Below are 230,686 nucleotides of genomic sequence, written 5' to 3' on the forward strand. Positions count from 1 at the left end.
GATGAATGTTCCGAGTACCAGGGGACGGAAGGACGTACGGAACACCTCGGCGACTGGAGCGTTTACCTTCTTGCCGCTCTGGACAGCCCTGGTGAAAACCGGGGTTTCCTCGAGTTTGAAACGGACGTAGAGGCCGATGACGACCATGACCGCTGATAGCAGGAAGGGAATACGCCAGCCCCATGTCATGAAAGCACCGGTGGTGTCGCCGTTGGTATGTCCGAGTGTGCTCACCAAAATCAAGAAGAGTCCGTTGGCGGCGAGGAATCCGAAGGGTGCTCCGAGTTGGGGCCACATCGCGGCCCACGCACGCTTGCCCTCTTCGGCTGTTTCTGTCGCGAGCAGTGCTGCGCCGGACCATTCGCCGCCCAGACCCAGTCCCTGACAGAAGCGCATGAGCGCGAGCAGTGCGGGCGCGAGGACGCCCGCCATCGCGTAGGTCGGTAGGATACCGATGAGGAAGGTCGCGATGCCCATGGTGAGTAGCGATGCCACGAGAGTGGCCTTCCTGCCGATCCTGTCGCCGAAATGACCGAACAGAACCGAACCGAGGGGACGGCCCAGGAAGGCGAGTCCGAAGGTTGCGAAAGAGGCGAGGAGCGCAACGGTGTGGTCCTCGTTCGCGGGGAAGAACAGGTAGGGGAAGACCGCTACGGCAGCGCTTGCGTAAGCGTAGAAATCGTAGAATTCGACGGTTGTTCCCACCAGTGAGGCGATAACGATCCGGCGTCGCGTGCGCCGGTCGAAGGCCGGTTTCCTGGTGGGGGTCGTGGTGGTTGTTTCGGGCATGACTGGGATCAGTCCTTCGTACTTGAGGAGCATCGACGGGCTCCCATCCGGTGGTGTTACGGATGTGTGGGGGAGGGCGTCGTGTGGTGGAGGCGTACGGGTACTGCGGTGGTTGTTCCGCGATCGCCAGACAATACCTTAAGCCATAAAGTCCAACACGTGGAACACCACTCCCACTTTTTGGTATAGCCCGTATGGTCAACTCTCAGAAACGGGACCGTCTGCCCCCGTCCGTATTCCCCGGTGCGGTCATCCCGATCGTTTCTCCGCCTCCCTGACTATGTTGCGGGCCATTGTCGGGAATATGAACTGGTGGAAGGGGAGTATCGAGTACCAGTAGGCGAGTCCTGTGAGACCCTTCGGGAAGAAGATCGCGCGCTGGTTGTAGAAGACCGACCCCGTCTCGTCCTCGTCGGCGCGGAGTTCCAACCAGGCGTCACCGTTAACGCGCATGTCAGCTCGGAGAAGGAGGCGTTCGGGCCGGGTGATCTGCTCCACGGTCCACCAGTCGAGGACGTCCCCCACCCGAAGGCGGTTCGGAGATCTTCGTCCACGGATAAGTCCCGGCCCCTGGGCGAACTGGTCGAGAACTCCACGAATTCGCCACAGTAGTGGAACTGAGTACCAGCCGTTCTTACCACCAACCGATTCGATGACCGAGAATAGGTTCTCGCGGGACGCCGTGGTGGTGAGCGTGCGTTCGTCGACGAACACCTTCCTTCCGGTCCACTCGGGGTCGCTCGGGAGCGGTTCGGCGGCAGTCGTGCGGTCGTCCGTCCAGAATGTCTCGACAGAATCCGAGTCGATGTCGGACAGCGCGAGGCGAATCGAGTCCGGGTAGTCGGTGAGTCCCCCGTCTGGTTGTGCTATCACCCCGTCGATATCCCGTTCGCTGACCACTGCGTCGACCGCCAGGGACTGGATCAACGGTTTCGCGATTCCGGCGGGAACCGGCGTGACCACCCCGACCCAGTGCGAGGCGAGGCGGGGGGTGAAGACAGGAACCGGGATCATGGGGCGTTGCCGCAGCCCTGCGATCCGGGCGTATCCGTTCATCATCTCGCCGTAGGTGTGGCTCGCGGGGCCGCCGATGTCCCAGGTCCGTGATCCGGGGAAATCAGCCGTCGCCGATGCGGTCAGATAGTAGAGAACATCGTCGATCGCGATCGGTGTGACCCTGTTGTGGACGAACCGTGGCGTTATCATCGCCGGCAGTCGGTCGGTGAGGTGCCGGATCATCTCGAACGAGGTCGAACCTGATCCGACAACTATTCCGGCCTGCAGCACTACCGCGGTGAGGTCCGATTCGAGGAAAGCGTCGCCGACGGCGTGGCGCGAATCCATGTGGGACGAAGACCTACGAGGGTCGCGGAGCCCCGACAGGTAGATGATGCGGTCGACTCCCGCCGCCTCCGCGAGACGCACCATCGAACGGGCGCAGTCCAGTTCCACTTCGGCGAAGGCATCCGCTTCGCCCATCGAGTGGACGAGGTAGTAGATCACGTCGATGCCGTCGCAGCAGCCGCGCAGCGATTCCGCGTCACTGAGATCGCCGCGGAATACCTTGACCTCCCCGGCCCACGGCACCCCGGTGAGCCGTTCGGGATCGCGCACAAGGACACTGACCCGGTGCCCGGCTCGGAGGAGCCGGGGGACGAGCCGCCCACCGATGTAGCCGGTTGCTCCGGTGAGAAGAATCGAACGTGGTTCCAGTCTGCAGGTGTCCATTCCGTTAATGATATCAATATAGAGAACTGCGAGTCAGGGGGTGATCACGGGGCGCGACGCCTTCTCCAGGAGACACGCCACGCTCTGATAGGGCTTACCCGCGATCATCTCGAGCCCCATCTCGCAGGTCCGGTTGTCGGAGACGAACGCGTCGAAGTGCCCCGTGAGTCCGGCGCGTTCCTCACGGGTGGCCGATTCCACCAGCTCCGGGTGCAGCAGGCCACGGTCACCGGCGGTACCGCAGCAGGTCGCCTTGTCCGGTACGACGACCTCATCGGCGGCCCTCCGGACGAGGGCGACGAGATCGTCGTTGAGCCCCATGTGGGTGGTCGAGCAGGTGGGGTGAACCGCGACCCTCCCCATCGAATCGGTGAATGTGAGTCCGTCCACGACATCATCCCGCAACCAGTCGACGACATCCAGGATCCGGATCCGGGAGAAGTTCTCCGCGAGCTCACCGTCGAGGGCCCCGGGAACCTGCTCCAAGAGCCCGTGTGTACAGCTCGCGGCGTCGACGACCACAGGCAGCGCACCACCGTTGGTCCATCGCCACAGATCGGTGGCTATGGCCCGGGCACGGTCCTTGAACCCCCTGGTGTAGCCCTTCGACGACCATGGCGTGCCGCAGCAGTTGCCCTCCACGTCGCCGGGGATCCACACCGGTCGACCCGACCTGCGGCCGAGTTCCACGATGGCGCGCGGGAGTTCCAGCTGGTCCGACGGCGCGCCGTGGGGGCGGCCGAAGATCCGGTTGATGCAGGCGGGGAAGTAGACGGCGCTGGCGTTCTCACGCTCGGTGACCGGCATCCTCCGGGATGCGGCGTGCGGCAGCTTTCCCGGAATGGTTGGCAGGATGTCGGATGAGATCACCGCCCTGCCCGCGTTCGCGACGCCCCGCAGCGCGCCGGTTCCGGCGACACCGTCGAGAAGCTCCGCGGCCTTCACCCCGCCCCGGGCCGCCCGCTCGAAGTGCCGGAAGTTGCGTGCCGTCCCCAAGGCGATGTGCTCGGCGGTGCCGTCGTGTTCGGCGGCGCGGAACATCTTCATGACCTTGCCGGTGTCGATGCTGATCGGGCACGCCACGGCACACGTCCCGTCGGCGGCGCACATCTCGACGGCGTCGTACTCGTACTCCTGCTGGAGTTTGGCCAGCAGTTCGCTTCCCTCGGGCTGGCGGGCCATCTCCCTTCGCAGGACGATGCGCTGCCGCGGGGTGACCGTGACGTGCCGTGAGGGGCAGATCGGTTCGCAGAAGCCGCATTCCACACAGGCGTTGATCTCGTCCTCGACCCTGGGGAAGGACTTGAATCGCTGGAGGTGGATGTCCTGGCTCCGGGTGAGCTTCACGTTCGGGGCGAGAATGCCGCGGGGATCGATGAGTTCCTTCACCCGCCACATCAGTTCCCAGGCGTGCTCACCCCACTCGCGCAGAAGGAAGGGAGCCATGTTGACGCCGGTGCCGTGCTCGGCCTTCAGCGACCCCTGGTACTCGTCGATGACGAGTCGGGCGAGATCATCGAGGAAATTCGCGTAGTGCGCGCGCTCCCCGTCGTCGTCCAGGCGGGGGAGCAGGAAGAAGTGCAGATTGCCGAATGCGGCGTGGCCCATGACCATCTCCGGGTAGCCGTAGCTGGAGAGCAGGTCCAGAAGATCCGCGGCCCCCTGTCCGACCTCGGCGGGCGGGAAGCAGACGTCCTCGGTGATCAGGGCCGTGCCCTGCGGGCGATCCCCACCGATCAGCCCGAAGAGGCCGTTCCGGATCTTCCACGCACCGCGCTGGCCCTCCGGTGTGCGGTCGAAGGACAACGGGGAGAGCAGCTCCGCATCGGCGAGGACGTCCTGGGCCGCGGCGATCGCCCGTTCGAGCTCCTCCTCGGAGGTCCCGCCGACCTCTAGGAGGAGTGCCGCGGTGTTGTCGTCGATGTCCGCCCACTCGGCGGGAGCCTCGCGGAAGTTGTCGACGGAGCGCTTCAGCACCGGAGCGACGAGCAGCTCACAGGCCTGCGCACCGGTGTCCATCAGTGGCGCGACATAGGAGGCCGCCTGCCGCAGGTCGGGGAGCATCACCCAGGCGACCGCCTTGTACCGCGGCAGCTCGATGGTGCGGATCACGGATTCGGTGATCGCGCCGAAGATCCCCTCGGACCCCACCATCAGGCGCATGAGGATGCGGACGGGGGTGTCCTCATCGAGGAAAGCGTCGAGGCGCAGTCCGTTGGTGTTCCGGATGGAGAACTTCCTGCGCAGGAAACCGACCAGCTCCTCGTCCCGGCGGATCTCGTCACGCAGCGCGAGTAGACCGGCGACGAGTTCGGGTTCGGCGGTCGCCAGTTTCTCCCCCGCGTCGGGGTCCGTGGTGTCGACGATTGTGCCCGAGGGGAGGACGAAGGTGGCCTCCTCCAACGTGTGGTAACTGTCCCGTTCGAGGGAGCAGCGCATTCCCCCGGCGTTGTCCGCGAGGACGCCGCCGATGGTGCACACGGACGTCGAACCCGGATCGGGGCCGATCATGTGGCCGTGCCGTGCGAGGACCGCCTGTGCGTCCCCGAGGACGACACCCGGTCGCGACCAGATGCGCTTCCCGCCGTCGCGTACCTCCATACCGGTGAAGTGGGTCTTGACGTCGACGAGGATGTCCTCGCTCATGGCCTGCCCGTTGAGGGAGGTTCCGGCGGCCCGGAACGTGATTTTCCGGTCGTTCCGGGACGCGAAACGCATGAGTCTCGCGAGGTCGTGGGCGTTGCGTGGCCGAACCACGATCTGCGGGACGGTGCGGTACGGGCTGGCGTCCGAGGCGTAGCGGATGAGGTCGCTGACCCTGCCGGAGACGTTCTCCTCGCCGAGGAGCGTCTGCAGTGCCTTGAGCAGGGGAGCGGGAGCACCGTTCACGCGGTCGGCGGGTACGGCGTCCGGCTGTGGGACGGCGCCCTCGGGCCGCCCGATACGACTGGGATCCGGGGTCAGCAGCTTGTTCATGGATGAAGTCTAACGCGCATGAAATGACATTCGGCATCACACTCCGACGACTCTCAGGGTCCGAGAGAATTAGGCTGACCTTGGTTTATGTGGATATGCGCCCCCACGAACGGAAAAATGAAACCATGTCGGGAACTGCGTTGGGGGTAATTTAAGGGGGTGGTTTTGGGGTGGTTTGTTCAGGTGACGGTGATCGGTCCACTACCGTGATTCGGAGTTGCAGAGCCGGTGCCACACCCCGCACCCGCAGCTGACGTCCACCGGACACGCCGTCACCCCGGCCCCGGAGCACGACCACACCGCGGACATACCGCGCGGTGGGTTAATACCGTGCCCGTACCGTCGGACACCGCGAAGAGATCACCAGTGGAAGGAAATACCGTGTCCCTTCTGGACAGTCACAGTGCGCCGCATCCGCCCGAGACGGCCGACATGGAGGAACGCTCGGCGACGCTCGCCGTACTCGCGTTCCCGGCGGTCGTCATCATCGGCGCATTCATCGCCTATCTCATGCCGGACACGTTCATCCCGCTGAAGTCCTGGATCTCGCCCGGACTCATGGTCATCATGTTCTGCATGGGGCTCACCCTCACCCTGCCCGACATCGGAACGGTGGTGAAACGACCCTGGCCGATCTTCCTCGGGGTCGTCGCCCAGTACATCGTTATGCCACTGTCCGCCGTCGTGGTCGCCAAGGCACTCAACTTCGGACCGGAGGTGGCGGTCGGCCTCCTCATGCTCGGATCTGTCCCCGGCGGCACGGCGTCGAACGTCATCGCCTATCTCGCCAAGGGGGACGTCGCACTGTCCGTCGCCATGACCAGTGTCTCGACGCTGTTGTCACCGATCGTCACCCCGATGCTCATGCTCTATCTCGCCGACGCCCAGGCTGACGTCGACGCAGGGGGAATGACCTGGTCACTGGTCAAGACGGTACTCATCCCGGTCGGCCTCGGTCTCATCCTCAGGGTGTTCTTCGACCGCTTCGTCAACATGATTCTCCCGGTTCTCCCGTGGTTGTCCATAGGCACCATCGGAATGGTCCTCATGGTCGTCGTCGCACTGTCCGCCGACAAACTCGCGGTGGTGGGGCTCGTCGTCCTGCTCGGCGTGATCATCCAGAACCTCCTCGGCTACGTCGTCGGCTACTACGCCCCGAAGCTGCTGGGTCAGAAGACCGCCGCGTGCCGGACCACGGCCATCGAGGTGTCCACCCAGAACTCCGGCCTGGCGTCCGCGATGGCGACCCAGTTCTTCAGCCCCGAGGCCGCGATCCCCGGCGCCATCGCCGCCATCTGGGCCAACGTCTCCGGAGCGCTCTACGCCGCCATCGTGCGCCGTATGCCCGTCAGGGACTGACCCCCGAGGGACGCCGCACACCCTGCCGCAGGGTCGGTTAGGACCGGAGGACCTCGACCACGGCCGCCAGCGCCCCAGCCGCCGCCGCGAGATCAGCGTCGGTGGTCTCCCGTCCCAGGCTGAACCGGAGTGCGGTGCGGGCGAGATTCTCCCCGACGCCCATCGCGATCAGGACCGGTGATGGGTCCTGGGATCCCGCGGCGCAGGCCGAACCCGACGAACAGATGATTCCGCGCCGTTCCAACTCAATCAGTACGGTCTCGCCGTTCACGCCGTCGATCGTGAAGGAAGCGTTGCCGGGCAGCCGACGGGTCGGGTGACCCGTCAGCCGTGCACCGGGAACCGTCGCCAGCACCCGCCCGATGAACCCGTCCCGCAGGCGCGTCATCCGTTCGGCCGTCGATGCGCGTTCCGACTCCGCGGAGACCAGGGCCGTGGCCAGGGCGACGGCGCCGGCCACATCCTCCGAACCGGAACGGCGGCCCCGTTGCTGGCCACCACCGTGGATCACGGGCTCCACGGGAAGGGACGAGCGGAGCCACAACAATCCGATTCCCCTCGGCGCTCCGAGCTTGTGCGCCGACAGTGACAGCGCGTCCACCCCGAGCACCGACGGCCGGATGTCCAGTTGCCCGGCGGCCTGCACTGCATCGGTGTGCAGTGCGACGCCGTGCCTCCGGCACACCGCGGACAGCGCCCGGAGATCCTGCACCGTACCCACCTCGTTGTTGGCCGCCTGAACCGACACCAGGGCCGTGCCCGGTCGGAGGAGAGCATCCAATTCCTCCGGATCAACCAGCCCCGTTCCATCACAGGTCAGGCGGTCCGTCCCGATGGCGTGGAACCTGTCCAGGTAGGCGGTGCTCTCCGACACCGCACTGTGTTCCAGGGGAGTGGTGACCACACGGGCCGATCGCCCTCCGCAGGCGGCACCGAGGGCGATGCCCTTGACCGCGAGGTTGTCCGCCTCCGTGCCTCCGGAGGTGAATATCAGCTCCTCGGGGCGCACCTCCAGTGTGTCGGCTATCGCACACCTGGCCGCGGTGAGCCCGGCCCGCGCGGCTTCGCCGACCTCGTGGTGACTGGACGGATTGCCGAACTCCGTGGTGAGGAACGGCCACATCGCACGCAGTGCCTCGGGACGTGGTGGCGTGGTGGCGGCGTGATCGAGGTAGATCAGGTCCGGACCGCTCACCGGGCGTCCCCGGAGGGTCGTACGGTCACGTCGAGCCCCAGGTCCAGGGACCGGACGCCGTGGGTGAGCGCACCGACGGAGATCACGTCCACCCCGGTCGCCGCGATGTCTCCGACCGTGTCCAGACTGACTTGCCCCGAGGCCTCGACGACCACCGCACCGCCGATGAGGGCCACGCCCTCCCGAAGCTGCGCCAGGCTGAAGTTGTCCAGCATGATGGAGTCGACACCTGCCGCGAGGACATCCGGGATCTGGTCGACGCGGTCGACCTCCACCTCGATGTGGGTCGTGTGCGGGAGCCGGGAACGCGCCGCCCGGAGAGCCCCGGTCACCGAGACACCCTCGGCGAGCAGGACCGCCAGATGATTGTCCTTGACCATGACCGCATCGGACAACGTGGCCCGGTGGTTGTGGCCGCCACCGTCCCGGACGGCCTTCTTCTCCAGCAGGCGCAACCCTGGGGTCGTCTTGCGGGTGTCGACGATCCGGGCCCCGCTACCGGCCACGGCGGCCACGTACCGCGAGGTGAGCGTGGCGATCCCCGACATACGCTGCACGAAGTTCAGACCGATCCGTTCCGCACGCAGAACCGACCTGGCGGAGCCGGACACCTCCGCGAGAACCTCACCGGAGGAGAAGACGGCGCCGTCCGCCACCCGGACATCGACCTGTGTACCGGGATCGACGCGCAGAAAGGCGGCGGTGAATACCGCGCCGCCCGAGAACACCCCGTCCTCACGGGCTGTGAGCGTCGCGGTCGCACGGGCGTCGACCGGTATCAGCGTCTCGGAGGTCAGGTCGCCCCACGGGGCGTCCTCGCTGAGGGCGTTGTCGATGATCCCGTTGATCTGAGCTGCCGTCGGATACACGGTCAGTTCCCCTTTCCACTGGTTGATCCGGCCGTCGGGCGGGGTGCGACGGACAGCATGCGTTCAAGGGCGACCCCCGCCTTTTCGGCGGTGTCCGGGGCGACGGTGATGCGGTTGACGGTGTCACCCTCTACGAGGGACTCCAGTACCCACGCGAGATACCCCGGGTGGATCCGGTACATGGTCGAGCACGGGCAGACCACCGGATCCAGGCAGAAGATGGTGTGCTCGGGGTGCTCGGCGGCCAACCGCTGGACGAGATTGATCTCGGTGCCGATCGCGAACACCGACCCCGGGGGAGCGGCGTTGATCGCCCTGACGATGAAGTCGGTGGAGCCCGCGGAATCCGCGGCGTCGACGACCTCCATCGGGCACTCCGGGTGCACGATGACCTGGGCATCCGGATATTCGGCGCGGGCACGGTTGATCTGGCCGACGGTGAATCGCCGGTGGACGGAGCAGAAACCGTGCCAGAGCAGGATCCTGGCTTCGAGGAGTTGCTCCCGGGTGTTTCCGCCGAGCGGCAGGTTCGGGTTCCAGAGGGGCATCTGCGCCAGTGGGATTCCCCGGGCACGCCCGGTGTTGCGACCGAGGTGCTGGTCTGGGAAAAACAGGACGCGCTGACCGCGCTCGAACGCCCACTCCAGCACCGCGTCGGCGTTGGAGGACGTACAGACGATGCCACCGTGCTCACCGACGAATGCCTTCAACGCCGCCGACGAGTTCATGTAGGTGACCGGGATGACCGGGACGCGACCGTCGCGGTCGGTGGCCGAGTCGAAGATCTCCTCCACCTGCTCCCAGCAGTCGGTGACCGCATCAAGTTCGGCCATGTCCGCCATTGAACAGCCGGCGGCGAGGTTTGGGAGAATGACCTTCTGGTGAGGCGCTGAGACGATGTCCGCGGTCTCCGCCATGAAGTGGACGCCGCAGAACACGATGGCCTCCGCGGCGGGTCGGTTCCGTGCCGCGTTCGCGAGCTGAAAGGAGTCGCCGACGAAATCGGCGTGCCGCACGATCTCATCGCGCTGGTAGAAGTGTCCGAGGATGACGACCTTCTCGCCGAGCGCCGCTTTCGCCGCGTGGATCCGATCGTGGAGTTCTTCGTCGGTGGCCTTCCGGTACCCGGGTGGCAGACTGCCCTGGCGGGGAGCGTCGTTGGGGAACGGATCCGACATTGATGCGCCGGGCCCGTACCCGGGCATGGAGTCGAATGCCCAGGGGTCCTCGGTGAGTGCACTGCTGCAGGAGGATCCGGCGCGGGCACCCGCCGTGATCAGTTGTAGCGTCCGATCCACGGAAGCTGGTTCGCGCAGGCCGGTTGATTCTGGGGTGGGCATGATGTCTCGGTCCTCTGGTCGTTCGGTTTTGGGTGGTCGGTGCGGTACTACGGGCGGGCTGAACCCGGAGTGCGGTAGCTGTAGAGTTTGGGCGGCCGGTGGGGTGTTCCGGTGAGCACCTGTCCGGTGTCGATGAGGTCGGGGGAGGAGGTTATCGAGCGACGGAAGTTCGCGGGGTCCAGGGGATGTCCGAGGATGGCCTCGTGGACGTGCCGTAGTTCGGTGAGGGTGAATGTGTCGCCGAGGAATGACCGGGCGATGGCCGAGTATTCGACCTTGGTTCGCAGGCGGTCGAGTGCGTAGTCGACGATCTCCAGGTGATCGAAGGCGAGGTCGGGGAGATCCCCGGCGGGAAACCACCGGACATTCTCGTGTTCCCCGGCGTGCTGTGCTTCGTCGGTCCGGAGCAGGGCCCAGTAGACGACGGAGACGATCCTGCCGGTGGGGGATCGATTCACGTCACCGAAGGTGTAGAGCTGTTCGAGATAGCTGGGGCGGAGGCCGGTGGTCTCCGCGAGCGTGCGGGACGCGGCATCCTCCAGACCCTCATCGGCGGGGAGCCAGCCTCCCGGCAGTGCCCATTGACCGAGATGCGGATCGCGGGTGCGTCTGACGAAGGGGGTCCACAGGGATGGTGTGGCTTCGGGCTCCGGGCGAAGCGCGAAGATCACGGTGGATACAGCCAGTCGGGTGTCGGGCGCGGGCACCGTTCCTCCTGTCGTCAGTCTTTTGGTCAGAATGACCTTTAGCGGTGTTAATTAGCTTACAGTCAAATCGACCTAAAGGGTGGTGGGGATCGCGGATTGGTACAAAAAGAGCATCATTGGCGGCTCGGTCTTCCGGTTCGGGGCCGGAATCACCTTTTTGGCGGGCCGCTCGTGACACCGGCCCAGTATGCTCGGGTCTGTGACATCGGCGGCGACCCCGACACGCTCGAATTGCAGGCATAGCGCGAAAGCCGCCTTGTCACCGCCACACCCTCCGCGAAGCGATCACCACCCGCCTCGATCATGGACATGTCGCCTGAGGCTCTCATGCACCTCGCGTCTCATCGCCGCTGAGCTTCGATGTTCGAATTGCCTGATAGCTGGCAGGGGGCGGTAATTCGCCTGATGTCGGGCGGCCGACGGGGTGGGTGCAGGAGTGGGGAAGGGGAGTATTTCGGTCATGTTTCCTGATATCTTGACACCACCCTTATAATTTATTCACCTTCTTCGGGAAGAAAGAAACAAGAACAATGCATCAATTCCTGGGCCTGGACAAAAAGTGGTCCGCAAGGGGAGTGTGCGGTGGCGGTAAATCGAATAAAAAATTCATTGCCTTGTCCGTGGTAACTGCCTGCGTAAATTTTTGATTTTTTCATGGCTTTTATCTGATATGTCAATTGGTCCCAATCTGACAGCACTGATAATTGCAACGTTGAGCGCGCTAAATCTGGCTCAGGTTCTCACCAATACGGGAGAAGGGCTATAAAACCGATCCCTGAAGGAAATTGCGGCCGCAAGCGCAGCCCGCTGCATGGTTTCACACCCACCAACTGCTGTGAAAAGTGCGGGTGAAATCACCGTTTCAAGAGTCAGTGGACGGTCTTCATGTTCCGGTAGCTTATATGCTCATGGTTAAACACCCGACAAAATGTCCCGAAGGATCTGGTCCAGTCAAATGGCAAGGCGGGGGTCGTTGAGGAGTTATCATCGATGTATCTGTGGGATGCTGATCGAACAAACAGCTGTTCCCGAAAAGTGATGGAATATCCTTACGTCTGAATGGGCGGGGGATGTGGTGCGGCGAGCGTATTTGCGAAAATGCGATCGAGACCGCAGGAGACAATTCCTGAGTGGCTATCAAATAACTGGCGTGTTCCTGTGCTTCGGCTGTTGATTGGGTCGTGTTCGCTGGCATTTTCCTAGCGGATCTCCGGTTGAGTCTGTTGCCGGGGGGACTGGATTGTGCGGCACAATTGAATGTCTGAATGGAACAGCCTGGCACTGCACTAGAGTTCCGTAATGGTAGATTAAACACTCCAATGCTCTGACTGGCGCATACAGCGACGTAGCGACGACCTAGCACCCAAATGTGCCGGGCGGTGTGATGTGTCAGAGCTTCCCCAGCTGTCGCCTGCGGCTGGATTTCCGCAGCCGCCCACACCGCACCGCGAGCGGGTCCCCGCACGCTGAGCAGTCCGAACGGTCCCTCCGGGAAACCAAGTTTTATGTCCGGGTAATGTCGGCGTTACTGCGGGGCCGGCGCGTGCACCATTGGTCATACTTCCGCCGCCACGTGCGCCACTTCTGATGTCGGTGCCGCGGGGCGCGGACCCCGGAGAAAGGTGGCGGTGTGGGGACGCTGACCGTGCCGGCCGGGCGACGTACGCCTGCCTGGCTGGCCACCGCCGGAGAATGTGCCCCGGCCGAGGATCTCGACCGGGCGTCGGCACTACGGCGGGACGGGGCCGTCGACAGTCCGGACGCTCAAGGGGTTCGGGGTGGAGGTTGCTCCTGAGACTATTTGTCGGGGCGGGGAGGTGCGCGCCTGGTGGGTAGCGGAGCTGGGAGCGGTGGCACGCGATGTTAAGTGACATAATGTACATTATCGGACAACAAGTGGTCAGAAAGTCACCTGGGTGGGGCCGCGTGTTGGTGGACGAGCCCGTGTCCCCAGGCAGCTCTCCGACATTGGCTCGTCGGTCGCCATTGTTTCGGGAGTAATGCCGTTCGTCGACTGTGGGATGCTCGTCGAGTTGGGCCGGGTGTCCGTGGTGTCCCGAAACGTCGGGTTTGTCACGGCGCATCCCCGCCACCGTCGCCTCCGGAGGGGTGCGACCGGCGGCATTCCGGAGTGGTCCGGTCATCGAACGAAAGGCCGATGGCCGGTGAAAAGACGATCAATGATTGTGTTGTTCCCCAGCTGCATCGCACTGCAAGCGACGCCTCCTTTTTGTCACTTGTGACAAAAAGGTTAGCACCGATTCTTTCGCTGAGCCGACTTCTCCGGATTCTTCCCGCCGGGTCCGGGTTGATCGGCGCGGATGCGGTCCCGTGTGCTCTGGGCGGTACGCAACTGGAATCCCGTCAGGACGAGAAGGACGACGCCGATCCCCGCGATCACCCACATCTGTGAGTACACGGTGTATCCCAGAAAACCGATCAGAATGATGATGCGGAACCAGAGCATCGGGATCATGCGGTGTGCCATGTGGCTCTTCCCTTACTTCTCGAAAACGAGACGGATGTTGATCTCGCCTTCTTCGGCGATGGTTGCCGCGACGAATTCCGGTGGGTAGATGTTGTAGTCGGTCCGGTCGATCTCGAGGACGCCAGCGACGATGACCCGCTCGCCGGTTCGGAGAATGTCGAAAGTCGGAACCACATCACGGGAGGTTCCGTGCAGCGTCAGCACCCCGGGGACCTCGGCGCTGGACATCGTGCCGTCCTCGGGAATGTCCGTGAGATCTACGGGACCCTTGACCTGGAATGTCGCCGTCGGGAAATCATCGGTGTGCAGGATGTTCTTCCGAACATTGATATCGCGTTTCTCGATGTCCGTCCTGATGCTCGTGGCGTCGGCGACGATCTCGCCTGTAGTGAGTTTACCGTTGTCAACGTCGAGGAAACCGGTCACTTTGTGGGTACTACCCGATGTGGTCTTCCGTTCACCGGGTAAAACCTCATTGAAGGTGAATCCGACTCCTGTTGTGTTCGCTCCGGATCCCGGCACGAGATTCCAGTGGCCGTCCACACCGGTCGATGCCGGAATGGCGTTCTCCGCGTTGATGCCACCAGTGCGGATACCCGGATTGGTGATGGCTTTGTACACCAGCGGTCCGACGCTCGCCAGCGAGATAACGATGATGGCGATGACGGTGAGCGCCACAAACGGCTTCTTGAGGGTTTCCATGTAACCTCTTCCGGTGTTCTTTACGTGAGGAGTTAGCGTAGATGTTCAGCGCGGCGCGCGATCGTGACGAGTTCTGCGCAGAGCCCCCGGATCTCGTCCGCGGGGGAATTCTCCTCCGCGGCTGTGGCGATGTCCTCTGCGGCGCAGCGGAGCTCGAAAAGCAGGTCAGTGAGGCGTTCCGCCTTCTCCGGGCGCATGATGACCGCGTCTTCGGGTATCGACGTTCCAGATACCCGGGTTCGCTGTTCATAGGCTCGCTGTCGACACGAATGGCTGCAGTATTTCCGCGGCCGCCCGCGACCTTGTTCGGGAACAGCTCCCTGGCACCATTGGCATGTCACCTGACGCCTGGCGATCGCTTCGTCACTCACTCCCCCAACCTTAGGGCCTGTTCGCCCCCATCATCAACAGCCACTCCGGACTCGGGTGTCCGGTCCGTGAAGCGGGGGCGGGAGGTGGCGTGCTCGGTGGTGGTCGTGAAGCATAGTCTAGAGCTATAGTGGTGTGGATAAACAGCCTTTCCGTCAGTCGACCCCGGATCAGCCCGATGACATAGAAGGCGGCGAACCAACCGGGCATGCCGGCTTCAGTCGAATCCTTCGGGGACAGTACGGCAGGTGAGTGCGGAAAACATCCGCCCCACCAACTGAATAGGCCTGTTAACCAGTATTTCGCACAGTAAAGGATTGATACTTCTATGGCAGATCGTGTTCTCCGCGGCAGCCGCATGGGCGCCGTGAGCTATGAGACCGACCGCGACCACGACCTCGCGCCGCGCCAACTGGTGAAGTACCGCACCGATGACGGGGATGTGTTCGAGGTTCCCTTCGCCCATGATGCGGAGATCCCCGGCACCTGGATGTGCAAGAACGGCCAGATGGGCACCCTGATGGAGGGTGAGGGGGTCGAAGCCAAGCCCACCAAACCGCCACGCACCCACTGGGACATGCTCCGCGAGCGTCGTTCCATCGAGGAACTCGATGAGCTCCTTGAAGAGCGGATTGAGCTGCTGCGCAAGCGGCGTCGCAACGCGGCGCGCCTGCTGAAGCAACAGCAGGAGGAAGCGAAGAAGAACGGATCCTAGGTTTCAGGGAACCCGAATGGGCCGCCACAACCGATCATCGGTTGTGGCCGTCCGTTTTTCTTTCCGGAGGCTTTGAAGGGTAAACGTCGGCCTTCGAGATGTGTCCGCTATCGAATCCACACCGGTGAAGACCGGTTCCCGGTGACCCGCTCGCCAGGTGGTGACACCGGGAACCGGTACCATGATGCCGCTGGAACAATGATCTCGGGCTCACACACCAGGAGATCTCGGACAGCGCATGTCAGGCAGTTCGGCGGACGGATGGCGCGGTTGTCCGACCACTCCCCACCACGGGATGCTGATCAGCTCTCCCCCGGATCGACCGCCACCGGCCATCCGCCGGAGACAGAGAAGCCACCCAGCGGAACTAGTATCCGGGCGGGGTGGCTGGTGGCGTATCTCAGTTGTTGCGGCGTCGCTGCCGCCGACGGAACTCGATTTCCTTCTTTACTTCCTCCGCGATGGCGGAGAGTTGTTCCCGGCGGTGTGCGACGCCCCACGCGGTGACCTGCGCGAGGGAATCCTTGACGAAGCTGCCATCCAGTTTCGACTCACCGATCTCGCGCTCGGTGAAGGTGATCGGTACCTCGCGGACATCGAAGCCTTCCCGCACTGCCCGCCACGCCAGATCCACTTGGAAGATGTATCCGGCGTTAGACAGCTCGTCGAGATCGAGTGACTCGATCAGTTCGCGGCGGTACGCGCGGTAGCCTGCGGTCATGTCGCTGAGCCCGGCCCCGAGGGCCAGTGAGATATAGATGTTCCCTCCCTTGGAGAGTAGCCACCGCTGCTTCGGCCAGTTGATGACCTTCCCGCCGTCGACGTAGCGGGAACCGATGACCAGTTCGGCGCCATTGTCGATCTGATTCAGGAGAAGGTGCAGCTGTTCGGGGGCGTGTGATCCGTCGGCGTCCATCTCGCACAGGACCCGGTAGTCGCGCTGCAGTCCCCACCGGAACCCCTCGACGTAGGCGCCGCAGAGGCCACCCTTGCCGTTCCGGTGCAGGACGTGGATCCGGGGATCCGCGGCGGCGATCTCGTCAGCGAGTTCACCGGTGCCGTCCGGGCTCGCGTCATCGACGACGAGTATGTCCACCTCCGGGGTGGCGGAACGGACCCGTCCGGTGATCAGGGGAAGATTCTCCCGCTCGTTATAAGTCGGGATGATGACCAGGGTTGCGTCGCTGGGCTTCGACATGGTTGAGTCAATCTCCTCCGTGTGGCTGGCGCCTGCGCCGGGATGGACCCGTACCGGTGCTTCGTCCGGTGACGAGCGCTACGAACAGACATATCCACCCAATCATACCCAGCGTCAGCTCAATCCAGGAACCGTGGCGGGCCGCAAACGTGAGCCGGTCGCGCAGCGGAAGCGTTTCGGTGAGTACGGCAGGGGTGAAGATTCTCGTGCTCGCGGTGACATTCCCGGAAGGCAGGATGATAGCCGACACCCCCGACGTGGCGGCGACCACGACCGCCCGGTCCAGTTCCAGCGCCCGCATCCGGGACATCGCCAGCTGCTGGTAGGTCATGTCGGAGAATCCGAATGTGGCGTTGTTGGTGGGGGTGGTCAGGATGCGGGCACCGGCCTTGACCGCATCCCGGCCTGCTGCGTCGAAGGCGACCTCGTAGCACGTGGACACCCCGACGCCGATCGTTTCGCCGGTGGCGGGGACTCGGATGTGCACCACGCCATCGCCATCGCCGGGCTTGTAGTCACCCGCCCGGTCGACGTACGGGGACAGAGGGCGGAGCAGATCCCGGTACGGGATCCATTCGCCGAACGGCTGGAGATACTTCTTATGGTGCCACTCCCCCGGCCCCGTGATCGGATCGAAAACGACGACGGTGTTGCGGTCGCCGACATCGTCCCTGGTCAGTGTCCCCACGAGAACCGGGGCACCGGCGGACCTCACCGCTTCGTCGACGAGTGCACGGGCCTGGGGATCAGCGAAGGGGTTGACGTCGGCAGAGTTTTCCGGCCAGACGACCAGATCGACCGGTTCCCCGATGGTTTCAGTGACCCGGGTGTGGTTAGCCAGGACGGCCCGGCGTTGCGCGTTGAAGTCCAGCCCGAGGCGGGGCACATTGCCCTGGACCGCCGCGACGGTGATCTGCCCGGTGTCCGCATCCGATCCGGGAGTGGCGACCCACGAGCCTGCGGCGGCGAGCGCGGGGATGGTGATCAGCGCGAGCGCCTTGTATCGATCGCCGCGGAGCACAAGTGCGGCGATTCCGGCGGCGGTCATGACGGTGCCGAATGTGACGAGTGCCGGGCCCCCAATCGGGGCGAGAAAACGGAGTGGACCGTCGATCTGACCCCATGCGAGTCGCACCCACGCGAATCCTCCGAACGGCCAGGAGCTGCGCAGCCATTCGACAGCGACCGCGATGAATGCGTAGAGGACCGGGCCACTCCGCAGGCGTGCAGCCGCTGCGACCCCGAGGCCGAGGACTATAGCGTAGAGGGATTCGGTGACGGCGAGCGCCGCGTAGGGGAATGCCCCGACGAGTTCGCCGATCCACGGCAGGAGCAGCAGGTAGAGGGCGATCGAATGGCTGAAGGCGAGAAAGACACCGGTGCGTAGCCGGGGCGATGATTTCAGCGCACGCGCCCGCCAGGGGGCCAGAGCGACGTAGAGCAACGCCATCCCGACGATGCCCGCGGGCCACCAGCCGAGGGGCTCGTAGGAGGAGTAGACCAGGACCCCGCTGCCCAGTGCGAGCAGCAGGCGGACGAGAAAGCTCATCGATCGCCGTATCAGGCGCGTGGGCGGGAGTCGCCGGTCGCTCCGTCCCCTTCATCCCCGCGGTTGTCCACGAAATCCTCCGGGGTCACTTCGCTGCTCCAGCGCTGGATCTCCTGATCGCCCGGTGCGGAGGTGGTGGAATCCCGCGACGCATCGTGATCGACGACGAAAGATCCGTAGCTGGTCGTCTGCCGGTACCGGTTGGTGGCCTCGAATCCGCGGACCCCGAGGTCCTCGATCTTGCGGCGCATCTTGCGCGCAAGGATCCCGCGTACGACGGACCTCGTCGGGGAGAAGATCAGCAGTAGGCCGATAATTGTGGTGATGAAACCCGGCATCGCCACGCCGAGAGCGCCGGCGGCGACGAGCCCGTAGTCACCGGCTCCGCGTCCCGCGTTCACGCGCCCCTGGGATAGTTTCAGCGCGATGCGGCGCATCTCGACGGCCGCGAGCAGCAGTCCACCGAAGAAGAACAGCAGGAGCAGGAGCAACGCCCAACCGACCCCCAGCCATCTGGCGACCAGCCAGAAGGCGAGGGCTTCGGTCAGGATGTACGGGATGGCGATGAAGATAGGCACCCGTCCGAGTGTACCGGCTCACTCCCGTGGACGGCGGCTACTGCCGGTCCTCCAGTTCACCTTCTGTTTCAATGAACGTCTCGCGCAGCAGTTCCATGGCTTCGTCGGAGGGTTCCTCCCACAGCCCGCGGTCGGCGGCCTCGATGAGACGCTCGGAGATGTCCCGGAGCGCCCAGGGATTCGACTGGCGGAAGAACTCACGATTGACCTCGTCGCGGACATAGGTGTCGGTGAGGGTTTCGTACATCCAGTCGTCCATCAGGTTGGTCGTGGCGTCGTAGCCGAAGAGGTAGTCCACGGTCGCCGACATCTCGAAGGCCCCCTTGTAGCCGTGCTTCCGCATGGCCTCGATCCAGCGCGGGTTGACCACGCGGGCGCGGAACACGCGGCGTGACTCCTCGTGGAGGGTGCGGGTGCGAACGGTCTCCTGGCGGCGGGAGTCTCCGATGTAGGCCTCGGGATCGTTTCCGGTGAGTGCCCGGACGGTCGCGACCATTCCGCCGTGGTACTGGAAGTAGTCGTCGGAGTCGGCGATGTCGTGCTCTGCGGAGTCGACGTTCTTTGCCGCGACCTGGATCCGCCGGTAGGCGGTGCGCATGTCCTCGGCGGCCTCGACGCCCTCGATGCCGCGTCCGTAGGCGTAGCCGCCCCAGGAGGTGTAGACCTCGGCGAGATCGGCGTCGTCGCGCCAGGCACCGGACTCGATGAGCTGCAGCAGACCGGCGCCGTAGGTCCCGGGCTTGGACCCGAAGATCCGGCGGGTGTGTTCGTCGAGGGTGCCGTCGGCACGTGCGTGGGCCCGGACGTAGTTGCTCTCGTCCGGCTCGTCGAGGTTCTTGACCATCTGCACCGCATCGTCCAGTAACGCGAGGACATGCGGGAACGCGTCGCGGAAGAAACCGGAGATCCGGACGGTGGTGTCGATGCGTGGGCGCCCCAGTTCCTCGAGATCGATGACCTCGAGGTCGGTAACTCGGCGCGAGGCCTCGTCCCAGACCGGACGGACCCCGAGGAGGGCGAAGACCTCGGCGATGTCATCGCCGGACGTGCGCATCGCGGATGTCCCCCACACGGACAGGCCGACGGACGTCGGGTAGGAGCCATTGTGATCGTCCCGGTAGCGGTCGATCAGCGAGTCGGCGAGCAACTGTCCGGTCTCCCAGGCGAGGCGGCTGGGCAGTGACTTTGGGTCGACGGAGTAGAAGTTTCGGCCGGTCGGGAGGACGTTGATCAGGCCACGCATCGGGGAACCCGAGGGACCGGCGTCGATGAAGCCGCCATCGAGGGCGTGCAGGATCTGGGTGATTTCGCGCGGGGTTTGGGCGAGTCGGGGCACGATCTCGGTGCACGCGAAGCGCATGATCGCGGCCACCGTGTCCCGGTCCGCGGTGTCGGGCATGGGAGTCCCGTCGAGTACGGAGTCGACCTGCTCGACGTCCCAGCCGAGTTCGTCGAGGCGGCTGAGGATCCCGTGCGCGACCTCCTCGACCGTGTCCACCCGGGTCCGGGTCTCGTCGCCTGCCTCGGACAGGCCGAGCGCCTCCCGCAGTCCGGGGACGCTGCGCTCTCCGCCCCAGAGCTGGCGCGCTCGCAGCATCGCCAGGACGAGTTCGATGCGCATCTCGCCGGAGATGTCCCCTCCGAGGATGTGCAGGCCGCCGCGGATCGCGACGTCTTTGATCTCGCAGAGCCAGCCGTCGATGTGCATGAGCATGTCATCGAAGACCTCTTCGTCGGGGCGCTGCTCCCAGCCGAGATCCTGGTCCATCTTCGCGGCGGTGAGCAGGGTCCAGATCTCCTGCCGGATGGCGGGCAGCTTCGCCGGATCCATCGCGGAAATGTTCTGGTGCTCGTCCAGCAGCTGCTCGAGCCGGGTGATGTCGCCGTAGGACTCCGCGCGGGCCATCGGCGGGATCATGTGGTCGATGAGGGTGGCGTGGGCCCGGCGCTTCGCCTGGCTCCCCTCGCCCGGGTCGTTCACGAGGAACGGGTAGATCAGCGGCATGTCGGCGATCGCCTGGTCGGTGTAGCAGTCCGCGGACATGCCGACGGTCTTGCCGGGAAGCCACTCCATGTTGCCGTGCTTGCCCATGTGCACGATGGCGTCCGCGCCGAAGACGCGACGGAGCCAGTGGTATGTCCCGAGGTAGTGGTGGTTCGCAGGCAGGTCCGGGTCGTGGTAGATGCCGACCGGGTTGTCACCGAAGCCACGGGGCGGCTGCACCATGACGACGACGTTGCCGAAGACGAGTCCCGCGACGTACAGCTCACCGGTGGCGGGGTTGACGTAGTGCGTGCCGGGAGCCTCGCCCCAGTGCTCGGTCATCTCCTCACGCATGCCCTCCGGGAGGGTCGCGAAGTAATCGAGGTAGTCTTGCCTCGACAGCTTGAGCGGATTGTTGGCGAGCACATCCTCGGTGAGCCACTCGGGGTCGTGGCCGCCGGCAGCGATGATGGCGTGCATGAAGGTGTCGCCGTCGAGATCGTCGTAACCGGGGATCTCCGATGTGTCGCCCAGGTGGTAGCCGGCCTCTGCCATGGCGTGCAGCACCCTGAGAGTGGACACCGGGGTATCGAGGCCCACCGCGTTGCCGATCCGGGCGTGCTTCGTCGGGTACGCCGACAGCATGACGACGATCTTCTTCTCCGCGTTGTCGAGATGCCGCAGCCGGGCGAAGCGGCAGGCGATCCCGGCGAGCCGGGCGCAGCGCTCGTGGTCGGGGACGTAGGAGATCAGGCCGTCCGCGTCGTACTCCTTGAAGGAGAAGGGCACGGCGATGATCCGGCCGTCGAACTCCGGCACCGCGACCTGGGTGGCGACGTCCAGGGGTGAGAGTCCGTCGTCGGATTCCTCCCACCGGGCGCGCGGGTTGGTCAGGGCGAGCCCCTGGATGATGGGGACATCGAGGGCGGCGAGCGCCGCCACATCCCACGCCTCGTCCTGCTCCCCCGCCTGCGCGGTCGCGGGTTTCGTGCCACCGGCCGCGAGCACCGTGGTGATGAGCACGTCCATGTCCGCCAGCTCGGCGAGCAGGTCATCCGGTGCGGTTCGGATGGAGGCGGAGTAGATCGGCGCCGCGCGCACGCCGAGGTTCTCGATCGCGTCGGCGAGACCGTGGATGTAGTCCACGTTGCCGGCGAGATGCTGCGCCCGGTAGTAGAGGATCGCCACCCGCGGCGCGTCGCTTGGTCCGGAGAACTCCGGGCGGTCCAGATGACCCCAGAACGGCATCCGGACCGGCTCGTCGAAGCCGAGTCCCGTGAGCAGCACCGTGTCGGAGAGGAAGTTGTGCAACTGGTGCAGATTGTCCGCGCCACCCTCCGCCAGGTACGTGTGCGCCTGGGTGACCACACCGGCGGGCACGGTGGACAACTCAGTGAGTTCTGCATCGACAGCGAGCTCGCCGGACACGACAACCGCCGGAACACCGCTGCGCAGGATGTGGTCCAGTCCGTCCTCCCATGCCTGCTTGCCACCGAGCAATCGCACGATCACCAGGTCGGCGCCGGAGAGATGCTCGTCGAGCATCTCGGTGGATAGACCGTTCGGGTTGGCGAAGCGGTACTCCACCTCCGGATGGTCATTCGCGGACTTCGCGGACAACAGATCGGTGTCGGAGGTGGAGAGAAGCAGAATCACGGTGGAGGGGTCCTTGCCTGCGGTGCCTGTGGGGCATCGCGTTCGGGGGTACGTAAATGGGTCTTTGCCTCTGGTCAGCCTACCGCAGAGCGGACAGCAACCACGCGATGTTGCGGGGCAAACGGAGGTAATAGGGGAGGAAGTGATTCAGAGTCGTCAGCCCTGGGACCCGGGGCATCATGGATTCCCGGTAGGAGATGTCTCCCCCCACCGCGGTCCACCGGCGGGCCACTTCCCGTACCTGGCCAACCGGTATGACGTCATCGTTCGCCGACCCCCACAGCAGGACCGGACACGAGGGCCCTGCGCTCCCGAGCAGCTGCCGGCGCAGTGCACGTCGGACGACGGGCAAACTCTCCGCCAGATCGACGAGGGACCTGCCCGAGACCGTCCACCGCCGCGTCGACGTCCACGCGGAGGTGACGATGCTCCCCCCGGCGCAGGTCGCCGTGTTCGCCCGGATCTGGGCCCGACCGTGATCGTTGAACAGCGGCCACAACGTCCGGCGGAGCTCATCCGAGCTGACCATCAGTCCCGCAATCGCGTAGGCGAGCGCCCCGGTGATCAGACCACCGTCGACATGGCCCAGCACCGCGCCGAGATCCGACGGTGGAGCACCAATGACCGCGGCCCGCGGAACGACGTCGGGGGCGTAACCGGGGTTCTCTGCCAGCCAACCGGCCGCACCACCCCCCTGGGAGAAACCCCACAGCCCCACAGGCGCTCGTGGTGACACCCCGAGAGCGACCGCGGCCCGCACCGCGTCGGCGAGGGCCTGACCGCCGGCGATGTTGTCCCCGTAGAACTGGACACCGGTCGCCTCGTCCCGGGGATAGTCGATGAACACGACATGAAACCCTGATGCCACCAGCGCGAGAATGACCGGTAGTTCATAGGCGATGATGCAGTCCACGGGCGGTCGCAGGAACAGGTTGAGGCCGACCGTGCAGCTCACCGACGGATCGCAGTGCCGCGCCACGCCCTGCGTTGATGGGGCGAACGCGATGAGTGGACGGGGCCTCGCATGATCAGCGGTGAGCCGTCGGGATCGCAGCAGAACCCCCGTAGCGGGGATCAACCGACCGGAAGAGTCCCGGGTGGCGTAGCAGAATGCGGTCGCCGTCGCGGGATTGAGGCGACTACCGGCCCCGAGCACCTGCACCGGTTCCGCGGACAGGACCGCGCCGGGTTCGGCGTCAGCCACCGGCCCCCGGAACTGCCCGCGTTCCGGGTAGCGGATGGCCGCCCGTTCACCGCTCAGCCACCGGGCGATCTGGCTCCTCAGCACATCGACCGTCACCGGAATGACGGTGCGGAGCAGCACAGATGCCACGGTGAGCAGGCTGGGGGGCCGAAATCGGTGGACCATGCCCCCCACCTTAACGACGCGCACGGCTCCGGTTGTTCCCCATCCCCTCAGCTCCCGCATGTGGCGGCGGAACATCGCCGCACCGGAGCCCGCCCCCGGACTACCCGGGTCCTAGACTGGTGACCATGAGCGTGGAATCCAGGGAATCATCAGCCACCGAACACACGGTGGAGAACTCCCGCGGTCTCGGCGACCGTGACCGCCCCGATGCCTGCCCGGGTGCGGTACACATGCACCGCGCCGCGGATGGCCAGATCGGGCGGATCCGGGTTCCGGGGGGATACATGGAACCCGGTATCTGGGAGACCCTCGCGGATCTCTCCGACAGCTACGGGGACGGTGCGATCCACCTGACTACCCGCGGCAACCTCCAGATCCGGGGGATATCCGAGACGAATGCCGCAGACTTCACCGGGGCCGTCGACGCGGCGGGCCTGCTGCCGAGTATCACGCACGACCGGATCCGCAACATCATCGCGGCGCCCCTCTCCCCCGAGCTCGTACCGCTCGTCAGGGAGCTCGACCGGTTACTGCTGGACGATCCGACCACGGCACGGTTGTCCGGACGTACGTTGTTCGGCATCGACGACGGTAGCGGCATGATCGCCGCACGCCGTCCCGACATCGGCGTGCTCCCCGACGACGGGCTCCACCACCTGATTCTCGGCGGCTGCTCTGTCGATGCCGCCACGAAACCCGGTGACACCGCCCGGGCACTGGCCCGGGCGGCCGCCCTGTGGGCCGCCCGCCGTGGGAAGTCCTGGCGTATCGATGAACAACCCGGTGCCGCATCCGGCATCGTCGCGAACCTCACCGGTTCGGGCCTCGCCCGGACGGTCCCTGCGCCGTCCGTCCCCGTGGAGACACCCGATCCGCCGATCGGCTGGATCGACCGCCCGGACGGGACCGTCAGCCTGGCCGCCGGACTGAGATTCGGCGCACTGGACACGACTCTCGCCCGGATGATCGCGACCATCGGTCGGCCGACCCAGGTCACCTGCTGGCGCTCTGTGATCATCGAGGGGCTGGATACCGCGTCCGCGGAGGTCGTGGTGAAGGTACTAGCCCCCATGGGGCTCATCTTCGATGCGGACTCCCCGTGGCTCGAGGTCTCCGCCTGTACCGGGTCCACCGGATGCGACAAATCCGCGTCCGACACGCGGGCCGATGCGGTGTCCGCCGTCCGGGAACACCGCGTCCCCGCCGCCCCCGGGGACCACGTCCACTTCTCCGGATGCGAGCGCCGCTGCGGTCACCCCGTGGAGGGGCCGTACACGGACTATCTCGCGGTCGGTGAGGGTGAATACGAGGTCGGACGCAGGAGCGGAAAGAGCTGACATCCCGGAACGTAGAATGAGACACCATGCACGAGTACATCACCGACGGCGCGGAGATCTACCGCCGTTCCTTCGCCACCATCCGTAGCGAGGCCGACCTCTCGGCCTTCGACCACCAGCAGGCCACGGTGGCGGTCCGGATGATCCACGCCGCCGGTGAGGTTGATCTCGCGGGCGACATCGCCCTGTCCGCCGATCTCGTCCCCGCCGCGCGCCAGGCACTGCAGTCTGGTGCCCCCGTCCTCACGGATGTCCAGATGGTCGCCTCGGGCGTGACGAGACGTCGGCTCCCGGCGGACAACGAGGTCATCTGTTTGCTGGGGGACCCGCGGGTCGCCGATCTGGCCGGGGAACTCGGGACCACCCGCACGGCGGCGGCCGTGGAGCTGTGGCGCCCCGTCCTCGACGGCGCCGTCGTTGCCATCGGAAATGCCCCCACTGCACTGTTCCACCTACTCAAGCTCCTCGCCGCCGAGCCGGAGCTCCCCCGCCCGGCAGCCGTTCTCGGCATCCCCGTAGGGTTCATCGGAGCCGCCGAATCCAAGCAGGCACTCGCGGATGACGCCATTTCCCTCGGGATGGAGTACCTCACGGTGCACGGGCGCCGGGGCGGATCCGCCGTCACCTGCGCGGCGGTCAACGCACTCGCCGAACCCCGGGAGATCCTGTAAATGGCCGCCAACGGAGGGTCCCTCACCGGTGTCGGCGTCGGCCCGGGCGATCCGGATTTGCTCACGGTCGCCGCGACCCGCGCGATCGGATCCGCCGACGTCGTGGTGTATCACGCGAAACCGGGAGGTGCGTCCGCCGCCCGTGCGGCCGCTGAGCCGTACATGCACGATGGGCAGATACATGAGCTGCTCTCTTATCCCGTCACCACCGGAAACACAACCCATCCTGGCGGGTATACCGGGGCGCTGGCGGAGTTTTATGTCGAGGCTGCGCAGCGCCTCGCCGTACACCTCGACGCGGGCCGTGACGTGGTCGTGCTCGCGCTCGGTGACCCGATGCTCTACAGCTCCTACCAGCATCTGCACCGGGTTCTTGCCGATCATCCCGGTACCCGTCGCGCCCGGATCATCCCGGGGGTCACCTCGATCACCGCAGCCGCGGACGTCCTCGCCCGCCCGCTAGCGGAGGACGACGAGATACTCACCATCCTCCCAGGGACCCTCGATGAGGGCGAACTGTCGAGGCGTCTCCGGGACACCGACACAGCCGTGGTGATGAAACTCGGGAGAACCTGGCCCAAGGTCCGTCGGGCACTCGACCGCGCCGGGGTCCTCGACCGGACGTACGTCGTCTCCCGGATCGGGATGGAGGGGCAGAATGCCCTCCCCGCCGCCGAGGTGACCGAGGTTCCGTACTTCGCAGTCGCCGTCGTGCCCTCCCACCGGGAAGGCGTTTGTGCGGCCGCGGCACCGGACTCCCCCGCGGCAGATGTAACGCGGGGGGAGGGTGAGGTGGTTGTTGTCGGACTGGGACCGGGTGACGCCGGGTGGACTACCCCCGAGGTCTCCCGCGAGCTCCAGCTCGCGGGAGACCTCGTCGGCTACTCCACCTACATCAACCGTGTCCCGGAACGTCCCGGACAGCGCCGCCACCTGTCCGACAACAAGGTCGAGGCGGAACGCGCGGCAATGGCCCTCGATCTCGCGGCCAGGGGGCGGCGGGTCGCCGTCGTCAGTTCCGGTGACCCCGGTGTGTTCGCCATGGCGGCCGCCGTCCTCGAGACCGCCGACGATGACGCATGGCGGGACGTCTCCGTCCGGGTGGTCCCGGGAATGACCGCGGCGCAGGCGGTGTCCTCCCGGGTGGGGGCGCCGCTGGGTCACGATTTCGGTATGATCTCACTGTCCGACCGGTTGAAATCGTGGGACGTCATCGCCCGCCGAATACACGCGCTCGCCGGAGCCGACATGGCTTTCGCCGTCTACAACCCCGCTTCGAGAACCAGGAGGCGCCAAGTGGCGGAGCTGCGGGACATTGTGTTGGAGCATCAGGACCCGGATACCCCGGTGATCGTTGCCCGGGCGGTCGGTTCCGACCAGGAGAGCGTCACGGTGACCACCCTCGCAGGCTTTGATCCGGAGGTGGTCGACATGCGGACAATGCTCATCATCGGCGCGTCGACGACCAGGGTTTATCAAGGGCCGAACGGTCCGCGGGTGTTCACTTCGCGGCGCTATGGTTAAGATGTCATAAACCTTCGGTCACGATGCGGTGTCGCCCACGGAGTGTTACGGGTCCGCGTCGTCGCCTTTTCCCTTAATCCAAGGAGATTCACCCTGATGCGGAACCCCACCCACCGACTTTGCCGTGCAGCGCTCTCCGGCGCTGTCCTCCTCGCTCTCACCACCGGAGCCGTCGCCCCCGCCACCGCGGAAACTCCGGCCGATACGCCGGCCACCGCACAGGCTGTCGAGGTCGCGAAGAAGTCGGGCACAGGCTCATCCGACCTCGGTTCCGTCGCCAAGAACAGCTTCTCCTCGCAGCTTGGTGCTGACGATCTCCAGAAGTGGTATAACGGCTCTCCCGGTTGGGCGCGGGTGCTGCTCTCCATCGTCACCGTCGCCCTTGCTCTCGATGCGCTGGGCATCCTGATTGGCCCGCTGCGTTCCATGCTGTTCAACATTCTCCCGAGGTAGTCACCCCGCGAACCCTGTCTTGGCCCCGATCCAACGTTGCACCGTTGGCTCGGGGCCGCACTCGTTCCCGGGACCATCGTGGCCGGGCCGGGCCGGGTAATGTTCGGTCAAACGCTTGACTAGATAAAAAACATATCTAGTCTGGACGGTGACAGTTCATTCGACGAGCAACAAGGAGAACCCGCGCACATGTGCAATGGTCTGATCACCGCCCAATCCGACTGGGTGACCGAATACCGCTTCCATCTCGCTGTGAGCGGCAGGCTCGACGGCGAAGCGCTCTCCAGGGAGACCGACACCATGCGCGACGCCATGATCCGTGCCGCCGTCGATCCCGACGATGAGGAGTGGTCGACACCACGCGAGGCGGCGCGGGAGACCGTCGCCACCTACCCCTACGCGCCCGAAACCGCGGCACTGACGTTCCGGAACCTGCTGTCGGGCGTGCTCATGCAGGCCGGATTCACGGTCCTCATCGCCTCGTTCTGGCTGTTCACCACTGGATGGACCTTCACACTCAGCACCAGGATGATTGTGTTCGCCCTCGGATTCACCGTCAGCCTCACGGCGCTTCACCTCGCACTCCTCAGCCATGGCAGCGGACGGTCCATCGGCTTTTGGGGTGGTGCTGTCGGAACCGTCGTTGGAATCCTCACGACCGGCGTGACGGCGGTCGTGACAGATCCAGCACCGATTATCGATCTGCCGTCCGTTTTCGTTCCGGCCATCGGTCTCGGACTCGTCGCTCTGAGCTGGTGGATCACCCCGGACGACGGCATCGTCCCCGACCACCAGCGGGACACCTGTGACGATCCCGGACAGTGGGTGTCTCGGTACGGCACATTGCTGCGTAGTAACTACGGGTACAGCCCCTCCCGCGCAGAGCAGGAGGCCCGCCAGCTCGCTGACCACTCGCTGTCTCGGGGAGTCACCCCGCAGGAGGAGTTCGGATCCCCGACCATCGCCGCGGCCCGTACCGGAGGAGAGGATAGATCACTGCGGAGCCGCAGCCGGTGGCGGCTTCTCCAGTACGCGTTCATGACCCTGGTGGCCGTCAGCGTGATGCGGAGCGGAGAGACGTTCCCTATCGTGATGGGAGTGATTCTCTTCGCCGGCATCGCCCTGACGATCCCGAAACTCTGGGTGGACGCGGGTCTGCCCACGCTCCGGGGAGGAGACGATGGGTGACCGTTCCGACCGGGAATTCGCCGCCTGGCAGCGTGTGACGCTGCCCCTGCTGCTGCTCGGTGAGATGGAGGTCGCGCCCGGGCACGGCTACGGACTGGCCGAGCGACTCGTGGAACGGGGACTGAACCCGGTCAAGGGTGCGGCCCTCTATCCGGTCCTCAACCGGCTCGAGGACGACGGCCTGGCCACGTCAACGTGGGAGCCCGGTGAGAGCGGCCCCGGCAGGAAGGTCTACCATCTTTCCCCCGCCGGGGCCGAGCAGCTGGCGCAGTCCCGCAGGCGGTTCACCGAGTTCGCGGCGATCGTGGGCGGCTACGGACAGCTCACCGCACCCTAGAGCTCCATCGCGGCGTTGAAGGCCGCCTCCGCGGTGTGCACCACGGTGATCCGCCCGCCGCCTGGCAGGTGTGGGCGGCGCAGCATCACCACGTGGATCCCCAGTTCGCGTGCTGCGTCGAGCTTCGGTCGCGTGTGCTCGCCACCGGAGTTCTTGGTGACGACACAGTCGATCTGATTGTCCCGCATGAGTTTCTTCTCACCTGCGACGGTGAACGGTCCGCGGTCGAGGAGCACCCGGTGCCGGGCGGGAAGCGGGGTATCAGGTTCGTCCACGCAGCGGATGACGTAGAGGTTGAGATCGTCGTGGGCGAAGGATGCCAGCTGCTGCCGGCCGATGGTGAGCAGGATGTGGTGGTAATCGCGCTCCGTGATCCGCGCGGCCTCCTCCATCGTGTCGACCATCCGCCACTTGTCCCGTGCGACCGGCTCCCATGCGGGTCGGTGCAGCGCGATCAGGGGAACACCGGTGGCCCGGGTGGCCTCCGCCGCGGAGATCGATATCCGTTCGGCGAAGGGATGGGTGGCATCGACGACGACCTCCACACCCTGGTCGATCAGCCAGCGGGCGAGGCCTGCAGGCCCACCGAACCCCCCGATGCGGACCTCCCCCACCGGCAGCCGTGGGCTGGCCACCCGGCCCGCGAGTGAGCTGGTCACGAGCCATCCACGGGCGGACATCAGAGCGGCCAGTTCCCGCCCCTCCGAGGTTCCGCCGAGAATCAGTGCACGCACGGTATCGTCCGTCCTTCCGCGTCACGTGGCCGGTCATCGGAGTAGAGGTAGCTGTCGGGGAAACCCTCCGCCCCGAGTACCTCACCGACGACGATCACGGCGGTCCGGCTGATCCCGGCCTCCTTCACCGCCCCGGCGATGTCACCCAGCCGACCACGCACGATCTGCTCCTCCGGGCGGCTGGCATAGGCGACGACGGCGACGGGGCAGTCCGCCCCGTAGCTCGGGGTGAGTTCGTCGACGACGCGGTCGATGTCGTGTGCCGCGAGATGGATGCACAACGTGGCGTGCGACGCACCCAGGGTGGCGAGGTCCTCGCCCTCGGGCATCGCGGAGGCACGTCCGCTGACTCGGGTGAGGATCACGGTCTGGCCGACCGTGGGGACCGTGAGTTCGTGTCCGAGTGCCGCCGCCGCGGCCGCGAAGGACGGGACCCCCGGGACGATCTCGTAGTCGATACCGGCGGCGGTCAGGCGGCGGGCCTGCTCGGCGAGAGCCGAGTACACCGACGGATCCCCGGAGTGGAGCCGGGCGACGTCGAGACCGCTTGCGTCGGCCCGCCGGATCACGGACATGATCTCGTCCAGCGGCATCCGGGCGGTGTTGATCACCTCGGAGCCATCGGGGCAGTGCTCGAGGACCTCCTCGGGAACGATGCTGCCCGCGTACAGGCAGACCCCGCACGAACGGATCAGGCGGTCCGCCCGGAGGGTGAGGAGATCGGCGGCACCGGGGCCGGCGCCGATGAAGTAGACGGTCATGGTGTGTGGTTCTCCCCTTGCTCAGTTGATTCGGGAACCTGCTTCGTGGCTCTCCATTGCGTCACGGGCAGCGCGGGGCGCAGGGCGGTGAACCCCCCGATCGACGTCTCCGAGTCGACCTGGATGCGGGTGATCCGGCCACCGAAACGGGCACGGAGCCGCCAGAGCATCTGCTCCGATTCGACGGTCACGGCGTTGGCCACGAGGCGTCCACCGGGACGCAGCCGTTCCCAGGCGGTTTCGACGAGTCCGGTGGTGGTGAGCCCTCCGCCGACGAATACGACGTCAGGGTCAGTGGTGGCGGCACTGAAGGAAGCCGGCGCGGCACCGAGCACCTCAAGGTGCTCCACGCCGAGGTTCCGGGCATTGTCCGCGATGGTTTCCCTGCGGTGATCGGCCCTTTCGAAGGTGACAGCCGTGGTACCGGGGGTACTGCGCAACCACTCGATGGCCACCGACCCGGCACCACCGCCGATGTCCCAGAGTCGCTCCCCCGGGCGCGGCGCGAGGGCACAGACGGTCCAGGCGCGGACATCCGCCTTCGTGAGCTGCCCCTCATCAGTTTCGTAGGAGTCGTCCGGTAGGCCCGGAAGCAGGCTTCTTCCCCGGGTTCCGGCGGGTACCACGGCGATCACATTCAGTGCGCTCCGCGGAGGTTCCGGGGCGGCTGCGCGGTAGGTCTGGGTGTGGGCGTCCGGTCCCCCGAGGTCGCTCAGGACGTGGACCCGTGCCCCACCGTGCCCCCGAGCGGCGAGCAGTGAGGACACCTCGCCCGGCGTGGTCTCGTCACGGCCGAGGGTGAGGAACCGCCTGCCCTGATCAAGCAGCGGGAGGATGGCGGACACCGGGCGGTTCACCAGACTGACCACAGGGGTGTCGTTCGACGGCCAGCCCAGGTGGGCGCAGGCCAGCGACACCGACGATGCGAGGGGAAGCACCTCGATGTTTCTGGGACCGAAGATCCTGGTCAGTGTCGTGCCGATCCCGTGGAACATCGGGTCACCCGAGCCGAGTACCACGATGCGACGACCGGAGAACTCCTCGAACAGTGGCTCAATCGACGGCAGCAGCGGGGACGGCCACGGTCGGCGTTCCGCGAGAATCTCCCCGTCGATGAGGTTGAGCTGCCGCCAGGAACCGATCACCACATCGGCCGCACGCAACCGATCGAGGGAGGTCGCTGGCAGATCACCCATCCCCGCGGCACTGATCCCGACCACGCTCGCGAGGAACGCTGCCGGGTGCGAGACACCGCTGTCGGTCGCGGCCCGGTCACCGGTGGCGGAGTTGGTCATGTGGCGTCATCCTACCGGGTCGATCAGCGGGGCATCCGGCGCCACACCGGGCGGGGAACGAGCCGCATCACCCGGGCGAGAACCTCCAGTCGGCGCGGGATCCACAGGGTCGTGCAGCGGACTCGCCCCTGTCTCTCCTGAGACCGGATCTCCCCGACGATCGCGTCGGCGACCTCGGACGAGGTGACCGACATCGGAGCCGGTTCCATGCCCTCGGTCATCCGCCCGATGACGAATCCGGGTCGGGCGGTGATAAGCCGGACCGGACCGCCGTGGAGCCGGTCGGCCAGCCCCTGACAGAATGCGTCGAGGCCGGCCTTCGTCGATCCGTACACGTAGTTGGCGCGGCGGGCGCGCCAACCTGCCACCGAGGAAAAGGCGACGATGGTCGCCGGTCGCCCGACGGTCGCCGCCCCCGTGAGCAGATCCGCCAGTACGGTCAACACGGACACCTGGGCGGTGTAGTCCACCGTCGTGATGTGCACGGCATGTGCCTCGTCATGCTCCGCGCGCCGCTGATCACCGAGAACACCGAACGCGATGATCGCGTAGGCCGGCGTACCGGCTAGCCGGATGGCCTGCTCGACCACCGCCCGGTGACGGTCGAGGTCGGTGGCGTTGAACTCGAGCCGGTAGACGGACGTGGCACCGGCGGCGCGCATCCGGCGCGCCACGTCATCCAGAGTGGAGGCGTCGCGCGCGGCGAGTACCACCTCGCGTCCGGCGACGAGACGTGCTGCCAGTTCACCGCCGATGTCGCTGCGGCCACCAAGCAGGAGCACGGATCCGGAACTCACCAGAACAGGCTCCGCGGCCGGTTGTTGAGCGGACGCACACCGTCCTCCGTCACGACGACAATGTCCTCGATCCTGGCACCGACCTTCCCGGTGAAGTAGATGCCCGGCTCGACGGAGAACGCCATGCCCGGTTGGAGAACCGTATCGGAACCCGACGAGATCGATGGGGCCTCGTGTGTGGTGAGCCCGATGCCGTGACCGGTCCGGTGGATGAACTGCTCCCCATATCCGGCGGCGGCGATGGCGTCCCTGGCGACCCGGTCGATCTCCCCGGCGGTGACGCCGGGGCGGACCGCCTTCACCGCAGCGGCCTGGGCTTTCTCGAGGATCCGGTACATGTCGAGGACCCGCTCGGTGATCACCTGCGGATCCGAATCAGCGACGAGATAGGTGCGGGTGCAGTCGGAGCGGTACCCGCTCGGCAGAGCCCCTCCGATGTCGACGACGACGAGTTCGCCGGTCCGTAGCTTCCGGTCGGAGAAGCTGTGGTGCGGATCGGCGCCGTTCGGACCGGAGCCGACGATGACGAAGTCAACGGACACGTGTCCCTCCTCAAGGATCATCGCGGAGATTTCCTCGGCGATCTCCGCCTCCGTCCGGCCGGGTTGGAGAAGCTCCGGAACCCGGGCGTGGACACGGTCGATGGCGGCTCCCGCTGCGGCGAGTTCCTCGATCTCGTGATCGGTCTTCACCATCCGCAGCTCGTCGATGACCGGTCCAGCCAGGACACAGCCGTGGTTGAACTCGGCGAGCCGGCTCTGGATCTCCAGGACGTGATCAGCGGTGAGCGAGGCGCCGAGGCCGACTCCTCGGACCTCCGACGCGCCGTGCGGAGCCTCGGGCAGAACGATGTTCCGGACGATCAGCTCATAGGGCGATTGCCCGTCCTGCCACGGGATCAGCCTGATACCGTTCTCCGCGGTCCGTTCACGGACGGCCTTGCCTGCGTCGACTGCCGGGGCGATGAGGAAGTCGTCACCGTCGGCCTGGATCACGAGCGCGGTGAGGCGCTCGTGGGAGCTGATGTCGAGGCCGGTGAAGAACTCGAGATCGGGGCCGGTTCCGAGAACCATGACCGACATTCCTGCCCCGCGCATGTTCTCCACGATTGCGGTGCAACGGTCGCGATGGATGTTTTCGGTGGATGGGGTCGCACTCGAAGTCATGGGCCCCATCATAGGTACCAGGGCGCAGGCGTACGGGGCGGGGGCCGGTGCCGCTCCGCTACTCAAGCGATGGCACACGTCGAATCATCGGAGTGAACGCCAATGCAAACAGCCCGGTCCCCGGATCCGACGGCCCGGTCGCTGATGCGAGTGTCATCCGGCTGCACCGTGGTGGTCGTGGTGGATACTACTGCTCCGGATTCCTCACGTCTCCGGAGGTGCTGGCCGGGGTAGGTCGGGATGACGCCACCCGGGGCGGCACCCGGCGATCGTGGAGGTCGCGCCGATGGCAGCCCAGTTCCTCCGGAACGTGGATGTCCCCCCGGCGAGCCGAATTTCTGGGTGACGTTGGTGCAGGAGGGTGGCTGACGCCCGGGTCATCGTTGGCACGGGTATCGCTGTACTCCGGTTAGCTTGACCCGCACCTGCTGTTCCGTTGCTGCCGATAGCGACGGTGACGACTCCGGTTCTCACGGACACCGCTGGCTACGGATTCGGCGGCGGGGTCACGGGGCCCGCTCCGCCCCGGAACGGGAGGCTGGTCGCGAAGTGCCGTTTGCCGTGTCGCTGAACCTGCGGATCCCTCCGGCGGGGTACGCGTCCCCACTGAACGGAGTTAGTTCTGCTACGGAGATTCCGGAGGCCCGGTGCTCGTCGACGGCATGGTGGTCGGACTTCAGTCTCCTGGTCGGGTACCGCCACCGCGAACTAGTCAATATCGCGATGGTGGCATTCATCACACCCCACCTGACCGCGGTTCGCTGAGCCACAGAGATCATGTCGGGAGGTGAGCAGTCGGCAGGGTCACGAGCCGAGGGCGACCACTCCACGCCGGATCTCGTTGATAGCGGTGCGCGCGTTGCGCCTCACCTCGTCGGTGTAGCCTGTTTTCGCCACCTGCTCGAGGAGATCGACCACCTGCCTGCACCACCGGACAAAATCGCCCGGGGTGAGTTCCGCCCCTGACTCCGCCGCGGCAGCCATGCAATAGCCCATCGGCGCACCCGCAGTCCACTGGTGAATGGCGAGCGCGAATTCGGCCTCCGGCTCCCGAGTAACCGGGAGATTGTGGCGCTGCTCATCAAAGACCAGCTCTCCGTGGATCCGCATCGTGGCGTTCATTGCGGTCGCCATCCGATCCGTAGCGGCGTCCGGAGCCACCCCGCGAACCTCCCGCCGGTTCTGGAAGGTGCACATGCTAACCACCCCGGCGAGTTCCGCAGGATCAAGATCGTTCCAGATACCCCGACGGAGACACTGCGCAACCAGGAGATCGGACTCGTTGTGGATCTGCGCGAGCCGCTCCCCTTCCTCCGTGATGACTGGTGTGGGCTCCGCATCACCCTCCCCGGTGACGAACTCGAGGTAGTCCATCTCCGCGAGCAGATCGACGATCCGGTCGAAGGTGCGGCCGAGGGTATCCGTCGCAGCCGAGACCCGGGATACGAGCCTGTCGAGATCTCGCTGCTTGCGGACCAACTTCTCCGCGGTCCTGGCGAGTAGTTCCCGGTCTGCCCAGTCGTGGGCCGGATGGGCACGGAGCTCGGCACGCAGTTCCCTGACCTGGTCGGTGTCCCGGATCCGCGTCTCGTGGCGCAGTCGCTTCGGGCGCGGATAGTCCCCACGACGGAATTGCTGCACCACGACGCGGGCGTTTTTCCGGGGTTTGCGTTGCACGTCTTTGCCCAGGGACATGTGACCGACAATCTGCGGCGCGACGGCGAAGGACTCGGCGTTCACCCTCCCCGACCAACCGGTTTCGGTGATGATCCAGGGACGTGGGTTCTTCGAATCTGGTGCGGGGGTGACGACGACCGCGAGCATCGGGCGCTTCTTCGTGGGGAGTGCGATCACGTCTCCGATCTGGAGCTTCCGCAGCGCGACGACTGTCTCGGTGTGCCGGTCCTCGAGATGACGGCGGCGCGCCTTCTTCTCCGTTTTCGACAACTCGGTCCTGATCCGGATGTAGTCCAGGAACTCCGTGACCGGGTCGCCGTATGTCGACGGTGGATTCGCCGTGGTCACGGCCCGCTGCAGCTGATCACGGAGATCCGCCACCTTGCGCTCGGCACGCTCGATCTCTCGGACCTCGTCGACGACGGATCCGTCCGCCTGGAACTGGGCGAAGGACTTCTCCAACAGGCGGTGAGCGGGACCGTAGCCGATGGTGCGGATGAGGTTCACGCTCATGTTGTAGCCGGGCTGGAAGGTGGAGATCAGCGGATAGGTGCGGGTGGATGCCAGTCCGGCCACCGCCCGTGGGTCGATGGCGGGTGCGTACTGCACCACCGCGTTCCCCATCGTGTCGATGCCGCGACGGCCGGCGCGACCCGTGAGCTGCGTGTACTCACCGGGAGTGAGATCGACGTGGGCCTCCCCGTTGTACTTGACTAGTTTTTCGAGGATGACCGACCTGGCGGGCATGTTGATGCCGAGTGCCAGCGTCTCCGTAGCAAAGACCGCACGGACCAGTCCCCGGGTGAACAGTTCCTCCACGATGTGTCGGAATGCCGGCAACATCCCCGCATGGTGTGCCGCGAACCCGCGTGTCAGGGCCGCACGCCACTGGCGAAACCGCAGTACCTCGAGATCGACCTCCGGGATGTCTGACACCCCGGCATCAACGATCCGGCCGATCTCCTTCGCCTCATCCTCGGTGGTCAGTGTCAACCGGGAACCGAGACACTGGTGCAGCGCCCCGTCGCACCCGGCCCGGGAGAAGATGAACGTGATCGCCGGCAACATGTCCCTGCCCTGCAAGACCTGCAGTACTTCGGGGCGTCCCATCGGGCGTGGTACCCCACCTTCCCGGGGTTTTCCGGAGCGGTGACCGCCGCGCCTCCGGTCTCGACGATCCTCCACGTGTCCGGCGCTCCGCGACCGGAAACCGCCGCCCGCCGAATATGTCTGGGAGCCGCGTTCGATCTCCGCGGAGTTCAATCGTTGGACGTGCTTCTCGAGTTCTCGGTTGACCTCGCCACCGGTTCCAGGTTCAAACAGCGGATAGAGTTTCCTGCCGAGCATCATCCACTGGTCGAGCGGAACCGGTCGTTGTTCAGAGACGATAACCTCGATGTCGCCCCGAACTGTCCGTAACCAGGCGCCGAACTCCTCGGAGTTCGAGACCGTGGCTGAAAGCCCGATGATCCGGACGGATTCATCCAGGTTGAGGATCACCTCCTCCCACACCGGTCCCCGGGAGCGGTCGGCAAGAAAGTGGACCTCGTCCATAACGACGTGGCTAAGCCGGTCGAGTGCGGGCGAACCGGCGTAGATCATGTTGCGGAGGACCTCAGTCGTCATGACGACGATCTCCGCGGTGGCATTCACCGAGACGTCCCCGGTGAGCAGCCCCACCGAATCCTCTCCGTGAGCCTCAACGAGATCGTGGAACTTCTGGTTCGACAAAGCCTTGATCGGGGTGGTGTAGAAACACTTGGTGCCTCGGGATAAGGAGAGAGATACCGCGAACTCCCCCACGATCGTTTTTCCAGCGCCGGTAGGGGCACAGACGAGGACACCGTGATCAGCTTCTACAGCGCGGCACCCTTCGAGCTGGAAAGCGTCGAGGGGAAAGTCCAGTCGTGCGGTGAACTCATCGAGATGGGTGGCGGTATCCGTCATGGGTACCACGCTACCCGGGTTCACGCCGCGGCCCCGATGAACGGTGGCCGTCCCAGTCGAGGCGGCGGGGGTCAGAGAACGTCGTCGAAACCGCTACTATCGTGGCTGTCGAATCTTTGTCGCGGTGCCGGTCGCTCCGGGGGTGTATTCAGGGGTCCAGAGGATGCCACCGGACCCGAGCCTCGGACGGGGCCGCTGCTCTGAGGATCCGCACCCGGACTGTACAGAGGGGAGGCCTCGTCGTCGTCCAGGTCAGCCCACTCGGGGCGTTGCCGGTCGCGGCGACGGTCGTTGAAGCGGCAGAACTGGATCGACATCTCCACGAGCAGGGTCAGGGCGATCGCGAGCGAGACCATGCTCATCGGTTCCTGGCCGGGGGTGATGGGGGCCGCGAAGCAGAAAATGAAGAAGATGATGATGCGTCGCTTGTCCTTCAGCTGCTCATAGGTCACCACCCCGATGATGTTGAGCATCCCGATGATCAACGGAACCTCGAAACTGACCCCGAAGATCAGCAGCAGGCCGATGAGGAAACTGAAGTAAAGCTTGCCGTTCAACGCGGTCGTCGAGGACTCGCTGGCGAATGTCAGCAGAAACTCCAATCCGAAGCTGATGACCCAGTACGCGAGGAGCGCACCGAGCACGAAGAGGACGACCGCCACCGTCACGAAGATCGCGGTCGAACGGCGCTCGTTCTTGTGCAGGCCGGGCGTGATGAACAGCCACAGCTGGCTCAGCCACACCGGCGACGCGAAGACGAGACCGGCCAGGCCACCGACCTTGAACCGGAGGCCGAACATCTCGAAGGGGCCGGTCGCGAGCAGTCGACAGCTGCCGTCCGCGGAGAAGTCGGCACGCACCTCGTCAGGGAGCCTGCAGTAGGGCTCGCGGAGGAGATAACCCAGGGTGGGCAGACCGAACACGGAGTGCTCGAACCAGATCACGCCCAGCACCGTTCCCACGGCGAGCGCGATCAGGGAGATGATCAGCCGACGACGGAGCTCCTTGATGTGCTCGACCAGGGTCATCGTTCCGTCGCTGGACCGCGCTGAGTTCCCCTTGCGTCGAGGAATGAGCCGCTTCTTCGGGGTGGGTGTGCTCATGGAGATTAGTGTTCCGCTCCGTGTTCGATGCACCGAAATACGGGTGCATCGGGTCAGGCGGGCGTCGGGATGCCCGCATATTCACTCGGGCTCGTTACTGCTGCCTGGGGTCGTTCGGGTTCGGCTGCTGGTACCCGGGTGGCATCGGCTGCTGGTAACCCTGCGGGGTCTGATATCCCTGCTGCTGCTGATACCCCGGTGCGGGAGTCGGGGGCTGCTGGAGGTTTGCCTGCGGATTGGGGACACCGTATCCCTGCTGCGGGTATTGCGGGGATTGGGGGTTCTGGGTCAGCTCCCGCGGTTCAGGAACCACGTGGCCGGGTTGCTGCCCGGAGGGGGCATTGTCCGCCACCTGATCGTCGTTCTTCATCTCCTTGACCTCGGATTTGAAGATACGCATCGATCGACCGATGGAGCGGGCGGCGTCGGGAAGTTTCTTCCAACCGAACAGCACCAGCACGACGACGGCGATGATGGCCAGTTCAAGGGGTCCTGGGGTCATGGAGAAAGCCTTTCATACGAGCGGGTGAGGAGGGAGCGGGGTGGCTCTCCTTTTCTAGCGATGATACGCCCCGAGCCCATCCCTGGCGCGCTTCGACACTTGAGCGACCAGGTCGGCGGGACTGTCGACGATCACCCGGCCGCCCTGCCCCAGGATGAACCGCACGAACCAGTCTCGGGAGGACACCGGCATGTGTGCGCGGTAGAAGCCGTCGAGCGGAGTCGAATCCGGAGGCAACTCGAAGGGGACGTAATCCGCGAGCCAGACCGCGTCTTCACGGATTCGGACCTCGGCGCGACAGGAGACGGTGGCGAAGGAGAAGGGGTCCTCTGAATCGAAGGCGAGCTCGTCGAGGTGCGGATCCCCCGATTCACCGGTGGATCCGACATCACTCATCCTGTCCAGACGGAACGTGCGGTGTGTACCGGCTGCTGTGTCCCACGCTGAGACGTATGTGTTGCCCTCCTTGGTGAACACGCGGGCCGGCACTGCCCGCCGACGGGACGTCGTATCGGAGGCCGCACTGTAGTACTCGAATTCGAGGATCCCTCCGCCGTCGAGTGCGTCCCGGATGGTCTCGAGGACGGGGGACGTGGATGAATGAAAATCATCGGACACGACCGAGTCGACGACCGCGACCGTACTGTCGGGGACAATGTTACGGAGTTTCTCGGCGGCGCTGACCACCGCCTCTCGGTCGGTCAACCCGCCCACATTCTCCAGTGATTCGAGAGCTAGGAGAAGAGCACCGGCCTCGGTGGGGGTGAGGCGGAGGGGCCGATCCATTCCCTGGTTGTTGGTGACCCGCACGGACGGATAGGAGTGGTCGAGATCGACGAGATCTCCGGGGCCCATTCCCGGGAGACCGCAGCACCACAGTCGGTTGAGGTCGTCCATGATCTGCTGCGGTGGGTAACCGAGTTCGCCCGCTGCCTCCATGATCGACCGTCCCGGGTGCGCGTCGAAATAAGGCAGCAGATTCAGCATCCGAACGAGATCTCCGAGTCGGTCCCCACCCCTGCGTCGGTTGTTGCTTCCGCTCATGTCGGATCCCCGTTCTCTGTGGCGTGTCGTTCGGCGGCCCTGGTCAGCGTCTCGATGACCGCGAGTCGGATATCGTCCGGTTCCATCACAGTGACTTGGGGGGCGTGCGCGGCGGCGATCCGGATAAACCAATCCCGTTCGACGTTTCTCAAAACATGGATGTCATCGCTGAGGTGGTCCGCGGATCTGGTCAATTCTCCCGCCGATCCGGCGGTGGCCCGGAATCGGACGTCGACGAAATCGCGGCCCCTCCCGAGCGAGCGGGCCACCAGATCCTGGAGATCCGAATCACCCGGTTTGGGATGGGATGCGGGTCCCGATTCTCGCACTTCGCTGACCCTGGTTATCCGGAAACTGCGTACCGCATCCCGGTCAGCGTCGTAGCCCACCATGTACAGGCGGTCCCGATGGTTGACCAGCCCCCACGGATCCATCGTGCGGGTCACTACCTCGTCCACGGGTCCGCGCGAATACGAGAACCGGATTCGGCGCCGGTGTCGGCACGCTCCGAGGATGGTATCGAGGGTCTGCGGCCCGAGGTGCGCCGTATCGTTGAGCATGCTGACCACCGGGACGGTACCGAGTTCTCTCGACGCGCCTGCGGCGGCCAGTTTCGTCCACCCCGACCTGGCGAAGGCCGCGAGACGTTGCCCGAGTCCCATGTCACCCGCTAGCGCGAGGACGGTGGCCTCCGCGGGAGTGAAGCTCACCTCCGGCAGCGGGTACTCCTCGGATTGCAACCGGTATCCGGTCTGTCCCGGATCCTCCGGATTTGCGACGATCTCGATCGGTACGCCCGCGGCACGAAGCACGGCGAGATCCCTGGTGAACATCTTTCGTGCGGCGTCCGCGCTGCGGTCGGAGTAACCGGAGACGTTGTCTCGGACCCAGGACGCAGTGAGCAATCTCCGGCCACCGTTCTGCTCTGCATCGAGGAAGGCGAACGTGAGATTGACCAGTCGTTCCAGAGCCTCGTCCTTGGCCGTCATGACGTCGGGCCGTACTCCGCGGCGTGTGCGTCCATGTAGGCGATGAGGTCATCGACGCGCGCATCTTCCGAGGCGAAGGGATCACCGAGTTGTACCACCTGCGGCTCGGGGCGGTTGACCCGGAGCCGCATCCAGTCGACGGTCACCGGTGCACCCACCGCCCGGGCGTGGTCGAGGAATCTGCCCCGCAATGCGGCACGGGTGTCCTGCGGCGGGGTGTCCATGGCGGCGGTGATGGCGTCATCGGTGGTCCACCTCGCGATCATCCCCCGGTCCATCAGGGCGTAATACAGTCCGCGGCCGGGCCGGATGTCGTGGTAGGCGAGATCGATTTGGCCCAGCTTCGGATGTTCGAGTCCCGATCCCAGCCTGTCCTGGTATCGGGTGATCAGCTTCCGTTTGATCACCCAGTCGATCTCGGTGTCCACCGCCGAGAAATCACCCGTGTCCAGTGCGGTTATCATCCGGCGCCAGAGACCGACGATGCGAGTCAGCTCCTCCGGCGGGGTGGATCCGTCAGCAGGCTCCCGAACCCCCAGCCACTTCTCCGCTGCGGAACAGTACCGATCCTGGAGATCGAGGGCGGTGACAGTATCTCCGCCGGCGAGCGGGAGTTCCGTCCTGCCACGGTGGTCGCGGGCGATGTCCCGGATCGCCGCTGCATCATTGGCGAGTTCGATCTCCGGTAGAGGGAACCCGGCTTCGATCATCTCCAGCACGAGGAGAGCAGAACCGATCTTCAATGCGAACGTCGGTTCCGCCATCGATGAGTCGCCGACGATGACGTGGAGTCGGCGGAATCGTTCGGAATCGGCGTGCGGCTCATCGCGGGTGTTGATCATCGGCCGTGAGCGGGTGGTCGCCGAGGACACACCCTCCCAGACGTGATCGGCGCGCTGCGACACACAGAACCCGGTCCCGTACCTTTCACTCGGGCTACCGGGGAATGGGCGGTAGATCTTCCCGGCTCCGGCGATCAATTGCCGGGTGATGAGAAACGGGACTAGCGCCAGCCCGAGTTTCTTCAACGACAACTCCCGCCTCACGAGATAATTCTCGTGACATCCGTAGGAGTTTCCGATGGAGTCGACGTTGTTCTTGAACACGTAGACGCGTGCCCCCGTGCCCAGTTCGCTCTCGACCCGCAGAGCGAGGTCATCGATCACCCGGTCTCCGGAGCGCTCGTGGTTGAGCAACTGTGTGATCGAGCGGCATTCGGCGGTAGCCCATTCCGGATGTGAACCGACATCGAGGTAGAGACGGGCCGCTGATGGGGTGAAGATATTCGAGCTGGAATGCTCCTCCACCACCGGACGGAACATCTGACGAGCAAGTTCATCGGGGATGATCCGGCCGCCGTCAGCTGTCGTGCAGGAGATTCCGTACTCGGTTTCGACGCCCATGATCCGCCTGGACAGGGCTCCCGCTGCCGAATCGATCATGGTGGTTACTGTCCGCCCTTCTGAACGTACGAGCGGACGAATTCCTCGGCATTGGATTCCAGGAGACCATCGATTTCGTCGAGTAGGTCGTCAGTTCCATGCGTGTCTATCTGCGACTGTCCCACTCCCTGATCGGTGGGATCGTCGTCGCCGTGACCACGACCGCCTCCGGCGTGAATGCTCGGATTGTTTCCCATTGTGTTTCCTTCCCTAGGCGTGTGTCAGGTACCGGTTTGTCGGCGGCCTCCGTCTGGAACGGTGAGCCCACGCCGTATTCGTTCCGGGTTCAACTGTAGCGACCACCGGAGTTACCCGTCCCGGGGGCATGTTGAATCGTGTTCACGGACGGCAGACAACCGTGTAGAAAACCGACGACAAGGATGTGTAGCGCCGAGAATGGGTCTCAAGAGTAACTAGATGCTTAATAAAACCTGTGCTAAGCATGGGTTTTGACCCCTGTCTAATGGTGGACAAACTTAGCCTAATCTGTGTTAGATTGTTTGCTTGTAAGTCCCGTCTAACATATCTGAATGGGTGTGGGCGCCCGTCCGGAACACTCTGGACGCATGAAACGTACAGGTGAAAACCCTGTCGCCAGCAAGTACAGGTATGTCGACGAGGGTGGTTTCTCTTGGCTGGTGAGCGCCTCTCACCATCACGCCGGTCTCCCCCTTCGCGAATACGTGAAGCAAAAATAAGGATAATCTGAATGGCTCAATCAAGTCGCCGCATGTCCCGAGCAGGATTGGCAGCGATCGTCTGCCTCTCGCTCACTCTCTCCCCCATCAGCCCGGTCGGTGTCGCACTCGCCGATGCCACCTACACCAAGGGTGTGGAAGCCACCGACGGTGCCAGGCAGGTCTACGCCGCCGAGACGGACGCACTCCGCTGGGGCGTCAACGAGATGTTCCGTGGAAAGGCGACCTCCTTCGAGGCCGCCGACGGGGCCCGCTACGACGTCGAAGCAAAGCAGTTCGTCTTCCCCTACGTCTCCATGAACGACGCGGCGAAGACCGTCAGCTACACCGGATCCGTCACGATCCTTGGTGAGTGCGAGGATGCCGCAGATCCCTCCCGTGGTACCTGCAAGGTCGATGTGACCCTCACCGACCCGGTCGTCACCGTGGACCCCGATGGCACGAGTTCCGTCTCCGCCACCGTCCACTCCACCAAGGACGGTGCCGAGTGGTTCGGCCCCGAGACCGTCGAACTGGCCACCCTCGACTTCTCCGGTGCTAGGTTCAACAACAGCGACACCGACACCACTTGGGTCGATGTCGCAGCCACCGCCACCGACGCGGCGGCCGACAACGCCTTCCTCGGCACCGGAGCGCTCGAGAACGTCGAGTTCACCTATCCGGGCGAAACCGAGGAGAATCAGTCCACCGAGATCTCCGTTGAGAAGTACTCCGCCGCGGAGACCGATCTGAGCATCGGCGACATGATGGAGACGATCGAGTTCGACGACGGAACCGTTCTCCAGGTCGCCGACCACTACGGAATCGACGCGGCACTGTTCAACGCGGATCACTCCGAGAGCGTCTCCGTTACCGGTATCGAGAGCATCTTGGTCGTCGCCGACACCGCTACGAAGACCCTGTACTGGATCGACGACAATAACGTCATCAAGACCGGGGCTCTCGGCGACGACGGAAGCATCACCGGTACCGCCGAGTTCGCTCAGCTCGGGGAAACCGGGCACGTGACAGGCTTCGCCCGGCAGTCCGACGGCACCCTCGGTATCGTTCTCGTCCCCAAGTACAACACGGAGCCCACCTACGCCCGCATCGTCGAAATCACAGCCGCCGGAGAGAAGACGGTCACCGGACTTCCCTCGGCCAAGGAACTCCACCCCGAGATCGACGACAGTGGCGAGTACTACACCGATGAGGCCTACGGCCTGTCCTTCGGTGATGACCGCAGCCTCGATGCTCTCCCCGACGGGACATGGATCTTCAACCATGACTACGAGGTCACGGAAGGAAAGGGTGCCACCCCGATCCACATCACCCCGAAGGCGGACGTCAAGGCCTCGCTCCTGACCGGGGCCGCCGATCTGTTCGCGGACTTCCAGGTCGTCCGGGGCCTCTACGCGAACGGCGACATCGTCGCCTTCTACAACGCCCGGAAGGAATCAGACGCGAACAAGCACACCGTCGTCGGTTTCTACCGCTACGCCGACGGTGAGCTGACCCCGATCTACACCAACACCGCTGCCGCCGAGTTCGAGACCATTGGTGGAGTCGGCACTGACGGCGATTCTCTCTACATCCTCAGCTCCGCGAACAAGACACTCACCGCGTTGAGTGCAGCGGACGGAACCGTCCAGGACAGCGTCGTTCTGGACGAAGCGACCGAGATCTTCAAGTACAGCAACACCGACTACAACAACCTCATCTCGACGGGTGACAAGGTGATCGTCACGGTCCCCAAGGACGGCGACAGATGGGGCAACAACCACACCAAGCTCGCGACGATCTCCAAGACGATGTCGGGGATGACGGCCGATTCGACCGTCGAGCGCGTCACCGTCGGCGAGTACAATGATGCGATCCGTTACGAGCCCACGGTGGACGACACGGCCGTGGAAGCGACCGTCGGTACTCCGGTGACCACACCCGCGCCGACCTTCGACATGGTCGTCACTGATGAAATTGAGATGGGTACTGCGCCGACGGGGACAAAATTCTACATCACGAATGATGTTCAAGGGGTAACTGTTGGTGTTAACGGAACAGTCACTCTCAACGCCGTCGAAACCCAGGCTGATACCAATGTCGTAGTCCCTGTTCTGGTCGTTTATCCGGATACGACCACCGACGAGTACACAGTGACCTTTACGGTCAGCGCCGCCGCCGATCCCATCGCGGACACCGGCAAGGTGTTCTACGGTAAAGACGCACTGACCGTCACCGCCGGTGAAACTGGCACCGTTGCACCAGCATTCGTTGTTGACGGTGAAAACAAGGATGTCCCGGCCGCGACCTTCGTGTTCGAGGGCGATGTCCCCGCAGGTGCCTCGATCGGCGAGAGGACTGGTGTGGTCACCTATTCCCCGACCGAAGCGACCGATGACGTCAAGAACATCAAGATCCGCGTGACCTTCACCGAAGATGGAAGCACCCAGCTCAGCGGTGTTTCCCTCAAGGCTGAGGCCGCGACGCCGACTTACTCCGAGCAGGTCTGGTACCCGGATGCGATCACCGTCGCCCCCGGTGAGACCGCAACGACCACGCCGAAGCTCGGCGGAATCGAAGCCGAGAGCGAGAAGAAGGACATCCCCGAGGACTTTACCTTCCGTCTCGTCAAGGACATCGCCGGGGTCAGCATTGACAGCACGACGGGAACCATCACCTACGTGGCTCCCGCCGATGCCGCCGAGCAGACCATCTATCCGCGGGTCGAGGTGACCTTCCCGGGTGGGAAGACCCAGCAGACCGGGACGATCATCAACGTGAAGAAGGACGAGCCCGCCCAGAGCGAGATCCGCGTCTTCTATCCCAGTACCGTCATTGTGGATCCCGGACAGGAAGCGGTGGCGACTCCCGAAGCTGCAACAATTAGCCCCTACACCGTCGTCGACATGCCCGCGGGCACGACATTCAAGTTCGTCGACAAGGACGATGAAGCACGCCCGGCAGGCATGAACCTCAACGAGAACACCGGTGTCGTCACCTTCACCCCCACCGACGATCAGGCCGGACAGAGCTACTTCTTCTACGTCCAGGCCACCTACGGTGACGGAACGACCTCCGCGCGGCCCGCCACCGGCCTGATCAAGGTCAATGGGGCAGCCACCCCGGAACCCGAGGAAAGCTCGAAGTACAACCTGTTCTACCCGAACACGGATGTCACCGCCGGAGAGAGCGCAACGTCCGCGCCCTACGCCGACATGGCTGGCACGGATGACATCGAGGAAGGCAAGATCCCCACCGGGACCACCTTCGAACTCGCCCCGGCGGGTAACCCCGAAGGAGCGGTGATTGACGAGAACACCGGCGTCATCACCTACACACCGGCTGCTGACACGGAAGCCCAGAACGTCGCGTTCTCCGTCACCGCCACGTACTCAGATGATTCGACTGACACCGCCATCGCCGTGTTCATCGTCTCCGCTGCCGCGCAGCAAATCGATGACAACGCCAAGTACACTCCGGTGTACGCCAACGGCCAGGTGCAGGCCGGTGAATCCGTGGCAGTCACACCGACCTTCGACATGACCGGCACCGACACCGTCGAGACCGATTCGGCCCCGGCTGACACCACCTTCGCATTCTCCGGTGCCCCGGCTGACGGATTCTCCATCGACACCGGCACCGGCGCTGTCACCTACGAAGCCCCGGCAGATGCCGGGGACGCCACGATCCAGGCCATGGTCACCGTCACCTACGCTGACGGCACCAAGGACGAGTCGACCGTGACCGTCGCTGTGAAGGCTGCGGAGGACAACACTCCGGCACCGTCCGGTTCGTCTTCTCTTATCAACAAGCTCACCGGCAGTGTCGCCGGGGGGACCAAGACCGGCGGCATCATGGGGCTGCTGTCAGTGGGCGTCCTGTTTGCCGTCATCGCAGCGATCATCCACTTCCTCAGGATGCAGGTGCCCGGTTTCCCGAGGTTCTAACGCAACAACAGGTAGCTACGGCGAACCTGATCATCCGATGACCCCGGCCCGGGGTACATGGCCTGCACGCACTGAGGTCATGATCGCCCGGGGTCGGGGTTCTCGGCGTGTGAATGGTTTTGCGGTACCTTCCCCAGGGAAAGACCGCGGTGCGATTGCTCAGGTTTCGTCGGTTCCTTTCACCGGTACTCAGCCGTACCTGTCACAGGGTGGGCCGAACCCACAGACACCGCCTCCTACGGAGACGCATTCACTATGCTCGGTGATTGCGAGGTGCCGGCCGACTCGACCCGCGGAACATGTGCCGTGGGTGTCACATTCACAGAGTCGGTGGTCACGATCAATCCGGAACACGGGGCCGCCACCGTCCACTTCCTGAAGGTTCAGATGCCCGGCGGACCTCACCTCCCGGCGTACCCAGGCATAAAATCATGAGCCCACTCCGTGATCCTGCGGGATTACGGAGGCCGACTGCATGAGCCCGGCCCCGGGGGTCCACTCCGCAGATCAGCGGAAGGAGACCTCCGGGGCCGGGTTCTGTCATGCATGCGCCGTAGTGCTGAACGGAGTGAGGTGACGCCCTCCCGGTGGTCGGGATGTGGTCTATCCCCTCGTTCATCGCCACTAAACCGGTGTATCCGATCGGAGCGGTTCTGGATAACGACCGCACGTCCGAGGTCGATGCTCTTACCCCCGGCGTATTTCCGGGGGTAAGTTCCGCGTTCGCCGCGGGTTCCCACTGGACATTGGCTTGTTGAGTAGAGGCAGGACGCAAAGATCATTCGTTCGGTGGATGGACCACTACCTAATCCAGTTCCTGGCCCTCACCTGGAGGTTTCTGCGGCGATCAGCGGAAGGTATCGACAGTGTCATTTGACGCGCTCCCAACATTTAGCTGGCTGCAAAAATGATAGTGAGGAGTGCCTAACCTCTGTTACTGTTGCCACCATTCGCCGGTGCGATCACCCCCGCAACATCGGACCATGACCCCACCGGTGACCGACTCCGAACACAAGATCCCTTAAGGACCCCATCAGTGCCCAGAATGACCTCACGCCGCCTCACCCGCATAGGCCTTGCCGCCGTCACCGCCGTATCGGTGAGCTTAGGTATCGCAACCCCCGCCATCGCAGGCGTCGACGACACCATCGGTATCGTTCCCCGCCCCGGCGTCACCCAGAAATTCGAGGACTCAACGCCCGCCCTTGAGTGGGAGATCCGAGACTCCTTCAACAACTACACCGGTGGAGCAACCCACTTCCTCGATGGTGCGGAACTCGTCGACGGAACGTTCCTGTGGCCCTATAAGTCCACCGCGACTGATACCGACGGCAACACCGTCGTCCAGTACGGCGGAACGGTCAACTACATGAAGTACTGCGAGGGCGACGAGCCCGTGCGCGGCGGTTGCCAGCTGGACCTGACCGTCGCCGACCCGAAGATCGTCTTTGACGCCGCCAAGGGAACCGGAACCCTCTACGCAACCGTCAACTCGCGGGTCTACCTCACCGGTGAATGGTTGGGGGTCAAGGAGGTTGCCTTCGCGACCCTCGATTTCAAGGCGGGCCGGTACAACAACCAGACCGACACCACCACGTGGAAGAGCGTGGCAGGGTCCCTGCTTGAGGATGGACAGAAGGCCTTCTCCAACTTCTATACCTCGAACCCCTACATCAGCTCCCTGGCCTTCTCCTATCCGGGTAAGACCGAACTGAGTACGTCCGGTGTGAACGGATACTCCCTCGCCGAGAGCATTCAGCTTCCGGTCGAGGCCGGTGGCTCCGAACGGCTCTACGCACTGTCTGACGGTTCGGTACTCTACGTGACCAACAAGTACGGTGCGGGTAAGGGCGTCGTCGTATCGCACAACCTGGATACGGTCTCAGACCCCTTCGAGTTCGTGACCAACGACGCGACCGATACCGCCTTCGACACTGCGACGGACACCCTCTACTGGGTGGAACCGAAGCAGGAACCCGCTATAGCAGTCATCCACAGTGCTCCTGTGACCGCCTCCGGTATCGGCACAGCCACGGAGGTCGCCACCGTCGAGGGCACCGTCTCCGGTTTCTCGCGGGACTCGTCCGACGGGACCCTCGGTGTCCTGCACCTGCTGCCCAAGATCGAGGACTCTGTCGACGACTACCCCGCCCGTTTCACAACGATCTCCGTCGACGGCAGCAAGACCACCGTAGAACTCCCGAACGAGACCGAGCTCTACCCGGATGTGGACACCGAGGCGCACTACAACGAGGTCTACGGGTCCCCTTACATATTCGGCGCGACCTCAGGTCTCCGCGCCCTCAATGACGGCACCTACCTTTACGTCTACGACCACGGCGTCCCCAGAACCGACGGAACGGTTCCGGGCGCACTCCCGGTGCACATCACCCCGGCAGCCGGCGGTGCGAAGGCCGCTCTTGTCGAGGCTTTCGCCCCGGCCAACAAGGACCACAGCCACAGCTTCCGTGGCATCGCCACCGATGGCACGAACATCGGTATCTACAACGACTACAGCAACTCCAATGTGGCGTTCCTGAAGTACGAGAACGGCAAGTTCACCATGCCGTACCATGCCGCACAGCCGGAGAAGCTCGTCTCCATCGCAGGCATGACCTTCAACTCGCAGGGCCGGGCGCTGGTCTCGTCCGCGCAGAACTACTTCATGGTCGTCGACCCGTCGACGGGTGCCGTCCTCCAGGAGGCGTCGCTCTCCGGCAACATGAAGGGTGCCGAGAAGAACCTGCCGCTCGCAACGATCATGGTCGGCGACGATGTTTTCATCGTCGACCGGCGTGAGGTTAACTACACCGACTACGCGGGTCTCCAGCGCCTTGAGCTCCCCGGCGCCGATGGCCAGTACAACCCCGATATCGACGTTGTGAACATGGGCCACACCCCGGAGAACACTGATTCGACGACCACCGCTGAGTCCGTGGATGCCTACCTCGAGAAGAACACCCTGGAGGTAACGGCCGGTGAGTCCGTCACCTCCGACAAGGTGGTCTTCGATGAGACGACGACCACCGATCGCGAGGCTGCGGCAGCGCCTGAGGGAACCGTGTTCAGCCTCATCGAAGCCGTGGATGGCGCATCGATTGACGAAAACACTGGTGCTGTCACCTACGCCGCCGCCGCGGATGCACCGAGTAGCGAGATCACTGTTTCAGTGAAGGTCATGTTCAAGGACGGCAGCGAGGATACCGTCGATCTGACGGTGAAGGTCACCGAAGCCGAAACCACTCCGACCTCGACGTCGACCCCAGCTCCGACGTCGACCCCGGCTCCGACGTCCACCCCAGCTCCGACGTCCACCCCAATGCCTTCGCCGTCGGGTAGCAACGGTAAGAACATCTTCTCTGGTCTTTCCGGCGAGTTCAAGGGCGGCAGCCTGCTGGCGCTGGTGTCGTTCGGTGGAATCCTGGCCCTGATCGCGGGTCTGTTCCACTTCATCAACACGACCATTCTTCACCGATAGCGAGAACTGATTAAGACCCCGCACCAGGTATGTCACCGGGTGCGGGGTCTTCGTCATGCTGCTGCCTGCACGTGTCAGCGGCCGGGGCCGCCGATGAGATCAACCGGCGCCAGGTTGCGCTCATCCACGAGCCGGAGAAGATCAGCGGCGTCAGCTGCCAGGTCGAAGAGGTCGCCGCAGTTGTCCCGGGTCAGACAGTCTAGTTCGGGCATCCGCAGCCGGTGGTGGCCGGTAACCCGATCCCCGTTGACGACCACGGTGTCCCAGCTCGCCGCAAGAACCTGGTCAGGCCAGCGACGCATGATTTCACCGCGAAAGAACGCGCGGGTGTCATCCGGGGGCGTGAGTGCCGCGGCGTCGATCACCGCGGGATCGACCAGCCTCCGCATACTACCGCGTCGGACCAGCGCATGATGAAGACCTCGCTCCGGATCAATGTCCGCGTACTGGAGGTCGACCAATGCGATCTTTGGATGTCCAACGTCGAGACCACGGTCGGTGAAACGGCGAACGAGGGACCATTTCGCCGTCCAGTCGAGTCTGTCCGCAGTGCGTAAGGGGTCAATCTCGAGATCGTCAAGAAGCTCACCCGCTATCCTCAGCACCAGGTGGTCGGTGTCGTCGTTGGCACTGCACCGCGAGAGATACTCCCGGAGAATCTCGGTTGCCCGCAGCTCACGGCCGTCCGTGAGACGGAGGGGACAACGACAGTCGAGATCCCGGGACACCTGCTTCACCGCGGCCACGGGGTCCGCGAGTTCGAGATCCGAGAACTCCTCCCCGGCCTCAATTGCGTCGAGAACCAGCGAGGTCAGGCCGAACTTGAGGAGGTTCGCCGTCTGCGACATGTTGGCGTCACCGATGATGACATGCAGGCGGCCCCATCGGTCGGCGTCGGCGTGCGGCTCGTCGCGAGTGTTGACGATTCCCCTGTTGAGGGTCGTCTCCAGCGAGACGGGCTGTTCGATGTAGTCTGCGCGCTGGCTGATCTGGAACCCCGGCAACTCACCACGCTCCCCCAGCCCGACGCGGCCAGCGCCGATCAGCACCTGCCGAGTGACGAAGAACGGGATGATCGCTCGGGTCAGGACGTCGAAGTCGGTCGACCGGTTCCAGCGGTAGTTCTCATGACTTCCGTAACTCGCGCCCTTGCCGTCGACGTTGTTCTTGTACACCTTGAGTGCTGGGCACGGGGGCTGTCCCTCAATGACGCTCTCGCCACGGGCTGTGTACTGCTTGACCGCATCGACAGCTCGGTTCATCACGAGGTCGCCGGCGGCGTCGTAGATCATCGCCTGCATCGCATCGGAGGTCTCCGGAGCGGAGTATTCGGGGTGGGCGTGATCGACGTAGAACCGGGCACCGGATGAGGTGATCACGTTGGCGACCCCGACGGTGTTGGGATCGATGACCGGTGCGGTGCGGAACCTGCGGAGATCGAAGCCCCGGGCATCCCGGAGGGGGGATTCCTCCCCGAAGTTCCAGCGGGTGCGGCGGAGTGAGGCGCCGGTGGCGACGGCGTAGGCCAGTACGGTGTGCGTGGAGGTGACGATCGGACTTGCCGTCGGGTCCTCTGGGGTGGAGATACCGTACTCGGTTTCGGAACCGATGAAACGGGTCATTGTCGTGCTTCTTTCTCGCGTGGCGGGCAGACGATCGGATCAGGCGCCCGTCTCAAGGATGCGGACACAGGTGACCCGGCTTCCCGGGCGGCCGGTGATCCGGGACCATGCGTCCGGATTCGAGGTGTTCGGGAGATCCTCGTTCTCCGCATTCTCGGCGTCGATGGCCCGGGCGAGATGCTCGTCTGTGATTCCGTTCGTCCGACCGGAGAGGTGGTCCTTGATGGCTTCCTTCTTTGCCCGGTCGACGATGTTTGCGATCATCGCCCCGGAGACGAAGTCATGGTAGTGGAGAACCTGGGTACTGCGGTCGAGGTACGTGAGTTCCACGAAGGGACGCGGGCGGAATAGGTACTCTGCGGCGTTGTCGATGAGTGCCTCCGGATCCCCGGCGATGGGGATGTTGTCGTGGAGAATCCGGTGGAAGATCTCTCGGGAACCGGACCTGTCGGGGCGGCGCACTCGGATCTTGACGTCGAGCCGACCCGGGCGGAGGATAGCGGGGTCGATGAGTTCCTCACGGTTCGTCGCGCCGATGACGATGACGTTGGACAGGCTTTCGACGCCGTCGAGCTCGGCCAGCAGCTGCGGGACAACCGTGGTCTCCATGTCGGAGGACACGCCAGTTCCTCGGGTGCGGAAGATGGACTCCATTTCGTCGAAGAAGACGATGACGGGTCGTCCCTCACCCGCGAGTTCCCGGGCACGTTCGAAGATGAGCCGGATCTGGCGCTCCGATTCTCCGACGTACTTGTTCAGGAGTTCGGGTCCCTTCACATTGATGAAGTAGGACCGGGATCCGTCGCCGATTCGTTCCGACAGCGAATTCGCGACCGCCTTGGCGATGAGGGTTTTTCCGCAGCCAGGCGGACCATAGAGCAGGACCCCCTTCGGGGCTCGGAGATTATATGCGCGGTAGAGCTCGGGATGGGTGAACGGGAGTTCCACGGCATCCCTGATCCGCATGATCTGGTCGTCGAGTCCTCCGATATCCGACCAGGTGACGTCTGGCACCTCCTCGAGCGCGAGTCGCGCGACCTCGGTCTTGGGGATCACCTCGAATGCGTAGCCTGCTCGGGGGTCAACGAGCAGCGTGTCGCCCGGGCGCGGCGGCTTCTCACCGCTCAGGAGTGGGCCGGCGAGCCGGACGAGATACTCTTCGCCGGTGGTGTCGACGACGAGGGCGCGGTTGTCGTCCAGCACTTCGGTGACGCTCGCCATCTCCCCGGAGTCGTCGAAGCCGCACACCTCGACGACCTGGGCTCCCTCCCCGAGTCGTACCCGTGCTCCGGGGACGAGCTCAGAGCGCTCGATCAGAGGGCTCACCGCCAACCGCATACGCCTGTTCGACGTGAAGACCTCGGCACATGTCTCCTCGAGTCCCGGAGTCGGTTCGAGATAGGTGCCGTACGTGGACGGCGGGGCCGCGAGTTGTTCCAGCTGCTCGTTGAGGGTTGCCAACTTGCGTCGGGCCGCGGTGAGCAGCTCGACGAGCTTGGTGTTGCGGCTTGCCAGTTCGCGGTTGTCCCGGTGGGCGCGGCGCAGCTGCGTCGTGAGGTCCCGGTTCACATCAGCTGCGGACTGCGGCGCGGGAATCGTTCGCCCGGGAGCTTTGGGGGCGGCGTTGTCCGAATCGGGGGTGTCGGCGGAGGTGCTCATGGAACTCCAATGTAGACCACGTAGACCGGTGAGTTTGAGGTCAGGCTGACTTATCTTGACGTGCGGTGTATTCCGGCACCGTCATTTCCGGGCGCGTCGCTGCGGCCGGGGTGCGACCGTGCCGTCCGCCAGGCGCCGCGCCCAGACCAGGAATGCGGTGTGGGCGTTCATCCTGTGCTCGGGGCGGGTGGCCAGTCCCTCGACCTTCCACTCCCGGACGAGGGATTCCCAGGCGCGGGGTTCAGTGAAGCACCCCAGTTCGCGGATACCCTCCATGACCTTCATCAACTGCGGGACGGTGGCCACGTATGTCATGAATACTCCTCCCGGAAGAAGAAGTCCTCGTACCGCGTCGAGACATTCCCAAGGCTCCAGCATGTCGAGGATGATGCGGTCGACGGGACTTCCGATGTCGTCCACCGTGACCTCTTTAAGGTCGCCCAGACGAGGAGACCAGTTGGAGGGTCTCCCCCCGAAGAATTCATCGACGTTCGCCTCCGCGTAGTTGAGGTGATCCTGCCGGATCTCATAGGAGATCAGTTCACCGGACTCACCGATGGCACGGAGCAGTGTCATGGAGAGAGCTCCGGAACCTGCACCGGCTTCGAGTACGCGCGCGCCCGGGAAGATGTCGCCCTCGATGAGGATCTGGGCTGAATCCTTCGGGTAGATGACTGCTGCGCCGCGAGGCATGGACAGAACGTGGTCCACCATCAGATGGCGGAAACAGAGGTATAGACCGCCCTGGGAGGATTCCACCACGGTACCTTCGTGCTGGCCGATGATGTCATCGTGTGCGATGCCCCCCTTGTGGGTGAAGAAGCTCTGCCCTTCCTTGAGCACGATTGTGAAGTGACGGCGTTTCGCATCGGTGAGCTGGACGCGGTCGCCCGCCTGGAAGGGGCCGGAATAAGCCATGAGTGTCTCTCGTTCGTATCTCGTCGTGGGCGGTTCGGGTTAGACGCCGGCGTAGTAGGTGCCGAGGATTTGAGCCAGCGTGTCGACGTCGCGGGCGGAGGCCATCTCGCGTGCGGAGTGCATGGAGAGGATGGGAACGCCAACATCAAGCGTGGTGATGCCGAGGCGAGTCGCAGTGATCGGACCGATGGTCGTTCCACAGGGTACGTGGTTACCGGAAACGAACACCTGGTTGGGGGCACCGACGGTGGAACACAGCCGGTGCCACAGGGCTGCGGATTCGGCGTCGGTGGCATACCGCTGCTTCGCGTTGACCTTCAGCGCTGGGCCAAATCCGGCAAGTGGACGGTTGACGGGATCGTGCCGTTCGGCGAAGTTCGGGTGGACCGAGTGCGCGGCATCGGCAGAGATGCACGATGAGCGGGCGTACATCCGGGCCCGGCCGTCGATCCCCCGGGCACCTAGGGCCTCAGCAGTGCGATCGAGGACGTTCTGCAGGATCGGTCCGGCCGCCCCGGTGACGGCACCGGATCCAACCTCCTCGTAGTCGAAGGCCGCGAGGACGAGGATGTCTCTCTGGGCGTCCGCGCCCCCGTCCCGCACGGCTGTGTTCAATGCGGTGGTCGCGGGCCAGACGCTGGAAAGATTATCCAGGCGGGGCGCCGCCAGAAGGTCCAGCTCGGCACCGAAGAGCTCCGGGGCCTGCGTGTCGCAGGTGATGAGGTCGTGGGCGATGATGTCGTCGTCGATTCCCGCTAGACGGGCGACGGTCTCGAGCACGGTCTCCCGGGGGTCACCTGTGCCGAGGACCGGATAGAGGTGGCGCTGCCGGTCGTACTCGAAGCCCTGGTTCACCTTCGGATCGAGATGGATCGCGAGATTCGGGACACGGAGTAGCGGGCCCGTGTCCACGAGGTGCTGTGTCCCGTCCACGGTGATGACCCGACCGGCGAGCCGGAGTTCGCGGTCGAACAGCGTCGACAGGATTGGGCCGCCGTAGACCTCGCAGGCGGCCTGCCGCCAGCCCGCGGTTCCGGCGTCCGGAAGGGACTTGAGCTTCAGTCCGGGTGAATCGGTGTGGGCGCCGACGATCCGGAAACCTGAGTCGGGGCCCGCTTCCCGGGGGATGTACCAGGCCAACACAGCGCCACCCCGGACCAGGAGATGGCCGCCTGGTGTCGCGTCCCAGGTATCCGTCTCATCCTGTTCCGTGAATCCCGCGGCGAGAAGCTCGCGGCGCACCTGGTCCGCTGCGTGATAGGAACTCGGGGAGGCGTGGATAAAGTCGCTGAAGCTGCTCATGTTTCCATCCAACCATCACAGGCCAACGGTCCGGCCACACACCCCGTCCCGACAGATCTGCACATGCGTGCCACGACCCGGGTGCGGGCCGTCGACCCGGATACCTGACGGGCCTGTACCGAGGATGATCGCTGCGGAATCGAGTTGTCGGCGGAGCCGGGAGAGCGCCTCCACCGTCGGTGACATGACCACCGCGCGGGTTGGGCCGGATGCCGCGAGTTCACCGAGACTAAGCCACCCGCCGGCCTGGAGGGGGCACGCGCCGGCGACCTCCCCATGGACCGCGAGGATCTCCCGTCCACGGCTTGCCCACCGCTCGGCGGTGTCCGCGTCCCCGGTGGCACCGATGACCATCGACCCGGTGAAGAAGGCTTCCCCCGCCACCGCGACTCCGGCGGGGGCAGAGGTGTCGAAAGGATCCCGGGCGCGCAGTCCGAGCACCGGGATGGGACTGCCGCTGTCGAAATAGGTGCCTGGGTTGTCCGGGTCCGCATGGCGACGTTCGATCTGATTGAGGGCGTCCCGGAGAATCCGGAGGCAGTCTTCCGTGAGTGCCTCATCCCCGGTGCAGGTGGCTGCGGAGGCTGTTCGGGTCGACGCCAGGGCCAGCCACGCGAGGTCTGCGAGTGATGCGGATTCTCCGCCACTGACTCGGAGAAAACCACCGTCGGTAGTCCGGTGCAGCCTGTCCAACCCGAGGATAGCGTGCACGGCCGCGTCACGGAATGTATCGTTCCCAGCTCCCGGCAGAAGTTCCGCCGCCTCACTGAGGGCGACCGCGGCCATCGCGGTACCTGTTGTGGTTGCGGTGTCATCCCGCCCGGGTTGCGGGTCTCTCGCCCGGGCGGCGGCGAGCTGTTCGCGGATGCGGAGGAAGCGGGGCATGTCGTCTGGATCACGCGACAAGGTGGGGACGGAGCCGCCTTCGGCATCATCATTATTGCTGATACCGAATAAGGTGGCGATCCAGTTGGCGTCGTCGGAGTCCCCTAGTGCGGCAGAGACTCTGTTCCGGGTGTAACGGTAGGTTGCGCCCTCGACTCCGTCGGTGTCGGCGTCCAGGGAGGTGGCGAACAGTCCGTCCCGACGACGCAGTGAGGTGAGCAGGAACCGTGCGGTGTCATCTGCGGCCCGAGTTGCCAGGGGATCACCCGTTGCGTGGGCATGCGCCACGAGCGCCCGGAGCAGGAGCGCGTTGTCGTCGAGCATCTTCTCGAAGTGCGGGGTCCGCCACGCCGCATCCACTGTGTATCGGGCGAAACCCCCTCCGATCTGGTCGAAGATCCCGCCGCGGACCATGGATTCAATGGTCCTTCCGACGAGCGCGTGCACACGGTCGTCTCCAGTCCGTTCCGCCCGCCTGGTGAGCCCCAGGAGTGTGGCGGACGGCGGGAACTTCGGGGCACCGCCGAAACCACCGTGCACCGGGTCCTCGGAGTCCTGGAGTGCGGACGTCACCCGGTCGAAGACCTTGTCGACGGTCGGGACCGGGCGGACGGGGGCGGAGTGCAGGGCCATCATCTCGCGAACCTTCTCCCCCATGTCGGCGATCTCACTACGGCGGTTGCGCCAGGTTTCGTCCACGGCGCGGATCAGACGGGGCAGGCCGGGGCGCCCCGGCCGGTCCTCCGGAGGGACATAGGTGTCGGCGTAGAACGGTCGTCCCTTGGGATCGGTGAAGACGGTCATCGGCCATCCACCATGGCCGGACAACGCGATGGTGGCCTGCATGTAGAGCGCGTCAACGTCGGGGTGCTGTTCCCGGTCCACCTTCACGCAGACCACATGCTCGTTGAGTAGTGCCGCGATGTCCGGATTCGAGAAGGACTCCCGGGCCATTACATGGCACCAGTGGCACGCCGCGTACCCGATGGAGACCAGTACCGGGACATCGCGATGGGAGGCTTCGGCGAAGGCCTCCGGGCCGAACGTCCACCAGTCGACGGGGTCGTCGGCGTGCTGCCGGAGGTAGGTGCTGTCACTGCCGGAAAGTCGGTTACCCATTCCCCCATTGTGCACGCTCCCCTGGTACGTCCCTGCGGTGTGACCACCCCCGGATCGGGTTCCCTCGAACAGTGGAACGGACGATCACCCCAGCTCAGATGTCATGACGGAGGTCACCCTTTGGAGATTATGAATGGTGTTCAGATTTATCCGTAGAATTGGGGTGGAATACCACCTCCCGCAGGTCGGAGGCCCCGCGGGGAGGACCGACCACGCCAGGGAGAAGGATCGACCATGGACACCACCACCCCGCTGCTCGCACTGGACGACGTCACCGTCTCCGTCGATGACACGATCGTCTGCCGCGACATCACACTGACCGTCAACCACGGAGAGAACCATGTTCTCATCGGAGCGAACGGCTCCGGGAAATCATCACTGCTGAACGCGATCATGGGCACCGGACCATTCCAGGTCACCCGTGGGCGGATACTCCTGAACGGACAGGACATCACGGAGCTTTCCGTTGATGAACGCGCCCGAGCGGGACTCGGTCTCGCGGTGCAGCATCCACCCAAACTCCACGGAATCACGGTGAGCAAACTCGCTCAGGCGATCCACGCCGGTGACCGGTTGCCCCGGCTCGCCGAGGAACTCAATCTCTCCGACTTCCTGGACCGGGACGTCCACTGCGGATTCTCTGGCGGTGAGATGCGCCGTTTCGAGATGCTCAAACTCCGGCTCCAGCAGCCGACCATGTGCCTGCTGGACGAACCGGAGTCAGGTGTCGACATGGAACACGTCTCTGTGGTGGGGCGCGCACTCGCGGACCTGCTGCAGACCCCGTGCCCCGATGGAACGGCCCGGAGCTCGCTGGTCGTCACACACACCGGGTTCATCCTCGACCACCTCGATTCCCCCATCGCACACCTCATGTCCGGCGGACGCCTCACCGACAGTGGCGACGCCCGCGACATGCTTGCCCGTGTCCGTACCGACGGCTGGGCAGCCTGATCCCGGGTATTTTCCACCCACCGACGAAACCAAGGACTGATTCCCAATGACATCCACCGTTCCCGCAGTCACCCCGGTACCCGGTCTCGGCAGCGCCAGCGTGACGCCCGGGCTGCTCACCGATCTCGGTTGGCGCGACGAGGAGTCCTGCGCGGGCACCTCGTTGATGGTCGACCATCACTTCGAACGCATCGTCACCCACGACGGGCAGGTCGAAATTATGCCGCTCTCGGATGCGGTCGTCACCTACCCCTGGGTGCAGCAGCTCATGTTCTCGCTCATCGACCCACTCTCCGATGACGTCCTGCGGCGTGCCTTCGAATCCCAGGATCGGCCGCTGGGCACGTTCACCTGGGTCCACGACGGCGCGATCCTCGACGGGCCACTGCAGAACTTCTCGTTCATGACCGTGCCCCAGGAAAGACAATTCGTCCACGATCTGACCGTCATCGGAGCTGGTGCCCGGGTCGACCACATCAGTGGTTCCGGTGTCACCCCGAAAATGACCCACGGTCGCCACGTCTCTGTTTCGGAGACATTCATCGGTGAAGGCGCCCGACTCCGCTCCCTCGATGTCGAACGGTGGGGCTCCCAGATGGACGTCCACTCCTGGTCCGGAACTCGCATCGCCCGCGACGCCGTGAACAGTTCCGTTTCCGTCGCGGTCTCCGGGCTCCGCAACCACGTCGCGCACTCCACCGTCGAACTTGACGACGGGGCAACCGACACCAGCCACTCGGTGGTGTTCGCCCCGGCCGACACCCACCGCGAGATGAGGACCGAGATTCGTCTCCTCGGAGCGGGGTCACGTGCCGAACAGGTGTCCCGCATGGTTTCCGACGGTGGGGAGATCTCCAACGACACCACGCTCGTCGGCGTCGGACGCGGGTGCTCCGGATTCCTGGAGTGTGATGGTCTCATGCTGAGGGACACCGGATACATTGACTCGGTCCCCGCGTTGAAGGCGCGTGTCGACGAGGCGCAGTTGAGCCACGAGGCGTCCGTCGGCATGATCGACGGTGACCGGCTCGATTACCTCATGGCGCTCGGACTCGACGAGGACACCGCCCGCGACCTCATCGTCCGGGGGTTCCTCGATCTCACCGAGCAGTCTGTCCCCGATTCCCTGCGCGCCACCGTCGAGGGGCTGGTCACCGCAGCTCGGGAGGCTGAGCTTTAGGGATACCAGTTGTGGATAGGACGGGCCCCTCCGTCAGGGGTCCACAACAGACTGCGCACCCTGGGACGGCTGCGTCCGGGGTGCGCGGTAACGTGATGTCCCATGACCTCACCGGTAACGACCAGCCCGTCCACCCGGCCCCGTCCCCTCGCGCTGTCCCCTTCCCGGGCGAGCGACTACCAGCAGTGCCCGCTGCTCTACCGGCTGCGGGCCATTGACCGTATTCCCGAACCGAAGACCGTCGCTCAGGTCAAGGGAACACTCGTTCACGATGTGCTCGAGCAGATGCACACGTGGGCGCCGGAGCGGCGCACCTACCCGGCGGCGGTCAAACGCCTCAAACCCACCTGGGCGGCGATGTGCGCCGCCGACGATGAGCTCGACGAGCTTGTCCCCGAGGACGCCCGCTACGACTTCCTCGTCGAGTGCCGTGCCCTGCTGCGCGGCTACTTCGAAATGGAGAACCCCCAGGGCTTCACGGCCAAGGCATGCGAGATGTATGTGGAGTCCGTGCTCCCCAACGGGGTGCCGGTCCGCGGGTTCATCGACCGCGTCGACGAGGCCCCGGACGGCCGCATCAGGGTCGTCGATTACAAGACCGGCAAGAAGCCCATCCCCCGGTTCAGTCAGCAAGCCACGTTCCAGATGCGGTTCTACGCCCTGGTCTACTGGCGGCTGCACAAGGTGCTTCCCGCACAGCTCAGACTGATGTACCTCAAGGTTACCGACTCGATGTTCCTCACCCCCTCGGTGGAGGAATTGGAGTACTTTGAACGTGATCTGGGGGATCTGTGGGCGAAGATCGAGGCGGATGGGCGGAGCGGGAACTTCCGGCCGAAGACCTCCAAGCTCTGTGGCTGGTGTTCTCATCAAGCGTTGTGCCCGGCCTTCGGCGGTACTCCGCCCGAATATCCGGGGTGGCCCGGGAGCACCACCGACGGTCAGGTCACCGCGGGCTCCTGATCAGATATCGACCAGGCCGGACCGGAACGCCCAGATCACGAGCTGGACCCGACCCCGTGCCCCGGTCTTGGACATGGCGTTGGAGAGGTGCGTCTTCACCGTGGACGGCTCAAGAAACAGGGTGTCCGCGATGCCGTTGTTGCTCTGTCCCCGGCACAGTTCACGCACGCAGTCGATCTCTCTCGGGGTCAGCGGGGCCACGAGCGGCCCGGCGCCGGGCGCGGACCGGGTGCGCCGGTTGGCGAATTCCCCGATGACCCGCCTCGTCAACGGCGCATCGACGAGTCCCTCGCCACGAGCTGCGCGCCGCACACCCGCGACCAGCACATCCATGGGACTGTCCTTGAGCACGACACCGCAGGCCCCGGACTCGAGAGCCCCGAACACGTACTCATCGTGGTCGAAGGTGGTCACCACCAGTACCGCGGGTGTCGGTTCGGCGAGGGACGTGATCTCCGCCGTCGCCCACAGTCCGTCCCCGTCCGGCATCCTGATGTCCATGCACACCACATCGGGCCGAAGGGCTCGCGCCTGGGCGACTGCCGCGCTGCCGGATGCAGCCACACCGACGACCTCGATATCACCGGCGGCACCGAGAATCGTGGACAGTCCCGCGCGGATGAGTGCCTCATCATCGGCAACGACGACCCTGATCACGGTGCCTCCCCCCAATCGAGTTCAACGATCCACCCTTGCGCATCACAGCCGTTCCGCAATCGCGCACCGATGGCGGCGGCTCGTTCCGACATGCCGATGCTCCCGGTGCCTGGAGGGGCGTCGGCGACATTCCCCGACGTTCGCACGCTCAACTGTCTCTCCGTCATCCCCACGGTGACCGGATATCCCGGGGCGTGACGCCTGGCGTTGGTCAGCGCCTCCTGCAGTACACGGTGGATCGCTCTCCGTGCTCCACCCGACGGCAGCAACCCCTCGGGGACGAGTGTCGCGGTGATGTCCATGCCCGCTCTCCTGCCTGCCTCGATCAGATCGGCCGCGGTCAGGTCCCCGGTGCCGCCCGGAAGATCGCCGACCCCGTCCCGTTCGTCAGCGTTGGCGCGGAGATGCCCGACGGTCTCCCGGACATCGTCGAGTGCCGCCGAGGCACTCGACGAGATGCTCCGGAGTATTTCTTTGGCCGCGGCTGGATCGGTGTCGATGACCGCGCGTGCCGCGGTCGCCTGAACGGCGATGGCGGACAGATGATGCGCGGTAGTGTCGTGCAGTTCGCGGGCGATACGGGTCCGCTCCTCGGCTGCGGCAGCCTCGCCGAGGGCGATACGGCGACTGTCCGTCAGCTCCGCACGCTCCCGGAGGACTTCCGTGTACAGGTCCCGGTGCCGGAGGATGTAGGCGGCCACTACCATGAGCACCACCGTAACCACGGCACCCGTCACGGAAATGGCGTTGAATGCGGCACCGCCCACGACAGGCGGCGCGGTGACGATCTGTACCGTGAGGGCGATCAGGAACGCCGTCGACCCGTTGATCAGACTGCGCCGGTCGAGATCCCGCTCCCGGAACAGTGTGTAGAGGGCGACGAGAAGAGCGATGGAGTTCGCCCTGGTGGCGTCTGGTTCCATCATCGCGTGCAGGATATCGGCGGTGATGTCGAGGGCACTGCACGCCCACAGCACACCCACCGGTCGCTGGCGGCGGACCAGCAGAACAAGTCCCTGACCGGCGAACAACAGCGCGATCAGCATCCGCAGCCCGGAGGACGGCGTCGTGAACGGGATCCCGAGCGGTGGGGACAGGGACGTCATCAGCACCCCCGCCAAGCCGATTGCGGTGGTTCCCGTGGCGACGAAGACGTCGGTGCGTGTGATGGGGCAGGCCGGGTGGGGGCCCGGTTTAGTATCGGTCATGGTGACTAGAGATTGTATCGGTGGAACCGGACCACGCCGAGACCCACGACGAGGACCGTCCACCCCAGGACACTGCCCAGGCCCGCCCAGGAAGGGAAATCTCCGGTTGGATCCGACAGCCCGATTGCCATCCTGGCTGACTGCAGTGGAAGCCAGCCGGCCGCCCGTGGCCCCAGCCCCGCGAGCGCCGACACAGCCGTGACGAGGAACTCGACCACGGCGACCGCCGCGACAGCCGCCGCCGTCCCGCCGAGGCTACGGAAAACCAGGCCCAGTCCCGCGCACAGAACAGCCACCAGCGTCAGCACGACGATCCCTCGTACCTGCAGCAGAAGGAGATCAGGAACATCGACGGCGAAGTCTACATCATGGAGCATCATCGCGATCAGCGATACCGGCCAGCATAGAAGTGCACCGATGGCGGCGGGGACAGCGGCGACGATCGCCGAGGTGCACAGAATCGATGCGCTGACCCGGGTACGGGACGAGTCGATGATCTGCCAACACACCGCTCCGTGCCGGATCATCGTGGTTCCGATGAGGATGCCGCTGATGATGACGGTGAGCTGCGGCAGGGTGAGTACGTCAGAGCTGGTCGAGGCGAAGACATCGAAGGCACCGCGCTGGAGCTGACTCGACGCGGGACTGGCCGCCGCCAGCGCTGCTGCGACCCGTTCATCCTGGACCGCAGCACCGAGATCGAGGTGGGTCAGCAACACCGGCAGCGCCCAGGTCGCCGCGCAACTGAGGACGATGGCGAGGAGTGTGAGCGCGCTGGATGCGCGCACGGAAGTCAGTCTCGTCGCCGTGTAGAGCTGTGCACGCAGGGTGTTCATCGGGCCTCTCCCCCGATCAGTGCGAAGTACGCGTCGTCGAGGCTCCCGGTCGTGGTGCCCGACGTCATCTCCTTGAGTGAGCCGGAGAACCGTAGCGTGCCACCGCAGATGACGGCGACGTCATCGGTCATCCCCGCCGCCTCCGCGAGGTGATGGGTTGCCATGAGAACCGCGACCCCCCGCTGGGCGAGATTGCGCAGCAGGGTTCCGAGCCATCTGATCCCCTCCGGATCGAGACCCGCCGACGGCTCGTCCAGTACAACCAGTTGCGGATCTCCCGCCAGTGCCGCAGCCAGCGCCGTACGACGCTTCATCCCCATCGAGCACTTCCCGATCTTCATTGCCGCCGCATCGGTCATACCGACGGTGTCGATGAGGTCATCCACGCACCCGGTCGAGACGCCGACGGACAGTGCCCGTGCGGTGACATGCTGACGGACGGTGAGACCGGGGATGAGCCCGCCGTCGTCAAGCAGAATGTTCGTGTGCTTCGGCCGGTGGCACTCGCCCGCGTACCGGCCGACGAGACCGAGGCCTGCGCGCAACGTCGTCGTCTTACCTGCGCCGTTGGGCCCGAGGACACACGTGACACGTCCCGGTTTGGCACTCAGGCTCATGTCCCGGACGACCCGATTTGTGCCGTAGCGCACCTCGAGGCCTCGTATCCGGAATTCGTTGTCTGTCGATGTACTGGTCATACCCCGACGCTAAGGAACACCCACCGGTCGGCACCTCCACCGGACCGGGGAAATCCGGACCTCCCCCAAAAGGCGGACCCGAGATCAGAGAACGACCGAACCGAACAGGAACACCAACGCCGGGGACAATGCGATGCAGAGGGCACCCGGTATGAGGAACGGGTGATTGACGATGTACCTTCCGATTCTCGTGGAGCCGGTGTGGTCCATCTCCACCGCGGCGAGCAAGGTCGGGTAGGTGGGGAGTACGAACAGTGCACTGAACGGGGCAAAAGATGCGACCGCGGTGAGAGGAGGAACACCGATGGCGGGTGCCGCCGGCATGTGTGGATTGGCCGTGGCGGCCTGGGAGTAGAGCAGTGCAATGGCGAAAAAGAGGACCATCGCGAGCAACCCGGGGGTCCGGGACAGGATATCGCCGGACGCTTGCTGGGTGCTGTCGATGTGTGCGTTGATCAACGTGGTGCCAAACAAGGCGACCCTCATGACACACACGCAGGCCGACATACCGGCCCAGAAAACCTGGGTTGCGGGGATCTCGTCGGCGGGGATGCGGCAGAAGATGGTGATCACTGCGGCGCAGGCGAGCATGCGGGACTTGATCGCCTCATTCCTCGGCAGTGCGGGCTCGGTGATGAGGCCCACCTGGTCGGAGATCGCGGTCGAGTAGGCGACGATGAGGATGATCGCTGCGACGAACATCCACACAGCGAGTTTGGTCGCCGCGGGCGCTTGCTTCTCTGCGTGTTTCTTCGGTGAGCTGATCAGGCCCTTCTCGAGGCGTTCGCGGTAAATCGGGTCCTTGTCCAGGTCGAGGCCGAGATGGTTCGCCACGAACGCGGTGGGGAAGACTGCGAGCAAGGTCGACAGGGATCACGACCGCGAGTAACTGGAGATACCCGATGCCGTGTGGCGCGAGGATCGAGGCGAAAAACACGAGGCTACAGAGATCGGTGACGCGTGGTGTCCACCATCTGGGAGGCCACGACGGGGCCGGCACCTTCCCTCCTTGGACACTTCCGCGATGACTGGGGTCGTGGCTAAGACTGTGTGCCCGGTGCCGGCGAGGATAATCATCGTGTAGGTGACTACCGGGGCGAGGTAGGTGATGTACCGGGGATTCCTGCGGAGCAGTTTCTCCGCCAGGTCGACCAGCCAGTCCGTTCCCGCGGCCCGTTGCATGGCGGCGAAGACCACGTCTGTCCCCGGGAATCCGAGCAGGAGCATACCTCGATCACCGGTGAGACTGATGCCGATTGGACCCGGTCGTGCCTCCAATACGATAGCGGAAATGACGGACGATGATCTGATGGCTGAGAATCGCGGCCTGTACTCCTGGTGGATTGTCGCGGTTGTGCCTGTGTTGGATAACTGGCTATTCAAGAAGACGTACCATCGGAGTGGGGATCAAACTGAAGCCCCGACCTGCTCATGGACCTGGAAGGGCCCCGCTGGAACGGCGGGGCCCTTATCGAAGAATGGGTCAGAATCCTAACGGTCGAGGTGAAGCTGCCCGCGGAAGACCGGATGCATGAGATTCTCCTTGCTCAGTACTTGATCCAGGGTCTCGGCGTCCATCAGTCCCTTCTCCAGGACGAGCTCGCGAACGGTCTTGCCGGTTTCTGCCGCTTCCTTACCTATGAGGTCACCATTATGGTGACCGATGAACGGGTTCAGGTAGGTCACGATTCCGATCGAGTTGTCGACGTAAGCCCGACAGACGTCCTCGTTCGCGGAGATTCCATCGACACACTTGGTGCGGAGCGTCTCGACGGCGTTCCGGAGGATTCGGATCGATTGGAACAGGGACTCCCCGATTACCGGCTCCATGACATTGAGCTGGAGCTGGCCGGCCTCGGCGGCCATGGTAACGGTGATGTCATTGCCGAACACCTTGAAGCACACCTGGTTGCAGACCTCGGGAATAACCGGGTTAACCTTGGCAGGCATGATCGATGAACCGGCCTGGCGGGCCGGGAGGTTGATCTCGTTCAGGCCGGCCCGTGGACCGGAGGACAACAGGCGCAGATCGTTACAAATCTTCGACAGCTTCATCGCGGCTCGCTTCACCGCGCCATGAGCGAGCACATAGGCACCGCAGTCGCTCGTCGCCTCAATGAGGTCCTTCGCTGACTTGACCTCCAGCCCCGTGACTTCACTGAGGGAAGCCGTGACCTGATGACGGTAGCCGGCTGGAGTGTTCACTCCGGTGCCGATGGCTGTCGCCCCGAGATTGACCTCCAGGAGACGCTCCGAGGCATCGCGGAGGATGACGCGCTCCTCAGACAGATTGTGGGCGAAAGCGGCAAACTCCTCACCGAGTGTCATGGGTACCGCATCCTGGAGCTGTGTGCGACCCATCTTCAGGATGTCCACGAACTCGTGTCCCTTCGCGGCGAAGGAACTTTCGAGAGCATCGAAGGAATCGATCAGGTCATTGAGAGCGTAGTGGACACCGAGCCGGAATCCTGTCGGATAGGCGTCATTGGTGGATTGGCTCATGTTGACATCATCATTCGGGTTGATGATGTCGTAGGCGCCCTTCGGCTTTCCCAGATACTCCAGAGCCAGGTTCGCGATTACCTCATTGGTGTTCATGTTCAGGCTGGTTCCGGCACCGCCTTGGAAGACATCGAGCGGGAACTGGTCCATGCACCGTCCCTCGACCAGAATCTGGTCACACGCCCAGATGATCGCCTCGCACTTCTCGGCGGGAAGAGTGTGCAGCCTGCGATTGGCCAGGGCACTGGCCTTCTTCACCTGGACCATGCCACGGATGAACTCCGGGATTTCGTTGACCGTGATCCGGGAGATCCGGAAGTTCTCCATTGCACGGAGCGTGTGAATACCGTAGTAGGCCTCATCCGGAACGTCCAGTTCCCCCAGCAGATCCACTTCCGTGCGGGTTCCGTTTCTCTCGTACCCCGCTCGGGAACGGGAACTGTCGGGACCATCCTGCACCTGCGTCTCCGGTTCCGGTGCGGATGCCGGTTTCTCCGCGGATACCGCGGGGTCGTCGCGCTTTCCCGTCTTCTGGGTGCCTGACTTACGCTTTGATGACTTGACCATCATCCTGTCACCTCTCTACTCGGCCGTTTTCCTGGTGCGGCGAGATCCGCTCCGCCCCAGCATAACGACGATTCGGTACACACGAGCGGTGGTGGCTTCACCGCCTTCCACAACGGGGCCCCGCAGAACCAGATATCCCGGAGGGTTCCCCATTCTCCCAGTACAAGACGTTAAATCTGGACACAGGGGTGTTTGGCTCGGATGATAGACGGACATCCAACCAATCCACGGGGAGGCATTTCTCATTGTGGAAGATCGTTCTCCCCTCCTCCTGACCGGGTCACCCCGCCCCTCGGGCATATCCGATTCAGGGGGAGCCGGGGCATGAAGAAACCCCTGTACCGGTCAATGCCGGGTGCAGGGGTCGAAGCGCGCCCGCGATCAGAGCCGGGCGATTCGGATCTCCGATGCGAGGATAGCTTGGGCACCGATTTCCGCGAGCTCGTCCATCACGTCATTAGCGTTATTGCGCGGAATCATCGCGCGTACGGCGACCCAATCGTCCAGGGCAAGCGGGGACACCGTCGGCCCGGAGATACCCGGAGTGACCGCGGTGGAGGCGTCGAGGAGCGAACAAGGTACGTTGTAATCCAGCATGAGATAGTTCTGGGCGTGGAGAATGCCCTCGATCCGGCGGAGCAGCACCCGCTGTTCCGCGGTGACGCTCTCACCAGCACGCCCGACGATGACGGCTTCTGATGAGACCAGAGGCTCGCCAAAAGGCTTGAGCCCCTGCTTGCGTAGCGTCCGGCCCGTGGAGACGACATCGGCTATCACGTCGGCGACACCGAGCCGGATGGAGATTTCCACTGCCCCATCGAGGCGGATCACCTCGGCGGACTGGCCGCGGGAGGCGAGATCCTCACGGACGAGATTCGGGTAGGACGTGGCGATCCGCTTGCCGTTCAGGTCATCGACGGACCAGCTTTCCCCTGCCAGAGCCGCATAACGGAAGGTGGACTTCCCGAATCCCAGGGAGAGGACCTCCTGCACGTTGGCGAGGGAATCGGATGCCAGATCGCGGCCCGTGATGCCGAGATCGAGTTGACCGTTCGCGACGTAGATCGCGATGTCTTTGGGCCTGAGGAAGAAGAACTCGACGTTGTTCGCTCTGTCGGTGACGGTCAGAGCCTTGCTGTCTCCACGTCCGGTGTAGCCGGCCTCCGAGAGAATCTCGACGGCGGATTCGGACAGAGAGCCCTTATTCGGTACGGCAACTTTGAGCATGATTTCCCGGGGATCCTTCAGGGGTACGTGGTGGACGGTGCGACGGTAGAGTCTCAGAGGTATTTGTAGACGTCCCCAGGTTTCAGGCCCCTGGCGACCATGACGACCTGGGTCCAGTACAGCAGCTGTGAGATTTCCTCGGCGAGCTCTTCGTCTGACTGGTACTCAGCGGCCATCCACACCTCCGCGGCCTCCTCGACGACCTTCTTCCCCTGGGTATGGATACCCGCGTCAAGGGCAGCCACGGTGCCCGAGCCTTCGGGGCGTTCGGCGGCACGGGAGAGTAGTTCTGCATACAGGGAGTCGAAGTCTTTCACGCCGCTCATTCTTGCACATCCCGTTCGGAGCGTGGCGCAGGAGTGGGGGTGATGGAGCGGAACAGTGCGTCGATAGTGGCTACGTCTATGCCCCGGAAATCGGCCCCGGTGAGTTCAGGGGCTCCGGTCAGGCCCCCGAGTGTGGGTACATCCTTGGGCCCGTCACCGGCGGGTCCGGGTACTCCGATCACACGACACCCCGCATCCCGAGCGGCTGTCATGCCCGTCGGGGAGTCCTCGAAGACCAGGCACTCCCCCGGTGAGACTCCTGCGCGTCTCGCTACCTCGCGGTAGATGTCCGGGGCGGGTTTCCCCCGCGTCACCTCGTCACCGCAGACCGTGTCGGCGAAGTAGTCACGCCCGACGGCCGTGATCGCGAGATCCGCGAGCTCGCGGGGCGTGTTGGTCGCGACATACATAGGGGTGCCCCGGGACTGGAGCCCGTTGAGGATGTCCCTGACACCTGGGTTGAGCGTGAGGCGCTTGGAGAATAGTTCGGCGACCCGGTCGAAGAGAATCCTCCGATATCTGTCCCTGGTGGCGTCATCCGGGGTGATATCGGCGTGTTCGGCGCATACCCGGAACGTGTTGTCGAAGGTCCCACCCATCGTGGCGGCATGTTTCTCCACGGTCAAGCGTCGACCCATACGCTCACTCATCTCGTAGGTCGCGATTGCCCACAGGGGTTCGGTGTCAGTGAGGGTGCCGTCCATGTCCCAGATGACGGCGGCGGGAGCGGTGTCCACTTCTGGCGGATTCGGCTCGGTCACGGTGGGTGCCTCCTCCCCTAGTCGAAGGCCGGAAGCTCGAAACCGTCCTCGGCTTCCTCCGTCTCGGGTGGGGTGAAGCCGGTCACCGTGACCGACCGCGAAATCAGGGAGTTCAGTTCCTCGAACTCCTCGGGTTCGATGACGGCGTCGCCGTGTCGGGCATTAAACGTCTCGACCGCGGTGATGAACCGGGTGATCACCCCGGTCAAGGTATCCGCGTCCGGGGATTCCGGAAGAAGGTCCAGTTCGGTGAGGAATCCGTCGATGATCTGGCGTAGCTGCGGGAGGACAGCGGGGTCGAAGGGCTGCTCCCAGAACTCCTTCTCGTCCTTTCCCAGATAGGAACCGGTCGCGAAGGTCTCAAGGTCATCAATGAACTCATCGACGACCGGGGAGAACTGCTGGCTGATGGGCGTGGATGTCATGCCCCTATTGTGTACCAGCCGCGCTGGCCGGGTCGGCCCGCCCCTCCGCTCCGCCGTGTCTGCGCCGGTCAGTGGGCTGCGGAGAGCAGCGGGACCCCCATCAGGGAATCCAGGGCACGGGAAACCAGATCTCCGGCATCGGTGGGGTCCGGAGCGTCGTGGTGTCCGGACAGTGTCGTCGCCGCCCAGTCATCCACCATGGTGAGTACCCGGGGCGTGTCGAGATCGTCCGCCAACGCTGCACGGACCCGTTGGATGAGCTCCGTGGCGGCGTCGGTATCGGTCGCCACGGCCGCAGCGGAGCGCCACCTCGCGAGCCGGGCCTCCGCATCCGCGAGCACCTGATCGGACCAGTCGCGGTCGCTCCGGTACCAGCTCGCGAAGACGCCGAGACGGATGGCCTCCGGCTCATGCCCCGCCGCCGTGAGCCGGTGGACGAAGACGAGATTCCCCAGGGACTTGCTCATCTTCGTTCCCTCGAGCCCGATCATCCCGCTGTGCACGTAGTGGCCGGCCATCCTCTGTGACCCGGTGGCGGCCTCGACGTGGGCCGCGCTGTATTCGTGGTGCGGGAAAATGAGGTCGGTGCCACCGCCCTGGACCGCGAAGGAGGAACCCAATCGGTTCAGGGCGATCGCCGCGCACTCGATGTGCCAGCCGGGACGTCCTGATCCGAACGGGGCGTCCCAGTTCGGTTCCCCCGGGCGTGCGGCGCGCCAGATGAGAGCGTCCATCGGATTCCGCTTACCGTGCCGATCCGGGTCGCCGCCCCGTTCGGTGAAGAACCTCATCATGGTCGGGCGGTCATAGTTCGACTCGTACCCGAACTCCGGGGTCGCGTCGATCGACGCATAGATGTCCGGGTGCTCGTCATCGACGACATAGGCGCTCCCGTTGCCGAGCAATGTGGAGACAAGGTCGATGACCTCGTCGACGATATCGGTGACGGCGATGAACTCGGTCGGTGGGATCACCCGGAGCGTCGACATGTCGGAACGGAAGAGATCGGTCTGATCGCTCCCGAGTTCCCGCCAATCGACGTTGTCCCGGGCCGCACGTTCGAAGAGCGGATCATCGACGTCGGTGACGTTCTGCACGTACCTGACCGCGTGGCCGTTGTCCCTGAGCTGACGGATGACCAGATCAAACGTCAGATAGGTAGCCGCGTGCCCGAGATGCGTCGAATCGTAGGGGGTGATCCCGCAAACGTACACGCCGACGGTGTCTCCGGCGACGGTGACGGGACGGACTGTGGCGTCCGCGGTGTCGAACAGATTCAGCGGTACCGGTGTCCCACCTATGACGGGGACCTCTGGTTCGGGCCAGGAATGCATGGGGACAACTTTAGCGCGGGTGGTTGACGGTTGCGGACGGACCCCGTTAACGAACCCGAGTCACCCGGTCAGGGCTGAAGAACACCTGCTGCGAGTAGTCCTATCACCGCGAGCCCGACGGGGATGCGGTAGGCCGCAAACCAGGAGAACGAGTGCGTGGAGACGAACTTCAGCAGCCAGGCGATGGACACGTAACCAACCACGAAAGCGATACCTGTTCCCACCACGAGTTGAGCGGCGGACGCCGCCTGACCTGCTTCGGGTGCGAAGGCGTCCGGCAGGGAGAAGAGCCCGGAGGCCAGAACCGCCGGAATGGCCAGCAAGAAGGAGAATCGTGCCGCGACCTCTCTGTCGAGTCCGAGGAAAAGGCCCGCGGAGATCGTGCCGCCGGACCGGGATACCCCGGGGATCAGGGCGAGGCACTGGGCGAGTCCCATCAGCACGGCATCCCGAAGGGTCAGATCCCCGAAGGAACGCTTCTTGTTTCCCCACCTTTCCGCGGCGATGAACACGAAGCTGAAGAGCACGAGCATCCCGGCTGTGACCCACAAGTTCCGCAGGTTGTCGCGGATCAGGTCTTTGCCGAGGTAGCCGATGATCCCGACCGGAAGGGTACCGATGATGACCATCCAACCCATTCGGTAGTCGAGTCCCCGCTGTGACCCGTCGACCAGTCCGCGGAACCAGCCGGTGGCGATCCGCCAGATGTCCCTGGCGAAATAGACGAGCACTGCGGCTTCGGTACCGAGCTGCACGACGGCGGTGAAGGACGCGCCGGCGTCCTGTCCGAAGAACAGCGAACTGACGATCCGCAGGTGCCCGGAGGAACTCACCGGGAGAAACTCGGTCAGCCCCTGAACCACGGAGAGGACCACCGTCTGGATCCAGCTCATCTGGTCCACCGACCCGTCGGCGGCACCTGTGGCATGCAGTGGAGGCAGGACGTCGCTCGCGGTGCGGAGGGACGCCTCCGCGGCGGACAGGGATGCTTGGGCACGGCCGGGCACCAGACCGGCGAGGAAACTCATCAGACTCACGCACCACACCGTACTCTGTCCGACCGCTAGGGTGGTGCCCGTGCGAGAAAATACGGCGGGTACAAGCGGACTGAGGGTCTCGGAACTGGGCCTCGGGGTGTCCACCTGGGGGGAAGCAACCCCGGCTGAAGACACCGGGGCAATTCTCCGCACGTTCGTCGATGCGGGCGGAACACTGATCGATACCTCCCCAGCCTATGCCGATGGTGTTGCGGAGAAGCTGCTCGGTGACCTGCTGCGGCGCCGCACGGTCGATCGTGGTCAACTGGTGCTCTCGTCCTCGTCGGGGGTCGACCCCACCCTTCCCCTAGGGCGACGGGTCGACTGCTCCCGGCGGGCTCTGATGGCCCAGTTGGACCGCAGCCTTGCAGTCCTCGGAACGGACCACCTTGATGTGTGGAGCGTCGGTTTCTGGGATCCCCGAACACCACCGGAGGAAGTCGCCGAGACCCTGGACTGGGCGGTGCGTACCGGACGATCCCGGTACGCCGGCGTCCGCGGTTACTCCGGATGGCAGCTGGCGGTCACACATGCCGCGGGTGGAATCCGGACGATCGTCGCCGCGCAGGCCGGATACAGTCTCCTGGATCGTCGGTCAGAGGAGGAACTCCTCCCCGCCGCGGAGCACCTGGGGGTCGGTTTCTTCGCGGCGGCTCCACTCGCGCAGGGGGTACTCACCGGGAAATACCGGCAGGGCATACCCACCGATTCTCGGGGTGCGTCACCGAAACACGACGCAGAGGTGCAGGGGCTGCTGGTTCCGCGGAGCGTTACGGTGGTTGACGCACTGTGTACGGCTGCGGAGGGCCTCGACATTCCGCCGGCCGCCGCAGCGGTGGCGTGGCTCAGGGGGCGAGGCGCCGTGACCTCCGCGGTGATGGGGGTACGCACCGTAGCCCAACTGGAGGAGGTCTTGGGGGGACTGGCTGCCGGATTGCCGAAGGCGATCAGGGCTGCACTGGACGAGGTTTCTCTCTAAGGTTCCTGACTCCAAAGGCGGTGGTTGAACTGGCCTTTCTCCCAGCGCCCCGGCGACGGGGACGTAACCGGGGGCTCTGGTAACGTCCCGTGTGTGTCTACCCCACGTCCTGTCCTGATCGCCGCGCTCGCCGCTGCAGCCATCGTGGTCTCGGCCTGCAATAGCGCCCCTTCCCCCGTCGACGAATCGTCGTTGCCGCAGCTCACCGAGGCGGCGGTGGCCGAATCACCGCCCGCCGACTACACGGACGGTCGAGTTTTCCGTCCGGGCGGGGTCCTCGCGGACTCTGAACTCACGGATCTCGCCGTCGCGGCCGGTGACGTTCTGGCCGTCCGGTCCGGGGGGCACCTCGGGATCGGCACACCGGAACAGTTCGAGGCCGGAGACAACGCGGTCGTCGATATCGCGGCCGGATGTGGCCCACTGTCCGCGAGGGAAACAACGTTCGTCCTCGCATGCCCCGACGAGGAGGATGGTGGCATCATCCGACTCTTCGACGCCGACTTCCCCGGGTCCTCCGAGACCATCCGGGTGTCGGCCCCGGTCACTGCGGCCGCAGTGACCGATGATGGCCGGATCCTGGCGGGTGCGTCCGGTGACGGCGATGTCCTGGTAATCTCACCCGGTGGATCCGGGGAATCCGACACTGATGCCAGGATCGCCATCAAGGACTCCGTGGACCAGCTCATCACGGTACCGGTATCCGGGGAGTCGGACCGCGCAGTCGTGATCGACCGTGGGAACACCGTGATCAGCGGCGTTGACTGGACCAACTCGAAACCCGGCGCCGCGCTCCGTGCTGGTCTGGGGGTGGGTCGGCTGACCGTCGGTGAGCCCGGAACCGGGGTGGTGTTCGCGTCCGACACCCGGGGCGGGCAGCTGCTCGTGTACACCGTGAGCCCGGTCATCATGCTCCACCAGATGGCTACCGCCGGAGCGAGTCCCTGGGCATTGACCTGGGACAGCGGGAACCAGGTCGTGTGGGTCTCGGATACAGCGGACAACCTGATCACCGCTTATTCCGTCGCGGAGGGCGTACCCGTAGCCGTCGGCTCGCTTCATTCCGCCGCCGACATCCGGGGGCTCGGGATCACGAGGTCCGGAGACCTGATTGCCGTCGGTTCCGACGGCATCCAGATCGTTGATGCCACCACCCGGGGCAGCGCCCTGGAGGACACCATTACGTCCTGACCGGACCCGGGGCGGTTTTGGCCCCGGATCGTCGTAGGATGGTGCCCCGGAGGTGTCATCACTCCTCGCCCCACGTACACAACGCACTCTTTACTGATTCACCGAGTTTGAGGATCAATCATGTCCGACCTGCCGTCACGGCCCCTGTACAACCTCGCGCTACGGGCCATGTTCACACTTCCTCCCGAGCGTATTCACAACTACATCATGAATGGTCTCCAGATGCTTCACGGCATGGGGCGGAGCAACCGGTTGCTCGGGCGTGTCCTCGGGGTGTCCGATCCGGTGCTTCGGCAGGAGGTGTTCGGTGTCGAATTCCCGCAACCCCTCGGCCTCGCTGCGGGCTTCGACAAGAACGCCTCCTGCGCGGACGCCTGGGGTGCCCTCGGGTTCGGATACGCCGAACTGGGAACAGTCACCGCCTCGCCGCAGGCGGGGAATCCCCAGCCGCGCCTGTTCCGGCTCCGGGCCGACCGCGCGATCCTCAACCGGATGGGTTTCAACAACCACGGTGCCGCCGCGGTCGCCCGGAACCTGCACCGACGCAAGCTCAACGACGTGATCGGCATCAACATCGGCAAGACGAAAGTAGTTCCCGCTGAGGAGGCGGTCGAGGATTACCGGACGTCGGCGAAGATGCTCGGTCGCTTGGCGGACTACCTCGTGGTCAACGTCTCGTCCCCTAACACACCGGGACTCCGGGACCTGCAGGCGGTGGAGTCTCTCCGCCCGATCCTGAGGGCTGTCTTGGAGGTCGCGGACACTCCGGTCCTGGTGAAGATCGCACCGGATCTCAGTGACAAGGATGTTGACGCAGTAGCTGATCTCGCCGTGGAGCTCGGACTCGCGGGTATCGTCGCAACGAACACGACCATCTCCCGGGAAGGCCTGGTCACCGACGCTGAGAAGGTTGAGAAGATGGGCGCGGGTGGTGTATCCGGCCCCCCAGTTGCCGCACGCTCCCTCGAGATCCTGCGCAGGTTGCACGAACGCGTCGGTGATGAATTAGTTCTCGTCAGTGCGGGCGGTATTGAAACCGCCGAGCAGGCGTGGGAACGGATCACCGCGGGTGCCGCATTGCTCCAGGGGTACACGGGCTTCATCTACGGAGGTCCCTGGTGGATCCGGGATATCCACAAGGGGATCGCTGCCCAGATCCGGGCCCATGGGCTCGACGGTATCGCGGATGCGGTCGGTAGCGGCCTGGCCTGGATCGACAACTAGGTGAGGTCTAGGCCACGGGGATCATCTGGCGTTTGATGATCAGACCTGCGAGCAGCGAGACGATGGCGTAAGAGGGTAGCCAGTACTGCCCCATCACCATGTAGGTGTGGTTCGGCAGCACCCGACTCAGAACGATGAAAACGAGCGCGATACCGAGGGTGACCACACGCCCCATCGTCACGTACTGCGTTCGACCCGAGGTGGCGGAACCACCGATGATGATCGCAGCGATGCAGATCAGCAGGAAGCGCGTCGTCACATGGAACGGTGCCAGCCAACCGTTCAGGACGACCTCAAGGAATGTCCACAGGGCGAGAACGATTGCGAGTGCGATGAATGCACCACCCACGCGCAGTGCCGGGGGAACCGCTTTTACCGGCTGCGGTTCAGTGTTGTCGCCGGAATTATTTTTCGTCATAACGGTTACTGACTCTAGCCTTCTTAGCCGTTACCGCCTCAACTCGCGGGGACCCCGTGGTGCGCTGACTGTCACGCGTTCTCGTGCCAGCCCCAGAGAATCGCGCGTCCGATGCTGTGGAAATACAGGTTGAATCCGAGGATAGCCGGGGACGCGTCTTCCGGAACGTCGAGCTTCTCGACGTCCACGGCATGTACCGCGAACAAGTAGCGGTGCGGTCCGTGTCCCTCCGGCGGCTGCGGTCCGAAGTAGCCGCGGGTACCGCTGTCCCCCACCAGACTGAGGGCCTCGGGGACACCCTCGACGGTGGCACCCCCGGCTCCGGTCGCGAGCTCTGAGACTGAGGCCGGAATATTCAGCACCGCCCAGTGCCAGAACCCAGCCCCCGTGGGGGCATCCGGGTCGAAGCAGGTAACCGCTATCGACTTGGTGCCCTCGGGGAGCCCGGACCACGCGAGGTGGGGAGAAACATCGTTTCCTCCGAGATGGCGTTCGGCGAAGGTACCGCCGTTTTCCAGGTCATCGGAGCGCAGGGCGAAGGACGGGAGGTTCTTCAACGGGGCGTAGGGATCGGGTCCGGGGAAACGGGCATCGTCTGCGTAAGAGGTCATGCTCCCCTTTGTAACAGAATTCGTAAGACGGTGTCGTGCTGCGGTTCACTTAGTTCCCGTCACGCGGCCCGCTCCACCGCGCGTGGAGGTTAGCGTACCGGCCATCGGCCGCGAGCAACTCCTGATGGGATCCGTCTTCGACCACGGCGCCCCGGTCCATAAGAATGATCCGGTCAGCGACGACAGCCTGGTCGAGGCGATGCGCTACGACCAGTGAGGTACGTCCCCGCGCCACGGCCAGCGCGGCCTGCTCAAGGCTGCGCGCATTGTCCGATCCGGCCTCACTCGTGGCCTCGTCCATGATGAGGACAGGGGGATCGATCAGCACGATCCGGGCGAGCGATATCTGCTGCTCTATCTCAGGTGCGAGGTCATCGTTCCCGGCGCCGATTCGGGTGTCGAGGCCATCGGGTAGCCACCGTTGCCAGCCGGCGCTGTCCGGTGCGAGACCTACTCGGGAGAGAGCCGCAGTGAGAGTCGCATCGTCCGCGTCGGGAGTGGCCATCCGGAGATCCTCCCGCAGCGTTCCCGAGAATAGATGCACCTCCTGGCTGATCAGGGCCACCTGGCGGGCTGTCCATGTGTCCGGGACCGTCGAGGTGTCGGTCCCGTCGATAGAGATGGTCCCGGTTGCCGGTCGCTGAAGGCCCGCGATCAGCCCCGCGAGGGTTGACTTCCCGGCGCCCGACGCCCCCACAAGCGCAGTCATCGTCCCAGGCTCGAGGGTCAGGGACAGGTCATCGATGATCGGTGCGCCACCGGGGTAGCGGAAACCAACATTCTCAATTCTGACCTCGGGGCAACCGGTGCAGTCCCCGGGAACTGGGGCGTCGACTGCGTTGTCAGAGAGCAGGGCCAGTGAGACCGCGCGGCCGAGCGCGGTGAGTGCATTCTGGATCTCCCCGGTAAAGACCAGCACGTTGAAGACGTGCATCTCCAGTCTGACGACGAGTACGACAGCCGCGGAGGCCTCTCCCGTGGTCAGCATGTCCTGTGTGACGAGGTGGGTCGACATCGCGATCGCGCTGGCGAGCAAGAGACCGTAAGCGAGGTATCCGGTTCCGATGAGCCGGAGGAACAGTGGGATCCGGTCCGCCTCCCGCTGCACCGCGTCCCAGGAGTTGCGCTCCAGACGTTCGGTCGCCCACGCCCGGACGCCGAAGGCCCGGATGGTCGGCATGCCCCGGATCGTGTCGAGCAACATGTTGTTGCGACGCGCTTGCGCGGTGGATAGCGCATTGGTCGCGGCAGGCAGCCCGTTCAGGGTCCGCTTCACGGGAACGGCGAAGATGGCCGGGAGAAGGATCAAGAGCAGCAGGTACCAAGGCGAGATCAGGGTGAGCGCGACGAAGGTGAACGGGAACATCAGGGTAGTCACTATGAAGCGGGTGCCGATGCTCTGCACAGCACGGTACGCCGTGTCGATGTCCTTGGTGAGTCGGGTCATCACGTTTCCGGTACCGAGTTCGAGGACGTCCGGGATCGGCGCCTCAAGGGTCGCCGCCAGACATCGGCGCCGGAGATCGACCGTGAGTCTCCGGGTAGCGGAGAATATCAGGTAGGCCGCGGCGGGACGGGTGATCAACTCGAGGAACATGAGGATCCCAACGGCGACGAGAAGTGAGGTGAATCCGTCGCGACCGGAACCGAAACCGGGTACGGCGAGGCCGGAGATGAGATCGACGGATCTCCCGAGGAGCGTCGAGGAACCGGTCATCGACCCTAGATTGAGTACGAACACCGCCGCAGTGAGGAGCCACCAACCGGCCCCCGGAAAGCTGGGCAGCGAGCGGATACACCGACCGATGTCCCGCACGGATGCAGGGGCCAGAGCGTCGTGATGCCGGCGGTCGCCGGAGAGCGAGGTCGTCATCGGAGGAGCTCTGCATCGGTGAGAACACGGTCTGCGACGGCTCGCCACGCCCGCCCGGCGGTGATGATCACCGTCGGGCGCGCTCCGCGCAACCTCGTCACCGCCCGGGCCACGTCGTCAAGGGTGACGGCGTCCAAACCGGTCGTCGGTTCATCGAGGAGCAGGATCTCGGCGTCGGCCGCGAGGGCCCGGGCCAGAGCGACGCGCTGACGCTGTCCACCGGAGAGATTGAGACCTGCCTCCCCGATCGCGGCGTCCGGTAGATCACCGTCCGGTCCGTACCCGCCAAGCCTGGTGACGATGTCCCCGCAGCATGCTGCGTCGAGGGCAGCACGGACCCGACCGGTGGATAGTTCACCGGTCGGGTCGATATTCTCGCGGAGCGTACCTTCGAAGATGTTCACCCCGTGCGGTGGGGCGAGGACGCCGGGCACAACTGCCAGCTTCCGGGCCTCCTCTGCCGCGGCACGGCGACCTTCCGGGGTCACCGGAGCCCACACCGTGAGTCCCCTCTCCGGGACCGCTGGTGAGGTCTCCGCTGAGATCCTTTCCGGGGAAGTCAGTGCGGCAGCGAACCTGCCGATCCGGCCCGCAGACGCTTGTGCCCTCGACCAGACGTCGATAAAGAATCCCAGGGAGAACCCGGTGACGGTGAGCGCAGGGGGTGCGAGCAGAACGACCGTGAGGAACTCTCCCGGGGTTATCCGCCCTTCGAAGGCGAGCAGTGCCGCCCCGATGACGAGACCAAACCCGAACACGGCGGGAACCGCCTGCCGGATGATCGTCATGAACACGCCGATGCGCACCTCACGGAGCATCACCGTCAGTGCGTCTCCCGCCGCGGCATCGAAACGCGCCTGACTGGTCTCCACAGCCCCGAGCCCCTTAATAATTCGTGACCCCTGGGCGAAATCCGTTGCGAGTGAGACAGACCGAGACTCAGCCGCGCGACGTGCCTCCGCGACCCGGGTCAACGGACCGGCGGTGGCAGCCGCGACGAGCGCGGTGCAGACTCCGCCGCCGACGACGCCTACAGCGAGGCGCCAGTCGACTGCGGCGATCACCAGTGCCGAACCTGTTAGATAGAAGAAGAGGGACAGTGTGAAATCAAAGGACTGCTTGACCTCCGCGAGGGCCGACGTATCCTCGTCCACCGTGGTGAGAACCGTGCCTGGCGTCAGTGTGTGGGCTTCGAGAACCATCAGATTCTGGGTAAGTTCCAGCCGGAGACCGTGGACCATCCGGGCGATGGACATGTCGTTGAGGCCGATCTTCGCCGCCTCGCTCCAGAAGCCGATCCCCTGCAACACGAGGATGAGGGAGACGGTGCCGAGCAGCGCAACCGTGTGCCCGGTGTCAATGACAGCGCCGGTCGACCATCCCGCAATCCGGGACAACGCGATACCGCATGCCTCGGACACCAGTGTCATCGATATGACGAGCAGCACGATCCGCGGATGGTTGAGCAGTGCCGAGAGCGTCGTCCGGAACGGAGACATTCTCCCGGTCCTGCCGTGGAACGGGTTCTCGGCGGGAGGTTCGGTAGGGACGAACCAGGACCAGGAGCGTTGGCGGGCCCGGTTCAGATGGATCGTGGGCATGAGATGACGATACACCGATGGGGTCAGTGGCCGGGCCGCCAGCAGTGAAGCCACTGTGCAGGATCCGAAAGCCACTCTGTACTGGGGATTTGATCCCGTCGATCATTTCGGGCTAAAGTATGCGAGTGTCCAGCCGGGGAGGCTGGAAAACAAAAAGATACATCCACTCAAGTCCGGGTGGCGGAATGGCAGACGCGCTAGCTTGAGGTGCTAGTGTCCTATTAACGGACGTGGGGGTTCAAGTCCCCCTCCGGACACAGTTAAAAACCCGAGGAACACTGCCGTGTTCCTCGGGTTTTTCGTCCCTCTAGAAAGCAGTGTTAGCGACGTGTTAGCCAACGGTTGTGACGCAGGGTGCGGTGTCCCGACCGGCGATGACACGTCCGAGGGATGAGGGGTGTTTTCCGCGACAAGAGTCCACTGTATGAGCTGAATACGTTACGATTCAGGCGATTATTCTTTATCTGTGCACACATGGGTGCACAGACCGAATCCCGAGATACGCGAGGATAACAATGCTCCATAGAACAGTCGCCATCTCGATCGCGACCGCCACAGTGACAGTCCTGTGTTCCGGTTGCGTCTCACCAGGTTTACTCCGGCAGATCGGAGATAGCTCAACGACGCCGTCCCCGACCTCACCGACGCAACAGACCTTTTCGTCCGGTACGGTTGCCCCGATGCCGGGTGCGGGTGGAGCCGGCGACGCCCTCGTCAGACCCGATGACGGTGGTTCCGTGGGCTTCACTCCGAGCAACGTTCAGACAGTCCGTCCGGGTCAACCGGTTTCCGGTGTGGGCGTGGACATCGCCATCGACAGCGCGTCGCTGCGCAAGGACACGTCCGGACCTGTTGCTGTCATCAAGACTAGAGTCCGGAACACCCGGGGTGGATTAACAGGCGAGGAGTGCGGAACTAAACCGATCGTCGTCATTCAGGATGCTCAGGGGTACGCCAATGCCCCCGTGATGGACTTGGATGATGTCCCTGGTCTCGCGGCGAACCCGGGCGCAGATCCCGCCACCCAGCTCGACGACATCGGTGCGCTGGTCGATGATCTGACATGTCCCGCCAAGTGGCGCGTCGGTACCACTACCGAACAGACGTGGGAGATCCCCATCGAGTCGGGAGGAAAGCCCGCCGTGTTCGGCTTCTACAACCCGGCCGTAGCCGGGGCTACCACGACACCGGAACTCACCTGGATCTCGCTGCAGCCCTTCCTGAACTGAGTTCCTCTGACGTCTGAGTGACCGGGTAGAGTCTTCCGGAGCCGCACACACCCGTTGCCCGGACCCCCGAGTATCAGAACGATGCTCCAGGTCCGGCATGTGGTCCGCAGACGGAAGGATTCAAGTCAGTGTCCATAGCGCCAGACAACCTCGAGGTGTGTCTCGAGGTTATCGAGGAAGCCGGTCGCCTCGATCCCGACCACCCGGATTCGGTCCGCATCCAGCGGGCGGTCGCAGGACTGTTCAAACAGGTCAAGAGATCGCGCAAACTCGCTGCCCGGGAGCGCCAGAAACGCGCCGATGAAGCGGTCCTGCATGCCACCGCTACGGCGAATCCCCGGCGCATCGACGACGAGACCTCCGGGCTTCTCATCACTCCCGCCGAGGGTGCCACCGCTCAACTCGAACCCGGTGCGGTGGCTACCCCACACGGCTTCGCAGGGCGTCTTCAGCGTGCCCAGAACTGTTACGTGTGCAAACAGCCCTACACACTGGTGGACTCGTTCCACCACCAGCTGTGCCCAGATTGCGCCGCGGACAACCGACGACGCCGGGAGGCCCGCGTGAATCTCTCTGGTCGGAGAGCGCTGCTCACCGGTGGGCGTGCAAAGATCGGCATGTACATCGCGCTCAAACTCCTCCGCGATGGCGCGGACCTGACAATCACCACGCGTTTCCCGAGGGATGCGGTTCGTCGGTTCACCGCGGTCGCCGACTCCCCCGAGTGGATCCACCGGCTCCACGTCATCGGCGTCGATCTGAGGGACCCGGCGCAGGTCATCAGCCTTGCCGATTCCGTCGCTGCGGCGGGACCTCTCGACATCCTGATCAACAATGCCGCGCAGACCGTTCGGCGCTCTCCTGGCGCCTACTCGGGCCTCGTCGATGCCGAGTCCGCACCGCTCGAGGGTGTCGAGCAGGAGGTCGAAGTGTTCTCCCTGGGGTCGACCTCAGGACTCCACCCAGCGACCCTCACCGGCGCGGGCACAGACGGGGACGCCGCGGTCGCATCGCTCGGTGCTGATGGTGGCCGTATGATCGATACGGTGGCCGCCGCCGCCCAGGCTCACGCCTCCCGTCTCGCCGCACTGGCGATGACGGGTGGCTCCGCCGCGATGGATCGGGTCACTGACGGAACAGCCATCGACGCGGGTGGCCTAGTGCCCGATGAAGTCAGCCATAACTCGTGGGTGGCGCGCATCGGACAAGTCGACCCCCTGGAGATGCTCGAGGTCCAGCTGTGCAACGCCACGGCGCCGTTCATCCTCATCGACCGGCTGCGCCCGGCGATGGAGGCTTCGCCTGCGCGGCGCAGATACATCGTCAACGTCTCCGCGATGGAGGGTATCTTCGGTCGGGGGTACAAGGGGCCCGGGCATCCGCACACCAACATGGCGAAGGCCGCACTGAACATGTTGACTCGGACGGCCGCAGGGGAACTCGCCGAGCACGGCATCCTGATGACCGCCGTCGACACTGGCTGGATCACCGACGAACGGCCGCACACGACGAAGGTCCGGCTCGCCGACGAAGGGTTCCACGCCCCGCTTGATCTCGTCGACGGAGCGGCCCGGGTGTACGACCCCATCGTTCAAGGTGAGAACGGCGTGGACCTCTACGGATGCTTCCTGAAGAACTACGTTCCTAGCGCGTGGTGAAGGCGCTCCCACATCAGTCGATGTGTGGCCGCTTGACGTTCGGCGTGTAGGACTGGGTTGCATCATGCGGGTGATTGTGTGGGATCGGAGGCAGGACTTCGTAGCTGGCGTGAACGTAGCCCTCCCGGGTTGTACCGGCACCGATGAGCCGGAGAGGAATATCGCAGTTCACTCCGCCGAACAACGGGATACCGTCCCCGAGGACCAGGGGGACGGTGGTCACGGTCAACTCGTCAACCAGACCACGCTCCAGGAACTGCCGGATTTTTCCCGCGCTGTCGATGAATACGCCCCTGTATCCCCGATCGGCGATCAGGGACACCACCTCATCGAGGTCACGCGCCACCGTGGCTCTCTCGTCCGAGAAGGACTCCCGGGACGTCATCACGATCACATCCTTACCGGGGTACGGCCACTCAGGCAGGTCATTCAACTTGTCGAACGCTGGACGACTGATGACAACGGCATCGGTCTCCCCGAAAACCCGCGAGAAATCTCCGGCGACACCGGGGGCATGATTGACCGGGTGCTCGATGCCGTGATCCTGATCCAGGAGCCAGCTGACATCACCGTCTGGTCGGGCGATGAAGCCGTCCAGACTAGTGACGATGAAGACGAGTCCCTTCCAATTCCGCTGCATAACTGCGTTTCCTCTCGGGTTGTTGCCTCACGACCCGCCGACCGGCGGGTCGTGGACCGGAGCGGGGGTGGTACCCCGGACGGGTCCGGTCGATACCCCCAGAATAGGTCTTTTTTCCCTGGCCTTGCTAGAGGAACAGCCGGAGACTGACTGGATACCACCCCTAAGGGTGGGGAACCGGAATCAACCTCTCGCCCCGGGGCCGTCGTGACGTGCGCAGACCGACAGGAAGGGACGGGTTCATAAAGAAAAAGCGGCTCTCCGCCCGTTAACCCGGTGGGGAGCCGCCTGACTGCGGGACGCGACGATCGATCAGTCGTCGTGCTGCTCGTTCGGATCGTTGTCTGCGTCTTCCTTAGTTGCGTGGATCGTTCCCCTGACGTGATCCGGAGCCGCGTAAATCGAGTAAACCTTGAGCGGTTCGGAGCCCTCGTTCACGACGTTGTGCCACTTTCCTGCAGGAACGAAGACCGCCCAGTCATCCTCGACGGTCTGGTCGATGTCCAGGTTGTCGGGGTCGTCGCCGATCATAACGTGGCCTTCTCCGGCTTCGAGGCGGAGGAACTGGTCATGGTCGTCATGGACCTCGGCGCCGATCTCCCCACCTGCGGGAATGCTCATCACCGTCATCTGGAGGAACTTGCCGGTCCACAGGGTGTCGCGGAAGTTGTCGTTGTCCTTGGTGGCCTTCTCGATGTCGAGGACATACGGGTTCGGACCATGGTCGGCACGAAGGTCAGACATATGAGTCTCCTATTATCTATAGGGTATTCTGTTTACAGATCCCACTGTACCCACCTCGGGAGCCCTTTGCATTGCCCCATGTCAGAACTAGCTTCTCCTGTGCTAAGAGCCAATCACGAGCGCGACACGACAAACCTCAGTGGCCTGTCGTGGCGTCGAATGCCTCGAGAATCTTCTCCGCGGCGAGCGTCGGGGTGATCCGTCCGTGGCGAAGCTGGTCCTCAACGAAGGCCCGGGTCTTTTTCACCCGGCCGCTGGTGTTCAGTCGCTGAAGCAGGGTTTCGTGCACCATCGACCACATCCAGCCGACCTGCTGTTCCCTCCGGTTCTCCTCGAATTTCCCGCACTTGAGCATCGCCTCATGGTGTTCCTGCACGGTGTCCCAGAACTTGTCGACGCCCTCACCCTCGACCGCCGACATCGTCATGGTCGGCGGATGCCAGACGGCGTCCTCGCTCCTGACCATGCGGAGCGCGGCGGCCAGTTCACGGGCCGCCCGCTTCGCCGTCTTCGTATTCGGTCCGTCCGCCTTGTTGATGGCCACGAGATCCGCCATCTCGAGGACACCCTTTTTGATGCCCTGGAGCTGGTCTCCTGCGCCGGCGAGAGCGAGGAAGGTGAAACAGTCGACCATATTCGACACCGCGACCTCCGACTGTCCCACGCCGACCGTCTCGACGAGGATGATGTCGAAACCAGCGGCCTCGAAGACAACCATAGATTCCCGGGTCGCCTTGGCCACTCCCCCGAGGGTGCCCGCCGATGGTGAGGGCCGAATGAACGCGTCATCCTGGATGGAGAGCTTCGACATGCGGGTCTTGTCCCCGAGGATCGACCCCCTGGTCCTCGTCGAGGATGGGTCGATGGCGAGGACCGCCACCCGGTGTCCCTCCCCGATGAGCTTCATCCCGAGAGCCTCGATGAACGTCGACTTCCCCACGCCTGGAACGCCGGTGATCCCCACCCGTAGCGCATCGCCTGAGAACGGGAGCAGACGCACGAGGAGTTCCTGGGCCAGGACTCGGTGTGCGGGAGCCGTTGATTCGAGGAGCGTGATCGCCCGAGAGATCCGGGTCCTGTCCCGGTTCCGGACAGCCTCGAAGAGCTCGTCGACATCAATCCGACGACGGGCACGACGCACCACCTCCGGGGCTACCGCCGTCGCGGAACCGAGATCGGTCCCAGCGGTCGTCGTGAGCGAACCGAGGTGGTGCTCGAGGAACTCATCGTCGATGCTCATCTTCCCCTGGACCTCTCTACGCCTCGACCGGCGTGCCGTAGGAGCCCTCGGACGCCTCGGCCTCGGCCTGCAGGTCGTCCGGAAGGTCCAGGTCGAAGCCGAGGTTCGCGGATAGCTTCGTGATCATGTCGATGGCGGAATCCGCGATGACGGTGCCGGGCGGGTAGATCGCGGCGGCGCCGAAATCATAGAGATCCTGGAAATCGCCCGGAGGGATGACCCCGCCAACGATGATCATGATGTCCTCACGTCCGAGCTTCGCCAACTCCTCCTTCAGCGCAGGCACCAGGGTGAGGTGCCCGGCTGCCAGGGAGGACACGCCGACAACGTGCACGTCGGCGTCGACAGCGGCGCGGGCAGCTTCAGCTGGCGTCTGGAACAAAGGTCCGACGTCGACGTCCATTCCGAGATCCGCGTAGGCGGAGGCCACGACCTTCTGGCCACGATCGTGTCCGTCCTGCCCCATCTTCGCGATGAAGATACGCGGACGACGCCCCTCCTCGGCCTCGAATGCATCGGCCATCGCGATCGCGCGCTGAACGTTGCTCACAGCACCTTCCTTTCCGACCTCGTCCTTGTACACGCCGGATAGGGTGCGGATCTCAGCCTCGTGCCGGCCGAAGACCTTCTCCATGGCGTAGGAGATCTCGCCGACCGTCGCCTGGGCGCGGGCGCAGTCGACGGCGAGCTTCAGGAGGTTGTGCTCGAGGTCGCCGGCCTCCTTCGATTCCATCCGGCAGGCCTCGGTGAGCTTGTCCAGCGCCACCTGGACGGCCTCATTGTCCCGTTCCGCGCGGAGCCGGTCGAGCTTCTCGAGCTGCTCCTGACGCACCTTCGTGTTGTCGACCTTGAGGACCTCGATTTCCTCATCCTCCTCGACGATGTACTTGTTGACACCGATGAGTGCCTGACGTCCGGAGTCGATGCGGGCCTGGGTACGGGCCGCGGACTCCTCGATGCGGAGCTTCGGGATGCCCTCAGCCGTGGCCTGTGCCATGCCGCCTGCGGCTTCGACCTCCTCGATGTGTGCCCGGGCACGGTTCGCGAGTTCGTTGGTCAGCCACTCGATGTAGTAGGAACCCGCCCACGGGTCCACCGGGCGGACGGTTCCGGACTCTTGCTGCAGAAGCAGCTGGGTGTTACGGGCGATGCGCGCGGAGAAATCGGTCGGCAGCGCGAGTGCCTCGTCCAGCGCGTTGGTGTGCAGCGACTGGGTGTGCCCCTGGGTCGCAGCCATGGCCTCGATGCAGGTACGCGGAACGTTGTTGAACACGTCCTGCGCGGTCAGCGACCAGCCCGAGGTCTGCGAGTGGGTGCGCAGGCTCTGGCTCTTCTTGTTCTTGGGTTCGAAACCGCCGACCAGCTCGCTCCAGAGGAGTCTGCCGGCACGGAGCTTCGCGATCTCCATGAAGGTGTACATGGAGATGCCCCAGAAGAAGGACAGCCGGGGGGCGAACTTGTCCACGTCGAGACCAACGTCCTTACCGGCACGGATGTACTCGACGCCGTCGGCGAGGGTGTACGCGAGTTCGAGATCGGCTGTCGCTCCGGCCTCCTGGATGTGGTAGCCCGAGATTGAGATCGAGTTGAACCGCGGCATCTTCAGCGACGTGTACTCGAAGATGTTGGAGATGATCCGCATCGAGGGCTTCGGCGGATAGATGTAGGTGTTGCGGACCATGAACTCCTTGAGGATGTCGTTCTGGATGGTCCCCGCGAGCTGCTCCGGGCCGACGCCCTGCTCCTCGGCCGCGACGATGTAGAGGGCGAGAATCGGCAGGACGGCGCCGTTCATGGTCATCGAGACGGACACCGCGCCAAGGTCGATTCCCTCGAACAGCTGGCGCATGTCGAGGATGGAGTCGATGGCGACGCCGGCCATACCGACGTCACCGAGGACCCGCTCGTTGTCGGAGTCGTAGCCGCGGTGGGTGGCCAGGTCGAAGGCGACCGAGAGGCCCTTCTGCCCTGCCGCGAGGTTCCGCCGGTAGAACGCGTTGGACTCCGCTGCGGTGGAGAAACCGGCGTACTGGCGGATCGTCCACGGCTGGTTGGTGTACATGGTCGGGTACGGGCCACGCATGTAGGGCGGGGTGCCCGGGAAGGTGTCCAGCGGATGCGGCGGCCGCTCTCCGTCACCGATGGTGGCGGCGTCCCTGTCGGAACGGGTGTAGACACGCTTGACGTCGATGCCCTCGGGCGTTGCCCAGATCTGGTCCGCGGCTTTGCCGGGATCATCGACGGACGACGGGGCCTCGCCGGTGGTACGTGGGATGTCGTGGAAATTCGGGATGGTGCTCATGGTGTTCGTCACGCTCCCAGCGTCTCGAGCAGGCCGGCCAGGGTGGCCGCGGCGTCAATGGTCATGTTGAGGTAGTCATCGGGGGTGTCCTCCGCCTCGGTGAAGGACTTCGGGGAACCGGCCACCAGCAGGGTGCCGACCCCGGCGGCACGGGCCGCCTGAACGGCCTCGGCGCCGGTTGCGGTGTACTCCGGATCCGCACCGCAGAGAACGGCGATCTTAGCGTCCTTCACTGCGTCTTTGAACTCGTCGGTTCCGGGGACGAGCTGACCGGGGTTGACGACCTCGATCCCGCCGGAGGCGAGGAGGTTCGTCGCGAAGCCCGTCCGCACGTTGTGCTTGGCCAGCGGGCCGATCGGGATGAGCACCGCACGCGGTCGCTCGCCGTGTTCCTCGAGGAATGCATCGGACCGGTTGCGCAGCGCCTCGAACTCAGCGGCCCACCGGCGAACACCGGCGGGCTCCACCCGGCGGTCGGCCGGAAGTGGCTTCTCGGCGAGGTTCGGGAACTCGTTGATACCCGTGATCTGCTTCCTCCGGTGTGCCACATCGGCTCGGACGGTCTCGTAGGACTCATCGAGAGCCGCCTGCAGGGCGCCGGACTCGTGGTAGCTGCGGAACCCACCGTCTGCCTCGACACCGGTGAAGATGGACCACGCCGCATCGGCGAGCTCCCGGGTGAGGTCCTCGATGAAGTAGGATCCGCCGCCGGGATCCACGACGAAGCCGAGGTGTGACTCCTCGAGGAGCAGGAGGTTGGTGTTACGTGCGATCCGGTGTGCGAAGGACCTCGAGGTTCCCTGCAGGCCTCCCTTGACAGCCGCGTCGAAGGGCAGGACCTCGACGTCGGTCGCGCCACCGACGCCGGCGGCGAATGCAGCGACGGTGCTGCGGAGCATGTTCACCCACGGATCACGCTGGCTGAACATCACCGGAGCCGTCATCGCGTGCTGGGGTGCTCCCCCGGCCTCCGCGTGACCGACGACCTCGGCGACCCGGGCCCACAGCTGGCGGGCCGCCCGGAACTTGGCGATCTGGGCGAACTGATCATCCGTCGCGGCGAACCTGAAAGAGATCTGACGCAGGGCAGCGGCGGTGTCGAGTCCGGCGTCGACGAGCGCGCGGAGGTACTCGACGCCGGTCGCCAACGCGAAGCCGATCTCCTGGGCGTCGGTCGCGCCCTGGTTGCTGAAGGCGACACCGTCAACGAGGAGCGCACGGACGTCACCGGGACGCGCGGACGCCTCAACCGCGAGTTCGAGGGCCGTCGGGAGGTCCACGGAAGCGGTGGCATCCACGGAAGCGGTCAGTGGGGCGCAGGACAACTCAAGGGTGATCTTGTCTGGATTGTCCGCCACCCCCGCCAGCTTGTAGAGCTCACGGGCTGCGGCGGGGGTGTCCACACCCGCAGTCAGCCGCAGCGGAACCAGATCGAGCAGGACACCACTCAGCAGGTCCCCGAGATCGGACGCGGTCAGCTCTCCGGTGAGATCAAGAACGACGTCCGTGGTCCCGTTGTATAGCGCGTGCAGAATCTGCTTGTTGACGGCGGCGGCATTCTCGACGGCGTCCCGTCCGAATGTCTCCGTGACCCCCCACCCCGCGCGCTGGGCGTCCTTGACCTCGTTGCCCCGGGTAAACGGGAACACGCCAGGTGCCGCGGCCTCGGAGAATTCATCGGCACGGGTGTAGAGCGGTCGGACGTCGATCCCGTCGTAGGTGGTCTTGATGAGCTTCTTCCACACATCGAGCGGCACATCGGCGACGTCCTTGCGCTGTACCCGGGCGAAGACGCCGGCGACTGATTTGTACCAGGCATCCTGGCGCTGACTGAAGTCATCGGGAAGCCCCGGGGACTCCACCGGGGCTTCCTGTAGGTGCTCACGGTCATTTTGTGTAGTGGTCACGGTGAGAACATCCTGTCCATCGGTCGTCGTGGCTGCCTTCACGGCAGTATTTGAGTCTAACCGGTGTCACCGCACCCCATGAGTCAATTCGATAAACACCTCACCCCCCTTCGGGTGGGAGATTTCGCCGCGATACGTGGATCGTGTGTCATCGGCCTACCCACCATCGCGACGTGATGCGGACCCGTAAACTGGGAACGGTGATCGGATTTCGAAACAGAGGGCAACAGGCGCTCCATGCCTTTACTCTCAGCGCGGCGCAGATGCTCCGCGGATTCCTCGCGCTTCCCCTGCTAAAGCGCCTGGCGATCATGGCTTTCGTGGGGGCTACTGCGGTCATGATCGTCAACGTCGATGTTCCCGGGATCGCGCGGTTCCGGGCGTGGTCCGAGGATGCCGGAGGGTGGTTCCCTCTCGTTTTCTTCACCGGATACGTAGTCATTACACAGTTCCCTGTACCGCGAACGATTCTGACGCTGGCCAGCGGTATTCTCTTCGGACCCGCACTGGGTATCCTCATTGCGGTGACTGCGACCACCACGTCAGCGGCACTGTCCCTGTCGATCGTGCGGACACTTCTCGGGGACTGGATCAGACCACGTCTCACCCATCCCACTGTTGTTGGGATCAACGCGCGCCTCAGGGAACGAGGCTGGTTGGCGGTGGCGTCGCTGCGCATGATTGCGGCGGTGCCGTTCTCGGTGCTCAACTACACCGCGGCCCTGACGCAGGTACCGCTGTCGGCATTCACCGTGGCCACTCTCCTCGGTTCGGCGCCCGGAACCACCGTGACGGTGATCCTCGGGGACGCACTGGCCGGACAGGCTAATCCCGCGGTCGTGGTCATCACCGTGATCCTGACGCTGGTGGGAGTCAGCGGGCTAATCCTGGATTCGAGGATTCCGGTGACCGGCAAACTCCGCTAGGTGCCACACCGAAACCCGGCGTGTAGGCGATCTCCCGGATCCGCGTCAAGCTATCCACGTGCCATCGGAAACAGGAAAACCCGACGGTGGTCAAGCCCTGAGCGTAGACTTAGCTCTTGGTGTCACTGATCCGGCCGCCAGATGGCCTGCAGACATTGAAGAACGGGAGAAAAGATGTTCGCACTCCACGCGCGCTACCGCGGTCGGGAGCGCCGTCGGGCTGATTTGGTCCGGCGCTCCGCCGAGGCACTGTCGACGCTCAATGGGGTCGGAAAGTTCGAACTGCTCGGAGTCGAGGACATCTGCGCGGTGATCGATTCCGCCGAGGCCGTCACCGACACCACGATGGCTCTGCTCTCCGCCGGTGACTGGGCGATCGGGATCGGTATCGCTCCGGGCGCGGATGCGGACCCCGGTGAGGTCCGCAAACTCGCAACCACCGCCATCGGTCGCCGGTGCCGCACTGGTGTGGTGCGGGTGTGCTCGCGGAGTAATGATGACATGGGCGACATAGTGGCTGTCTTCGCATTACTGGCCCACGTACTGGCGAAACGGACGACCGAGGGTCGTGAAGCGACACAGCTGATGCGGGGCGGGATGAACCAGAACGAGGCGGCTGCGGAACTTGGCATCTCCAAACAGGCCATGTCCCAACGTCTCGCGGCAGCGGGTTGGTCGGCGGAAACTGCCGGGTGGAAACTCGCTGTCGGGCTCCTTCGCAAAGCGGACTGCGGGTCCGGCCACACCCTCTGACGCAGCCACGCGTATCGATGAGGCAGAAGCGCCGCGAAAGACCCCAGCGACATGGATTGATCCGTGGAGCTGGGGCCTTTGGTCGTGCTGTCAGTCGGTTTTCTCCCGGTCCGAATCAGGTCCGCCCGCTGTCGGAACCGCGGGTCCCCCGGGTGCCGGGTGCGCGGTCAGCGGTGGAATCGGAACCTCCGGCTCAGGTGTCGGGTTCCTCTTGATCTCGTGCGGTGAGGGGTCGACCGGCTTGTTTGCGACGGCGTTCGCAGCTGCGACCGCTGCCGCGATCTCCGGATCGGACTCGGTGGAGAACCATCCCTCGGTGTCCTCGTCCTCGGCGATCTCCCGGGTCCGCTCATCGACGTCGGCCGGCTCGAAGCGGAAGATACCTTCCTCGTCCTTGTTCGCCATCGCCCTCGCGAACTGCTCCAAGGAATCGCCGAACTGGTTCGGAATCATCCACACCTTGTTGGCGTCACCCTCTGCCAGCTTGGGCAGCTTGTCGAGGTACTGGTACGCCAGTACCTCGGGAGTCAACTGTGAGGCCTTGATGGCGGCGTTGATCTTCTGGATCGAGCGCGCCTCACCCTGGGCACGGAGGAAACTGGCGGCGCGGTCACCTTCGGCGCGGAGCATCTCCGCTTGTCGTTCGGCCTCAGCCGCAAGAATCGCGGCATGCTTTTCGCCCTCGGCGGCGAGGATCCGGGCCTGCTTCTGCCCTTCAGCGGTCTTGATGTACGCCTCCCGCTGGCCCTCGGCGGTGAGGATCATCGCCCGCTTCTCCCGCTCCGCGGTCATCTGCTTCTCCATCGGCTGCTTGATGGACGGCGGGGGATCGATCGCCTTGAGCTCGACCCGGGCGATGCGCAGACCCCACTTCGTCGTCGCGCCGTCCAGTTCGCTGCGGAGCCGTCGGTTGATCACCTCGCGGGAGGTCAGGGTCTCCTCGAGATCCATGCCACCGACGACGTCGCGGAGGGTGGCGACGGAGATCTGCTCGACGCCGTAAATGTAGTTGTCCACACCATAGATCGCGAGATGCGGTTCGTTGATCTTGAAGGTCACCACGACATCAATGTCCACCGTCAGATTGTCCTTGGTGATGACGGCTTGTGGCGGGAAACTGACGACCCGTTCACGAGTGTCGATCTTCGCTCGGACCCGGTCGATGAACGGAATCAGGAACGTCAGGCCCTGTGCTGTTCGGGTATAGGATCCCAACCGTTCGATGACAGCGGCTTCCCCCTCGGGGATGAGCTTCAGTGACTTCGACACCACCAGTCCGATGAGGATGACGATCAACGCCATCAGGACAAGTTGAACCAGAGCGGCTTCGGGCATGCTCAGATCTCCTTCCAGACGACGGCGATTGCACCGTCGATCTTGATGATATTCACTCGGTCTCCCGGGGTGAATCTGTGTGTGGGGTCGAGGCTTCGAGCGGACCAGATGTCGCCGCCGAGCCGGATTTGCCCGCTGTGACCATCAACGTCCTCGAGAACCGTCGCGGAGGTACCTATCAGTGCCTGTGGCGAAGTATCGAGTACGCCTGCGGAACGGGTTCGGCGGCGGAGCACCGGTCGGACGAAGACGAGGAGACCGATGGAAGACAAGGCGAAGGCCGCGATTTCCATCCACACAGGCACATCGAAAACCCCGACGCCGGCTGCGGCGAGGGCAGCTCCGCCAAGCAACAGCAGGGTGAAATCACCTGCCAGCAGTTCAAGGGCTGCCAGCAGTATCGCAACTATCAACCAAACAAGTGCACCCACGATTTCACCCTACCTGAACATATTCTGTTGCCCCGGGCCCAGAATCAGACCAGATCCCGCTTATCAACGCCCGGAATGGTGACAAAATCCACGAGCCTCTCGACGGCGCCAATCAAGGTCGAGTCGAGATCCCGGTAGCTGTCCACGGCACTGTACACCCTGTTCCACCCTTCACGGGGTGTCCCCCACTTCAGGCGCGAGCAGATGCCGGTCTTCCAGTCCTCTCCCCGGGGAATCTCCGGCCAGAACCGCATCCCGAGTTTCTCTGGTTTCACCGCCGCCCAGATATCAATGAAAGGATGCCCAGTAACCAGGACATCGGGCCCCAGGGATCGGGTGAGTCTGGTTTCCTTGGACCCCTCGACGAGATGGTCCGCAAGCACACCGACCCGCCGACCAGGACCTGGTCGGAACTCGTCGAGACGCTCCGGGAGGTTGTCCAGGCCCTCAAGGTACTCGACGACAACTCCCTCGACGCGCAGGTCGTGGCCCCACACCTTCTCGACGATCGCCGCGTCATGGATACCCTCGACCCAGATCCGCGATGGCGCCGCGACCTTGGCGGTGACGTTTCCTACCTTTCGGGAGCCCGAGTTCGAACGTTGGAGTCCGGTCTTCGGGACATACCGGGTGAGTGTCACCCGCTGCCCTTCCAGAAGGAACGCACCGTGTCTCAGCTTGAACAACCGCTCCCCGCCGTACCGGTCCTCGAGGCGGATGAAATCACCATCGTAGGTGCGCTCGAAGCCAGTGACGGCCCCGACGAACCCATCTGCGATCACCTCCACGACCAGCCCGGGTTCCGCAGGAATCTCGGGGTATTCCGGTTTACGGCGACGGGCGTGGCCGGAGAGGATGTCTCCGGAGTAGGGGTCACGGAAGCTCATGGGACTTCACTCTATCGGCTAAACTCTGGCAACCATGGATTTCCGCGCACTGGTGTACTCACCCCTCCAAAACACCGCCGTCTGGCTCGCCGGTTGGCTCTACGGCAGGGTCAGCTATGACGACCTCCTCGACGCATTCTGTGAGTACGGGGCCCGACACGCCCTCGTCTCCATCGCGCAGGACGGGTCCGGGGCCACGCGCGTCGGTGAGTTGATCGAGCTGCTGCGTCGTCTACGCGAGACCACCGCTCCCGTTCTTCCGTGCCTCGCCCCCGGGGAACCCGTGCTCCGGCTCGTGTTTGGGGGCCCTGGTCAGGTCCCGGGGCTCAGCGCGGGGTCCCCGGCGGCCGAAGCGGCGCGCGCACTCGGACTCAGTGCTCTGGTGGTCCGTGACCCGGATCCAGAGATCAACCATGTTCTGCTTCCCGACTCCGGCCTCGGTGATCCCGCAAGGGCGGTCGAGTGGCGGTGGTACACGGAACGCGGACGGGTACCGGCGTCCGATCATCTCGGACCGGGTGACGCCGACCGGATGCTCGCCGGGGCGACCGCACGTGCCGCGGAGCTGATCGAGGCACGGGGATTCAGACGGAGCCCACTGCCCGCTCCACGATTGACGGTGGGTCGGCTGGACGATTTTTATTCGGGTCCTGGACTCCCCGATTCTGTCGCGCCCCGCGCAGCCAGGCTCTTCGCCCGGGCGGACCGGGTGGCCGCGATCATCGAGAGCGTCGTGACCGAAGCCGGTGACCACAGTCATGACGCGGAGCTGACCCAGCTGCTCTCGCATCTCCGAACCGCACGCATGGCCGGTGTCGCCTATGCAGTAGGTGAGTACGGACGCCGCTCCTGATGCCGCGAATCAGCTGCCGTCGAGGAAACCCTGTACGACAGGGCCGAGTGACTCAATGAGGTCAACGGTGGATAATTCCCGCGCGGCAGGCAGACGTAGTAGGTAGCGGGTCACGATGATCCCCGCCAACTGCGCCTGGGAGAAGGCGATCCGTCGCTCGGTTTCAGTACGGTCGATGCCCTTCTCCGTCAGCCTTGCGCGAACTGGTGCCCACAGAACGGACGTGAGGTATTCGGAGAAAGGGGCGGGATCCTCGAGAGCACCCCGAGCCATTGCGAGCAGTTGGTCAGCGACGGGCGATTCCCACAGGCCGATGATTTCCTTGACCAGTGCTGGGCCGAGTTCGTCGAAAGGAACTGAAACAAGCACGGAGTGAACATCTCCCGGGTCCTCCGGGAACTGGATCACTGCCCGGAACAGTCCCTCCTTGTTACCGAAGTAATGCGGGATGAGGGCGACGTCGCACCCGGCCCCCGTAGCCACGGCACGCAGCGTCGTGCCACGATATCCGCGGGCCGCGAAGAGGCTACTCGCTGATGCGAGTATTCGGTTGCGTGCGCTGCTCTTCCCCATCCCCAAGATTCTAGCTTCCGGATCGTGCATCACCCAGTGTCAGGTCCGTCGCTGCATGAACAGCGCGGCCATAACCAGGCCGCCTAGTGAAAATCCCGAGAGAATCAGCATGTCCGTTCCAAAGCCTGAGTAAACGCTGTTTTCCACAGCGAGATGTTGTTGTGCCTTCACCGCGTAGGTCAAGGGCAGGCTATCTGAGAACCACTGGAGTGCTCGGGGCATCGCCGCCGTCGGAACGAAAATTCCGGAGAGGAAGAGCTGCGGGCCGATCACCAAAGGAACCATCTGAACGGCCTGGAATTCGTTCCGGGAAAAACTGCCCGCGACCAGGCCCAACACGGCACCGGTAACCCCGGACAAGAGTGAGACGACCGCCGTGCCCAAGACACCGGAGGGTGGATCAACACCGAGAGCCTGGTGGGCGACGCCCAGCATGACCGCGGCCTGCACGACGGCGAAACCACCGAAGGCTAAGGCGTATCCCACCAACAATTCGGTGTGCGTGAGACAGGTCGTCCAGAGACGTTCCAAACTCCCAGCCGTGCGTTCCCGCTGGACGGCGACAGCAGCGACGATGAACATCATGACCATTGGCATGAGGCCGAGGAGCATCTGAGCGACGATGGTGAATCCCGGATAATCCCGGTAGACAAAATACAGGAGTGTGAGGAGCAGCGTCGGGAGTACCAGCATTTGGGCTGCGAGCCGTCGGTCACGAATGAGCTCCAGAGTGAGCCGAGCAGAAGTCGACAGAGTTCGTTTCATCGCACTCACTGCTTTCGCTCCTCTCCGCTTGCGCCGGAGCCTTCCCGCACCAGTTTGAGGAATGCAGATTCAAGGTCCGGGCATCCGGTCCGGTGCCTCAACTCACCCGGAGTTCCGGCTGCGATTAGTTCACCCTGCCTGAGCATCAACACACGGTCGCATCTATTGGCCTCCTCGAGAACATGTGAGCTCAACAGGAAGGTGACACCGTCGGCTGCGAGGCTCCGGAAGTGGTTCCAGAGATATTCCCGGGTCAGCGGATCGAGCCCAACCGTGGGTTCATCGATGACGAGGAGTTTTGCCCGGGAGATGAGTGCACAGGCCAAGGAGACGCGTTTGCGCTGGCCTCCGGAAAGCCTGTCCGCGTTGATTTCAGCTACCTCCGTGAGACCGAGTACTTCAAGGAGCTCGTCGATGACCGCACGCCGAGGGGCGGCGTCATGCCCGAGTGTTCCGTAATACCGGCAGTGCTCGCGGGCACTGAGCCCGGGGTGCACCGCAGCCTCCTGCGGGTCGTATCCAATTCTCCCCCGGTTCGCCGGATGTCCTGCCGGGCGTCCGAGAACAGTGAGCTTTCCCTGATGACTCTGCAGGCCGGTGATGGCACGGATCAGTGTGGTCTTACCCGCTCCGGACGGGCCGACCAATCCAGTGATGCAGCCTGGAGGTACGGCAAAGGACAGTGATCTGATGATCGTATTTCGGTGACGATTCGTACCGCGTGTGATTGTGAGGTCGGTGCCGGTGATGACGGGCGACATGGCGCCCCCTTTCAATGTTCAACGACTGTTGAACATGTAGACAGCGCTCACGATACGCGAAAATCCCCGAGTGTTCAACAGTTGTTGAAAACCCGGGGATTGAGATCCGTCGCGGTAAAACTATCCCGAGCGCTGAGCAGCCGCGGGCCGCCTAGCGGGAGTACAACAGCCCTCGGCGCAGAAAGCACCGTTTACGGTGCACCCCCGCAAGGGCGCACTACCGAGACGCAGAGGATCCCTTTTCTCAATCATTTCGAGAACCAAGGCGACCACCATCTGCGCGAACTCGGTAGTCGGCCCCGCGGTGCCGGTTCTCTCGATGGGAATACCGAACCCCTCAGCCTCCTCGGCAAGCTCAGAATCCAGGTCCCACACCACCTCGATGTGGTCGGAAATGAACCCAATGGGGCAGACCACAGCCGCTGGAAGCCCCGCCCCCTCATGCAGGTCGGTTACGTGATCAACAATGTCCGGTTCCAGCCACGGCGTGTGCGGCGAACCCGACCGCGACTGCCACACGACGTCATAATCCTCCACTCCAACCTCGCGGGCGACCAGTGCCGCTGCTTCGTGCACCTGCCTTGAATAGAGCGGACCGTCAGCCGCAACACCAGCTGCATTGTCGGCTGCTGTCGGAATCGAATGCGCGGTGAACATGAGCCGGGCGGAAGCGCGAACGTCCTCTGACAACCGTGAATAGGCGTCTCTCACAGCGTGTGCCATCGCGCGAATGAACAGCGGGTGATCATAGAACTGACGCAGTTTGGTGAACCGGATCTCCGGTAGCCCCTCCGCGGCCAGACGTTCCCGCATGCCTGCGATGTCTTCGTCGTACTGTCTGCAGCCCGAATATCCAGCCCACGCTGATGTGGCGAACACGAGTGCGTTGCGGACGCCGTCCCGCGCCATCTCGGCGGCCGTGTCCGGAGCCATCGGATGCCAGTTCCGGTTGCCGAAGTAGACAGGGATGTTGATTCCCCGCGCCGCGAGCTCCCCGCGCACATTCGAGATGATCTCGCGGTTCAACTGATTCAGTGGACTGACACCCCCGAAATGGTGGTAATGCACCTCCACCTCATCCAGGCGCTCCGGGGGGATCCCGCGGCCACGGGTCACGTTCTCGAGGAAAGGACGAACGTCATCATGCCCTTCCGGCCCCCCGAAGGAGAGGAACAGCAGTGCATCATAATCAGAGGTTCCAGCGTCAGCCATAGCCTCTAGACTACCGAACGCCCCACCGATGGCGAACATCCATCGGTGGGGCGTACATAATCCCCAGATCAGATCAAACGAACGGCATAGGGACTCATACCGGACCAGCGGACCGGGCTAATCTGCACGTGACCACCGGACTGCGGCGCCTCGATCATCATCCCGTCGCCGAGGTAGATGGCGACGTGGTACTCGGCGTTCGGCCCCCAGAACAAGAGATCCCCCCGCTCTATGTTCGATGTCGAGATTTTGGTCCCCCGCTGATACTGGTAGCCCGTGTAGTGGGGTAACGCGATACCAGCCCCAGCGAACGCGTAAAGCGTGAGCCCGGAACAGTCGAAACCGATCTTGTTGTAGTCACCGTAGGAATCGGCGACCCCACCATCGCGAATACCGCGGGTCGGACCCGCTGCGTTCCCGCCACCCCACGCATACGGCGTACCGATCACCGCAGTTGCCCGGGCGATGACGGCCTCAATCTTCTCCGCCCTCGAACCCGTGATCACACCGGTAGCTGTCTCGGTGACCTCATTGAGATCAGTAAGTGTGACGTAGTCGACAACGGTATCGACGGTTCCGGTAGCGGAATCATCGGCCGAACCGTTCCGGTTCGTCGTCGGAGCAGCCGTGCTGGTCGGTGCGGCAGTAACGATCGCGGGCACGCCCGCCTCATTGCTTGCCTCCACATCGCCGACGGTCGCACTCTCGTCAGCTACCGCAGGTTGGGGCGCCGCCGAGTGGCCGCCACCGAAGTTCTCGTCAAGGAGGGAAACCGTATCCCGGACGGCGGCGATCAGGGTATCAGCGTCGGATTCGTCATTGGGATAGGGATTGTCCAGCGTCGCGTGATCGGGCGAGTTGACCGCGACCAGCGCCGCCGCGGCGAGGGAAGCCGCCGCGCTTGCCGCACGCATGAGATCCTGAGCGCGTTGAGCATCGTGAGCTCCGGAGCCCACTTCCGCGGTGGCCTTCTCCGCGACTTGCTGGGCCCGGACAGCCTGATCCGCGGCCTCCTGGGCTTTTTCACGGGCCTCCGCTCGGTCAGGCGCTTCCAGTGCAGCGGCTGCCGCAGCACTCGCTGCGACAGCCGCCTGTTGGCGACTGTCCGCAGATTCTTCCGCTGCAGCGGCTTTCTGCCGTGCGGCCAATTCCGCGGCGACCTCGGCGGCTTTCCGCTCGGCCTCTGCCCGGGTGTAGTCCTCAAACTCCTTACGCTGGTTCCGCAGCTCGCCGGAAGCAGCGCGGGCATCGTCGAGGCGTTTCCGGGCGGCGTCCCGTTCCGCGGCGAGTCGGTCCCGTTCAGCCGCGGCTTCCTCGATCCGGCGGGCAGTGTCTTCAATCTCGGCGCGCGCTGCGGCCTCCGCCGCGGCGGCTTCGGCTTCACGTTCCTCGGCGATCTTCCGGGCGACCCTCAACTGTGACTCTTCGTTCGCGTTCTCAGTTCGCAGCCGGTCGAGCGAATCAAGAACCCGCTGCTGTTTCGCAGCGGTGGTACGTAGGAAGGTCTGCCGGTCCAGTGCAGCATCGGCGCTCTTCGCCCCGGCCAATCCGCTCACCGCGAGCGACGTGGTTCCCCGACGGTATGCGCTGCGGGAAATCTCGTCGAGCTTCGATTGCTCGGAACTCAACTGCTCCTGGGTTTCCTCGAGGTCTGCACGGGCACCACGGGTGTTCTGCCGTGCCTGCTCCGCGCCGGCCTGGGCATCGTGCAGGTCGACCAGAGCCTTGTTGACAGCCTCACGGAGCCTGCCCATCTCGTTCTCGAGGCCTGCGATCTGGTCCTGTGCGGCGGAGAGTCCCGCGGCGAGAGACGCCACATCCCCCGAGCTCAGTTCCACCGCCTGCTCCGCAGCGGCGATCTCCGAGTCATCGGGGTTCCGCGGTGCCGCAACCGCGGGGGTGGGGGTGAAAGCCAGGGACACGGTCAACAAAACACCGATCATGCGGCGGGGCGCAGAGGGGACGGACCCCTGGACTGCGCCGTTACCCGGGACGCGGCGGGGCATAAACATTGCCACTGATTAACTCCTATCCCCGCCCGACCCGATCTGGCGACCGCCCCTGAGCGGCTGGCCGCTCAGGCCCGGCGCCCGACCCCGGACCGCTGTACGGGACCGGTGGTGGCGGCGACTGCTTCGTGGATCGTGGGCCGGGACTCCGGAGCGCGAACTCCCAAGACCCCGGTGATTGAACATTCGACATCGCCCACGAGCCTTACCGGCTGCGCTCGAACACACCAGGCATGCTTCCCCACGTGCCAGACAGATCGTTCCCAGAGGACGATGCTCTCGACCAGATCCAGAGGAACCGTGTTGAGCATGTGACCTATGGGTGCAGATTTGCTCGGTAAGACTCATGAGCCGACAACTGAACGTTAATTCACTTGAAAGAACTTAGGCACACAACGGCATCAACAGTCACACGGGTAAAGCCCGGACACATGACCGGCAACGTACCTGACCTGTACTCTTGACCGATAGACAGAGATTAGTGATGTTTATCACACATTATTGACCACTCGGCGTGTCGCCCCCGCCCCAACTTTCCCATTCCCGTCAACTCGACCTTAACCCTCTCCGGCAAATCCCCAAGGAGTGCCTACGGTCAGGCTCTTAGGCTTGACCGTAGGCATCGGCGGGAGTTGTTGTCGGTTTCCCCGGATCACGCTCTCTGTGAACGCAGTACGAGTGCCGTCACCAGAACCGCGACGAGAACCACGAGCATGATCCCGATGTTGATCGCCTGCCAGGGGACCGTGGAGTGGCTCAGATCTTCGACGAACATCTGAGCCCCCGCCACCAGGTCTGGATTGGCGAAGAGGTCGACTTGTGCAGATTCAATGGCGGCCCGGGAATGGTCGCCGCTCACCACAGCCCCCCCTACGGGGGACCTGAGGATGAGCGTGTCGGCACCGGTGACGTCGAGGAGGTCCTGGGCGATGTCCCGCTGGTCAGCAGCGACCGCTGGTGCGGAATCGAGGAAAACGAACCGCAGCTCGCCGAATCCACTCTCGCGGGCTTCGTCGACGACGGTCGATAGTGCATCGGATAGTCCCGGATACTGCGTATCGAGCGAGCCGATCGCCACCCCATCCGCGGAGAGATCCTCCGTAATGTCCGTCAATTGAATATCAGCGGGGACCATGGGGCGAGATTTTCCTCTCAGTAGGGCGACTGGCAAGACGATCGGAGACCGGCGATCCGCCGATCCTCCACCGGTTCCGACTATCGCACGCTCATGCACTGATGCGGGTGGAGACACACCACCGTCTACCACGAGTCGGCAAAAACCCGGTCTTTTAGACTGTGACGGGGGTGAACGTGATTTTTGGCATCGCACGCGGGTCACGGACACCACCCCGGGGGTGGATGAAGAAACGCCCTTGCGCGAGCGACCACGGTGTTTGAAAGCAAAATGATAGATTACGGGGGTGGGAGATATCGGTACGGACAACGATTCTCGAACAGAACGCTCGTACTGTTATACTTTACCGCAGATGACGTTCATTTCGGCCTAAGGCCGCGATGAACCGCTCTTTTGACCTGCGTCGGCGCCAGCCGGAGAGTCACCCAGCCGACGCTCTACTCACCCGAATATTTTAGGAATGGAGCTTACGTGACTGAGAGCCAGAACTCATTTAACGCCAAGAGCACCCTCGAAGTCGGCGACAAGTCCTACGAGTACTACGACCTCTCTGCCGTGCCCGGCATGGAGAAACTGCCCTACTCCCTCAAGGTTCTCGGCGAGAACCTTCTCCGCACCGAGGACGGCGCCAACATCACCCGCGAGCACATCGAGTCGATTGCCTCCTGGGATGCCTCCGCTGAACCGAGCATCGAGATCCAGTTCACGCCCGCCCGCGTACTGATGCAGGACTTTACCGGTGTGCCGTGTGTCGTCGACCTCGCCACCATGCGCGAGGCCATCAAGACCTTGGGCGGTGACCCCGACGGTGTTAACCCGCTCAATCCGGCGGAGATGGTCATCGACCACTCAGTCATCATCGAGGCGTTCGGTCATTCCGATTCCCTTGAGAAGAACGTGAAGATCGAGTATGAGCGCAACGAGGAGCGCTACCAATTCCTCCGCTGGGGTTCCAAGGCATTCTCGAACTTCCGCGTCGTTCCCCCGGGAACCGGCATCGTCCACCAGGTCAATATCGAGAATCTCGCCCGGGTCGTCTTCGACAACGAGGGCGTCGCATACCCAGACACCTGCATTGGCACCGACTCTCACACCACCATGGAGAACGGTCTCGGCATCCTCGGTTGGGGCGTCGGCGGCATCGAGGCCGAGGCAGCGATGCTCGGTCAGCCCGTCTCCATGCTCATTCCCCGCGTCGTCGGCTTCAAACTGACCGGCTCCATCCCGGCCGGCGTGACCGCTACGGACGTTGTGCTGACGATCACCGAGATGCTGCGCCAGCACGGCGTTGTCCAGAAGTTCGTCGAGTTCTACGGATCCGGTGTCAAGGAGGTTCCGCTCGCGAACCGCGCGACCATCGGAAACATGTCACCCGAGTTCGGTTCAACCTGTGCGATGTTCCCCATCGACGAGCAGACCACCAAGTATCTCCAACTCACAGGCCGTTCCGAAGAGCAGATCGCCCTCGTCGAGGCGTACGCCAAGGCACAGGGCATGTGGCTGGACGAGAACACCCCTGAAGCCGAGTACTCTGAGTACCTCGAACTCGACCTCTCGACCGTGGAGCCCTCCATCGCCGGCCCGAAGCGGCCGCAGGACCGTATCCTGCTGTCGAAGGCAAAGGAGCAGTTCCGCAAGGATCTGCCGAACTACTGCAACGACGAGGTTGAGGATGACGAGAGCCGCCCGGCCGTCCGCATGGACGCCGAGGGTGAACTCGACTTTGGCGACGCTGATGTCGCCGATCTGTACAACTCTTCCCGTGAAGGACACGGTGAGTCCGCTGCGAAGGATGCGGAGGGCCGCGCCTCCCGTCCGGTCACGGTGAAATCCCCCAACGGAGGCGAGTACACGCTGGATCACGGCATGGTCGCCATCGCGTCCATCACCTCGTGCACCAACACCTCCAACCCGTCGGTCATGATCGGCGCTGGCCTCATCGCCCGCAAGGCTGCGGCGAAGGGACTCAAGGCCAAGCCCTGGGTCAAGACTATTTGCGCTCCCGGTTCCCAGGTCGTCGACGGCTACTACAAGCGCGCCGACCTGTGGAAGGACCTTGAGGCCATGGGCTTCTACCTCGCAGGCTTCGGCTGCACGACCTGCATCGGTAACTCGGGCCCGCTGCCCGAGGAGGTTTCGGCGGCGATCAACAAGTACGACCTGACTGCCACCGCGGTACTCTCCGGAAACCGCAACTTCGAGGGGCGTATCTCCCCCGACGTGAAGATGAACTATCTCGCGTCCCCGATCATGGTCATCGCCTACGCCATCGCGGGTACCATGGACTTCGACTTTGCGACACAACCGCTTGGCCAGGATGAAGACGGCAACGACGTCTTCCTGACCGACATCTGGCCCTCCACCGAGGAGATTGAGGCCACGATCGAGGAGTGCATCTCCCGCGAGCTCTACGAGGCTGACTACGCTGACGTGTTCAAGGGCGACGAGCAGTGGCAGAACCTCCCCACCCCCGAGGGCAAGACCTTCGACTGGGACGAGTCCTCGACCTACATCCGCAAGGCACCGTATTTCGACGGCATGACGATGGATCCGGAGCCCGTCGCCGACATCAAGGGCGCTCGCGTCCTGTGCAAGCTTGGGGACTCGGTCACCACGGACCACATCTCCCCCGCATCGTCCATCAAGCCCGGTACCCCCGCAGCGCAGTACCTGGACGAGCACGGCGTCGAGCGCAACGACTACAACTCCCTGGGATCCCGGCGTGGCAACCACGAGGTCATGATGCGCGGAACCTTCGCCAACATCCGGCTCCAGAACCAGCTGGTCGACCAGGCTGGTGGCTACACCCGCGACTTCACCCAGGAAGGAGCACCTCAGGCCTTCATCTTCGATGCGTGCCAGAACTACAAGGCGGAGGGTATCCCGCTGGTCGTTCTCGGCGGCAAGGAGTACGGCACCGGTTCCTCCCGTGACTGGGCGGCGAAGGGCACCAACCTGCTCGGTGTCCGTGCCGTCATCACCGAGAGCTTCGAGCGGATCCACCGCTCAAACCTGATCGGCATGGGTGTCATTCCGCTGCAGTTCCCCGAGGGTGAATCCCACGAGTCCCTCGGCCTTGACGGCACCGAGGTATTCGACATCGAGGGCATCGAGGAGTTCAACAACGACACCATCCCACAGACCGTCAAGGTTACCGCGCACAAGCAGGACGGCGGGGATGACGTCGTGTTCGAGGCCAAGGTTCGCGTCGACACGCCCGGTGAGGCGGCGTACTTCCGCAACGGGGGCATCCTGCAGTACGTCCTCCGCAACATGGCGCGGGACGCTTCCTAGCTCAGTCCATGATCCGGGGCGTCGTTCGAACCGATCCTCGCTCCGGATTGGGACGGTTCCACTCCAGGTGTGACCGACGGGGGCTGCGTGGCGCGGGCGGTATTCGCCGTCCGCGCCACGCAGCCCCCTTGTCGTCGGAAACGCCAGTACAATCCACTTGTGTAACCTCCACCCAGGTGCACCGGATGGATCACAACGCCACAACCAAGGAGAACTGTCATGCCCAAGGTCAGTTCCTCGGATCTCTCACAACGGCGTCGGGAGATCCTCGAAGGCGCCCGCCGTTGCTTCGCTGAATTCGGTTACGATGGCGCGACCGTCAGACGTCTCGAACAGGCCACCGGAAAATCACGGGGTGCGATCTTCCACCACTTCGCGGACAAGGAGAACCTGTTTCTTGCCCTGGCTCGGGAGGATGCCGCACGGATGGCGGATGTCGTCACCGCGGACGGCCTCGTCGAGGTCATGCGCGACATGCTCTCTCACCCGGACCGCTACGACTGGCTCTCCACCCGACTCGAGATCACCCGGCTTCTCCGGACGGACCCGGTTTTCTCGGCACGGTGGGTTGAACACCAGGCGGTTCTCGACGAAGCGATCCGGTCGCGACTGCAGTCCGGCGTCGATGCCGGGCGGATGCGCACCGATGTCCCGGTAGAGGTGCTCTACACTTATTTGGAAACGGTGATGGATGGTTTTATTACCCGCCTGGCCAGCGGTGAACCCACGGAGTGCCTGCACCAGGTCCTTGATCTCGTGGAGGCGAGTGTGCGGACGCAATCCCCCGCGAACATCTGATCAGACCGGTCTGATCATTTTTTCGGGGATTCCGATGTGATTGTTCCCATATTTCAGTGAGGAGACAGTAATATCTCTCGGTATGGCCATCACCGAGATCACCAAACCGTTTCTTCTGCTGAGCACCCGCCCCGAGGATGATGCCGCAGAAGCCGAGTACCGCTCGTTTGTCTCGATGATGGAACTTCAACCCGAGTACCTTATCCAGAAACGCGTCGACCGGGAACCTCTGGGGCCCATCGTCCTGGATGACTATTCGGGTGTCATCGTCGGCGGAGGGCCCTACAACGCCACCGAACCCGAAAAAACCGACCACCAGGTTCGGGTCGAGACGTGTCTCAACACAGTCATCCAGGAATGCATCGAGCGAGACTTCCCGTTGTTCGGTGCCTGCTACGGAGTCGGGATCATCGGCAGCGTCGCAGGTGGTGTCATCGACCGACATTTCGGGGAGAAACCCGGATGCATCGTCGTCGACGTGACCACCGAGGGACTCGCGGACCCGATCCTCGATGGGATGCCACCACAATTCCCGAGCATCGTCGGCCACAAGGAGGCGACCCGGGCGCTTCCCCCGGGGGCGACGCTGCTGGTCCGGGGTGAGGACTGCCCCGTCCAGATGTACCGGATCAAACGGCACATCTATGTCACGCAGTTTCATCCCGAGCTGGAACTCGAGACCTTCCGTGATCGTCTCGAGGTATACCGGGAGGCCGGCTACTACGAACCGGAACAGTTCGAATCGATCATTGATTCATGTTCGGGCCACGACCTCTCGACGGACAACCGGCTTCTCTGGAACTTCGCCCACATCTACGCGCGGTGACTAGCCGCTCGACTAGGGAATCATCCCTCTGAGATACCGGCGCGTGATGAGACTTTGGACGGCGCGCGCCACCGGAGCCCCAGCCCTAGCCAGCCACCACGCGTGCACCGAAAAGGCCGTGATCCTCCCCCTGACTGTGCCATCCTCCCCGAGCTCGACGGCGAACGCCTCCTCGCCGCTTTCGACGTGCCCGGGCAGCGAGCCGTACACGAGCCGCGTCGTCGTCTCTTCCACGTTCGCACACAGGATCAGGCAAGGAGAATCAGTCCCGGCGAACCGTACACGGATGACGTCGCCGACGGTCGCCGGCCGCCAGGCACCGACCCCGACTCCCGCAAACCGGTGTGCCCGCCACATCAGGAGCCGTTCCGACGCCCGGAGGTGACAGTCAATCCCCGAACCGAGGACCATAGTCTCATCGATAATCCGCCACGGTCCTGCCCGCAACCGCGGCTGCGGCCGCGGATCATCCATCATGCGGAGCGTCGTGAACATCAGATCCTCGGGATAGGTGAGTTCCTCGCCCCAATGCTGCCGCCAGTGGCCGGTCACGTCGTGCAGGTCCATGTTTCTCCAGCATAGGAATGTTCGGCGGTGCAGCTCCGGATCTCGGCACTTACCCACCCACACGGCGCGGACCGGCGGTGACGCGTCACGCCAGTTCCACGATCTCCATGTATTCGTCGCTCCACAGGTCCTCTGTACCGTCCGGGAGCACAATGACACGTTCCGGGGAGAGCGCCTCAACCGCACCGGGGTCGTGGGTGACTAGGACGACCGCACCGGTATAGGTGGCCAGGGCATTGAGAACCTGTTCGCGGGACACCGGATCCAGGTTGTTGGTGGGCTCGTCCAGGAGGAGGACATTCGCCCGCGAGCTAACTAGCGCCGCGAGCGCCAGCCTGGTCTTCTCACCGCCTGAGAGGGTGCCTGCCGGTTGCTCGAGCTGATCGCCCGAGAACATGAAGGCACCGAGCAGTCCCCGGAGATCCTGGGCACCCGCATCGGGACACGCTCTCACGGTGTTCTCCCACACCGTGGCCTCCGGATCGATGGTGTCGTGTTCCTGCGCGAAGTACCCGATCTTCAGCCCGTGGCCGGAGACGATTCCGCCCTCACCGTCCGTCCGCTCGACACCGGCCAGAAGCTTCAGCAGCGTTGTCTTACCCGCGCCATTGAATCCGAGGACTACGACGCGGGAGCCCTTGTCGATGGCGAGGTCGACACCGGCAAACACCTCGAGCGATCCGTACATCTTGGTTAGGCCGGTCGCGTTGAGCGGGGTTTTACCGCATGGGGCGGGTTCCGGGAACGTGATGTGCGCGACCTTATCCGACCTGCGGATCTCATCGGTCTCCGAGATCATTTTCTCGGCCCGGGCGAGCATCTGTTTGGCCGCTGCGGCCTTGGTAGCCTTAGCGCCAAGTTTCGCGGCCTGCTTCTTCAGGGCCGAGGCCTTCTTTTCAGCGTTGGAACGTTCACGGCGTCGGCGGGCCTCATCGGTTGCACGCGCATCCAGGTACTTCTTCCAGCCCATGTTATAGACGTCGGCTTCACCACGCACCGCGTCGAGGAACCAGATCTTGTTGCACACGGCTTCGAGCAGATCAACGTCGTGGGAGATCATGATGAGACCACCCTCATGACGGATGAGGAACTCCCGCAGCCAGGTGATCGAGTCGGCGTCGAGATGGTTGGTCGGCTCATCGAGGAGGAGCGTCGTCGCAGATTTTCCGGAACCGGCGGACGCCGCGAACAGGATCTGCGCCAACTCCACACGACGACGCTGTCCACCGGACAGTGTCTTCAGCTGCTGATCCAGAATCCTGGCCGGAAGACCGAGGGCATCACAGATGCGGGCGGCCTCACTGGCGGCCTCGTATCCTCCAAGGGCGTGGTACCGCTCCTCGAACCGGGAGTACCTGCGGATCGCTGTGTCCCGGCGGTTGTCGTCCGCCGTGGTCTCCATGACCTCCTGCTGCCGCTCCATCGCCGACTGGAGCTTGTCCAATCCCCGCGCGGAGAGCACCCGATCCCGTGCGGTGACCTCGATATTGCCTTCACGCGAGTCCTGCGGAAGGTATCCGACCGTTCCCGAACGGATGACCTCGCCGGCGTAGGCCTCCGCCTCACCAGCGAGAATCCGCATGGTCGTCGTCTTTCCCGCCCCGTTTCGACCGACCAGACCAATGCGGTCCCCCGGTTGTACGCGGAGCTGCTGGCCCGGAGCGGTAAGCAACGTGCGGGCACCGACACGCACTTCAAGATCACTGGTTACAATCACAGCCGGACAGTGTATCAGTGGGCCACCGCAACCCCGTTTCTCGGAGGCGGAGGCGCCAAGCAGCGGGAGGCGGCAAAGGTGGACTCAGTGATCCCTGGCCCCGACGTGGGGCCCGCGGTTCCGCTACCGCCCGCGTCGGATTCCCCTCCCCCTTCGGGGCCACTCGACATGATCGTCGTCGGCCTCGGACCCGCGGGTGCTGCCCTCGCGCACAGAGCGTCCCTACGGGGATGGAACGTCCTCGGGATTGATCCGGAGCCCGCGTGGCGCAACACCTACGGTCTGTTCACCGACGAACTACCCGACTGGCTGCCCGATCCTCCGGTCGAGACCCTTTCCACACCATCGGTCATCGGAGAAAGCGAGCATCACCCGGGCCGGGAGTACGCGATCCTGGACAACGACGCACTTCGCAACCGTTTCCTTACCTTTCCCACAATCAACGAGGCTGCGGGCGACATCGGCAGAAACCGCGTTCGGGTGAACGACGAGGCTCATGTCGCCGACATCGTCGTCGATGCCCGTGGTGGAACGGACATGGAAGGCCCTGTTCAACAGGCATACGGAGTCGTCCTCAAGGACGATGCAGCACCGGTATGGATGGATCTCCGACCACTGGAAGGCACCGAAACCCCGACCTTCCATTACCAGATCCCGGTAAGCGGGGGGACCCTCCACGAGGAAACGAGTCTCATTCATCAAGGCCCGCTGCCCTGGTCGGCTTTGCGGGATGCCCTGAGGCAGCGTATCGGTGACCACCCCGACACCGAAGTCATGGCCTCCGAGACGGTCCTCATCCCGATGACCGCCATGGCGGAAGTCGATTCCACCGGCCCCGTTCCCTTCGGCGCCAGAGCGGGATTCGTTAACCCGATCTCGGGGTTCTCCGTCGCGACATCGTTCGATCTCGCGGATCCCACCCTCGATGCATTGAGCCTCATTATCCGTGGCGACACGCTAAACCGGCTGCCGTGGATGGCACTCAGGTACCGGCTCGATCAATGGCTACTGTCCATCGGACAGCAGGTACTCCTCGAACTGGATGCCGGGAAACTACCGGGTTTTCTCGAGAAGGTATTCACCTTGTCGACAGCGGAACAGAAACGTTTCCTGCGCCTCGGTGACCCGGTAGGGACCGCGCGGGGGATGCTCCGGATTTTTCTTGCGTGTGATCGGAATCTGCGCAGAAGTATACTCCGGGCCGTTGTTTCCCGGAGTCAGAGGTGATGCCCCCTGGAACGTCCACAAGGAAGGTGAGAGCCTAGCTGCTCGCGGTGAACAGGGACTGGAACCACGCGACGGCCGCCTGGAACACGTCTCGGAAACCACCGGACATCAGTGGTTCACCAACCTCGTCAGCCGGATAGTGAATCTCAGCATGCACATCGGAGACGTACATCAACTCCCCCTTCCTCGACGTACACCGGAAAACGTGCAGTGATTGCTCGCCCACCCGACTTCGGTGTGAACGCCACACCGGTCTCGAAGTTGGAATCACCGAACGCTGTTCTCTCGACGCCGTCAATGGTGAAAGTCACCATTTCACCGACAGTCCCGAACCTCTCGGGAAGAGTACTGATTCGTGCCATGACACGTAGCTGAGAGGAATCCGCGATTTCAGAGACGGTGAGATCCATCTCGCGGGCGATGATCACGGGGTCAACTGGATGCGGATGATCGCAGTTCTGTGGCCGGGGTGCCTGGGGATCTGTGGCGATGAGGCACGGATTCTGAGGTGTGGGGACCTCGCCGCCACGGCGGACGTTTCACCGAAAGCCAGACACGATGCTGCGGTGACGGAAGCGAAAACAATTCAGGTGGACCGATTTCCCATCGAACGACTCCTCTGTGCCTAGACAGCAAGCAGCACACCTGCCGCTTATCTGCTTTTCAGGTCGAGGGGTGGGAAAACGGGAATTAGATTTGGCTTACAACCAAGGATATAACCCTCCTGACTTGGTGTGATCCACACGTTTCACACCGACTCATCTGCCAGTGGGCCGCACCGCCGATCCCGGATAACCGACACCGCCCCGCAAGCCACAGAATCGAGAATTGGCGGCATCGCCACGTCAGGCCCCGGACTCCGGAGGCGGAGTTCATCCTCTCTCAACAGAAAGAAGGCCCACGGGGCATGGTTTTCACCATTTTCCCGGGGGCACCTCTTCCGCCTAGGCCAACCCATCCTGTCAGGAAAGTAGTTGGCGCACCCTCACATCAGCGGCCGATGAGGTTGAACAACCAGTTGAAGTTGCCCAGATGGTAGAACCACGGCAGGTACCTGAGCAGCGCAACGATACCGGTGATGAGAGCCACGGCCGTTCCTACCCCGATCACACCAGCGACAATGGGGTTCTCATTGTTACCGGTGTCAGGATTCTCGGTCGGTGTCGCTGTGACCGTCACCGTTTCCGGTGCACTCGTTTCAACGACGGTCTCCGTGAGCGGGACTGCCGTAATGGTCGCAGTGACGGTGGCCGTCGACGGATCGGGGTTGATCGTCATAGTCACCGGGTCAAGTGTCGACGTCACCGTTTCGGTGACCGGGTCCTGCGTCTCAGTAACTACCTCAGTCACCGGGTCAGGCGTTGACGTCACCGTTTCGGTGACCGGGTCCTGCGTCTCAGTAACTACCTCAGTCACCGGGTCAGGCGTTGACGTCACCGTTTCGGTGACCGGGTCCTGCGTCTCAGTAACTACCTCAGTCACCGGGTCAGGGAACTCTGTGGTAGTTTCCGTCTCCGTGACTGAAGCCGGTGTTTCAGTCGTCGTCTCGGTGACCGGGTCAGGTGTCTCGGTAACAGTGACCATCGTCGTCTCGGTGACTGGGTCCGGTGTCTCCGTGACAGTGGTGACAACCGTTTCGGTAATCGGATCGGCGGTTTCCGTGACCGGGCTCGGTGTTTCAGTAACCGTTTCGGTGACCGGGTCCGGTGTCTCCGTGACAGTGATCGGACCTGAGGTCTCGGTGATCGTCACCATCTCAGTTTCGGTTGCTGTGGCTGTCACAGTCACCGGTGCCGGGATCTGTGTAGTGGTTTCCGTCGAAGTGACCGGATCCGGCGTTTCGGTGACGGTCGACGTCTTCGTCATCGTGGATGTATCGGTTGTGATCGACGTGGACGTCTCGGTCACCGGATCAGCAACCACAGTAGTAGTCACAGGATCAGGCATCTCTGTAACCGTCGACGTGGACGTCTCGGTCACCGGATCAGCAACCACAGTAGTAGTCACAGGATCAGGTGTCTCCGTGATCGTCGACGTGGACGTCTCGGTCACCGGATCAGCAACCACAGTAGTAGTCACAGGATCAGGTGTCTCCGTGATCGTCGACGTGGACGTCTCGGTCACCGGGTCACGAATTTCCGTGGTCGTGGAGATCTCCGTGTCCGTGGTCGTCGACGTCTCGGTCACCGGATCAGGAACCACAGTAGTAGTCACAGGATCAGGTGTCTCCGTGATCGTCGACGTGGACGTCTCGGTCACCGGATCAGCAACCACAGTAGTAGTCACAGGATCAGGTGTCTCCGTGATCGTCGACGTGGACGTCTCGGTCACCGGATCCGGGGTCTCGGTGACGGTCGTAGCCGGCTCGGTCGTTATCGTGGTGGAGGTGACCGTGGTTGTGACGGTGTTCGTCACCGTCTCCGGCGGTTCCGGTGAGGGCACCGGCAGGACGTTGAAGGATCCGGTGGCGGAAGCAGCCGGATAGTCCGTCGTGCTGTCGGAGGATTCCTCAATTGCAGCGGTGACATTGACGGTTCGTTCAGCGTCGCCGGTCGCAATCGAATCGACTGTGTATCGGACAACCGCGAGACCATCCACGTTGGTGATCGCCTCCGCGATGATCTGACCATCGACACTGAATACGACCGGAATCCCTGCAACGGCGCCGTCTGGTCCGGAGATACGGGCCGACAGTGGGATGGACCGGGGTTGCCCGTCGGAGACCAGGTCCGATTGTTCCCCGAGGGTGACGGTGCGTTCGACGACCGGGCGATCCTCGGGGTGAACGGTGGCCGACCCCTGGGCATCTCTGCTGAGTAGTTGGACGCCGGGAGCTGCGGTGGCGATGAGCCGTGCCCGGAGCCGGTGGGTCACGCTGTCAGAACCGCTGGGGACGTTTGGCACGGTGAACGGAATAGTCGCGGTTCCTTCAGCGGTAACGTCGACCTCCCCTACTTTGACGGCGTCGACGTAGAGAGCGACGCGGGCGTCACCCGGGATCTGTGCTCCTTGCTCCCTCATGTCAACCGTGACTACGGCGGTGAAATCGACGGGGTCTCCGGTCGCCTGGACAGGTGCGATCGGTTCGATCGTGAGGTCTGCGTGGTTCTCGGTGATCTGCCCCTCGTCGCCGAAGCTGACGCGCGGAAGAGTCATGGTGATGATCTTGTACGGCTCTCCTTGATGCCAGGGCCGGCCGATACGCCAGGAGACTGTGGGCTCGTAGTATCCGCGTTGAATATCTTCCTCGGTTACGGTGTGCACCGGGAAACCGCATTCCGCGACGGTTTCACCATTGTACCGGTTCCACCGACAGTTCTTACGCGGGGATGTGACCGGATCAAAGAGTTCGAGTTCACCGGAAGGGAGGATTCCGACCGGTGTCGAATGGGGGTTGTCGACCCGGAAAGTGTAGTGGATCTTGCTGCCCTCGACGAAGTCTTCACCCGGGTTCTTCACGGATGCCGTGATAGATACGTCTCCGGCGCTGAGAACATGGCCGTCAATGACCTCAATACTGAAGGTATCTTGTTTCACAACGCCCGCGTCATCGATGCGGAACGTTCCCTCGACTGTACCGTTGGGTGCATCGGCGGGAGCGGTGACCTCGAAGGAAACCTCCTGCGTGCCGCCCGCCACGACTGTTACATTCGGCGCCTTTCCCGTCCAACCATCCGGTAGGACGATCTCGAGGGGCCGGTCGACTATGTCGTCACCGAGGGTGTTCGTGACGGTACCCGTGACTGTGACGGTTTCACCGGGACGGACCTGGGAGGATTCCGTCTGTATGTCCAAACAGGAGGCACCGAGCCACTCCAGGTTGAACCGCGAGAAGTGGATGTTGTTGTGGGGGCCGTCGTTGTGCTCCTCGAAGAGAAGCCCGATGTTGCCGTCCGGGAGAGTCGCCATCGATGTGTACTGGATGTTTCCGGCTCTGAACGAACGCGACACCGGCCACGTCTTGCCGTCGTCGCAGCTCAACCGAATGGTTCCGTTGCTGCGGGAGCTCGTCGAGGCGGTGTTGCTGAACAGGAGTGCCTTCGCCTTCGGGGATCCCTCTGGAGCGTTCGGGAACAATCTGATCAGGGAGGCGTTGTTGTGCGGATCCGGCAGCGAATGATCGAGATAGGGTTCGGTCCAGGTGACGCCACCATCGTGGCTGAAACTGATTTTTCTGGCACGTTCTCCGCCTGCGGAGGAACGTGAGTTGTCCATGAGCGTTCCGTCGGAAAGCTCGATGATCTTGTTCTCGTCCATACCGATCCCGAAGGGGTGTCCGGCGTACCAGGTCTGACCGTGATCGTCGGAGAGCCAGGCGATAGCCTTGAACTCACCCGATGTTGTGACGACCATCGCAGGTTGCACAAGACGACCCGCATGAGCACCATACTGTAGCTGAATACCATTGCCGGAGGTGGCGAAACGTCCACGCCAAGGATTGTCGCCGGTGACAGAGTGAGTGATGACATTGTCGTCATCCCATTTCACACCGTTATCGGAGCTCTTCGCGTAGGCGGCGTGGAGGACGTTCCGATCGTTCGGGTCCGTGCCGAGCCGGGAGTTCCGGATACCGGCGTCAAAGCTCTTCACATGAAAGTTGAAGACATCACCGGTGTGGTAATCGACCAGAACCGAGGGGTCCGAGAAGCCGTACTTCGGTGCGTTCACTTGACCGGCCGCGACGGCCTGGGGCTCGGTCCATGAGAGACCGTTGTCGCTCGAGCGGCGTTGAACGATGGTATTCGCCTGGGGTGCATCGGCGCAGCTTTCCGGCCTGCCGTCCCAGGATGCGAGCACCGTACCGTCCTTCGCCACTCCAAGTGACGGGATCCGGTAGCAGTCGTAGCCATCCTCCCCACCGACAGCGAGGACCTCATCTGTGAAGAACGGCTCGCCGTTCAGGTCGTCATTTGCGTCAAACCCCGCCGGTCCCACCGTGTTCTCGGCGGCGAAGGCTTCAGGTAGTCCCGGAGGCGAGAGCATACCGCCCATCACAGCAAGTATGCTGAACACCCCCAACACCGTCTTTCGTCGATTCAAAATCTTCATCGATGCTCCCGGATCTCATGTTCGAATGGGCACGACCCCTCAACCATGTAGCCCATCACACGATGAGCTACATGTAATAAAGGTCACTTTTCCGGAGTGTAGACGATCTGAGGCAATCTACAGCATTCTCTCAGCCTTTTGTCCTACAAGAAAGCGAAATGGGTACCCCCATTGGTGCTGGTGTTTTCCAGAGGGATTCGTGATACATTCGTCGGCCATCTTTGATCCAATTCACTGACTCCGGAACATCCGCGCAAAACCCTAGAAGACCCTCGAAGATCAGAGGGCACCAGGCGTCAACCATCGAATCAGTCATCCGTTCACGCAGCGAAACATCAACTCCAACAACGGATGCCACGGAGAAAGCCGTCCAAAAACGGGAACGGCGCCAACCTGTCTGATATGTAATTTCAGCTATGTAGTATCACTATCGAAAGGCCGAGAGCCCGGAGTGCTCGCGCCTGTCCACTTTTCCCCGTCGTGGCTGTAGCTGATCTTGCGCATCAGCACCGACCTGTCCGATGACGCGAGTCGCCCATCAGCGTCCTGTCCGAGAGCCCGGCGATCTTGTTCTCGTCTATTCCCATGTCGAAGGCTCGACTGAGGAAACAGCTCGCTCCGTGGGCGCCATTCCGGATCCCCCGGACATGGATAACCCGCCCCGGCATGCCAGGGCGGGTGTCAGAGATACCTCGCGAACGAGATCCGCCACGAAAAGGAAACTCCCCGTTCGGAGGGCCCGTCCTCTACTTCCAGTTGCCTCCGAAGCCGAAGAGCCCACTCAACAGTTTCAGCAACCAACCCAAGAACCCTCCGAGGCTACCGATACCTGGATTCTCCGGCGCGGTGTACTCCAGCTCCGCGTGCGCGGCACCTTTGATGATCAACCCTGCGCTCTCGGACTTCATCGGCAGATCCGCGACGATAACACCTCCTTCGGACAGCGGATGGAACACCACCGAGACCGAATCATCGGCCCCAACCACCGCCGTGTAGGTCTCACCGTCGATAGTGAAGGTCACCGTCTCCCCCTTTGGCGGGAATGGAGCCTTTGGCCCGTTTTTCACCACCGCCGTAACACGCATCTCCGAGTTGAACGGCCCCTCAGGGGTCACAGACAGGTTGAGGGAACGCGGGACGTAGATCGGGTCAACGGGGTGCGGCATATCGCACAGGGCAGCAGCACCGGGAACGCACTCGCCGCCCACCGTGGGGGTCACCGGGGTCGCGGCGGCGGCCCCGGTGCCCGAGCCGATGGCGACGAGGACAGCCGCCGAAACGGCGATCCCGGCACCGGAGCGCGTCCGAGTCACCGCTCCACGACCGAGCCGACCCGATCGAATCCCCCGGGCGATCACTGTTTCATCCCGAAGATGCTGGTGAAGAAGTCGAGGATCATCTGGTAGAAGCTGGTGATCATGCCAGTGATGGAGCGGACGGACGAGCCCGAGGATCCGGAGTTGTCCGGGGTACCGGTCAACTCCACGACCATCTTGGCTTCAGCGGCCCCGTAGATGGCGTGGTCCTCGTAGTGAGAGTCGACGCTTGCGGTGACCTGGACCCCAGACTCCAGAGCCTGCTCGTCCTCGAAGGTCACGACGTGGTAGATGGTCGCCGCACCCTTCGCGTCCGTCACCACGTCGACCGTGTACTCGGAGGCCGGACCGCTGACGGAAAAAGTCACGACCTGTCCGGCGATACCGTGCCCCGTCGCGGGGTCCGCGGACGTCAGATGCGCCTTGATGAGGTACCTCTGCGCGTGGTTCTCGACGTCGCCGACTGGAATGGACTCAAGGGTGAGCTCCCGGGCGATGGTCCGTTTCGCTGTGTCCGCCGGGTACACCGTAACGGTCGTGGCTTCGGCTGGAACAGCAGCGGCGACCAGGACACCGGTGGCGACGAGTACCCCGGAGGTCAGAGCGGCTACACCAGCGGTGCAGATTCGATGTGTTCTGTATCGCATGTGATTCCTACCTGTCAGAGTGTTTGGAGTCAACACTAGCTGGCAGGCAGTCCACACGAAAGCAGATGTGTCACAGGGGGAAAATACGAAGGGATACCACCCCTGCGGAGAATGAACCGGCGGTTCTGCGTTCGGCTCCTATCCGTGCTAGGCGGCGACAGGAACGGTGTTACCTCAATTGAGGGGCGATGGTCGCCTCAGACCGAGAAACCCAGTGCGCGGAGTTGTTCGCGTCCGTCCTCGGTGATCATGTGTGGACCCCACGGTGGACGCCAGACCCATTCGAGATCGAGTTTGCTCGCGGTTCCAGATCCCACGACGGCTGTCTCCGCCTGTTCCTCCAGAATGTCCGTCAATGGGCATGCCGGGGAAGTCAGGGTCATCTGGACGACGGCCTCATCGCCGTTCTCGATCCAAATGTCGTAGACCAGACCGAGGTCCACGACGTTGATACCCAGTTCGGGGTCGATCACGTCGCGCATGTACTCCTCGACATCGCTCGCCTTGGCGAGATCCGCCTCGGACTGCTCGGGACGAACCCGCTCAGTCTTCTCATCAGACCTGTCCGGGGGCAGATCGCTACTGTCGGACGAGATCGCGTCGGGATTCTCTGTCTGGTCGGTCATTTCTTCTCCTTGAGTGCTTGAGCGGTCGCGGCCTGGAATGCCTTCCATCCGAGCAGTGCACATTTGACGCGGGCGGGGTACTTCGAAACACCAGCGAACGCGATGCCGTCGCCGATCAGGTCGGCGTCTCCCTCTTCGGTACCGCGGGAGGTGACCATCGCCTCGAATGCGGAGACGCTCTTCATCGCATCCTCGACACTCGCACCAACGATCTCCTCAGCCATCACGGACGTTGAAGCCTGGCTGATGGAACAGCCGACGGCGTCGTAGGAGACGTCCTCGACGGTCTCGCCGTCCTCCGAGAGACGGACCCGGAGCGTGAGTTCGTCACCACACGAGGTATTGACGTGGTGAACCTCGGAATCAAACGGGTCCCGGAGTCCCTTGTGCTGTGGATGGCGGTAGTGGTCCAGGATGACCTCCTGGTACATCTGTTCAAGTCGCATCAGTTGACCCCGAAGAACTCTCGGGCCCGGAGGATCCCGGCGCCGAGCCGGTCGACCTCATCGGGCGTGTTGTACATGTAGAACGAGGCGCGTGCGGTCGCCTGCACCCCGGAGGCACGGTGGGCCGGCCACGCGCAGTGGTGTCCGACCCGGATCGCGACAGAACCATCGTCGAGCACCTGCCCGAGATCGTGCGGATGGATTCCCCTGACGGTGAAGCTGACGGCACTCCCCCGGTCATCCGTCGTGGGCGGACCGATGATCTGGACCCCCTCGATACCAGACAGGACATCCAAAGCGCGAGCCGTGAGGATTTTCTCGTGGGTCGCGATGGCATCCATCCCGACTTCGGAGAGGAAGTCAACCGCGGCTCCGAGCCCGACTACCTGGCTGTTCATTTGGGTACCCGCCTCGAACCGCTGCGGGGGCGCGGTATAGGTGGATCCCTCCATGGTAACCTTCTCGATCATCGAGCCACCGGTGAGGAAAGGCGGAAGCGCCTCGAGAACATCCGAACGGCCGTACAAGGCTCCGACCCCACTGGGGCCGCACATCTTGTGACCGGAGAACGCGGCGAAGTCGACCCCCATGGCGTGGAGGTCCACCGCCTGATGGGGTACAGACTGGCACGCATCGAGCACAGTGACGGCCCCGGCGGAGCGGGCACGCCGGACGATTTCGGCGACGTCCGTCACCGCGCCCGTCACGTTGGACTGATGGGTGAAGGCCACAACTTTGACCGTCTCGTCAAGCTCAAGGGAATCGAGGTCGATCCGGCCGTCGGCAGTCATTCCGTACCACTTCAACGTCGCGCCGGACCGGCGGCAGAGTTCCTGCCAGGGAACGAGGTTCGCGTGATGCTCAAGCTCGGTGACCACAACAGTGTCGCCTGCCCCGACCCGGTACTCCCCCGAGCGGTCGTCACCGAGCACATGGGCCACAAGGTTCAACGCCTCGGTGGCGTTCTTGGTGAAGACGATCTCAGGCTCGTCGACACCGACGAACCTCGCGATACGTTCACGTGCGGATTCATAGGCGTCGGTGGCCTCCTCGGCGAGGAGGTACGCTCCGCGGTGGACCGGTGCATTACTACCGAGCACGAAGCGCTCCTCCGCACGCCACACCCGCTCGGGGCGTTGCGACGTCGCGCCGGAATCGAGATAGGCGATGGGCGAGCCGTCGCGCCCGGTCCGATTCAGGATCGGGAACTCCGCGCGGACCGCCGCTACATCCAGGCTGCCGTCGGGGTTACGGTACATCGGGGATCCTCCGATCATCAGAGGAAGCGGTCGTAGCCGTTGGCCTCAAGCTCATCAGCCAGTTCCGGTCCACCGGAGGTGACGATGCGTCCGTTCGCGAAGACATGCACGTGATCGGGCTTCACGTAGTTGAGGATCCGCTTGTAGTGGGTAATCAGGAGCAGCCCACCGTTGTTGCGGTCACGGTAGTTGTTGATGCCCTCGCTCACCACGCGCAGAGCATCGACATCAAGCCCGGAATCGGTCTCGTCGAGGATGGCGAACTTCGGACGGAGGAGACCGAGCTGGAGAATCTCGTGGCGCTTTTTCTCACCACCGGAGAACCCCTCGTTGACGCTGCGCTCGGAGAACGTGCGGTCGATGGACAGCTCGTCCTGCGCCTCGCGGACTTCCTTGATCCAGTCACGCAGTTTCGGTGCTTCACCGCGGACCGCGGTGACCGCGGTCCGCAGGAAGTTCGCCATTGAGACACCCGGAACCTCCACCGGATACTGCATGGCGAGGAACAGTCCTGCGCGGGCACGCTCGTCAACCTCCATGTCGAGTAGATTTTCACCGTCGAGAAGGACTTCGCCACCGGTGACCTCGTACTTTGGATGGCCGGCGATCGTGTAGGACAGCGTTGATTTGCCGGAACCGTTGGGCCCCATGATCGCGTGGGTCTCGCCGGACTTGATCGTCAGATTGACGCCCTTGAGGATCTGCTTGGGCTCACTGTGTTCGTCGGTGGCGGCAACCTGTGCCGAGAGGTTCTTGATTTCAAGAGTGCTCATTATGGATTCTTTCTTGGGCTATGAGGTGTAGTACTGCGGAGGCTCCGTGTGTAGGGCACACGGTCGACGTTTTTACGTTCTTAGAGGCGTGTTCCCTCGAGCTCCTCGGCGATCTGCGCTTCGAGCTGATCACGAACGGCCTTGACCGGGATCCGGCCGATGACCTCGGAGAAGAAGCCACGGACGATCAGACGGCGTGCCTGGTTCTGGTCAATGCCACGGGAGAGCAGGTAGAAGAGCTGGTCATCATCGAACCGTCCGACGGTCGCCGCGTGACCTGCACCGGCGATTTCGCCGGTCTCGATCTCGAGGTTGGGGACTGCGTCCGCACGAGCTCCCTCAGTAAGAACAAGGTTGCGGTTCGTCTCGTAGGTATCGGTTCCCTGAGCATTTGCCCGGATGAGGACGTCGCCGACCCACGCCGTGCGCGCCTCGGGGCGATCGGAGTTCGGGTCAGCCTGGAGAGCGCCCTTGTAAAGAACGTTGGAACGGCAGTTGGGTTCGGCATGATCGACTAGGAGCCTCTGCTCGAAGAACTGTCCGTCATCGGCGAAATAGACACCGAGCAGTTCGGCGTCACCACCCGGGGCGGTGAATTTGACGCTCGGGATCAACCGAATGACGCCGCCGCCGAAACAGGCGACATTGTGGCGGAGCACTGCGTCGCGGCCCATCGTGGCGCGCTGGTTTCCGAGATGCACGGCGGTATCGTCCCAGTCGACGTGGACGACAACCGTCAGTCGAGCGTTATCCCCGATGACGTACTCGTGGTTGTCCGCGTGTGTGCCGTCACCTGTGTAACGGATGTTGACGACTGCTTCGGCGCCATCCTCGACGAAGATGCTAACCGCCGTGAAGGAGGTTACGTCATCCCCCTTACCCGTGATCGTGACCGTGACGGGCTCCCGGTTCGTCGAGTTCTTCGCGAAGGTGACGAGTGTCGCCTCCTCCATCGAGGTCCATGCCTGGGCTCCGACCCTGTCGACCGGAGCGCCGGCCGCACCAATACGCTCGTCATCCCGCGTCACGGTCTCGACGCACACGCCATCGGCGGCAGAGGGAACATCGACGGAGACATCTGCTGTGGTCGCCGTGGCGAACTTACCGTCGTGCAGGCCCCGCAGTCGACGCAAGGGCGTGAATCGCCAGACCTCGTCGCGTCCCCGGGGAACGTCGAAATCATCGACGTTGAAAGAGGTGAACAGGTCACCCTTGGTGTCGTGGTAGGTCGCATTCTTGACGCGTTCCACTTTTGTTTCGGTCATCGGGTTTAACCCACCGATCCTTCCATCTGCAGTTCAATCAGGCGGTTGAGTTCGAGCGCGTACTCCATCGGAAGTTCCTTGGCGATGGGCTCGACGAAACCACGAACGATCATGGCCATGGCCTCATCCTGTGCGACGCCGCGGCTCATGAGGTAGAAGAGCTGGTCCTCGGAGACCTGGGAGACGGTGGCCTCATGGCCGAGGGAAACGTGGTCGTTCCGGATGTCGTTGTATGGGTAGGTGTCTGACCTCGAGATGTTGTCCACCAGGAGTGCGTCGCACTCCACGTTGGAGGTCGAGTGGTGCGCGTTGGCGTTGATCTGGACGAGCCCCCGGTAGGCCGCGCGGCCACCCGACCTCGCGACGGACTTGCTCACGATGTTGGATGACGTGTGCGGCGCCATGTGGACCATCTTCGCCCCGGTGTCCTGGAACTGTCCCTCACCTGCGAAGGCGACGGAGAGTACTTCCCCCTTGGCGTGGGGTCCGGTCATCCACACGGCCGGGTATTTCATCGTCACCTTCGAGCCGATGTTGCCGTCGACCCATTCCATCGTGGCACCCTCTTCGCACTTGGTGCGCTTGGTGACGAGGTTGTAGACGTTGTTCGACCAGTTCTGGATCGTCGTGTAACGGCAGCGCCCGCCCTTCTTCACGATGATCTCGACGACCGCGGAGTGCAGGGAGTCCGACTTGTAGATCGGTGCAGTACAACCCTCGACGTAGTGGACGTACGCGTCCTCGTCGACGATGATGAGTGTCCGCTCGAACTGGCCCATGTTCTCCGTGTTGATGCGGAAGTAGGCCTGCAAGGGGATGTCGACGTGCACGCCTTTGGGGACGTAGATGAACGACCCACCGGACCAGACCGCGGTGTTCAAGGCCGCAAACTTGTTGTCGCCTGCGGGGATGACGGTACCGAAGTACTCGCGGAACATGTCTTCGTGCTCCCGCAGGGCGGTATCGGTATCGAGGAAGATGACGCCCTGTGCCTCCAGGTCCTCGCGGATCTGGTGGTAGACGACCTCGGACTCGTACTGCGCAGCGACGCCTGCGACGAGGCGTTGCTTCTCCGCCTCCGGGATACCCAGCTTGTCGTAGGTCTCCTTGATGTCCGCGGGGAGCTCGTCCCACGTCGTCGCCTGCTTCTCCGTCGAACGGACGAAGTACTTGATGTTGTCGAAGTCGATTCCGGAGAGGTCAGCTCCCCAGGTGGGCATCGGCTTGCGCTCGAAGATGCCGAGTGCCTTCAGCCGGTTTTTCAGCATCCATTCGGGTTCGCTCTTCTTGCCGGAGATGTCCGAGACGACCTCGGCGCTGAGTCCGCGCTTCGCGGCCGCACCGGCGACATCAGGATCGTGCCAACCGTAGTTGTACGCGCCGATCGAGTCGATGATCTCCTCATCGGTGCGGGGGGCGTCGACAACCGGCTTTTCTTGGGCCTGGGTCATTTAGCCTCTCCTTTCATCAGGAGTGTGGGTTATGGGTGTCAATGTGAGCTGCCCGACCGGAACGTTGGTGGTGCAGATGCCGTGGCCCTCGGCGATGGACGCCAAGGGTTGCACGTGATTGCCGAGCAACCTGGCGATCGCCTCATGCTCCGCCTCACAGAGTTCGGGGAACTCCGAGGCGACCTGGGAGATCGGGCAGTGGTGCTGACAGATCTGCACGCCTCCGCCGGCATGGTGCACCGTGGCGGCGTAACCGTGAGCGGAGAATGCGTCCGCAACCGCGCGGGCTGTCGCGGGGACGGACTCCTCATCGTCAGCGGGTGTTATCCCGTCAACGATCGTCGAAATGCGCCGGCGGGCAAATGCCCGGACGGCCTCCTCCCCACCCGTCTCCCGCAGTGCCTGAAGAGCGGAAACGGCGAGGGAGTCATAGTCGTGGCCAAACGTCGCACGGCCCCGGTCGGTGAGCCGGAAAGCTTTCGCCGGGCGCCCCCGTCCGCGGCCACGCCCGACGGGGTGGGTGACCTCGACCAATTCATCGTCAACCAGAATGTCCAGATGTCGACGTACACCCGCTGCCGAGAAACCGAGGTGGGCCCCAATGTCCGAGGCGCTCACCGGCGCCCGCTCCAGCAGTGTCCGGAGAATCGCACGGCGAGTATCGCCGTCCTGAGGACGGAACGAATCTGTCGGGGAGCAGGTAGACCGGGACTCGGCCTGATCGGGTCGTGCTGTCGTCACCGTTGTCACCTCCTGCTCTCTCGTTCGTTGTTTCCTCCGGGTGGTTCCCGGGAGGCCGCCGCCGGTCTACCGATACCGGGAGAGGCAGAGAACGGATAACCGGGATACGTCTGTCAACGGTGGGACAGACCCGCCGCTCATCATTAGACAACACAAGTGTTCCGTAATTCATTCCCGTTGTCCAACTGGTGAAGATACCCGGTGGACCAGCGCTCTGCACCGACGGCCGACAGCGTCGACCGTGGACAGCGGTCCCGCGGTTGACCACCGTTCAGTACCGGGATGCCCGACCATCGTGCACCGGACAATCACGGGCGCCAGGGGTATCCACAGCCAAATACCAATACCCCCGACCGTTCGGCAATGTCTTCCCCTGGACAGCGCGGGGCACTGTTCGCGGCGTCACCCGGTTAGAATGCCGGTGTGCCAGATGCCCCTTCCCGCCGAACGGTGATCCTCCGCGCGCTCACCGGGGAACTCCCGCGGCTGGGGTCCGCAGGCTCGCGGTCCGCGTCCCTTCACCGGACCGGAGGCGTCGAGGATCCCCGGGCGTACCCCGGGGCGTCCGTGCTCCCGGTGCGATTCGCCTTGCTCCGCTGGATAGGAACGGTGGGAGCCCTGATGCTGAGCTTCGGTGCCCTCGGTGCGGGGGCACTCCCGGTCACGGCGAATGTCTACCGGTCGTTCCCCGGTGGTTCGCTCATGCAACGCATGCTGCAGACCTCATCTACCGTCGCGCTGACTGGAGTCGCCCTCATCGTCATCGCGTGGGTGCTGATGGCACCGTACGTGGGCACCAGCATTTTCCATGGGGGCACCCGACAGATTCGGGTCAGTGCGGGACAGCTGTACCGGACCTTCGCGGTATGGATGGCGCCGATCGCGCTGAGTGCACCGATGTTCACCCAGGACATCTATTCATATCTGGCCCAGGGAGCCATCACCGCGAGAGGACTTGATCCTTACAGCGCCGGACCAGTCGACCTCCTCGGCCCCGACAACCCACTCGCCCGTTCCGTACCGCTGATCTGGTCCCATTCCCCCTCACCCTACGGACCGGTGGCCAGCGGTATCTCCGCCGTCATCTATCAAATCTCGGGAGAATCCGTCTTCGTCGGCGTCTACCTCCACCGCCTGGTGGCTGTCTTGGGGATAACTGCCGCAGGCTGGGCCTTGAGCCGCCTGGCATCCCGGTGCGGCGTCAGTGTACAGGCCGCCCTATGGCTTGGGGTGCTCAACCCGCTGACACTCCTCCATCTCGTCGGGGGCATCCACAACGAGTCGGTGCTGCTCGGTCTGTTGCTCGTCGGCATGGAGACCGGTCTCCGGGGTGTCGACCGCGTCACGGCGGCGTTCCGGCGGGACCGGTGGGCGGGATGGGCCTTGGTCACTGTCTCTGGGATGCTCATCGCCGGCGCAGGCATGGTCAAGATTACGGGCTTCATCGCTCTCGGATTCACCGGGATGGCGTTGGCCCGCGCGCTCCGATCAAGGGGCGTGCATCCGGTGGCCGCCGTCGCCGCTGCGGTCCTGTTCCAGGGCGGTGTGATGACCGCCGCGGTGGTCGCACTCACCGCGACCACCGGGATCGGTCTCGGCTGGGTGACCGGACAGGGCGGTGCGGTGGCGGTGCGGTCCTGGATGTCCGCAACGACAGCCCTCGGTGTCATTGCCGGTGGGATCGGCATGCTCGCAGGGCTCGGCGACCACACCGCAGCCATCTTGACGGTCACCCGGGCCGTCGGTGTCACCGTCGCCGGAGTCTTCATGGTCCGAATGCTCATCGCTGTCTACCGGGGCACGATCCACGCCATAGGCGGCCTCGGGATCTCGACGTTCGTCCTCGTTCTGTTGTTCCCCGTCGTCCAACCCTGGTACATGCTGTGGGCGATCCTACCCCTCGCGGCATGGGCGAACCGCCCCCTATTCCGGGTGTCCGCGACCGTCTACTCGGCGGTCGTCAGTTTCTTCGTCCTGCCCCGCGGGCTGCCACTCCCACCCGGAACGGTCGCCGGGATCTACCTTTCTACGGCGGTGTCAACGGTCGCCGTGACTGCCCTGCTGTGGTGGGCTGTACGACGTTGGCACCCTCGTGTCATAGACTGGCCGTCGTGACTGAGACAGATGATGTGCGGCGACGGACGGGCAACACCGCCACAGCCCCCGCGTTGGAGACCCGCGGACTAACGCGGATCTTCGGCGACGTCCGCGCCGTCGACCATCTGGATCTCCGAGTCGAACCGGGAACCGTCTTCGCGCTGCTCGGCCCCAACGGGGCGGGTAAAACGACGACGATCGAGATGTGTGAAGGATTCACCGAACCCACGTCCGGACGAGTCCGGGTTCTCGGTCTGGATCCTGTCCTCGACGCCGATGCCGTGCGACGCAAAATCGGGGTGATGCTCCAGGGTGGCGGCGCCTACCCGGGCATTCGGGTGCGAGAGATGCTCGAACTGACCGCCTCATACAGCGCACACCCCCTAGATCCCGACTGGCTCCTCCAACTCGTCGGTCTCACCCGGCACTCCCGGACCTCGTATCGCCGACTCTCCGGGGGCCAGCAACAACGCCTCTCCCTGGCCTGCGCCCTCGTCGGACGGCCTGAGCTCGTCTTCCTGGATGAACCGACTGCAGGAATGGACACCCAGTCCAGGCTCGCCGTGTGGGAACTCGTGAACTCCTTGCGCCGAGACGGGGTGACGGTCGTCCTCACCACCCACCTCATGGACGAGGCGGAGGCTCTCGCCGACCGCGTCGTTATCATCGACCGTGGTGTCAAGGTTGCCGAGGGAAGTCCCGCGGAGCTCACCGCACTGACCGGCGGCGGTGCGGCACAGATTCGGGTCGATACCTCCGCACAACTTGACCCGATCTTGTTCCGCGCCTCGTTGATGTCCTCTGGACACGAGGAGGGAGCGACCCTCACCGCAACGCGTCCACTGTCCTACCGGATCCAGGCCCGCCCGACACCGGATCTCGTCGCCGCCATCGCCTCGGCTGCGGCGGAACAGAGCGTACTGATCCGCGGGCTGGGCATCGACCACCGGAGTCTCGAGGATGTCTTCCTCGACATCACCGGGCGCGAAATGAGGAGCTGACAGTGATACCAGAGCAACCCGACACCCGTACCGGTGGCGAGGCCCGATTCGCACCCGGAACCTTCTCCCCCGATCCGCAGCAGGCCGGCGCCGTACACATGCTCCTCGCCCAGGCACTGATCGAGGCACGACTCTTCCTCCGGCACAGTGAGCAGCAGCTACTCAGTCTGGTGATCCCCCTCGGCTCACTCATCGCCCTGTCGCTCGTGCCGCTCCTCGATGCCGAGAATCCGGTGGCGCTCGTCCTCCCGCTCACACTCGCGATCTCGGCGGTGTCCGCCGGGTTCACTGGTCAGGCCATCGCCGTCGCATTCGACCGGAGGTATGGTGCCCTGAAACGAATCGGGGCCTCCGGTGTGCCCCGGTGGGTGATCATCACGGGCAAGGTCCTCGGGGTACTCGCTGTGTCGGCCGTACAGACCGTCCTGCTCTGTGTGACCGCCCTCATCCTGGGTTGGCGCCCGGATGTCGCCGCGCTTCCGGTAGCCGTCCTCACCCTGATCGTCGGTGTCGCGACATTCACCGCACTCGGTCTCCTCATGGGCGGAACCCTCAGCTCGGAGATCGTCCTCGCGTTGGCGAACCTCGTCTGGTTCCTACTCATCGGAATGGCCTCCTACGTCCAAATTCGGGCGGGAAGCATTGGCGACTGGGCCGATTGGACCGTCATTATTCCCTCTGTAGCGCTGACCCAGGGCCTGACCGGGGCACTATCCGGTGGGTTTCCCGGTGTCGAGCTGCTTGTCCTCACGGTCTGGGCCACCATCGGTGGCATCGTGACTGTGAAGGTGTTCAAGTTCACCGCCTGACCCGTGGGCCTCATCCCTGTACCATCTGACGGCACGATAGGATCAGGGGCGTGAGAACCAGCCCAGCTCCTTCCCTATTCACCCACCCACTCCAGTGGTTCCGCTCCCTCATCGACGGTCCCGAGGTCCGGATCCAGCGCCGGTTGGCGATGATCCTGCTCGTCTGTCAGGCAGGCATCACGGTCACCGGTTCAATCGTTCGGGTCACCGGTTCCGGCCTCGGGTGCGTCACCTGGCCTAACTGTCAGCCCGGATCGCTCGTTCCCGTGGCCGGCGCCGCCCCGTGGGTTCATCAGGCGATCGAGTGGGGCAACCGCCTTCTGACCTTCGTGGTAGCCTCCGCCGCCCTGCTCGTGTTCATCGCGGTAGTGCGCGCCGCCCGCCGCCGCGAGGTCATCATCCAGGCCTTCATCCAAGGCATTGGAGTTATCATCCAGGCGATCCTCGGCGGAATCTCCGTCCACCTGGAGCTCCGGTGGTGGTCGGTGGCCATGCACTTCCTGCCGTCGATGCTCCTCGTCTGGCTCGCCGCGATCCTGTGGGTGCGGATCGCCGAGCCCGATGACGGCACCCCTACCGAAACCTATCCCAGACCGCTCCGTTCCCTGGCGGTCCTCTCCGCGGCGACTCTGGCGGTCGTTCTCGGAACGGGAACGATGGTCACCGGCGCCGGAGTGCACTCCGGCGACTCCGGGGTCGGCATGGAGGGCCGGTTGGACATCGATCTCGCCCGCATCGCAAACATCCACGCCCACTTCATGTACCTGTACCTCGGGCTGACGGTAGGCCTGGTCATCGCGCTCGTCACCGTCGGGGCGGCGCTCCGAGCCAGGCGGATCGGGTGGATCCTCATCGGGTTCATTATCCTGCAGGCGGCGATCGGCATCATCCAGTTCAACTTCGGCGTCCCCCGGTGGACCGTCCCGGTCCACGTGGGTCTCTCCGGAACAGTGGTCGCATTCACCGGTGTGCTCTTCGCCTACGGCCGGGACAGAGTCGGAGGAGATGTGGGAACCACCGGCTCCCGCGACGGTGACCGGCGGCGCCGGAAACGCACCTCCGCACGGGATGCCGGAGTCGGCGGCGGAGCCCGCGTAGCCTGATCACGGGCGGCGGGCTGGTGACGCACGTTAAGATTGACCTATGCGAGCTATCCGGATATCCAGTCACGGCGGGCCCGAGGTTCTGGAACCCGCCGATGCCCCACGCCCCACGCCGAATGATGACCAGGTTCTGGTTGCCGTTGACGTCGCCGGGGTCAACTACATCGACACCTACTACCGGGAAGGCGTCTACAACGCCGAGCTCCCGTTCATCCCCGGACTCGAGGGAACGGGCCGCGTCGTCGAGGATCCTCGCGGCGAGATCGCCGAGGGAACCCTCGTCGCCTGGTGCGATGCCTTCGGTTCCTACGCGGAGTACACCGTCGTCCCCCGGGACCGGCTCGTCGCCGTACCCCGCGGAATCAATCCCCACACAGCCGCATCCATGCTCCTCCAGGGGATCACCGCGCACTACCTCACCGACGGCGTCTATTCACTGCGCGACGGCGACACCTGTCTGCTGACGGCGGGTGCCGGTGGGGTCGGCCTGCTCGCCACACAGATGGCGGCCGCCCGAGGCGCGACCGTCTACGCGGTGGTGTCCACCGATGAGAAAGATGAGCTCGCCCGCCGCGCCGGTGCCGCCGAGGTATTCCGCTACTCCGACCGCCTCGCCGACCAGGTGCGGCACGCCAACGGCGGAAACGGTGTCGACGTGGTCTACGACGGAGTCGGCAAGGCCACCTTCGACCAGTCCCTGCGGGCGGTGCGTCCACGGGGCACCGTGTGCCTGTTCGGTGCAGCCTCCGGACCCGTGGACCCCATCGATCCGCAGCTGCTGAACACCCACGGATCGATCTTCCTCACACGGCCCTCCATTGGCGCGTGGACCGCGCGGGAGGGTGAGTTCGTCATGCGGGCTCAGGCCGTCACCCAGGCGATCGTCGAGGGACGGCTGAATGTCCGCGTCGGATCCGTCCATCGGCTCGAGGATGCCGCCGTGGCGCACCGTGAACTCGAATCCAGGGCTACCACCGGGGCGATCGTCCTCGAGGTCTCATGAAGAAGTGCCCCGGCCGGGAAGGCCGGGGCACCCGCGGTGTTCGTGTCGTACGCTCAGAAGAAGGTCGTGGATACCCCGAGCATCTGCCCGACTGTCTCCAGCCCGAAGAAGGCATCGAGTGACAGCGCGACGAAGACCGCCGCGAGGTAGTTGTTCGAGAGGATAAAGAGCTTCAGCGGTTTGACCTCCACTCCACGTAGGACGGCGCGATGCAGGAGGTGGGCCATGATGAGGAACCACGCACCCGCAGCGACCGCCACAGCCGCGTAGATGAATCCCGCGGCCGGAATAAGCAGGAAGGTCGTGATCACAGTCGCCCAGGTGTACAACACGATCTGGCGGGTCACCTGTGACTCCGTACGGACCACCGGCATCATCGGCACACCCGCGGCCCGGTAGTCCTCCTTGTACCGCATCGCCAGAGCCCACGTGTGCGGCGGTGTCCAGAAGAATATGATGAGGAACAGCACGATCGCCTGCCACCACTGGGGTGGTACTCCGGCGGGGAGATTGTCAGTGATCACCGCCCATCCGACGACAACCGGCATGCAGCCGGCGGCTCCACCCCACACGACATTCTGCGGAGTGCGGCGCTTCAGCCACTTGGTGTAGACGAAGATGTAGAACGCGATGGTGGCCATAACGAACAGCGCGGCGAGGAGGGACCGGCACAGCAGCCACAGCCAGAGGAAACTGACCACCGTCAGCGTCCACGCGAAGATGGTGGCGTTCCGGTTGGTCACGACCATCTTCGCGAGCGGACGTCGCTCCGTACGTTTCATCACCTTGTCGATGTCACTGTCCGCGACCATGTTGAAGGTGTTCGCCGCAGCGGCGCCCATCCACCCACCGACCACGGTCAGGAGGATCAACCCGACGTGGTTCTCACCACGGTCCGCCTGGAGCATCGCGGGGATCGTGGCGACCAGAAGTAGCTCGATGACTCTTGGTTTCGTCAGCGCAAGGTACGCCTTTATCGTCTCCAAGGACCATTCCTCCAGCAGATGTCGGGTCGAAGCGCCAGTGAGTCTCGGGCTTCAGGGGTATGCCATCGGGGGCGACGCCCGGTCAACCGGATCCCTCCAGCGTGATTCCGGAGCCGGAATGTGTGAAAGACGGACCCACCACTGACGTGGCAGTGTGCCCTCGGCAATAAACTGAGGGTACACACCCGATCGATCTTAACTGCCGTCGGCCCCTGTTCACAGTCTCAGGTATCGACCTCCCCCTTCCGGAACCGCCCCGCCGTACCCCTACCGGTGCCGGGTGATTCCGCCGTCACCCCCACCACGATCCAGCATTCCGTGAACCCGCCATCGGGCCGGGAGCACACGGATACCGACGAGCCGTTAAGCTGGTGACGTTGACCGCCCCGGGGCACACGTCCCGCGGCTGACGAGCGCGCCAGTATCTGGCCATCCGAACGAAACGAGGAACCAGACCGTGACACTGTCTGACGAATTGAAGGAATCCACCCGCCGCAACTACCCGGAGGACTGGACCGACCTCGACACCCGGGCCGTCGACACGGCCCGCATCCTGGCTGCTGATGCGGTGCAGAACTGCGGGTCGGGACACCCTGGGACCGCGATGAGCCTCGCCCCCCTCGCGTATACGCTCTTCCAGCGCACGATGGACATCAATCCCGCTGAGCCGACCTGGGCCGGCCGCGACCGCTTTGTCCTGTCCTGCGGGCACTCCTCGCTGACCCAGTACATCCAGCTCTTCCTCGGTGGCTTCGGTCTCGAGATGAACGATCTCGAGACACTCCGGACCTGGGGCGCGAAGACCCCGGGACACCCCGAGTACCGACACACCGACGGGGTCGAGATCACCACCGGCCCCCTCGGACAGGGCCTCGCTTCCGCGGTCGGCATGGCGATGGCCGCGCGCCGCGAGCGAGGGCTCTTCGATCCCGAGGCACCCACTGGCGAATCCCCCTTCGACCACTTCATCTACTGCATCGCCTCCGACGGCGACATCGAGGAGGGCGTGACCAGCGAGGCGAGTTCCCTCGCCGGAACGCAGGCACTCAGCAACCTTATCGTGTTCTGGGACGACAACCGGATCTCGATCGAGGAAGATACCCAGATCGCCTTCACCGAGGACACCGTCGCCCGCTACGCGGCCTACGGGTGGCAGACCCTCGAGGTCGAATCCGGTGAGGATGTCGCAGCGCTCGAGTCAGCGATTGAGGAGGCCAAGGCCGATACCTCCCGCCCGTCCTTCATCAGAGTCCGCACGATCATCGGTTACCCGGCTCCGAACATGATGAATACCGGCGCGGTTCACGGCGCAGCGCTCGGCGACGACGAGGTCGCCGCGACGAAGAAGGTACTCGGTTTCGACCCCGATGTGTCCTTCCACATCGACGACGAGGTGCTAGCCCACACCCGTTCCCTCGCGGATCGGGCCGCCCGGAAGACCGCAGCGTGGACCGAGAGATTCGATGCCTGGGCCGAAGCCAACCCGGAGCGCAGGGAGCTGTTCGATCGGCTCGCGGCCCGCACGCTCCCGCAGGGCTGGGCCGACGGCCTGCCGACCTGGGAGGCGGACGCCAAGGGTGTCGCCACCCGAAAAGCCTCCGAGGCAGTCCTCCAGGCACTCGGTGCGACGCTGCCCGAGCTCTGGGGCGGTTCCGCCGATCTCGCGGGCTCCAACAACACCGTCATCAAGGGCGCACCGTCCTTCGGTCCCGAGCACATCACGACCGACACGTGGACCACGAACCCCTACGGCCGGAACCTGCACTTCGGTATCCGCGAGCACGCGATGGGCTCGATCATGAACGGCATCGCCCTGCACGGCGGCACCCGCCCTTACGGCGGCACCTTCCTGATCTTCTCTGACTACATGCGTCCCGCGGTGCGCCTTGCCGCACTGATGGGTACCGACGCCTACTACGTCTGGACCCACGACTCCATCGGTCTGGGCGAGGACGGCCCGACCCACCAGCCGGTCGAGCAGCTTGCGAGCCTCCGTGCCATCCCCAACTTCTCGATGCTCCGCCCCGCGGACGCGAACGAAACCGCGGCAGCGTGGAAGCACTCCCTGCTCTACCGGGAGGGGCCGAAGGGCCTCGCGCTCACTCGCCAGAATGTCCCGGTTCTCGAGGGGACCGCAGAGAAAGCCGATGAGGGAGTCGCCCGCGGCGCCTACATCCTGGTCGAGGGGTCCAAACCCACCCCGGACGTGATCCTCATGGGTTCTGGCTCCGAGGTACAGCTCGCCGTCGAGGCGGCCGCGGTCCTCGAGCAGGACGGCATCGCCGCCCGCGTCGTCTCCGTCCCGTGCATGGACTGGTTCGAGGAGCAGGATGCCGGGTACATCGAGTCCGTCCTCCCGGCGTCCGTTACCGCCCGAGTCTCCGTCGAGGCCGGCATCGCGATGCCGTGGTACCGCTGGCTCGGTACCGCAGGACGCCCGGTCTCCCTGGAGCACTTTGGTGCATCCGCACCGTACGAGAAGCTGTTCGAGGAGTTCGGCATCACGACCGACGCGGTCGTCGCCGCTGCCCGTGAGTCTCTCTCCGCAGCACGCTGACAACTCACCCGCCCGCTAGCCGGGCCACCGCGTCTCCTCGTGTTGTGGGGTCGTGGTGGCCCGATCCACGGTCGCCGTAGATTCCGCGACGCTGCACCACAGGAGAAAGCCGACTACCCTCGTGTTCCGGAACCGAGGGACAGTTGAACCCCCACGCCTGCACTAGGAGCCGCCACCATGAACCACATCGATGAACTCGCCGAGATCGGCACTGCCACCTGGCTCGATGATCTCTCCCGCGACCGCTTGGACAGCGGAAACCTCAAGGAGCTCCTGACCTCCAAGTCCATCGTCGGGGTGACCACCAACCCGGCGATCTTCGCCGCAGCCATGACGAGTGGCACCGCCTACGACGACCAGATTGCCGTCCTCAAGTCCGAGGGAGCCGACGTCGACGCCGCGGTCTACGCCATGGCCGTCGATGATGTCCGCCGCGCGTGCGACGTCTTCCGGGACACGTTCGAGCGCACCGGCGGAGTCGATGGGCGGGTGTCGATCGAGGTCGATCCCCGCATCTCCGATGACGCCGAGGCGACCATCGCCCAGGCCCGGGAGTTGTGGAACAGGGTCGACCGCCCCAACCTCCTCATCAAGATCCCCGCGACCCCCGGCTCGCTTCCCGCCATCACCCGGGCACTAGCCGAGGGAATCAGTGTGAACGTCACTCTGATCTTCTCCTGTGACCGCTACCGCGAGGTCATTGACGCGTACATCGCCGGCATTCGGGCTGCAGCGGAGAACGGCCATGACGTGGCTGGTATCCAATCCGTTGCATCCTTGTTCATCTCTCGCCTCGACGTCGAGGTCGACCGTAGGCTCGAGGAGATCGGGACCAACGCCGCACTCGCGCTGCGTGGCAAGGCCGGTGTCGCCAACGCCCGTCTAGCCTACGAGCTGTTCCGCATCTCCTTCGCCGATGCCGCGCTGCCCGAAGGTGCCACCATCCAGCGTCCGCTGTGGGCATCGACCGGGGTCAAGAACCCCAATTACCCCGACACCCTGTATGTGACGGAGCTCGCTGGTCCCCAGACGGTCAACACCATGCCCGAACCCACGATCGATGCGGTCCTCGAGCAGGGTACCCTCCACGGAGACACCCTCACCGACCGTGCCGAGGAATCCCGCGAGGTGCTCGCAGCTCTCACGGCAGTCGGCATCGACCTCGATGACGTCTTCGACGTCCTCGAACGCGAGGGCGTGGAGAAGTTCGAGAAGAGTTGGAACGAGCTCCTCGACTCCATGCGCCGACGCCTCTGACCGTTTTCCTCCTCGACACCATCCACCCACCGGTGACAGTGAGCCGGTGGGTGGATCCCACCACCGACAAAGCAGGCAGACACAACCGTGAGCAATACCCTGACCGGCCTCCCCGACAATGCACCCTGGTTCAATCCACTCCGCGACAGCCAGGACAAACGCCTGCCGCGCATCGCCGGTCCCTGCGGAATGGTGATATTCGGCGTCACGGGCGACCTCGCCCGGAAGAAGCTCCTTCCGGCGATCTACGATCTGGCGAACCGGGGACTACTCCCCGCAGGCTTCGCCCTGGTGGGTTACGGGCGACGGGAGTGGTCGAAACAGGATTTCGAGGACTACGTGCACGAAGCCGTCGTCGCCGGTGCCCGAACCGAGGTCCGGGCCAATGTCTGGGAGAGGCTCGCCGAGGGAATGGAATTCATCAGCGGTACCTTCCGTGACGATGCCGCCTTCGACACCCTCGGTGCGAAGCTCGCGGAACTCGACCGTACCCGGGGCACGGCCGGGAACTGGGGTTTCTATCTCTCCGTTCCCCCGGACTACTTCTCCGACGTCTGCCACCAGCTGAAGCGATCCGGATTAGCGGAGGCCCCCGCCAACTCCTGGCGCCGCGTCATCATCGAGAAGCCCTTCGGTCACGATCAGGACTCCGCCCGGGAACTCAACCGCGTGGTCAACGCGGTGTTCCCCGAGGACTCTGTGTTCCGGATCGACCACTACTTGGGCAAGGAGACCGTCCAGAACATCATGGCGCTCCGGTTCGCGAACCAGCTGTTCGATCCCCTCTGGAACAGCCACTATATCGACCACGTACAGATCACAATGGCGGAGGACATCGGTCTCGGTGGCCGCGCCGGCTACTACGACGGCATCGGCGCCGCCCGCGATGTCATCCAGAACCACCTGCTCCAGCTCCTCGCGCTGACAGCGATGGAGGAACCAGTGAGTTTCACTCCGGCGGAACTCCAGGCCGAGAAAATCAAGGTCCTCCGCGCCACGGCCCCCGTGTACCCGCTCGCCAAGACCACGGCGCGGGGCCAGTACACGGCCGGGTGGCAGGGCTCCACCCGTGTTCCCGGTCTCCGTGAGGAGGAGGGGTTCTCGGATGACTCCAACACTGAGACCTACGCCGCCTGCACCCTGGAGATCAATTCCCGCCGCTGGGCCGGGGTACCGTTTTACCTCCGGACGGGAAAGCGACTCGGTCGGAGGGTCACGGAGATCGCGCTGATCTTCAAGCCCGCCCCCCATCTGCCATTCGGTGACGTCATGACCTCGGCGCTGGGCCAGAACGCCGTCGTGATCCGGGTTCAGCCGGACGAGGGCGTCCTCATGCGTTTCGGTTCCAAGGTCCCCGGCTCCACCATGGAGGTCCGCGACGTCAACATGGACTTCTCCTATTCGGAGGCGTTCACCGAGGAGTCACCCGAGGCCTATGAACGCCTCATCCTCGATGCGTTGCTCGACGAGTCGAGTCTCTTCCCCACCAACGAGGAGGTCGAGCTGTCCTGGCAGATCCTCGATCCGATCATCCAGTACTGGGCACAGCACGGACGCCCCGAGGACTATGAGGCTGGCACCTGGGGTCCCGCGTCCGCGGACAGGATGCTGGCCCGCGAGGCCCGTACCTGGCGCCGACCCTGACGTCCGCCTCCCCCCACACTGCTCCCACGCCGTCCCAGTCCGAAAGGCACCCATGATCATCACAATGCCCGACACCGACACCCGGGAGATCGCCGCCAAACTCGTGTCCATTCGTGAATGGGGTTCACAGGTCACGACGGGTCGGGTCCTCACCCTCATCGTCGTAGCTGACGCCGATGACGACGTCGAGGCACTCATAGCCGCCACGAACGACGCGTCCCGGGAACATCCGTCCCGGGTCCTGGTCATGGTGACCGGTGACTCATCGGCGGAGGCGTCAACGGTCGACGCCGAGATCCGGATCGGCGGTGACGCTGGCGCCTCCGAAATCATCCTGATGCGGCTCAACGGCGAGGTCTCCGACCACGTTGAAGCCGTAGTCACCCCCTTGCTGCTGCCGGACACCCCGATCGTCGCCTGGTGGCCGGGTACAGCCCCCGTCAACCCCTCGACTGACCCCATCGGCCGGATCGCCGCGCGACGGATCACTGACGCACTCTGCGATCCCCCGGAGGATTCGATCTACCGACGCCGGAATCACTACCGACCGGGCGACTCGGACATGGCCTGGTCACGGATCACCCAATGGCGCGGCGTTGTCGCGTCGACACTCGATCAGCCGCCGCACGAGGGGGTCCTCGATGCCGAGGTCCACGGGCCCGCGGACTCCCCCAGCGTCGATCTCGCCGCAGGGTGGCTCGCCGACCGATTCGGTGTCAACGTCGTCCGGCAGTCGACCGGTCAGGATGCCGTCCCCGTCGATGACGAGGGCCGCGAGTGTATCGCGATCACCCGCGTCGTTCTTTTCCGGAACCGGTCGACAATCACGGTGGAGGTCCGCGACGCGGAGACGCTCTCCGTCTCTGTCGACGGAGACCCCTACGGGCTCGTCGCCCTCGGCCGCCGGAGCCAGGCGGACTGCCTTGCGGAGGAGCTCCGACACCTTGACCCCGACCTCGCCTACGCGCGTGCACTACGTGGTCTGAACCGCGTTCGGTACGTTGACGCGTTCACCGACTGATCATCACGACCCCAGGAAGGAACCCACCATGGTGGACATCACGCGTGTCCGAGACCTCAATTCGCTCATCACGGCAGCCGCGACCAGAATGACCCAGACCATCGCCGCCGTGCAGGCCGGTGGCGGACGGCACGGCGACGGCGTGGCACGCGTGGTCCTGACTGGTGGTGGTGCAGGAATCGGGTTGCTCGAGAAGCTGGCGGAGTTCGATGCGACTGCCCGCACCATGAGCGACGACTTCCCCGTCGTCCACATCGACTGGTCACGGGTCCATGTGTTCTTCGGCGACGAACGCAATGTCGATGTCACTCACCCCGAATCGAATGAGGGTCAAGCCCGGGCCGTGCTCCTGGACCATGTGGACATCGACGAAGCCAACATCCACGGCTACGGTCTCGGCGAGCGCACTCTCCACTCAGCCGTGGACGACGTCGCGCGGGACCTCCGCGCGTTCGCGCCTAGAGGCTTCGACCTCCATCTGCTCGGCATGGGCGAAGAAGGCCACATCAACTCGATCTTCCCCCACACCCCGGCAGCTCTGGAGGAGGAGAACTTCGTCGCCGCGGTGACCGATTCTCCGAAACCGCCTGCGGAACGGGTCACACTAACATTGCCTGCGGTCCGATCGGCCGACCGCGTCTGGTTGCTCGTCGCGGGAGCAGGAAAAGCTGAGGCAGCCCGAGCGGTGATCGATGGCGCTGCTGCGGAGGACTGGCCAGCCGCAGGTGCCCGGGGTAGATCGGAGACCGTCTTGTTCCTCGACGATGCGGCAGCCGGTCTAGGCCACTGATCCGGGCCCGCTCCACCCCACCCCGGAGCGGGTGTGGATGATGGTCGGGAAATGCGAAACGCGAGACCGCCGCAGACCACCACTTTCCCACTCAAGGTGGTGGCGCGCGCGGTTCCGTTGTGTCGGGCTCCTCGAAGGTTTACCGTCAGCGGCTGAATCACCAGTGCTGGGGCGTGCACGCGTTCTCCGTGTCGAAAGCCCACCACCCGGCGTAGGGTGGTGGGCGGAGAAAACTGCACGAGACCGGGACAATGTTGTGCCACGATCTTGGCAACGATGCGGAAGTACCCCCGTAACGCCAGGACAATGTGGGAGCCGGAGGTTTGTCGCGTGGTGTCACGTGGGGCCGGGACGGTCCCGGATGTGACGGGGCCACAATCGGTGTTGTTCTAGCCGACGTAAGCGTGGATCAGGTTCAGCCCGACGATGCAGACGATCCAGATGATCGCACAAATGATGGTGACCCGGTCAAGGTTCTTCTCGACGACGGTGGAGCCCGAGAGATTCGACTGCACGCCGCCTCCGAACAAGCTCGAGAGACCGCCGCCCTTGCCCTTGTGCAGCAGCACGAACATGGTCATGCCCAGGCAGGCCAGGAAGAGAACGATCTGAAGCGTAAGCACCATGGAAACGTGGATCCTTTAATCGTGGATAGGTCTGTCTTGTCCGGCCCCTGTCCGGGTCAATGAGACCGTTGATGGTCTCACCGGATCAACGGCCGTCGGATACCACCATACACGCCGGTGGACGTGAAACGCCCGTGGTACCGGAGATCCGCCGCCCGCGCCGGCTGTGGGCTGCGGACCCGGTTCACCGGCCCCAGCTATCCCGAGTTCCGGAGAGCGGTGGCCAGGCCGTTCATGGTCAGCTGGATACCGTCCGGGACACCCTCATCGGAATCTCCGGCTCGGTAGCGGCGGAGCAGCTCCAGTTGGATGACGTTGAGCGGGAGCAAGTACGGGTACCTGCTGCGCACCGAACGTTCCAGGGTCGGGTTGTCCGCAAGTAGACGGTCGGCGCCCGTCACTATAAGGAACATGTCGGTAGTCAGCTCGTACTCCTCTGAGATCGCCCTCGAGATTCGTTCGGCGACCTCCCGGTCCTTGACTAGCGACGCGTAGAGCTCCATCAGCGGCATCTCGGCCTTCGCCATTACCTGCGCCATGTTCGACATCACGGATGTGAAGAACGGCCAGTTCCGGTAGAGCGCACGGAGTTCCTCGAGGCGATCCGGGTCGTCCGCTATCCACTCCCGGAGGGCGCTGCCCACACCGAACCACCCGGGAATCATCGCGCGGGACTGCGACCAGGCGAGAACCCACGGGATCGCCCGGAGATCCCCGATGGACGAGGTTTGCTTCCGGGACGCGGGACGCGAACCGATGTTCAGAGCACCGATCTCCTGCAGTGGAGTCGAGGTGGTGAAATACTCGATGAAACCCGGGTCCTCGTGGACGAGGGTCGCGTACTTCCGGCGGGATAGTTCGGCGATCTCCCGCATGATCTCGTGTGCTCGTTCCGGATGATCGAGGTCATCGACGGGGAGAAGCGATGCCTCCAGTGTCGCGGAGACGAGTGCCTCGAGGTTGCGGCGCGCGGTAGTCGGGTGGCCGTACTTGGCCGAAATGATCTCCCCCTGCTCCGTGACCCTGACTGACCCAGAGACAGCTCCCTCCGGCTGTGCGAGGATCGCCTCGTAGCTGGGTCCGCCCCCGCGTCCGACTGTGCCTCCGCGTCCGTGGAAAAAGCGGAGCCGGATCTGGTTCTCTCGGCAGGCCTCGACGATATCGAGTTCCGCGTCGTACAGCGCCCAGTTGGCCGCGAAGTAGCCGCCGTCCTTGTTGGAGTCAGAGTACCCGAGCATGACCTCCTGGATCTCGCCCCGATGCCGGATGTAGGACCGGTAGACCGGGACATTCCAGATATCCCGGAGAATGGACGAGCCGGCCCCTAGGTCTTCGATCGTCTCGAAGAGTGGGATGATGTCAATGTCGCCGCGCGGCTGACCCCGTTCGATCCGGATGAGGCCGAACTCTTTGAGCAGAACCATAGGTTCGAGAATGTCGGACACCGACTGGGCCATCGAGATGATGCAGTGGGGCACCATCCGCTCGCCGAACTTGTCCACCGCCTCAGCGGCGGCCGCGATGATGTCCAGTTCACGCTGGGTCTCCTCACTGAAGTCCTGAGGATGCGGTGGGATCAGCGGGCGCGGTGAACCGAGCTCCGCGACGAGTATCTCCCGCTTCGCGTCCTCGTCCAGCGAACGGTATTCCCCGGTGACCCCGGCGTGGGCGAAGACCTCGGTGAGCACGTTCTCGAAGGACTCGGAATTCTGGCGCAGGTCCAGCGAGTAGAGGTGGAACCCGAAACTCGCCACCGCGGACCGGATCCTACCGAGCCGGTCGTCCGCGATCAGTCCGTCGTAGGAGTCCCGCAGCGCCGTATCGATGACGTCCAGATCTGCCGCGAACTCCCCGGGGCCCGGGTAGGGCTCGTGGCACTTGTACCAGGTTCCCTCCACAGAATCCTGCCCGATGAGCTGGGCCTGGGTGGCGGCGATCCGTCCCCGTATACCGTGCACCGCCCGCCGGTATGGCTCGTCCACCCGACTGGGTACATCGTTGTGTCCACGGTCGGCGAGTTCGATGAGTTCGCGGCTGACCTCGGACAGTCGGTCGGACAGGGACAGCTCATGCTCCAGTTTGTGGAGCTGGGCGGCGTAGAACTTGAGCACGGTCTGGGCGGCGCGGGTCGTCGCGTAGCGCAGGGTCGTCGCCGTGACATAGGGGTTTCCGTCGTGGTCTCCCCCGATCCAGGAACCGGGCTTGACCACAGCAGTCGATGGCACGGTGTCGCCGTACCTGGCCTGCAGCTCGTGCCGCACATCGTGGTTGATCGCGGGGATCTGCCGAAGAAGGCTCAGTTTGTAGTAGCGGAGCCCAACCTCGATCTCGTCCTCGATCCTCGGACGGACGACGCGGATGAGAGCGGTCTGCCACAGGATCGTGATCCGCCGCTGGATCGCCCGATCGATCTCGCTGATACGCGCATCGGTCCGAATGTTCCGCGGACCCGATGCGATGTCGTGGCGTTCCTGCATCAGGGCCGTGATGTGCTTCTGTACATCGAACACGGTACGGCGACGGGTCTCCGTCGGGTGTGCGGTGAGCACCGGTGCGACCTCCGCCCGTGCCACAGCCGCCGCTACGGCCTCCGCGGTGATGTCGGCTTCCTCGAGTTTGACCCAGGTCGCCTCGAGGGTGGAGTCGGGGGCTGGCGCCCCACCGTCGAGAATCGCTTGGCGGGTGTTCTCGTCGTTGAGGTCCTCGACCAGGTTGACCAGTAACGCAAAGTGGGAGAAGGCCCGTACGACCTTGATCATTGTGGAGGTGTCGCGGTCACGGAACATCCCGACGAGATCGTCGAGGGTCCGTTCCCCCTTCGCGACACCGAAGGACGCTCGGCGCGCGCCTTCGACCAGGTCGAAGATGTCGTCGCCCTCCTGTTGACGGATGACGTTTCCGAGGATACGTCCGAGATGCCGGATATCCTCGCGAAGTTGTTCAGGCACGGTGTGTTTCCTTATCGGTTGGCGGTGGAGCCGGAATTCGGTCCGGGCGCCGGGGTGTACGCGATCTGCCAGCTGTTCTGCGCAGACCGGTGCCCGTCGTCACTGCGACGGATCCGAGACCTGGATGATGGGTATCGGTCCCGCAGATGACGCCGGGCACTGGGGGCGGACGTGGAACACATCCGCCCTATGGGGGAACTAGGACTGAGGTCCTGCGGCGTTCGCAACGAGCTTGGCGAAGTCCTCACCGTTCAGCGACGCCCCACCAACGAGGCCACCGTCAACATCGGGCTTACCGACGATCTCGGCAACCGAATCTGCTTTGACAGAACCGCCGTACAGGATGCGCATGCCTTCGGCGACCTTCTCGTCAGCGAGTTCGCGGATGGTAGCGCGGATCGCGGCGCACACCTCCTGGGCGTCGTCGGCCGACGCGACCTTTCCGGTGCCAATGGCCCAGACCGGCTCGTAGGCGACGATGGTGTTCGCGAGCTGTCCGGCATCCAGGCCCGAGAGGGATGCCCGGGTCTGGGCGACGACGTAGTCGACGTGCTCGCCGGCCTCGCGGACGTCGAGCGGCTCCCCGACACAGACGATCGGGCTGATGCCGTGCTCCAGGGCGGCGGCGGCCTTGGCGGCGACGAGTTCATCGGATTCACCGTGGTACTCGCGGCGTTCGGAGTGTCCGACCACGACCCAGGTGCAGCCGAGCTTCGCCAGCATCTCAGCGGAGACCTCACCGGTGTAGGCACCGGACTCATGCCTGGACACGTCTTGGGCACCGTAGGTGATCCGGAGCTTGTCGCCGTCGACGAGAGTCTGCACGGAGCGGATATCGGTGAACGGGACGGTGAGCGCGACGTCGACCTTGTCGTAGTAGTCCTCCGGCAGTGCGAAGGCGAGCTTTTGGACGACGCCGATGGCCTCCAGGTGGTTGAGGTTCATCTTCCAGTTGCCGGCGATGAGGGGGGTGCGTGCCATGTTCTGGCCTTTCTCGATGGTTGGGTTGGATGGGTGTGTCCAGGGTGCCCGCCCGGGGGGCGGGCGGGTGGTGTCAGTTCTCCAGAACGTTGACGCCCGGCAGGGTCTTGCCCTCGAGGAATTCGAGAGAGGCGCCGCCGCCGGTGGAGATGTGGCTGAAGCCGTCCTCGTTCAGGCCGAGGGTGCGCACGGAGGCAGCGGAGTCGCCACCGCCGACGACCGAGAACGCCCCGTTCTCGGTGGCGGAGATCATCGCCTCCGCGACGCCCTTCGTGCCCTCGGCGAACGCCGGGAACTCGAAGACACCCATCGGGCCGTTCCAGAAGATCGTCTTCGCCTCAGCGAGGCGTGCGGCGAACAGCTCGACGGACTTCGGGCCCATGTCCAGGCCCATCCAGCCCTCGGGGATCTCGGAGACGTCGACGGTCCGCTTCTCGGCGTCCTTGTCAAACTTGTCGGCGGCGACGACGTCAATCGGCAGGACGATGGAGTCACCGAAGCGCTCGAGGAGGTCACGGCAGGTGTCGATCATCTCCTCCTGGAGGAGCGATTTCTGCACGTTGTGACCCTGCGCGGCGAGGAACGTGTAGCACATGCCGCCACCGATGATCAGCGCGTCGGTCTTGGGTGCGAGCGCCTCGATGACACCGAGCTTGTCCGAGACCTTCGAGCCGCCGAGAACGACGACGTAGGGCTTGGCGGGGTTCGACGCGACTTCGCCGAGAACCTTGATCTCCTTCTCGACGAGCTGACCGGCGTAGTGCGGGAGGCGCTGGGCCACGTCGTACACGGAGGCCTGCGCACGGTGGACGACGCCAAATCCGTCGGAGACGAACGCACCGTTCTCGCCGGTCAACGCGACGAGTTGGTCGGCGAACTCACCGCGTTCGGTGGCGTCCTTGCTGGTCTCGCGGGGATCGAAGCGGACGTTCTCCAGCAGCAGTACATCGCCCTCGGTCAGGCCGTTGGCGCGCTCGTGGGCGTCCTCGCCGACGACGTCGCCGGCGAGAGCGACGTACTGGCCGAGCTCATCGGAGAGCGCCTCCGCGACCGGTGCGAGCGAGAACTTCTCGTTGACCTCACCCTTCGGCCGGCCGAGGTGCGCCATGACGATGACCTTGGCGCCACCGTCGACGAGCTTCTTCAGGGTCGGGAGGGACGCCGTGATGCGACCGGAGTCGGTGATCTCACGGTTCTCGTTGAGGGGGACGTTGAAGTCGGAACGGACGAGGACGTAACGGCCCTCGACCCCTTCGGCGATCAGGTCGTTGAGGTTCTTGACGGTCATCGATTCTCCTTGAGTTCTGTTCTGTCTGTATCGGGGTAAAGATAATGACCGAACCCGTGTCACCGGGTTCGAGTGCGCCAACGGCCCGGGGCGTACCTCCGTAGAGGTACGCATCCCGGGCCGTTGGCGTTTTCAGGGCATCAGCCCGGACGGCGGAGGTTTCCGCGCCGTATCAGAGCCGATCGCCGACGTACTCGGTCAGCGTGACGAGCTGGTTGGAGTAGCCCCACTCGTTGTCGTACCAGGAGACGACCTTGACCTGGTCACCGATGACGCGGGTCATGCCCGAGTCGAAGATGGAGGCATGCGGGTCGGTGACGATGTCGGTGGAGACCAGGGGCTCCTCCGAGTAAGCGAGAACGCCCTTCAGGTCACCCTCAGCGGCCTTCTTGATGGCGGCGTTGACCTCGTCGACCGTGACGTCCTTCGAGGCGGTGAAGGTCAGGTCCGTGCAGGAACCGGTGGGAACCGGAACACGCATTGCGAAACCGTCGAGCTTGCCCTTGAGCTGCGGGAGAACCAGGGCGACGGCCTTGGCTGCACCGGTCGAGGTGGGAACGATGTTGACGGCTGCGGCACGTGCACGGCGGAGGTCACTGTGCGGTGCGTCCTGCAGGCGCTGGTCGCCGGTGTAGGCGTGGATCGTGGTCATGAGGCCACGCTCGATGCCGAACGCCTCATCGAGCACCTTTGCCATGGGAGCTAGGCAGTTGGTGGTGCAGGATGCGTTCGAGATGATGGTGTGGTTCTCGGGATCGTAATCGGTGTGGTTGACACCGACGACGAAGGTAGCGTCCTCATTCTTAGCAGGCGCGGAGATGATGACCTTCTTCGCTCCGGCCTCGATGTGTGCCTTCGCGGCGTTGGCGTCGGTGAAGAAACCGGTCGATTCAATGACGATGTCGACGTCGTTCTCGCCCCACGCGAGGTTCTTCGGGTCCCGCTCAGCGGTGACGATGATGCGCTTGCCGCCGACGACGATGGACTCGTCGTCGTAGTCGACGTCCTGGCCGAGGCGGCCGAGGATGGAGTCGAACTTCAGCAGGTGCGCCAGGGTCTTGTTGTCGGTCAGGTCATTGACCGCGACAACCTCGATGTCGGCACCGCGCTCGAGAATGGCGCGGAAGTAGTTGCGTCCGATACGACCGAAGCCGTTGATGCCTACACGAACCGTCACTGTGATCTCCTTTGTCCTGTTGGAACTATGATCATCGGAATGACCCTGAACCGGGGAGTTCGGGCGTTCATCCCTGATGGCTCCCACTGTACCGACGTGAGACGAACCGTGCAGTGAAACCGGGCACACACACACCGGAAATAGACATATCCGGACATGGAACCGGACAGTTACACGAAGAGGTTCCAGAAAAAACCCACACCCAACAATCCAATGATTTTGGGAAACACGAGTGCTATTCCGAGGAAACCCACATCCAGACGGTAAAATTACCCCCAAAAAGCGGCCCGTCGCTGTTCCGGTTGCCGGTCGATCGCACGACCGACCCAACATTGTGTCGTTTATCACAGTGAGGTAGTTGTGTCGCCTGGCGGCACAACCGGACGACAACGCCCATCACGGAAGGGCGTTCGCACCCCCGATAAGCCGGGTGATCTAGATGTACTGGCCGGACACGGTACGTGAGCAGGCGAACTCACTCGAGATTTTCCGCACACCGGTTCAGAGCACTGCACAGTGCGTAATGCTGCGACTCAGACAGTCCCCCAAGCATCTGACACTCGATCGCCACAATCAACGCGCTCGCCTCATCGAGCACCGCTCCTCCCATGACACTCAATTGCGCGGGCCTCGCTCGCCCGTGATCGACTGAATCAGGTCGCTCCACCAGGCCACGCTCCTGCAGGCCGCGCAGAACCAGGTTCATGGACTGTCTGCTCACGAACGCCCCACGCGCCAGCTCGGCATTTGATAGTCCCGGCCTCTGTCGCAGCAACTCCAGGCAGGCATACTGCGGCACAGTGAGCCCCACCGGACGCAAGGCTTCATCCATGCGCGCCCGCAGGAGAGTAACGACTCGCTTGAGCTGGTAGCCAACCGCCTCGGACAGAGGATTGGCCGGAACATTGTGCGCCATGTCAGTATTATGACATACTAGCGATGTCAACACGCTGACATTAAGGAGCGCGACATGACCCCACTGGCATCGCTTTCATCGCGCTGCAGGTTCGGGACACTGAACGATCCGCAGCCTTCTACCAACAGCACCTCGGACTCGTTCGCGCGCCGCACGGCCCGGAGCACGCAGTCATCTTCGCCACCGACCCGGTCCCCTTCGCAGTGCGCGACCCACTCCCGGGAGTAGACCTGGAGGCAGCATCGCCCCGACCCGGTGTGGGCACCGCACTGTGGTTCCACATTGAAAACACCGAGGCACTGAACGAAGCCCTGCTTCACGCCGACGTCCCCATCGTGGCTGACCCCGTCGACGGTCCCTTCGGGCGAACGTTGAGCTTCAGCGGCCCCGACGGCTACGTCATCACCGTCCACGACAAGGCCTGACCACCACGCTCACGCAGCGAGGACCAGCCGCCGTACCGCGCTGGCCCTCGCCTTATCCGAAAAGGGACACCCTTGCCCCGTGCCAATGCCACACCCACCCCACGACACCGCCTAAAGCTCTCCCAACTCGTCATCGAAGAAAGCTAGCCGCTCAGCAAGATCGCCGCTCACTTTCAGGCGTCCCAGCCCACCGGAAAAGCGTTGATCCGATCACTATCACGTCGGCGAGTCGACGACTGACCGGTTCGCGCCCGTCACCACAGCCCCAACAAGACCCCCGAAGCTCGTCAAGCACGGCATCAGCCGACGCCTCCGATTCCGCCAAGGGTCAGTGCAGCTCGCGCACCGACCCGGAGTCACACCATCAACGGTCCACCGCATCCTGACTTCCTGTCATCTCCACTGCCCGGCGCACGTTGACCGCCCCACCAGTGAACCGATCGACCGCTACGAACACGACCATCCCGACACCCTGCTCCACGTCGACGTGAAGAAGATCGGCACCACCCCCAACCGCGGAAAAGGCGCTTCGTCGACCGCTGCCAGGGCGCGAACAACCAGGCCGCCACTGCCGACAAACCCAGGACCAAACACGACAACCCGAACATCGGTCATGCGGTCATCCACTCTGCCATCACCGACCACTCGCGCGTCATCTAATCGAGGTCCACGACGACAAAACCGCCCTGACCGCCACAACGGTCTGATCCGGGCCGTCGAGTGGTTCAACCCAACCGGGCGTCACTGTCGAGCCGGCCCCTTCCGACAACGACAGCACCTACCACGCACACCTCTGGCACCAGATCTGGGATCACCGCGGGATCACCGGGAACAAGACACGCCCCCCACCTCCCACAGACCACCGGCAACATCGACAGATTCCACTGCCCCTAACCGACGGCTGGGCCTCCACCCGCTGCAACGCCAGCGAAACCGAACGTCGCAGGACACTCGAAGGTTAGGCCCACTACACCAATCAGCACCCCGACACCTCCTGCAACAACCAGCCACGATTCTCGCGATTGATCAACGTCCCCGGTCAGTACAGCTAGGCGTCGTCCGCGAACAGACTCTCCGTCACAGCTTCCGACGTCGTCGGTACGCCGAGTTCCGCCGCTCTCCGGTCCGCCATCGACAGCAGTCGGCGGATCCGGCCCGCCACGGCGTCCTTGGTCATCTGCGGATCAGCCAGGCGTCCGAGTTCCTCGAGTGAGGCCTGCCGGTGCTGGACACGCAGCCGCCCGGCCTCCGCCAGATGATCCGGTACATCCTCGCCGAGAATCTCGAGGGCCCGCTCCACCCGCGCCGCCGCCGCCACCGCCGCCCGGGCGGAACGCCGGAGGTTCGCATCGTCGAAGTTCGCGAGACGGTTGGTCGAGGCACGCACCTCCCGCTTGGTGCACTGCTCCTCCCACTCCAGCCGGGTCCGCTGGGCACCCATCCGGGTCAGGAGGGCACCGATGGCCTCACTGTCCCGCACGCTGACCCGGTCCGTTCCCCGGGATTCCTTGGTCTTCGCGGTAATACCCAGGCGTCGAGCACACCCCACGAGCGCGAGTGCTGCCTCCGGGCACGGACAGACAACCTCGAGTGCTGAGGACCGACCCGGTTCCGTGAGTGAACCATGGGCCAGAAAAGCGCCGCGCCATGCAGCCTCTGCATCGGAGATGGTGCCCGACACGACCCGCGGTGGAAGTCCCCGCACGAGATGGCCGGACGGCGACACGAGGCCGACCCGGCGGGCTACCTCCCGGGCCCCATCGGTTACCGTGACCGTGTAACTGCGGGTCCGCCGCCCGCTTCCGGAGCTGACAGCGTGAATGAGCGCCTCGTGTCCGTAGAGGTACCGAATGGCGTCCCTGATCCTGCGTGCGATGTCCATGGACTCCACATCGGCCTCAATGACGAGCCGTTCTCCCACGACCTGGAGGGTCGCCGAGAACCGGAGCAGGGTCGCGAGTTCCGCGGTCCTCGGGGCGTCACGCTTGACGGTGACCTGTCCCAGCTCTTCCTTCACCCGCATGGTCAGTGCCACTGTGCCCGGCTCCCCTCTTCGCTGTTCTCCGACATGGCGGCGGACCCGGTCACCCGGATCGCGTCGCGACCGTTGATACTACCGCTGCGGACAACTGAAGATGTGCCGGGTATAGACCCGCTGAAGTGCAGAGGCGAGCTTGACCGGGTCATGGCGGTTCACCCAGCCACCGTTACCGTCATCGGCCCGGACCGGTTCAAACGCAACATCCGCGCCGATGGTTGCAGCGGCACGGGCCAGATATCGCCTTTCGACATCGCTCGAGATCATCGTGGAATCGATGATGATGTGATCGATCCGAAGGTCGGGTGCGTGCTGCGTGAGCATGTGAATGTGCCGTTCCGTGGAGAAACCGGCGGTCTCACCGGGCTCCGCGGTGAGGTTCAGGATGACCACCCGGCAGGCGTCGGTCTCGATCAGCGCGCGGGTGATGTCGGGTACGAGGATGTGCGGTATCACCGAGGTGAACCACGATCCGGGACCGAGGGTCACCATGTCCGCCGACCGAATCGCCGCGACCGCGTCCACGCCTCCCGGAGGATGCTCCGGAAAGAGCCTGACCCTGCGGACATTTCCCGTCGTTGATGCGACGGCCACCTGACCGCGTACCGGGCGCACCGCCATCGGTTCATCACCGAGGCCCGCGACCTCTGCTTCTATTTCGAGCGGTTGTTCGCACATGGGGAGAACCCGACCGTGAGACTGCGTTAACTTTGCCACAGTATCAAGCGCCTGGACTTGACTTCCAAGGATGTCCGTCAGTCCGGCGATGAGCAGGTTCCCCACGGCGTGCCCGGCCAGGGCACCGTAGCCACCGAACCGGTGCTGCAGGGTCTCCTCCCACAGCCGCCCCTCCTCATTGTCCCGGGACAGCGCGGCGAGGGCCATCCGGAGATCGCCCGGGGGGATCTGCCCGAGTTCTTGCCGGATACGGCCCGACGATCCACCGTCATCAGCGACGGTCACGACCGCGGTGATCCGGTCGATGTCGAGATATCGACCAGCTCTGAGGGTCTGGAACAGGCCGTGACCGCCACCGAGACAGGTGAGACTGCCGAAATCCGGGGATGCCGCGGTACCACTGGTGTTGTTCACGTCTGCCCCTCTCTTCAGCCGCGGCAGATGTCGCGGTGGTTCACCGAGACGTCGAGGCCGTCGATCTCATCCAACTGCCGGGCGATCTCCGTGGCGACCGCTACCGAACGGTGGTGTCCGCCCGTACATCCGACAGCGACAGTGATGAAACTCTTCCCCTCCCTGCGGTACCCCCCCACCATCGTGGAGAACATAGACACGAAATTGTCGATGAACTCCCGCGCCGCGGGCTGCGCGAGGACATAATCGCTCACGGGTTTGTCGGTACCCCGGAACGGACGGAGATTCGGCTCCCAGTAGGGATTCGGGAGGAAACGCACGTCAACGACGAGATCGGCATCCGACGGGGCACCGTTCTTGAAACCGAATGACTGCACGGTGACGTGCTGGCGCATGTTGTCGATGGTGGCGAAGGAGCTCTCTATCGCCCGTCGGAGATCGTGGACCGACAGGTCAGAAGTGTTGATCACCACGTCGGCCCGCTCCTTGATGCCGGTGAGGGCCTCCCTCTCCCGTTCGATACCCATACTCAAGGTGTCGGAGCCCTGTAGGGGGTGCGTGCGGCGAACGGTGTCGAACCGGCGGATGAGCATGTCGTCCCGGGCGTCCATGAATAAGACCGTTGGGTTGATCCCCTTGTCCCGTAGTTCATCCAGGACCTGCTGCAGTCCACCGTGAAAACCGCGCGAACGGACGTCCGTGACCATGGCGAGTTTATCCACCGGGGAATCGTCGCGACGGCAGAGCTCGACCAGCTCCACCATCAACTCGGCTGGGAGGTTCTGCGACACATACCAACCCAGGTCCTCGAGCACACGGGCCGCGGAGCTGAGGCCTGCCCCGGACATACCGGTCACGAGGACGGGCTCACTCTCGATCGAGTGACTGGTCGACGGCTCGGAAGAATCTTCACGTGGATGGGCTGTCATACGCGCATTCTATCGCAGTAACCGGGTTCGGGGACACGAACATTGTCCGCGCTACCCCGCACTTTTACGGTTGCTCCGGGTGAAGACCCCGGTAAACGGCCGCCGCGAGCGCGGGACCGAACCCCTTCACCTCCGTGATGTCCTCCACGGCCGCGGCCTTCAGTTTCTTAACGCTGCCGAAGTGGCGGACCAGCTCCGCGCGCCGCGCCGCTCCGAGCCCCCTGATCCCGTCGAGTTCACTGACCCGCATCCGCTTGCTCCGCTGCTGACGGTGGTAGGTGATGGCGAAGCGGTGCGCCTCGTCACGGATCTGCTGCAGCAGGTAGAGCGCCTGACTGTTGCGTGGGAGGATGACCGGTTCGCTGTCCCCCGGGACCCAGATCTCCTCCAGCCGCTTGGCCAGTCCGACGAGGGTGACATCCGTGACACCGAGTTCGTCGAACACCGCTTGTGCTGCGTTGACCTGCGGCAGACCACCGTCGACGATGAACAAGTTCGGCGGATAGGCGAACCGACGGGCGTCGGTGGTGTGCTCCTCCACCTTCTCGTCGTCGAAGCGGGTGCCGTCGAACTCCTCGGCGTCGGGGACGTCGGTAGCGTCGCGGTGGTGCCGCAGGAACCGGCGCCGCGTGATCTCGGCAATGGATGCGACGTCATCGCTGTGACCGTCTCCCGCCGCCTCCCGGATCCGGTAACGCCGGTAGTCGGATTTCCTGGGCAACCCGTCCTCGAAAACCACCAGGGAAGCCACGACATCGGTGCCTGCGATGTGAGAGATATCGGTGCACTCGATCCGCAACGGTGCCTCAGACATGAATAACGCCTCCTGGATGTCACGCAGGGCGGCGGAGCGTGCTGTCAGATCCCCAACGCGCTTGAGCTTGTGCTGTCTGAGAGCTTCCCGCGCGTTGCGCTCGACGGTGTCGGCCAGCGCCCGCTTGTCCCCGCGTCGGGGTACCCGTAGATCGACCTTCGCCCCCTTGAGAGCACTAAGCCACGCGGTGGTCTCCTCAGGGTCCTCGGGCAGTTGCTGGACGAGAACCTCTCTGGGAACGGGAGAGGTCTGCACATCCTGTCCGTCGTCCCCGTGAGACAACCGGTCGACGCCGCGACGTCGGATCTTCTCCGCCTCCGACCGGTCGTCCTCCGCCCGTTCGGCCGCCTCCCCGTAGAACTGGGTGAGGAAGTTCTGGATGATCCGCGGAACTGCAGGGTCGCGGCCGTCCGCCGCCATCTCGAGTTCGGTGTCGCCGGTCTTCTCTACGACCCAGCCGCGCTGGCCTCGGATCCGACCCCCGCGAACGTGAAAAATCTGCACCGCGGCCTCAAGTTCGTCTGTGGCGCAGCAGACGACGTCGGCGTCGGTGCCGTCGCCGAGCACGACCGCCTGCTTCTCCATCGCCTTCGTGATGGCTCCGAGATCATCACGCAGCCGTGCCGCCCGCTCGAAATCCAGTGCCTCGGCGGCCTCATTCATCTCCCGTTCCAGCCTGCGCGTGACCCGGTCCGTCTGACCAGACATGAATGAACAGAAACCGTCGACGATCTCCCGGTGTTCCTCCGGGCTGACCCTGCCGACGCAGGGAGCGGAACATTTGTCGATGTACCCGAGGAGACATGGCCGACCGAGTTGCCGGTGACGGTTGAGCACCCCCTTGGAGCAGGTCCGCACGGGAAAGACCCGGATCAGCAGGTCGAGCGTCTCCCGGATGGCCCAGGCGTGGCTGTAGGGGCCAAAGTACCGCACACCGCGGCGACGCGGCCCCCGGTACACGAAGGCCCGTGGTATCTCCTCCCCGGTTGTGACCGCCAACATCGGGTAGGTCTTATCGTCGCGGTACTTGACGTTGAACCGCGGATCGAACCGTTTGATCCACGTGTACTCGAGCTGGAGTGCCTCCACTTCGCTGGACACCACGGTCCACTCGACGGAGGATGCGGCGAACACCATCTGCCGGGTCCGCGGGTGCAGCTGGGTGACGTCCTGGAAGTAGGTGGACAGCCGCGCGCGGAGGTTCTTGGCCTTCCCAACGTACACAACCCGCCCGGATTCCTCGCGGAATTTGTACACCCCAGGTTCCGTGGGGATCGTCCCCGGCGCCGGGCGGTAGGCTGCCGGATCAGCCACGGTCTACCGGACCGTCCGCGTGCATGCGTACGTACTCCACAGTCTTTCCGGTCCGCCCTAGTCCTCGGGCATGTAGGCGTCCTCGAGGTCGCGGAACCGGGACACGGCCTCGACCACGGACTCGCCGTCGGCTGACTGGAAGGCCCACATCGGGACGAACTCGAACTCCGGAAGCTCCAGTCGCGCCCAGCGGGCCCCCTTCGGGAACGACAGTCCGTAAATCACGGACCAGGGGTAGAATCGGGTGCCGATGAAGTTCCGGACCTCGACCCCGTCTCCATTGGCCCGGACACGCGGCCTGGCGATTCCGATACAGCAGCACGCGAGAACGAGACCGATCCCCACGAAAGACCACTGGTCGACAGTGGTCACCGCGGCACCGGTGTCACCGATCGCGACGGCGAACGCCATGAAGATGTGGACGGCCATGACGATGATCATCGCCACAACCGCGAGAACCTTCAGGCGCCGGGAGGTGACGACCAGTTCCCACGGGCGCTCCGTGGTGGTGGGAGCGTCCGCAGCGAGCATGCGCTGAATGTCGACGCCGCCGTTTTCGGCTCCGCTGGTCTTGCCCTCAGGGTTCACGTCCACTCAATCTCTGTCTCATCGATCCGGTTGTGCTTTTGCGCCCAGTCTAGCCCGCCACCCCCGGATTCCGGCAAAGAGTGCGGCCCGACCCTGGCTCGCCGTGATCAGGTCAGGCACGCGCCGCCAGGGTGCGAAGATGCCCGACCTCGGCGTCGGGATCGTCGGCACCATAGACAGCGGAACCGGCGACGAAGGCGTCGCATCCCGCTTCGGCGGCGGCGGCGATGGTGTCCCGAGAGATCCCGCCGTCGATCTCGATCGTGCAGTCCAGTCCCCGCGCGTCGATCTCGCGACGGAGAGTGCGCACCTTTTCCAGCTGGTCGAGCATGAAGGACTGCCCGCCGAACCCGGGTTCGACGCTCATCACGAGGACCTGATCAAACTCAGCGAGGATCGGAAGGTAGTCCTCGATCGGTGTCCCGGGCCGCAGTGAGAATGCCGCCCGGGCCCCCCTCTCCCGGATGTGCCGGGCCAGGGAGACCGGATCATCGGTCGCCTCCACGTGGAAGATCACCGTGTACGCGCCGGCGTCGATGTGGTCGTCGACCCACTTCTCCGGGTTCTCGATCATCAGGTGGACGTCGAGCGGGATGTCCGTCGCCCGGTGTGCCGCCGCGGTGATCATCGCCCCGAACGAGAGGTTCGGGACGAAGTGCCCGTCCATGATGTCGACGTGGATCCAGTCGGCGCCGGAGACGCGGGCGATCTCCTCCCCGAGGCGGGTGAAGTCGGCGGACAGGATTGACGGTGCGATGATCGGCTCTGACATACCGCCATTCTATCGTCTCGTCCACTCAGAACGCACGGTCAGGACATCAGCTGCGGGCCCACCCGGAGCACGCTGAAAAACATCGCGTCGGTGCCGTGACGGTGGGGCCACATCTGGACGCTCGCGTGCTCACCAGTGTTCGGCATCCCGCAGGCGAGCTCTCCCGCGTCGAGTTCCGTGACACCGAGTTCAGCCACTGCACGACCGACGACTCCACGGGTCTCCCGGAGATCGGGTGAACACGTCGAGTACACGACCACCCCACCGGGTCGGACCAGGGATACGGCGCTGGAGAGCAACTCGAATTGCAACCGGGTGAGTTCGGCAATGTCGGCCTCGGATTTACGCCAGCGTGCCTCGGGTCGGCGGCGCAGCGCGCCGAGTCCAGAGCAGGGAGCGTCGACGAGCGCCCGATCGTACCCGGGCTCGAGTCCCGGGTCGCGGCCGTCGGCCGTAACCACGTTGACGGGTAGCCCGCTGGTCGCGGTGCGCACGAGCTTCGCCCGGTGTTCGGACACCTCCACCGCGTCGAGGTGAGCACCGTCTATCCGGGCGAGCGCACCGATGAGAGCCGCCTTACCACCGGGTCCGGCACACAGATCGAGCCACCGGCCGTGGTCCGTGCCCCCCACCGGAGCCTCAACCACTGCGCGAGCGATGATCTGGCTGCCCTCGTCCTGGACCGTGGCGAGCCGTTCCCGCAGGGGTTCCAGGTCACCGGGGTCCCCCGAGTCGAGGTGAACGGCGTACGGCGAGTACGGGCCGGGCTCGCCACCGGTGGCCAGGGCCAGTTCCTCTGCGGTGATCTCGCCGGGACGGGCGGCCAGGTGAACCTTCGGGCGTTCCGAGTCGGCGGCGAGTGCCTCGTCGAGTTCGGCGTCCCCAAGCACCCTGGCGAAGCTCTCCGCGATCCAGACCGGGTGGGCATTCGCGAAGGCGGTGGCCGCCACACCCCCCGCCGGGGCGAGTTCACTCATCCACTCGTCCGGCGTCTTCCTGGAAATCGTCCGGAGGATGGCGTTGACGAATCCCTTGGCCCGTTCCTGCCCGATGCCCTCGGTGAGCCGTACCCCAGTGTCCACCGCGGCGTGCGCGCCGACCCGCATGTTCAACAGCTGGTAGGTGGACAGCCGGAGAACATCGAGGAGCTCCCCGTCGATGGTCTCGAGCGGCCGACTCGACGCCGCATCGATCACCTCATCAAGGACCCCGAGCTGACGCAGCGTTCCGTAGGTCAGCTCGGTGGCGAACGCGGCATCCCGGTCCGTGATCCCGTGGGTGCGGAGCAGACCGGGGAGAACGAGATTCGCGTAAGCGTCATCGGCGCGGACCGCACGTAAGACATGCAGTGCCGCCGCGCGCGGGGCGTCGACACCCGGGGTCAGGGGGCGAACGGATCCACCGGGCGCCCCCTTCGTCGTGGCGTCGGCGGCGTCACCCGAGCGTCGGCGAGACGACTGCGCCTGGCCCTGTTTCTTCCTTCCGCCACCGGCCCGCCGCTGCGCTCCCGTTCCTCCATCGGTGGCCGGAGAGCTATTGCGCCCGCTGCCGCTCCGTGCGCGAAATCCACCGGACTTTTCCAAACTCATACGAGTACCGTTCCTTCTTCCGGATGCGCGCCGCGCGCCCAGTCCATTGCAGCCATCATTTTCTTACCCGGGGCCTGGATCCGCCGGAGCAGCACCGCCCCGTCTCCCGTGCCGACGACGAGACCCTCATCGGTGGCGCGCAGTTCCCCGGGCGCCGGTGATTCGGGCCCGCCAACCGCCGCGGCCACCGGCCCGATTTTCATGCGCTGCCCATTCAACGTGGTCCACGCCCCAGGCGCCGGAGTGAACGCACGGATCCGACGGCCGATTTCCGCCGAGGTCCGGGTCCAGTCGATCCGGGCATCGTCCTTGGAGATCTTCGCGGCATAGGTCGCTTCACCGCTCTGCGGCGTCGGCTCCAGTGAACCGTCGGAGATGCCGTCCATGGTGTCCACCAGGAGCTGCGCCCCACTGTGGGCGAGCCTCGTGAGCAGGTCATCGGCGGTGTCGTCCGCGGTGATCGTCTCCGTGACACGGGCAAACACCGGCCCGGTGTCCAGACCTTCCTCGATCCGGAAGGTGGCGGCCCCGGTCTCCCTGTCACCGGCGGCTATGGCGGCCTGCACGGGAGCTGCACCACGCCACGCCGGGAGGAGGGAGAAATGCAGGTTCACCCACCCGTGCGGCGCCACCTTGAGCAGGTCCGGGGTGATGAGATTCCCGTACGCGACCACGGGGATGCAATCGGGCGCGAGCTCAGCCAGGCGTGCGCGCAGCACGCGGCCGTCCTCGGAGTCGGGTGTGAGGGTCGTGGGTCTAAGCACCTCGACGCCGTGGGCGGCGGCGAGCTTCGCCACGGGCGACGGGTGCAGGGTTCGGCCCCGCCCACGGCGGGCATCGGGTCTCGTGATCACCGCGACGACCTCATGGTTCGAAGCCAGTAGCTTCTCGAGAGCGACGACGGCGGGTTCCGGGGTGCCGGCGAAAACCAGGCGCATGAGCGAGGAGCATCCTTACTACGGGGATTGTCGGGTCAACGCCCCATCCTACGGCCCCGCGCCGCATCGGTTGAAGTCCGTCGCTCCGTCCCCGGGTGACGGTGATCAACCGACGTGCAGCGGGTCAATCTGGATGCGGAGGGGAAGCTCGTCCTTACGGACCGCCCGCGCGGTCCGTCCTGACCGCAGTGCCCGCCCGAGAGCGCTCCGGGGCCCGGACCCGAGCGGCACCCGGATGAGGAGCCGTTGCGGGAGCCCGAACCGGGACTCGTCGTACTCCCCCGGCAGCGGGGAACCCGGCGGTAGGTCGACGGGCCCCAAGATGTCCGCACCCTCCGGCAGCTCGACGAGACCGAGGAAGTCGTCGAGGCTGGTCTGGGGTCCATCCACCGCGGCCAGGTGCACCGCCGGCGGAAGATCTACTTCCCGACGCTGGGCCAGTTCCATCGCGGCCGCGGTGACAGGATCCCACCGGATCAATGCCTGGACCGGAGAAAGCCCCGGGTCCGCGACGACGATCACCTCTCCCCCGTTCCCGTTGGAGGCGACGAGGGTGGCGGCCGCCATCCACTTCGCGAGTGTGTCCTCTGTGGCGCGGAGATCCGCCCGCCCTAGGAGCGCCCAGGTGTCGAGCAGCAGACAGGCCCCGTAGCTACCGTCCCTGACCGGAGGTTCGGCACCGGGGGTGGAGACCACGAGCCGAGCTCCCTGCGGAACCTCGTCGAGGACGCGGGTTCCGCCGGACGTGGAGACCGGAATCCTGGGGAACGCCCTACCCAGCTCCTCGGCAGTGCGCTCAGAGCCGAGGACCACGGCGCGGAGCCGGACGGATCCGCAGTGTCCGCACCGGTGGTTGGCCGCGGGCCGTCCACACCACCGGCACATCGGTACGCCGGGCGCGTCGTCCGCGCCCGCCGGGAGTCCGAGCGGCCCGTTGCAGGCACGACACCGGGCGGGTAACCGGCACTGTCCGCACGCAAGAGTCGGCACGTACCCTTTTCGTGGTGTCTGGATCAGTACCGGCTCATCCCGGTCCAGTGCCCTACGGACCGCGTCGAAAGCGACCGCCGGGAGCCTGGCGGATCTGGCCATCGGATCGCGCTCAAGCGCGACGTCACTGTCTGCGGTGGCACGGACCCGGGGCATACGTTGCCGCAGGACCTCGCGCGGTGCCACGAGACTGTGCATCCAGCCCTGCTCGACCATGAGCTGTACCTCGGCGGTTCGGGTGTGTCCGCCGAGGATGAGCGCACAACCACTCTGTGTGCTGCGGGTGGTGAGAACCTCTCGGGCGTGTGCGTAGGGCGCTCGGGGGTCGATCAGGTTATCGTCACCGTCATGGAGGAGTACGGCCAGCCTGAGGTCAGCGACCGGGGCATAAGCCGCGCTTCGAGTACCGATGACGAGTCGGCCCTGTCCATGGAGGACAGACAGGAAACGTCGGTAGCGCGCCTGCGGCCCGAGAGCGGAATTCAACACCGTGACCTGCCGGGCGGAAACGAGTTCACGGAGGACAGATTCGAGCGTGTCGACGTCCCGTTGATCCGGTAGCACGATGAGGACACCACCTCCGGCCTGCGCGGTCGCGACCGCCAGCCCCGCGAGGGCCAGCGCCCAGTCGTCGCCGGGGGCGATCTGCCAGGCTGCACGTGCCGAGCGGCCTGCGAGGACGGCGTCGACGAAGTTCGGACCGTAAAGGTAACTGAGCCACGGGGAGAGGTCGGGGTCGGTGACGGTACCCAGCTCATCCCAGGGCGTCGAGGTATCCGAGTTCTCCGCGGTGGCGTGCCGGGCAGGGATTGCGGAGCGGATCAGGTCACTGCGAACCCCTCCGTAGCGGTCGCAGAGAGCTTCGACGAGAGCGCGTATCTCCTCCGGGTAGACGATCTCCGGGGATATGACCCGGTCAAGCCAGGTGAGGTTCCCGGCGTGGTCGCTGACGGAGGTACGGGCGAGCACCACCGCGTCAACCAGGCGCCCGGAGAACCGGATGCGGACTTTGACCCCGGGGCGGCAGTCAGTGTGCTGCTTCTCGTCAACGAGGTAATCGAAGGGCCGGTCTAGGTGGGCGAGCCCGAGAAGCGGCAGAACCCGTGCCACCGGCGCACTCGGAGCCGGGGAACGGGGTCTGGACATGCCGGCAATTGTATATCGCCGCTCCGGCGGAGCGGGTCAGAGACCAGCCGCGGCCCGGAGTTCGTCGACCCGGTTGAGCTGCTCCCAGGGGAGATTGAGATCCGTGCGCCCGAAGTGACCGTACGCGGCGGTATCGGCATAGATTGGGCGCAGCAGATCCAGCTCGCGGATGATCGCACCCGGGCGGAGGTCGAACACCGCCGCCACGGCTGCTTGGATGTCAGAATCAGTCAGCCCGCTGTGCGCTGTTCCGAAGGTCTCCACATAGAGTCCCACCGGGTTGGCCCGGCCGATCGCGTAGGCGACCTGGACCTCGGCGCGGTCCGCGAGACCTGCCGCGACGATGTTCTTCGCGACCCAGCGCATGGCGTACGCGCCGGACCTGTCGACCTTGCTCGGGTCCTTGCCGGAGAATGCCCCGCCGCCGTGCCGGGCCATGCCACCGTAGGTGTCGACGATGATCTTCCGACCGGTAAGCCCGGCGTCGCCCATGGGACCACCGACAACGAAGGACCCGGATGGGTTGATGAGGATAGTCAGATCCCCGTCGACGAAGTCCTCGAGCTGTGCTTCGCGGATAACGTGGTCGATCACGTGGGTACGCAGCTGCTGCTCCAGCCATTCCTGACTGACGTCGGGATCGTGCTGTGTCGAGATGACCACGGTGTCCAGCCGCACGGGCCGGTCGTCGCTATCGTAGGCGAAGGTGACCTGGGTCTTCCCGTCGGGCCGGAGGTTAGGGACGATACCCTCCTTGCGGACCTGGGTCAGTCGGCGCGCGAGCCTGTGGGCCGTGGCCGCGGGCAACGGCATGTACTCAGGGGTCTCGTTCGAGGCGTACCCGAACATCAGCCCCTGATCACCTGCACCACTCTGGTTGTCGTCGTCCCCGGTGTCACCGTTCCGGAATTCATGGGAGGTGTCGACGCCAGCGCCGATCTCCTGGGACTGCTCCCCGATCGCGACGGTGACACCGCAGGTCGTTCCGTCAAACCCGACCTCGGAAGACGTGAATCCGATGTCACGGAGCTTGGTCCGCACGAGCGTCGGGATCTCGACATACCCGGAGCAGCGGACCTCACCTACGACATGGACGAGGCCGGTGGTGACGACGGTCTCGACGGCGACCCTGGAGTGCGGGTCGACCTTGAGCATGGCGTCGAGGATCGTGTCGGAGATGGCGTCGCAGATCTTGTCCGGGTGCCCTTCAGTGACCGATTCGCTGGTGAACAGGCGGACGGCGGTGGTACCTACAGCCACGGGACTTCCTTCTCAACTCGTTTTTCCTGATTTGACGGGCTCGTGCGGTGTTCTGGGAGCGACTGTACGGGAAGTCCCGGAGCGCACCGTTGGGGCGCCGCTCGCAGCGGCACGATGATCAATATAGACCAAGCTGTCTAAAACTGCAATGGTGTCCTCACCCGCCGGTCAGAGGTGCGGCATCCGGGCGGAGACCCCCATCACCGTTCCGCGGTGATCTGCACCACGGAATCAAGGAGGAGGGAGGCCACCTCGAGCTTTGTGCCGTCCGGGACCTCCACAACGGAACCGTCGGGAGTGATCAGCCAACCACGGTTCCGGCTGCGACCGAACACTTTCCCGGAGCCGACGTCATTGCACATCAGAAGATCGCAGCCTTTCCTCCGGATCTTCCGGATCGCGTGGTCGAGAACGGACCCTGAGTCATCACCGGTTTCCGCGGCGAACCCGACGATCACCGTGTCCTCCGGAACCCGGCCCTCTCGGCGGGCTGCGATGAGCCCCGCGAGGATGTCCGGGTTCTCGGTAAGTTCGATACCGGTCGGTGCGGATTCCGAGGTCTTCTTGAGCTTCGCCGGCGCGGTCACGGTAGGCCGATAGTCCGCGACGGCTGCGGCCATGATGATGATGTCCTGGTCAGCGGCACGGCAGTCGATCTCCTTGGCGAGTTCACGTGCCGATGAGATACGGATCACCTCTGCACCACACGGGATCGGAAGCTCGTCCGTGGCCCCGGCGATCAGAGTCACCTCGGCACCCCGCTGCGCCGCGACCTCGGCGAGTGCGAAGCCCTGCCGTCCGGAACTGTGGTTGCCCAGGTAGCGGACCGGATCAATGCTCTCCCTGGTGCCACCCGCGGTGATGAGGACCCGCCGACCCGACAGGTCTTGCGGTAGGTCGCGGCCTGCGAGCCGGAGGAGGGACAGCGCGACGATCTGTTCCGGGTCCGGCAGCCGACCGGCTCCGGTGTCCGGTCCGGTCAGCCGACCATGGGCGGGCTCCAGCACGGTCACACCCCGGTCCCGCAGTGTCGCGACATTGGCGCGGGTGGCGCGGTGGTTCCACATCTCGGTGTGCATCGCCGGTGCGACGACCACGGGACAGCTGGCAACGAGACAGGTCGCGGTGAGCAGGTCGTCGGCCCTTCCCGCCGCCAGCCGGGCCATCAGATCCGCTGTGGCGGGGGCGATGACCACGAGATCAGCCTCCTGACCGACCCGGACGTGCTGCACCTCGTGGACGCGGTCGAATACACCGGTGGAGACATGTTGACCGGACAGTGCCTCGAAGGTCGCCGCACCAACGAAGTTGAGTGCGGATTCCGTCGGCACGACACGGACGGAATGACCCCGTTCCGTGAAACCGCGGACTATATGACAGGCCTTATAAGCGGCGACACCACCGGCGACACCAAGGACGATCTTCCTCGATCGAGCGTTCGCGGAGTCGCGGGGTGCCGGGGAGCCAGAGGGCGACGTACTGGTCACGAGGTCCTTCAATCTTCAGTCAAGATTCGGTCGAGGCGCCGGGATGACGCCGGGAAAACACGAGATCCCTCCCCCCTTCATGATCCGGTCGCGCCGAAGACTGTGTGGCCAACGGTGTCCGTAGAAGGGGGAAGGGTACGTGCGGGACGGCAAACGCGTCGGGGCGACCTCGAGGGTCAGCCTTCTTCGTGGTCAAGCATTCCGCGGTTGATCTCGCGGAGGGCGACCGTGAGCGGCTTCGCCTGACTGTCATCGATCAGCGGACCAACGAACTCGAAGACACCTTCATCGCGCTGATGGAGGTAACTGTTGATCTGGCGCGCCCGCTTGGCGGCGAAGATCACGAGGGCGTACTTCGAGGACACCTTGTCCAGCAGTTCGTCGATCGGCGGATCGGTGATACCGACCGGCGGATCGAAGACGGCCTCGGTTGCGGTGATGTCATTGGTCACTGTTTAGCACCTTCAAAAGTCGGGGAAAAAAGAGTGTTGCTGGTTCACCCGGGATAACTGGATTCCCGGAGCGGTCAGTCACCGGTGAGGATCGCACGGATCTGCGCGACTGCCCGGTCCACGTCGTCGTTGACGACGACATAGTCGAACTCGTCTGCGGACGCGAGTTCCTCCTTGGCGGTCTGCAACCGGCGCTCAATGACGTCGGCGGGTTCCGTACCACGTCCGGTCAGGCGTTCCACCAACGTCTCCCACGAGGGGGGAGCGAGAAACACCGTCCGGGATTCGGGCATGATCCGGGCAACATTTCGTGCCCCGACCAGATCCACCTCCACGAGCACGGGACGGCGGAGTTCCAGTGCTTCGCGGACGGGCCGGGCGGGAGTTCCGGACCGCTGAAGACCACCGTGAATCTCAGCCCATTCGAGCATCTCACCAGCATCGATGGTCCGTTGAAACTCCTCCGGGGTGACGTAGAGGTAATCACGGCCATGAACCTCTCCGGGACGTGGCGCACGTGTCGTCATGGACACGGAGAAGAACAGGTCGGGGACTTCATCACGGAGCCGGTTGACCACGGTCGACTTACCGACCGCGGAAGGCCCGGCGAGCACGACGAGGCGCGCGGGGATCGAATCACCCGACATATCGGCGACTAGTCCTCTTCGGAGAAGCCGAAACGCTCCAGAAGCGCCCGGCGCTGGCGGTCACCGAGGCCACGAAGACGGCGGGTCTGCGCAATCTCAAGCTCCTCCATGATCTCCTTGGCCTTGACCTTGCCCACCTTGGGCATGGCCTCGAGCAGTGCGGAAACCTTGGTCTTACCAATGATCTCATCGCTCTGCGCCTGGGCGAGCACCTCCTTAAGGTTGGTGCCACCTCGCTTCAGTTTCTCCTTCAGCTCGGCGCGTGCCTTACGGGCCTCGGCGGCCTTGGCAAGGGCATCCTTGCGCTGCTCATCGGTCAACTTGGGAAGGGCCACGGGGTTCCTCCGTTTTTCATTTTCTTGGACAGTGTCATTGGGTAGTCTCGAGATCCGGTTCTACCAGTTCTCGCCGGCCCCGGCACCGCTAATTTCATCGGTGTCAGCCAGCGAACTTGGAACAGTCTAACACTAGTGACGCAAAGTCAAAGGTCGGGGCGGTAAACGCCGCCGCCAGGATTCGACAAAAATCCTCTGACCAGCGGTTTATCCACTACCCGGTGGGCCGTCAGCCACTGAAGGCGCTAGCCTGCCGCACACAAGCTTTCCGCAGGTCATCGACACTCGGCCCAGCCCGCAGAATACCCCGGGAAACACTGGCGAACGCCAACGGCTCAACGCCTTGGGTGAGTAAGGCCACATCGTCCGGTCCGGCTCCCTGCGCACCGACACCAGGAAGCAGGACTGGACCACCGAGCTGCTCGAGCGAGGGCGGACCGGTCACCGTCGCCCCCACCACGACACCGCAGGGGCCGTATCCACCGGCAGTCACAAACGGTTCATTCCGAACCGCGCAGGAGTCGACGACATACTGTGCGACCGACGTGCCGTCAGCCCGTTCGGCATGTTGCACCTCCCGTCCTTCCGGATTGGAGGTGGCGGCGAGCACGAACACCCCCTTACCGTTCTCCACGGCCAGGGACACGGCGGGCTCCAGCGAACCGAACCCGAGGTACGGAGAGACGGTCACCGCGTCCACGACGAGCGGCGAGTCGTCGTGGAGCCAGGCGTCGGCGTATGCCGACATCGTGGATCCGATGTCTCCCCGTTTCGCGTCCGCGAGCACGAGGCACCCGGCCTCCCGGAGCGTCCGAATGGTTTCCTCGAGGACCGCGTACCCAGCGCTACCGTGACGTTCAAAGAACGCCACCTGCGGCTTCACGAGGGCGGCCGTGTCCGCGAACGCCTCGACGCAGATCCGGGCGAAGTCGGTCAGGCCGACGGCGTCGACAGTCAGCCCCCAGTCACGGAGCAGGCCCGGGTGCGGGTCGATGCCGACACACAGTCGACCCCGGTCGGCGCCCGCCGCGGCGAGCCGGTCCCCGAAGGAGGGGGTCACGGTGCCGCTCATTCCTTCTCCCGGACCATGTCGACGGCGTGATCGAGCTGCTGCAACGCACGGACACCCAGTTCGCCAGAGCGCATGGCCTCGATGCCCTGGACAGCCGCAGTGACGCCCTGGACGGTGGTCACCAGCGGCACTCCGACTGAGACCGCGGACGAACGGATGTCATATCCGTCATGCCGTGCACCGGCGGAACCGGCGGGTGTGTTGAGGATGAGATCAATGTCGCCGCCAAGGATCCGGTCGACAACGGAGATCTTGTCGTCCCCCTGCTTGACATCGGAGTGCTTGTACACAACCTCGCACTCGATTCCGTTGCGGCGCAGCATCTGTGCCGTACCGGAAGTGGCCAGAATTCTGAACCCGAGGGTGGCCAGGCGCTGGATCGGGAAGATCAGGGTCCGCTTGTCCCGGTTGGCGACCGAGACGAAGACCGTGCCCTCGGTCGGCAGACCACCGTAGGCACCATCCTCGGCCTTGGCGTAGGCGGCACCGAAGTTGTCCGCCAGGCCCATGACCTCACCGGTGGACTTCATCTCCGGGGACAGCAGGCTGTCGAGCAGCGATCCGTCCGCGCGGCGGAAGCGGTTGAACGGCAGGACCGCCTCCTTGACCGCGATCGGCGCATCGAGCGGCAGTGAACCGCCGTCGTGGCTGGTCGGGATCATGCCCTCCTCCCTGAGTTCGGTGAGCGTCGCGCCGAGGGAGATCCGTGCGGCGGCCTTCGCCAGCGGGACGCCAGTGGCTTTGGACACGAACGGCACGGTGCGGGAGGCGCGGGGGTTGGCCTCGATGACGTAGAGGATGTCGTCCTTCAGGGCGTACTGGACGTTCATCAGGCCGCGGACACCGATCCCGTGCGCAAGCTTGACCGTGGACTCGCGAACCTTGGCGATGTCCTCCGGGCCAAGCGTCATGGGCGGTAGCGCGCACGCGGAGTCACCGGAGTGGATGCCGGCCTCCTCGATGTGCTCCATCACGCCGGCGAGGTAGACCTCGTCACCGTCGCAGAGGGCGTCGACGTCGATCTCGATGGCGTTGTCCAGGAACCGGTCGACGAGCACCGGGTGATCGGTGGTGATCTCGGTGGCGCGGTCGATGTAGTCGGACAGCGACCGCTCGTCGTAGACGATCTCCATTCCGCGTCCGCCGAGCACGTAGCTCGGGCGAACGAGAACAGGGTAGCCGATCTCCTCGGCCACAGCGCGGGCCTCGGAGAAGGAGGTCGCGGTGCCGAAGGCCGGGGCCGGAAGCTCCGCTCTGCGCAGGACCTCTCCGAACTCGCCGCGGTCCTCGGCGAGGTCGATGGCCTCGGGGCTGGTGCCGACGACGGGAACTCCGGCGTCGCGCAGCTTCTCCGCCAGACCCAGCGGGGTCTGGCCGCCGAGCTGGACGATGACACCGGCCACTGTGCCGGACTGCGTCTCGGCGTGGTAGACCTCCATGACGTCCTCGAACGTCAGCGGCTCGAAGTAGAGACGGTCGGCGGTGTCGTAGTCGGTGGAGACGGTCTCCGGGTTGCAGTTGACCATGACCGTCTCGTATCCGACGCGGGACAGTTCGAGCGCGGCGTGCACGCAGGAGTAATCGAACTCGATGCCCTGGCCGATCCGGTTCGGGCCGGACCCGAGGATGATAACCTTCTCCCGCTCAGTCTGTGGGGCGACCTCGGATTCTGCGGCCGGGTCGAGCTCATAGGCGGAGTAGTGATACGGGGTCTTCGCCTCAAACTCCGCGGCGCAGGTGTCGACCGTCTTGAAGACGGGCCGGACGCCGAGGGACCAGCGCAGTCGACGGACTCCGTCCTCGCCCGCGAGTTCCGGGCGCAGTGCCGCGATCTGCAGATCGGACAGCCCGTACCATTTCGCGGTGCGCAACAGTTCCTCGGTGAGTACCGGTGCGTTCTCGAGGGTGGCACGGAAGTCAACGAGTGCCTGCAGTTCGCCGAGGAACCAGGGGTCGATGCCGCTGGCCTCGTGGACCTGATCGACCGTGGCGCCGAGACGGAGCGCGAGCTCCGCGTCGTAGATCCGGCCCTCGGTCGGGCGCTTCAGATCGGTGAGTACGGCGTCGACGTCGGTGGCCCTGTCCCCGGCGAAGAACTCGTCGGGTTTCGTCCAGAATCCGGTCTGCTTGGTTTCGAGGGAGCGCATGACCTTACCGAGGGCGGCGATGTAGTTGCGGCCCAGGGACATCGCCTCACCGACGGACTTCATGGTCGTGGTGAGGGTGTCGTCGGCACCGGGGAACTTCTCGAAGGCGAAGCGGGGCGCCTTGACGACAACGTAATCGAGGGTCGGTTCGAAGGCTGCCGGAGTGACGCCGGTGATGTCGTTGGTGATCTCGTCGAGGGTGTAACCGATGGCGAGCTTGGCGGCGATCTTCGCGATCGGGAAACCGGTCGCTTTGGAGGCCAGCGCCGAGGAGCGGGAGACACGCGGGTTCATCTCGATGGTGATCAAGCGACCGTCATCGGGATTGATGGCGAACTGGATGTTGCAGCCACCTGTGTCGACTCCGACCTCGCGGAGGATCGCGAATCCTTGGTCACGCATGATCTGGAACTCACGGTCCGTCAGCGTCATGGAGGGGGCGACGGTGACAGAGTCCCCGGTGTGGACGCCGAGAGCGTCGACGTTCTCGATGGAGCAGACAACGACGCAGTTATCGTTGGCGTCACGCATGAGCTCGAGCTCGAACTCCTTCCACCCGAGGATGGATTCCTCGATGAGGACATTCGCCTCGGGGCTCGCGGCCAGTCCCCCGCCGGCGATCCGTTCAAGGTCCTCATCCGTGTAGGCGAGACCGCTGCCGAGCCCACCCATGGTGAACGATGGCCGCACGACAACTGGGAGACCGAGTTCGGCGACGGTCGCCCGCACCTCGTCCATGTCGTGGCAGACCCGGGAACGAGCTGACTCGCCGCCGATGCGTTCGACGATGTCCTTGAACTTCTGCCGGTCCTCACCGCGTTCAATCGCGTCAATGTCCGCACCGATGAGCTCGACATCGTACTTCTTCAGGCTGCCACGCCGGTCGAGGGCAATGGCGGCATTCAGCGCGGTCTGACCACCGAGCGTCGCGAGGACGGCATCTATCGGGTGTCCCGCGGCACGTTCCGCCTCAAAGATCTTCTCGATGTACTCGGGCCGGATCGGCTCGACGTAGGTGTGGTCCGCAAACTCGGGATCGGTCATGATCGTCGCCGGATTGGAATTGATGAGGGTGACCCGCAGGCCTTCCTCTTTCAGTACGCGGCACGCCTGTGTACCGGAGTAGTCGAACTCGCAGGCCTGTCCGATGACGATCGGCCCGGAGCCGATGACCAGGACGTGGTTGATGTCACTACGTTTGGGCATGGGTTCTTAACCTTCCGTCGGGGTGCTGCTGGTGGACATGAGCTCGACGAAACGGTCGAACAGGGGGTTGGCGTCGTGGGGACCGGCCGCGGCCTCCGGGTGGTACTGCACGGAGTACGCGAGTCCGTTGGTGAGGGCGACACCCTCAACGACGTCGTCGTTGAGGCAGGTGTGGGTGACCTTCGCGGGTCCGAAGTCTGTGTCGAACTCGACGCCCGCCTCCCCCTTGAGGGCGAAGCCGTGGTTCTGGGCGGTGATCTCGACGGTGCCGGTGGAGTGGTCGAGCACCGGGACGTTGATGCCGCGGTGACCGAACTTGAGCTTGTAGGTCTCCATCCCGAGCGCGCGGCCGAGGATCTGGTTGCCGAAGCAGATCCCGAAGAACGGGATCTTCGCGGCCAGGACGTCCCGGACCGCCGCGACCATGTTGTCGGCGGTGGCCGGGTCCCCGGGGCCGTTGGAGACGAACACTCCGTCGGGCGAGTAGGAGGAGATGGTGTCGAATCCGGTCCCGGCGGGGACGACGACGGTGCGGATACCGCGGGCGGCGAAGTTGCGCGGGGTGTTGGTCTTGATGCCCATGTCGAAGGCGACGACGGTGAAGCGGTGCTCCCCGTCGGGTTCGACGGTGTAGGGCTCGGCGCAGCTGACCTCACCGGCGAGGTCCGCGCCGGCCATGGAAGGCTGTTCGTTGACGATCCGGACGAGTTCGTCGGTGTCCCGCTGTGCGTCGGCCCCGCTGAACACGCCCGCGGACATGGACCCGTGGTTCCGGAGGTGCCGGACGAGTGCGCGGGTGTCGACGCCCCGGATGCCGACGATCCCCTGTTTCTCCATCTCCTCGGCGAGGGTCCGTGCGGCACGCCAGTTGGACACTCGGTGGGCCAGATCCCGGACGACGAGGCCCGCGACCCAGATCCGGTCACCGCGGGATTCGCCGTCTTCGTCGTTCCAACCGGTGTTGCCGATCTGGGGTGCGGTCGCGACGACGATCTGACGGTGGTAGGAGGGATCGGTCATCGTCTCCTGGTACCCGGTCATACCGGTGGTGAACACCGCTTCACCGAGGGTGGTGCCGGTGGCACCGAAACCGAAGCCACGGTAGGTGCGTCCGTCGGCGAGGACGAGAACTGCTGGGATGTCGGTCCGTTGGGTGTCGACGGAGTCGCTCACGGGGCCGCCTTTCGGTGATGTGGAAAGAGAATCAGATTTATTCATCAGGCTGTATTGTATGCAATCTTGTCGTGGGGTGCGCAGGTTCAGTTCCGGGGCGCCGCAGCGGCTCCGTCTTCACAGGTGATCCGACCCCGCAGGATGGTGGCGCGAACCCGGGTCGAGAACTCCCGACCCTCATAGGGGGTGTTCTCCGCTTTCGACGCCATCTCGGTACCCCTGGCGGTCCACCGACAATCCGGGTCGACGACGCACAGGTTCGCGGGTTCCCCTTCGGCGACCGGTCGACCGTGTCCCGGGAGTCGGGTGATCTCGGCGGGACGTTCGCTCATCACCTTCGCCACCCAGCGCCAGTCCGCGAGACCGGTCTCGACAAAGAGCTGGGCGATAATGGCCAGCGAGGTCTCGAGGCCGAGCATGCCGGGACGGGCGTTCTCGAACTCGCAGCATTTCTCCTCGGACCCGTGGGGGGCGTGGTCGGTCGACACACAGTCGATGATCCCGTCAAGAAGCGCCTGCCGGAGCACCCGGGTGTCACCGTCCTCACGCAGCGGGGGATTCACCCGGTAGCGGCCGTCGTAGGAGGTGAGGAGCTCATCCGTCAGCAGGAGATGATGTGGCGTGACCTCCGAGGTCAGCGGGATCCCGTGCTCGCGGGCCCAGGTGAGCAGCTCCACGGTACCGGCGGTCGACGCGTGGCAGATGTGCACGCGCCCGCCGTAGTCGCGGGCGAGCAACGCGTCCCGGATCACGATGGACTCCTCTGCGGCGCGGGGCCAGCCCCGAAGGCCCAGCTCCGCGGCGATCTCACCCTCGTGCGCCACGGCACCGGCGGTCAACCGCGGATCCTCGCAGTGCTGGGCCAGAAGCACATCGGTACCACGGGCGTACTCGAGAGCCCGGCGCATGATCAGCGGGTCGGAGACACACATGCCGTCGTCGGAGAACATCCGGACCTTCGCCGCGGAATCGGCCATCAGGCCGAACTCGGTGATCTCCTTGCCCGACAGTCCCTTGGTGATGGAGCCGACCGGGTGGACATCGCAGAGACCAATGTCCTGGCCCTTGAACCAGACGGATTCGGCGATGATCGGCTGGTCCATGACCGGATTCGTGTTGGCCATGGTGAACACGGCGGTGAAGCCGCCCTTCGCGGCGGCAGCGGAGCCGGTGGCGATCGTCTCGGTATCCTCGCGGCCCGGTTCCCGAAGATGGACGTGAATGTCGACGAGGCCGGGCAGAAGAACGCCGCCACCTCCGTCGATGCAGCGGTCGGCGGCGGTGTCCGCGGGAGCGTTCAATGAGGTGATGACACCGTCTGTCACGAGTACGTTGACCGGCGCGCCCTCGCCGTAGGGGCGGACGTCGGAGATGAGGAGGGTACCCGGTTCCACGGGTGCGAGGGCACCGGTGGCGGGCCGGTCGGAGGTCTTGGTTGCAGTCATGGAAGTCACGCGTCCTGGAGAAGTCTTTGAGGGTTGTGGGTGAGTCGATAGTCAGCCGGCGAGCAGGGTGAATAGCACAGCCATCCGGAGATGGACACCATTGGATACCTGCTGCAGGACCGCCGTCTGCGGTGCATCGGCGACGCTGTAGTTGATCTCCATACCGCGCAGCATCGGGCCGGGGTGCATCACGATGCACCCCTTCTTCAGCCGGGCGAGCCGATCCTTCGACAGGCCGTACCGGTTCGCGTACTCGCGGTGCGACGGGAAGAAGCCACCGAGCATGCGCTCCTGCTGGACACGGAGCATCATCACGACATCTGCGTCAACGATCTCATCGTCCATCGACCACGCGGTCCGGACCGGCCAGTTCTCCACCCCTGCAGGCAGGAGCGTCGGCGGCGCGACGAGCACAACCTCGGCCCCCAGAGTCGACAACAGGTCGACGTTGGAGCGGACGACACGGGAGTGGAGACAGTCCCCCACCAACACCACTTTCCGGCCCTCAACAGAGCCGAGCCGCTGCCGGATGGTGACGGCGTCAAGCAGTGCCTGGGTCGGATGCTGGTGCGCACCGTCGCCGGCATTAATGACGCTCGGGCCGTCGCCACCGGGCGCAACCCACTGGGCGAGCTGCTGGGGGGCGCCCGACGACGGATGGCGGATGATCAGTGCGTCTGCACCGATGGCCTTCAAGGTCAGCCCCGTGTCCTTCAGCGACTCGCCTTTCTTCACCGAGGACGATGATGCGGAAATGTTGATGACATCCGCGCTCATCCATTTGCCGGCGGTCTCGAACGACGACCGGGTGCGGGTCGAATTCTCGTAGAAAACGGTGAAGATGGTCCGACCACGAAGCGTGGGGAGCTTCTTCACTTCCCGGCCCTCGAGCGCCTCGCGGAACCGGTCCGCCTCATCCATCAGACCGATGATCTGGTCGCGGTCGAGGTCTTTGATACTGAGCAGATGCTTCATCGGGTATCCCTCACACCCCGTCGGGGCGGGTCAGCACGACGGCGTCGCGGCCATCGATGTCTTCGAGCAGGACGTCGACGTCCTCGGAACGGGAGGTCGGGAGGTTCTTTCCGACGTAATCAGCCCGAATGGGCAACTGCCGGTGCCCCCGGTCCACGAGAACCGCCAACTGGATGACGTCGGGCCGTCCCAGGTCGCGCAGAGCGTCGAGTGCGGCGCGAATGGTGCGTCCGGAGTAGAGGACGTCATCGACGAGGATAACCGTCGCTCCGTCAATACCCCCGGCCGGTACGTCGGTAGGTTGCAGTGCCCGGTGACCACGCGAACGCAGATCGTCCCGGTAGAGCGTGATGTCCAGCGAACCGCAGGAGATATCCACCCCTGAAAACTCCGCGATCTTGCTCTTCAGACGCCGTGCGAGGGGAACTCCCCCGGAAGGTATGCCCAAAAGAATGACCCGGCCGGACTCAGCAGAGTCGAGGGCCGTTTTCTCAATTATCTGGTGCGCGATGCGCGCGACCGTCCGACTGACATCGTCCGCTGACAGCAGCTCTGTCGTAATCGGTTGATCGTGTCCGCTCATCGTGACCTCCTTTCCCGCCTCACGGTGCGGTTCCTTAAAGGATGCCTATGCTTGAACTACGATGACCACCCTAGCACCACCGGAACCGGCGGGAGACCCTTCTCCACCGGCTCCACCTATCCGGCGGTAAAACCAATGATGGGAGCGCCAGCATGAGTCTGACGACCAGCCACTTCGTGCCCTTCGACAGGGAGGACGTCTGGGACTGGCACACACGCAACGGAGCCGTCGTACGCCTGTCTCCCCCGTTCGCCCCCATGACTCCCGTCAAACAGGCCGAACGACTCTCCGATGGCACGACGGTGTTCAGCCTCCCGGCAGGCCTCAAATGGGTCGCCCGCCATGATCTCTCCGGCTACCGGCGAGGCCACCGATTCACGGATGTCTGTGTGTCTGCGCCACTCCGCTCCCTGTCCAACTGGCGGCACGTCCATACCTTTGCCGACGCCCCCGGCGGTACCGTCATCACGGACGAAGTCTCGACCCGGGTGCCGGGTTCGACATTGACCGGACTGTTCGCATACCGCCAGCACCAGCTTTTCGAGGACCTCAAGTTCCTCCGCCGGATGTCGGTGTACACCTCCCCGGAGTTCCGGGACGCAGAGGGTGGACCCCGATCTCTGACCATCGCGGTCACCGGTACCGGGGGTACGGTCGGCAGGGCACTGTGCGCCCAGCTGGGCACGGCCGGCCACACGGTTATCAGGCTGCGGCGTGGACCGGTGCGGAGGGACAGCGGTGACAAGGCCCGAACCTGGAATCCCGTGGACCCTGATCCGTCCCTCCTCGACGGCGTCGATGTTCTCGTCCACCTTGCCGGCGAGCCACTGCTCGGCAGGTTCACAGAGAGCCACAAGCGGGCGATCCGGGATTCCAGGACGGCACCGACGAGATATCTCGCCGAACTCGTCGCGGCCTCCCCCACTTGTCACACGATGGTCAGCGCCTCGGCAATCGGGTTCTACGGGCACGACCGGGGTGATGAACTTCTCACTGACACCTCCGCCGCCGGCGATGGATTCCTCGCTGAGGTGTGCCGGGACTGGGAGCGGGCATGCCAATCCGCCACCGACGCTGGGAAACGGGTGGTCACCATCCGGACCGGGATCGTGCTCGCGGGTACTGGCGGGGTACTGCCCCTACTGAAGATGCTGTTTTCGGCGGGCCTCGGCGGGAAATTCGGTGACGGATCTATCTGGTTCAGCTGGATCTCCCTCGACGATCTGACGGACATCTACTGCCGTGCCGTCGTCGACACCGCGCTCACCGGACCAGTCAACGCAACCGCACCCCACCCCGTCCGGAACGCCGAGATGACCCAGAAGCTCGCCCGTGAGCTCAACAGACCCGCGTTCCTCCAGATTCCGGCACTGGGACCGAAACTCCTCCTCGGCAGCGAGGGCGCCGAACAGATCGCCCTGGCCAACCAACGGGTCATCCCGACGGTCCTCGAGTCACTGGGGCACACGTTCCGTCACCCGACGATCGGGGACGCACTCGCCCATGAGCTCGGCGGCGAGGACCTCCTCGGCTCGCGGGGATCCGCTCCCTGACCACATCTCGCACTGTTTCGTTTGCGCGAAGAGAACCGTGGGGACACCGACACCGGTATCATGACGCAGGACACGCGCGACGTTGCCAGCGCCGCCCCCTTTCTTCCGCAACACGAGGAGCTCTGCGCCACCGTGACCGACACCGACAACATCCCGACTCCGGTCGATCTCGACCGGGTCACCGACATCCTCGACGCACAGGACCTGCGGTGGCTGTGGGACGAGGAGTCCCCGGACATCCTCCGTACGGGTTTCCCCAACGCCGCCTTCGCCTTTTTCATCCGCGACGACAAGATCCTCGCGGATGCGGTGTGGCGGGGCACACCCCGGCGGGAGCGCGCCCCGGAAATGCTCGCAGCGGTCAACGAATGGAACTTAACCCAGATCACCCCGATCCTGCATTTCTCGGAGTCCTCGGACGGGAGCTTGTCGGTGCACGCGCACCGGCGGCTCCTCGCCGCTGAGGGGGCGACCCGGAATCAGGTCGGGGCCTTCACTATGTCCACCCTAGAACTCACCGTGAACTGCTTCGACTGGCTAGGTTCACAGTTCCCCGATCTCGTCACCTGGCAGGAGCACAACCATGAGTAACGAAACCGAGAACACCGTCGACCCGTCTGCTGGAGGCACCGCAGCGGTCGGCCCCGTCACCTTCGATGATGTCCGTGAGGTCATGCGGGGTTTCGGCGTCGAATTGATTATGGCGGACGAGTCGACCATCGGCGGAGCCAACCTCAACGGCACCCAGGTGACCTTCGCCATCATCGGTGGCGGAGTACTCCTCATCCGCGCGGACGTACCCACCGGGAGCGATCCGACGGCGGGCGATCCGACGTTGTTCCTCGCCGCCAACAGGTTCAACGCCCTCAGTTTCGACGTGAAGGCGGCTGTCGTCGACCGGACCGAACAGCTCATTCTCCGGACCGAAAGCGAGACCCTTCTCGCGGCGGGTATGACCGGACCGCAGCTCACCGCGGCGGTACGCTCCGGCGTCGACGTCGTCCTCGCGGCACAACAGGCGTTGACTGAGATCACCGAGTCCATTCGCAACACCGCCCAGGGCCAGCCGTCCGCTGACGCCTAACTAACCGGTCGATGGTCCCCGATCCCTTCCGAAGGCCCGATACCAGTGAATCACATTCTCGAGACCGCCTCCCGCGTCCTCACCTCAGACGGACAGGTCGTGCAGCATGGCGACGACCGCCTCACGATCGAGACCGACACGTGGGTGCTCACCTTCACGGTCTCGGACAAGGATTCCCTGATCGCCTCAGGCATGTGGAAACGTCTCACCACGATGGAGGATTCCGCCGCCGTCGTGGACCTGGTCCAGGCGTGGTACACACACGGCTGGGACATCCCGTCCGCCGGCTACAACACTGACATCGCCCCCGGGCACATCGTGCTCGTCTCGTCTGCCGCGTTGATGTGCGCAGACCGGATCGATGTGGAGACAATTGCCGATTTCACCCGCTCCGCGCTCGACGGCACACGCATGCTCATGGGGTACGCCGAGGAGGCACTGCCCGGCGGTGTCCCGGCGAAGCCCGCGTTCGACGTGATCAGCGCTTCGGAAACGGCCCCCGGGCACGGTCCCGGGATCGATCCGTCGCATATCCACGCCGTGTTGTCCGGTATCGAGGGGACAGCCGTGGGGGTGACCCACGGGACCGCCCGTCGTGGTCCGGTACCGTGCACCATCACCGCCGCGGACCGTTCGCCCTGGTACAGGATCGAGGGGCGATGGCCGACGGAACTGCCCGCGGACGACCCGAATATGCTGACGATGACCCTGCACATCTGCAACGAGTTCACCGTCTCCGCGGCCGGCCCCGTCATCGATTTCGTCGCGTCTCGGGGGCAAATAGTCCTCAAAGCGACGGCTCTGGTCTTCTGCCCCCGAGAACTCGACGATGCCGTTCTGGCGGAGACCCTCGACCGTAAGCTGCGCTGGATACAGGCCGGCCTCCACCACGTCTCGAATCGACTGCAGGCTCCCTCTGTGTGTCCCCTCCCCTGAGAATCAGCTCTCCGCGAGACGCTGCTTCTCCTCCTCAACGTCGAAATCGGGTTCCGGCCACTCCAGATCCATGGAGCGGAGCGCATCGAGCAGGAGGTACTTCACCACCATCCGCGCGTAGGGTTTGTTGTCCCCAGGTACACAGTACCAAGGGGCGACATCGGTGGAGGTCCGGCGCAGGGCGATCTCGTAGGCCTCCTGGTACTCCTCCCAGTAGCCTCGTTCCGTCACATCGCCGGGGTTGTACTTCCAGTGCTTGTCGGCACGTTCCAGACGTTCCTCGAGGTTCTCCCGCTGAAATTCGGGACTGATGTGGAGCATGACCTTGATGATCCGGACGCCGGATTCGGCGAGTTCCCGCTCGAACTCCACGATCGCGCCGTAGCGACGCTCGATCTCATCCGCCGGGGAGAGACCGTGGACACGATGAATGAGCACATCCTCGTAGTGGGAGCGGTCGAAGACGCCGATCTGTCCTGGTCGGGGCAGCTTCTTCCGGATCCGCCAGAGGAAGTCGTGTGACAGCTCTTCCTCGGTCGGCTTGCCGAAGGCGGCCAGGTCCACGCCCTGCGGGTCGACGATCCCGAGCACGTGCCGGACCACCCCACCTTTCCCCGCAGTATCCATCCCCTGGAGGATGAGGAGGACAGCGCCAGCACTGCCAGCGGACGCCCGGCCGTTGGCATACAGCTTCTCCTGGAGCTCCGAGAGCTCGTCATCAATCTCGGAGAACTCCTTCTTCAGCTTGTTCTTGTCCCCCTTGAAGTTCGGGGTATCCCCGGGAGCGACGTCAGCGAGGTTAAAGTCCTGCCGGACCCGGAGTGTTTTCGCGTCTTCCGCACTGAAATTAGCCATGCTGTCATGGTAACCGTAACCACAGCGCTTCCCCGGCCACCCATCATCGGCCCCGGGGCTGACACCACCTGTCCCGGAGTCAGCGGGTTATGTCGGAACCGTCCGGAGCCGGGTTGACTGCGTCACCCGGGTCCTCGGGATCGGATGACCCGCCGGTGACGCCACACGGAAGATCCGGCTCCTCGTCGTGATCGTCCTCGGCCACCGCAGGGTCTCCGACATCGAGGAAGTCGGGCGCCTCGGGCTCCGGTTCCCCGGCACGGAGGGTGTCAAGGTTGCCGGCTACCGAGTCGAGCACCGCGTTGACGTAGGCCTGTGCGGTGTCGGAGGAATAGTCTCCGGTGAGCCGGACGGCCTCATCAATGGCGGCCACGGGCGGAACGTCCTGGTTGAACAGCAGTTCCCAGACCGCCACCCGCAGTATCGCCCGTTCGACGGCCGGGAGCCGCCCGAACGTCCAGTCCTCGACCAGGTATTTCGAGATCGTCTCGTCGACGCGGTCCAGCTCGTAGGCCGTTCCTTCGACGATCGTCCGCGTGTAGTCCGCGATCGGCGCGACGTCGGGTTGCGGGAGCCGGGACAGCTCCACCCGGTCCTCGACGATCGCGACAGGGTCGACGTCACGGGCCTCCGCCTCGAAGAGGATGTCCACGGCACGGCGACGAGCGCGGAACCTCGCGCCTCGACGCTTGTGGGGCGGACGTCGGCCCGTGTCCGCTCGGTTGTCTTTGTCAGTCACAGCTGGAATCGCCCCGGCGATCAGTTGTTGACACGGGAGAGGTAGGAGCCGTTTCGGGTGTCCACCTTGAGGACGTTGCCAGTCTCGATGAACAGCGGGACCTGGATCTCCGCACCGCTCTCGAGCGTGGCGGGCTTGGTGCCACCGGTGGAGCGGTCACCCTGGAGACCCGGGTCGGTGTGCTCAACCTTGAGTTCAACAGCGATCGGTAGTTCCACGAAAAGTGGTTCTCCTTCGTGGAAGGAGACCTGAACGGTCATGTTCTCGAGGAGGAACTTTGCGCCGTCACCCATGAGATGGTCACCGACCTCGATCTGCTCGAAAGTCTTGGCGTCCATGAGCACGTACGAGGTGCCGTCGTGGTAGAGGTAGGTCATGTCACGGCGGTCGACCGTCGCCGTCTCGACCTTGACGCCGGCGTTGAAGGTCTTGTCCACAACCTTGCCCGAGACCACGTCCTTGAGCTTGGTCCGCACGAAAGCGGGGCCCTTGCCCGGCTTGACGTGCTGGAACTCGACGATCTGCTGCAGCTTGTTGTCGATCTTGAGCACAAGACCGTTCTTGAAGTCGGCGGTGGTTGCCACTCGTTGCTCTCCCTCGGATGTTGCGGTGCGGGAATGCACCCGGTGGATCCGAGGCTTCCCGCTGGTACGGCGTATCAGCTTACATCACGCCCCGGGATCAGATCACCTGCAGGTCCTTCGGCAGGCGGGTGATCACTTCCGGGGCACCGGCGGTGATGATGAGCGTGTCCTCGATCCGCACTCCCCCGCGACCCGGGATGTACACCCCAGGTTCGATGGTCAGGGTCATGCCCTCGCGGAGTCCCCCAGATCCGGTCAGTGAGGCCATCGGCGGCTCGTGAACATCCAATCCGATCCCGTGGCCCGTCGAGTGCACGAAGTAGTCGCCGTATCCTGCGGCCGCGATGATGTCCCGGCAGGCGGCATCCACTTCGCGGAGCGGTGTCCCCGGGGTAGCGGCCTCCACGCCCGCGGCCTGCGCGCGGTGCACGAGGTTGTAGATCTCCTCGGTAAATTCCGTGGTGTGACCCATGATGTAGGTACGGGTACAGTCCGAGTTGAATCCGCGGTCGTGCGCACCGAAGTCGATCGTCACGAGATCGCCGGCCTCGATCACCCGGTTACCGGCGCCGTGGTGGGGTTTGGCCGAGTTCGGTCCGGAGGCGACGATCGTGTCGAAGCTGACCCGCTCCGCCCCGAGCATCCGCATGCGATACTCGAGATCGGCGGCGACCTGGCGTTCCGTCCGACCGACAGCCAGTTCCCCGGCGTCCAGTACCTCCCGGAGCGCCTGCGACGCGAGCTCCGCGACGCCGGTGAGCCGCTCGAGTTCAAGCTGGTCCTTGATCAACCGGAGATCCTCGATGAGGCCGGTCACGGGCACGAGCTGGACATCCTCGCCGCAGGCGTCGGTCAGTCTGTCAAGCTGCGCTACCGTGACGTGAGAGGCTTCGAAACCGACCCGCCGCGGTCCGGTGACCTCCCGGAGGAGTTCAACGCCGACATCCCGTGCCTTCAGGCACTCGATGTCCGGGACTTCTTCCGCGATCTGTGTGGTATAGCGACCGTCCGTCGCGATCCGGGCGGACAGATCCTTCGACAACAACAACGCACCATTCGAACCGGAGAACCCGGAGAGGTAACGCACGTGGGTCAAGTGGGTCACGAGCATCGAATCGATGCGGCGACCGGCCATCTCGGCGGCCAGCGCGCGCCGGCGGTTCGAGAATCGGGTATCAGCGAAAAAAGCCACAATGTCACCGTGCCTAACATGGTTGCGGGATCGGCGTCAGCCCCGGTTGTTCAAACGGAGCCAGTAGGCCGACACGACGTTCTTTGACCATAGGTTAACCCGTGTGCCCGTTCCTCAATGACGGGGGCGGGTGAATGTTGTTAACGGGGGTGCCACACCGCGGAGGCCTGCCACGTCTTCTCCACAAAGCGATAATCGGGGAACGAGCATCCCTAGTGAGGCGTCGCCAACTGCCCCCTCCATCACGGAGGGAAGCGAAGCGGCACCAGGCTACGTAGCCAGCTTCCGGAGTGCGAAGGAGTATCCCTCGATGCCGAGCCCGGCGATCACGCCACGAGCAATCGGGGAGAGATAGGAATGTCCTCGGAAGGGCTCACGGGCGTGCACATTCGAGATGTGAACCTCGATGAAGCCAGCCCCGTCAGCGACCTCAGCGAGGGCGTCCCGCAGGGCCACGGAGGTGTGGGTCAAGCCTCCTGGATTGATGATGACCGGATTTCCCGCGTCGGCCGATTCGTGGATCCAGTCAATCAGCTGGCCCTCCCAGTTCGATTGCCTGCACCGGACCGTGACGCCGAGTTCATCAGCCAAAGCGGAGAGCTGGTCCTCCACGTCCCCGAGGGTCGTCGAACCGTAGATCTCCGGCTGGCGTTTTCCCAACCGGTCGAGGTTGGGACCGTTGTAGACGTCTATGGTGCGCATGGAGCCGATTCTAGCCACTGATCGCGGCATACGCGGCACGGAGACTGTCCATCGACGGCCCCTCGAGCCGGGTCGTGGAGCCCACGTCCGTGAGCGCGACGAAGCGGATCCGGCCGTCACGGTTCTTCTTGTCTCGGGTCATTCCGGCGTGGAGTTCGTCGAAGCACCCTGCGGAATAGCTGGTGGGCAGACCGACGGATGTGAGGATGCGGCGGTGCCTATCGACCAGCCCGGCGTCGATGTGCCCTAGTTCGCGGCTCAGCTCAGCGATGAACATCATGCCGACGGCAACCGCGCGACCGTGCCGCCACGCGAAGTGCTCGCGCAGCTCGACGGCGTGTCCGAACGTGTGTCCGTAGTTGAGGATTTCCCGCAGCCCAGCCTCCTGGAGGTCTTCCGACACGACCCGGGCCTTCACCGCCACCGATCGGGCGATGAGTTCCGGTAGGTGACCGTCCACCCGCAGACACGCCTCCGGCTCTGACTCGTAGCGGGCGAGAATCTCGGGGTCCGCGATGAACCCGGTCTTGATGATCTCCGCGCTTCCGGCGACGATCTCGTCCATGGGAAGAGTTCCCAGGCGGTCGAGGTCGATGAACACGGCGGCTGGTTCGTGGAAGCAGCCGACGAGGTTTTTCCCCGCAGCCGTGTTGATCCCCGTCTTTCCACCGACCGCGGCGTCAACCATCGCGAGCAGCGTCGTGGGAACCTGGATGACCGGCACGCCACGCATCCAGGTGGCGGCGATGAATCCCGCCAGATCGGTGGCGGCACCGCCTCCGAGTCCGATAACGACGTCCCGGCGCCCGAGCCCCGCCCGACCGAGTGCATCCCAGCATTCACCGGCGCTCTGCAGAGTCTTCCCTGCCTCGGCGTCCGGTATGACATGCCGGACGACCTCCAGTCCGGCGGTGGAGAGTGCCTCCGTCAGGCCCTCCGCCACTCCGCCGAGGACGCCTTGATGGAGAATGGCGGCCTTCCGCGCGCCTGGCAATCCGGAGGCGAACCCGGCGATCGCACTGTCCAGGCCGTGCCCGATCCAGACGGTGTATGGGGCGGGGCCGGCGACGGAGATAGTCGATTCAAAAGTTCCGGATGTGCTCACTGTGGTGCCTTTCGCAGTCGGTATGTGGCGGTTGCGGATGGGCACTGGCTAGACCTCGGAGTCGAGGTACCCCAGTACGTCCGCGACCACCTGCTGAGGGGTCCGTTCGTCGGTACGGGCGCGGAAGCTCGCTACTTCACGGTAGAGCTCGCGGCGATCGTCGAGGAGTTCCGTGTAACGCGCGAGCGCGTCCTCACCATCGAGCACCGGGCGATTTCCTCCGGCGGTACGTCGTACTCCCTCCTCCGCTGACACATCGAGCCAGATGACCTCATGCTGGTCGAGGAGTTCCCTGGTCGAGCGCGTGACCACCGCACCGCCGCCGAGACTGACCACACCGTTGTGGGCCAGGGCCGATTCGACGACCCGCGCCTCGAGTTCGCGAAAAGACTCCTCACCGAGTTCCGTGTAGATGTCACCGCAGGGTTTTCCCTGTTCCTGCTCCATCATCTGATCTGTGTCGATGACCGTCGTATTCAGTGCACTGGCCAGTCGACGACCGATGGTGGACTTCCCGGCGCCGGGTGGACCGACGAGTACGACACGGGGTTTGGACATCAGTTATCGAACTCCAGACGCTCGGCAACACGGGAAAGGTAGCTGGTGATGTTCCGGGAGGTCTCACAGAGGCTATCACCCCCGAACTTGGTGAGGACAGCTCGGGCGAGGACCAGCGCGACCATCGCCTCGGCGACGACGCCCGCGGCCGGAACGGCACAGACGTCGCTGCGCTGGTGGATGGCGCTGGCGGCAGCTCCACTCGTCATGTCCACGGTCTTCAACGCCCGCGGAACGGTGGAAATGGGCTTCATCGCAGCGCGGACCACGAGGGGCTGGCCGTTGGTCATTCCGCCTTCGATGCCTCCGGCTCGGTTGGTGGTGCGGGTGACACCATCAACGGTCCGGATCATCTCGTCGTGCGCCGCGGAACCCCGGCGTCGGGCCTCGGCGAATCCGTCACCGATCTCCACGCCCTTGATCGCCTGGATCCCCATGAGTGCGGCAGCGAGTTGGGCGTCGAGCCGATCCTCGCCCGAAATGTGGCTACCCAGTCCGACAGGTAGCCCGTGGACGACGACCTCGACGACTCCACCCAGGGTGTCACCGGCCTTCTTGGCGGCCTCTATTTCGGCGATCATCGACTCCTCGGCCTCGGCGTTGAACGCACGCACCGGCGACTCGTCGATGGCGCCGAGGTCACTGAACACGGGAATCTCTGCGCCCTCGACGACCTTCGAATCACCGATGGAGACAACGTGCGAGAGTACCTCGACGCCGAGGGTCTCCCGGAGGAAGTTGCGCGCCAATGTCGCTGCAGCCACGCGCGAGGCCGTTTCCCTGGCGGAGGCCCGTTCGAGGACCGGGCGTGCCTCGTCGAAGTCGTACTTGAGCATTCCCGCGAAGTCGGCGTGCCCGGGACGGGGGCGGGTCAGTTTCGCCCCACGACCGGAGTCCATGGCGCGGGCGACCTCGTCGTCGTCGAGGTCGACCGGGTCGGCGGACATGATCGTCGTCCACTTCGGCCACTCGGTGTTCCCGATCATGATCGCCACCGGGCCACCGATCGTCCGCCCGTGGCGGACCCCGGTCAGCATCGTCACCTCGTCGACCTCGAACTTCATCCGGGCCCCGCGACCGTAGCCCAGTCGGCGGCGGGCGAGTTGTGTGGAGATCTGATCAGTCGTCAGTGGAACCCCCGCGGGCATGTGCTCCACCAGTGCGATAAGAGCCTGACCGTGGGATTCCCCTGCTGTAGTCCATCGAAGCATGCGCTCATTCTTCCATGCGGCCGGTTCGTCGGAACACCTGGGTCCCCGAAGATGCCCCCGTTCACGGCACCGCTCCACCGGATACCGCAGCGATCACCACGATAAGGGTGCCGGTGATCATGGCGGGACCATGGGGAATCGAGGTCCGCCGACGGACTAGGAGAACCACCGAAGTGAGCACCCCGGACACCATCGCGGCCAGGAGACCGCCGGTGATTCCGCCGGTCACTGTGGCCAGGATTCCGAGGGGCACCGCAAGCTTGATGTCACCTCCTCCGATACCGCCACCGGTGGCACCCGCGAGAAGCAGGTAGATCAGGAACCAGGCGAGACCGGGTACCACATATCCGGGAGCGAACCAGCAGGTTACCAGGATCGTCGACACCGCCGGGGGCAAGGTCAGGCCGTCGGGGAGCCTACTGTGACGGACATCAAACCACACGAGCAAACACATCCATATGAGGAGGACGGGGATCGACAGGAGTGCAGCCACCCACGAGAATTTATTCTCCCCAGATCCGCTACGCACGGAGAGTGCGGCCCACCTGTGGAGTACTCCGTCCGAAGCTCAGAAAATCGAACTCACGAACATGACGACACCGAAGATCAGCAACGGGAGAACAGCCAGGTGATAGCACGCGAACGTGACGGTCATCCAGGCCGGCGGTCGAATCGTGTCGAATCTCTCCAGGTGGCGGGCGTAGACGACGGCGTTCACAACCAGCGCGATCGTGGCGAGCGTGAGATAGCTCAACTCCGCGAAAAGTCGTTCCTGCGGATTGAACCCAGAAAGGAACACCACCAGGAGAAAACCGACTGGAACGAACAGTGCGATGAGGAAGTGCCCAAACCAGGGACCGTTTCCGCTACGACGTCCCCTAGTCATGATCCGGAACTCCGTTCGCGGAGCGCAGCAGTCAGGGCCGCGCGCATCGCCTCGCGAGGAGCCGGTTGACCGGTGAACTGCTCAAACTGGCTCAACGCCTGGCCCGCCAGCATCACATCACCGCCGACCACGGGCACACCGTTGTCCGCTGCTGCCCGGGCTAGTGGTGTCGGCCACGGATCGTAGATAACGTCAAGAACGGGAGCTCGTGCGAGATCACTCTCTATCCCGCCCAGTCCCGCCGCGGGAACCGTCGAGATCACCACCGCAGCACCGGACACGGCCGATCTGACATATTCCGCGGCCAGACCCGCCCAGTGGAGCTCGATGCCGAGTATCTCCGCGAGCGGCGCCAGCTCGGCGCCGCGGTTCGACCGGTTGATCACAGTCACGACTCGGAAACCCGCCTGACCCAGTGCCCACAGCGCGGGTCGGGCGGTACCACCGGCTCCGACGAGCACGGCATGATCCTCGTCCGCGGGGTTCCGGACACCCAGTTCCTCAAGTGCGGCCGAGACACCCTCGCAGTCCGTGTTATCGGCGCGCCAACCACCGGGAACCCGGACCAGGGTGTTCGCGGATCCGATCGCGGCAGCACGGGGCGTGATCTCGTGTGCGACCTCGAGAGCCGCGAACTTCCCGGGCATGGTCACCGAGAAACCGGCGAACTCTGCCGGGGCGTCCGCCACGATTCGCGGCACGTCCTCCACACCACAGTCGATTCGGGTGTAGCACCAGTCATCGAGTCCGATCGCCCGATACCCGGCCGTGTGGATGACGGGCGAGAGACTATGCTCGACCGGACGTCCGAGCACAGCGGCCCGGTGACGGATGGGATCACTCACAGACGATTCTTCCTTTCACGGGAGCCTGCGCCCCACAAGGGACATCAGATCAGACATACCGGATACCGGTGACGGGAGCTGTCAGCGGTTGGAGTCGAGGACGCCATTGTCCATCGATTGCTGGGTGTCCCGCAGGTGATCCTCGAAGGTGTCGTTGAAAACGGTCGTGCCGTCGCTATCGATGGTGACGAAGAAGAGCCAGTTGCCGTCGGCCGGATTCTCCATGGCCTCAATCGCCTCTATCGACGGAGCCGCGATGGGAGTCTGCGGCAATCCGTCCATGGCGTACGTGTTCCATGGGGTCTTCCGGGCACGATCCTCGTCAGTAGTCGCCACCTCGACGTCGGTGAGATCGTAGTTGACCGTCGAATCGAACTCGAGGCGCATGGGCGCGGCGAGCCGGTTGAGAATGACCCGGGCTACCTTGTCGAAATCACCGGCGGGTGCCTCCCGCTCCACCAGGGACGCCGCGGTCAGCAGTTCGTAGGGCGTGAGCTGCATGGCATTCGCACGGTCGACGATACCGGTGGAGTTGTACTCCTCAGTACCGGCGCTCACGAGTTTCCTGAGGATTCCGGTGGCATCCTCCTCCGGGTTGATCACGTAGCTGCCCGGAGTGATGAGTCCCTCGAGGCGCTTCGGGTCACCGTTGCGTGCACGTACCTGATCGAGGGCCCACTCCGGTGCCCCGAGTTCAACCGGATCTGTGGTGGCTGCGACACGCTCGAGCTCCGCCGCCGTAACACAGTTCGGGGATCCCTCGGTACAGGTCACCGCAGAGATCTTGGTATATATGCCGGGGCGGGTGTCTCCGCCGATGACCCGGACATCCATCAGCGTGGCCCCTCCCGGGATCTCCAGCATCTCCACCTTGTTTGCAGGATCCACGAGGGCGGAGACCGCAGACTTGGCGCTCATCTCCCCTTGAAGGCGGTAGAACCCCGGTTGCACCCGGGCTGCATCAGGATTCGCTCCGGCTGCGGCCTGGAACGCGCCGTTGGATTTGACGATCCCCCTGTCCACGAGTTCCGGGCCAAGTGCAGATACAGACGACCCCTCCTTGATCTGGACGAGTTGGACGATTTCGTTGCCTGCACCCTCGAAGTCCGGCGGAGCGTTCGAGCCGCTGCGGGATCCCACGATGTATACGACCGTCCCGATGATGATGAGGATACTGGTTATGACGATGGCCATGCCGTACTGCCGCCGACGGACATACCTGCGTTCCATCCGACGTCCCTTAGGGCTGCGCCTACCGCGTGCTCTGCTCATCTATGAACCGTCCTCAACGTCGGTGGCCGACAGGGCGTTCGCCCGGGCGTCAAGCCAGGATTGGAGAATTTCAACGGCAGCGGCCTGATCGATCACGCTGCGCCCATTCTTGATCGTGCGCCCGGACATGTGCAGTGCCCTGGTGGCAAGGACAGAGGTTAGCCGTTCGTCGGCGAATTTGACCGGGATCGTCCTCCCCTGGTCGTCCCATCCAGTCAGGCGCCGATCGATGCGGAAGGCGAATTCCTTCGCGTGCTTGACGGAGGCGGAGCCGTTGGCGTGGAGATCCCGTGGTAATCCGATGACGACCTCCACGACACCGTATTCAGCGATGAGCTCGATGATCCGGTCAATGTCCGAGCCATCCCAATCCTTGCGGCCCGTGACCCGGGGAATCGTCTCCACCGGGGTCGCCAACCGACCATCGGAGTCAGACACCGCGACGCCGATCCGCACGGTTCCGACGTCGATCCCGAGACGCCGTCCCCTACCGGGATCATCATCTCCGGGTTTGTCTGGCTGTATGCGCATACTCGCGGGTTCGTCCTTCGTCTCGGGCGCCGGTATGGGGCGCTCACACCGGCGCGTGATCTGTACAGATGACCTGAGCTCCGGTGGGCGCGACGCACCCACCAGGCACCGACCGTAACAGAACCGTCACAGTGATGCGGGGGATACGTGTCCCCCCAAATCTATAGTATTGGCGCTCCGCCACACATCTGCACCATTGCCGACGGCGTCGCGTGTCCCCGTACCCAAGCCGCCCGCCCGGACCGGAACCCGGGCGCTGGACCACCGGGACCCGGATGGGTCACCGGTTGCGGAGGTCATCCTCCACAGCCCTGAAGCCCGCGTCGATACCGGAGGCGTCCGAACCCGAGCCCTGGGCCATGTCCGGCTTGCCGCCACCGCGTCCGCCGACCAGCCCACCGAAGATCCTAATGAGGTCGCCGGCACGGACCCCGCGTTCCACGGCGCCGTCGGTGGCTGCGACCAGGAACGGGACCTTGCCCCCGTTGTCGGCCGTGGCGAGCACGATCACGGCGGGTTCCGCTCCGATCCGGTTCTTCAGATCAGCGGCGACGGTGCGCAGGTCGCCACCTGCGGTACCTTCCGGTAGCCGCGCAGTGAGGAGCGTGAAGTCACCGACCCTGCGGGCCTGCTTCAGGTAGTCGGCGGTGGCGGCCGCCAGCTGCTTACGGTGCAGCGCCGCGATCTCCTTCTCAGCGGCCTTCAGTTTCTCGGTGAGCTGTGCGATCCGGTCCGGCAGCTCGTCGCTGGGCGCCTTCAGGGACGTCGCGAGGCCTTCGACGAGGGCGCGCTCCCGGGACAGGTACCGGAATGAATCCAAGCCCGAGTATGCCTCAATCCGCCGGACGCCGGAGCCTACAGACGCCTCACCGAGAACCGAGACCGGTCCAACCTGGGAGGAATGGCGAACATGTGTACCTCCACACAGTTCCATCGAGAATGGGCCGCCGATCTCGACGACACGGACCCGATCACCGTAGTTCTCGCCGAACAGCGCAAGTGCACCCATGGCCTTGGCCTCATCGAGGCTCGTCTCGAAGGTGTTGACCGCCCAATCGGCGTCGACCGCCTGGTTGGTGATGGTCTCGATCTCGGTGAGCTGTTCCGGGGTGAGCGCCCGGGCGGAGTTGAAGTCGAAGCGGAGGTAGCCCGGTTTGTTCATCGACCCGGCCTGGACGGCGTTGGGGCCGAGGACCTGACGCAAGGCGGCGTGGATGAGGTGGGTACCGGAGTGCGCCTGACGGGCGGCGTGCCGCCAGCCTTCGTCCACGGAGGCCACAGCCTGTTCGCCGACGCCGATCTCGCCGTTTTCCACGGTCGCCTTGTGCACCCAGAGTTTCTTGCCGATCTTCTGGACGTCGTTGACGCGCAGCCTGGTATCCCCGAGGGTGATCGCACCCCGGTCACCGAGCTGTCCGCCGGCCTCCGCGTACATCGGCGTCACGTCGAGGATCACCTCGACGTCGTCGCCCTCGGCTGCCCGGGTGACGGTCGCACCACCCTGCAGCAGGCCCAGCACCCGACCCTCGGCCTCGAGGTTGTCGTATCCCACGAACACCGTGGGGTGTTCGTCAACGAACTCCCGGTAGACGGAGAGATCGGCGTGACCGTGCTTTTTGGCACGACTGTCGGCCTTCGCGCGGTCCCGCTGTTCCGCCATGAGGGCGTCGAATCCGGCGCGGTCCACCTCGAGGCCCGCTTCTGCGGCCATCTCCATCGTCAGGTCGATCGGGAAACCGTAGGTGTCGTGCAGTGCGAAGGCCTGGTCACCGGCCAACGTCTTCGCGCCCGACGAGCGGACGCTCTCGGCGGCGCGCTCGAACAGGTGGGTACCCGACTCCAGTGTCCGGAGGAAGGCCCTCTCCTCGGTCACTGCGGTGTCGAGGATTCGGCCCCGGGACTCCGCGATCTCGGGGTACGACGGGGTCATCGTGTCCATGATGGTGGCGATGAAGCGTTCCATCGTCTCGCCCGTGGCACCGAGCAGCCGCGCGGACCGGATGATCCGGCGCAGCAGCCGGCGCAGGATGTAGCCGCGGCCCTCATTGCCCGGGGTGACGCCGTCGAGGATCAGCATCATCGCGGTCCGGGAGTGATCGGCGATGACCCGGAACCGGATGTCATCGGGGTGCTTCTTACCGTAGGTCGCGCCGGTGAGCTGCTCGGCGACGTCGATCACGGGCCGCAGGAGGTCGGTCTCGTAGACGTTCTCGACGCCCTGCAGCAGGCAGGCGACGCGTTCGATGCCGAGGCCAGTGTCGATGTTCTTCTTAGGCAGCGGGCCGAGGATCTCGAAGTTATCCTTGCCGATGCCCTCACCGCGCTCATTCTGCATGAAGACGAGGTTCCAGATCTCCATGTAGCGGTTGTCGTCGGCTTCCGGGCCGCCGTCAGCGCCGTACTCCGGCCCGCGGTCGTAGTAGATCTCCGAGCAGGGGCCACAGGGGCCGGGGATTCCCATGGACCAGTAGTTGTCCGCCATGCCGAGCCGCTGGATGCGCTCCTTCGGCAGACCGATCTTCTTCTCCCAGATGTCCGCCGCCTCGTCGTCGTCAAGGTAGACGGTGACCCACAGGCGTTCGGGATCCATCCCGAAGCCGCCGTCCTCGACCGAACCGGTGAGCAGATTCCACGCGTGGGAGATCGCACCTTCCTTGAAGTACTGGCCGAAGGAGAAGTTGCCCGCCATCTGGAAGAAGGTGTTGTGCCGAGTGGTGATACCGACTTCCTCGATGTCCAGCGTACGGACACACTTCTGGATCGAGGTCGCGGTACCGGAGGGGAACGGCGGGTTCTGCTGGCCCAGGAAATAAGGCTTGAACGGCACCATCCCGGCGTTGACGAACAGGAGGTTGGGGTCGTCGAGGATCAACGGGGCACTGGGTACCTCGACATGTCCAGCTTTGACGAAGTGCGCGATGAAGCGCTCCCGGATCTCGTGGGTCTGCACGGTTCTAGAATCCTCGCTGTCGTGTTTTGGGATCGGTCCCGGACAACCTTACCCGCTCCGTCCGCACCTTCCTGTCCCGCCCCGGAGTGCACCTGAGGCGGCCGGTTCCGCCTGCCCCCGGGACCGGGGCACGCGCGACAGTCACCGGAGCCCGGTCACCTCCGGCTCTCGCGAATGATGCGGCGCAGCCGCCCGACGACGTCCCCGAGACGTTGCTCGGCGCCGTGCCCTGTGGGCCGGTAGTAGCACGCATCCACCAGCGAATCCGGAAGATACTGCTGATCCAGGATGCCGCGGGGATCATCGTGCGGGTAGCGGTAACCAACAGCGTTGCCGAGCTTCTTTGCCCCAGCGTAGTGCCCGTCCCGGAGATGCGGCGGAACGTGCCCCGATTTTCCCTCCCGAACGTCGTACAGTGCCGCGTCTATCGCCGTGATCACGGCATTGGACTTGGGGGAGGTCGCCAGATGAATCGTCGCCTGGGCGAGGGCAAGGCGGGCCTCGGGAAGCCCTATCAGCGCCACCGTCTGAGCCGCGGCGACCGCTAAGGGGAGCGCCTCGGGATCGGCCATCCCGATGTCTTCCGAGGCAAGGATGACCAGACGCCGGGCGATGAACCTCGGGTCCTCCCCCGCCTCGATCATTCGGGCGAGGTAATGGAGCGCGGCATCAACGTCGGAGCCGCGCACCGACTTGATGAATGCACTCGTGACGTCGTAGTGCTGGTCGCCGTCGCGGTCGTAGCGGACGATGGCCCGGTCGACATTGTCCCGCACCATCTCGACAGTCAGTTCACCACCGTCGGGCACCGCCTCAGCGGCGGCTTCCGTGTAGGTCAGGGCCCGGCGGGCATCGCCGCCCGCCAGCGCGACCAGCTGGTCGACGGCTTCACCGGTGGCCGTGATGCGCCCACCGAGACCGCGCTCGTCGACGAGCGCCCGCCGGACCACCGTCGCGACATCCTCATCTCCCAGCGGATGTAGCTGGAGGATGAGCGACCGGGACAGCAGCGGCGCGACGACCGAGAACGATGGGTTCTCCGTCGTCGCCGCAACCAACAGCACGATCCGGTTCTCGACGGCCCCGAGGAGCGCATCCTGCTGGGTCTTCGAGAACCGGTGCACCTCGTCGATGAACAACACCGTCCGGCGTCCGGCGATGAGATCCCGCCGGGCCCGGTCGATGACCGAACGGACCTCCTTGACACCCGCATTGAGTGCAGAGAGCCCGACGAAGCGACGCTCCGTTTCGGCGCTCACGAGCGACGCGATCGTGGTCTTCCCGGTACCCGGGGGCCCGTAGAGGATGACTGACGCGGCCCCGGAGCCCTCGACGAGCCTGCGTAGCGGCTTCCCAGGGCCGAGGATGTGCTCCTGGCCGACCACCTCATCCAGGGTGCGGGGTCGCATTCTCGCAGCGAGAGGCGCATGATCCCCGGGGTGAAAGTAACCGGCGCCGTTGTCGACGGCACCGTCGTCATCGTCTCCGCCGGGAAACAGCGTGGCCTGTGCCATGGAGGGTGAATCTTCCTTACTCTTTTGATGCGCGGGTGTGCCGACCCCGGTGGCCGGCCCTCCGGCGGGGAGTGGGTCAGCCCCGGTTCAGTGCGTCGAGTCGTTCCACCACGGCGGCGGCAAAACGGTGGACATCCGGGAAACGGGGATCCTGTCCGCGTTCGGCGTAGTGAGCGAGGGCGATGAACGTTTCGTGGAGGTCGTCACGGGCGAGCACGCTGTTGTCCGAGATGTCGCCCAGCGCATCGGCGAGGACATCATAGCCCTCGTCGATGTCCCTGACCTCGGCGGTGGCAGCCGCCTCAATTTCCGGTCCCGGAATGTCATCGGCGCTGACCCTGGCCCGCTCACCGTATTCACTGACGACCTGGTTCATGGAACCGTAGTAGAGGTAGCAGACACTTGACATCGCCCACCCGACCATCGCCGTGACTATCCTCGCCTGCAGACGCGCTTCGTTGGTGACGTTGGGCCAGATCCTCCGGACCTCCTCAACCCACGACTCCGTGAGCGCATCGACCTCGCCATCGGTGATGGGGCGCGTGAAGAGGAACTGCGGGAATCCCGCGATGACGCACGCGATGTCGAAGGTGGCATCCCGGAATCCCGCCCATTCGTAGTCGAGGAACTGGATACGGTCCGCGAGGATGATGTTGTCCGGGGACAGGTCGAACGGGGTGAATGCACGGTGCCTGCCGCTGACCAGCCGCCGCTTCGCGTCGGAGGCGAAATGCCGCACGTTCGCGGGAATGTCGATGCCCGCGGATTCGAGCAGTTCGAGGCCGCGGTCGATCGAAGCCGGAAGACCCCGTTCCCGTGCGTACTGGAGCTCCTCGGTGTCGGGGTACGTCCGGAGCATCCGCTTCAGAAGAATGTCGAAACCGGCCTCGCGGTCCGCGGTACCGGCGTGCATCCTGCCGAGGGCACGTCCCAGGTTCCGGATCAGGGGCAAGCGCTTCTCCCCCTCCGCATTAGCCAGCAGGTCCGCATAGGTCTCGCCGTCACCGGAGTCGGTGATGACCAGGATCCTGCGGTCGATATCGTGGGCCAGGAGCACCGGCCCAGGACGAACCTCGGCGGGCAGAGACGTGGTGAACTGGTAGGACACGACCTCGCGGATGAGTGCCGCATCATCGATCCGGTCGCCCGTCGGTGGCGTGTACTTGAGCACGACCGACCGTTGCTGGAGGAACGGCGATACGGCGACGCGGGCCCGGAGCACCACCGCGTTACCGGATCCCCCGAGGGAGACCACGTCCCCGAGTTTCTGGGTACCCCCGAAACGTTCGGACAGCAGCTCCTGGGCCACCTCGACGATCTCTTCGGTCGCGAGCATGGAAAAACTCCTTCATGGTTCATTCGCCGGAACACCGGCGTGGCGAGGGCACACGTAGACGCACGATCACGCCCTCAAGGCTCCCCCTCACTGTATCCGGAGGGAGTAACGCGCGTCGTCCTTCTGGACGCTGCCGCGGCGGGTCTGGCTCCGGAAGAATCCGGAAACAAGCCTTGAACAGCGCCGGAGACACAGGGAAATCTGGAACACGGTTCCGCGGAGCCGGTCGACACAGCCACCGGGGGTGCTGAATCCCCATCGGGCCGGTCAACCGGCGGCCGTCCAATGCCCGATGGTGGAACAGTCGCCCCACCCGGTAAGCGGAGCGCCGGTGCAGGCGTCAGCTCCGGTTGGACTGGCCCTGCTTCTTCGGCTTGGCATCAATCCCGGATTCCTTGCGCTGCTCCGGGGTAATCGGCGCCGGGGCATCGGTGAGCGGATCGACCCCGCCACCCGACTTCGGGAACGCGATCACGTCGCGGATCGAGTCGAATCCACCGAGCAAGCTCATGATCCGGTCCCAGCCGAAGGCGATACCGCCGTGCGGAGGCGCACCGAAGGCAAAGGCGTCGAGCAGGAAGCCGAACTTCTCCTGAGCCTCCTCTTCCGTGATACCCATAACCTTGAACACCCGCTCCTGGACGTCCCGACGGTGGATACGGATCGATCCGCCACCGATCTCGTTGCCGTTGCATACGATGTCGTAGGCGTAGGACAACGCGGAACCCGGATTCTCGTCGAAGGTATCCAGGAACTCCGGCTTCGGTGAGGTGAACGCGTGGTGGACGGCGGTCCACTTGGAGTGGCCGAGGGCGACATCGCCAGATGCGGTGGCATCGGCCGACGGCTCGAACATGGGGGCGTCGACGACCCAGGTGAAAGCCCAGTCCCCGTCCTTGATGAGGTCAAGCTTGCGGGCGATCTCACCGCGCGCCGCGCCGAGCAGCGCCCGAGAGGACTTGGTGTCTCCGGCGGCGAAGAAGATACAGTCGCCGGGCTTCGCACCGACGTGCCCAGCGATACCGGCACGTTCCTTCTCCGTGATGTTTTTCGCGACGGGTCCGCCCAGCTCCCCATCCTCCCCGACGAGGATGTAGGCGAGCCCCTTGGCACCGCGCTGACGGGCCCAGTCCTGCCATGCGTCCAGCTGACGACGGGGCTGGCTCGCCCCACCCTCCATCACGACAGCACCGACGTACTCGTTCTGGAAGACACGGAACGTGGTCTCGGAGAAGAATTCGGTGCACTCGGTGATCTCGATGTCGAAGCGGAGGTCGGGCTTGTCGGAGCCGTACCGGCGCATCGCCTCCGCGTAGGTCATGCGCGGGATCGGGGTAGTGATCTCGTATCCGATCAGCTTCCACAGCTCAACCAGGACCTGCTCGGCGAGCTCAATGATGTCATTCTCGTCGACGAAACTCATCTCCACGTCGAGCTGCGTGAACTCAGGCTGGCGGTCCGCGCGGAAGTCCTCGTCACGGTAGCAGCGGGCGATCTGGTAGTAGCGTTCGAGGCCCGCAACCATGAGCAGCTGCTTGAACAGCTGCGGCGACTGCGGCAGCGCGTAGAAGGTTCCCGGCTTGAGTCGAGCGGGCACCAGGAAGTCGCGGGCCCCTTCAGGAGTAGCCCGCGTCAGCGTCGGCGTTTCAACCTCCGTAAAATCATTAGCGTCCAATACCCGACGAGCCGCCTGGTTCGCGGCGGCGCGCAGGCGCATCGCCTTGGCCTGGCTCGGGCGACGGAGATCGAGGTAGCGGTAACGCAGACGCGCCTCCTCGCCGACTTCCCCGGATGCGGCCGAGTCCTCGATCTGGAACGGCAGCGGTGCAGACTCGTTCAAGATCTCAAGTTCGGAGACATTTACCTCGACATCACCGGACGCGAGGTTCGGGTTCTCCGACCCCTCGGGGCGGGGCTCGACCACACCGGTGACCCGGATACAGAACTCGCTGCGCAGGTGGTGGGCTTTCTCCGCCACCTCCGATTCCCGGAAAACTACCTGGGCAACACCGGAACGGTCCCGCAGATCGATGAAGATCACACCTCCGTGATCGCGGCGGCGAGCCACCCATCCGGTCAGCGTCACCGTCTGTCCCGCTGATTCCTTCCGCAGGTCGCCGGCAAGATGAGTGCGCAACACGTGTCTGGTGTCCTTCCACTAGATAAAATGAAACTCTGATCGAGCTGCGAGTCTACCCTCCACCATCCGTGCCCCGTCCTCCCGGGCGGGAATTACCGGTCCGGTGGTGCGCGCCCCCGGAACCATGTACCCGATGGGAGCTTCCGCAACTGCTCGGCCCTCATGCCTATGTGGCATGATCAGCGCATGACCTTTCGTGATGATGTGGACCTGAGCTCATCCCGTGCCCGTCGATCGGGAGGTGGGATGAAACTTGCCGCGGGTGGCGGCATCGGCACCATAATCGTGGCCGTGGCCTTCGTCCTCCTGGGTGGTGATCCCGCTGAACTCGACGAGGTACTGAATCAACGGCAGGTGGGGGCACAGCGCGACGGTTCCACCGGAAAAACAACTCTCGATCACTGCCGCACCGGCGCCGACGCGAACAAGTACGCCGACTGTAGGGTCTCCGCGACGGCCGAGTCCCTCGACGCAGTGTGGGCGAGCAGACTCCCGGCGCAAGCCGGAATCGAGTACTCGCAGCCTGGTCTCGTCATCTTCGACAACTCCACCCAATCCGGCTGCGGAATGGCGTCTTCGGCAACCGGACCTTTCTACTGCCCGGTCGACCAGACGGCCTACTTCGATGTGAGCTTCTTCGACCAGATCGTCCAGCTCGGCGGAGAAAACGCGCCACTGGCGCAGGAGTACATCGTCGCCCACGAATTCGGTCACCATCTGCAGAACCTCGAAGGAACCCTGGGACTGAGCGACTACAAGAACCCCGGTGCCGATTCGAACGCGGTGAAGATCGAGCTCCAGGCCGACTGCTACGCCGGGGTGTGGGCGCACTACGCCGATGACGGCGACGAGGCTTTCCTCGAGCCAATCACCGACGAACAGATCAGGGACGCCGTGCAGACGGCACGTGCGGTGGGTGACGACAACATCCAGAAACGCAGTCAGGGCGAGGTCCGGCCCGACGCCTTCACACACGGTTCATCCGAGCAACGCGAACAGGCTTTCCTCGCCGGCTACCGGTCCGGTTCGATGAGTTCCTGCGACACCCTGAACCGCGGCGGGTACCGGAAATAAATGCAGACACCAGCCCGCGGCCCATACTGTTGACCATAGAGGGTCCCCTACCTAGAGTTGTTTAGCGGCCAGCTCACCGAACAGACAGGTTGCATCACGCAATGAGCACCTCCCCGAACACTCCCCTTCCTGCCCGGTTGAGTTTCCTCGACAGATGGTTGCCGGCGTGGATCATCGCCGCCATGATCCTCGGTATCCTCCTCGGACGCTTCATCCCGTCCCTGGGGCGGCTCCTCGACTCGTGGACGGTGGGTGGAATCTCGGTTCCGATCGCCCTCGGGCTGTTGGTGATGATGTACCCGCCATTGGCGAAGGTCCGTTACGACAAGACGGGCGAGATCGCCACGAACCGGCGGTTGATGGTGATCACGGTGGCACTCAACTGGATTCTCGGCCCGACGCTCATGTTTGCGCTGGCATGGCTCCTGCTCCCGGATCTTCCCGAGTACCGGACCGGCCTCGTGATCATCGGCTTGGCCCGGTGTATCGCGATGGTGTTGATCTGGAATGACCTCGCCTGCGGGGACCGGGAGACGGCCGCCGTTCTGGTGGCCATCAACTCGGTGTTCCAGGTCGTCATGTTCTCGGTGCTCGGCTGGTTCTATCTCCAGATTCTCCCCTCCTGGATCGGTCTCGAGACGACCAGCGCCGAATTCTCCTTCACCGCGATTCTCATCTCGGTCCTTGTCTTCCTCGGGATCCCGCTCCTCGCCGGGTTCCTTTCCCGGGTATTCGGTGAACGGCTCCGGTCCCGCCGGTGGTACGAGACGACGTTCCTCCCCAGGGTCTCACCGCTGGCTCTCGGTGGTCTGCTCTACACCATCGTCGTTCTGTTCAGTCTGCAGGGAGGTCAGCTCACATCGAACCCGTGGGCGGTCATCCGGATCGCTATCCCCTTCGTCTTCTACTTCTTCGTCATGTTCTTCCTCGCCACGGTCGTATCGCGTGCCGCCGGTTTCGGGTACGCGACCTCAACCACAATTGCGTTCACCGCAGCGGGAAACAACTTCGAGCTGTCCATCGCCGTGGCGATCGGCACCTTCGGCGCGATGTCCGGACAGGCCCTGGCGGGGACGATCGGTCCCCTCATTGAGGTCCCGGTCCTGTTGGCACTCGTGTACGTCGCCATGTGGTGGGGACCGCGGCTCTTCCCAGGCGATCCGACGCTTCCCGCCGCAACCGCCGCTCCCCGGGTCCGGTGACCGCATCCTCATCCCATGGAGATGTCCCCGATGATGCCCCGACAACGTCCACTCGTTCTGTTCATCTGCACCCGCAACGCGGGGAAATCGCAGATGGCGGAGGCCCTCACACGCAGATACGCCGCCGGTGAGGTGGAGGTGCATTCGGCGGTACGAGACCGAAAGGATCCGTCAACCAGATCTCCGCGGCGGCCGTGGCCGAGATCGGTGTGTCGATGGACGGGGCGGTTTCCAGTGGCATTGACCCCGACATCCTCCGGCGTGCCGACCGCGTCATTGTCCTGGGTACCGAGGCGATAGTCGATCCGGTACCCGGAATGCGGTCCGAAATGGAGGTGGGGGTGACCGACGAGCCCTCCTACAGGGGCGTCGAGGGTATCTTACGCATGCGGTTGATCCGCGACGATATTGCAGAACGCATTCAGGTACTTCTCCACGACCTCGGCGTTCCATCAACGGAGACGGGGACTGAACGGCGCTAGCCCGCCGTGTTCCTCTGACCGGTGTCCTCCACCCCGACATCCTCCGGTCCGTCGTCTGCCAGCCCCAACCTGCGACGTTCCTGGGCGATGATCTGCCGCGCCAGTTCCGGTTCGGAGATGTCGACCGCGTCAGGTACCTCAGCTGCGTCGGAAGTCCGGGCGAAGGCGTCGAACACGCCTCGTTTCACCGCGAGAATCTCGAGCATCCTCTCATCGACGGTGTCCGCTCCGATGAGGCGGTGAACGTGGACAGTACCGGTCTGCCCCATGCGGTAGGCGCGGGCGATGGCCTGGTCCTCCTGGGTGGGCTTCACCTGGGGTTCAGTCAGAACGACCACGGATGCGGCCTGGATGTTCAGGCCCTGTCCACCGGCCTGGATCTGGGCCAGGAGGATACTACCGCCGGGGGCCGTGCCGAATGAGTCGACCAGCGCCTGTCTACGCGCCGGGGGAACCGAGCCGTCGATCACCCCGACCACCGACTCCCCGAAGGCATCCGCGATGAGCTCGAGCACATCGAGAAAAAAGCTGAATACCAGCAGCCGCTTGCCGGAGTCTCCGGCATCGGCGACTATCTCCGCCAGCCGGGCGAGCTTCGCGGGGCGGCCGGTTGGGGTGACCCAAGCCGCCCGCCGCATCCCCATCCACGAGCCCTCCGCGACGCTCTCCCGGTAAAATTGCTGCTCTGCCTCAGTGAGCTCGACCCACTCGGTTTCATCCACCCGGTCCGGGAGCTGGTCGAGCACCTGGGTGACGTTTCTCCGGAGGTATGCGGGCGCGATGAGCCGCCGGAACGTGTCCGCGTCCAACTCAGCCATCCCCCGCGTGACCAGGTCTGGTCGGATGATCCGGACGAGATTGACAAACTCGTCGACCCGGTTCTCCAGTGGTGTTCCGGTCAGCAGCAGGACCGTTTCAGAGGCCTCGGCCAGGGCGGTACACGCGATCGTCCTCTTCGCCCGGGGATTCTTGATCATGTGCGCCTCATCGACGATAAGCACGTCCGGGTCTCCGAGATCCAGGGTCCTCGCACCGTCGTAGGTGCACACCAGCACCCCTCCCCGGTTCCGCCACGCCGCTACAGCGACCTGTTTATCGGGGCCGTGGGCCACGAAGACTTCCAGGGTACAGAATGCCGCGAGTTCGCGTGACCAATTCACCACCACGGAGGCGGGACAGACCACGACCGTGCGACCGACGCCCCCACCACCGTCACCGGAGGATCTCTCTTCCGCGAGGTGGGCCGCCACGGCGATCGCCTGGACGGTCTTGCCAAGCCCCATCTCATCACCAAGGATGATTCGGCGTTGCACAACCGCAAATCGCGCCCCGTAGGACTGGTACCCGCGCAGATGGAGATCACGGAGGTAATTCCGGTTTAGCCGGATGCCCCGAATCCTCTCGATGAGCGCCCCGTCGAGCAGTGTGGGATCTTCACCCGTGACTGTGTCGAGCCGGAGCAGATCCGCGAGGAGTGCCTGGTACCGGGCCGGTCTCGAGAGGTAGTCATCCCACGCGGCGGGCCCCGGGTCGGTGACCGAGGCCGGCAACAGCAGGGCCGGACCGACGGCGGCCCATCGGAGATCGTCCAGGAGCTGCTCTAGCGCACCGGCCCCGCGGACGATGACATCGTATCCGTCCGGTGACGGTCCCACGGGGAGTTTCCGGAAGAAGTCGATGAGTCGATCGCGTCGGGCACGTTCCGCCTCGTCGAGCAGACCGACCTGTTCGTACCGGGAAAGGATGCGGGTCAGGGACACCGCCTCCGGGAGCGGCTCATCACCGATCCGCTGCGTCGGGTTCGCCGTCGCCTCCGATTCGAGGGTACGGGCCGCGGCCTGTAGCCGACTGGCTGTCTGCCGCCCGATCCCGTTCACCGCTATCAACCGGTCGATGGGGGTGTCGAGGATGTCAGCGACCGTCGTGACACCCACCTCGACCAGGCCCGTGAACCGGAGCCTATCGTCGGTGACCCGTTTGAGCGCCTCCAGCGGAAGCTGCTCCATCAGCTGTCTCGCCCGTCGCCGGCCCAACACCGCCAGTGCCGCATCGGCTTCAGCCCGGAGCACAGGTTCCGAATCCGGGTGCCGTAAAACGCGCTCCACCGCAGCACGGGCTCCCGCCAATGCCGTCCCATCGATCCGCCCGAACCGGATATCTCCGAGGTTGTCCCCGGCGCCCCGGATCACCGCGTCTCTCGCGGCTTCGATGTAGAGATCGGCGGGTGCTCCGGGTCCGGGCGTGAGCCGGACCCCGTTCCGTCGTTGCTGCTCTGCTGCGAGGTACGCGTCGGAGAGAACCTCCCGAACCGCGCTCACCGTCCACCCCGTCCGGACATCCGTGAGTAGCAGGAAGAGATCCGCGGCCGCGGACTCCGCAGCGGGGTCCGGTCGACCGAGTCCGAAGAACCTACCGAATACCCCGGTTCCGGCCCGGGATGCAGGCCCCCGCAGTGCGTCAATGCGGACAACTACCGACACCAGTTCGTGGACGAGGCGTCCGAATTCCGGGTGGCGGCCGATCACGGTGGCGCGGGGGTAGAGGTCGTCCGGCCACTCCGGGGAGTGGGGCGGAAGAATGATGACGGATCCCGAGGCTGACCCACAGTGCACGCCGTGGGCCGGGTCCACCGAGGGGGCTTCCCCGTCGACGATGTCGAGGAGGCCGACCGCCCGGGCGGCCAGGGATCGGATCTCTTCAGCGTCGCTCAAGAGACTCCGCAGCTGGGTTCTGTCCATGGGACCATCCTGCCCGTTCGCAGCCGTACCGGAAAGCTGATGTGCAGAGAAATTGGACAGAACTGGAAGTGAAGACTATCACTTTAAGGGAGGTATTCACCACCGAGACAGAATCGTCCCATCCCCCACATTTGGAGAATCCGTTGCGCGCCGATGCCCTCGAACGCCGGAACCGAATCATCGACACCGCGTGTGAGCTCTTCCGCCGCCAACCGGAGACCGTCCCGTTGGAGATTATCGCGGAGCGAGCTGACGTCGGCATCGCGACGTTGTACCGGAATTTCCCCGACCGAGAGTCACTCCTGCACGCATGCGGTGCCCGGCTCTTCGTCCGGGCGATCGACCTGCAGAAATCAGTGCTCGAGAACTTCGATCAGGATCCGGAAGGCCAGTGGTTGCACTACGTGGATTCACTGGTCGACATGGGGCTCGGTTCGTTGGTCGCCGCGTTCGCGCCCGATGACCTGGCCCTCCTCCCACCCGATGTGATGGATCTCCGGCAGCACACCGCGAAGCTCGGCAACGCGATCCTGGAGGAGGCGAAGAACCATGGCCTCGTGGAGGCATCGATCCAGCACGACACCTTCATCATCGGTCTGCTGACCGTCTCCCGCCCTCCGGTCCCCGGGGTCCTCTCACTGGAACCTAACATCACCGCGAACCTCGTGGAGCTCTTCCTCTCGGGACTCAGACACGGAACGCTCCGCCCACTCAGATACTGAACGTCCGGGTCACCAGAACCAGGCCACGGGAGCCCCCTGCATGTCACGGCAATCGAACAGGATGTTTCCCTTCTCTACGCAACGGGCCACCCGACCGTCACCGACATCCACCGTCCGCGGCTCCGCGAAGTGCACATTTCCCATTGCATTCTCATTCGCGAACGCCTCAGCCATCGCGGTCTCGGCGGCCCCGCAGCTCTCGGCATCCGGAGCGGCTATGTAGTGGATCCCGTAGAATCCGCCCGCAGCGCAGATGACCGCGGTCTGACCGAGCACCTCGGTCCGCTCACCCGGATACAACGGATCCTCGGGCATCTTCGCAGCCAGCTCGGGATCGTAGTCGTCGCCACCCCAACGCTTCGCCTCCAGGTCCGGGGGAACGGGCAGAGCTACGGACACACCGGTGGCCGCGTCCGAGTCGACCACCCCGCCTGTCGGAACTTCTGGCTGAGATGCCCCCGTGGTTGCCGCATCCTCCGAACCCCGGCTCTCGTGATCGGATCTCGTCTCGAGAGACGCGGGTGCTGCGGTGGATGCGGTGGGGGGTGGGGCGTCCTTCACACCGGTATCCGTCGTACCGCAACCTGCGGTGAGCAACGCGGTGGTCAGTAGCGCCACCGCGATTCCGGTCCTTCGGTTCCCGATCATAGACAAGCTCCTCCCGGGTTCAGGGTCCGCGCCGGTAGACTCCGACGCGGTTGGTCCGGCCGATTCTACCGCCCCGTCCCCGCCTCCGGCGGTGCCGACACCGCACCCCAGCTACAGTGGTGGTCGTGCCTGATGCCTCTGAAATCACCAGCAGAACATCCTCCGCGCCGACCGCCGTCGAGTCCTCCGCAACGGAGTTCCTCAGCGCCTTCAACCAGATCGAGGCCTTTCTCCGCGATACCCTGGACGCCCGTCGATCAGACTCGTTCACCTGGATGGTCCGCCAGCTCGCGAAACGTAACCAGGTGACGCGATCCCAGTCCGATGCCCTCCATGCCTTCGCTGACCTCCGCAACGCGATCAGCCACGGTGAGTACCGGAGCGGGAACCCGATCGCGGATCCTCGGCCCGACATCGTGGAGGAGATACGCCGGCTGCGGGACATCCTGCTGGCGGCTCCGACGCTGGTGAGCGTCCTCAGACAGAATCCGATAGTCCGGTTCTCCCCGGACACCCCGGTGCACGATGTTCTCTCCGCAATCCGTGAGAAGGGTTACTCCCAGTTCCCAATCTACGACGACGGCGGCAGCTACCACCGACTGCTCACTGCGCGTTCCGTGGCACGGTGGATAGCCCACGATCTCGCAGACAACGGCCAGCTGGACGCCGCAACCGTGGCGGACGTCCTGCGTTTCGCGGAACCCCACGACCGTGCGGTCCTGGTGCCCCGGACGACAACCGTCCCCGAGGCGCTGGAGATTCTCGGTACCCGGGACTCCGGGGGACAGCTGCCCGACGCGATGATCGTGACGGAACACGGGAAACGAGAACAGCTGCCGCTCCTCATCGTGGTCGCCGCGGACATCCCCGCGCTACTCGATGCCGTGGAGTTCTGATCCCCCAGGCACCGCGTAGCCGACGACCACCGCATCCGGGTGGCTAGGCGCTGAGCCGGCTCTGCAGATGCGTGACCAATTCCGACAGGGATACATCGACCTGCTCATGGGCCGCTAGGTCCTTGACAGCAACGACCCCGGACTCGATCTCCCGGTCCCCGAGAACGAGCGCAAAGCGTGCACCGGCCCGGTCAGCACCCTTCATGGCACCCTTGAGTCCGCGGTCCCCAAAGGACATGTCGGCGCTGATTCCCGCCACCCGGAGCCGGTCGATCTCGATCGCCATCCTCCGCCGCGCTGCGGCACCCAGGGCGACGCCGTACACCGAGACGCGGGAACCATCGGAGACACTCAGGTTCTCAGCCTGCAGCGCAAGCAGCGCGCGGTCAACGCCGAGCCCGAACCCGATACCGGAGAGCTCCTGGCCCCCGAGCTGAGCCATGAGGCCGTCGTATCTGCCGCCACCGCCGATGCCGGACTGCGCACCGAGGCCGTCGTGCACGAACTCAAAGCATGTACGGGTGTAATAGTCCAGACCACGGACCAGCCTCGGGGCCAGGGTGTACGGGACGCCCATCTCATCCAGGAGGCCCGTAACCGTCTCGAAGTGCCCACGGCAGTCCGGGCACAGGTGATCAGGCATGAGCGGTGCCTCGGCCGTCATCTCCTTTACCTCAGGGCGCTTGTCGTCCAGGACGCGGAGCGGATTGAGCTCGGCCCGCTGCCGGGTCGCCTCATCGAGGGGCAGACCGAGGAGAAACTCCTGTAATTTCCGCCGATAGGCAGGCCTGCAGACCCCGTCACCGAGGCTGGTCATCTCGAGCCGGAACCCGGTCAGTCCGATGCTGCGGAAGCAGCGGTCCGCAAGTGTGACAGTCTCGGCATCGAGTGCCGGGTCGTCCACACCGATCGCCTCGACACCGACCTGCTGCAGCTGACGGTAGCGGCCGGCCTGCGGACGCTCGTAACGGAAAAAGGGGCCGCCATATGACAACTTAACGGGCAACTGTCCCCGGTCGAGGTTGTGCTCGATCACGGCGCGCATCACTCCGGCGGTACCCTCCGGGCGCAGAGTCACGGAGCGCCCACCGCGATCCTCGAAGGTGTACATCTCCTTGCTGACGACGTCGGTGGACTCCCCGACCCCCCGGGCGAACAGTCCGGTGTCCTCGAACACCGGAAGTTCTATGTGTTCGTAGCCCGCGAGCCGCGTCTGCCGGGTAAACGCCTCACGCACGGCCAGAAACTCGGGAGATGTCGGCGGCACATAATCCGGAACACCCTTGGGGGCGGAGAAGGGCTGGAATTTCGGGGATTCGCTCACGGATCCAGAGTATAGAGGATGCCGTTCTCGGCATATGAGTCGGTCAACTGGATCGCTTGCTGCACCCGGACACCGCGCTCACCCCCGATTCAAGGCGAGGAGGAACGGATTAGAGCGACGCTCCGCCCGCATAGTCGTCACCGGCCCGTGCCCGGGGAGAACCTGAAGTCGGTCATCGAGGGCGAGAATCTGCTCGCGGAGGGTGCGGTCCATAGCAGCCGGGTCGGAGGCCGGAAGATCCGTGCGCCCGATCGCACCCCGGAACAGGACGTCGCCGGACAAACAGATTCCCGCACCGATCAGCAGCGTGCTTCCCGGCGAATGACCCGGAGCATGGCGGATGGTGAACTCCGTCCCCACGAGACCAAGACGTGTCCCATGGGTGAGGTCCCGGACCGTCGTTGGGCGGATCATCCGGTCCGCGGTGAACAACTGAACCGACGCCGCGGACACACCCGCAGACGGATCATCAAGCATCATCCGGTCGCCGGGATGAATGTAGACCGGGACACCGAAGCGGTTCGCCAAGGTTCCCGAATCACGAGTGTGATCGATGTGGCCGTGGGTGAGGACGACGGATTCCAAGGTTAGACCCCGTTCGTCCAGGATCTCGAGGACACGCTGCGCGGCGTGCATTCCCGGATCGATGACGACACATCTTGTGTCATCGACGAGTAACCACGTGTTGGTCTGGTACGGGCCTGCGGCGAATCCGAGAATCTCCATGGCGACATCGTAACGGCTGGAAACACACACGGTCACCGGAACCCCGTGAGTGCGGCCGAGTGAAGTGCCCGGGCTAGGATGGTCGGGAAAAGTTCGCCACCACCCGACATCCGTGACAACGGTTGCCGACCGACCCGATCTGACCAGGGGACAAAACGTTGACCAGTAACAGAACCCGCCGAACCGAAGCGATGAAAAAGCTCGAGCAGGAGCTGAAGAGCCGCGACCGCTCCGAGAAGACGAAACCCCTGACGGTCGCGTTCGCCTCTCTGGCGGTTATCGCGCTCATCGTCGGCGGAATTTGGTTCCTGAGCACCCAGACCGGTTCCGATGACGCCACCCTGGATGCCTCGGAGCAGACGACGCAGACCTCGGCACCGAACGAGGAGCCTGTCATGCTCGACGGCGTCCGTTCCACTGCCCTCGGCGAGACCGTGTCCTGCACCTATGAGTCGGCGGGTCAACCTGCGGCACGCGAGATCGACCCCCCGACCCACACCACGGACGTGCCCGCCACCGGCACGGTCGATCTGACGCTGAACACCAACAAGGGCCCGATTCCGCTGACTCTCGATCGGGCCGCGTCACCGTGCACGGTGAACGCGATCGAGCACCTCGCCTACTACAAGTACTACGACGACACGATCTGCCACCGGCTGACCACCTCGGGCATCCACGTCCTCCAGTGCGGTGATCCCACGGGCACCGGTACCGGTGGCCCGGGCTTCGTGTTCCCGAACGAGTACCCGACCGACGACGTCGATGACCCGAGTGCCCCCGTCGTCTATCCCCGCGGCTCCATCGCGATGGCCAACTCCGGCCCCGGCACCAACGGGTCGCAGTTCTTCCTGAACTACAAGGATTCGCCCCTTCCCGCGCAGTACACGTACTTCGGAACGATCAGCGACGAGGGCCTCGCCACTCTCGACACGATCGCCGAGGCCGGTGTTTCCGGCGGCGGCGCCGACGGAACCCCCGCCGACGAGGTCCGGATCGCAACCGCGGAACTCGGCTAGCGTAAGGCGTGTTGATCGGCGGAAACAACAACCGGAGGATTTGTCGGGACCCGAGGAAGGTCGGTGCTCGAGCTGGACACGGCGAAGGCGCCGACTCCGACACCCCCGAATTCGCCGTTTCACCCCACCCGTAGTCAACCCTCATTACTTGATATAGCCAAAATTAGCCTATGTATTTCATAAAATTACAGTGTGTGTCGACTTAGATGTGGTGAAGGCTCCACATGAGCGGTTACGCTGTGAGCCAGTCCCAACGCTTTTCAACATTGAAATGAAATTAGGAACATCCATGAAGCTGCTGTCCCGCAAGTCCCTCGTCTCCGCCGCTGCCGTCATCGCGCTGTCCACCTCCGGCCTCACCGCACCGGCGATGGCCACGCCCTTGACCCTGACACAGCCTGACGCCGTGGCTGCCGCCAACGACGAGACCCCGAAGGAGGACGGCTCCTCCGTCGACAAGATCACCAAGGGCTCCTCCGAGGGCTCCTCCGCTGACGAATCCTCCGAGGGTTCCTCCGGCGAAACCAAGACCTGTCTGAAGAACGGCAAGGAGAAGCCTTGCTCGACGCTCGACTACTACGTGTCCAAGATCAGCGGCTGGGTCAAGATGCTCACCACCGTGGCCTCGCTCTTTACTGCGATCTTCGCCATCAGCAACGCTATCCAGAAGGTCACCAAGATCGCCGGCTAGTTTGAGCCGTATGACAAATCCGGCCGGTTCTCCGGTCGAACGTCAGAAAAGAGGGGCACCCAACGGAAAACCGGTGGGTGCCCCTCTTCGCGGCTGACCCCGACCCGAAATCCGGAGTGATGGGACACACCGGTGTTCCGGGGAGGACATTCAGCGGGTCTTTGGGTTATCATTACCCCCAGGTATCCGACCCCTTCCATGACAAGGAATCCCATGAAGCTGATCTCCCGCAAGACTCTCATCGCCGCTGCGACCACAGTCGCCCTGACCACCTCCACCCTCACCGCCCCGGCGTTCGCCGACGATGATGACGCGGTCACTCCGGACAGCTCCGTCTCCACTCTGACCGACGGCAGCTCCAACAATGACGGTTCCTCCGTAGGCTCGTCCAGCGATCCGATAACCTACATCGACGAAAAGGGCGATTCGAAGACGACCACCAAGCTCGACTACTACTCGAAGAAGATCGGCTCGTGGGTCAAGATGCTGACCACGATCGCATCCCTGTTCACCGCGATCTACTCCATCAGCAACGCCATCCAGAAGCTTGCCCCGAAGGCGTAACGTCGGCGCCTGAAATAACGACGAAGCGGTCTCCCGGCAATGGAGGCCGCTTCTTCGTGTTTCTGTAACATCTCCACAACAGTTGATGATGTAATGTGCAGTTCAGGTGTTGATAGTTACTCAACCGAAACACCCACGGCCAAAACACGCACGGCGGGTTTCCGTGACTTTCCGTGGCAACCGTTCACCCATTCCATCCTGAGGATTCTTTAGTACTATGAAGCTCTTTTCCCGCTCGACCGCCATCGCCGCCGCCACCACTTTCGCTCTCGCAGCGTCATCCCTCACCGTTCCGGCGTGGGCCGATGATGCTCCCTCGTCCTCGCAAATCTCCGGGAAAACCGACTCAGGCTCGTCCGACGCCGACAAGGCTGATGGCACCAACGGTGACTCCGATTCGAAGGACGACGGAACGGCGAAGGATTCCGACCCGATCGCCGACGCCCTCCGGGGCTCCTCAGACAATTCCCTGTCCTCTGGTATCGGTTCCAGTGATGAGACCGTCTACCAGAACCTTGACGGTGACGAAGTCACCGGGCCGAAGATCGCCATGGTCTTCACGAAGATCATGCAGCTCATCAAGACCGTTGTCGGAATCGTGAGCCTGATTTCCGCCGCCGCGTCGCTCATTGAGCTCGCCAAGAAGTATATGCCCCGCTAAACCCCGCCGGATGTTCGTCATGGGAAGGACGCCCACCCCCTGATCGGGAGTCGGGCGTCCTTCCTGTTTTCTACGGTGCCCCGTGGCTCCAGGGACTCAGGCACTAGAGACACGGTAGACGTCGAACACTCCCTCGGTGTTCCTCAGCTGCGTCATGAGCGACCCGAGTTGTTTGGTGTCCGAGACCTCGAAGGTGAAGCGACAGACCGCGACGTGATCCTCCGCTGAGTACGAGTTCATCGCGGTGACCGTCACCCGCTGCTCGTTGATGACCCGGGTGAGCTCAAACAACAGTCCGCTCCGGTCGAGTGCCTCAAGTTGCAGAGTCGCGGCGAACACGCTTCCGGATTCCTCCGACGCCCAGGACACGGCAATGAGGCGCTCCGGTTCCTCATGGAGCTTCGCCGAGTTGGTGCAGTCGGTGCGATGTACACTCACGCCGCCGCCTCGGGTGACGAAACCGAAGATCGCGTCCCCTGGGACCGGGCTGCAGCACTTGGACACCTTCGCCATGACATCAGGACTCCCCTCGACAAGAATCCCGGTGCCGTCCCCGGTTGCCTTGGTCCGCGAGCTGACGAGCTCACTGAACGGTGTCCGGGCGGCAAGCGCATCCTCCGCCTCATCCGTGGAACCGAAGTTCGCCATGAGCCGCGAGGCCACGTGCTTGGCCGAGACCGCACCAGCACCGATCGCGGTGTAGAGCGCGTCGACGTCAGGATAATGCAATTCCGTCGCGACAGTCTTCATCGATTGTGCGGTGAACAGCCGGTGCATGGGGAGCCCACCCCGCTGGACCTCTGTGGCGAGTGCGTCGCGGCCGAATTCGAGCGATTCCTCCCGACGCTCCTTGGCGAACCACTGCCGGATCTTAGCTTTCGCTCGGGGTGAGACGACGAACTTCTGCCAGTCCGCACTCGGTCCGGCACCGGGGTCCTTGGAGGTGAAGACCTCGACACGATCGCCGGACTTCAACCTAGATTCAAGCGCGACGAGTTTCCCATTGACCTTCGCTCCGATGCAGCGGTGGCCGACCTCCGTGTGCACGGCGTAGGCGAAGTCGACCGGCGTGGCGTCGACCGGTAGATTCACCACGTCGCCTTTGGGGGTGAACACGAAGATCTGCGTCGCCTGGAGGTCGTAGCGCAGCGAGTCCAGGAACTCATTGGGATCCGCGGCTTCCTTCTGCCAGTCCAGCAGCTGGCGCATCCACGCCATCTGGTCTACCTCGGACTGCTCCCCCGAGTGAGATCCCTTGGTTTCCTTGTATCTCCAGTGCGCGGCGATCCCGAACTCAGCGTTGTAGTGCATCTCGTGGGTGCGTACCTGTACCTCGAGAGCCTTGCCCCCCGGCCCCATCACGGTGGTGTGGAGCGACTGGTAGACGCCGAAACGGGGCGCGGAGATGTAGTCTTTAAAACGGCCTGGCAGTGCCGAGTAGAGCGAGTGCACGGCGCCGATCGCGGCGTAACAGTCGTTGAGGTTGTCGACGAGGATCCGGATCCCGACGAGATCAAAGATCTCGTCGAAGTCTCGACCCCGGACGATCATCTTCTGGTAAATCGACCAGTAGTGTTTCGGCCGTCCCATCACGCTCGCTGTGATCGAGTTCTCCTGCATCGTCGATTGGACATCGGCAATGATCTCCGCGAGGTAGCGGTCGCGGGACGGCGCCCGGTCGGCCACGAGCCGGACTATCTCGTCGTATTTCTTGGGATAGAGGATCGCGAAGGAAAGATCCTCGAGTTCCCATTTGATGGTCGCCATGCCGAGGCGATGCGCCAGCGGGGCGATGACCTCGAGTGTCTGCCTGGCTTTCTTCGCCTGCTTTTCCGGCGGCAGGAAACGCATCGTCCGCATGTTGTGCAGGCGGTCAGCGACCTTGATCACGAGGACCCTGGGGTCCTGGCTCATGGCGACGATCATCTTCCGGATGGTCTCCGCTTCGGCGGCGGCCCCCAGGGCGACCTTGTCGAGCTTGGTCACTCCATCCACGAGGCGCGCGACCTCCTCGCCGAACTCGGCGGTGAGGTCCTCCAGACTGTAATCCGTGTCCTCGACAGTGTCGTGCAGGAGTGCGGCGACGAGGGTGGTGGTATCCATGCCGATCTCGGCGGCGATCGTCGCAACCGCGAGCGGGTGCGTGATGTACGGGTCCCCTGACTTGCGGTACACACCGTCATGGAGCCGCTCAGCGGTTCGGTACGCGTGCTGCAGGACATCGATGTTCGCCTTGGGGTGGATCTTCCGGTGGATGCTCACCAACGGGTCTAAGACCGGGTCAACCTTCGTCCGGGTGCCCGTGAGACTCCGCGCAAGCCGGGCCGACATACTCCGCATGTTGACCTGCTGCCTGCTGTTACGCCCCTGATTCATCGGTGGTCACCGTCAACCGGCTCATTGACCACGACGAGTGGGCTGTCCCCGAGCCGCCCGCGGCCCCCCAGCCCTGCGACCTCCAACACGACCGCGTGGCCGGCGACCATTGCACCACAGCTCTCCAGCAGCTTCCTGGCGGCGACGAGGGTGCCGCCGGTAGCCAGGACGTCATCGACGAGAACTACCCGGGTCCCATTGAGGTCCGTACCCGTTCCGGCCGGAATCTCGAGTGCCGCCGTGCCGTACTCCAGCTGGTATTCCTCCGTGTGCACGGGTGGCGGTAGCTTCCCCTGTTTCCGAATCGCGAGGATCCCGAGCCCCAGGCGATAGGCGACCGCGGATCCAAGGAGGAACCCCCGGGCGTCGAGCCCACCGATCAATTGCGCACCGAAGCGCTCGGCGGCATCGGCGAGTTCGTCGACGACCAACTGGAACGCCTCCGCATCCGCGAGTACCGGGGTGAGATCCTCGAAGAGGATGCCTTCTTCCGGAAAGTCCTGCACATATCGGATCTTCACCGCGAGTGCATCACGGGCATTGTCGTAGGTCATTGTCCTTCACTCTCCTGCCACCGGTCCATGTTCCACCCGATTCCGGAATTACCGGTATTCACCACAACGTTACCCACGTTTCGGTCCACCACAAACGTGCGGGGTTCCGCAGCCAACGGCACCGTAGGAACGTCCTGCCAGAGACGTTCCTCCGCCGCACGGAATCCCTTGAGATCGTCACTGGTCACATTGATCGACCCGTACTCCCCCTCGGGTCCGAGCGCCACCAGCAGCGCATCGAGATTTCCCTCGGTGACTCGGGGATTCCACCATTCGTCGAAGGAAGAGGTCACGAGATCCCGTAAGGTGCGACCATCCGCACTCGCATCAATGACCGCTATACCTGCCGGTTCACAAGACATCCGGATCGCCTCCACCATGGATCTGAACCTGGGGTCCGGACCGAGATAGCCGATCCTGATCGTCGTTCCCGCCAGTAGCTGCGCCTTCGGGATGTTGACACCGAGGTGCGCATCCGACACCGGCCGGTCGTAATCGGTGGCTGGGCTGTCTGCGGGGGAAAGACGCACGCCCATCGGTGGAACTGGATGACCCGCGATCTCCGATGATGCGGCGGCGACCGCGGACTGATCGATGCACGCGGCGAATGCCGCGCGGTTCTCCGGCGTCGACAGCACACCGCCGTCGCCCAGCACAAGCTGTTCGATCCGGACACCGGTCGCGTACTCGACCTGTGTGGTGTTGCCCGGTTCGTCCCGCTGTACCCAGTCCACCGGGGTACCGCCGGTGAAATCTGCCAGGATGGTGGAGGCCTCATCTCTACGGCCCGAGACGTCGATTCCACGGGGCCAGACGCGCACAGATTCCGCCTCCGCGCGATCCCCGTTGAACAGTTCATTGCGGCGCAGTAGCACCGTGCCGTCCCCGTCGACGCGGTCGATGGTGAACGGGCCGGACGACACCTGAAGGTCGGGATCGAAGTTGTCGAGATCGAACCCGGTGTTCCACACCTCCGCGACCGGACGGAGCGTCTCGACATCATCCGTGGCGAGCGCGGTGACGAGCGCCTCCTCCGTCAGGCCGACTTTTGCCGCTATGGCATGTGCAGGCAGGACGGTACCCGGCCCGAAGAGGTGCCGCCATCTGGCCCCGGTTCCCTCGTTGAAGATGACGGTGAATTCTCTCGAACCGGCGGTGCACTCGAGATTCTTTACCTGCGCTGTGAGTGGCAGAAACGCCTCGAACAGTCCGGGCAGAGTTCCCGCCTTGTAGGAGAGCAGGAAGTCCGTGCAGGTGACCGGGGCTCCGTCGGAGTATGTGGCTGCCGGATTGATCGTGTAGACCACCCGGGGTTCCGCTCCGGGCAGGGTCTGCGCCGTAACCAAGTCTCGATTCGGGATCTGCTGCCCGGACGGGCCGTGCACGAATGCGGGCGGGTACAGGCGTCCGGCGAGTGTGTCGGCACTCGTCGAGGCACCGAGAAGCCCCGCAGCGTTCGTCGTCGCGAGTGGTGAGGAGGTCGCGAGGGTGAGGCGTTTAGGTTCCGGTGGTGGTGGATCATCCTGGGAACCACCGGGGGTTGTGGCGCACGCGGCGGTGAACAGCAGGACTCCGCACAGCGTCGCGCAGAGGCGCGGGATCCTGGCGGATGCGCCCGGTTTTCGGAGCAGCACGTCGGCCATTGAGGGCAAGTCCTTGTCGGTCGTCGGGGATTTCTGTCGCGTCGGATACATCCGATGAATCATCCCCGCTCTCTGATCACCGGCTGGAGAGACCGGGGATCGCTCCACGTGGAACTCATCACAGTATATGCAACGACGGACCGGTTCTCCTCATCGTGCGGGTCACCCCAACACAACGGGAATCGGCCGTCCGACGCAGGAGACGTCGCACGGCCGATCCACTGGTCATAGGTCCAGTTACTTCGGGCTACTGCCCCGGTCGCCAGCTCGCTCCGCTGGACCCGTGTCCAGGGTTCACCGGAGCGACGGGTGTCGACACGGTCCGCCGTGCAGCCGAGTCGCCCTCGGGCGTCGACGTCTCGAGCGTGGCCTGCCGTCCCTCGCGTTCGGCGACAACGCGGGCATTGTGTTCACGAACCTTGCGCTGCCGGTTCTTCAGCGTGACCAGAATCGGCGTGGCGAGGAACACGGAGGAGAAAGTTCCCTCGATGACACCGATGAACTGGACGAGAGCAAGGTCCTTCAGGGTACCGACACCCATTAGCCAGACTGCCACGACCATGAGCGCCGCGATCGGCAGCGCAGAGATCACGGTGGTGGCGATCGAGCGCATGACCGTCTGGTTAACGGCGAGGTTGGCCTGTTCGGCGTAGGTACGCCGGGTCGTGTTGAGGAATCCCGCAGTGTTCTCCTTGACCTTGTCGAAGACGACGACGGTGTCGTAGAGGGAGAACGCCAGGACGGTCAGAAGACCGATGACGGTGGCCGGGGTGACCTCGAAACCGATCAGGGCGTAGATGCCCGCGACGACGACGCCATCGACGAACAGTCCACCCATGGCCGCGATCGCCATGTCCCTTTCGAAACGGACGGTGATGTAACCGAAGATCAGCACCAGGAAGACACCGAGGGACAGCAGCATCCGGTTGGTGATGGTGGATCCCCACGACTCGGACACCGTGGAATCACCGACGACATCAGGGTTCGGTTCCCCGGTCGCGTCAACCGGTTGGAAGGTGTCGAATAGTTGCTCTCGGGCTTCGCCGATCTGCTGCTCGTTGAGGCGTTCGGAGTTGATCTCGAGGATCCGGGAGTCTCCGGCACCGACTACCTGGACTTTCTGCGGGGTAACACCGGTCGCGTCGGTGAACACCTCGGCCGCAGCCTCCGTGGAGATACCCTCCGCGGGCATGTTCATCTTGGTCCCGCCCTCGAAGTCAATGCCGAGGGTAAAACCACGGATGACGATACCGAGAAAGCAGATCACGAGGACGACGCCCGTGATCGAATACCACACCTGGCGGCGTCCGACGAAGTCGACGCCACCTTCACCGGTGTAGAGACGTCTGAAGATGGAAGAGCTCATGGTTTACTTCTCCTCGTTCTCGCCGGACTCGACACCGGGCTTTGATGGGGCGACCGGGCTCGAACCGGATGTGTCTCCCCGCTCGTCCGTGAGGCGTGCGATGGTCTGTGCGTCGGTTTCTCCGTCGAGAGCGTTGTCCGCGTGATCGCCTGCCAGCCATTCACCCCGGCTACGCCGTTCGCCTGCGACCTTCATCACGCCGGCTAGTCCGTTGACCTTCGGGTTGGCGAACGCGGGCTTGCGTGAAGCGAGGATGACAAGCGGCGAGGTGACCAGGAAGATGACCAGGAGGTCGAACACCGTGGTGAGACCGAGTGTGAAGGCGAAGCCCTTAACATCGCCGACGGCCAGGACATAGAGCACGACCGCAGCGATGAGGGACACGAAGTTACCGGAGAGGATGGTGTGCTTCGCACGTTCCCACGCCCGGGGAACCGCAGAACGGAACGTTCTGCCTTCCCGGACTTCGTCCTTGATCCTCTCGTAGAACACCACGAAGGAGTCCGCCGTGGTACCGATGCCGATGATCAGGCCAGCGACACCCGCAAGATCGAGGGAGTAGCCGATCCACCGGCCGAGGAGCACGAGGGAACCGTAAATGAGTGAGCCTGCAGCGAACAGCGTGAACACGGTGAGGAATCCGAAGGCCCGGTAGTAGGCGAGACAGAAGATACTCACCAGGATCAGCCCGATGATGCCGGCGATGAGGCCGGCCTTCAGAGAGGCGAAACCGAGTGTTGCCGGGATGGTGGTGGCGGTACCACCGCGTTCACCGTTCTCTCCGGCGAAAGACAGCGGGAGCGCTCCATAGCGGAGGTTGCTGGCGAGTTCCATGGCCTCCTGCTGGGTGAAGGATCCGGTGATTGACGTTCCAGAACCGACCGGGGTCGGCGACTGGATCACCGGCGCGGAGATGACCTCGGAGTCGAGGGTGATGGCGACCTGTCGCTTGAGGTATTCCTGAGTGAGAGATGCCCACGTTGCACCACCCTGCTCACCGGGACCGGATTTGAAGGAGAAGTTGATCTCCATCTGCCCGGTCTGGGAGTTCAGGCCACCGTTGATGGGGCGGTTGGTGTCGATCTCGTTTCCGCTCAGACGTAGTCCGTCGACCGGGTCGGTCTCTCCGACGAGCAGGGGTGACGGACCGAGTATGTACTTCGCACCGTTCTCGACGTCGCAGGCGACGAGCGGCTTCGCTGGATCATCCGTTCCGGCGATTGGATCGAGTTCCTCGTTGCACACCAGGAGAGACGCGGCAGCGAGCTGCGTCGTCGGGTCCTCCGACTGTCTGTCCTCACGGAGCATGGAGGTCACCTGGGCACGCCGTTCCGCCGCCTCGATGGAGTTGGCGGGCGCCTCGGGCACCTGGGCGGTGACCGTCGGAGCTTCAATCTTGTCGACGTCGAGTTCGGGCTTCACGGCATCGGTGGCTGCCCCGTCTCCCCCCACTTCCTCGCCCTCGGCCTGTGCCTGCATGTCTGCGATGGCCTTGGCTTGCTGCTCCGCGTTCAGGTTGAGTTGTTCGGTCAGTTCATTGACCGCTGTCTGCGCCTGATCCGGCGAGATCACACCGAGAGAGACCCAACGTTCCGCCATATCCGTCTGCTCGGTGAGGAGTTTCTCCGGATCAGGCTGGCCCGGTTCCGCCACGGGACGGAACAACAGCTGTGAGGTCTGTCCCAGGGCGCGGGCCTGCGAGGTGTCCTCACCCGGGACCGTGATGACGAGAGTGTTTCCGTCTGTCACGACTTCCGCGCCGGAGACGCCCATGCCGTTGACCCGGTTCTGGAGGATGTTGCGGGCCTGGTCGAGCTGGTCCTTTGTCGGTTCTTCACCCTGGGGTACCAGGGTCACCCTGGTACCGCCCTGGAGATCGATGCCGAGCTTGGGCTTCGCCGAATGATCACCGGTCAACAGGACCAGAGAGTAGACGAAGATAAGGATCACCAGATAAAGGGCGAGCGCGATCACCGGCCAGTTCTTCTGCCCGACGCGTCTGCGCCCAGATTGCGAAGCCAATGGAGTGTCTCCTTGTGTCTCAGCGACCCTGCGGAAGTACCGCGTTTCGGCGACTGGCGCCGAAGAGTGCTGATCGGGGGTCTGACACAGCTGATCCGCCGCCCCGTTTCCACGGAAAGCGACGTTCAACTGTGAATATGTGTCTGTTCAATGTTCCGGGGTGAGAGGAGGGCGCATCACCGTAGCGAAAACACCACTCCGACCCCGGTAGGCTCCTTCCCGCACGATGGCGCACAGGAAAGAGCCCGGTGTCACGGTTATAGTACGGCATCGGGGGCAGCTGGACGGCTACACCCCGCCACCGGATACGTGGCTAACGGGGCCGAAGACGAGTAAGTGCACCGTAACGGCCCCGGATAAGGTCAGCCACACCACATATCTGTGCCCAGGGTCACTTCCGGGTGTCGGTTCCGTCGGGGTCCCGCTCGATGGCCACGTCAGTTCCCGTGTCCATGCCGGGGTCGGACTGTGCGGACTCACCGGCAGGCTCCTGAGCGTCGTCCCCGGATAGGACGTCATCGTCCTCCCAGAATCGCTCGTCACCGGTTTGACGAGTAGCCGTGGCAGAATCGACCTTCCGGATGATGGCACTTCGTTCCCAGGTCATGGTGACACCGACGGCGATCTCGAGATCGACGAGCTCATCAGACATCCCGCGGACGACACCGTGGACACCCGAGGTGGTCACGACCCGGTCGCCAGCGCGCAGAGAATCCTGCAGTGCCTGGATCTCCTCCATGCGGCGGCGCTGGCGGCGGGCCTGGATGGTGGTGGGGATGATGAATACAGCGGCGATAGCGGCTAATAAGAGAAGTTCCATGGATCCCACTATGCCAGAGACCTCCCTGCACCCCATGTCCCTGGCCCACCGGGACTCGTCCCGGTGGGCTATCCCGTCAGCGAGCCGGGCTCCACTCCGGGCGTTCCCTCGGGTGGCGTGAGACCGAGGTGCCGCCACGCGGCGACGGTAGCCACCCGGCCCCGGCCCGTGCGGGCGATCATGCCCGCACGGACGAGATAGGGTTCGCACACCTCCTCGATCGTCGCCGGTTCCTCACCGACCGCGACGGCGAGCGTATTCAATCCGACGGGGCCTCCCCCGTGTCCGCGGATGAGTGCGTCCAGGACGGCCCGATCGATTCGGTCCAACCCCATGGAGTCGACATCGAAGACGACGAGCGCGGCCCGGGCCGACCCGATATCTATGTGTCCGTCGCCGTGAACCTCAGCGAAGTCCCGGACTCGGCGGAGGAGACGGTTCGCGATCCGGGGGGTGCCGCGCGAGCGGGAGGCGATCTCCGCGGCGGCGTCCGCGTCAACGGTGACCCCGAGGATCCGCGCCGCGCGGGTCACGACCCGGGTCAGGTCCGCGGTGTCGTAGAACTCCATCTGTGCGGTGAATCCGAACCGGTCCCGCAACGGACCGGTCAGCATTCCCGACCGGGTGGTCGCCGCCACGAGAGTGAACGGCGCGAGTTCAAGCGGGATCGAGGTGGCTCCCGGGCCTTTACCGACGATGACGTCGATCCGGAAATCCTCCATCGCCATGTAGAGCATCTCCTCGGCGGGGCGGGCCATACGGTGGATCTCGTCGATGAAGAGGACGTCTCCGTCCATCAGGTTGGATAGCATGGCTGCGAGGTCACCGGCCCGTTCGAGCGCTGGACCGGAGGTCATCCGGAGGGAGCTGCCCAACTCCTGCGCAATGATCATCGCCATCGTCGTCTTACCGAGTCCTGGCGGACCGGACAGCAGAACGTGGTCGGGCGCGACCCCCCGATTCCGGGCCCCGGTCAAGACGAGGTCGAGCTGGTTCCTGACCTTCGGCTGGCCGATGAACTCGTCGAGTGACCTCGGCCTGAGTGTGGTTTCGACGTCCCCGTCCGCAAGTTGCCGGTTCGGGGTGACCGGAGCATCAGCAGGCCGACCCTGACCGGGACGTGTGCCGTCCGGAAGCTGGAACTCCGTTTTCTCGATGTCGGACATGGGACTCACCCTAATCCCCTGGCAATCCCCCGGCGGCATTCTGCCCGCCAGGTGTTGCAGGACCTCTCATCAGCCGCGACCGAGCCGGGCCAGGGCCGCACGGAGCGCGCCGGCCGTGTCGAGGCCGGGATTCTCCTCCGCCACGGCCGCCACGGTAGCCCCCGCAGTACGCTCGGGGAAACCGAGGCCGACCAACGCTTCAATAACCTGCTCCGGAACCACGGAATTCACGGACACCATCGGGGACTCCGGGGTGGGGTCGGAAGAATAAGGCCCAACTTTGTCCCTGAGGTCAACGATCATCCGCTCCGCCATCCGTTTTCCGACCCCGGGGATCCGCTGCAGGCTCTTCGCGTCTCCCCCGGCGATAGCAGTGGCCAGCTCAGCGGGTGAGAACACGGACTGCGCGGCGAGTGCGAGCCGCGGGCCGAGTCCCGAGACGCTCTGCAGGAGCGCGAACATCTCCCGACTGGATACATCCGTGAACCCGTAGAGATTCATCGCGTCCTCGCGGACGACCAGTGTGGTGAGTACGCGAGCGGATTCACCCCGCCGGAGTGTCGCGAGCGTCTGAGGTGTAGCAGTGAAGGTGTAACCGACGCCGGTGCATTCGATGACCGCCGTGTTGAGCCCGATGTCGATGACGTCTCCGTGCAGTGAGGCGATCATGAGGGAAGACTCCTGTCCTTGTTGTGCGGTGCCGGTGTCGGGCGGGTAGCGGTCGACCGGACACCGTCGATGAGCCCGCTCCGTTGACGGAAGATCATGGGGGCACGCCAGCAGTGGCAGACGGCGAGCGCAAGTGCGTCCGCGGCATCGGCAGGTTTTGGGGGTTCCGACAATCCAAGGATGCGCGTGATCATCGTGGTCATCTGCCGCTTGTCCGCGCGACCGTTACCGGACACCGCCTTCTTGACCTCACTGGGGGTGTACATGTGAACGGGAACCTCACGTTCCGCGGCCGCAAGCACCAGCACACCAACGGCATGGGCGGTGTGCATGACGGTCGAGACGTTGCCACGCTCGAAGACCCGCTCGATGGCCACGACGTCGGGACGGTATTCGTCCATCCATTCGCGAACCGCACACGACAATCTGAGGAGCCGCAGCGCGAGGTCATCACCGGAGGGCGTACGGACGACCCCCACAGCGACGGGCAGCACCGCACGTCCCCGCCCCGCCTGAACGACGGAGAGCCCACAGCGCGTTAACCCGGGATCGATACCCATGACCCGCAGCCCCTCGAGATTCACCCGCGGCACCGATCCTTCCGCCGAAAAGTCCCGGGACAAGTTGGAAAAAGTGACGGTCCGGTACCGTCAGCTGGGACTGGCCGACGACCACCGAACGGGGATTCCACACTGGAAAGCCGTCGGACACCGTCCCAGATTAGCACAGATTTTCTAATCCGGATCAATCCCCGACGGCCGGTGGGTGGTTGGCTCAGTCCTCTTCGAGTTCCGCAAGGACCTCATCGGAGAGGGCCATGTTCGTGTAGACGTTCTGGACGTCGTCGGAATCCTCGAGACCGTCGATCAGTTTGAAGATGCGGCGAGCGTCAGCGGTCTCCAGCGGGACCTCGAGGGATGCCCGGAAGTCACTGTCCGAATCTTCGACAGGGATGTCGGCGGCTGCGAGAGCCTCTTTCACAGCGGGGATGTCACCCGGAGCGGACACGATCTCGAAGAGTTCACCGAGCTGGTTGACCTCCTCGGCATCCACTCCAGCCTCGAGGACGGCCATGAGTACGTCATCCTCGGTGCGCCCTTCGGCGGAGACCGTGACAATACCCTTCCGGCTGAACAGATAGCTCACCGCGCCGGAATCCGCCATGGAACCACCGTTCTTGGTCATGCGGGTCCGGACCTCGGTGGCGGCCCGGTTCCGGTTGTCGGTCAGGCACTCGATCAGCACCGCGACACCGTTCGGACCATAACCCTCGTACATGATCGTCTGCCAATCAGCGCCGCCGGCCTCCTCGCCGGATCCGCGCTTACGGGCACGTTCAATGTTGTCATTCGGGACCGAAGCCTTCTTGGCCTTCTTGATCATATCATCGAGGGTCGGGTTCGCGGAGGGATCACCGCCACCGGTCCGCGCCGCCACCTCGATGTTCTTGATGAGCTTGGCGAATTCCTTACCGCGCTTCGCGTCGTTGGCGGCCTTCTTGTGCTTGGTGGTCGCCCATTTGGAGTGGCCGGACATCGTCTACCCTTTCCTCTGTGCGGTACCACCCGCCCGGTGTCCGGTACTTCGGACCACGGACGACGAGGCGGATCAATCGCCCGTTCCCTCCGATGTCGTTGATGACACGGCGGCACCACTGAAGTACGTCGTTGGATTGCGTCCCGATTATACGCGGGGCGCGGGCGGGACCCACCGCGCCCTCGATTCGCCAGCGGATCAGACGGTCGCGGCGACCATGTCCCTGAACAACTCATGCACCCTCGTGTCGCCGGTGCATTCCGGGTGGAAGGACGTCGCAAGTGAGTTTCCCGAGCGGACCGCGACGACCGCCCCCTCCGCGGGACCGTCCGGGACCGTCGCCAGAATCTCGACGTCTGGGCCGACCCGCTCCACCCACGGAGCCCGGATGAACACCGCATGAACGGGCTCGTCGATACCCGCGAAATCGAGATCTGTCTCAAAGGAGTCCACCTGCCTGCCGAATGCGTTACGGCGAACGGTGACGTCGAGGACACCGAAGCTGTGCGCGTCGGCCCGCGTATCCAGGACCTCCTGCGCGAGCAGGATCATCCCCGCGCAGGTCCCGTACACCGGCAGTCCATCAAACAAGAGTTTCCGCACCGGATTGAGAAGACCACCGAGTTCCAGCAGTGTAGACATCGTGGTGGACTCTCCACCCGGAAGAATGAGCCCGTCAATCCCGTCAAGGTGCTCAACCCTGCGGACCTGACGATGGGCGACGCCGATCCTGTCGAGGGCCTGTTCATGTTCCCTGACGCCGCCTTGCAACGCCAGAATCCCGATCATCACCGCTGTGACGTCCTTTCCTTGGGGGCCAGTGTAGACATGGGAATGGACTGAGTTCCCGGTCTCAAGGTACGCGCCAAGCCCTCCTGGGTGACAACGGCCACAAGATTTCCCGATCTGTCAAATATCCGTCCATGGGTCAGCGCCCGGCCTCCGGAGGCGGACGGCGAGACCTGGTCGTAGAGCAACCAGTCATCGGCGCGAAACGAACGGAGGAACCACATCGCGTGATCGAGTGACGCTTCCTGGACCTCCACACCCGCATGAGGGACGAGAGCGGACTGAAGGAGCGTCATGTCCGACATGTAGGCGAGCGTGCACACGTGCGCTGTCTCGTCATCCGGGAGGGGCGTGCGGGAACGCAGCCAGACGACCTGTTGGCTGGCCGTATAGGGGTTCTGCCGGTACTGCGACGGATCCACGACCCTGATGTCGAAATCACTCCACTCGTCGAGTAGGGCCCGGAACGACTCGCGCATCCCGGACGTGTCCATCACGATCTCCTCGGGGTCGGGTACCTCCCGCATCCGATCGGAGTGTTCAACGCCGTGGTCCCCCGACCGATGGAATGACGCGGACATCGTGAAGAGGTTCTTTCCGTCCTGGATAGCTCTGACCTGACGGGAGCGGAAGCTCCTGCCGTCGCGGAGTCGGTCGACGAGGAATACGGTCGGCCGGTCCGATTTCCCGGCGGAGATGAAGTAGCCGTGGAGTGAGTGCACCGAGAAACCCTCGTCGACGGTCCGCGTCGCGGCCACGAGTGCTTGTGCGGCGACCTGCCCGCCGAATGTGCGGAGCAGCGTCGACTCGATGACGGTTCCTCGAAAGATGTCCCGATCGATCTGTTCCAGATCCAGGACCCTGTTGATTCTGGCCACGGGAATTCCCAACTCCTTCTTTCGGGTGTTATCCGACCGACGGGTCGGCCCCGGCGACGAGTGGACACAGGTCGGACCCACCGGAACACAGTGTTGGTTCCAGCGGGTCCGGGTGCGGAGAAGCTACTTTCCGGCGCCGATACTTGCCAGGCCGATCTCCGAGACTCTCCGGACACCGGCCTCGTCATCCGGGGTGACGAGTGACTGGTTGTGCAGGAGCGCCGAGAGACTCGACGCCCTATCACCGACGAGGATCGGATCGGAGTCTATCGTGTCGTTGATGTTCCGGACCTCGGACAGCAGCGAGTCCACCCCGGAACCATCCAGAACCTGGCTGCAATCGAGGACGATGTAACGGCAGTTCCGGAGGCGCTTGCTATTGAGGACCATTCGGGCGGTCTCGGCGCTACGCCGGAACTCCTTCCGGTTGAGACCCGCCCCGGATCCCGGGCCCAGATCATCAATGAACTGTTCCAGTCGCTGCACGCCTCCGGCGAAATCACCGGAGAGGAAAGCGGCATCCGAGTCAGCCTCGGTGTGCTTCTCAGCGTCAGCGCTCAACAGAATCTTGAAGACGAGGGGAACGCTGCCGTCATGCTGACCCAGCAGAATACGGTCACCGCCCTCAGCTTCTGTCGCGGCGTAGATGTAGCTGCTGTTGGCCATGGATGAAAACCTCCTGCTAAAGATGAACGTTCGATGCTGCCAGTGTAGTCCTACAGCCCTCGTGCGGGGCAGATGGTCACACCCGCCCCGCGCGAGACTCACCAGCCGCGCTGCGCGAGCCGGTGTGGCTGAGGGATATCGTCGACGTTGATACCGACCATCGCCTCTCCCAGGCCACGAGACACCTTCGCGATGGTCACCGGATCCTCGTAGTTCTGGGTGGCCTGGACGATTGCGCGAGCACGCTCGGCGGGATTCCCCGACTTGAAGATCCCGGATCCGACGAACACACCGTCGGCGCCGAGCTGCATCATCATCGCCGCGTCTGCGGGGGTCGCGATACCACCCGCGGTAAAGAGCACCACGGGCAGGGTACCGGTCTCCGCGACCTCGCGGACGAGTTCGTACGGTGCCTGGAGTTCCTTGGCCGCGACGTACAGCTCATCTTCGGCCATCGAGGACAGGCGCTTGATCTCCGCACGGATGGTGCGCATGTGGGTGACGGCGTTGGAGACGTCGCCGGTTCCGGCCTCACCCTTGGACCGGATCATCGCCGCACCTTCGTTGATGCGGCGGAGTGCCTCACCAAGGTTGGTCGCACCGCAGACGAAGGGGACGGTGAACCCGAACTTGTCGATGTGATTGGCGTAATCCGCGGGTGTAAGGACCTCGGACTCGTCGATGAAGTCCACACCGAGGGACTGGAGAACCTGCGCCTCGACGAAGTGGCCGATGCGGGCTTTAGCCATGACCGGGATGGACACGGCCTCAATGATTCCCTCGATCATGTCCGGGTCCGACATGCGCGAGACACCGCCCTGTGCACGGATGTCCGCGGGCACCCGCTCAAGCGCCATCACGGCGGTGGCTCCGGCGTCTTCGGCGATCTTTGCCTGCTCCGGGGTGACGACGTCCATGATCACGCCGCCCTTGAGCATTTCTGCGAGTCCGCGCTTGACTCTGGCGGTGCCTCGGATGGGTTCGTTGTTGCTCACTGCGTTTTCCGTCTCCTGTATGCGGGGTGGGTCCTGGAAAGTACCCGCTCATAGTAGAACGGACAGCCCAGGAAGGCACACAACAGGTGGACTTAGTTTCACGTCCGCCCGCCGACGGGGACGGTGGTCACTTCTCACCGTCGTTGAGTGACAGCGCAAAATACTCCGGTAGCGGCGCAGTCCCCCCCAACCGGAGAAGCCGGACAAGCGGGCGGGTCCGCAGCGACCGGGTCCTGGTGACGTAGTCGTTGTAAAATCGGTAAGAGGTGTCCACGCGGAAGACGGCACGCTCCAAAAGCTCCGGTGGATCGCCCTCTATCTGCCGGAGGTGGGAGCTGATCCGGTGCTCCAGCTGGGCGCGCTCCGTAAATCGCCCGGGCGCCAGTGGTACATCGATGGCGCGACGGGCGTCATCGACCGCACCCGTGGCTAGGACACCGACGAGATCAGCGCGCCTGTCCAGTGCAGCCTGGAGACTCGATAACGCGGCGTCGGTTCCAATGTGGAGCCGGTTGAGCCGTTGCGCGGTGAAGTAGCACCAGCACACGAAAACGGTGACCACCACCGCAACTGCGACCCAGATGATCAGCACACCCGCACCCCCGTACCATCATCAACGGTCCGATAGACCTCGAGGACCTTGTCCGCGACCGCCTGACAGTCGTACTTCTCCGCTCTCCGGCGCCCCGCCTCAATGAGCCTCCGCCGACGTTCCTCATCGTCGAGGAGAAGTCCGAGTTTCTCCGCGAGGTCGCCGTCGGAGCCGACGGTGAACAGCAACCCGGCCGGCTGCTCGGACTCCGCGTCACAGACCGCAGCGAAGGCCTCGAGGTCACTGGCGACGACAGCGGCACCGGCGGCCATAGCCTCGACGAGTACGATTCCGAAGGACTCGCCACCGGTGTTCGGCGCGACATAGATGTCCGCGGCTCCGAGTATCGCAGCCTTCTCCTGGTCGCTCACGCGGCCCACGAAACTGACGGACTCCATCGACCTCGGGGTCCCTCCCCCGATCACCGTGCAATGCACGTCCCGGTCCAGCTTCGCAAGTGCTCGGAGCAGGATGTCCAGGCCCTTCCGGGGCTCGTCGATCCGACCGAGGAACACGATCTCGGGCTGGCGGTCCGGACAGTCCGCAGACAACCCGGCAGCGACCGCACGTTCATGGTCGGCGCGGGCCGCCGCGAAGAACGCCGTATCCACGCCGTTCGGGATGAGGATCGGATCCCCTCCCAGTTGTTCAACCTGCCACCTCCTGGCCATCTCGGAGACGGCGATACCGCCGCGGATCTTCTCCAGCATTGGACGCAGCACCGGAAGCGCCAGACGGAGCAGCCGGGAGCCGCTCGATGAGGCGTGATACGTCGCGACGATGGGGCCTTCCGCGAGTCGCAGCGCCGCCATCGAGAAACTCGGTGAGTTCGGCTCGTGGATGTGGAGAACGTCGAAGTTCCCTTCCCGGATAAACCTCCGGATCCTGCGGTCGACCCACGGGCCGAAGGACAGCCGGGCGACAGAACCGTTGTACCGGAACGGGAGACTGGGTCCACCACGGACAACGAAGTCCGGGACTTCCGTTTCGTCAGAGCAAGGTCCGATGACCTCGACGTGATGGCCCGCCTCGATGAATCGTCGCGCGACATCGATGATGTGGGCCTGTACTCCACCAGGTTCGTCGAAGGAATACGGGCAGACGACGCCTATCCTCATGCGCGGTCCTCTCCGCTCCGGCTCAGTCCTCGCCGGAGGCGGTCCGCATCAAGATCAGCGAGCCACAACGGCTGCAGCATGTGCCAATCGGTCGGGTAGGCCGCGATATTGGCGGCGAAGATGTCAGCCATCTTCTGGACCGCTGCGTCGAGGTCGCATGCCACGCTGATCTCATCCGAGACACTGAAGCCCCACCCATCCTGGGTGAAGTAGCTGTGGGCGACATGCAGGGCGGCACCAGTCTCCTGCGCGAGCCGGACCGCGCCACTCGGCATCCGTGTGGGTTCGCCGAAGAAGTCGACCGTGACGCCAGTGTGTTTGAGGTCCCGTTCCCCCATCAGACACACGGTTCCCCCTGATTCCAGCCGCTCCCGGAGGATCGGGAACGAGGCGGGACCACCCGTCAGCGGAAGCACTTCGAATCCGAGTCCGGTCCGGAAACGGACGAAAGCGTCGTAGAGGACCTCGGGTTGCAGCCGCTCCGCGACGGTCGTGAAGCTCCCGTATCGCTGAACCATCAGCACTCCAGCCATGTCCCAGTTACCCGTGTGCGGGAGCACGAGGATCAGTCCCCGGTCCGAGGCGACAGCGGCGTCAAGGGTGGGCAGCCCGATCACATTCGGCGCGAGCTTCCCGAGGAGATCGTCATCCTTTGCGAGGACGGGCAGCCGGAAGGCCTCCAACCAGTACCGGGCGTACGAACGGACCGAGGCCCGGACGAGGTCGCGAGTCACGTTCTCGGCCCCGACAACCCGACTTAGATTGGCCCGGAGCTGATCCATGCCGCGACCTCGGTCCGAGGTGAGATCCGCACCAATGTTGAACAGCACCCGCGCCACCGGGGTCGGCAACCACCGGAGGAAATGCCACCCCACCAGGTAACCGACTGCGGCAGGGTCCCCAGAGCGGACCGCGTCCGCGATATCGGCGCCCCATCGGCGGTGAGCCGGGGCGATGTGGTTGCGGTCCATGAACAGGATTCTCCTAGGTTGTGTAGCTGCGTGCTCCAGCGGGCGGCGCGGTCTTCTCCGAGGCACCTGCCGACCGCGCCGCGAACCTCAGGCGTTGAATGACGGTGAGCACGGTGCCTGCCGCGAGGACGAACAGGGTGATCTCGATAGCCCACGGGACACCGAGGCCGGTGAGTCCGATACCGAGGAGACCGAGTATAAGCCGTTCCGGTCGTTCGATGAGGCCACCGACGATCTTCAACCCGGAGGCCTCGCCGCGCGCCTTCACATAGGAGATGACCTGGGATCCCACCAGAACCACCAGAGCGGCGACGACCACAGGGGCCGCGGCCTCGTGCGTGTAGATGAGCCACCAGGTGATCGCACCGAAGAACGCACCATCAGTGATCCGGTCACACGTCGCGTCCAGGGTGGCCCCGTACTTCGTGCCGCCTCCGCGCATCCGGGCCATTGTTCCGTCGATCATGTCAAAGGCGGAAAACAGGCCCGTCAGTACCGCTGCGGCGAACAGGTGTCCGGCGGGAATCAGGATCACGGCGAGAGCGATGGTCAACGAGGCGGAGACGACCGTGATCGTATTCGGGGACAACCCCAACCGGAGCATCGCCCTCGCCACCGGTTCCACCACCACTGCCGCCGGACGGCGTCCTCGTGCACTAAGCATTCGTCTCTCCCGGTGCATTCTCCAGACTCGTCCAGGCCTCCGCCAGTAGACGCCTGGTGTCACGCAGCAGCTGCGGCAGTACCTTGGTGCCGCTGATGACGGTCATGAAACTGGCGTCGCCGGCCCACCGTGGGACGATGTGCAGGTGCAGGTGGTCTCCGACTGACCCTCCGGAGGCCTTACCGAGGTTCAGTCCGACGTTGATGGCGTCCGGGTGCGACACCGATTTCACGGCCCGCACGGCGGTCTGTGCAAACGACATCAGCTCTCCTGACTCCTCCACGGTGAGATCCTCGAGGTTCGCGACCTTCCGGTAGGGAACCACCATCATGTGCCCGGAATTGTACGGGTACAGATTGAGGACGCAATAGACCGACTCACCCCGGGCGACGATGAGACCTTCCTCATCATCAAGATCGGGAATCCTCAGGAAGGGATCCCGTCGGTCGGTACCCGAGCCGGAATCCGGGTGTCCCTCCGCTCCGGAATCGGCGATGTAGCTCATCCGGTACGGAGCCCAGAGGCGAACGAGACGGTCTGGGACTCCTGCACCGCGATCAGTCATGGTTCCATCACACACCGGGTCATCGTCAGCGACGTTCCGCAAGGCGCTCCTCATTCGGTTGATCGTTGATTCGGTCCCCTACCCAGGCGGTGATCAGGGCAACCGCTTCATCGACCGGAATACCGTTGGACTGGCTGCCGTCGAGGAACCGGAAACTCACAGCATCAGCTTCGACGTCCCGGGCGCCGGCGAGAAGCATGAAGGGAACCTTGCCAGTGGTGTGGTTGCGGATTTTCTTCTGCATCCGGTCATCTGAGGTGTCCACCTCCGCGCGGACTCCGGCCCGACGGAGCCGTGAACAGACCGACTCGAGGTGCGGTGCGAAGTCATCGGCGACCGGAATACCAACCACCTGGTGCGGAGCGAGCCACGCGGGAAATGCCCCGGCATAGTGTTCGAGGAGGACCCCGAAGAAACGCTCGATGGAGCCGAACAATGCCCGGTGAATCATGATCGGGCGCTTCTTGGTTCCGTCGGAGGCGGTGTATTCGAGATTGAAACGCTCCGGCAAGTTGAAGTCGAGCTGCACAGTCGACATCTGCCAGGTCCGCCCGATCGCATCCTTGGCCTGGACGGAGATCTTGGGACCGTAGAAGGCCGCTCCACCCGGATCCGGGACGAGTTCCAGCCCGGAGTTGTGCGCGACCCGCTCGAGGATCACGGTGGACCGCTCCCAAATCTCATCGGAGCCGACACTCTTCTCGTCGTCTCGCGTTGACAGTTCCAGGTAGAAGTCGTCCAGCCCATAGTCCCGGAGCAGGGAGATGACGAACTCGAGGACGCTCGTCAACTCCGCCTCAAGCTGATCGTCGGTGCAGTAAATGTGGGCGTCATCCTGGGTGAATCCGCGGGCCCGGGTGAGCCCGTGGATCACGCCCGACTTCTCGTACCGGTAGACGGTACCGAACTCGAATAGGCGCAGCGGCAGCTCCCGATAGCTCCGTCCTCGGGACGCAAAGATCAGGTTGTGCATCGGGCAGTTCATGGGCTTCGCATAGTAGTCCTGCGCCTGCTTGGTCACGTTGCCGTCGGCATCCGTCTCGCCGTCGAGCTGCATCGGCGGGAACATGCCGTCAGCGTAAAAGTCCAGGTGACCGGACTTCGCAAAGAGTTCGCCCTTGGTCAGGTGCGGCGTATTGACGAAGCTGTAGCCGGCGTTGATGTGCTGCCGCCGGGAGTGTTCCTCCATCTCGAGCCTCACGATGCCACCGTTCGGGTGGAACACCGGGAATCCGGAACCGATCTCGTCGGGGAAGCTGAACAGATCAAGTTCGGTTCCGAGGCGCCGGTGATCGCGCTTCTCCGCCTCGGCGAGCATCGTCTGGTACGCCTCCAGGGCTTCCTTGGTCTCCCAGGCGGTGCCGTAGATCCGCTGGAGCCCGGCATTGCGCTGGTCCCCCCGCCAATAGGCCGCGGAACTGCGGGTCAGGGCGAAAGCTGGAATATAGCGGGTCGTCGGCACATGGGGCCCCCGACAGAGGTCGTACCACTCTGGCTCTCCGGTACGGGGGTTGAGGTTGTAATAGCCGGTCAGTTCGCCCGCACCGACCTCGGTCGCCTCATCGGAATCGGGATCGACGGATCCCTTGTCCTGGATCAGCTCAAGTTTGTAGGGCTCGCCGGCGAGCGCTTCACGGGCGGCATCGAGAGTCGGGTAGACACGACGCTCGAACCTCTGCCCCGACTTGATGATCTTCTTCATCCGCTTCTCCAGCTTGCGGAGATCCTCCGGAGTGAACGGTTCCGCAGCGTCGAAGTCGTAGTAGAACCCACCGTCGATGGCGGGACCGATCCCAAGCTTTGTACCGGGGAACTCCGCTTGGACGGCCTGTGCGAGCACATGGGCGCAGGAATGCCGGATCACCGAGCGACCGGCCTCGGTGTTCGCAGGGATGGGGAAGAATGCGGAGTCCGCGTCCGGAACGTGGGAGAGGTCGAACAAGGTCCCGTCCGCGTCCGCAACACAAACGATGGCGTCCTCGCCCTTGTTCGGGAGTTCCAGTTCACGCATCGCCGCTCCGACGGCGGTGCCCGCGGGAACTCGGAATGAGGGATAGGTTCCGGGTTGAGATTTTTCTGTCGTGCACACGATGCTGGTCGCGCTCCTTCTTACGCTCGGCGGGACCGGCATACCTGGCCGGCTCCCGTTCACGGTGGTGGGACAGTCCCGTCCGGCAACGGTTTCCACCGGTTGCGAACGGCCCCCGCGCCAGGACGCCAGGTGGACCGACGCCGATCCCGCCACCACCGGGTGGCGCGATGCGCCACGGCGATTGGACCAGATCGGCCGAACTGTCAGCCATCATCTTAACGCGCCCGATCAATCCTCGAGCAGCGTGGCTCCCCAGTAGGTGTCGCGCTCGGTGTCGTTCCGCCCTGTTCCGCGTTCCTCGTCTACTACCCCGGGCGGGCAGGCGAACACCGCAGAACCGATGTGTGTGATCCACTGGTTGAGTCTGTCCTTCTCATCCAGCCGACGCTGGATCGGGACGAACTGCTCGAGCGGGTTCTTCTGGAAACAGATGAAGATCAGCCCTGCGTTCGAGGTCTGTCCGCTCCCAGGTTCCGGCGGCAGATCGTAGTTGAAGGCACGTCTCTTAATCTTCTGGTGCGGCGCATCGTCCGGATTCGTTGACCGCGCGATATGGCTCGCCGGATCAATCACAGGAAGTCCGTAAGAGTCGATGGCACCGAAGTCGGGTACATCGAACTCCTCATCGCCGGTGAGCGGCGCTCCGCTGTCGAGGGTGCGGCCCATGACGACCTCCCGAGAATTCCGGTCGAGCATCTCCCATTCGTCGAGATTCATCGCGACGCGGCGAACCACCAGCGCGGTACCGCCGCGGAGCCAGTCCGGGCCCTCGTTGATCCAGACGATGTCGTCGAACTCCTCCCGGGTACGCGGATTCACCGTACCGTCCTTCTGGCCGAACAGGTTTCGTGGTGTCGCGTTGTCCGGACGGGTGCCGTCGGAGTTGAGGAACCCCTGCTGGAACCAGCGCACTGAGACGTAGTCGACGCCGGCCCTGATCATGTGACGGGTGGCGTGGGACAACGTGACCGGGTCATCGGAGCACAACTGCAGCACCACGTCGGCTTCGCCCCACTGGTCATCGAGCTGATCACGGGAGAATGCCGGAAGGGGCCCGAGCCACTCGGGCTTGGCCTCCGGACGCCCGATAATAGTGAAGAAAGTTTCTCCGAAGCCACACGTGATGGTGAGATTGGCGGGGGCATCAACCATCTCCGGTTCAAGATCACCGAGTGGTGCTCTGCCCTCGCACAGCCTGCGGGCATCCTCCGTCCACAATCGCATTAGTCGACGGGCCGCTCCCCTGTCCGCCATACCGCGGAAACTGAAGGCCACCAGATTCAGGTGAGCCTGAAACGGTGTCGCTATGCCTGCCTGGTGTTCGCCACCGAACACGACTTTCTCACTGCCGAGTTGGGAATCAACCCCTTCGCGGTCGCCGGGTACCACGACCCCCGGTTCCAGATCGCGGGAGCTATCTGAGGCGCAGGCGACGAGCCCAGCCCCGGCGGCACCCGCAGACAGTCCCGCCAGAAATCCGCGGCGAGTCAGGGAATGGGGAACAGGACAGGATTTGCTCTCGTGAGGCATGAGGTATCGGCGGTCTTTCAGGGTGTAGCAGTTGTGGCTGGATCGGTGGGCCTGGATCCGAGTTACCGGGGTAGAGCGGGCTCCGCAGATTCCAGCCCGACTCTCAGCTCCAGGGGCAGCGCCGGTCAACCGCAGAAACCACGCCGGGTAGATCGTGCAACTCGGTTCCGGAGTGGGCTATTTGTCTTTGTCGTGACCCATCTCGTGGTCACCATGCGCGGAGTCGGATCCGTAGTCCTCCTCGCCTGCTCCGATCGCACGCACAGGAACCTCCTTGACGACGATCTTCGAGCCGTCGGAGAACTTCAGAGTGATGTCGACCGTGGATCCGGCCTGGATCGCCTTGTCGTAATTTAGGATCATCAGATGGTCGGCACCCGGCTCAAGAACATGGTCGCCACCAGCCTTGATGGTAATTCCGCCCTCTTTCTCCTGCATCTTGCCGTCGACGACTTCGTGGATCTCGTATTCGGCCTCACCGAGCGACGTACTGAAACCGATCAGATGGATCTCACGGGCAGTGTGGTTTTCCAGCGTTCCGAAGATAGCGGTCATACCGGCACCGGCGGGCATCGCCTTGACGAAGCCGTCGTGAAGGTGGACATCCTCCGCCGTGAGCGTGCCAGCGGTGTCGTTCCTGGCGTCATCGGCGCTGTCCTTCGCCTTCTTTCCCGCCGCCTCGGCGGCGTCCTTGGCGTCGGCGGCACCTTCCTTCACCTTGTCACCGGCATCTTTGGCGGCGTCTTTAGCGTCGTCCCCGACTTCGGCGGCCGCCGAGGTGACGGCAGAGGCCGCGTCATCAACGGAATCCTTGGTGGAATCGGAGCAACCGGCGAGTGCAAACGTTGCAACGGCGACGGTGGCAATAGAGATGCGGCTGAGTGAACGGGTGGTCATAAAAACTCACTTTCTCTTCTTAATGATCAGGCCTGCGACGATAAGGAGAAGCAGGAGCAGCCCGCCGCCGACGGCGACGGCAGGAACAGGTGACGAGGACTCTTCTGGGTCGGACCCACCGGAGGGGTCCTCTGGGGTCGTCCCCGGTAGGGTGTCGGACGGGGCTTCCGAGGATGCTCCGTCGCCGCCCGAGACTGTAAAGGTGGTCCGTCCCCGGGTGGCGTGGCCGTCAGAGGACGTGATCTGGAACCCCACCGTGTATTCCCCCGGCCCTGGGCGAATGTCGTCGGGCACCACCACCGTGACGACCTGATTGTCCAGCACGGGCTCATCTCTGAAC

The 230,686-nt window shown here is 64.3% G+C and carries 196 protein-coding genes, 1 tRNA gene and 2 pseudogenes (2 of these 199 only partly in view); 52 read left to right on the forward strand and 147 right to left on the reverse strand.

Going from position 1 to position 230,686, the window contains the following annotated elements:
* The 3 genes from JDV76_RS05420 to JDV76_RS05430 all read right to left on the reverse strand — a co-directional run.
* Nucleotides 1-789 carry the 5' portion of an MFS transporter gene (locus JDV76_RS05420; RefSeq protein WP_198735870.1) on the reverse strand. 573 nt of this gene lie to the left of the window's left edge, so only the first 789 of its 1,362 coding nucleotides appear in the window; the start codon lies at nucleotides 787-789; its stop codon lies beyond the left edge, outside the window.
* 249 nt (nucleotides 790-1,038) lie between these two features.
* Nucleotides 1,039-2,517 carry an SDR family oxidoreductase gene (locus tag JDV76_RS05425; RefSeq protein ID WP_198735871.1) on the reverse strand — a complete coding sequence of 493 codons (1,479 nt, stop codon included), beginning with the start codon at nucleotides 2,515-2,517 and terminating at the stop codon, nucleotides 1,039-1,041.
* Nucleotides 2,518-2,550: 33 nt separating this feature from the next.
* On the reverse strand, nucleotides 2,551-5,493 hold the full coding sequence (locus tag JDV76_RS05430) for an FAD-binding and (Fe-S)-binding domain-containing protein (protein ID WP_198735872.1): 2,943 nt from the start codon (nucleotides 5,491-5,493) through the stop codon (nucleotides 2,551-2,553).
* A gap of 381 nt (nucleotides 5,494-5,874) precedes the next feature.
* Between JDV76_RS05430 and JDV76_RS05435 the strand changes: the two genes are divergently transcribed.
* Nucleotides 5,875-6,852 (forward strand): bile acid:sodium symporter family protein, encoded by a 978-nt coding sequence (locus JDV76_RS05435; protein WP_248141032.1) that lies wholly within the window; start codon nucleotides 5,875-5,877, stop codon nucleotides 6,850-6,852.
* A 37-nt stretch (nucleotides 6,853-6,889) separates the two neighbouring features.
* Here the strand turns inward: JDV76_RS05435 and JDV76_RS05440 are convergent, their stop codons facing one another.
* The 7 genes from JDV76_RS05440 to JDV76_RS05470 form a co-directional block, all read right to left on the reverse strand.
* Nucleotides 6,890-8,047, reverse strand: a complete 1,158-nt coding sequence (locus JDV76_RS05440; RefSeq protein ID WP_248141034.1) for a cysteine desulfurase family protein — start codon at nucleotides 8,045-8,047, stop codon at nucleotides 6,890-6,892.
* Entirely contained in the window at nucleotides 8,044-8,916 is an 873-nt protein-coding gene (gene nadC, locus JDV76_RS05445) for a carboxylating nicotinate-nucleotide diphosphorylase (protein ID WP_248141043.1), read from the reverse strand. Before nadC ends, JDV76_RS05440 begins: the two co-directional genes overlap by 4 nt.
* Before the next feature lie 2 nt (nucleotides 8,917-8,918).
* A complete protein-coding gene (nadA, locus tag JDV76_RS05450) occupies nucleotides 8,919-10,256 on the reverse strand; it encodes a quinolinate synthase NadA (protein WP_198735873.1) in 1,338 nt (445 codons plus the stop codon).
* Nucleotides 10,257-10,303: 47 nt separating this feature from the next.
* The gene (locus JDV76_RS05455; RefSeq protein ID WP_198735874.1) at nucleotides 10,304-10,963 is read right to left on the reverse strand and encodes an NUDIX hydrolase; all 660 of its coding nucleotides are present in this window, start codon (nucleotides 10,961-10,963) and stop codon (nucleotides 10,304-10,306) included.
* Between the two features lie 2,251 nt (nucleotides 10,964-13,214).
* Nucleotides 13,215-13,451: a hypothetical protein gene (locus JDV76_RS05460; RefSeq protein ID WP_198736477.1), complete on the reverse strand. Its 237-nt coding sequence runs from the start codon at nucleotides 13,449-13,451 to the stop codon at nucleotides 13,215-13,217.
* Between the two features lie 12 nt (nucleotides 13,452-13,463).
* On the reverse strand, nucleotides 13,464-14,153 hold the full coding sequence (locus JDV76_RS05465; protein ID WP_198735875.1) for a YceI family protein: 690 nt from the start codon (nucleotides 14,151-14,153) through the stop codon (nucleotides 13,464-13,466).
* 32 nt (nucleotides 14,154-14,185) lie between these two features.
* Complete coding sequence (locus JDV76_RS05470) at nucleotides 14,186-14,509, reverse strand: hypothetical protein (protein WP_198736414.1); 324 nt, start codon at nucleotides 14,507-14,509, stop codon at nucleotides 14,186-14,188.
* Between the two features lie 341 nt (nucleotides 14,510-14,850).
* Here JDV76_RS05470 and JDV76_RS05475 point away from each other — a divergent pair, with 341 nt between their 5' ends.
* Nucleotides 14,851-15,237 (forward strand): RNA polymerase-binding protein RbpA, encoded by a 387-nt coding sequence (locus tag JDV76_RS05475; RefSeq protein ID WP_198735876.1) that lies wholly within the window; start codon nucleotides 14,851-14,853, stop codon nucleotides 15,235-15,237.
* A 400-nt stretch (nucleotides 15,238-15,637) separates the two neighbouring features.
* Here the strand turns inward: JDV76_RS05475 and JDV76_RS05480 are convergent, their stop codons facing one another.
* The 5 genes from JDV76_RS05480 to JDV76_RS05500 all read right to left on the reverse strand — a co-directional run bounded on the left by JDV76_RS05480 (nucleotide 15,638) and on the right by JDV76_RS05500 (nucleotide 23,571).
* The gene (locus JDV76_RS05480) at nucleotides 15,638-16,435 is read right to left on the reverse strand and encodes a polyprenol monophosphomannose synthase (protein WP_198735877.1); all 798 of its coding nucleotides are present in this window, start codon (nucleotides 16,433-16,435) and stop codon (nucleotides 15,638-15,640) included.
* A gap of 7 nt (nucleotides 16,436-16,442) precedes the next feature.
* A complete protein-coding gene (lnt, locus tag JDV76_RS05485) occupies nucleotides 16,443-17,984 on the reverse strand; it encodes an apolipoprotein N-acyltransferase (protein ID WP_198735878.1) in 1,542 nt (513 codons plus the stop codon).
* Nucleotides 17,985-17,995: 11 nt separating this feature from the next.
* Nucleotides 17,996-18,562, reverse strand: a complete 567-nt coding sequence (locus JDV76_RS05490; protein ID WP_198735879.1) for an FxsA family protein — start codon at nucleotides 18,560-18,562, stop codon at nucleotides 17,996-17,998.
* A 37-nt stretch (nucleotides 18,563-18,599) separates the two neighbouring features.
* Nucleotides 18,600-22,202: a cobaltochelatase subunit CobN gene (gene cobN, locus JDV76_RS05495; protein ID WP_198735880.1), complete on the reverse strand. Its 3,603-nt coding sequence runs from the start codon at nucleotides 22,200-22,202 to the stop codon at nucleotides 18,600-18,602.
* A gap of 79 nt (nucleotides 22,203-22,281) precedes the next feature.
* Entirely contained in the window at nucleotides 22,282-23,571 is a 1,290-nt protein-coding gene (locus JDV76_RS05500) for a lipase family protein (RefSeq protein ID WP_232958931.1), read from the reverse strand.
* A 125-nt stretch (nucleotides 23,572-23,696) separates the two neighbouring features.
* Here JDV76_RS05500 and JDV76_RS05505 point away from each other — a divergent pair, with 125 nt between their 5' ends.
* From JDV76_RS05505 to JDV76_RS05530, 6 genes are all read left to right on the forward strand, one after another.
* Nucleotides 23,697-24,908 carry a precorrin-3B synthase gene (locus tag JDV76_RS05505; protein ID WP_198735881.1) on the forward strand — a complete coding sequence of 404 codons (1,212 nt, stop codon included), beginning with the start codon at nucleotides 23,697-23,699 and terminating at the stop codon, nucleotides 24,906-24,908.
* Nucleotides 24,909-24,934: 26 nt separating this feature from the next.
* Nucleotides 24,935-25,579 (forward strand): precorrin-8X methylmutase, encoded by a 645-nt coding sequence (locus JDV76_RS05510; RefSeq protein WP_198735882.1) that lies wholly within the window; start codon nucleotides 24,935-24,937, stop codon nucleotides 25,577-25,579.
* Nucleotides 25,580-27,103 carry a precorrin-3B C(17)-methyltransferase gene (cobJ, locus tag JDV76_RS05515; RefSeq protein ID WP_198735883.1) on the forward strand — a complete coding sequence of 508 codons (1,524 nt, stop codon included), beginning with the start codon at nucleotides 25,580-25,582 and terminating at the stop codon, nucleotides 27,101-27,103. It abuts the gene before it with no gap.
* Nucleotides 27,104-27,199: 96 nt separating this feature from the next.
* Nucleotides 27,200-27,556 carry a hypothetical protein gene (locus tag JDV76_RS05520; RefSeq protein ID WP_198735884.1) on the forward strand — a complete coding sequence of 119 codons (357 nt, stop codon included), beginning with the start codon at nucleotides 27,200-27,202 and terminating at the stop codon, nucleotides 27,554-27,556.
* Between the two features lie 189 nt (nucleotides 27,557-27,745).
* Entirely contained in the window at nucleotides 27,746-28,744 is a 999-nt protein-coding gene (locus tag JDV76_RS05525; protein WP_198735885.1) for a DUF1700 domain-containing protein, read from the forward strand.
* The gene (locus JDV76_RS05530; RefSeq protein ID WP_198735886.1) at nucleotides 28,737-29,081 is read left to right on the forward strand and encodes a PadR family transcriptional regulator; all 345 of its coding nucleotides are present in this window, start codon (nucleotides 28,737-28,739) and stop codon (nucleotides 29,079-29,081) included. The genes JDV76_RS05525 and JDV76_RS05530 overlap by 8 nt, the downstream gene beginning before the upstream one ends.
* On the opposite strand, the gene JDV76_RS05535 is transcribed toward JDV76_RS05530, so the two are convergent.
* The 12 genes from JDV76_RS05535 to JDV76_RS05590 form a co-directional block, all read right to left on the reverse strand.
* Nucleotides 29,078-29,815 carry a cobalt-precorrin-6A reductase gene (locus tag JDV76_RS05535; RefSeq protein ID WP_198735887.1) on the reverse strand — a complete coding sequence of 246 codons (738 nt, stop codon included), beginning with the start codon at nucleotides 29,813-29,815 and terminating at the stop codon, nucleotides 29,078-29,080. The two genes, JDV76_RS05530 and JDV76_RS05535, sit on opposite strands and share 4 nt — an antisense overlap.
* Nucleotides 29,803-30,576, reverse strand: a complete 774-nt coding sequence (cobM, locus tag JDV76_RS05540) for a precorrin-4 C(11)-methyltransferase (protein ID WP_198735888.1) — start codon at nucleotides 30,574-30,576, stop codon at nucleotides 29,803-29,805. The genes JDV76_RS05535 and cobM overlap by 13 nt, the downstream gene beginning before the upstream one ends.
* A complete protein-coding gene (gene cbiE / locus JDV76_RS05545; protein ID WP_198735889.1) occupies nucleotides 30,573-31,871 on the reverse strand; it encodes a precorrin-6y C5,15-methyltransferase (decarboxylating) subunit CbiE in 1,299 nt (432 codons plus the stop codon). The genes cobM and cbiE overlap by 4 nt, the downstream gene beginning before the upstream one ends.
* 23 nt (nucleotides 31,872-31,894) lie before the next feature.
* Nucleotides 31,895-32,668: an SDR family oxidoreductase gene (locus JDV76_RS05550; RefSeq protein ID WP_198735890.1), complete on the reverse strand. Its 774-nt coding sequence runs from the start codon at nucleotides 32,666-32,668 to the stop codon at nucleotides 31,895-31,897.
* The gene (locus JDV76_RS05555) at nucleotides 32,665-33,834 is read right to left on the reverse strand and encodes a M24 family metallopeptidase (RefSeq protein WP_198735891.1); all 1,170 of its coding nucleotides are present in this window, start codon (nucleotides 33,832-33,834) and stop codon (nucleotides 32,665-32,667) included. The genes JDV76_RS05550 and JDV76_RS05555 overlap by 4 nt, the downstream gene beginning before the upstream one ends.
* 804 nt (nucleotides 33,835-34,638) lie before the next feature.
* Nucleotides 34,639-37,458 (reverse strand): DEAD/DEAH box helicase, encoded by a 2,820-nt coding sequence (locus JDV76_RS05560; RefSeq protein ID WP_198735892.1) that lies wholly within the window; start codon nucleotides 37,456-37,458, stop codon nucleotides 34,639-34,641.
* 71 nt (nucleotides 37,459-37,529) lie between these two features.
* The gene (gene tatC / locus JDV76_RS05565) at nucleotides 37,530-38,567 is read right to left on the reverse strand and encodes a twin-arginine translocase subunit TatC (protein ID WP_376992949.1); all 1,038 of its coding nucleotides are present in this window, start codon (nucleotides 38,565-38,567) and stop codon (nucleotides 37,530-37,532) included.
* Between the two features lie 88 nt (nucleotides 38,568-38,655).
* The gene (tatA, locus tag JDV76_RS05570; RefSeq protein ID WP_198735893.1) at nucleotides 38,656-39,063 is read right to left on the reverse strand and encodes a Sec-independent protein translocase subunit TatA; all 408 of its coding nucleotides are present in this window, start codon (nucleotides 39,061-39,063) and stop codon (nucleotides 38,656-38,658) included.
* Between the two features lie 54 nt (nucleotides 39,064-39,117).
* A complete protein-coding gene (locus JDV76_RS05575; RefSeq protein ID WP_198735894.1) occupies nucleotides 39,118-40,107 on the reverse strand; it encodes a helix-turn-helix transcriptional regulator in 990 nt (329 codons plus the stop codon).
* A complete protein-coding gene (locus JDV76_RS05580) occupies nucleotides 40,104-41,096 on the reverse strand; it encodes a helix-turn-helix transcriptional regulator (protein WP_198735895.1) in 993 nt (330 codons plus the stop codon). Before JDV76_RS05580 ends, JDV76_RS05575 begins: the two co-directional genes overlap by 4 nt.
* The gene (pafA, locus tag JDV76_RS05585; RefSeq protein ID WP_198735896.1) at nucleotides 41,093-42,538 is read right to left on the reverse strand and encodes a Pup--protein ligase; all 1,446 of its coding nucleotides are present in this window, start codon (nucleotides 42,536-42,538) and stop codon (nucleotides 41,093-41,095) included. The genes JDV76_RS05580 and pafA overlap by 4 nt, the downstream gene beginning before the upstream one ends.
* Before the next feature lie 5 nt (nucleotides 42,539-42,543).
* Nucleotides 42,544-42,735, reverse strand: coding sequence for a ubiquitin-like protein Pup (locus JDV76_RS05590; protein ID WP_198735897.1), 192 nt, complete (start codon nucleotides 42,733-42,735; stop codon nucleotides 42,544-42,546).
* Between the two features lie 512 nt (nucleotides 42,736-43,247).
* Here JDV76_RS05590 and JDV76_RS05595 point away from each other — a divergent pair.
* Entirely contained in the window at nucleotides 43,248-47,162 is a 3,915-nt protein-coding gene (locus tag JDV76_RS05595; protein ID WP_198735898.1) for a Rib/alpha-like domain-containing protein, read from the forward strand.
* A 1,045-nt stretch (nucleotides 47,163-48,207) separates the two neighbouring features.
* Complete coding sequence (locus tag JDV76_RS05600) at nucleotides 48,208-50,640, forward strand: HtaA domain-containing protein (protein ID WP_232958933.1); 2,433 nt, start codon at nucleotides 48,208-48,210, stop codon at nucleotides 50,638-50,640.
* Nucleotides 50,641-50,714: 74 nt separating this feature from the next.
* Here JDV76_RS05600 and dop read toward each other — a convergent pair whose 3' ends face one another.
* The 5 genes from dop to JDV76_RS05625 form a co-directional block, all read right to left on the reverse strand.
* The gene (dop, locus tag JDV76_RS05605) at nucleotides 50,715-52,262 is read right to left on the reverse strand and encodes a depupylase/deamidase Dop (RefSeq protein ID WP_198735900.1); all 1,548 of its coding nucleotides are present in this window, start codon (nucleotides 52,260-52,262) and stop codon (nucleotides 50,715-50,717) included.
* 39 nt (nucleotides 52,263-52,301) lie between these two features.
* Entirely contained in the window at nucleotides 52,302-53,921 is a 1,620-nt protein-coding gene (gene arc, locus JDV76_RS05610) for a proteasome ATPase (protein WP_198735901.1), read from the reverse strand.
* Between the two features lie 81 nt (nucleotides 53,922-54,002).
* Nucleotides 54,003-54,839 carry a tRNA (adenine-N1)-methyltransferase gene (locus JDV76_RS05615; protein WP_198735902.1) on the reverse strand — a complete coding sequence of 279 codons (837 nt, stop codon included), beginning with the start codon at nucleotides 54,837-54,839 and terminating at the stop codon, nucleotides 54,003-54,005.
* A gap of 39 nt (nucleotides 54,840-54,878) precedes the next feature.
* Nucleotides 54,879-56,141 carry a M18 family aminopeptidase gene (locus JDV76_RS05620; protein ID WP_198735903.1) on the reverse strand — a complete coding sequence of 421 codons (1,263 nt, stop codon included), beginning with the start codon at nucleotides 56,139-56,141 and terminating at the stop codon, nucleotides 54,879-54,881.
* Between the two features lie 15 nt (nucleotides 56,142-56,156).
* Complete coding sequence (locus JDV76_RS05625; protein WP_198735904.1) at nucleotides 56,157-58,145, reverse strand: thioredoxin domain-containing protein; 1,989 nt, start codon at nucleotides 58,143-58,145, stop codon at nucleotides 56,157-56,159.
* A gap of 234 nt (nucleotides 58,146-58,379) precedes the next feature.
* Between JDV76_RS05625 and JDV76_RS05630 the strand changes: the two genes are divergently transcribed.
* From JDV76_RS05630 to JDV76_RS05640, 3 genes are all read left to right on the forward strand, one after another.
* Nucleotides 58,380-59,099, forward strand: coding sequence for an ABC transporter ATP-binding protein (locus tag JDV76_RS05630; RefSeq protein WP_198735905.1), 720 nt, complete (start codon nucleotides 58,380-58,382; stop codon nucleotides 59,097-59,099).
* A 46-nt stretch (nucleotides 59,100-59,145) separates the two neighbouring features.
* Nucleotides 59,146-60,279, forward strand: a complete 1,134-nt coding sequence (locus tag JDV76_RS05635) for a SufD family Fe-S cluster assembly protein (protein WP_198735906.1) — start codon at nucleotides 59,146-59,148, stop codon at nucleotides 60,277-60,279.
* A gap of 102 nt (nucleotides 60,280-60,381) precedes the next feature.
* Entirely contained in the window at nucleotides 60,382-61,242 is an 861-nt protein-coding gene (locus JDV76_RS05640) for a RecB family exonuclease (RefSeq protein WP_198735907.1), read from the forward strand.
* On the opposite strand, the gene JDV76_RS05645 is transcribed toward JDV76_RS05640, so the two are convergent.
* The 12 genes and pseudogenes from JDV76_RS05645 to JDV76_RS05700 all read right to left on the reverse strand — a co-directional run bounded on the left by JDV76_RS05645 (nucleotide 61,243) and on the right by JDV76_RS05700 (nucleotide 72,676).
* Nucleotides 61,243-61,899 carry a response regulator transcription factor gene (locus JDV76_RS05645; RefSeq protein WP_198735908.1) on the reverse strand — a complete coding sequence of 219 codons (657 nt, stop codon included), beginning with the start codon at nucleotides 61,897-61,899 and terminating at the stop codon, nucleotides 61,243-61,245. It abuts the gene before it with no gap.
* Entirely contained in the window at nucleotides 61,896-63,107 is a 1,212-nt protein-coding gene (locus JDV76_RS12890) for a sensor histidine kinase (RefSeq protein WP_198735909.1), read from the reverse strand. The genes JDV76_RS05645 and JDV76_RS12890 overlap by 4 nt, the downstream gene beginning before the upstream one ends.
* A 5-nt stretch (nucleotides 63,108-63,112) precedes the next feature.
* On the reverse strand, nucleotides 63,113-63,943 hold the full coding sequence (locus JDV76_RS05655; protein ID WP_198735910.1) for a hypothetical protein: 831 nt from the start codon (nucleotides 63,941-63,943) through the stop codon (nucleotides 63,113-63,115).
* Nucleotides 63,940-64,641, reverse strand: coding sequence for an ABC transporter ATP-binding protein (locus JDV76_RS05660; protein ID WP_198735911.1), 702 nt, complete (start codon nucleotides 64,639-64,641; stop codon nucleotides 63,940-63,942). Before JDV76_RS05660 ends, JDV76_RS05655 begins: the two co-directional genes overlap by 4 nt.
* An 84-nt stretch (nucleotides 64,642-64,725) precedes the next feature.
* Nucleotides 64,726-66,024: pseudogene (locus tag JDV76_RS05665) on the reverse strand (anaerobic C4-dicarboxylate transporter family protein).
* 108 nt (nucleotides 66,025-66,132) lie between these two features.
* Nucleotides 66,133-67,710, reverse strand: a complete 1,578-nt coding sequence (gene aspA, locus JDV76_RS05670; protein ID WP_198735912.1) for an aspartate ammonia-lyase — start codon at nucleotides 67,708-67,710, stop codon at nucleotides 66,133-66,135.
* A 381-nt stretch (nucleotides 67,711-68,091) separates the two neighbouring features.
* On the reverse strand, nucleotides 68,092-68,937 hold the full coding sequence (gene hisG, locus JDV76_RS05675) for an ATP phosphoribosyltransferase (RefSeq protein ID WP_198735913.1): 846 nt from the start codon (nucleotides 68,935-68,937) through the stop codon (nucleotides 68,092-68,094).
* A gap of 53 nt (nucleotides 68,938-68,990) precedes the next feature.
* Entirely contained in the window at nucleotides 68,991-69,263 is a 273-nt protein-coding gene (locus JDV76_RS05680) for a phosphoribosyl-ATP diphosphatase (RefSeq protein ID WP_198735914.1), read from the reverse strand.
* On the reverse strand, nucleotides 69,260-70,024 hold the full coding sequence (locus JDV76_RS05685) for an HAD family hydrolase (RefSeq protein ID WP_248141047.1): 765 nt from the start codon (nucleotides 70,022-70,024) through the stop codon (nucleotides 69,260-69,262). Before JDV76_RS05685 ends, JDV76_RS05680 begins: the two co-directional genes overlap by 4 nt.
* Before the next feature lie 17 nt (nucleotides 70,025-70,041).
* Nucleotides 70,042-70,449 (reverse strand): hypothetical protein, encoded by a 408-nt coding sequence (locus JDV76_RS05690; RefSeq protein ID WP_232958934.1) that lies wholly within the window; start codon nucleotides 70,447-70,449, stop codon nucleotides 70,042-70,044.
* Between the two features lie 68 nt (nucleotides 70,450-70,517).
* Nucleotides 70,518-71,783: a cysteine--1-D-myo-inosityl 2-amino-2-deoxy-alpha-D-glucopyranoside ligase gene (mshC, locus tag JDV76_RS05695; RefSeq protein WP_198735915.1), complete on the reverse strand. Its 1,266-nt coding sequence runs from the start codon at nucleotides 71,781-71,783 to the stop codon at nucleotides 70,518-70,520.
* Nucleotides 71,784-71,851: 68 nt separating this feature from the next.
* The gene (locus JDV76_RS05700; protein WP_198736418.1) at nucleotides 71,852-72,676 is read right to left on the reverse strand and encodes an undecaprenyl-diphosphate phosphatase; all 825 of its coding nucleotides are present in this window, start codon (nucleotides 72,674-72,676) and stop codon (nucleotides 71,852-71,854) included.
* A 184-nt stretch (nucleotides 72,677-72,860) separates the two neighbouring features.
* On the opposite strand from JDV76_RS05700, the gene JDV76_RS05705 reads away from it, so the two are divergent.
* The 3 genes from JDV76_RS05705 (at nucleotide 72,861) to JDV76_RS05715 (ending at nucleotide 76,214) form a co-directional block, all read left to right on the forward strand.
* Complete coding sequence (locus tag JDV76_RS05705; RefSeq protein ID WP_198735916.1) at nucleotides 72,861-73,799, forward strand: aldo/keto reductase; 939 nt, start codon at nucleotides 72,861-72,863, stop codon at nucleotides 73,797-73,799.
* 93 nt (nucleotides 73,800-73,892) lie between these two features.
* Complete coding sequence (locus JDV76_RS05710) at nucleotides 73,893-74,990, forward strand: WD40 repeat domain-containing protein (protein ID WP_198735917.1); 1,098 nt, start codon at nucleotides 73,893-73,895, stop codon at nucleotides 74,988-74,990.
* A 120-nt stretch (nucleotides 74,991-75,110) separates the two neighbouring features.
* A complete protein-coding gene (locus tag JDV76_RS05715) occupies nucleotides 75,111-76,214 on the forward strand; it encodes a quinone-dependent dihydroorotate dehydrogenase (RefSeq protein WP_198735918.1) in 1,104 nt (367 codons plus the stop codon).
* A gap of 7 nt (nucleotides 76,215-76,221) precedes the next feature.
* Here JDV76_RS05715 and JDV76_RS05720 read toward each other — a convergent pair whose 3' ends face one another.
* The 4 genes from JDV76_RS05720 to JDV76_RS12835 form a co-directional block, all read right to left on the reverse strand.
* Nucleotides 76,222-76,632 (reverse strand): hypothetical protein, encoded by a 411-nt coding sequence (locus JDV76_RS05720; protein WP_198735919.1) that lies wholly within the window; start codon nucleotides 76,630-76,632, stop codon nucleotides 76,222-76,224.
* Between the two features lie 71 nt (nucleotides 76,633-76,703).
* A complete protein-coding gene (locus JDV76_RS05725; protein ID WP_198735920.1) occupies nucleotides 76,704-77,243 on the reverse strand; it encodes a YbhB/YbcL family Raf kinase inhibitor-like protein in 540 nt (179 codons plus the stop codon).
* 49 nt (nucleotides 77,244-77,292) lie between these two features.
* Nucleotides 77,293-79,116, reverse strand: a complete 1,824-nt coding sequence (locus JDV76_RS05730; RefSeq protein ID WP_198735921.1) for an ABC transporter ATP-binding protein — start codon at nucleotides 79,114-79,116, stop codon at nucleotides 77,293-77,295.
* Nucleotides 79,113-80,717 (reverse strand): ABC transporter transmembrane domain-containing protein, encoded by a 1,605-nt coding sequence (locus tag JDV76_RS12835; RefSeq protein ID WP_272487624.1) that lies wholly within the window; start codon nucleotides 80,715-80,717, stop codon nucleotides 79,113-79,115. Before JDV76_RS12835 ends, JDV76_RS05730 begins: the two co-directional genes overlap by 4 nt.
* Before the next feature lie 171 nt (nucleotides 80,718-80,888).
* Here JDV76_RS12835 and JDV76_RS05740 point away from each other — a divergent pair.
* From JDV76_RS05740 to JDV76_RS05750, 3 genes are all read left to right on the forward strand, one after another.
* Nucleotides 80,889-80,974, forward strand: a tRNA-Leu gene (locus JDV76_RS05740).
* Nucleotides 80,975-81,397: 423 nt separating this feature from the next.
* Nucleotides 81,398-81,946, forward strand: coding sequence for a hypothetical protein (locus JDV76_RS05745; protein ID WP_198735922.1), 549 nt, complete (start codon nucleotides 81,398-81,400; stop codon nucleotides 81,944-81,946).
* 128 nt (nucleotides 81,947-82,074) lie between these two features.
* A complete protein-coding gene (locus JDV76_RS05750) occupies nucleotides 82,075-83,604 on the forward strand; it encodes an SDR family NAD(P)-dependent oxidoreductase (protein ID WP_198735923.1) in 1,530 nt (509 codons plus the stop codon).
* 13 nt (nucleotides 83,605-83,617) lie between these two features.
* Here JDV76_RS05750 and JDV76_RS05755 read toward each other — a convergent pair whose 3' ends face one another.
* The 5 genes from JDV76_RS05755 to JDV76_RS05775 all read right to left on the reverse strand — a co-directional run bounded on the left by JDV76_RS05755 (nucleotide 83,618) and on the right by JDV76_RS05775 (nucleotide 90,392).
* Entirely contained in the window at nucleotides 83,618-84,244 is a 627-nt protein-coding gene (locus tag JDV76_RS05755) for a dihydrofolate reductase family protein (protein WP_198735924.1), read from the reverse strand.
* A gap of 312 nt (nucleotides 84,245-84,556) precedes the next feature.
* The gene (locus tag JDV76_RS05760; protein ID WP_198735925.1) at nucleotides 84,557-84,988 is read right to left on the reverse strand and encodes a cupin domain-containing protein; all 432 of its coding nucleotides are present in this window, start codon (nucleotides 84,986-84,988) and stop codon (nucleotides 84,557-84,559) included.
* A 136-nt stretch (nucleotides 84,989-85,124) separates the two neighbouring features.
* Nucleotides 85,125-86,228, reverse strand: a complete 1,104-nt coding sequence (gene meaB / locus JDV76_RS05765; protein ID WP_198735926.1) for a methylmalonyl Co-A mutase-associated GTPase MeaB — start codon at nucleotides 86,226-86,228, stop codon at nucleotides 85,125-85,127.
* A gap of 16 nt (nucleotides 86,229-86,244) precedes the next feature.
* Nucleotides 86,245-88,530, reverse strand: coding sequence for a methylmalonyl-CoA mutase (gene scpA / locus JDV76_RS05770; RefSeq protein ID WP_198736420.1), 2,286 nt, complete (start codon nucleotides 88,528-88,530; stop codon nucleotides 86,245-86,247).
* 8 nt (nucleotides 88,531-88,538) lie between these two features.
* On the reverse strand, nucleotides 88,539-90,392 hold the full coding sequence (locus JDV76_RS05775; RefSeq protein WP_198736421.1) for a methylmalonyl-CoA mutase family protein: 1,854 nt from the start codon (nucleotides 90,390-90,392) through the stop codon (nucleotides 88,539-88,541).
* 245 nt (nucleotides 90,393-90,637) lie between these two features.
* On the opposite strand from JDV76_RS05775, the gene JDV76_RS05780 reads away from it, so the two are divergent.
* Both JDV76_RS05780 and JDV76_RS05785 read left to right on the forward strand, forming a co-directional pair.
* The gene (locus JDV76_RS05780; protein WP_376992882.1) at nucleotides 90,638-91,363 is read left to right on the forward strand and encodes a TVP38/TMEM64 family protein; all 726 of its coding nucleotides are present in this window, start codon (nucleotides 90,638-90,640) and stop codon (nucleotides 91,361-91,363) included.
* Between the two features lie 174 nt (nucleotides 91,364-91,537).
* Nucleotides 91,538-92,116 carry a MarR family transcriptional regulator gene (locus tag JDV76_RS05785; RefSeq protein WP_198735927.1) on the forward strand — a complete coding sequence of 193 codons (579 nt, stop codon included), beginning with the start codon at nucleotides 91,538-91,540 and terminating at the stop codon, nucleotides 92,114-92,116.
* A 90-nt stretch (nucleotides 92,117-92,206) separates the two neighbouring features.
* On the opposite strand, the gene JDV76_RS05790 is transcribed toward JDV76_RS05785, so the two are convergent.
* The 3 genes from JDV76_RS05790 to JDV76_RS05800 are packed head-to-tail and all read right to left on the reverse strand — an operon-like array spanning nucleotide 92,207 to nucleotide 94,769.
* Complete coding sequence (locus JDV76_RS05790) at nucleotides 92,207-93,418, reverse strand: SPFH domain-containing protein (protein ID WP_376992950.1); 1,212 nt, start codon at nucleotides 93,416-93,418, stop codon at nucleotides 92,207-92,209.
* 35 nt (nucleotides 93,419-93,453) lie between these two features.
* Entirely contained in the window at nucleotides 93,454-93,882 is a 429-nt protein-coding gene (locus tag JDV76_RS05795) for an NfeD family protein (protein ID WP_198735928.1), read from the reverse strand.
* Between the two features lie 44 nt (nucleotides 93,883-93,926).
* Entirely contained in the window at nucleotides 93,927-94,769 is an 843-nt protein-coding gene (locus tag JDV76_RS05800) for a DUF3097 domain-containing protein (protein WP_198735929.1), read from the reverse strand.
* A gap of 34 nt (nucleotides 94,770-94,803) precedes the next feature.
* Here JDV76_RS05800 and JDV76_RS05805 point away from each other — a divergent pair, with 34 nt between their 5' ends.
* Entirely contained in the window at nucleotides 94,804-95,622 is an 819-nt protein-coding gene (locus JDV76_RS05805; RefSeq protein WP_198735930.1) for a hypothetical protein, read from the forward strand.
* A 9-nt stretch (nucleotides 95,623-95,631) separates the two neighbouring features.
* On the opposite strand, the gene JDV76_RS05810 is transcribed toward JDV76_RS05805, so the two are convergent.
* The 6 genes from JDV76_RS05810 to JDV76_RS05835 form a co-directional block, all read right to left on the reverse strand.
* On the reverse strand, nucleotides 95,632-96,195 hold the full coding sequence (locus tag JDV76_RS05810; RefSeq protein WP_198735931.1) for a TetR/AcrR family transcriptional regulator: 564 nt from the start codon (nucleotides 96,193-96,195) through the stop codon (nucleotides 95,632-95,634).
* 39 nt (nucleotides 96,196-96,234) lie between these two features.
* Nucleotides 96,235-96,960, reverse strand: a complete 726-nt coding sequence (locus JDV76_RS05815) for an ABC transporter permease (protein ID WP_232959021.1) — start codon at nucleotides 96,958-96,960, stop codon at nucleotides 96,235-96,237.
* Nucleotides 96,961-96,965: 5 nt separating this feature from the next.
* Nucleotides 96,966-97,721: an ABC transporter ATP-binding protein gene (locus JDV76_RS05820; RefSeq protein WP_198735933.1), complete on the reverse strand. Its 756-nt coding sequence runs from the start codon at nucleotides 97,719-97,721 to the stop codon at nucleotides 96,966-96,968.
* Between the two features lie 120 nt (nucleotides 97,722-97,841).
* Nucleotides 97,842-98,933, reverse strand: a complete 1,092-nt coding sequence (locus tag JDV76_RS05825; RefSeq protein WP_198735934.1) for a ferrochelatase — start codon at nucleotides 98,931-98,933, stop codon at nucleotides 97,842-97,844.
* Nucleotides 98,934-99,001: 68 nt separating this feature from the next.
* Nucleotides 99,002-100,945: a DIP1281 family NlpC/P60 protein gene (locus JDV76_RS05830; protein ID WP_232958936.1), complete on the reverse strand. Its 1,944-nt coding sequence runs from the start codon at nucleotides 100,943-100,945 to the stop codon at nucleotides 99,002-99,004.
* Nucleotides 100,946-101,594: 649 nt separating this feature from the next.
* A complete protein-coding gene (locus tag JDV76_RS05835) occupies nucleotides 101,595-102,077 on the reverse strand; it encodes an Rv1476 family membrane protein (RefSeq protein ID WP_198735935.1) in 483 nt (160 codons plus the stop codon).
* A gap of 471 nt (nucleotides 102,078-102,548) precedes the next feature.
* Here JDV76_RS05835 and can point away from each other — a divergent pair, with 471 nt between their 5' ends.
* The 3 genes from can (at nucleotide 102,549) to JDV76_RS05850 (ending at nucleotide 106,995) form a co-directional block, all read left to right on the forward strand.
* Nucleotides 102,549-105,371 (forward strand): aconitate hydratase, encoded by a 2,823-nt coding sequence (gene can / locus JDV76_RS05840; protein ID WP_198735936.1) that lies wholly within the window; start codon nucleotides 102,549-102,551, stop codon nucleotides 105,369-105,371.
* Nucleotides 105,372-105,590: 219 nt separating this feature from the next.
* Nucleotides 105,591-106,169 (forward strand): TetR/AcrR family transcriptional regulator, encoded by a 579-nt coding sequence (locus JDV76_RS05845; protein WP_198735937.1) that lies wholly within the window; start codon nucleotides 105,591-105,593, stop codon nucleotides 106,167-106,169.
* An 82-nt stretch (nucleotides 106,170-106,251) separates the two neighbouring features.
* Nucleotides 106,252-106,995, forward strand: a complete 744-nt coding sequence (locus tag JDV76_RS05850) for a glutamine amidotransferase (protein WP_198735938.1) — start codon at nucleotides 106,252-106,254, stop codon at nucleotides 106,993-106,995.
* Between the two features lie 12 nt (nucleotides 106,996-107,007).
* Here JDV76_RS05850 and JDV76_RS05855 read toward each other — a convergent pair whose 3' ends face one another.
* Nucleotides 107,008-107,562 (reverse strand): DUF1990 domain-containing protein, encoded by a 555-nt coding sequence (locus tag JDV76_RS05855; RefSeq protein WP_198735939.1) that lies wholly within the window; start codon nucleotides 107,560-107,562, stop codon nucleotides 107,008-107,010.
* Between the two features lie 85 nt (nucleotides 107,563-107,647).
* Entirely contained in the window at nucleotides 107,648-109,279 is a 1,632-nt protein-coding gene (locus JDV76_RS05860) for an ATP-binding cassette domain-containing protein (protein ID WP_198735940.1), read from the reverse strand.
* Nucleotides 109,280-109,288: 9 nt separating this feature from the next.
* Here JDV76_RS05860 and JDV76_RS05865 point away from each other — a divergent pair, with 9 nt between their 5' ends.
* A complete protein-coding gene (locus JDV76_RS05865; protein ID WP_198735941.1) occupies nucleotides 109,289-110,506 on the forward strand; it encodes a lycopene cyclase family protein in 1,218 nt (405 codons plus the stop codon).
* 34 nt (nucleotides 110,507-110,540) lie between these two features.
* On the opposite strand, the gene JDV76_RS05870 is transcribed toward JDV76_RS05865, so the two are convergent.
* The 12 genes from JDV76_RS05870 to JDV76_RS05925 all read right to left on the reverse strand — a co-directional run bounded on the left by JDV76_RS05870 (nucleotide 110,541) and on the right by JDV76_RS05925 (nucleotide 124,079).
* On the reverse strand, nucleotides 110,541-110,678 hold the full coding sequence (locus tag JDV76_RS05870; protein WP_198735942.1) for a hypothetical protein: 138 nt from the start codon (nucleotides 110,676-110,678) through the stop codon (nucleotides 110,541-110,543).
* Nucleotides 110,653-110,934 carry a hypothetical protein gene (locus tag JDV76_RS05875; protein ID WP_198735943.1) on the reverse strand — a complete coding sequence of 94 codons (282 nt, stop codon included), beginning with the start codon at nucleotides 110,932-110,934 and terminating at the stop codon, nucleotides 110,653-110,655. Before JDV76_RS05875 ends, JDV76_RS05870 begins: the two co-directional genes overlap by 26 nt.
* A gap of 562 nt (nucleotides 110,935-111,496) precedes the next feature.
* On the reverse strand, nucleotides 111,497-115,555 hold the full coding sequence (locus JDV76_RS05880; RefSeq protein ID WP_198735944.1) for a sialidase family protein: 4,059 nt from the start codon (nucleotides 115,553-115,555) through the stop codon (nucleotides 111,497-111,499).
* A 746-nt stretch (nucleotides 115,556-116,301) separates the two neighbouring features.
* Nucleotides 116,302-116,868 carry a hypothetical protein gene (locus JDV76_RS05885; protein ID WP_198735945.1) on the reverse strand — a complete coding sequence of 189 codons (567 nt, stop codon included), beginning with the start codon at nucleotides 116,866-116,868 and terminating at the stop codon, nucleotides 116,302-116,304.
* 41 nt (nucleotides 116,869-116,909) lie between these two features.
* A complete protein-coding gene (locus JDV76_RS05890) occupies nucleotides 116,910-117,518 on the reverse strand; it encodes a hypothetical protein (protein ID WP_198735946.1) in 609 nt (202 codons plus the stop codon).
* 197 nt (nucleotides 117,519-117,715) lie between these two features.
* Nucleotides 117,716-118,144 (reverse strand): metal-sulfur cluster assembly factor, encoded by a 429-nt coding sequence (locus tag JDV76_RS05895; RefSeq protein ID WP_198735947.1) that lies wholly within the window; start codon nucleotides 118,142-118,144, stop codon nucleotides 117,716-117,718.
* Nucleotides 118,141-118,590 carry a Fe-S cluster assembly sulfur transfer protein SufU gene (sufU, locus tag JDV76_RS05900; protein WP_198735948.1) on the reverse strand — a complete coding sequence of 150 codons (450 nt, stop codon included), beginning with the start codon at nucleotides 118,588-118,590 and terminating at the stop codon, nucleotides 118,141-118,143. The genes JDV76_RS05895 and sufU overlap by 4 nt, the downstream gene beginning before the upstream one ends.
* Nucleotides 118,590-119,849, reverse strand: coding sequence for a SufS family cysteine desulfurase (locus JDV76_RS05905; protein ID WP_198735949.1), 1,260 nt, complete (start codon nucleotides 119,847-119,849; stop codon nucleotides 118,590-118,592). The genes sufU and JDV76_RS05905 overlap by 1 nt, the downstream gene beginning before the upstream one ends.
* Nucleotides 119,850-119,866: 17 nt before the next feature.
* Nucleotides 119,867-120,622 carry a Fe-S cluster assembly ATPase SufC gene (gene sufC, locus JDV76_RS05910; protein WP_198735950.1) on the reverse strand — a complete coding sequence of 252 codons (756 nt, stop codon included), beginning with the start codon at nucleotides 120,620-120,622 and terminating at the stop codon, nucleotides 119,867-119,869.
* 80 nt (nucleotides 120,623-120,702) lie between these two features.
* Complete coding sequence (gene sufD / locus JDV76_RS05915) at nucleotides 120,703-121,887, reverse strand: Fe-S cluster assembly protein SufD (RefSeq protein WP_198735951.1); 1,185 nt, start codon at nucleotides 121,885-121,887, stop codon at nucleotides 120,703-120,705.
* 5 nt (nucleotides 121,888-121,892) lie between these two features.
* A complete protein-coding gene (gene sufB, locus JDV76_RS05920) occupies nucleotides 121,893-123,338 on the reverse strand; it encodes a Fe-S cluster assembly protein SufB (RefSeq protein ID WP_198735952.1) in 1,446 nt (481 codons plus the stop codon).
* Nucleotides 123,339-124,079, reverse strand: coding sequence for a helix-turn-helix domain-containing protein (locus tag JDV76_RS05925; RefSeq protein WP_198735953.1), 741 nt, complete (start codon nucleotides 124,077-124,079; stop codon nucleotides 123,339-123,341).
* Nucleotides 124,080-124,502: 423 nt separating this feature from the next.
* Between JDV76_RS05925 and mptB the strand changes: the two genes are divergently transcribed.
* From mptB to JDV76_RS05950, 5 genes are all read left to right on the forward strand, one after another.
* The gene (gene mptB / locus JDV76_RS05930; protein WP_198735954.1) at nucleotides 124,503-126,194 is read left to right on the forward strand and encodes a polyprenol phosphomannose-dependent alpha 1,6 mannosyltransferase MptB; all 1,692 of its coding nucleotides are present in this window, start codon (nucleotides 124,503-124,505) and stop codon (nucleotides 126,192-126,194) included.
* Entirely contained in the window at nucleotides 126,191-127,177 is a 987-nt protein-coding gene (locus JDV76_RS05935) for an ABC transporter ATP-binding protein (RefSeq protein WP_248140827.1), read from the forward strand. Before mptB ends, JDV76_RS05935 begins: the two co-directional genes overlap by 4 nt.
* 5 nt (nucleotides 127,178-127,182) lie before the next feature.
* On the forward strand, nucleotides 127,183-127,986 hold the full coding sequence (locus tag JDV76_RS05940) for an ABC transporter permease (RefSeq protein ID WP_376992951.1): 804 nt from the start codon (nucleotides 127,183-127,185) through the stop codon (nucleotides 127,984-127,986).
* 149 nt (nucleotides 127,987-128,135) lie between these two features.
* A complete protein-coding gene (locus JDV76_RS05945) occupies nucleotides 128,136-129,089 on the forward strand; it encodes a COX15/CtaA family protein (RefSeq protein ID WP_198736427.1) in 954 nt (317 codons plus the stop codon).
* A gap of 40 nt (nucleotides 129,090-129,129) precedes the next feature.
* Entirely contained in the window at nucleotides 129,130-130,092 is a 963-nt protein-coding gene (locus tag JDV76_RS05950; RefSeq protein WP_198735955.1) for a quinone oxidoreductase family protein, read from the forward strand.
* 53 nt (nucleotides 130,093-130,145) lie between these two features.
* Here JDV76_RS05950 and JDV76_RS05955 read toward each other — a convergent pair whose 3' ends face one another.
* Nucleotides 130,146-131,078, reverse strand: coding sequence for a heme o synthase (locus JDV76_RS05955; RefSeq protein ID WP_198735956.1), 933 nt, complete (start codon nucleotides 131,076-131,078; stop codon nucleotides 130,146-130,148).
* 457 nt (nucleotides 131,079-131,535) lie between these two features.
* Here JDV76_RS05955 and tkt point away from each other — a divergent pair, with 457 nt between their 5' ends.
* The 5 genes from tkt (at nucleotide 131,536) to pgl (ending at nucleotide 138,347) form a co-directional block, all read left to right on the forward strand.
* Entirely contained in the window at nucleotides 131,536-133,635 is a 2,100-nt protein-coding gene (gene tkt, locus JDV76_RS05960) for a transketolase (RefSeq protein WP_198735957.1), read from the forward strand.
* 177 nt (nucleotides 133,636-133,812) lie between these two features.
* On the forward strand, nucleotides 133,813-134,892 hold the full coding sequence (gene tal / locus JDV76_RS05965; protein ID WP_198735958.1) for a transaldolase: 1,080 nt from the start codon (nucleotides 133,813-133,815) through the stop codon (nucleotides 134,890-134,892).
* Nucleotides 134,893-134,979: 87 nt separating this feature from the next.
* A complete protein-coding gene (gene zwf / locus JDV76_RS05970; protein WP_248140823.1) occupies nucleotides 134,980-136,536 on the forward strand; it encodes a glucose-6-phosphate dehydrogenase in 1,557 nt (518 codons plus the stop codon).
* A gap of 52 nt (nucleotides 136,537-136,588) precedes the next feature.
* Nucleotides 136,589-137,557 carry a glucose-6-phosphate dehydrogenase assembly protein OpcA gene (locus JDV76_RS05975; protein ID WP_198735959.1) on the forward strand — a complete coding sequence of 323 codons (969 nt, stop codon included), beginning with the start codon at nucleotides 136,589-136,591 and terminating at the stop codon, nucleotides 137,555-137,557.
* Nucleotides 137,558-137,585: 28 nt separating this feature from the next.
* Entirely contained in the window at nucleotides 137,586-138,347 is a 762-nt protein-coding gene (gene pgl, locus JDV76_RS05980) for a 6-phosphogluconolactonase (RefSeq protein WP_198735960.1), read from the forward strand.
* Nucleotides 138,348-138,736: 389 nt separating this feature from the next.
* Here pgl and secG read toward each other — a convergent pair whose 3' ends face one another.
* The 6 genes from secG to JDV76_RS06010 form a co-directional block, all read right to left on the reverse strand.
* Nucleotides 138,737-138,973 carry a preprotein translocase subunit SecG gene (gene secG, locus JDV76_RS05985; protein ID WP_198735961.1) on the reverse strand — a complete coding sequence of 79 codons (237 nt, stop codon included), beginning with the start codon at nucleotides 138,971-138,973 and terminating at the stop codon, nucleotides 138,737-138,739.
* A gap of 197 nt (nucleotides 138,974-139,170) precedes the next feature.
* A complete protein-coding gene (ppc, locus tag JDV76_RS05990; RefSeq protein ID WP_198735962.1) occupies nucleotides 139,171-141,921 on the reverse strand; it encodes a phosphoenolpyruvate carboxylase in 2,751 nt (916 codons plus the stop codon).
* A 198-nt stretch (nucleotides 141,922-142,119) separates the two neighbouring features.
* Complete coding sequence (gene tpiA / locus JDV76_RS05995; RefSeq protein ID WP_198735963.1) at nucleotides 142,120-142,902, reverse strand: triose-phosphate isomerase; 783 nt, start codon at nucleotides 142,900-142,902, stop codon at nucleotides 142,120-142,122.
* Between the two features lie 73 nt (nucleotides 142,903-142,975).
* Entirely contained in the window at nucleotides 142,976-144,190 is a 1,215-nt protein-coding gene (locus JDV76_RS06000) for a phosphoglycerate kinase (protein WP_198735964.1), read from the reverse strand.
* A 172-nt stretch (nucleotides 144,191-144,362) separates the two neighbouring features.
* Nucleotides 144,363-145,367 carry a type I glyceraldehyde-3-phosphate dehydrogenase gene (gap, locus tag JDV76_RS06005; RefSeq protein ID WP_198735965.1) on the reverse strand — a complete coding sequence of 335 codons (1,005 nt, stop codon included), beginning with the start codon at nucleotides 145,365-145,367 and terminating at the stop codon, nucleotides 144,363-144,365.
* Nucleotides 145,368-145,842: 475 nt separating this feature from the next.
* On the reverse strand, nucleotides 145,843-146,283 hold the full coding sequence (locus tag JDV76_RS06010; protein WP_198735966.1) for a MarR family winged helix-turn-helix transcriptional regulator: 441 nt from the start codon (nucleotides 146,281-146,283) through the stop codon (nucleotides 145,843-145,845).
* Between the two features lie 68 nt (nucleotides 146,284-146,351).
* On the opposite strand from JDV76_RS06010, the gene JDV76_RS06015 reads away from it, so the two are divergent.
* Nucleotides 146,352-146,708, forward strand: coding sequence for a VOC family protein (locus JDV76_RS06015; RefSeq protein WP_198736429.1), 357 nt, complete (start codon nucleotides 146,352-146,354; stop codon nucleotides 146,706-146,708).
* 72 nt (nucleotides 146,709-146,780) lie between these two features.
* Nucleotides 146,781-147,760: pseudogene (locus JDV76_RS13030) on the forward strand (transposase family protein).
* On the opposite strand, the gene whiA reads toward JDV76_RS13030, so the two are convergent.
* The 20 genes from whiA to pyrR form a co-directional block, all read right to left on the reverse strand.
* Nucleotides 147,757-148,743 (reverse strand): DNA-binding protein WhiA, encoded by a 987-nt coding sequence (gene whiA, locus JDV76_RS06020; protein ID WP_198735967.1) that lies wholly within the window; start codon nucleotides 148,741-148,743, stop codon nucleotides 147,757-147,759. The pseudogene JDV76_RS13030 and the gene whiA overlap by 4 nt on opposite strands.
* A gap of 78 nt (nucleotides 148,744-148,821) precedes the next feature.
* The gene (locus tag JDV76_RS06025) at nucleotides 148,822-149,838 is read right to left on the reverse strand and encodes a gluconeogenesis factor YvcK family protein (protein WP_198735968.1); all 1,017 of its coding nucleotides are present in this window, start codon (nucleotides 149,836-149,838) and stop codon (nucleotides 148,822-148,824) included.
* Between the two features lie 14 nt (nucleotides 149,839-149,852).
* Entirely contained in the window at nucleotides 149,853-150,767 is a 915-nt protein-coding gene (gene rapZ, locus JDV76_RS06030; protein ID WP_198735969.1) for an RNase adapter RapZ, read from the reverse strand.
* 64 nt (nucleotides 150,768-150,831) lie between these two features.
* Nucleotides 150,832-152,895 carry an excinuclease ABC subunit UvrC gene (uvrC, locus tag JDV76_RS06035; RefSeq protein ID WP_198735970.1) on the reverse strand — a complete coding sequence of 688 codons (2,064 nt, stop codon included), beginning with the start codon at nucleotides 152,893-152,895 and terminating at the stop codon, nucleotides 150,832-150,834.
* 57 nt (nucleotides 152,896-152,952) lie between these two features.
* Nucleotides 152,953-153,426, reverse strand: coding sequence for a PH domain-containing protein (locus tag JDV76_RS06040; protein ID WP_198736430.1), 474 nt, complete (start codon nucleotides 153,424-153,426; stop codon nucleotides 152,953-152,955).
* Nucleotides 153,427-153,595: 169 nt separating this feature from the next.
* Nucleotides 153,596-154,255, reverse strand: a complete 660-nt coding sequence (gene rpe / locus JDV76_RS06045) for a ribulose-phosphate 3-epimerase (protein ID WP_198735971.1) — start codon at nucleotides 154,253-154,255, stop codon at nucleotides 153,596-153,598.
* A 38-nt stretch (nucleotides 154,256-154,293) separates the two neighbouring features.
* Nucleotides 154,294-155,844: an RsmB/NOP family class I SAM-dependent RNA methyltransferase gene (locus JDV76_RS06050; RefSeq protein ID WP_198735972.1), complete on the reverse strand. Its 1,551-nt coding sequence runs from the start codon at nucleotides 155,842-155,844 to the stop codon at nucleotides 154,294-154,296.
* Nucleotides 155,841-156,782 (reverse strand): methionyl-tRNA formyltransferase, encoded by a 942-nt coding sequence (gene fmt / locus JDV76_RS06055; RefSeq protein WP_198735973.1) that lies wholly within the window; start codon nucleotides 156,780-156,782, stop codon nucleotides 155,841-155,843. The genes JDV76_RS06050 and fmt overlap by 4 nt, the downstream gene beginning before the upstream one ends.
* Nucleotides 156,783-156,887: 105 nt before the next feature.
* Nucleotides 156,888-158,918: a primosomal protein N' gene (locus JDV76_RS06060; protein WP_198735974.1), complete on the reverse strand. Its 2,031-nt coding sequence runs from the start codon at nucleotides 158,916-158,918 to the stop codon at nucleotides 156,888-156,890.
* Between the two features lie 36 nt (nucleotides 158,919-158,954).
* Nucleotides 158,955-160,178: a methionine adenosyltransferase gene (gene metK, locus JDV76_RS06065; RefSeq protein WP_198735975.1), complete on the reverse strand. Its 1,224-nt coding sequence runs from the start codon at nucleotides 160,176-160,178 to the stop codon at nucleotides 158,955-158,957.
* A gap of 200 nt (nucleotides 160,179-160,378) precedes the next feature.
* Nucleotides 160,379-161,665 carry a bifunctional phosphopantothenoylcysteine decarboxylase/phosphopantothenate--cysteine ligase CoaBC gene (gene coaBC / locus JDV76_RS06070; RefSeq protein ID WP_198735976.1) on the reverse strand — a complete coding sequence of 429 codons (1,287 nt, stop codon included), beginning with the start codon at nucleotides 161,663-161,665 and terminating at the stop codon, nucleotides 160,379-160,381.
* A 176-nt stretch (nucleotides 161,666-161,841) separates the two neighbouring features.
* Nucleotides 161,842-162,117, reverse strand: coding sequence for a DNA-directed RNA polymerase subunit omega (rpoZ, locus tag JDV76_RS06075; RefSeq protein WP_198735977.1), 276 nt, complete (start codon nucleotides 162,115-162,117; stop codon nucleotides 161,842-161,844).
* Between the two features lie 74 nt (nucleotides 162,118-162,191).
* A complete protein-coding gene (gene gmk / locus JDV76_RS06080) occupies nucleotides 162,192-162,764 on the reverse strand; it encodes a guanylate kinase (RefSeq protein ID WP_198735978.1) in 573 nt (190 codons plus the stop codon).
* A gap of 8 nt (nucleotides 162,765-162,772) precedes the next feature.
* Complete coding sequence (mihF, locus tag JDV76_RS06085) at nucleotides 162,773-163,099, reverse strand: integration host factor, actinobacterial type (RefSeq protein WP_198735979.1); 327 nt, start codon at nucleotides 163,097-163,099, stop codon at nucleotides 162,773-162,775.
* 229 nt (nucleotides 163,100-163,328) lie between these two features.
* Nucleotides 163,329-164,159, reverse strand: coding sequence for an orotidine-5'-phosphate decarboxylase (gene pyrF / locus JDV76_RS06090; protein WP_198735980.1), 831 nt, complete (start codon nucleotides 164,157-164,159; stop codon nucleotides 163,329-163,331).
* An 8-nt stretch (nucleotides 164,160-164,167) separates the two neighbouring features.
* Complete coding sequence (gene carB, locus JDV76_RS06095; protein ID WP_198735981.1) at nucleotides 164,168-167,524, reverse strand: carbamoyl-phosphate synthase large subunit; 3,357 nt, start codon at nucleotides 167,522-167,524, stop codon at nucleotides 164,168-164,170.
* Nucleotides 167,525-167,530: 6 nt separating this feature from the next.
* Nucleotides 167,531-168,742, reverse strand: coding sequence for a glutamine-hydrolyzing carbamoyl-phosphate synthase small subunit (gene carA / locus JDV76_RS06100; protein ID WP_198735982.1), 1,212 nt, complete (start codon nucleotides 168,740-168,742; stop codon nucleotides 167,531-167,533).
* Between the two features lie 41 nt (nucleotides 168,743-168,783).
* Nucleotides 168,784-170,142, reverse strand: a complete 1,359-nt coding sequence (locus JDV76_RS06105) for a dihydroorotase (protein WP_198735983.1) — start codon at nucleotides 170,140-170,142, stop codon at nucleotides 168,784-168,786.
* 51 nt (nucleotides 170,143-170,193) lie between these two features.
* Nucleotides 170,194-171,117, reverse strand: coding sequence for an aspartate carbamoyltransferase catalytic subunit (locus JDV76_RS06110; RefSeq protein ID WP_198735984.1), 924 nt, complete (start codon nucleotides 171,115-171,117; stop codon nucleotides 170,194-170,196).
* A 10-nt stretch (nucleotides 171,118-171,127) separates the two neighbouring features.
* A complete protein-coding gene (gene pyrR, locus JDV76_RS06115; protein ID WP_198735985.1) occupies nucleotides 171,128-171,700 on the reverse strand; it encodes a bifunctional pyr operon transcriptional regulator/uracil phosphoribosyltransferase PyrR in 573 nt (190 codons plus the stop codon).
* Between the two features lie 152 nt (nucleotides 171,701-171,852).
* Here pyrR and JDV76_RS06120 point away from each other — a divergent pair, with 152 nt between their 5' ends.
* Genes JDV76_RS06120 through JDV76_RS06135 form a run of 4 tightly spaced genes read left to right on the forward strand, consistent with a single transcriptional unit; the run spans nucleotide 171,853 to nucleotide 175,273 of the window.
* Complete coding sequence (locus JDV76_RS06120; RefSeq protein ID WP_198735986.1) at nucleotides 171,853-173,253, forward strand: TIGR01777 family oxidoreductase; 1,401 nt, start codon at nucleotides 171,853-171,855, stop codon at nucleotides 173,251-173,253.
* 60 nt (nucleotides 173,254-173,313) lie between these two features.
* Entirely contained in the window at nucleotides 173,314-173,844 is a 531-nt protein-coding gene (locus JDV76_RS06125; RefSeq protein ID WP_198735987.1) for a YbjN domain-containing protein, read from the forward strand.
* Nucleotides 173,837-174,337 (forward strand): YbjN domain-containing protein, encoded by a 501-nt coding sequence (locus JDV76_RS06130; RefSeq protein WP_198735988.1) that lies wholly within the window; start codon nucleotides 173,837-173,839, stop codon nucleotides 174,335-174,337. Before JDV76_RS06125 ends, JDV76_RS06130 begins: the two co-directional genes overlap by 8 nt.
* A gap of 45 nt (nucleotides 174,338-174,382) precedes the next feature.
* Nucleotides 174,383-175,273: a hypothetical protein gene (locus JDV76_RS06135; protein WP_198735989.1), complete on the forward strand. Its 891-nt coding sequence runs from the start codon at nucleotides 174,383-174,385 to the stop codon at nucleotides 175,271-175,273.
* Between the two features lie 3 nt (nucleotides 175,274-175,276).
* Here JDV76_RS06135 and JDV76_RS06140 read toward each other — a convergent pair whose 3' ends face one another.
* The 17 genes from JDV76_RS06140 to aspS form a co-directional block, all read right to left on the reverse strand.
* Nucleotides 175,277-176,128 carry a PPK2 family polyphosphate kinase gene (locus tag JDV76_RS06140; protein ID WP_198735990.1) on the reverse strand — a complete coding sequence of 284 codons (852 nt, stop codon included), beginning with the start codon at nucleotides 176,126-176,128 and terminating at the stop codon, nucleotides 175,277-175,279.
* A gap of 79 nt (nucleotides 176,129-176,207) precedes the next feature.
* Nucleotides 176,208-176,867 carry a transcription antitermination factor NusB gene (gene nusB / locus JDV76_RS06145; RefSeq protein WP_248140821.1) on the reverse strand — a complete coding sequence of 220 codons (660 nt, stop codon included), beginning with the start codon at nucleotides 176,865-176,867 and terminating at the stop codon, nucleotides 176,208-176,210.
* A 20-nt stretch (nucleotides 176,868-176,887) separates the two neighbouring features.
* Entirely contained in the window at nucleotides 176,888-177,451 is a 564-nt protein-coding gene (gene efp, locus JDV76_RS06150) for an elongation factor P (protein ID WP_198735991.1), read from the reverse strand.
* 97 nt (nucleotides 177,452-177,548) lie between these two features.
* A complete protein-coding gene (locus JDV76_RS06155) occupies nucleotides 177,549-178,643 on the reverse strand; it encodes a M24 family metallopeptidase (RefSeq protein WP_336244246.1) in 1,095 nt (364 codons plus the stop codon).
* 270 nt (nucleotides 178,644-178,913) lie between these two features.
* Entirely contained in the window at nucleotides 178,914-179,345 is a 432-nt protein-coding gene (aroQ, locus tag JDV76_RS06160) for a type II 3-dehydroquinate dehydratase (RefSeq protein ID WP_198735992.1), read from the reverse strand.
* Between the two features lie 10 nt (nucleotides 179,346-179,355).
* Entirely contained in the window at nucleotides 179,356-180,450 is a 1,095-nt protein-coding gene (aroB, locus tag JDV76_RS06165) for a 3-dehydroquinate synthase (protein WP_198735993.1), read from the reverse strand.
* 48 nt (nucleotides 180,451-180,498) lie between these two features.
* The gene (locus tag JDV76_RS06170) at nucleotides 180,499-181,008 is read right to left on the reverse strand and encodes a shikimate kinase (RefSeq protein WP_198735994.1); all 510 of its coding nucleotides are present in this window, start codon (nucleotides 181,006-181,008) and stop codon (nucleotides 180,499-180,501) included.
* Nucleotides 181,008-182,219 (reverse strand): chorismate synthase, encoded by a 1,212-nt coding sequence (gene aroC, locus JDV76_RS06175; RefSeq protein ID WP_198735995.1) that lies wholly within the window; start codon nucleotides 182,217-182,219, stop codon nucleotides 181,008-181,010. The genes JDV76_RS06170 and aroC overlap by 1 nt, the downstream gene beginning before the upstream one ends.
* Before the next feature lie 61 nt (nucleotides 182,220-182,280).
* Nucleotides 182,281-182,712 (reverse strand): prepilin peptidase, encoded by a 432-nt coding sequence (locus JDV76_RS06180; protein ID WP_248140819.1) that lies wholly within the window; start codon nucleotides 182,710-182,712, stop codon nucleotides 182,281-182,283.
* A 75-nt stretch (nucleotides 182,713-182,787) separates the two neighbouring features.
* Nucleotides 182,788-183,105, reverse strand: coding sequence for a hypothetical protein (locus JDV76_RS06185; RefSeq protein WP_198735996.1), 318 nt, complete (start codon nucleotides 183,103-183,105; stop codon nucleotides 182,788-182,790).
* Entirely contained in the window at nucleotides 183,102-183,950 is an 849-nt protein-coding gene (locus JDV76_RS06190) for a shikimate dehydrogenase (protein ID WP_198735997.1), read from the reverse strand. The genes JDV76_RS06185 and JDV76_RS06190 overlap by 4 nt, the downstream gene beginning before the upstream one ends.
* An 81-nt stretch (nucleotides 183,951-184,031) precedes the next feature.
* On the reverse strand, nucleotides 184,032-185,222 hold the full coding sequence (gene mltG, locus JDV76_RS06195; RefSeq protein ID WP_232958938.1) for an endolytic transglycosylase MltG: 1,191 nt from the start codon (nucleotides 185,220-185,222) through the stop codon (nucleotides 184,032-184,034).
* Nucleotides 185,223-185,753, reverse strand: a complete 531-nt coding sequence (gene ruvX, locus JDV76_RS06200) for a Holliday junction resolvase RuvX (RefSeq protein WP_198735998.1) — start codon at nucleotides 185,751-185,753, stop codon at nucleotides 185,223-185,225. It abuts the gene before it with no gap.
* Nucleotides 185,754-186,033: 280 nt separating this feature from the next.
* Nucleotides 186,034-188,703, reverse strand: a complete 2,670-nt coding sequence (gene alaS / locus JDV76_RS06205) for an alanine--tRNA ligase (RefSeq protein WP_198735999.1) — start codon at nucleotides 188,701-188,703, stop codon at nucleotides 186,034-186,036.
* Between the two features lie 155 nt (nucleotides 188,704-188,858).
* Nucleotides 188,859-190,217, reverse strand: coding sequence for a replication-associated recombination protein A (locus JDV76_RS06210; RefSeq protein WP_198736000.1), 1,359 nt, complete (start codon nucleotides 190,215-190,217; stop codon nucleotides 188,859-188,861).
* Nucleotides 190,218-190,293: 76 nt separating this feature from the next.
* Nucleotides 190,294-191,553, reverse strand: a complete 1,260-nt coding sequence (locus JDV76_RS06215) for a phosphotransferase family protein (RefSeq protein WP_198736001.1) — start codon at nucleotides 191,551-191,553, stop codon at nucleotides 190,294-190,296.
* A 340-nt stretch (nucleotides 191,554-191,893) separates the two neighbouring features.
* The gene (gene aspS, locus JDV76_RS06220) at nucleotides 191,894-193,693 is read right to left on the reverse strand and encodes an aspartate--tRNA ligase (RefSeq protein ID WP_198736002.1); all 1,800 of its coding nucleotides are present in this window, start codon (nucleotides 193,691-193,693) and stop codon (nucleotides 191,894-191,896) included.
* Between the two features lie 186 nt (nucleotides 193,694-193,879).
* On the opposite strand from aspS, the gene ypfJ reads away from it, so the two are divergent.
* The 4 genes from ypfJ (at nucleotide 193,880) to JDV76_RS12900 (ending at nucleotide 196,451) form a co-directional block, all read left to right on the forward strand.
* Complete coding sequence (ypfJ, locus tag JDV76_RS06225; RefSeq protein ID WP_232958940.1) at nucleotides 193,880-194,767, forward strand: KPN_02809 family neutral zinc metallopeptidase; 888 nt, start codon at nucleotides 193,880-193,882, stop codon at nucleotides 194,765-194,767.
* A gap of 101 nt (nucleotides 194,768-194,868) precedes the next feature.
* A complete protein-coding gene (gene arsB, locus JDV76_RS06230; RefSeq protein ID WP_198736003.1) occupies nucleotides 194,869-195,969 on the forward strand; it encodes an ACR3 family arsenite efflux transporter in 1,101 nt (366 codons plus the stop codon).
* Nucleotides 195,970-196,002: 33 nt separating this feature from the next.
* On the forward strand, nucleotides 196,003-196,269 hold the full coding sequence (locus tag JDV76_RS12895) for an arsenate reductase/protein-tyrosine-phosphatase family protein (RefSeq protein ID WP_336244251.1): 267 nt from the start codon (nucleotides 196,003-196,005) through the stop codon (nucleotides 196,267-196,269).
* A complete protein-coding gene (locus tag JDV76_RS12900) occupies nucleotides 196,164-196,451 on the forward strand; it encodes a hypothetical protein (protein WP_323374271.1) in 288 nt (95 codons plus the stop codon). Before JDV76_RS12895 ends, JDV76_RS12900 begins: the two co-directional genes overlap by 106 nt.
* On the opposite strand, the gene JDV76_RS06240 is transcribed toward JDV76_RS12900, so the two are convergent.
* A complete protein-coding gene (locus JDV76_RS06240; protein ID WP_232958942.1) occupies nucleotides 196,448-199,189 on the reverse strand; it encodes a DEAD/DEAH box helicase in 2,742 nt (913 codons plus the stop codon). The genes JDV76_RS12900 and JDV76_RS06240 overlap by 4 nt on opposite strands.
* Before the next feature lie 143 nt (nucleotides 199,190-199,332).
* Here JDV76_RS06240 and JDV76_RS06245 point away from each other — a divergent pair, with 143 nt between their 5' ends.
* A complete protein-coding gene (locus JDV76_RS06245; RefSeq protein WP_198736004.1) occupies nucleotides 199,333-199,911 on the forward strand; it encodes a TetR/AcrR family transcriptional regulator in 579 nt (192 codons plus the stop codon).
* Nucleotides 199,912-199,920: 9 nt separating this feature from the next.
* Here the strand turns inward: JDV76_RS06245 and JDV76_RS06250 are convergent, their stop codons facing one another.
* Nucleotides 199,921-200,559: a hypothetical protein gene (locus tag JDV76_RS06250; protein WP_198736005.1), complete on the reverse strand. Its 639-nt coding sequence runs from the start codon at nucleotides 200,557-200,559 to the stop codon at nucleotides 199,921-199,923.
* 125 nt (nucleotides 200,560-200,684) lie between these two features.
* On the opposite strand from JDV76_RS06250, the gene JDV76_RS06255 reads away from it, so the two are divergent.
* Nucleotides 200,685-201,455 (forward strand): CBS domain-containing protein, encoded by a 771-nt coding sequence (locus JDV76_RS06255; protein WP_248140817.1) that lies wholly within the window; start codon nucleotides 200,685-200,687, stop codon nucleotides 201,453-201,455.
* A 43-nt stretch (nucleotides 201,456-201,498) separates the two neighbouring features.
* Here JDV76_RS06255 and hisS read toward each other — a convergent pair whose 3' ends face one another.
* Together hisS and JDV76_RS06265 are read right to left on the reverse strand one after the other, a co-directional pair.
* Nucleotides 201,499-202,779, reverse strand: a complete 1,281-nt coding sequence (hisS, locus tag JDV76_RS06260; RefSeq protein ID WP_198736006.1) for a histidine--tRNA ligase — start codon at nucleotides 202,777-202,779, stop codon at nucleotides 201,499-201,501.
* A gap of 78 nt (nucleotides 202,780-202,857) precedes the next feature.
* Nucleotides 202,858-203,505 carry an MBL fold metallo-hydrolase gene (locus tag JDV76_RS06265; protein ID WP_198736007.1) on the reverse strand — a complete coding sequence of 216 codons (648 nt, stop codon included), beginning with the start codon at nucleotides 203,503-203,505 and terminating at the stop codon, nucleotides 202,858-202,860.
* Between the two features lie 158 nt (nucleotides 203,506-203,663).
* Between JDV76_RS06265 and JDV76_RS06270 the strand changes: the two genes are divergently transcribed.
* The 4 genes from JDV76_RS06270 to JDV76_RS06285 all read left to right on the forward strand — a co-directional run bounded on the left by JDV76_RS06270 (nucleotide 203,664) and on the right by JDV76_RS06285 (nucleotide 206,437).
* Entirely contained in the window at nucleotides 203,664-204,521 is an 858-nt protein-coding gene (locus JDV76_RS06270; protein WP_198736008.1) for a peptidylprolyl isomerase, read from the forward strand.
* Between the two features lie 289 nt (nucleotides 204,522-204,810).
* A complete protein-coding gene (locus tag JDV76_RS06275) occupies nucleotides 204,811-205,212 on the forward strand; it encodes a hypothetical protein (RefSeq protein WP_198736009.1) in 402 nt (133 codons plus the stop codon).
* Between the two features lie 213 nt (nucleotides 205,213-205,425).
* Nucleotides 205,426-205,776: a hypothetical protein gene (locus tag JDV76_RS06280; RefSeq protein ID WP_198736010.1), complete on the forward strand. Its 351-nt coding sequence runs from the start codon at nucleotides 205,426-205,428 to the stop codon at nucleotides 205,774-205,776.
* Nucleotides 205,777-205,993: 217 nt separating this feature from the next.
* On the forward strand, nucleotides 205,994-206,437 hold the full coding sequence (locus JDV76_RS06285) for a hypothetical protein (protein ID WP_198736011.1): 444 nt from the start codon (nucleotides 205,994-205,996) through the stop codon (nucleotides 206,435-206,437).
* Between the two features lie 96 nt (nucleotides 206,438-206,533).
* Here the strand turns inward: JDV76_RS06285 and JDV76_RS06290 are convergent, their stop codons facing one another.
* From JDV76_RS06290 to JDV76_RS06400, 23 genes are all read right to left on the reverse strand, one after another.
* Nucleotides 206,534-208,813: a RelA/SpoT family protein gene (locus JDV76_RS06290; RefSeq protein WP_198736012.1), complete on the reverse strand. Its 2,280-nt coding sequence runs from the start codon at nucleotides 208,811-208,813 to the stop codon at nucleotides 206,534-206,536.
* Nucleotides 208,810-209,367 carry an adenine phosphoribosyltransferase gene (locus JDV76_RS06295; RefSeq protein ID WP_198736013.1) on the reverse strand — a complete coding sequence of 186 codons (558 nt, stop codon included), beginning with the start codon at nucleotides 209,365-209,367 and terminating at the stop codon, nucleotides 208,810-208,812. The genes JDV76_RS06290 and JDV76_RS06295 overlap by 4 nt, the downstream gene beginning before the upstream one ends.
* On the reverse strand, nucleotides 209,364-211,010 hold the full coding sequence (locus JDV76_RS06300; protein ID WP_198736014.1) for an ABC transporter substrate-binding protein: 1,647 nt from the start codon (nucleotides 211,008-211,010) through the stop codon (nucleotides 209,364-209,366). Before JDV76_RS06300 ends, JDV76_RS06295 begins: the two co-directional genes overlap by 4 nt.
* A gap of 247 nt (nucleotides 211,011-211,257) precedes the next feature.
* Nucleotides 211,258-212,376, reverse strand: coding sequence for a protein translocase subunit SecF (gene secF / locus JDV76_RS06305; protein WP_198736015.1), 1,119 nt, complete (start codon nucleotides 212,374-212,376; stop codon nucleotides 211,258-211,260).
* A gap of 3 nt (nucleotides 212,377-212,379) precedes the next feature.
* The gene (gene secD / locus JDV76_RS06310) at nucleotides 212,380-214,398 is read right to left on the reverse strand and encodes a protein translocase subunit SecD (RefSeq protein WP_198736016.1); all 2,019 of its coding nucleotides are present in this window, start codon (nucleotides 214,396-214,398) and stop codon (nucleotides 212,380-212,382) included.
* Between the two features lie 391 nt (nucleotides 214,399-214,789).
* The gene (gene yajC / locus JDV76_RS06315; protein WP_198736017.1) at nucleotides 214,790-215,218 is read right to left on the reverse strand and encodes a preprotein translocase subunit YajC; all 429 of its coding nucleotides are present in this window, start codon (nucleotides 215,216-215,218) and stop codon (nucleotides 214,790-214,792) included.
* Between the two features lie 68 nt (nucleotides 215,219-215,286).
* The gene (gene ruvB / locus JDV76_RS06320) at nucleotides 215,287-216,384 is read right to left on the reverse strand and encodes a Holliday junction branch migration DNA helicase RuvB (RefSeq protein WP_198736018.1); all 1,098 of its coding nucleotides are present in this window, start codon (nucleotides 216,382-216,384) and stop codon (nucleotides 215,287-215,289) included.
* Nucleotides 216,385-216,453: 69 nt separating this feature from the next.
* Nucleotides 216,454-217,053, reverse strand: coding sequence for a Holliday junction branch migration protein RuvA (ruvA, locus tag JDV76_RS06325; protein ID WP_198736019.1), 600 nt, complete (start codon nucleotides 217,051-217,053; stop codon nucleotides 216,454-216,456).
* Entirely contained in the window at nucleotides 217,050-217,637 is a 588-nt protein-coding gene (gene ruvC, locus JDV76_RS06330; protein ID WP_198736438.1) for a crossover junction endodeoxyribonuclease RuvC, read from the reverse strand. The genes ruvA and ruvC overlap by 4 nt, the downstream gene beginning before the upstream one ends.
* Before the next feature lie 190 nt (nucleotides 217,638-217,827).
* Nucleotides 217,828-218,589 (reverse strand): YebC/PmpR family DNA-binding transcriptional regulator, encoded by a 762-nt coding sequence (locus JDV76_RS06335; RefSeq protein WP_198736020.1) that lies wholly within the window; start codon nucleotides 218,587-218,589, stop codon nucleotides 217,828-217,830.
* Between the two features lie 198 nt (nucleotides 218,590-218,787).
* On the reverse strand, nucleotides 218,788-219,378 hold the full coding sequence (gene pdxT, locus JDV76_RS06340) for a pyridoxal 5'-phosphate synthase glutaminase subunit PdxT (RefSeq protein WP_198736021.1): 591 nt from the start codon (nucleotides 219,376-219,378) through the stop codon (nucleotides 218,788-218,790).
* A complete protein-coding gene (locus JDV76_RS06345) occupies nucleotides 219,378-220,256 on the reverse strand; it encodes an acyl-CoA thioesterase domain-containing protein (RefSeq protein WP_198736022.1) in 879 nt (292 codons plus the stop codon). The genes pdxT and JDV76_RS06345 overlap by 1 nt, the downstream gene beginning before the upstream one ends.
* A gap of 123 nt (nucleotides 220,257-220,379) precedes the next feature.
* On the reverse strand, nucleotides 220,380-220,922 hold the full coding sequence (locus JDV76_RS06350; protein WP_198736023.1) for a DUF7822 domain-containing protein: 543 nt from the start codon (nucleotides 220,920-220,922) through the stop codon (nucleotides 220,380-220,382).
* Between the two features lie 98 nt (nucleotides 220,923-221,020).
* Nucleotides 221,021-221,917, reverse strand: a complete 897-nt coding sequence (pdxS, locus tag JDV76_RS06355; RefSeq protein WP_198736024.1) for a pyridoxal 5'-phosphate synthase lyase subunit PdxS — start codon at nucleotides 221,915-221,917, stop codon at nucleotides 221,021-221,023.
* 127 nt (nucleotides 221,918-222,044) lie between these two features.
* Complete coding sequence (locus JDV76_RS06360; protein ID WP_198736025.1) at nucleotides 222,045-222,509, reverse strand: hypothetical protein; 465 nt, start codon at nucleotides 222,507-222,509, stop codon at nucleotides 222,045-222,047.
* Nucleotides 222,503-223,627 carry a glycosyltransferase family 4 protein gene (locus tag JDV76_RS06365; RefSeq protein ID WP_198736026.1) on the reverse strand — a complete coding sequence of 375 codons (1,125 nt, stop codon included), beginning with the start codon at nucleotides 223,625-223,627 and terminating at the stop codon, nucleotides 222,503-222,505. Before JDV76_RS06365 ends, JDV76_RS06360 begins: the two co-directional genes overlap by 7 nt.
* On the reverse strand, nucleotides 223,624-224,598 hold the full coding sequence (locus tag JDV76_RS06370) for a phosphatidylinositol mannoside acyltransferase (RefSeq protein ID WP_198736027.1): 975 nt from the start codon (nucleotides 224,596-224,598) through the stop codon (nucleotides 223,624-223,626). The genes JDV76_RS06365 and JDV76_RS06370 overlap by 4 nt, the downstream gene beginning before the upstream one ends.
* Before the next feature lie 13 nt (nucleotides 224,599-224,611).
* Nucleotides 224,612-225,262, reverse strand: coding sequence for a phosphatidylinositol phosphate synthase (pgsA, locus tag JDV76_RS06375; protein WP_198736028.1), 651 nt, complete (start codon nucleotides 225,260-225,262; stop codon nucleotides 224,612-224,614).
* Nucleotides 225,255-225,881, reverse strand: coding sequence for an ATP adenylyltransferase (locus JDV76_RS06380; RefSeq protein ID WP_198736029.1), 627 nt, complete (start codon nucleotides 225,879-225,881; stop codon nucleotides 225,255-225,257). The genes pgsA and JDV76_RS06380 overlap by 8 nt, the downstream gene beginning before the upstream one ends.
* The gene (gene thrS / locus JDV76_RS06385) at nucleotides 225,853-227,838 is read right to left on the reverse strand and encodes a threonine--tRNA ligase (RefSeq protein WP_232959057.1); all 1,986 of its coding nucleotides are present in this window, start codon (nucleotides 227,836-227,838) and stop codon (nucleotides 225,853-225,855) included. Before thrS ends, JDV76_RS06380 begins: the two co-directional genes overlap by 29 nt.
* A 309-nt stretch (nucleotides 227,839-228,147) precedes the next feature.
* Nucleotides 228,148-229,449 carry a Dyp-type peroxidase gene (locus JDV76_RS06390; RefSeq protein WP_198736031.1) on the reverse strand — a complete coding sequence of 434 codons (1,302 nt, stop codon included), beginning with the start codon at nucleotides 229,447-229,449 and terminating at the stop codon, nucleotides 228,148-228,150.
* Nucleotides 229,450-229,626: 177 nt separating this feature from the next.
* Nucleotides 229,627-230,346: a copper chaperone PCu(A)C gene (locus tag JDV76_RS06395; RefSeq protein WP_198736032.1), complete on the reverse strand. Its 720-nt coding sequence runs from the start codon at nucleotides 230,344-230,346 to the stop codon at nucleotides 229,627-229,629.
* A 6-nt stretch (nucleotides 230,347-230,352) separates the two neighbouring features.
* Nucleotides 230,353-230,686: the 3' portion of a copper resistance CopC family protein gene (locus JDV76_RS06400; protein WP_248140815.1), read on the reverse strand. It continues 134 nt past the right edge of the window; the window shows 334 of its 468 coding nt (coding positions 135-468); its start codon lies beyond the right edge, outside the window; it ends in the stop codon at nucleotides 230,353-230,355.

The organism is Corynebacterium marambiense, from assembly GCF_016342275.1.
In the GTDB taxonomy this organism is placed as follows: Bacteria; Actinomycetota; Actinomycetes; order Mycobacteriales; family Mycobacteriaceae; genus Corynebacterium; species Corynebacterium marambiense.

What these genes read in the sequence shown, in the direction of transcription:
- JDV76_RS05425 (WP_198735871.1), bottom strand. Translation starts at nt 2,517, where the DNA reads ATGGACACCTGCAGACTGGAACCACGTTCGATTCTTCTCACCGGAGCA.
- JDV76_RS05430 (WP_198735872.1), bottom strand. Translation starts at nt 5,493, where the DNA reads ATGAACAAGCTGCTGACCCCGGATCCCAGTCGTATCGGGCGGCCCGAG.
- nadA (WP_198735873.1), bottom strand. Translation starts at nt 10,256, where the DNA reads ATGCCCACCCCAGAATCAACCGGCCTGCGCGAACCAGCTTCCGTGGAT.
- JDV76_RS05460 (WP_198736477.1), bottom strand. Translation starts at nt 13,451, where the DNA reads ATGGCACACCGCATGATCCCGATGCTCTGGTTCCGCATCATCATTCTG.
- JDV76_RS05465 (WP_198735875.1), bottom strand. Translation starts at nt 14,153, where the DNA reads ATGGAAACCCTCAAGAAGCCGTTTGTGGCGCTCACCGTCATCGCCATC.
- JDV76_RS05475 (WP_198735876.1), top strand. Translation starts at nt 14,851, where the DNA reads ATGGCAGATCGTGTTCTCCGCGGCAGCCGCATGGGCGCCGTGAGCTAT.
- JDV76_RS05480 (WP_198735877.1), bottom strand. Translation starts at nt 16,435, where the DNA reads ATGTCGAAGCCCAGCGACGCAACCCTGGTCATCATCCCGACTTATAAC.
- lnt (WP_198735878.1), bottom strand. Translation starts at nt 17,984, where the DNA reads ATGAGCTTTCTCGTCCGCCTGCTGCTCGCACTGGGCAGCGGGGTCCTG.
- JDV76_RS05500 (WP_232958931.1), bottom strand. Translation starts at nt 23,571, where the DNA reads ATGGTCCACCGATTTCGGCCCCCCAGCCTGCTCACCGTGGCATCTGTG.
- JDV76_RS05505 (WP_198735881.1), top strand. Translation starts at nt 23,697, where the DNA reads ATGAGCGTGGAATCCAGGGAATCATCAGCCACCGAACACACGGTGGAG.
- JDV76_RS05510 (WP_198735882.1), top strand. Translation starts at nt 24,935, where the DNA reads ATGCACGAGTACATCACCGACGGCGCGGAGATCTACCGCCGTTCCTTC.
- cobJ (WP_198735883.1), top strand. Translation starts at nt 25,580, where the DNA reads ATGGCCGCCAACGGAGGGTCCCTCACCGGTGTCGGCGTCGGCCCGGGC.
- JDV76_RS05520 (WP_198735884.1), top strand. Translation starts at nt 27,200, where the DNA reads ATGCGGAACCCCACCCACCGACTTTGCCGTGCAGCGCTCTCCGGCGCT.
- JDV76_RS05525 (WP_198735885.1), top strand. Translation starts at nt 27,746, where the DNA reads ATGTGCAATGGTCTGATCACCGCCCAATCCGACTGGGTGACCGAATAC.
- JDV76_RS05530 (WP_198735886.1), top strand. Translation starts at nt 28,737, where the DNA reads ATGGGTGACCGTTCCGACCGGGAATTCGCCGCCTGGCAGCGTGTGACG.
- cobM (WP_198735888.1), bottom strand. Translation starts at nt 30,576, where the DNA reads ATGACCGTCTACTTCATCGGCGCCGGCCCCGGTGCCGCCGATCTCCTC.
- cbiE (WP_198735889.1), bottom strand. Translation starts at nt 31,871, where the DNA reads ATGACCAACTCCGCCACCGGTGACCGGGCCGCGACCGACAGCGGTGTC.
- JDV76_RS05555 (WP_198735891.1), bottom strand. Translation starts at nt 33,834, where the DNA reads ATGACTTCGAGTGCGACCCCATCCACCGAAAACATCCATCGCGACCGT.
- JDV76_RS05560 (WP_198735892.1), bottom strand. Translation starts at nt 37,458, where the DNA reads ATGACGGATACCGCCACCCATCTCGATGAGTTCACCGCACGACTGGAC.
- tatA (WP_198735893.1), bottom strand. Translation starts at nt 39,063, where the DNA reads ATGACCCCAGGACCCCTTGAACTGGCCATCATCGCCGTCGTCGTGCTG.
- JDV76_RS05575 (WP_198735894.1), bottom strand. Translation starts at nt 40,107, where the DNA reads ATGAGCGGAAGCAACAACCGACGCAGGGGTGGGGACCGACTCGGAGAT.
- JDV76_RS05580 (WP_198735895.1), bottom strand. Translation starts at nt 41,096, where the DNA reads ATGACGGCCAAGGACGAGGCTCTGGAACGACTGGTCAATCTCACGTTC.
- pafA (WP_198735896.1), bottom strand. Translation starts at nt 42,538, where the DNA reads ATGATCGATTCGGCAGCGGGAGCCCTGTCCAGGCGGATCATGGGCGTC.
- JDV76_RS05590 (WP_198735897.1), bottom strand. Translation starts at nt 42,735, where the DNA reads ATGGGAAACAATCCGAGCATTCACGCCGGAGGCGGTCGTGGTCACGGC.
- JDV76_RS05595 (WP_198735898.1), top strand. Translation starts at nt 43,248, where the DNA reads ATGGCTCAATCAAGTCGCCGCATGTCCCGAGCAGGATTGGCAGCGATC.
- JDV76_RS05600 (WP_232958933.1), top strand. Translation starts at nt 48,208, where the DNA reads ATGACCTCACGCCGCCTCACCCGCATAGGCCTTGCCGCCGTCACCGCC.
- dop (WP_198735900.1), bottom strand. Translation starts at nt 52,262, where the DNA reads ATGACCCGTTTCATCGGTTCCGAAACCGAGTACGGTATCTCCACCCCA.
- arc (WP_198735901.1), bottom strand. Translation starts at nt 53,921, where the DNA reads ATGAGCACCTCCGCCGACACCCCCGATTCGGACAACGCCGCCCCCAAA.
- JDV76_RS05615 (WP_198735902.1), bottom strand. Translation starts at nt 54,839, where the DNA reads ATGGCTTATTCCGGCCCCTTCCAGGCGGGCGACCGCGTCCAGCTCACC.
- JDV76_RS05620 (WP_198735903.1), bottom strand. Translation starts at nt 56,141, where the DNA reads ATGAGCAGCTTCAGCGACTTTATCCACGCCTCCCCGAGTTCCTATCAC.
- JDV76_RS05625 (WP_198735904.1), bottom strand. Translation starts at nt 58,145, where the DNA reads ATGGGTAACCGACTTTCCGGCAGTGACAGCACCTACCTCCGGCAGCAC.
- JDV76_RS05630 (WP_198735905.1), top strand. Translation starts at nt 58,380, where the DNA reads ATGGACACCACCACCCCGCTGCTCGCACTGGACGACGTCACCGTCTCC.
- JDV76_RS05635 (WP_198735906.1), top strand. Translation starts at nt 59,146, where the DNA reads ATGACATCCACCGTTCCCGCAGTCACCCCGGTACCCGGTCTCGGCAGC.
- JDV76_RS05640 (WP_198735907.1), top strand. Translation starts at nt 60,382, where the DNA reads ATGACCTCACCGGTAACGACCAGCCCGTCCACCCGGCCCCGTCCCCTC.
- JDV76_RS12890 (WP_198735909.1), bottom strand. Translation starts at nt 63,107, where the DNA reads ATGACCGATACTAAACCGGGCCCCCACCCGGCCTGCCCCATCACACGC.
- JDV76_RS05655 (WP_198735910.1), bottom strand. Translation starts at nt 63,943, where the DNA reads ATGAACACCCTGCGTGCACAGCTCTACACGGCGACGAGACTGACTTCC.
- JDV76_RS05660 (WP_198735911.1), bottom strand. Translation starts at nt 64,641, where the DNA reads ATGACCAGTACATCGACAGACAACGAATTCCGGATACGAGGCCTCGAG.
- aspA (WP_198735912.1), bottom strand. Translation starts at nt 67,710, where the DNA reads ATGGTCAAGTCATCAAAGCGTAAGTCAGGCACCCAGAAGACGGGAAAG.
- hisG (WP_198735913.1), bottom strand. Translation starts at nt 68,937, where the DNA reads ATGCTCAAAGTTGCCGTACCGAATAAGGGCTCTCTGTCCGAATCCGCC.
- JDV76_RS05680 (WP_198735914.1), bottom strand. Translation starts at nt 69,263, where the DNA reads ATGAGCGGCGTGAAAGACTTCGACTCCCTGTATGCAGAACTACTCTCC.
- JDV76_RS05690 (WP_232958934.1), bottom strand. Translation starts at nt 70,449, where the DNA reads ATGACATCCACGCCCATCAGCCAGCAGTTCTCCCCGGTCGTCGATGAG.
- mshC (WP_198735915.1), bottom strand. Translation starts at nt 71,783, where the DNA reads ATGCATTCCTGGCCCGAACCAGAGGTCCCCGTCATAGGTGGGACACCG.
- JDV76_RS05700 (WP_198736418.1), bottom strand. Translation starts at nt 72,676, where the DNA reads ATGAGCTGGATCCAGACGGTGGTCCTCTCCGTGGTTCAGGGGCTGACC.
- JDV76_RS05715 (WP_198735918.1), top strand. Translation starts at nt 75,111, where the DNA reads ATGTCCGACCTGCCGTCACGGCCCCTGTACAACCTCGCGCTACGGGCC.
- JDV76_RS05720 (WP_198735919.1), bottom strand. Translation starts at nt 76,632, where the DNA reads ATGACGAAAAATAATTCCGGCGACAACACTGAACCGCAGCCGGTAAAA.
- JDV76_RS05725 (WP_198735920.1), bottom strand. Translation starts at nt 77,243, where the DNA reads ATGACCTCTTACGCAGACGATGCCCGTTTCCCCGGACCCGATCCCTAC.
- JDV76_RS05730 (WP_198735921.1), bottom strand. Translation starts at nt 79,116, where the DNA reads ATGACGACCTCGCTCTCCGGCGACCGCCGGCATCACGACGCTCTGGCC.
- JDV76_RS12835 (WP_272487624.1), bottom strand. Translation starts at nt 80,717, where the DNA reads ATGCCCACGATCCATCTGAACCGGGCCCGCCAACGCTCCTGGTCCTGG.
- JDV76_RS05745 (WP_198735922.1), top strand. Translation starts at nt 81,398, where the DNA reads ATGCCGGGTGCGGGTGGAGCCGGCGACGCCCTCGTCAGACCCGATGAC.
- JDV76_RS05755 (WP_198735924.1), bottom strand. Translation starts at nt 84,244, where the DNA reads ATGCAGCGGAATTGGAAGGGACTCGTCTTCATCGTCACTAGTCTGGAC.
- JDV76_RS05760 (WP_198735925.1), bottom strand. Translation starts at nt 84,988, where the DNA reads ATGTCTGACCTTCGTGCCGACCATGGTCCGAACCCGTATGTCCTCGAC.
- meaB (WP_198735926.1), bottom strand. Translation starts at nt 86,228, where the DNA reads ATGAGCATCGACGATGAGTTCCTCGAGCACCACCTCGGTTCGCTCACG.
- scpA (WP_198736420.1), bottom strand. Translation starts at nt 88,530, where the DNA reads ATGAGCACCATCCCGAATTTCCACGACATCCCACGTACCACCGGCGAG.
- JDV76_RS05785 (WP_198735927.1), top strand. Translation starts at nt 91,538, where the DNA reads ATGTTCGCACTCCACGCGCGCTACCGCGGTCGGGAGCGCCGTCGGGCT.
- JDV76_RS05790 (WP_376992950.1), bottom strand. Translation starts at nt 93,418, where the DNA reads ATGGCGTTGATCGTCATCCTCATCGGACTGGTGGTGTCGAAGTCACTG.
- JDV76_RS05800 (WP_198735929.1), bottom strand. Translation starts at nt 94,769, where the DNA reads ATGAGCTTCCGTGACCCCTACTCCGGAGACATCCTCTCCGGCCACGCC.
- JDV76_RS05805 (WP_198735930.1), top strand. Translation starts at nt 94,804, where the DNA reads ATGGATTTCCGCGCACTGGTGTACTCACCCCTCCAAAACACCGCCGTC.
- JDV76_RS05810 (WP_198735931.1), bottom strand. Translation starts at nt 96,195, where the DNA reads ATGGGGAAGAGCAGCGCACGCAACCGAATACTCGCATCAGCGAGTAGC.
- JDV76_RS05815 (WP_232959021.1), bottom strand. Translation starts at nt 96,960, where the DNA reads ATGAAACGAACTCTGTCGACTTCTGCTCGGCTCACTCTGGAGCTCATT.
- JDV76_RS05820 (WP_198735933.1), bottom strand. Translation starts at nt 97,721, where the DNA reads ATGTCGCCCGTCATCACCGGCACCGACCTCACAATCACACGCGGTACG.
- JDV76_RS05825 (WP_198735934.1), bottom strand. Translation starts at nt 98,933, where the DNA reads ATGGCTGACGCTGGAACCTCTGATTATGATGCACTGCTGTTCCTCTCC.
- JDV76_RS05830 (WP_232958936.1), bottom strand. Translation starts at nt 100,945, where the DNA reads ATGTTTATGCCCCGCCGCGTCCCGGGTAACGGCGCAGTCCAGGGGTCC.
- JDV76_RS05835 (WP_198735935.1), bottom strand. Translation starts at nt 102,077, where the DNA reads ATGGTCCCCGCTGATATTCAATTGACGGACATTACGGAGGATCTCTCC.
- JDV76_RS05845 (WP_198735937.1), top strand. Translation starts at nt 105,591, where the DNA reads ATGCCCAAGGTCAGTTCCTCGGATCTCTCACAACGGCGTCGGGAGATC.
- JDV76_RS05850 (WP_198735938.1), top strand. Translation starts at nt 106,252, where the DNA reads ATGGCCATCACCGAGATCACCAAACCGTTTCTTCTGCTGAGCACCCGC.
- JDV76_RS05855 (WP_198735939.1), bottom strand. Translation starts at nt 107,562, where the DNA reads ATGGACCTGCACGACGTGACCGGCCACTGGCGGCAGCATTGGGGCGAG.
- JDV76_RS05870 (WP_198735942.1), bottom strand. Translation starts at nt 110,678, where the DNA reads ATGTACGTCTCCGATGTGCATGCTGAGATTCACTATCCGGCTGACGAG.
- JDV76_RS05880 (WP_198735944.1), bottom strand. Translation starts at nt 115,555, where the DNA reads ATGAAGATTTTGAATCGACGAAAGACGGTGTTGGGGGTGTTCAGCATA.
- JDV76_RS05890 (WP_198735946.1), bottom strand. Translation starts at nt 117,518, where the DNA reads ATGCGATACAGAACACATCGAATCTGCACCGCTGGTGTAGCCGCTCTG.
- JDV76_RS05895 (WP_198735947.1), bottom strand. Translation starts at nt 118,144, where the DNA reads ATGACCGACCAGACAGAGAATCCCGACGCGATCTCGTCCGACAGTAGC.
- sufU (WP_198735948.1), bottom strand. Translation starts at nt 118,590, where the DNA reads ATGCGACTTGAACAGATGTACCAGGAGGTCATCCTGGACCACTACCGC.
- JDV76_RS05905 (WP_198735949.1), bottom strand. Translation starts at nt 119,849, where the DNA reads ATGTACCGTAACCCCGACGGCAGCCTGGATGTAGCGGCGGTCCGCGCG.
- sufC (WP_198735950.1), bottom strand. Translation starts at nt 120,622, where the DNA reads ATGAGCACTCTTGAAATCAAGAACCTCTCGGCACAGGTTGCCGCCACC.
- sufD (WP_198735951.1), bottom strand. Translation starts at nt 121,887, where the DNA reads ATGACCGAAACAAAAGTGGAACGCGTCAAGAATGCGACCTACCACGAC.
- sufB (WP_198735952.1), bottom strand. Translation starts at nt 123,338, where the DNA reads ATGACCCAGGCCCAAGAAAAGCCGGTTGTCGACGCCCCCCGCACCGAT.
- JDV76_RS05945 (WP_198736427.1), top strand. Translation starts at nt 128,136, where the DNA reads ATGATCCTGCTCGTCTGTCAGGCAGGCATCACGGTCACCGGTTCAATC.
- JDV76_RS05950 (WP_198735955.1), top strand. Translation starts at nt 129,130, where the DNA reads ATGCGAGCTATCCGGATATCCAGTCACGGCGGGCCCGAGGTTCTGGAA.
- tal (WP_198735958.1), top strand. Translation starts at nt 133,813, where the DNA reads ATGAACCACATCGATGAACTCGCCGAGATCGGCACTGCCACCTGGCTC.
- JDV76_RS05975 (WP_198735959.1), top strand. Translation starts at nt 136,589, where the DNA reads ATGATCATCACAATGCCCGACACCGACACCCGGGAGATCGCCGCCAAA.
- pgl (WP_198735960.1), top strand. Translation starts at nt 137,586, where the DNA reads ATGGTGGACATCACGCGTGTCCGAGACCTCAATTCGCTCATCACGGCA.
- secG (WP_198735961.1), bottom strand. Translation starts at nt 138,973, where the DNA reads ATGGTGCTTACGCTTCAGATCGTTCTCTTCCTGGCCTGCCTGGGCATG.
- tpiA (WP_198735963.1), bottom strand. Translation starts at nt 142,902, where the DNA reads ATGGCACGCACCCCCCTCATCGCCGGCAACTGGAAGATGAACCTCAAC.
- JDV76_RS06000 (WP_198735964.1), bottom strand. Translation starts at nt 144,190, where the DNA reads ATGACCGTCAAGAACCTCAACGACCTGATCGCCGAAGGGGTCGAGGGC.
- JDV76_RS06010 (WP_198735966.1), bottom strand. Translation starts at nt 146,283, where the DNA reads ATGGCGCACAATGTTCCGGCCAATCCTCTGTCCGAGGCGGTTGGCTAC.
- rapZ (WP_198735969.1), bottom strand. Translation starts at nt 150,767, where the DNA reads ATGACAGCCCATCCACGTGAAGATTCTTCCGAGCCGTCGACCAGTCAC.
- JDV76_RS06040 (WP_198736430.1), bottom strand. Translation starts at nt 153,426, where the DNA reads ATGCTCGCTGCGGACGCTCCCACCACCACGGAGCGCCCGTGGGAACTG.
- rpe (WP_198735971.1), bottom strand. Translation starts at nt 154,255, where the DNA reads ATGTCAGAGCCGATCATCGCACCGTCAATCCTGTCCGCCGACTTCACC.
- JDV76_RS06050 (WP_198735972.1), bottom strand. Translation starts at nt 155,844, where the DNA reads ATGAGTTTGGAAAAGTCCGGTGGATTTCGCGCACGGAGCGGCAGCGGG.
- fmt (WP_198735973.1), bottom strand. Translation starts at nt 156,782, where the DNA reads ATGCGCCTGGTTTTCGCCGGCACCCCGGAACCCGCCGTCGTCGCTCTC.
- JDV76_RS06060 (WP_198735974.1), bottom strand. Translation starts at nt 158,918, where the DNA reads ATGTCCAGACCCCGTTCCCCGGCTCCGAGTGCGCCGGTGGCACGGGTT.
- gmk (WP_198735978.1), bottom strand. Translation starts at nt 162,764, where the DNA reads ATGTCGGGTGATTCGATCCCCGCGCGCCTCGTCGTGCTCGCCGGGCCT.
- carB (WP_198735981.1), bottom strand. Translation starts at nt 167,524, where the DNA reads ATGCCCAAACGTAGTGACATCAACCACGTCCTGGTCATCGGCTCCGGG.
- carA (WP_198735982.1), bottom strand. Translation starts at nt 168,742, where the DNA reads ATGAATAAATCTGATTCTCTTTCCACATCACCGAAAGGCGGCCCCGTG.
- JDV76_RS06105 (WP_198735983.1), bottom strand. Translation starts at nt 170,142, where the DNA reads ATGACTGCAACCAAGACCTCCGACCGGCCCGCCACCGGTGCCCTCGCA.
- JDV76_RS06110 (WP_198735984.1), bottom strand. Translation starts at nt 171,117, where the DNA reads ATGAAGCATCTGCTCAGTATCAAAGACCTCGACCGCGACCAGATCATC.
- pyrR (WP_198735985.1), bottom strand. Translation starts at nt 171,700, where the DNA reads ATGAGCGGACACGATCAACCGATTACGACAGAGCTGCTGTCAGCGGAC.
- JDV76_RS06120 (WP_198735986.1), top strand. Translation starts at nt 171,853, where the DNA reads ATGAGTCTGACGACCAGCCACTTCGTGCCCTTCGACAGGGAGGACGTC.
- JDV76_RS06125 (WP_198735987.1), top strand. Translation starts at nt 173,314, where the DNA reads ATGACGCAGGACACGCGCGACGTTGCCAGCGCCGCCCCCTTTCTTCCG.
- JDV76_RS06130 (WP_198735988.1), top strand. Translation starts at nt 173,837, where the DNA reads ATGAGTAACGAAACCGAGAACACCGTCGACCCGTCTGCTGGAGGCACC.
- JDV76_RS06140 (WP_198735990.1), bottom strand. Translation starts at nt 176,128, where the DNA reads ATGGCTAATTTCAGTGCGGAAGACGCGAAAACACTCCGGGTCCGGCAG.
- aroQ (WP_198735992.1), bottom strand. Translation starts at nt 179,345, where the DNA reads ATGCGCACCATAGACGTCTACAACGGTCCCAACCTCGACCGGTTGGGA.
- JDV76_RS06170 (WP_198735994.1), bottom strand. Translation starts at nt 181,008, where the DNA reads ATGTCCAAACCCCGTGTCGTACTCGTCGGTCCACCCGGCGCCGGGAAG.
- aroC (WP_198735995.1), bottom strand. Translation starts at nt 182,219, where the DNA reads ATGCTTCGATGGACTACAGCAGGGGAATCCCACGGTCAGGCTCTTATC.
- JDV76_RS06185 (WP_198735996.1), bottom strand. Translation starts at nt 183,105, where the DNA reads ATGACTAGGGGACGTCGTAGCGGAAACGGTCCCTGGTTTGGGCACTTC.
- mltG (WP_232958938.1), bottom strand. Translation starts at nt 185,222, where the DNA reads ATGAGCAGAGCACGCGGTAGGCGCAGCCCTAAGGGACGTCGGATGGAA.
- ruvX (WP_198735998.1), bottom strand. Translation starts at nt 185,753, where the DNA reads ATGCGCATACAGCCAGACAAACCCGGAGATGATGATCCCGGTAGGGGA.
- JDV76_RS06210 (WP_198736000.1), bottom strand. Translation starts at nt 190,217, where the DNA reads ATGGCACAGGCCACGCTGTTTCCCGGCGGAGACGATGACGACGGTGCC.
- JDV76_RS06215 (WP_198736001.1), bottom strand. Translation starts at nt 191,553, where the DNA reads ATGCTCGCGACCGAAGAGATCGTCGAGGTGGCCCAGGAGCTGCTGTCC.
- ypfJ (WP_232958940.1), top strand. Translation starts at nt 193,880, where the DNA reads ATGACCTTTCGTGATGATGTGGACCTGAGCTCATCCCGTGCCCGTCGA.
- arsB (WP_198736003.1), top strand. Translation starts at nt 194,869, where the DNA reads ATGAGCACCTCCCCGAACACTCCCCTTCCTGCCCGGTTGAGTTTCCTC.
- JDV76_RS12895 (WP_336244251.1), top strand. Translation starts at nt 196,003, where the DNA reads ATGCCCCGACAACGTCCACTCGTTCTGTTCATCTGCACCCGCAACGCG.
- JDV76_RS06240 (WP_232958942.1), bottom strand. Translation starts at nt 199,189, where the DNA reads ATGGACAGAACCCAGCTGCGGAGTCTCTTGAGCGACGCTGAAGAGATC.
- JDV76_RS06250 (WP_198736005.1), bottom strand. Translation starts at nt 200,559, where the DNA reads ATGATCGGGAACCGAAGGACCGGAATCGCGGTGGCGCTACTGACCACC.
- JDV76_RS06265 (WP_198736007.1), bottom strand. Translation starts at nt 203,505, where the DNA reads ATGGAGATTCTCGGATTCGCCGCAGGCCCGTACCAGACCAACACGTGG.
- JDV76_RS06275 (WP_198736009.1), top strand. Translation starts at nt 204,811, where the DNA reads ATGAAGCTGCTGTCCCGCAAGTCCCTCGTCTCCGCCGCTGCCGTCATC.
- JDV76_RS06280 (WP_198736010.1), top strand. Translation starts at nt 205,426, where the DNA reads ATGAAGCTGATCTCCCGCAAGACTCTCATCGCCGCTGCGACCACAGTC.
- JDV76_RS06285 (WP_198736011.1), top strand. Translation starts at nt 205,994, where the DNA reads ATGAAGCTCTTTTCCCGCTCGACCGCCATCGCCGCCGCCACCACTTTC.
- JDV76_RS06290 (WP_198736012.1), bottom strand. Translation starts at nt 208,813, where the DNA reads ATGAATCAGGGGCGTAACAGCAGGCAGCAGGTCAACATGCGGAGTATG.
- JDV76_RS06295 (WP_198736013.1), bottom strand. Translation starts at nt 209,367, where the DNA reads ATGACCTACGACAATGCCCGTGATGCACTCGCGGTGAAGATCCGATAT.
- JDV76_RS06300 (WP_198736014.1), bottom strand. Translation starts at nt 211,010, where the DNA reads ATGGCCGACGTGCTGCTCCGAAAACCGGGCGCATCCGCCAGGATCCCG.
- secF (WP_198736015.1), bottom strand. Translation starts at nt 212,376, where the DNA reads ATGAGCTCTTCCATCTTCAGACGTCTCTACACCGGTGAAGGTGGCGTC.
- yajC (WP_198736017.1), bottom strand. Translation starts at nt 215,218, where the DNA reads ATGGAACTTCTCTTATTAGCCGCTATCGCCGCTGTATTCATCATCCCC.
- ruvB (WP_198736018.1), bottom strand. Translation starts at nt 216,384, where the DNA reads ATGTCCGACATCGAGAAAACGGAGTTCCAGCTTCCGGACGGCACACGT.
- ruvA (WP_198736019.1), bottom strand. Translation starts at nt 217,053, where the DNA reads ATGATCGCCTCACTGCACGGAGACGTCATCGACATCGGGCTCAACACG.
- JDV76_RS06335 (WP_198736020.1), bottom strand. Translation starts at nt 218,589, where the DNA reads ATGTCCGGCCACTCCAAATGGGCGACCACCAAGCACAAGAAGGCCGCC.
- pdxT (WP_198736021.1), bottom strand. Translation starts at nt 219,378, where the DNA reads ATGATCGGGATTCTGGCGTTGCAAGGCGGCGTCAGGGAACATGAACAG.
- JDV76_RS06350 (WP_198736023.1), bottom strand. Translation starts at nt 220,922, where the DNA reads ATGGCCAACAGCAGCTACATCTACGCCGCGACAGAAGCTGAGGGCGGT.
- JDV76_RS06365 (WP_198736026.1), bottom strand. Translation starts at nt 223,627, where the DNA reads ATGAGGATAGGCGTCGTCTGCCCGTATTCCTTCGACGAACCTGGTGGA.
- JDV76_RS06370 (WP_198736027.1), bottom strand. Translation starts at nt 224,598, where the DNA reads ATGGACCGCAACCACATCGCCCCGGCTCACCGCCGATGGGGCGCCGAT.
- pgsA (WP_198736028.1), bottom strand. Translation starts at nt 225,262, where the DNA reads ATGCTTAGTGCACGAGGACGCCGTCCGGCGGCAGTGGTGGTGGAACCG.
- JDV76_RS06380 (WP_198736029.1), bottom strand. Translation starts at nt 225,881, where the DNA reads ATGAGGAGCGCCTTGCGGAACGTCGCTGACGATGACCCGGTGTGTGAT.
- thrS (WP_232959057.1), bottom strand. Translation starts at nt 227,838, where the DNA reads ATGCGTGAACTGGAACTCCCGAACAAGGGCGAGGACGCCATCGTTTGT.
- JDV76_RS06390 (WP_198736031.1), bottom strand. Translation starts at nt 229,449, where the DNA reads ATGCCTCACGAGAGCAAATCCTGTCCTGTTCCCCATTCCCTGACTCGC.
- JDV76_RS06395 (WP_198736032.1), bottom strand. Translation starts at nt 230,346, where the DNA reads ATGACCACCCGTTCACTCAGCCGCATCTCTATTGCCACCGTCGCCGTT.